Below are 225,045 nucleotides of genomic sequence, written 5' to 3' on the forward strand. Positions count from 1 at the left end.
AGGCGCGCTGTGCGTTCGGTGGAGGAGCAACAAGCCCGGGTGACGGCCGCCGCGGTGGCGCCGAGGCCGGTGCGGGTCGCGATCGCCGAGGCGCAAGGGCTGTTGTGTGCCGAAGAAGTCGTTACCGAACGCCCGCTGCCCGGCTTCGATCAGGCCGCCATCGACGGTTACGCGGTCCGCAGCGTCGACGTCCTTGCTGTACGGGAGGCCGACCCCGCGGACGAACAGCACGACGACGACGGCGAGGCGTCCGATTCGGGGTCGGACCGCGCCGGTGTCACCCTGCCGGTGATGGGCAGCGTGCAGGCCGGTGCCCGAACGCCCAGCAGACTCCAGCCAGGGCAGGCTGCGCGAGTGCAGACGGGTGCGCCGCTGCCGACACTCGCCGACGCGGTGTTGCCGTTGCGCTGGACCGATGGAGGCCAGTCGCGGGTGCGGGTGCTGCGCGGCGTGCGATCGGGTGCCTATGTGCGACGCACGGGTGACGACGTTCAGCCCGGGGACGTGGCCGTGCGGGCCGGGACGATCATCGGCGCCGCCCAGGTGGGACTGCTGGCGGCGGTGGGACGCGAACGGGTGCTGGTGCATCCGCGTCCGCGGGTGTCAGTGCTCGCGGTCGGCGGCGAGTTGGTCGACATCTCGCGCACGCCGGGCAACGGACAGGTCTACGACGTCAACTCCTACGCGCTGGCGGCCGCGGCCCGTGACGCCGGCGCTGAGGTCAACCGGGTCGGCATTGTCAGCAGCGATGCGCGAGAACTCGGGGAAGTCGTTGAGGGACAAGTGAATCGCGCGGAGATCGTGGTGATCGCCGGCGCGGTCGGCGGTGCGGCGGCCGAGGCGGTGCGTTCGGTGCTGTCAGGGCTCGGCGAGATGGAGGTCACCCGGGTCGCCATGCATCCCGGCTCCGTGCAGGGCTTCGGGCAGCTGGGCCGCGACGGGGTGCCGACGTTTCTGCTGCCCGCCAACCCGGTCAGCGCGCTGGTGGTGTTCGAGGTGATGGTCCGGCCGCTGATCCGGTTGTCGCTGGGCAAGCGGCAGCCGATGCGCCGGGTCGTGCAGGCGCGCACGCTTTCGCCGATCACTTCGGTGGCCGGGCGCAAAGGCTTTCTGCGCGGCCAGCTGATGCGCGATCAGGACACCGGCGAATACCTGGTGCAGGCGCTTGGCGGCGCGCCGGGCGCCTCGTCGCATCTGCTCGCGACGCTGGCCGAGGCAAACTGTCTGGTCGTGGTTCCCCGTGAAGCAGAGCAGATCCGCACCGGCGAGATCGTCGACGTCGCGTTTCTGGCTCAGCGTGGCTGAGCGACCCGGCTCGTGACCGTGTGGCGCTCCGCCTCCCAACACCCCGGCTGGCCCGCCGCGGTGGGACCGCTGCGGGTGTCCGCGGGTGTGATCCGGTTGCGCCCGGTGCGCCTGCGCGACGCCGCGCAATGGAGTCGGGCCAGACTGGCTGACCGCCCTCACCTGGAACCTTACGAGCCCAGCACTGAGGCGGATTGGATTGCGCGACACTCGATTTCAGCGTGGCCGACGATCTGCTCCAGCCTACGGGCGGAAGCCCGCAAAGGCCGGATGCTGCCCTATGTGATCGAGTTGAACGGCCAGTTCTGCGGGCAGTTGACCATTGGGAACGTCACGCACGGGGCCTTGCGGTCGGCCTGGATCGGCTACTGGGTGTCCAATGCGATGACGGGGCGCGGCGTGGCCACCGGAGCTCTGGCGCTGGGTCTCGATCATTGTTTCGGTCCGGTCCGACTGCATCGGGTGGAAGCCACCGTGCGGCCGGAGAACGCGGCGAGCCGGGCGGTACTGGCGAAGGTCGGGTTCCGCGAAGAGGGACTGCTGCGCCGCTACCTCCAGGTCGACGGCGGCTGGCGTGATCACTTGCTGGTGGGCCTGACCGTCGAGGAGGTCTACACCTCGGTGACGTCGGCGCTGGTACGCGACGGGCACGCCCGCTGGGCTTAGCTCGCTTATCCTGCCGAATACTCGCGGCGTGTCGTGTTACAAACGTGACTTTTGTGACTAATGATGCTCGTTATCGACGTCGTCAACGGGCCACGTCTGGCGGGGAAAGGAGCGGGTCGCCATGCCAAGCATCCCGCAATCGTTGCTTTGGATCTCACTCGTGGTGCTCTGGCTGTTCGTGCTCGTTCCCATGTTGGTGAGCAAGCGCGACGCGGTGCGACGCACCAGCGACGTTGCGCTCGCGACCCGCGTGCTGAACAACAGCACGGCCGCCCGACTGATCAAGCGAGGCAAGCCGGCGGCCGGGCACCGAAGCGACCCCGACTGGCAGCCCGACGAAGACTCTGACAGCTTTGACGCCGACATAGAAGACGAAGACGACAACGAAGACGAGGATGCCCCGCCGTCGCGCGTCATGGCCACCGTCGCCGCCCCGCTGTCTGCGGAGGAGACCGGGCCGGACTACCTCGACGTCGACGTGATCGACCCCGAGTCGGCCGCGCTGTCGGCCGGCCACGCGGACGTTGACGACGAGCCCGACACCGAGGTCAACCTCGCCGTCGAGTACGACGACGAGGGCGAGGCGTTCGACGACGCCGACGAGTACGAGTACATCGACGACACGTCGGGGATTCCGGTCGCTGAGGAGCAGCCGACAACCGCGTCGCCGGCGTTCGACCGGCGGCATCGCTACGACGCCGACAAGGCCGCCGCGGTGACCGCGCGCAAGTACGCCGCGCGCAGGCGGGTGCTGATGATCATGGCGCTGACGTTGGTCCTCGCGGCAACAACGGCGTTCCTGGTGACCTCGTCGGCGTGGTGGTTCTTCGGCATTGCCTCCGCAGTGACCGTGCTCTACCTTGGCTACCTGCGCACGCAGACCCGGATCGAGGAGCGCGTGCGGCGCCGCCGGAGTCAGCGGATGGCGCGCTCGCAGCTGGGCGTGGAGAACATCTACGACCGCGAGTACGACGTGGTCCCGTCCCGGTTGCGGCGGCCCGGCGCGGTGGTTCTGGAGATCGACGACGAGGACCCGGTCTTCGAGCACCTCGACTACGCGCCGTATGCGCGGGAGTACCAGTGGGACCTGCCGCGGGCGGTCGGCCAGTAGCCTTTCGGCGACACCGGCCGCGACTGGTAGCCTGATCTACCGGTCAGGGGCTATAGCGCAGTTGGTAGCGCGTCTCGTTCGCATCGAGAAGGTCAGGGGTTCGATTCCCCTTAGCTCCACAGAGATTCAGCAGGTCAGGGCTCTTCTAGCGGCCCCTCGTCGTTCATGCGTCGAATGCCGACGCGACAAAGCGGTTTAGCATCTGTCGTTCGACCCGACTGTTCCCTGCGGGCCAATAGGCCAATGACACCACCAGCCGCACAATCCATTGCGCCGCTTGCGGATCGGCGTCGGTGATACCGGTGAGCTCGGCGGCGAGATGCGCCAGCACGGGTGACGAGTGCAATTCGCCCAGTTCGGGCAAGCTACTCGCGTTGAGCATCAGCCGCCGATTGGGGACCGACCTGATCTGTTCCAGTGCCACGGTGATGGCGGTAATAACGCGCTCAGGCCCACTCAGTCCCTCGACTGCACGGCGAACGGTGTCGATGACGCTTGCAGAAAGGCGCAACAGCACTGCGTCGCGTATCTGGGCCTTGCCTCCGGCGTAGCGGTAGATGGTCGCCCTTGAGCAGTGGACCTGTGATGCCAGGGTGTCGATGTCGAAAGCGTCGAATCCCCGTCGGATGACGAGATCCGTTGCGGCAGCGTAAATACGATCTGCCGCTGCCATTCGACGATCTCCACCTACGACCCAGTCGTCTCGAACCATCGGGCGCTTCACCTCCGCGTGCCATCGGCAACATATCTTCTCAGATTTGAGACAAACTGCACCACGAGTCTCATTATCGGTGCAGGTGAACGCGCGCACCTGAGACAGCAGGGGTACCTGTTGCGAACGGTAGATCGCAACCTCGGGGACTTCATTTGACGCGGTCAGCCTGCGCCGCTCAGCCTGTACCCATGACCTCGGTGGATGGCGGACTCGGTCTAGCCCTGTTTGACGATCGGCACATCCAGAATCCATATCCGCTCTACGAGCAGATGCATCAAACGGGTCCCGTCCATCGGATCGCACAATCCAGCTTCTACGCCGTCAGCAGTTGGGATGCCGTCAACGAGGCCGTCGCGCGGTACGGCGACTTCTCGTCCAATTTGACCGCGACGATGATGTACCAACCCGGAGGCACCGTGGGCGCCTTCGAAATCGGCGCACTTGGGGGAGCCACCCAAGCCTTGGCCACCGCTGACGAGCCGGCGCACTCGCTACACCGAAAAGCGCTGTTGCCGCAACTTGCTGCCAAGCGCATCCGCGCCTTCGGGCCGTTCATCAGCGATACCGCTGCGCACCTGTGGACCGCCAACGCCCACGGCGACCACATCGAATGGATGAGTGCGATGGCCAACCGGCTGCCGATGATGATCGTCGGTCGCATCATCGGCGTCCCGGACGCCGACATCGACAAACTCACCCGATGGGGATATTCGGCGACCCAGTTGGTCGAAGGGCTGGTGACCCAGGATCACATCGAGGCTGCCGGCGTTTCGGTGACGGAGCTCAGTGAGTACATCTCCGAACAGTTCCGGAAGGCCGCGGCAAACCCACAAGACAATCTGCTGGGTGACCTGGCCACAGCATGCGCCACCGGCGTCCTGGACGACGTGGCCGCAAGGACCATGATGATCACCCTGTTCAGCGCGGGCGGCGAGTCCACAGCATCCCTGATCGGTACCGCTGCTTGGATTCTCGCGACCCAACCTGACGTACAGCAGCGGGTGCGTATCCAACCGGAACTGGTTGGCGCGTTTCTCGAAGAGGTGCTGCGCTACGAGCCACCTTTCCGTGGCCATTACCGCCATGTGCTCAACGACACCGAACTATGCGGCGTGCAACTGCCGGCCGGGTCGCGCCTGCTCCTGCTATGGGGTGCAGCCAACCGTGACCCGACGCACTTCGACCACCCGGATCAGTTCCGACTGGACCGCCCAACGGCCAAGAGCCACATCACTTTCGGCAAGGGTATCCACTTCTGCGTCGGAGCAGCCCTCGCCCGATTGGAAGCTAGCGTCGTGCTCAGTCGACTGCTGGAACACACCTCGAACTTCGGGGCCAGTGCGACCGGGCCATGGCTGCCGAGCCTTTTGGTGCGCCGCCTCGAATACCTGCACCTGGCACTGGCCTGAGCGAACCCGGTTGCGCATTTTCAGCGGTGGGTAGACGCGTCACTGCTCACTAGCAGCAGCCCAGGCTTGACGATGTCAGTCCTACGTTGGCGTCACACCGTGGGAACCAGGTTTGGCCGTGCTTCCAACCCGTTGTCTCCACCAGCCAGCGGTTCTCCGCGAGCGCAAGCACGCGACGGAAACCTCTCGGCGCTACTTGCGCGGGCTCGACTCCCCATCTCAGCGGGTAAACCGTTGTGATTAACGGCTTAACGTCCGGACTGCGGACCCATCATCTCCGGTCCCATCGCGCTTGGCTTCATCTCACCCGGCTTCATCTCACCAGGCTTCATGTCGCCGGGCTTCATGTCGGCACAGCAGTCCTTCTGTTCGTGGGCCATCGCCGCATGCCCCATCTGCATGTGCGCGTGCTCGCTGTAATTGAGAAAGAAGCCGGCCAGAAAGATCCCGGCGACGATGAACAGCCCGCCGGCGACGATGCCCACCCACGACAGTGCCTGGTTGAGACGGCTGGGGCTGGCCGTGGGTGCGGTGCCTGGATCGTCGGTTGACGGGGTAACGGTCGTTTCGGCCATCAGGTGAACCTCCTGTTTTCGCGTTGGTGGACACGACGTTACCCCACCCGGGGTGGGGTGGGGCGGGTAAGCTCGTCGAAGGTTCGCGGCGCCGCTGGAAGGAGACCGTCGATGTCAGAGGAGTTGACGGCGAAGAAGCGTTCTGCGCTCAACCGGCTCAAGACAGTGCGTGGCCACTTGGACGGCATTATTCGAATGCTGGAATCCGACGCCTACTGCGTCGACGTGATGAAGCAGATCTCCGCGGTGCAGTCGGCGCTCGAGCGAACGAACCGGGTGATGCTGCACAATCACCTCGAAACCTGCTTCTCCGAAGCTGTCGTGGCCGGCGAAGGAGAGACGGCGATCGCTGAACTGGTCGACGCACTCAAGTTCAGCCCCGCTTTGACCGGCCCCGACACCTGCTTGAACGGAACGACAGCCGACCAAGCCGTGAAGGCGCATACTCCCTAGGCCGCCGGCCAGTGGTCACCATGCGCCGGGTAGGCGTGGATCATCGCGGCCGCGAGCTTGGGCAGGGCGTGGGTCAGGTCATGCTCACTGTCATGTGCGATGCGGTGTGCGGCACCCAGACTCAGCGTCGGGTCGACGTCGAGCTCGGCATCTGCGTGGAGTCGGTGACCGATCCAGCGCAGCCGCACACTGCGCACCGACCGCACTCCTTCGCGGCTGGCCAACACAGCTTCCGCGGTATCGACCAACTCGGGATCGACACCGTCGATAAGGCGACGGAACACGTCGCGCACAGCGGTCCGCAGCACGGCGAGGATGGCCACGGTGATGATCAGCCCCACGATCGGGTCGGCAAGCGGAAAGCCCAATGCCACGCCACCGGCGCCGATCAGCACGGCCAGCGAGGTGAACCCATCGGTGCGGGCGTGTAGACCGTCGGCCACCAAAGCGGCTGAGCCGATGCGCCTTCCGACCCTGATGCGGTAAAGCGCCACCCACTCGTTGCCGACGAACCCGGCCAGACCGGCCAAGGCGACCCAGCCGAGATTGGTGATGGGCTGTGGGTGGACGAGTCGTTGGATGGCCTCGTAACCGGCCACCATCGCCGACAGCGTGATCATCGAGACCACGAACAGTCCGGCGAGGTCTTCGACCCGACCGAATCCGTAGGTGTAGCGCCGGGTGGCGGCTTTTGTGCTGAGCGCGAACGCAATCCAGAGCGGGACGGCGGTCAGGGCGTCGGAGAAATTGTGAATGGTGTCCGCGGCCAACGCAATCGATCCGGAGACGACGACGATAACAATCTGGGCGACTGCCGTCGCGCCCAGCACCACGAGGCTGATTTTGACGGCACGAATCCCCGCGGCGCTGGATTCCAACGCGCTGTCGACACTGTCTGCCGAGTCGTGCGAGTGCGGCGCGAAGATGTCCTTTATGGCGGCCCGCAACCCGCTTGGATGGTCGTGGTCGTGCTCGTGATCGTGATCGTGGGGGTGTAAATGGCTCTGAGCTTGCGTATGCGTCATCGTTGGGCTGCCTTGCGCTGGTTGCGGTCTCGGGAAATGCTGTGCACAGTGCCGTCGCCGCGGTGGTGCGCCGGAACCCCGGGTCCGGCATGTTCGGCGTTGAACACCGCGTCGGCGACGAGCTGGCTGACGTGTTCGTTTTCCAGGCTGTAGAAGATCGTGGTGCCCTCTCGGCGGGTGCGGACCAGGCGCGCCATCCGGAGCTTAGCCAGGTGCTGCGACACCGATGGCGCTGGTTTGTCCACCCGTTCGGCAAGTTCGGTCACGGACATCTCTCCGCCCGTCAGTGCCCACAACACCCTGATCCGGGTGGGGTCGGCCAACATTCGGAAGACTTCGACGATCAGGTTGACTTCGTCGTCCGGTATCGACGCAGAAATGGCATTACTTGCGTTCATACGCAGATAGTAGCGGATATGGCATCGCTACTGCGCGCTGGTGCCGCCGGTCGCCTCGAAAACCACCCGACGACCGATCTCGACGGCGTGGTCGGCGAAGCGTTCGTAGAATCGTCCGAGCAGGGTGATGTCTACGGCCGTCGCGACGCCGTGCCTCCATTCGGTGTCCATCAGGACGTTGAACAGTTGCTGGTGGAGCTGGTCCATCGCGTCGTCTTCGCGGCTGATGTCGGCGGCTTGCTGTGAATCGCGGGATATCACAACATCTTTGGCGCTGTTACCGAGCTCGACCGCGACGCGGCCCATTTCGGCGAAGTGTTCCCGCACTTCGTCTGGCAATACGTGGTTGGGGTGGCGGCGGCGCGCGATCTTCGCGACGTGAAGGGCCAACCCGCCCATCCGCTCCGCGTCGGCCACGTTCTGCAGCGAACCGACCACGAGTCGCAGGTCGCCGGCGACGGGCGACTGCAACGCGAGCAGGACGAAGGCCGTCTCCTCGGCCTTGGTTTGCAATTCGACGATGTGGTCATGATCGCCGATCACCTGCTCGGCGACGGGCAGATCCGCGTCCAACAACGCCCGCGTCGCGCGGTCCATCGCCAACCCGGCGAGACCGCACATGTTGCTGAGTGTGTCAGTGAGCGCGTCGAGTTGCTCCTGGAACGCCGTCCGCATCAGGCCAGCCTTAGCGGGACGCGACCAGGCGCGTCCACGTCGATGAACTCGTCATGAACCCTATCTTTACGGATAAGCACGGTCGTTGCCGTGGAAAGAACGAAGGGCCAGTGTTGAGCCTAGGACGTTGAACGTCAGGGGGTAGCGATGCCGCTGTCGAGATTGCTCGCGAGGATCGTCGCGTACCTTCGCGCCGGTTGGCCGGTCACCGACTCGCAGAGCTTTCTCGGGTCGTCTCCGGCGCGAACCGCGATGAGCGCGCCGAGCGTGACCAGGCTGCGGGAGCGCCGGTCCAACCCAGGCTGGCGAAGCCGTCGTGGCGCAGGCTTTCGATGCCGTCCGGAAGCAGTCCGGGCATCAAGTCGTGGAAACGGCCAGGCCATCGGTGCGGGCGTCGGTCCTGGATTGTCGCCTTTCGGTGCGGGGGTTCGCGGGAGAGCTGGTATTCCAGGTAGTTGTCCCAGTTGTCTACCCGGCGACGTAGATCGTCGGTGACCGACTCCACGCCGCCGCCATCGCTGCATCTCAAATGCGCGTCACAGGAAATCCAAAGTTTGGGTCGATCAACGACAAGCGTAAACACAGCCAGCCTGGATGAACCATAATCAGTTTCGTGGAGCGACGACGTAACGGGCAGGAACGCCTACCGCCAATGGCGACGCTCAAGCAGTTGCCCGCCTTGGTGGTGCTGGAGCGGATTCCGATTCCGGTGCTGGCCATCGCGAATGACGGCGCGCTGGTGTTCGCCAATTCCGCTTTCTCGGAAATGGTCGGCCGGGCACGCGATGACGTGGTTGCGATGACGTTCGACGAGATCTTCCACTTGCCGCTCACCACGGAATCAGCGGTGTCGGTCGTTCAATCTTTGGCCAACGAGGTTGTCGAATTAGCGCATCAGGACGGGTCGAGTGTTCGCGCGCTGATGAGTAAATCAGCGTTGATCCGTGCCGACGACGATATCGCGCTCGCAACATTTCATGATCTGACCGAGCAGCTGTGGCTTGACGAGCGCTAGCCGGTCTTAGTCCCCGGAAATGTCGGGAGGCGCTACGGCCTTGATTGCAAGAGCGGTTCGGCGCTTCAAGAATTGCCCGAAATAATTGATCTTGTCAGGATGCACGATTCCGCGGAGCACGGTCGACAACGCTTTCTCGTAGTCGCCGAGCAATACCACCGGATCGTCGAGGTGGCTGGCCTGACGCATCCCCATGTAAATCGACACCAGCAGGCGACCGATATCTTCGGGATCGCCACGGTCAATGACGTCGCCCTCGCGAATACCGCGGCCGGCGATTTCGCCGAGCAGTTGGATCCAGCCGCCCAGCAGCCGTTCCTGCAGCTTCTCCGTCCGACCGACGGACTCGAGGAGGTTGAACGCGGCGCGAGTGACATTTTCGGTGATGTCGGCCATCGCGATCAGATACGAGACGTCGATCAGCGTTTCCAGCCCGGACAGTTTCCGGGTCATCAATTCCTGAACCGCGGCACCGGATTTCGCGGTCTGTTCATCGACAATCGCGAGGGCGAGTGCGTGCTTTGAGCGGAAATGGAAATACATCGCGCCCTTGGTCAGCTGCGCTTCGGCCAGAATGTCGTCGAGGCCGACCGCGTAATAGGGGCGTCGGGCAAACTGGTGCGCCGCGGCTCGCAGAATCTGCTCGCGCGTTGTATCGGAACGCTTGTCGCCTACTTCAGTCATTGTTGTCAGATCGTATTCGATGTTAGTGCCTGGCTATCGGCCAGGAATGGCATTGGCATCCAACGTGATGAGAGTAGCGATTCCATGGCGTTTCCGGGGAGAGGACGCGATAAAAGATATCCCTGAGCGCGATGGCACCCGTGCCGCATCAGAGTCAGCGCGGCGGCCGGGGTCTCCACACCTTCGGCCACCAGCTGCAGGTCAAAGGCTTCGGCGAGGCCGATGATGGCCCGCACGATCGCCAGATCGCGGCTGCTGGTGCCCAGGTCGCGAACAAACGACGTGTCGATCTTGAGAATGTCGACTGGCAGCGATTTCAGGTGCGACAAGACCGCATAACCGGTGCCGAAGTCGTCGATGGCGATCTGAACCCCGACCTCCTTGAGCGCCTCGAGCGTCTTGCGGGTGGTGTCGATGTCGCGAACCACGGCTCGCTCGGTGATCTCCAGGCACACCGAGCCGCCATCGAGGCCGAACTCGTCGATGGTCTCGGCGACGTTGCTGACGAAACCTCGGTTGATCAGCTGGGCCGGCGACACGTTGAGGCGCAATGTGGTGTTCTGTCCGACGCCGCGGGACCGCCAGCGGCTGAACTCCGCGATTGCCGTCCGCATCACCCAACGGCCCAGGTCGTTGCCCAAGTTGGCGGATTCGGCCACGCCGATGAACGACTCCGGCAGCAGCAGACCCCAGGTCGGGTGTCGCCACCGGACCAGTGCCTCGACGGCGACGATCGCCCCGGTCCACAGGTCAACTTCGGGCAGGTAGTGCAGCAATAACGCTTCGTTGTCGATGTCGCCGCGCAGGCTCAGCTCGATGTCGTTGCGGAACAGGCGCTGCAGCGCCATGTCGTCGCTGGAGACCGCCACGCTGTTGCCGCCGGCCCGCTTGGCGCTCAGGACGGCCTCGTCCGCGCGGTGCAGCAGGTCGCTCGTGGTGTCGCGTCCCGGGGCGCCCACCGCGACGCCCACGCTGACGGTGCGGGTGATCACGTGGCCGCCGAGCGCCATGCGATCGCGCAGCGCAGCGCACAGTTCTTCGCCGGTCTTCTCCGCTGCCTCGATGGACATCGACTGATCCGGCACGACGACGAATTCATCGCCGCCCAAGCGGGCCGTCATGCTTTTGGCGCCGGCTCTCATCCGAAGTTGTTCGGCGAAAGTCCGGAGGTACCAGTCGCCGGCGGTATGACCGAGGTAGTCGTTGATCGACTTCAGCCGGTCGAGGTCGAGGTACAGCACCGGGACGGGGCCCGGCTTGCCCGCCGCGAGGCGCTCCGACAGATGAGCCATCAGTGCGCGACGGTTGTGCAGGCCGGTCAGATCGTCGTGCTCGGCCAGGTTGCGGAGCTTCGCTTCGGCGGTGATACGGGCCTGCAGCTGGGCTAGCAAGGACGCGACGGTCTGGATCGCGTTGAGTTCGTCGGTGCGCCACTTCTTTTTCTTGAACTTAACGCAGGTCAGCTGCCCGGTGGTGACTTCGCCGGAGATCAGCGGCGCCGCAACCACCGACGGGGACGTGAACTTGGCGGTGTCCAGACCCCAGCGTTCCTGTGCGGCGGCGTTCCAGCGCGCGACGATCGCATCGCTTGCTTCCGGCCGGATGATCGTCAGCTTTTTGCCGTGCTCGCACAACGCCAGAACCGGGTCGGCACTGCTGAAGTGAGCGACCGCAGTCGGATCCGGGGTCGATTTGTCGCAGCGGGGTGGCCAGATCGCGACCAACTTCGAGACCCGGACTTTGTGGTCGTTGTGCCGCAGCAAGGCGCAATCGATATCGAGGTGCTCGACCAGCTCGGCGAGAACTTGCTCGTTGACGTCGGCCACCGTCGACGCCGTCGTCTCCATCAATCGGGTGGCGACGCGGGTGACCAGATTGCGCGGCAACGTCTCCTCCGATGCTATGCGAGCTCGAAATGCCGCGTGGGGTATCCGCGATAAGTTATTGGGCGTCGGTGAAAAAGTCTCGAAGTCGGAGCGCAGCAGTTCGGGTAACTATATACGGCGAGGATCGCCATTGCCGAGGTAAGCGATTAGTCCAACTTTCTTAACTAAATAAACGCTTGATTTAACCCGCACGGCATCGGCCGAGCGCGGCCGCGCACGTCTTCAAATCGCACGCACTGCTCGCCGTTGGGGCGCAAGCGATTCCGCGTGCCGACGAAGGCTTCTACTCGATGGCCTGACCGGGCTTGCCGGCCGTGACGAATTGCATGTTGCGCTGGATCTGCTGCTTGATGTCGACCAGGCCGGACTCGGCGAACAGGTCGACGAACGCGTCGCGGTCGAACAGGCGTAGCCCGATCGCTTTCGCGCTCGCCTCGGCCGCATAGCGAATCGGCGCTATGCGACTCGCGTAGCTGGTCAGGATTGCCACCCGACCGCCGGGACGCAGCACCCGAACCATTTCGCGGGCGACTCGAAACGGTTCGGGCATCAGATAGAGCGCACCGAAACAGCAGACAGCGTCGAAGGTTTCGTCACCAAACGGCAGCGTTCCGGCGTCGCCGCGGACGTAGCAGTTACGGGCGCCGCTGTTGTCCTGGACGGCGCGGGTCAGCATCGGCACCGAAATGTCCAACCCAACCGCGAGTCCGCCCACCGGTAGCTGCTCCGCCAGCTTGCCGGTGAAATTTCCCGGCCCGCAAGCAATATCGAGTAGCCGGGATGCACCCGACAGGCCCAGGGCCTCCGCCGCGCGGCGCTGCTCGGCGCCGGTGGTGACGCCGCTGGCGACATAGAACGCCACTGGGCGCCACAGCCGTTCATACACCGTTGCGACCAGCGGGCTGTTCATCGCAATCTGCGCCAGCGTGGGGGTTTCGCTGGCCACCGACTCGCCGAGGACGTCGAGGAAACCGCGCCGCAGGCTCGCCTCGCGGTCGAGCAGGTCGCGGGTTGTCTGCAGCGGATCGTCGGTGCGGGTCACGTGAGTGAGTCTGCCGGGGCGCGCGTCCTTGCTGCAACATGCTCGCAGCCCATAGCCTTGGCACCATCTTCAACGGCGACAGGGGCGGCAGGTGACCGAACTGACCACACTGCGCGCCGATGAACTCGCCACGCTGGAGATCTTCAAGGGGCGACCCGCCGAGGACTTGATGCCCCTCGCGGCCAGCCTGCAACCACTGCACGCCGCGGCGGGTCGGGTCCTGATGCGCCAGGGCGAGCAGGCGGTGTCATTCCTGCTGATCGCGTCGGGAGCGGCGGAGATCACCCACGTCGGCGATGACGACGTGGTGACCGTCGAGCATGTCGCGGCCGGCACCATCGTCGGCGAGATCGCGCTGCTACGGCACATTCCACGGACCGCGACGGTGACCACCACCGGGCCGCTGACCGGGTGGGTCGGCGACAGCGACGCGTTCGCACGATTGGTGCACATTCCCGGGATCATGACCCATTTGGTCCGGGTGTCCCGCCAGCGGCTTGCGGCGTTTCTCACGCCGATCCCGGTGCGGACCCGCGACGCCACGGACCTGTTGCTGCGTCCGGTGCTGCCCGGCGACAGTGCTCGGACGCTGCAGGGGCACGTTCGATTCTCCGCGGAGACGCTGTATCGACGCTTCATGTCGGCGCGCGTGCCCAGTCCGGCGCTGATGGACTATCTGGCCGAGGTCGACTACGTCGACCACTTCGTCTGGGTGATGACCGACCGGGAGGGCAATCCGGTCGCCGATGCGCGCTTCGTGCGCGACGACCATGATCCAGACGTCGCCGAGATCGCGTTCACCGTCGCCGACGCCTACCAGCGCCGTGGAATTGGCTCGTTCTTGATTTCCGCCCTGGCCGTCGCCGCGCGGGTCGCCGGGGTGCAGAAATTCTCCGGCCGAATGCTCGCCGACAACGTGGCGATGCGCACGATCATGGACCACTACGGCGCGTTCTGGCAGCGCGACGACGTCGGCGTGGTCACCACAGTCATCGACGTACCCGATGACTCACATCTCTCGCTGAGTCGCGACATGATCGCCAAGATCAAACACACGGCGCGCCAAGTGATTCGGGCCGTCAGCTAGCATGCGCCGTTCGGCGGCCGCGGCAGCGCTCCTGCTGCTCGCGGGGTGTGCTCACCCGGGCGAATCCCCGCCGGCGCCGTCGGTCGGCGCGTCGGCACGCCACGTCGATCCCGACAACATCAGGCGGGTGCGGCGCGACCTGCCACCCGGCTACGAGGTAGCTCCGCTGGCGAATGTGACTGCGCCACCAGGTATTTGGGGACTCGGGGGAGCCGGCGTCGCAACCCCGCCGCACTGTGCGGCACTGGCCGACCCGGCCGGTGGTCATGGGCAACGGGCCCAAGGTATTTCGGGATCGGGGCCGGGCGGCGCGGTGTACGCGGTGGTCGTCGCGGCGCCGACCGGCGCGCTGGTGCTGGATCGCTCTCTGGTCGCACAGTGCCGGCAGTGGCGCATGACCGGCCGGCGGGCCAGCGCCCATATTCACCTGGTCGATGCGCCTCACATCGATGCCGCCGAAACATTGGGCATGACTGTGAGCATCGTGACGTCGGTCGAAGGTGGCACTGAAATCGATTCGCAGGCATGCACCTTCACCGCTTACCTGGGTGACTACTATGCGTTCACCACTGTGATCAGTGATCCCGGATCGCCGAATCCGGCGCTGACGCGGCAGTTCGCCGCCGACTTGCTGATGAAAACGGTATCAGCCGTACGCGGCTGACAGCGGTGCGTTAGATTGGCCCGAATGATGCGGGTGGGGGTTGCGATCGGGAGTGTCTGCCTCGTGGCGGCCTGCTCCCAGGGATCGCAGGAAGCGCCCCCGGCTGCGGATATCACCAAAATCAAGCAGGTGAAGTCCGACTTCGGGCCCGGCTACAAAGTCAAGGAAACGGCGAAAACCGGGATCGATCCCAAGATGTTGGCCACTCACAAGCTGCCGCCGGGGCTGACCTTCGACCCGCCGGACTGCGCGTCGTTGGTGGTCGGCGAGGACATGCCGTCGGGTCTGCAGGGAAACATGGCCGCGGTAGCCGCCGAGGGCGACGGCGGACGGTTCATCGCCATGGCCGTGCAGACGTCCGCTCCGGTGCCGTTCACCGAGCCCGGGCGGAACTGCAAGAAGGTCGCATTCCAGGGTGGCCGGCTGCGCGGCCTCATCGAAGTCGTCGACACGCCGCAGATCGAGGGCACCCAGACCCTCGGCGTGCACCGCGTACTGCAGACCGTCGTGCAGGGAAAACCGCGCAGCGGTGAGTTGTACAACTACACCGCGCACTTCGGTGAATACCAGGTGTTCGTCACCGCCAACCCGGTGCTGGTACAGGGGCAACCGACAAAGCCCGTCGACACCAAGCAGGCCCGCGATCTGCTGGTGAAATCGGTCGCCGCAATCAAGAACTGATCGCTAGCGGACGTCTCTCGGCCGGAACTGCATACTGACCCGCGGCCCGGTGCCAGCCGACGTCTTCGGTACCGAATGCTCCCAGGTTCGCTGGCACGAGCCGCCCATCACCAACAGATCGCCGTGGGCCTGTGGCAGCCGTAGCGATGAGCCGCCCCCGCGCGGGCGCATCGCAAAGGTGCGGGTGGCGCCGAGGCTCACAATGGCCACCATGGTGTCGTGAGTTCTACTGCGGCCGATGGTGTCGCCGTGCCACGCCACACTGTCGGAGCCGTCGCGATAGCAGCACATACCCATCGTGGTGAACGGCTCGCCGAGCTCGCCGGCGTAGATGTCGTTGAGCCGCCGCCGGATCCGGGCCAACTGTGGGTGCGGCGCCTCTTCGACCGTGAGGTCGTGGAAGCTCACCAGGCGTGGGACGTCCACCACGCGGTCATACATTTGGCGGCGTTCCGCCCGCCAGGGAATCGCCTCGAGCAGCTCGGCGAGCAACTCGTCGGCGCCGGTCAGCCATCCGGAGCGGATGTCGATCCAGGCTCCGTAGCCCAGTGTTCGGCGCTCGTTGCACTCGAACAACGACTGCTGTACCTCAATCGCCACGGCGCCAATTCTATCGCACAGTTGTTCGATTCTCACCGCATCATGGCGACTGCAGGAGGACGGGTCCCGGTCCTTCGGCGCCGAGTGCGTCGTCGGGATTGAACAGCGCACAGGCCCGCAGGCTCAGGCAGCCACAGCCGATGCAGTCGGCCAGATTGTCGCGCAGCCGCTGCAGATGCACGATCCGATCGTCGAGGTCCGAGCGCCATCCGGCAGACAACCTGGCCCAATCCCGGCTGGTGGGAACACGATCGGCGGGCAGCGTCGCCAGCGCGTCCCGAACTCGGGCCAGTGGAATCCCCAGCCGCTGCGACATTTTGATGAACGCCACCCGCCGTAGGGTGTCGCGGGTGTAGCGACGCTGGTTGCCCGATGTCCGGCCGCTGGTGATCAGGCCCTGACGTTCATAGAAGTGCAGCGCCGAGACTGCGACGCCGGCCCGCACCGCGAGTTCGCCGGGAAGCAGATCCTGGCTCTGCACGAACTCAAGAATACTTGAGGTTGCGGGATGCGTTGCGGGCCGATTGGCTAGGTCACCGACACGCCCGGGAAAGGACACCGAACGATCACGATCAGGCCACCGAGATGGCATTGTCGCGAGAAGCTGTCACTGTGGTGGTTGTGACTATTGATACCGACGACGACCTCGTCCTGTACACGGACAGCCGGCCTTACCGGTGTGCGCGGGGCCATTGGCTGCTGCCGGGACACATGATCGTCGCCAGCCGGCCGTGTTCGTGCGGTCGAGGACGGCACGTGACGTGGGAATGCGAATGCGGTGACGTCACGTACGCGCCGAAACTGCGCGACTCGTGCGCTTTGGCCTGACTTCTGGCGCGAAACAGAATCTAGGACAGTGGATTACGCCGCCTCACGACCCAGGCTTCTCTGTCCCGGCTTTGGCGTGTAGCCACGTCGAGCGAGGGCCCGTGTGACACGTTCGACGGTGATCGCCGTCGTACTCGACGGCGATCATTGGGATTTCCCAACCCATGTCGAGGTACGCGAGGCAATGGCCGTCGGTGACCCGAATCTGCGTGGTGGGGCGCGGCAGGCCGCCCTTAATCAGGACGATCCGCAGCCAGGATTCCCTTGGTGATTCCGCGCCGGCATCCATCACGTCGATCAGTAACCGTGCGCTTTTGTTTCCCCGCGATCCGGGATAGCGATCAACGAGACTCAACAAGTCCTGCTTCGTTATTCGTGTTGCCCGGGCAGTCTCGTCGACCCACTTCGCGCCGTGTAGTGCCGCGGCAGCCCGGCCGGTGATCGTCGCGGCCACCGCCGCACTGCCGACGATCGGGGTATCCATGCGCGCGATCATGCTGGGTCATCGCCGGCCGCGACGCCAACCAGAAGCCGGGGTTGTGGATAGCGAGATCTTGCAGACGTGGGTTCTGTTTCGCGGCGGACGGGTTAGCGCCAGCTGGGTAGCCAGATCTCCATATTCCAGGTGTTCTGCGAGATCGGCTGACCGGTGAGCACCGGGAACAGCCAGGCAAAGTTCGTCAATACCAGTGCGACATAACAGGACACCGCGATGAGCCCTAGGCTGCGACGCTCCGCGTTTCGTTGCCCGGCTCGGGAGTAGAGGATGTCGCCGAGGACCAGCGCGATCGCCATCGCGAGAAACGGGGCCATAGTCGCGGCGTAGAAGAAGTACATCTGGCGATCGATGTCGCCGAACCACGGCAGCCAACCGGCGCAGTAGCCAACCAGCACTACGGCGTATCGCCAGTCGCGTCGCACGAGTGTCCGCCAGCACGCATAGCCCAGCACGGGCACCGAGATCCACCACATCGCTGGTGTGCCAACCAACATCACCGCTTTGACGCACGACTGCGCGCCGCATCCCGGTACGTTCTGCTGGTCGATGGCATAGAGCACCGGGCGCAACGACATCGGCCAGGCCCACGGCTTGGATTCCCAGGGGTGGTAGTTGCCCGCAGCATTGGTCAGGCCGGCATGGAAGTGATAGGCATTGGCGGTGTAGTGCCACAGCGAGCGAATCGCATCGGGCAGTGGGAAATTCGACTGCGTCCCGATCGACTGGCCGACCTCGTGCCGGTCGATGCCCGTCTCGGAGGCGAACCACGGCGCGTAGCTGGCCAGGTAGACCCCGAACGGAATCAGCAACAGCGCGTAGCCCGTTGGGAACATATCGCGGCGCACAGTGCCCAGCCACGGTCGCAGCACCCCGTACTGTCTGCGGGCCGCCACGTCGAACGCCAACGACATCAACCCGAAGAACACCACGAAATACAGCCCGGACCACTTCGTCCCACAAGCCAATCCGAGTAGCACGCCGGCGCCGAACCGCCACCATCGCACCCCCAGCCGCGGTCCCCACACCGTCTCGGCGATGCGGCCTTCGGCGAACGCGACATGCAGGCGTTCCCGGACCTGATCGCGGTCGACGATCAGCGCGCCGAACGCGGCCAACACCAGGAATGCCAGGAATCCGTCGAGCAGCGCGGTGCGTGCCACCACGAAACTGACCCCGTCGGCGATGACCAGCAGCCCCGCGATCGCGCCGACGAGCGTCGAGCGGCTGATCCGCCGCACGATCCGCACCACCAACGCCACCATGATGGTTCCGAGCACCGCGCCGCTGAACCGCCAGCCCAGCCCGGTGTAGCCAAACAGCGCCTCGCCGATCGCGATCAGTTGCTTGCCCACCGGCGGATGCACGACGAGGCCGTAACCGGGGTTGTCCTCCACCCCGTGGTTGTGCAGCATCTGCCAGGCCTGTGGCGCGTAATGCTTCTCGTCGAAGATCGGGGTTCCGGCGTCGGTGGGCGAACCGAGGTTCACCGTCCGGGTCAACGCGGCCAAGGCGGTGACGACGCCGGTCACCACCCAGCCCTCCAGCCGGTCGACCGGCCCGAAATCGGGCGCCGGCGCCAACGGGCCCGGGCTGATCACCGGGACTGCGTCCTCTTCGACGAGGAGCTCGTCGTCGTCGGTGATCGTCATCGGGTCGATCGTAGGCTGTGGCCTATGACAACCGGCCGACTGCTGCTGGGCGCCACGCCGCTGGGCCAGCCGGCCGACGCGTCGGCGCGGCTGATCGCGGCGCTGAGGACGGCGGACATCGTTGCCGCAGAGGACACCCGACGGCTGCGCACCCTGACCAAGGCCCTGGACGTGGTAATCGGCGGAAAGGTCGTCAGCTTCTTCGACCACGTCGAGGCTGCCCGGGTGCCCGCGCTGGTCGAGCAGATCAGCGCCGGCGCCACCGTGCTGGTGGTCAGCGACGCCGGGATGCCGTTGATCAGCGACCCGGGCCATCGGCTGGTCGCGGCCTGCGTCGCGGCTGGCATTGCGGTGCAGTGCCTACCGGGCCCGTCCGCAGTGACGACCGCGCTGGCGGTGTCCGGGCTGCCGTCGGAGCGGTTCTGCTTTGAGGGCTTCGCGCCACGTAAGCAGGCCGCGCGACGGAGTTGGCTGGCGTCGCTGGCTGACGAGCAGCGCACGGCGGTGTTCTTCGAATCGCCGCGCCGGCTGGCTGCCTGCTTGGCTGACGCCGTCGACCAGCTCGGCGGCGATCGCCGGGCCGCGGTGTGCCGCGAGCTGACCAAGACCCACGAGGAAGTGGTGCGCGGATCGCTGGCCGAGCTGGCCGCGTGGGCGGGCGACGGCGTGCTCGGCGAGATCACCGTCGTGTTGGCCGGCGCGGTGCTGCGGGCCGATCTGCCCACGCTGGTGACTCAGGTGAGTGCGCTGGTCGACGAGGGGATGGGTGTCAAAGACGCCTGCGCGCAGGTGATTGCGGCTACGCCGGGAGCGGCGTCACGGCGTGAGCTCTACGACGCGGTGCTGCGATCGCGCGGCTGAGGCGGCACCCGCCCCGATGATCGGGGCGGCCTTGTGCAGGCACTCCTCCCACTCGGCATCGGGGTCGGAGTCGGCGGTGATCCCACCGCCGGAGCCCAGCACCGCGTTGCCCATCGCGTCGAACTCCACCGTTCGGATCGCGACGTTCAATTCGCACCCCGCGACCGGTGATGCCAAACCTACTGTGCCGCAATAGACTCCGCGCCTGGAGTGTTCCCACCGCAAAATCATTTCTCGTGCACGCAGTTTAGGTGTCCCGGTGATGGAGGCCGGCGGGAAGGTGGCGTCCAGCAGCGCCGAGGTCGGCAGCTCGAGGGGGACCTGCGCCGACACCGTCGACACCAGATGCCAGACACCGGGCGCGGGGCGCACCACCAGCAGCTCGGGCACTGTGACCGATCCGGTGACCGCGACCCGGCCCAGGTCATTGCGAACCAGGTCGACGATCATCACGTTCTCGGCGACGTCCTTGCTCGACGCACGCAGCGCCGACGGGGAATCGTAGAGCGGCAGCGTGCCTTTGATCGGGCTCGACGTCACCAGATCGCCACGGCGACACAAGAACAGCTCCGGTGACAGCGACGCGACCGCGCCCCAGGTTCCCGCGACATACGCCGCCCGGGCCGGTGCTGTGCGCGCGACGCCGTCGAGGAAGAAGTCCAATGGATCCCCGGCGATCGACCCAGTGAATTGGGTACACACGCACGCCTGATAGACCTCGCCGGCCCGGATGGCCTCCAGGCAGGCCAGCACCCCGGCGCGATGCGCCGCACGATCGGCTGCGTCCCAGTCGATTCGGTAAGCGCCCAGCGCGGTACCGGGCGCTAAAGGCTCCGTGAGCGCTTGAGCCAACCAGCCGGGCATCGGGGCGCCGGACAGGCTCTCGTACCACCACTGCCGGTCGCGGTCGCAGCGCAGCACGCAATCCGTCCAGCCACCGGCCGCTTCGGGTACCCGCGCGGGCTGCCCGCCGGAACCCGGATCGGGATAGGACAGATAGCCGATCCAGCCGCCGCCGACCGTCGTGCTGTGCGAGCCGGGTCGTACGTCGAACGCTTCGGCTGCGTCGACGGGCTGAACCGACAGGCTCGGCGCGATGACGGCCAGCGCGCCGAACCACTGGCCGGTCAGCGCGGCCGGCGGCGGCAGATCCAGCCGGTTCGTTGCGTCGCCGACGGCACGCAGCACCTGGTGGGGGCTGCCCAGATCGCCGAGCCGGTCGATGCGCACGCCCCTAGCTTGGCAGAAATCTCAGCCGCGGCTGATTTTGCGTGCGGTCGTGACGGTCGCCAGCTTGTCGGGATTGCGCATCGCGTAGAAGTTGCTGATCTTGCCGTCGATGATCTCGATGGTGAAAACGCCCTCCAAGTTTTCTCCCCTGTAGAGCAGCACTGCGGGTGCGGCGTTGCAGACCACCATCTCGGCGCGGACGTCGGGGATCTGCATGCCGCGGCTGATCAGACCGACGATCGCCCGGGCGACCTTGTCGGCGCCGAGCACCGGACGGCGTGCCGCGCTGGCCTTGCCGTCGCTGTCGGCGGTCCACACCACGTCTGGGGCCAGCATCGCCATCACCGCCTGGACGTCGCCGCCGGCCGCGGCCGCCATGAACTCGGTGGCGATCCGGGTGTTCTGCTCGGGATCGACCGGTGCGAAGCGCTTGCGTCTGGCCTGTACGTGTTCGCGGGACCGGTGCGCGATCTGCCGCACCGCTGGTACCGATTTGCCGACCGCGGAAGCGATTTCGTCATAGTCGAAGCCGAACACCTCGCGCAGCACGAACACCGCGCGCTCATCGGGGCCCAGGGTTTCCAGCAGTACCAGCATCGCCATCGAAACCGATTCGGCCAGAACGACATCGGCCGACGGATCCTGCTCGTCGAGCAGCAGCGGCTCGGGCAGCCACGGGCCGACGTAGTCCTCCCGGCGGCGGGCACCCGCCCGCAGGGCGTTGAGCGCCTGACGGGTGACCAACCGGGCCAGATAGGCCTTGGTGTCGTGCACGCCGCTGATGTCGACCTCCGCCCAGCGCAAATAGCTGTCCTGCAGAACGTCGTCGGATTCAGTTGTCGAGCCTAGGATTTCGTAGGCGATGGTGAACAGCAGCGGCCGCAGCAGCATGAACCGTTCGGCGTGATCGTCGGAGACGGTCACCGGACCGGAACCACGTCGGTCGCCAGTCGCTGTGCCCGCTTGCCGCCCTTGAGCCAGCGATACCAGCCGGGCTTGGCGGCTTCCTTGCGCAGGCCCCACACCGTGCCTTTGCAGATCGCTTCCTTGATCGACGCGGCCGTCCGGCCGCCGACGACCAGGTTCAGTGGAGTGTCGTCGGGACGGGCGAGCTGGATGGTGCCGTAGGACCGGCCGACGCTGATGCACTGGCCGGTGAACGCCTGGTTGATCGCGGCGGGCGGCGTGCCGGCGATGCGGCTGAGCACCGTGTTGGCGGCCTGGGCACCCAGCGGGATCGCCGCCTGACAGCTCATCCGCAGCGGCTGATCCGACGGCGCAGCGGCGTCACCGGCCGCCACGATGCGGGCATCGTCCACGCTGGTCAGTGTCTCATCGGTGAGTAGCCGGCCCAGCGTGTCGGTGTGCAGGCCGCTGCGGGCAGCCAGCTCCGGCACGCCGAAGCCTGCCGTCCAGACCGTCACCGCGCTGCGTAGCACGGCGCCGTCATCCAGCACCACCCCGTCGGGATGGACCGTGGCGACCCTCGCGGTCTCGAGCACGTTCACACCGAGGCGGTCCAGCCACTTGGCCACCGAACGGCGGCCTGGCCCGCTCAGTGACGGACCTAGTGTTCCGCCGCAGACCAGGGTCACCGACCGGCCCTGCTCGGCCAGTTCGGATGCGGTTTCGATGCCGGTCAACCCGGCGCCGACGACGATGACGGGTGCGGCGGGATGCAGCTCGTCCAGGGCACCTCGCAGTCGCTCGGCTTGCTCGAATTCGGCTATCGGGTAGGCGAATTCGGCCGCACCGGGCACCGCATTCGGGACCACGCCGGTGCTGCCGACGGCGTAGATCAGGTAGTCGTAGTCCAGCACCGCGCCGGACGTGAGTTCGACGGTGCCCGCTGCCGTGTCGATCCGTTCGGCGTTGTCGATCAGTAGTCGGATGCCGTCGCCGAGCAGGGTCCCGTAGTCGACGGCAGCGCTGCCACTGCCGGCGGCCAGCTGATGCAGGCGGATTCGCTCGACGAACACCGGCCGCGGATTGACCACGGTGATGTCGACATCGGCATTGAGCCGAAGGTGGTTGGCGGCCAGTGTGCCGGCGTATCCGCCGCCGATCACAACGATGTGAGTGCGCTGGACGGTCATGGTGTCTCCTGTTCGTGGGATGTGCTGCCCTCAAGACACCGCAGCGGCCGCCGATGTGACGAGCTGTGACCAGAGTCACGTCTTAGCGCACACCTCGTTGACCAGGATGTCGATCCGCGCGTCGCGAAATTCGGGACGTAGCCGGCCGCTGCGATCAAGGGTGATCAGTCCGTGCAGCGCTGCCCACACCACCTCGGCCAGGGTGTCGGGATCCCGGGCACCGGCGACCGTGTCGACCGCCGCGCGCAACTCGTCAAAGGCCGCGTTGAGCTCAGGCGGTGTGTCGTCAGCGGCGAAGGGAACGGTTGTCGCGCGGGTGAACATCGCATCGAACAGCGCCTGGTTGTCGCGGGCAAAACCGATGAACGCGTGGGCAACTCGGGCCAGAGCATCCCGGCCGTCGGCCGCGCCGCTGCGGGCCGCGGAAAGCGCGTCGCCCAATTCGGCGAAACCCTGGACGGCGACCGACGCAACGATGCCTTCCATGCCGGCGAAATGTTTGTAGAGCACGGGTTGGCTGTACTCGATCTCGGCGGACAACCGGCGGGTGGTGACGGCGTCCCAGCCTTCTTCTTCGGCCAGCTTGCGAGCCGTCGTGGTGATCAGCGTGCGACGAGCGGCCCGTTCGCGCATTCGGCGATCCTCGATTGCCATGCCGACGATGTTAGCGTTGATATAAATCCTAGCGACGCTATTGACGCGCACTGATTTAAGGGTTTAGCGTCGCTAACACCTAGCGGAGGAGTGCCTTATGGCCATCCAGGTGTTCGCATTGATCGCGGTGCTCGGCACCGCGGTCGTCTACGGCACTGACGTGTTCTGCGCGATGGTGCAACGGCCGGCGCTGGCCCGTGTTGACGACCGGGCACTGCTCGCGGTGATGGGCAACATCCACCGCTACGGGGATCGGCGGATGCCGGTGCCCGGGGTCCTCGGCCTGGTGGCCGCGGTGGCGAGTGCGGGATGTGCGGCAGTATCGGGTCGATGGGTGCAGGCTGGAGTGGCGGGCATCGCTGTTGTGCTGCTGGTCGTGTGGCTGGTGATCTATGTGCGGGTGAGCGCGCCGATCAACCGGCAACTCACCGCCGCGGCGGATGGCGTCGGCCCCCCGGTCGATGCCCGGGCGCTGCAACGGAATTGGGACGCGGTCATCACGGCCCGCGCGGCCCTACAAGGTTTGGCGGTCGCGGCACTCGGCGCGACGCTGATGATGTGAAAGGTCAACGGAAATGGTCAATTTCGCTCGGCTCCTGATGAGAGCCGCTCCGATTTTAAACGCGCCAGTCGAGGCTCTCGCGGCCTCACCGCGTTTCGGCACGCTACTGCGACGCAGCATCACCACGATCACTTACACCGGACGACGTTCGGGGAAGAGCTTCAGCATCCCGGTGGCGTACCGCCGTCGCGGTGACGAGATCGAGGTCGGCGCGAACCTGCCCGACGCCAAGACCTGGTGGCGCAACTTCCTCGGTGACGGCTGTCCGGTGACGCTAACCCTGGACGGCGCGGAGCGCGCCGGGCATGCTGTCGCGGAGCGGGATTCGGACGGGCGCGTCACTGTCCGAATTCGGCTGGCCTAGTCGACCTGGTAGCGCGGAAAGACGCCGGTGGGTGCCGGGAGTGCGGTTCCCGGCTGCAGCCGGGAACCGACGGCGGCAAAGCTACGCTGCTCCGGCGATTGACCGAGCAGGTCGAGTAGCTTGCCGGCCGACTCCGGCATTACCGGCGCAACCAGCAGCGCCGCGATTCGCACCGCCTCGCAGGTCGTGTAGAGCACGGTCGCGAAGCGTGTCTGGTCTGCCTCGGAGTCGCTCTTGCGCAATACCCACGGCTCCTGCGCCGAGAAGTACCGGTTGGCCGCGCCGAGCATGAGCCAGATCGCTTCCAATGCGAGATGCATTGCCTGGTTGTCGAATTCGGCGCGGACTCGATCGAGCAGACCGTCGGCGCAGGCGAGCAGTTCGCGGTCCTCGGCGCTGAATTCACCGGGAGTCGGTACGACGCCGCCGAGATTCTTGGCCACCATGGACAACGATCGCTGGGCCAGGTTGCCGAACTCGTTGGCCAGGTCGGCGTTGATCCGGGTGATGATCGCGTGTTCGCTGTAGCTGCCGTCTTGGCCGAACGGGACTTCGCGCAGCAGGAAATAGCGCACCTGGTCGGTGCCGAACGTGTCGATCAGGGTGTCGGGGTCGACGATGTTGCCCACCGACTTGCTCATCTTCTCGCCCTTGTTGAGCAGGAAGCCGTGTGCGAAAACCCTTCGCGGCAAGTCGATTTCGGCCGACATGAGAAAGGCCGGCCAGTAGACGGTGTGGAATCGGATGATGTCCTTTCCGATCATGTGCAAGTCGGCCGGCCAATAGCGTTGGAACAGTTCGGATTCGGTGTCTGGATAGCCGACACCGGTCAGATAGTTGGTGAGCGCGTCGACCCAGACGTACATCACGTGGTCGGGATGCTCGGGAACTTTCACGCCCCAGTCGAACGAGGTGCGCGAGATGGACAGGTCGCGCAGACCGCCCGAGACGAAGCTGACCACCTCGTTGCGCCGCACCTCGGGAGCGATGAAGTCGGGGTTGGCGTCGTAGTGAGCCAACAATTTCTCGGCATATGCGGACAGTCGGAAGAAGTAGGTCTGCTCCTCGGTCCAGGTCACCGGGGTGCCGGTCTCGACCGCGATCCGGTTGCCGTCGACGAGCGTCGTCTCCGATTCTACGAAGAACCGTTCGTCGCGCACCGAGTACCAGCCCGAATAGGTGTCGAGGTAAATATCGCCCGCGGCCTGCATCCCCCGCCAGATCTCCTTGGACGCCTCGTGGTGGTCGGCATCGGTGGTACGGATGAACCGGTCGAAGGAGATGTTCAGCTTCTTCTGCAGGCGCTGGAACACATCGGAGTTGCGCTGGGCCAGTTCGGCGGTCGGAATACCCTCGGCGGCGGCGGTCTCGACCATCTTGAGGCCGTGCTCGTCGGTGCCGGTCAGAAAGCGGACGTCGAAGCCGTCGAGCCGCTTGAACCGGGCGATCGCGTCGGTGGCGATGTACTCGTAGGCGTGCCCGACGTGCGGATCGCCGTTGGGGTATGTGATCGCGGTGGTGACGTAGTACGGGTTCATCGCCCCTCACCCTATTTGCCGCGCTCTATGGTGTGCGCGTGAGCTCCAAACGTCAGCCGCCACCGGCACCGCAACGGTTGAGCCCGCTGATCGATGCGCACACCCACCTCGACGCCTGCGGGGCGAAGGACGCGGACGACGTGCACGCGATCGTCGATCGTGCTGCGGCGGTCGGCGTGACGGCGGTGGTCACCATCGCCGACGACCTGGCATCGGCGCGCTGGGCGACGCAGGCCGCCGAGTGGGATCCACGTGTCTACGCCGCGGTGGCACTGCACCCCACCCGTGCCGACGCGCTGACCGAGGCCGCCCGGGCCGAGATCGAGCGGCTGGCGGACGCACCCGCGGGTGGTGGCGATCGGGGAGACCGGCATCGACCTGTACTGGCCGGGAAAGCTGGAGGGCTGCGCCGACCCGGCCGTGCAGCGGGAGGCCTTCGCGTGGCACATCGACCTGGCCAAGCGGACCGGCAAACCGCTGATGATCCACAACCGTGACGCCGACACCGACGTGCTCGACGTGCTGCGGACCGAGGGCGCGCCGGACACTGTGATCTTCCACTGCTTCTCGTCAGGGGAGGCGTTGGCGCGCGCCTGCGTCGACGCCGGGTGGCTGGTCAGCCTGTCTGGAACGGTCAGCTTCCGCAACGCCCGCGAGCTGCGCGACGCCGTCCCGCTGGTCCCGACGGCGCAACTGCTGGTGGAGACCGACGCGCCGTTCCTGACGCCGCACCCGTACCGGGGCGCGCCCAACGAGCCGTACTGCCTGCCCTACACCGTGCGGGCGCTGGCCGAGCTGCTCGACCAGCCGGCTGAGGAGTTGGCCGAGATCACCACCGGCAACGCGCGCAGGGCCTACCGGTTGGGGCAAGAGCGTCAAAGAACGGTTGATGTACCCAGGGCCGAGTTGCTCTAACCGTAGGACTTCGTTACCTTCTTGTTATCGAACGGTGGCGGCACTCGTGAGGCCCCATTACTTGTTACCCATGGTGTTGTTGAGGTCGGGATACACGCTGCGTTGAATGTGATTACGAAACTCCATCAGGCTCCCTCCCCGGCTTTGCGCTTCCTGGTTGCGGGCCTTCTGCTGGTCTTGGCCTTCGCCGGTGCCTTCGCGGTGGCCGACTACAAGACCGTGACGCTCAGCGTCGACGGCACCGCCATCAACGTAACGACGATGAAGTCGCGGGTGATTGACATCATCTCCGAAAACGGGTTCACCGTCAGCGACCGCGACGACCTGTACCCGACGGCCGGTGAGCGAGTGTCCAACGCTGCCAACATCGTGCTGAGGCGCAGCCGGCCGCTGCAGATTTCACTGGACGGCCAGAACACCAAGCAGGTCTGGACCACTGCCTCCACGGTCGACGAGGCCCTGGCCCAGCTGGCGATGACCGACACGGCACCGGCCGCGGCCTCGCGTGGCAGCCGTGTCCCGCTGGCCGGCATGGCCTTGCCCGTGGTCAGCGCCAAGAGCGTCGAGGTCGACGACGGCGGCGTGGTGCGCAATGTGCATCTGGCCGCGGCCCGGGTCGGCGATCTGCTGGGCGGCCTCGGCGTGCCGCTGGAACAGAGCGACCAGGTCACACCGGGCGCGGTCGCGCCGGTGATCGACGGCATGCACATCCAGGTCATCCGCAACCGGATCGAGAAGATCACCGAGCGGGTGCCGCTGGACCCGCCGCGGCACCGGATCGAAGACCCGCAGCTGAACAAGAGCAAAGAGATCGTCGAGGACAAGGGTGCCGCGGGCTCACAGGACATGACCTACGCGGTGTCCAAGGTCAACGGCATCGAGACGGGTCGCCTGCCGGTGGCCAGCCACGTCATCACGCCCGCCCGCGATGCGGTCGTGCGGGTCGGCACCAAGCCGGGCACCGACGTGCCCAACGTTGGCAACGGTGAGATCTGGGACGCGATTTCGCGCTGTGAAGCCGGTGGCAACTGGGCGATCAATTCCGGCAACGGTTACTACGGCGGGGTGCAGTTCGATCAGAGCACCTGGGAGCGCAACGGCGGTCTGCGGTTCGCGCCGCGCGCCGACATGGCCAGCCGGGAAGAGCAGATCGCCGTCGCCGAGGTCACCCGCGCCCGTCAGGGCTGGGGAGCGTGGCCGGTCTGCAGTGGACGAGCGGGTGCGCGCTGACCATCCAGTTACTTGGGCGGACCGAAATCCGACGGTTGGCTAAGGAACTCGAATTGCGGCCGCGTAAATCGTTGGGGCAGAACTTTGTTCACGACGCCAACACCGTGCGGCGGATCGTGACGGCCTCCGGGATCAACCGCAACGACCACGTCCTGGAAGTCGGCCCCGGCCTCGGCTCGCTCACCCTCGCACTGCTGGACCGCGGCTGTACGGTCAGCGCCGTCGAGATCGACCCGGTGCTGGCGGAGCGGTTACCGCAGACGGTGTCCGAGCATGCCAATAGCGAGCTCCAGCGACTCGACGTGATCAACCGCGACGTGCTGTCCATCGGTCCCGCCGACCTGGCCTCCGAACCCACCGCGGTGGTGGCCAATCTGCCGTACAACGTCGCGGTTCCGGCCATTTTGCATCTGCTCGGCGAATTCCCGTCGCTGCGAACGGTAATGGTGATGGTGCAGGCTGAGGTCGCTGAGCGACTCGCAGCCGAACCGGGCGGTAAGGAGTACGGCGTGCCCAGCGTCAAGGTCCGCTTCCACGGGCAGGTCCGCCGGCACGGCACGGTGTCACCGACGGTGTTCTGGCCTATCCCGCGGGTGTACTCCGGGCTGGTGCGCATCGACCGGCACGCCAACCCGTCGTGGCCGACCGACGCGAAGTTCCGCCAGAACGTGTTCAAGCTCATCGACATTGCATTTGCCCAGCGTCGCAAAACATCTCGCAATGCGTTCGTCGAGTGGGCGGGCTCCGGCAATGAATCTGCGAGTCGGCTGCTCGCGGCGAGTATCGACCCGGCGCGGCGCGGCGAGACACTGACCGTCGACGAATTCGTCCGGCTCTACCAACGGTCGGGCAAGGTCGGCGACGCCGGACCGCGGGGCGGCGGCACATCCGCACGGCACGCGAGCTGACCCACGGGCGATAGTCTCGTTCGGTGCCAACGGATCCGAGCATCGCTGCGCAGTGGGTGCCCACTGGGTCGGTGAGGGTCCGGACGCCCGGCAAGATCAATCTCTATCTGGCCGTCGGGGACCTGATGGACAGCGGATATCACGAGCTCACAACGCTGTTTCATGCCGTGTCCCTGGTGGACGAAGTCACGGTGCGCGACGCTGACGTGCTGTCGCTGAAGATCACCGGCGAGGGCGCCGGGCAGCTTCCCCTCGACGAGCGCAACCTGGCCTGGCAGGCGGCAGAACTGATGGCCGAGCACGTCGGTCGCGCACCGGATGTGTCGATCACGATCGACAAGAGCATTCCGGTGGCCGGCGGAATGGGCGGCGGTAGTGCCGATGCGGCGGCCGTTCTCGTCGCGCTCAACTCGCTGTGGGAACTCGGCGTCCCCCGCCGCGATCTGCACACGCTGGCCGCGAAGCTCGGCAGCGACGTTCCCTTCGCCTTGCACGGCGGCACCGCGTTGGGTACCGGCCGCGGCGAGGAGCTCGCCACGGTATTGGCCCGCAACACTTTTCATTGGGTCCTCGCATTCGCCGAAGGCGGCTTGTCCACGCGCACGGTGTTCCGCGAACTCGACCGGCTCAGAGAGGTCGGGGCACCGCCGCGGCTCGACGACCCCGAGCCGGTGGTGGCCGCCCTGGCCGCCGGTGACCCCGAGCGGCTCGCGCCGCTACTGGGTAATGAATTGCAGCCGGCCGCGCTCAGTATGAAGCCGGCGTTGCGCCGGGTCCTGCGGGCCGGCGTCGAGGCCGGCGCACTTGCGGGCATCGTGTCGGGCTCCGGGCCGACATGTGCCTTCCTGTGCCGGTCAGCGTCCTCGGCCGTCGACGTAGGCACCGAACTCACCGGAGCCGGTGTGTGTCGGACGGTCCGCGTTGCCAGCGGCCCGGTGCACGGCGCCCGGTTGGTGCCCGCGCCTGCCGATAGGGCATGACAGAGCATGACCACGCGAGCAGCGCCGATTCCGCCCCACAGTTTGGCACTTCTCTAAGAGGAGTTTAAGATATGGCGCGGTGATGATTTCCGGTCAAGCAACGAGGCTGATTCAGTCGCCCGCCTTTGACATCGGCGGGCGTGTCATCAGCGGCCGGCCGACGTTGCGCATGGAGATGGCGTCGCCACCGATTCGAGATGAAATCGCTGCCCAATTGTGGGCGCGCGGCTATCCCACTGTGTGCTTGAGCAGGAGCAACATTGAAAGCCGGGCGATGGCGCCGGCACCGAGGAGGCAATCGTGAGCAGGTTTACCGAGAACATGTTCCGCAATGCTCACCAGAGCACGCGGGGCATAGTCACCGGCGAGCCGCACGAGCCCGTCCGGCACACCTGGCTGGAAGTCCACGAGCGGGCCCGCCGCATCGCCGGTGGACTGGCCGCCGCGGGCGTCGGCCACGGTGACGCTGTCGGCGTGCTGGCCGGGTTCCCGGTGGAGATCGCTCCGATGGCCCAAGCGCTCTGGATGCGCGGCGCCAGCCTGACCATGCTGCACCAGCCCACCCCGCGCACCGACCTTGCGGTCTGGGCCGAGGACACCATGAATGTGATCGCGATGATCGAGGCGAACGCCGTCATCGTCTCCGAGCCGTTTCTCATCGCCATTCCGGTGCTCGAAGAAAAGGGCATCAAAGTACTGAAGATCAGCGACCTGCTCGAGGGCGAGCCGATCGACCCGCTCGAGACCGGCGAAGACGACCTGGCGCTGATGCAGTTGACGAGCGGATCGACCGGGTCTCCCAAAGCCGTCCAGATCACCCACCGCAACATCTACTCCAACGCCGAGGCCATGTTCATCGGCGCCGAGTACGACGTCGATAAGGACGTCATGGTCAGCTGGCTGCCCTGCTTCCACGACATGGGCATGGTCGGATTCCTGACCATCCCGATGTACTTCGGCGCCGAATTGGTCAAGGTCACGCCGATGGACTTCCTGCGCGACACCCTGCTGTGGGCCAAGCTCATCGACAAGTACCAGGGCACCATGACCGCGGCGCCCAACTTCGCCTACGCGCTGTTCGCCAAGCGGCTGCGCAAGCAAGCCGAACCCGGTCAGTACGACCTGTCGACGCTGCGGTTTGCGCTGTCCGGCGCCGAGCCGGTCGACCCCGCCGATGTCGAGGACCTGCTGGACGCGGGCAAGCCGTTCGGGCTTGAGCCGTCGGCCATCCTGCCCGCCTACGGCATGGCGGAGACCACGCTGGCAGTGTCGTTCTCGGAGTGCAACGCCGGGCTGGTCGTCGACGAGGTGGACGCCGACCTGCTGGCAGCGCTGCGCCGCGCGGTCCCCTCGACCAAGGGCAACACCCGGCGGCTGGCGTCGCTCGGTCCGCTACTCAAGGATCTCGAGGCCCGCGTCGTCGACGAGAACGGCGAGGTGATGCCTCCTCGCGGTGTCGGCGTCATCGAACTGCGCGGCGAATGCGTCACGCCCGGTTACCTCACCATGGGCGGATTCCTGCCCGCCCAGGACGAACACGGCTGGTACGACACCGGCGACTTGGGCTACCAGATGGAGAACGGTCACGTCGTGGTGTGTGGCCGCGTCAAGGACGTCATCATCATGGCCGGCCGCAACATCTACCCGACCGACATCGAGCGCGCCGCCGGGCGCGTCGAGGGTGTGCGCATCGGCTGCGCCGTCGCGGTCCGACTGGACGCCGGGCACTCCCGCGAAACCTTCGCGGTCGCGGTCGAGTCCAACGCTTACCAGGACCCCGCAGAGGTGCGCCGTATCGAGCACCAGGTTGCCCACGAGGTCGTCACCGAGGTCGACGTGCGGCCGCGCAACGTCGTGGTGCTCGGCCCGGGCACCATCCCGAAGACGTCGTCGGGCAAGCTGCGCCGGGCGAACTCGGTCACGCTGGTCACCTAATTTCGCCGAGCAGACGCAGAATCGCACGACTTCGGCGCCAGGCATGCGATTTTAGGTCTGCTCGCGGCCACGACCTACCAGGCGTGTACCCGGTTCTGGGCCGGCTCGAGGCCGAGCTCGATCAGTAGTTCGGTCGCGTCGGCCGCTTGCTCGCAGACCGTCGGCACCTCGGGCCGTTCGGCCGTGTTGAAATTCTCCAGCACGAACGCCGCCGGGTCCTTGCGTCCGGGTGGGCGCCCGATCCCGATTCGCACCCGCTGAAAGTCTTTGGTGCCGAGCGCATTTGCGACCGAGCGCAACCCGTTGTGGCCACCCTCGCCGCCACCGAGCTTCAGCCTGATCTGGCCGAAGTCGATGTCGAGCTCGTCGTGAATGATCACGACGTCAGCGGCCGGCACCGAGTAGAACTTGGCCAACGGACCCACCTGGCGGCCAGACTCGTTCATATAGCAGCGCGGCTTGGCCAGCACGACCGAACGTCCGCCGAGCCGTCCGGTGGCAATCTCTGCACCGGAACGCTTGTGCACCTTGAAGTTCGAGCCCAGCCGGGCGGCGAGCCGGTCGGCGACCATGAACCCCAGGTTGTGCCGCGTCTGCGCATAGTTCGGTCCGGGGTTGCCCAGACCCACCACCAATCGTGGGCCGGCCACGGCCTAGTCGGATTCGGACTCGGCTTCGGAACCCTCGCCGTCGCCGTCGCCTTCGGCGTCCTCGTCGGCGGGCTGCTCGCCCTCGACTGCCTCGCCGGCACCTTCGCTCTCGAGGTCCTCTTCAGTCGGTGCGACCACGACGTTGACGACCAGGCTGTCCGGGTCGGCGATCAGGTTGACGCCTGCCGGCAGCGTGATCTGGCCGGCGGTGAATTGGGTGCCCGCCTCAGCGCCCTCGACCGACACGGTCAACGACTGCGGGATCGACAACGCGTCGGCCTCGATCAAGATGGTGTTGGTCTCCTGGGTGACCAGGGTGCCGGGGACGGCGTCGCCTTCGATCTCGACGTTGACGTCGACGGTCACCTTCTCGCCGCGGCGGACGACCAGCAGGTCGGCGTGTGTGATGCTGCGCCGGATCGGGTGAATGTCGAGCGCCTTGGTCAGCGCGAGCTGCTCGGTCCCCTCGATATCCAGGGTGAGCACCGCGTTCGTGCCGGAGTGCCGCAGCACGGCGGCGAAGTCGCGTCCGGGCAGCTCCAGGTGCTGGGGCTCGGCGCCGTGGCCGTAGAGGACGGCGGGGATTCGGCCTTCGCGGCGCGCCCGTCGGGATGCGCCCTTGCCGGTCTCGGTCCGAACCGATACGGGAAGTTTGTTCGCGGCTCTAGCCATGATGTCGCTCCTGTGTGAGATTCCGGGGCACGGCCAGGATCGCGACTGTCAGTCGGTCCCCGTCGATAACGGTGGCTCGCACAAGCCACCCTCGCCGTGACGCCTGGTCAGGCTAGCGCATCAGCACCTCAGAGCGGAAATTTGGTGTCCGTCAGACGCTCGGAGAGCTCCCACAGCCGACCGGCGGTGCCGTCACGTTTGGCCAGCGGGCTGCGGCCGACCGGCTTGGTGCGGCCGAACATGCCGAATGCCGGTCCGATGAAGCTGTTACCTGCGACGTCCTGGGAGATCGCGTACAGCGTTTGCCGGGCGCCGAAGTCGGCGTCGCTGGCCAACCGGTTGCCCACCGACAACAGCACGTTGTCGACCTTGCGGCCGGAATGCCCCTGCAGGTTGGTGTGCGAGTAGCCGGGGTGGGCGGCCACCGCCCGCAGCTTTGAGCCGGCCGCCTGCAGCCGTCGTTGCAGCTCGCCGGTGAACAGCAGGTTGGCCATTTTGGACTGGCCGTAGGCCACCCAGGGCGAGTAGGGCCGCGACGTCCAGTTCAGGTCCCGCAGGCTGACGTAGCCCATGTAGTGCATCAACGACGACACCGTGACCACCCGGTCGGTGATTTTGGGCAGCAGCAGGTTGGTCAGGGCGAAGTGGCCGAGGTGGTTGGTGCCGATCTGGCTTTCGAACCCGTCCGAGGTGACGGCATGCGGTACCGCCATGATGCCGGCGTTGTTCACCAGAATGTCGACGGAGGAGACCCCGTCGGCGAACTGGCGCACCGAGGCCAAGTCCTGCAGGTCGAGCTGACGCACTTCGATGTCGCCGGTCATCTCCCGGGCGGCGGCTTCGCCCCGGCCGGCGTTACGGACGGCCAAGATCACGTTGGCGCCGACGCGGGCCAGTTCGCGGGCCGTCACCGCGCCCAGCCCGCTGTTGGCTCCGGTCACGATGACGGCACGTCCGGCGAATGAGGGCAGGTCTGCGGCGGTCCACGACGTCATGGCATCCACAGTAATCCGCTGACCGGGCTCGCAGCCGGGTCTACTTGGCGGCGACCGTGAAGCCGTGGATGATCGTCTCGATGTCGACCGCGTCGGCGACGGCCTTGTCGGCCAGGCTGGTGACCGCGAGCTGAATGAGATACCGGTCGGCGTCTTCGCCAGAACCGTGGGCGATCACGATCCGATTGATGGTGTGCAGCCGCTGGTCGCCGAGCTTGTAGCTGCCCTCGACCATGGACGACGGGAAGCCGTGGAAGTCGGCTTCGGACGACTCGAGCTGTTTGAAGTTATCCGCGAGCCGGGCGTCGTCATTGCCGTGCTTGACCAAGTCCGTGGCATTGAAATCGCCGCCCAGCCTGAACACGATCAGCATGGCGTTGGGAAAGGCGTCCGCGCGGGCGATCAGGTCCGTGGTGTTCGGGATGTTCGGCCGGTTGATCCGCTGCCAGCCTTTGGGCGTTGGAATCGACACCGTCAGGTCGGTCAACGAGCCCGGCTCGACCGGTGAACCGGATACCCCGTTGCTTTCCAGGTACTGCGAGAACGGGATCGGCCGCTCGGTCGGCGCCGCACTGGTGGTCGTCGGTGTGGTCGACCAAATCGACTGGTAGTCAGGGCTTTTCGACCCGCATCCGGCCGCCGCCACCGCACAGATCACCAGCGCGGCGGCGCATCGTGGCGCCTGCCTCACAAGACCTCGCGGACGGTGTCGACCGGACGGGCCAGCCGCTCGGCGCGCAACGGCGGTGTCTTGAGGTATTCCACCACTTCGGGGTCGATCCCGAAGGCGCGCAACAACTCCAGGGTTTTGCGTGACGTGCTGCACCGGGGGCTGTGGTATATGACGGTGCCAGGTGCCATCTAGGCGTCTCCGTCGAACAGCCCTGTGACGGAACCGTTTTCAAATACCGCGCGGATGGTGCTCGCCAGTAGCGGGGCGATGGACAGCACGGTGAGTTGCGGGAACCGCTTCTCCTCACCGATCGGCAGCGTGTTGGTGACGATGACTTCGCGGGCACCACAGGCCGCCAGGCGCTCCGCCGCCGGGTCGGACAGCACCCCGTGGGTGGCCGCGATGACCACGTCCTTGGCGCCGTCGTTGTGCAGCAGCTTCACCGCGCCGGCGATGGTGCCGCCGGTGTCGATCATGTCGTCGATCAGCACGCAGGTTTTCCCGGCGACCTCGCCCACCACGCGGTTGGACACCACTTGGTTGGGCACCCGCGGGTCGCGGGTCTTGTGAATGAAGGCCAGCGGTACGCCGCCCAGCGCGTCGGCCCATTTCTCGGCGATCCGCACCCGCCCGGAGTCGGGGGAGACCACCACCATGTTGCCGTCCGGGTAGTTGTCCCCGATGTAGCCGGTCAGCAGGTTCTGCCCGCGCATGTGGTCGACGGGCCCGTCGAAGAACCCCTGGATCTGATCGGTGTGCAGGTCCACGGTCACGATCCGGTCGGCGCCGGCGGTCTTGAGCAGATCGGCGACCAGCCGGGCCGAGATCGGTTCGCGGCCGCGGTGCTTCTTGTCCTGCCGCGCGTACGGGTAGAACGGCCAGACCGCGGTGATCCGCTTGGCGCTGCCCCGCTTGAGCGCGTCGATCATGATCAGCGATTCCATCAACCAGTCGTTGACCGGCGCCGGGGCCGACTGCAGCACGAAGGCGTCACAGCCGCGGACCGACTCGTTGAAGCGGACGAAGATCTCGCCGTTGGCGAATTCCCGCGCGGTCTGCGCGGTGACGTGGACGTCGAGCTCCTTGGCGACCTGTTCGGCCAGTTCCGGGTGTGCGCGACCCGAGAAGAGCATCAGATTCTTGCGGTTATCGGTCCAGTCGTAGCTCACGGGCTGCCCTCGCTGGTTCGGGTCGGATGGCTCGTTTAGAAATAGTAGGTAGCGAATCGCGGGTCCGCTGCGGCGTTGACATCATGCCTGCTCGTCATCCGCGGCGCGAGCCTGCTCGGCGGCCTGCGCGGCGGCGCTGCCGGGCCGTTTGCGCATCACCCAGCCCTCGATGTTGCGCTGCTGGCCGCCGGAGACTGCCAGCGCACCGGGCGGAACGTCCTCGCGGACCACCGTGCCGGCGCCGGTGTAGGCGCCGTCCCCGACGGTGACCGGTGCGACGAACATGGTGTCGGAGCCGGTGCGAACGTGCGAGCCGACCGTCGTGCGCTGCTTTGACGTGCCGTCGTAGTTGACGAAGACGCTGGAGGCGCCGATGTTGCTGTGTTCGCCGATGTCGGCGTCTCCGACGTAGGTGAGGTGCGGCACCTTGGTGCCGGCGCCGATCGTGGAGTTCTTGGTCTCGACGAACGCGCCCAGTTTGCCGTCGGCGCCTAGGACCGAGCCGGGCCGCAGATAGGTGAACGGGCCGACCGTTGCGCCGTCACCGATGGCGGCCTCGGAGCCGTGGGTGCGGACCACCGACGCGCCGTCGCCGACCGTGACGTCGGTCAGCGTGGTGTCCGGGCCGATGGTGCAGCGCCCGCCGATGCGGGTGCCGCCGAGCAACTGTGTCCCGGGCTGGATGACCGTGTCGCGGCCGATGCTCACGTCGACGTCAATCCAGGTGGTCGCAGGGTCGACGACGGTGACGCCGGCCAGTTGGTGGGCGGACACGATGCGGCGGTTGAGTTCGGCAGTCAGCTCGGCCAGCTGCACCCGGTTGTTGACGCCGGCCACCAGCGAACTGTCGTCAACGTGCCGGGCCTGCACCACCTGCCCGTCCTGTCGGACGATCGCGATGACATCGGTCAGGTATAGCTCCCGTTGCGCGTTGTCGGCCGACAGCCGGCTCAGCGCCGAGCGCAGCGCCGTGATGTCGAAGGCGTAGACACCGGCGTTGACCTCGCGGATCTTTCGCTGCGACGGCGTCGCGTCAGCCTGTTCGACGATCGCGATCACCTCGTGGTCCTGCGTACGCAGGATGCGGCCGTAGCCGGTTGGGTCGTCCTGTGTGGTGGTCAGCACGGTGACCGCGGCGCCCCGGGAGTTGTGCGCGGCGGCCAGGTCGGCCAGGGTGTCGGCATCGAGCAGCGGGACGTCGCCGGCGGTGACGACGACGACGCCGCGGAAGTCGTCGGGCAGTGCGGCCAGGCCGCACAACACCGCGTCCCCGGTGCCCAGCTGCCGGTCCTGGGTCGCCGTGTCGATCGGTCGGCCAAGGGTCTCGGCCAGTTCGTGGATGGACTGCTCGATGCGCTGGTGGTCGCGCCCCAGCACCACCACCAGGTGCTGTGGGGCCATCTTGGCGATCGCGTGCAGCGAGTGCGCCAGCATGCTGCGGCCGCCGAGGGTGTGCAGCACCTTCGGGATGTCGGACCGCATCCGGGTTCCGGCACCGGCTGCCAGGACGAGGACCGCTGATTCGCCGTTCGTCGTCATCGAACCTCCTCGACGCTGGTCGCCCGTCGCTGTGCCATCCGTTCAGCGTGTCATTATCCGCACGCCTCCGGCAAAACAGACCGTCCACGCCGGATTCGCCGATAAACACCGCGATGGACAATAATCAAGCGGTGGAACGTCGACGAAGTCCGCAGGCCAGCCCATCGCCGATCGAGGCGCTCAAGCAGCTGCCGGCGCTGGTGCTACTGGAGCGGATCCCGGTCCCCACTCTGGCCGTGCTGCAGGATGGCACCATCGTTTTCGCGAACACGGCGTTCGCCGACATTCTCGGCCGCGAGGCCGAAGAGGTTGTCGCGCTGAAGTTCTACGACATCTTTTATGGCGCGCTCGAAACGGAATGTGTGCTGTCGCTTGTCGACGGCCTGGCGAACATGGTCGTCGAACTCGCGCACAAGGACGGTTCGACCGTGCGGGCGCTGATGAGCAGGTCAGCGCTGCGGCGCGCCGACGACGAGATCGCTCTTGCCACCTTCCAGGACCTCACCGAAGAACTATGGGCCACCGGGCACTGAGCTAGGAGTCCTCGGGCTCGACGTGGCGCAAGGCCTCGCGCGCCAGAAACTCACGGTAGTAGCCCAGCGACGTCTCGGTGACGATCGCGGGAAACAGTAACTCCCACATCTGAGTCAGCCGGCGGACCAGGTCGTTGTCGTCGCCCGTTCGCTGGCCCATCATCCGGGCGCCGAACGTCGCGCCGATGATCGACTCGCTAACCGCCAGCGGATCGAGCTCCTCCCGGATGTCGCCTTCGGCGATCGCCCGCCGCGCCTCCACCGTCATCGCTTCGATCCAGGCGCCGTAGGCGGTGTAAGTGGTGGCTTTGTCGGCGGTGTCGTTGAACTTGCCGAACGCCAGGGTCAACTGCTCGGCGGTCCGCACGACTTTGTTGGTGGCGAACAGATCTGCGGTCACGAAGGTGCCGTGCAGGATGTTCTCCAGCGCCGGCGAAAACGAGTCCGACAACGCGCTCAACTCCGATACCACCAGGCTGGAGCCCTCTTCGATGATGGCCGACGCGAGCGACTCCATCGAGTCGAAGTGGTGGTAGAAGGCGCCCTTGGTCATCCCGGTGCGCTCGATGATGGCGCCGCGATCGGCAGCCGCAAACCCGACCTCGGTAAACACGTCGACAGCGGCGTCGAGGATCTTTCGACGAGTCGCTTCCGATCGAACCTGGCGGGCCATCGCCTAATACCTCCGGAGTTCCGGTCGCACATTCCGGACCATCAGCTGTGAACTGGCTGGACGCGAAATCCTAACAGGCCGGGGACGGCACCACTGATCAACCTGAACCTGCCAGCGCCGACATGCTTCCGATCGCGATCTTTGTGCGTCTCTCGATGAACTGGCGGAAGTAGTCGAGCCGCTCGGTACGCACGAACCCGGGCAGCATCAGCGCCCACATCTTCTCGAAGTCAGTGAGAAAACCTCGCGGTTCGTCGAGATCAGCGGTCTGACGCAGACCCATGTAGGACGACGCAACCAGGCGTCCCACATCGACTGCCTCGCAGTCCTCTACGACGTCGCCTTCACCGATACCGCGCTGGACGGCAACCGTGAGATTGTCGATCCAGTGCTGATGCAACTTCGTCTGCAGACCCTCGACTCGCCCGATCGACTCAACCAGATGAAGAGCCGCCCGCGAGATGTCCTCGCTGATGTCGCGTACCGCGAGTTGGTAGGAGAAGTCGATCAGCGTCTCCAGACCGGACAGCTTCCGCGCCAGCAGATCGGTGATCGCCGCATCAGAGCGGCTGATCTGATCTTCGATGATCGCCAGTGCCAGCGCGTGCTTCGAGCGGAAGTGGAAATACATTGCGCCCTTGGTCAATTCGGCTTCGGCGAGCACATCGTCCAGGCCGACCTGATGGTAGGGGAGCCGGGCGAATTGGCGTGCGGCGGCGCGAAGAATTTGCTGTCGCGTCGAATCAGCTCGAGTGTCGGTCGTTTCGGTCATGGTTGGGCCACCTAAAGAATGCTCCGCCGCGAAGCTTTTCCAAGAGACCCCAGTGGTTTCGAGGTGTCGTTGGTCGAGCTTAGTCCAATTGCAATGTGTCGTTGCGATCGACGCGACTCGAAAGCCGCCCCTGAGCCGATGCAGCCGAACGGACTGTAGCAAGACTTTCGGTTTGTTCCAAGCTGTACATGATTCCAGAAGTATGTAAACTGTCTGACATGCGGGCGGACGGTCTGAGGACGGTGGATGAGCGCGCGGTACGCGCGAGGTCCAACTCGGCAGACGTGGGCGTCCCGATCAGCACCGGCGAAGCCGTCGTCACGAGAAGCGGCGGATCGTAGATGTGCGGGTTTGAAGCATTTCCGCCGGAAATCAATTCCGGGCTGATGTACACCGGGCCAGGAGCAGGGCCGATGACGACCGCCTCCGCGGCCTGGGACTCTCTGGCAGACGACCTGTATCTGGCGGCGGCGGCCTACGGGTCTGCGATCGCGGATTTGACCTCGACGTGGCTTGGTCCGTCTTCGGTGTCGATGGCGGCTGCGGGGGCCACGTTCGTGTCGTGGATCAGTGCCACCGCCGTGCAGGCTCAAGACGTCGCCGCCCAGGCCAAGGCGGCCGTGGCCGCCTACGAGGCGGCATTCACGATGACCGTGCCACCGGCGGAGATCGCGGCGAACCGCGCCTTGCTGCTGGCGCTGGTCGCGACGAACTTCCTGGGCCAGAACACCCCGGCGATCATGGCCACCGAGGCGCTCTATGTCGAGATGTGGGCACAGGATGCCGTCGCGATGTACGGCTACTCTGGCGCGTCGTCGGCCGCTTCGGCGCTGGCGCCTTTCACGGCTCCACAGGAAACCACTACGTCGGGCACCGGCGCGCTGAGCACTACCGTCACCCAGGCCGCCGGTACGGCCGCCGGGACCGGCGCCCAGACCGTTTCGCAGGTGAGCACGGCGACGATGCCCAGCGCGCTGCAGACCTTGGCGTCAGCGACAACGTCGTCGTCGACGTCCACTGCGCCGCTGTCATCGATCACCACCTCGACGTCGTCGTCGAGCACAGCACTGGTATCTGCGCAGGGGCTGACCTCGGGCGCTACCTCGTCGGCGTCGATGCTGACGTCGGGTTTCACGATGCTGGGCTCGTCGGGATCGCTGATGAAGTCGCTCGGAACCGCGACCAGCACCTTCGGCGGCGGATTCCCGATGTTCACATCGTCGGGGACGATCGCCGCGAGCGGCCTGGGTTCACCGGGGGCCGCGGTGTCCGCCGCTACGGGCCGCGCGGCTTCACTCGGCGCCCTGTCGGTGCCCCAGGGCTGGACCTCGGCGGCCCCCGCATTCAGCCAGGTCGCCTCGGCACTGCCGGCCGGTGCCGGGATGCCGGCCACCCCGGCGCCGCTGTCGGGTAGCCCTACCGGTCCGGTCGGCGCCCCGATGGCGCAAACAGCTGAGCAGGGCGTCGCCCGCTCTCCACTGGCCGCCCGCTACAACTTCCGTCCCGCCATGGTCCAGCGCCCGGTATACGCCGGCTGACGCACCGCGATGTTGCGCTTTTTAACGCTCGTGTCATACCAAAGGTTGTTTAAAATGCTTAACTTCATTCCAAACGTATGTATACTCACTCAAACAGTGATGGCCGGTTTGAATGAGCTGGGCGCCGAATGGGTGTCCCCTGACGCAGGAGGCGTAGTGCGCGATCCCTCTACGGACTCTGCGCAGCTGGGTGGGGCCGCTGACGAGTTCCACCACAGGATGGACGACTCGGATCTACGCCGAGGCTTTCGCGGTGGAAAAGCCATGTCCGACTTCGGCTCCGGTTACTCGGTGAACTAGCGCAGTTCGAGATGGCAATGACGATGCGGCGCGAGATGGCGACCCATCCGGAAGGGAGAGTCCGAGTGAAGTACACCCCCACTGACATCGGCGGAGTGACGATTGTCGACATCGAACCGGACCGCGATGATCGCGGATTCTTCTCGCACCTGTTTTGCGCCAACGAATTCGCCGACTACGGGTTGCTCTCCAGCGTCGCACGGATGGACGTGGCCTATAACTACGCCAGAGGGACACTGCGCGGCATCCACCGTCAGGTTCCGCCGAACGTCGAGGCCAAGTTGGTCCGGTGCACGCGAGGCGCCATCGTCGCGGTCGCTGTCGACGTGCGCCCGGAGTCGAGCAACTACGGCGACAACGTGATGGTGCAGTTGAGTGCCGACAATCGCCGCGCCCTTTTCTTGCCGCCGTTCGTTGCGCACGGTTTTCAGACTCTGGCCGACAACACCGAGGTTCTCTATCAGGTCAGCGGTGTCTACGAGGTCGACGAGGAGCAGGGATTCCGCTGGGATGACCCGGAATTCGCGATCGAGTGGCCATTGGCGGTAAGCGTCATCTCCGAGAAAGACGCTAGCTGGCCGATGCTGGCATCGGTTGGGAGAGCGGCGTCATGAGGCCCGCAGCGGGAAACTTCCACGTCACCCACGAGCAAGGAGTCAGGCCGGTATGACGATCTCCATTGCCAGTAGCGTTCCCGCCCAACACGGCCGACCGCCCATCGTCGCGCGGCCGGCGCAGATTAAGGCTGCACCCGCCCGTCGCTGGCAGCATCAGTATTCACTTCGGCTGCGCATGACCGACGCCCTGATCGTGTGCGCCGCAGTGGCGCTCGCCCAGTTCATCCGATTCGGTGATTCGCCCCATGTTGCGGGTTATCCCGGCGTCACAATGACGTTATTCTCCATTCTGTTTGCCGCGCTATGGCTTTCGTCGATCGCGGCTTTTCGTTCCAGGTCGATACGTGTTATCGGCGCGGGAATCGAGGAATATCGGCGCATCGTCAGCGCATCTTTCTGGACGTTCGGAATCATCGCGATGGCGACCTTGCTGGCGAAGATATTTCTCGCCCGTGGGTACCTAGCGGTGGCGCTACCAATCGGCACCATCGGTTTGCTGGCGAGCCGGATGTTTTGGCGTTACTACATCGCCGGCAAGCGGGCCGACGGTGAGTGCCTGACAAGGGTGCTGGCGATCGGCGATCGCAAGGGGGTTTCTCAGCTGGTCGAGGAGCTAACCCGGCATCCGCGCGATGGCTATGTGGTGGTCGGGGCCGGTATTCCGGGCTATGGACCATCGCGCGGCAAATCCCTCGTCGTCAAGGGCCAGGAAATCCCGGTTCTCGGTGATGAGACGCACGCGCTGGCCGCGATCGCGCGCCACAATGCCGACACCGTCGCTTTAACGGGGACAGATCGCTTTGGCGCACAGGGAATTCGGCAGCTGATGTGGCAACTGGAGACCATGGATGTCGACCTGGTGGTGGCACCCGGGGTGATGGACGTCGCCGAAGGGCGGCTATCGCTGCGGCCCGTCGCCGGCTTCCCATTGCTTCATGTGGAAAAGCCGCAGTACCAAGGGGCCAAAAGCTTTCAGAAGCGCGCATTCGACTTTTGCTTCGCGCTCGCTGCGATCGTCGGAACATCGCCACTGCTCATTGCGGCGGCTATCGCTGTCAAGCTGACCAGTAAAGGTCCGGTTTTCTACCCGTCCGAACGGATTGGTTTGGATGGAAAGCCATTCACCATGCTCAAATTCCGGACCATGGTCGACGGCGCGGACCGGCAGGTTAAGCAGTTGCTGGCGCTCAACGAGAGCGACGGCGGAGTGTTGTTCAAAATTCGCGAAGATCCCCGTATCACGACGGTGGGAAGAATCCTCCGTCGGCTCAGCATCGACGAATTGCCGCAATTCATCAACGTGCTCAGGCAGGACATGAGCGTCGTCGGTCCGCGACCGCCGCTGCCGCGAGAGGTGCTGCAATACAACGGGGACGTCAAGCGTCGCCTACTCGTCAAGCCGGGTGTTACCGGCCTGTGGCAGGTCAACGGCCGTTCCGACCTGCCCTGGGACGAATCGGTGCGGCTCGATCTGTCCTATGTCGACAACTGGTCGATGGCAAGCGATTTCCTGCTCATTGCGAAGACCCTCAAAGCGGTGGTGTCCAGCGACGGGGCGTACTAAATGAGCTCGGGCAAGCGGGACGTCTTCTCCACAGTGGCCACCCTGATGACAGCCCCGCCCATCGGCCGGCAACGGCCTCGCCGCGTCGTAAGCAGCTGAGCGCGTGATTCACGAAATATTCTGGACCTCAACCAAACTCCCGGACCGCGGTGTGCCCCCGCCGCGGTCCGGGCCTCCAACCGACGGTGTGCCATGATTCGCGGCGCCGCAGATGCTGGTCCCACCGCGCTGGCCCAGTTGCACTGTCGGCTTTGCGATTCTGTCCGGATGCGCAGTGTTCTCGACCTGGGTGCCACTCCGCCGTGCGGCAGTCTTCTCACGCCGGGAGAACTCGACTTGGCTGAACCGACGTTCCCGCTGCACCTGCGGGCGTGCGAGAACTGCTTGCTGCTGCAGATATCCGCCTTCATCTGGTCGGGTGCCGGAGACGCCGAGCATCCCTATTTCTCTTCGTTTTCGGACTCCTGGGCAGAGCACGCGGAGGCGTTTGTCGGCGACACGGTCAAGCGGCTGCGCCTGTCCGACGAGCGGTTCGTGGTGGAGGTCGCCAGCAATGACGGATATCTGCTGCGCCACATTGCGGCCGCGCGGATACCGTGCCTGGGAATCGAGCCGTCGGTGAATGCCGGCCTCATCGCCAGGGATCGCGGCGTACCAACGATCACAGCCTTTTTGGATGAGTCGCTGGCACGCGAAATACGTGGCGAATACGGTCCGGCCGATCTCGTCGTGGCAAACAATGTCTACTCGCGTATTCCGGATCTTCGCGACTTCACCCGCTCCCTGCGTGCGCTGCTGGCCGATGACGGCTGGCTGAGCATCGAGGTACGTCATGCGCTGAAGCTGCTGCAAAACGCGCAGTTCGACACGATCGATCACGACCACGCGCAGTACTACACACTGCTCTCGGCGACACGTGCGCTGGCGACCGCCGGACTTGCCGTCGTCGACGCAGAGCTCTTGCCGACGCACGGTGGCTCGCTCCGCATCTGGGCCCGCCCGGCGCGAATCGCCGCTCCTCCCACCGATCGGGTCGTAGAAATCTTACGCATGGAGAAAGCCGCGGGATTGCAGCGAGTGGAAGGCTATTTGCAGTTGCGGCCACGCACTGAAGCGTTGCGCCAGAATCTATTACGGTTTCTGCTCCAATGCCGGGCCAACGGCGAGCGGGTGGTCGGCTACGGAGCCCTTGGTGCTGGAACCACCCTGCTCAATTACTGCGGGATTCGTGGCGACCTGCTGGAGTACATCGTGGACCGCGATCCATACCGACAGGGCTGCTTCACGCCGGGTACGCGAATCCCCATCTACGACCCGAAGCGGATCGGCATTGACCGGCCAGATGTGGTCTTGGCGCTGTCCGGGGATCTCGAATCCGAGTTAGCCGATCAACTCAGCTATATCGGTGAATGGGGCGCTCGTCTGGTGTCTCCCCGGACTCTGCCGCACTCGACCCTGCAGAGATGCAACGGCAACGAGGTGACATCGCCGTGATCACTCGTCGAACCCGGGAGGTGCCAACCAGTATCCCGCGCGACCGAGCACACTCCAATACAGTTCGGGCAGTGTGGCTTTCGCCGCTAATGCGTCCGCTGGCGCGCGTGCAGGCCGAGGCGCTCCGCGCGCGGGGCGTTGACGTGCTGTTGGTGACCACCGACCGACACCCAGAGTCGGACTCGGCGCGCGACTACGAGTTGGTGCTCGATCTGCAATTCCGGACGGTCGCGAGCTGGCTTGCGGCGCGGCGCCGCATCCGTCATTTCCGGCCTGACGTGGTGATCACCGAGCAGGTCCGTGACCCGCGGTGGACCGCGCTGGCCAGCGGGATCCCGCGGATTCAGTTGGTCCATGACGATCGGCGCGACGACGGCAGCGGGCGGCTCCGAACGCTCTCGCGCGCCTTATACGACCGCTGGGGATCCCGTTCGGCGGCCACTGTGACCTACAGCAACTACGCCGCCATCGCGGTCGCGGTCCGGCGGGACGTGGCCGGCACCCCCCTGACAGTGCTGCCGCTCTGCAGCGACCTGGATCCAGCGAAGCTTCCGGCATTTGTGGGCCCTGAAGAGCGGCGAGATTTCGTCGTGGCCGGGCAACTGGGGTCGCAGAAGAACATAGACGTCGTGCTCGATGCCTGGCAGCGTCACGTGGACGGAGGCAGCTGGCGCGGGGACGAATTGCTGCTGATCGGCAATGGGCCACTTGTCATTCGGACCCTTCCGGCTTACGTGCGTTGGCGCCCGGGCAATTACCGCTATGCGGACGTCGTCGAAACCATTGCCGCCGCGAAGGGTTCGGTTGCGCACTACCGCGGCGCTTCGCAAAGCGGCGTACAGATGCTGTCGATGCATCTGGGCGTGATGCCGATCGTGTCGACGGTCGGTGGTCTGCCCGAGTACCAACCGCCGGTCCTTCCCCCGGTTGGGGTCGACGACGTCGAAGGACTGACCGCCGCGTTCGACGAGCTGTCGGACCCGCTCACCGCAACATTGCAAGGTGCGGCGGCAGCACGGCACTACGCGGATTCGTTCGCCGTCGATCACGCCGCGGATGGGCTCTTCACGGTGCTCACCGATGTGGGGCATAGAACGGGGAGAGCAGCAGTATGAGCGCCGGACGGAATTATGGACGTGCAGCCGTAGATCTGACGCTTCTCCTTGGTGGGCGCTGGTCATGAAGAAAAGACTAAAGTTACAGCGTATCGGTTGAAATCCTTCGAATAGTATGTAAAATACGATTAATGCTTATTGTCGGTATCTGGAACTGGGAGCCTAGGCGCCGCCCATTCGGCTTAGCTTCCGCGAGGAGGAACACATGTCGTTTGTGACCACGCAGCCAGAGTCGCTGGGGGAGGCTGCCGGCAGCTTGCAGGGCATTGGTTCTTCCATGATGGCCGGCAATGCGTCCGCCGCGGCTCCAACCACCGGGGTTGTTCCCGCCGCAGCGGACGAGGTGTCGGCCCTGACTGCGGCGCAGTTTGCCGCACACGCCCAGCTTTACCAGGCGGTGAGCGCCCAGGCCGCGGCGATTCACGAAATGTTCGTGCACACGCTGAGTACCAGCGCGACGTCATATGCGGCTACCGAAGCCGCAAATGCGGCTGCGGCACTCTAGGTAAGCCGAAGGCTGAGCGATGGATTTTGGAGGCTTACCGCCAGAGGTCAACTCAGCGCGGATCTATGCCGGCCCGGGCTCGGAATCGATGCTGGCCGCGGCGTCGGCCTGGAACGGCTTGGCTGCCGAATTGCGTTCCACGGCGTCCTCGTACGGATCCGTGATTTCGGCGTTGACCGATGGCTCATGGGTGGGTCCGTCGTCCGCTGCTATGCAAGATTCGGCGGAACCCTACGTGGCATGGCTTAACGCCGCCGCCGCAGCTGCTGAGCAGACCGCTACTCAGGCGGGGGCGGCGGCGAGCGCTTACCAGGCAGCAGTCGCATCGGTGGTGCCGCTACCGGTGATCGCCGCCAACCGCACGCAGCTCGCCCAGCTGACCGCGACGAATGTCTATGGACAAAACACCCCCGCGATCGCCACTGTCGAGGCTCAGTACGGCGAAATGTGGGCCCAGGACGCCAGCGCGATGTACAGCTACGCTGGCAGTTCGGCGGCCGCTTCGAGATTGACGGCGTTCACGCCGCCGCCGTCGACCACCAACCCGGCCGGCACCGTCAATCAGGCCGCGGCGACCGCGCAGGCCGCTGGTGTGTCGACCGGATCGGGTGCCCAGTCGACGCTTTCGCAACTGATGTCGGCGATCCAATCGGCGCTACAGAACCTTGGGTCGCCCAGTTCTTCGGCGTCGTCCGGCTCGGGAATCTCTTCGATCCTGAGTGATCTTCTGGGGTCCTCGACTGCTACCGGAACAACGACCGTCTCCACCGGGTTAGGAAGCATTTTGTCCTCGTCCGGGTTCTCGGTCGGCGGCCTGGCGGAAAGCCTCATCGCCGAGTACGCCGATCTCGGAGGGTTTGTTGTCGTATTCGCCGGGCTCGATGCGGTAGTGCCTCTCCTGACCGCATACCAGGCCCCCCTGAACGCCGCAGCTATAGCAGCCTCCACGCCCGCTGCAGCGGCTGTTGCTGCGCCCGCCGCGGCTGCCGCCGGGGGAGCCGCGGCGGCGATGGGTGGTGCTGCGGTTGGCGGATTCGCCGGCGGCGCAGGTGGTTTGGCTGGGTTGGGTGCGGCGGCCTCGGTCGGCGCCCTGTCGGTGCCGCCGAGTTGGGGCGCGGCCGCGACACCAACATGGCTGGCCGGCATGCCGCTGGCGACACCGCTGCCGGGCGTCAGTCCGGCGGAAGGTGGCTTGCCGATGGGCATACCGTTCCTACCGAGCGGCGCAGGGCAGGCAGCAGGCATAGCCGCCGCCGCCGGCGTAGGCGGCGCAGTGGCTTCCAGGTACGGGCCACGTCTCAAGGTGTTGGCGCGTTCGCCAGAAGCCGGATACTCACAGGCCCCGATGGCGCCCGCCGGCGCATACCAAGCACCCGCGGGCCTCCCGCCCGCTCCCGGCTACACACCGCACATCGTCTATCTGCCGAACAACGGCAACGGACACAACGGTCATAACGGATACAACGGATATAACGGCCACAACGGAAACAACGGAAACAACGGAAACAACGGAAACCATTGATCTTTCGGTCACGGCGACCGATGTTTTGAACTGAGTACCAGCGAGGAGAGAGATATGCCCACACGATTCATGACTGATCCGCACGAGATGCGGTCGATGGCGGGCCGTTTCGACGTGCACGCCCAGACGGTGGAGGACGAGGCCCGCAAGATGTGGGCGTCTTCGCAGAACATCGCCGGAGCTGGCTGGAGCGGTACCGCTCAGATGACGTCGCACGACACCATGGGCCAGATGAACACCGCGTTCCGCAACATCGTCAACATGCTGCACAGCGTGCGTGATGGGCTGATCCGTGACGCCAACAACTACGAGGCCCAAGAGCAGGGCTCGCAGCAGATCCTGTCCAGCTAGCCGACCACCGAAACCCTGTAGGAGAACAGTCATGTCGATCAGTTACCAGTTCGGTGATGTCGATGCCCACGGCGCGATGATCCGTTCCCAGGCCGCCTCGTTGGAGGCCGAGCACCAGTCCATCGTTCGCGATGTGCTGGCTGCCGGTGACTTCTGGGGCGGCTCGGGTTCGGTGGCCTGCCAGGAGTTCATCACCCAGCTGGGTCGCAACTTCCAGACCATCTACGAGCAGGCCAACAGCCACGGCCAGAAGGTGCAGACCGCCGGCAACAACATGTCGAGCACCGACTCCGCCGTCGGCTCCAGCTGGGCCTGATTAGCAGCCGGCAATCGATCACGCCGTCCGACGGCGCCATAACGCATGAGTGAGGTCCGAAGCGGCGTGAGTCCATCAACCCGTCCATCCTCTGCTGCCCCCGCGAGGGGCGCCAGGTCGGTCGCGCTTTCGACCACGGTTGACCAAGTGCTGTCGAGCGCCAGCAACGCCTTGATGGCTTTTGTGTTGGCGCAGTTGTCGTCTGCAGAACAATTCGGGATAGTCGGACTGCTGATCGCAATCGTGTCTGGCTGCATCGGATTCAACAGGGGGGCGCTGGGAACGCCCTTGTTGCTGACCGGCAACCTGAAGGACGCGCAAGCAGCTGCCGAGCCGCGCTATGCCCTTGCGTGGGCGCTGTATAACGGTGGTCTCGGCGGAGTTCTCCTGCTTGCCATCGGCACCGCATTCCACCATCCATTGATTGGGCTCGCCTTCGCGATTGGTTTGCCGGCGGTTCTAGCGCAAGATGTATTGCGTCTGAATGCAATTGGCCGGGGTAGGCCAGATCTTGCCGTGGTTGCCGACGCGGTGTGGACCGCGGTAATGCTTGGCATGTTTGTTGCGAACCTGTGCCACGTTCGCGAATCGGCGCAATTCTCAATCTATCTGTGGGGGTTGAGCGCGTTCGCTTCTGCCGCCCTTCTGGCGCTTCGGTTGCGAGTGTCGCCGCGCCGCAGCGGGCTACTGGATTGGTGGCGGACTCAATGGGCGGCGAGGGTCCGCTACGGAAGCGTTTATTCCGTCGGTCAGATCGGCTACGTCTTCATCACGCTTGCCGCGGTGATAACTGCCGGAAACGCCGCTGCGGCCGGGATTCGAGGAGCGCTCACAGTATTCGGCCCCATCGCGACGTTGTTATCGGCGATGCCGATGGTCTTCATTCCACATGCGGCGCGCACCGGCAACTCGCTCAGCGAGCAGTGGCGTCTGCTCCGCAAAACATCGTCGGCTACTTCTGTGCTGACCTTGGTTGCGGCCGCCGGCCTGGTAGTTTTGCCGACGAGGGTGGGGGCGGCCATGCTCGGTGCCAGCTGGCAAGAGACGGTTTCGGTGCTTCCTTACATCGGCGCTACGTGGGCAGCCATGTGCTGGATGACGGGCGTCTTCACCTTTTTCCAATCTCAAGCTGCGAGCATGACGGTCTTCGAACTCACGGCGCTGCTGATCGGAGTTCAAGTGGCGACATCCTTCGTTGCCGGCCTGGTCTTTGGGAGCGCCGTCGCAATCACGTTCTGGCTGGCGTTGTGTACCTGCGTGATCGCGTCGGCCGGTGTGCTGTGGGTGCTTCGCTCCATTCAGGCTATGGCCGAGCCTGCTAGCTCATCGAAAAAGACCGTCTGATAGGAGTCGTCATGCTATTGATCCCCGAGGGTGTTCGGACCTTCCGCCGCGACGCCCGTACGTATGGCCTGAAGTGGTGGTCGAGTTGGGTTATTCGGCACCAAATCGGAGTGCCTCTCATGAAAACGTATTTACGCCCGAGCAAGCAGGCCAATCTTGTGCGGCTCGGCTCAGAGCTCGGCGGCTGGTGGCTGCCGAAGGCCGTCATTCGCCCGGGTGCACTCGCCTACTGCGTCGGTGCGGGGGAGGACATTTCGTTTGACCTTGCGCTACATGATCGAGGGATGCGCGTGGTGACTATTGATCCGACACCGCGCGCGGAAACCTACGTCAAGGCGTTGGCACCAGACAGTGACCGCTTTGCCTTCGTCCCAGTTGGGTTGTGGGACAAGGCTGAAGAACTACGCTTCTATTACCCGCGTGACCCCGCGTTGGCGGCCTGTTCGGTTCTCAACCTCCAGGGCTCGTCCGAGTACTTCGTGGCCAAGGTCGACACACTCCGAAAACTGATGGATGACTTCGGCGACAGCCACATCGACGTGTTGAAGATCGACATCGAGGGCGCTGAGCATCGAGTCATCGAATCCTTCGTCGCAGAAGGCATTCGACCTACAGTGCTATGCATCGAGTACGATCAGCCCGTCCCCTTTCGTGATGTGCTGCAGTCGGTTCGGCTACTCCAGCAGGCCGGATATCGCCTCGTCCATATCGAGGACTGGAACTACACGTTCGTATCAACCAACAGCCAGGTACCCATCGAGGACTAGGAGTCCTGTCCGCCGGCAGATCGATTGCGGCGCGCCGCTCGGCGGATTCTTATCGCTTGGACGAGCGCGATCACAACCGCCAGCACTGACAACAAGTCCGAGACCGTTATTCCGTGGGTGCTGGTGAGGGTGACCAGGAGGTTCCCTTCCAAAATGCCATTGACGAACGGCCAAATCACCGCAAACGTCAGGGTCGACAGAATCGACAACGTATTCGGTTTCGCGGCGCACCAAGCCATTGACGAGAAAAGCGCATTCATGGCCGCGATGCTGTAGAAGAGATGTTGGGCAAACACTGGCAGCCTCCTGTGCTTCGTCATCGCCGGACAGCGTCTGCAGCCCAGCTCGGGGATTAACAAGGGGCTGGGTAAAAACTAGCAGCTTGCTGTTCGCTCGCCTTGGCGCCGGAGGAGATGACCGGGCTTGCTTAATGATTCGTGAGCCAACGCTCGGGTTAGGTAGGCGAGTGGCGTGGCGCCACTCGCCTGTTCAGGCGTGATCGTCGTTCCTGCAAATAGAACTCACGGTAAGTCTGGCTCGAACTGGATGTTGCGATAACAAGCGGTTCGCCTGACGCCATAATGACTACCATTAGTATGTAAAAGTCGCTTTCGACCAACTTAAAGTATATAGTAGCTGCGGGCGAAGTGCCGCGGGCATGCAGCCGGACTCGGGCGTTCCGCTCTCGCCAAGGAGGGTCAAATGTTGTTCCGAGACCGAACAGCCGTGGGTGCAAAGCGCGCGGCTGCCGGCAGACATCGGATTGCGACGGCAGTGGATGACTATGGCCCCGATCAAGGCTATCGCCCTGCGCGAGTGCTCATTTGGCGCTACAAAGGTGCATAGGATGAATAACTGCGTTCCGTTTCACACGTCCATCCGCAAGCGCGTTCGCGACTGTTCGCGGCGACCGAGACACTATTGGAACGGATGACCATGCCGCCGATACGTCTGCTGCAAGTTGCCGGCACGTTGGACCCGGCCTACGGGGGTCCATGCGTTGTCGTGAATCAGTTGACCCGCAGTCTTAATGATCGGGGCCACTCAGTGGACGTGGTGACGTTGGACGCTCCGTCGGCCCCGTGGCTGTCTGCTCTAGCCGGCCCGCCCCGCGGCTTTGGCTCGGCACTCGGAAAGTACCGGTATGCAAGACATCTGAGACTCTGGCTGGAACGATTTGCTGCTGACTACGATGCTGTGGCCGTCCACGGAATCTGGCAATACCAGAGCCAGGCGGTTCGCGCGGCGTGCCGCAGGGCCGGAGTACCGTACTTCCTCTTTGTCCACGGTGCGCTGGATCCCTGGTTTGAGAAGCGCTATCCGGGCAAGCACGTGAAAAAGGTGCTCTATTGGCGGCTTTTCGAGCACCGCGCCCTTCGCGATGCGCAGGCCGTCATTTACACCTGCGAGGAAGAGCGAGATCTTGCCAGAACCTCGTTCAAGCCCTACCGCGCTACGGAGGCGATCGTCGGCTTGGGAATTGAAGAGCCGCAGGGTAATCCGGCGCTGCAGCGTGAAGAGTTTTTGACGGCGAACCCGCACCTACGAGATAAGCGCATCCTGCTGTTCCTCGGTAGGCTCCATCCCAAGAAGGGATGCGATCTGCTGATTGAGGCATTCTCACGCGTGTGCCATCGGGACGAAAGCCTGCATCTCGTGGTGGCCGGCCCGGATGAAGCAGCAACAGAGGCTGGGCTGAGGATGCTGGCCGATTCGCTTGGGGTGCAAGACCGTATCACCTGGGTCGGGATGCTGGACGAAGGCTCTAAGTGGGGTGCATACAGAGCCGCTGAAGCGTTCGCCTTGACGTCGCACTCCGAGAACTTCGGCATCGTCATCGCCGAGGCGCTCGCATGCGGGCTGCCAGTGCTGATCACCGACAAAGTGAATATATGGCGCGAGATCGAGCGCGGTGGCGCGGGTTTTGTTGAAACCGATACCCGCGCTGGCGCCACCTCGTTGCTGGACCGTTGGATGAATCTTTCGGATGGCGAACGCACGGAAATGCGCAACCTTGCCCACGCCTGCTTCCTTGAGAACTTCGAAGCAAAGGGAGCCGCAAAGGAGTTCGTTAAGTCGGTCGCCGGTGCGATCGGAAAGGTGAACCTGGTATGAAGCGCTCAGCGAAGCTGGTTGCCATCTTGCGGGTGGCGCCTTACCGAAATGCCCTGCTGAAGCACAGGGTTGCCGCGACCGTCGAGCACAAGCGGGCGCTGGGTGAGCTTGACCTGCGAACCGTTGTCGATGTGGGCGCCAATCGCGGGCAGTTCACACTCTTTGCACTGCATGCATTCCCGGCTGCAAGAATCGTCTCGCTGGAGCCGCTGGCGGCACCCGCCGCATGCTTTCGGCGCGTCTTCGCCAAGCAGAAGCGGGTGACTGTGCACCAGGCTGCCCTTGGGCCGGAGCCCGGACAGTCCACGATGCATGTGTCGCGTCATGACGATTCGTCGTCTCTCTTGCCGATCACTGCCACCCAACAACAGATCTTCCGCGGCACAGATGAAGTGCGCACCGAAACCGTCAGAACCGCTCCGCTTGCCGAGTTTCTTGAATGCGGCTCTATCCAGCAACCGGCCTTACTTAAGGTCGACGTGCAAGGTTACGAGCTAGAGGCTTTGCGCGCGTGCGGAGATCTGCTCGACAGGTTCGATTACATCTATGCGGAGGCATCCTTCGTCGAGTTATACGAAGGACAGGTGCTGGCTGACGATTTGGTGACATGGTTGCATGAGCGCGGCTACGAAATCGTCGGCAGCTATGGCTCGAGTAGTGACGCGCAGGGGCGAAGTATCCAGACTGACATGCTCTTCATCAGGAGCGACAAACGGCTGCGAGACGCCTCATAACGACTGACGGCGCATTCAAATGGCCCGCTGCCAGGTGTCTTTCATCATGCACCAGGCAACGTTGTCTAGTGCTTGAACTTGATGCACCAACCGTCATCTTTTGCCACGGTCACTACGCGCTTCGGCCGGCGAGAAAGCGTCTTCTCTGACTTTCTGATCGTAAGCCGCGAATTAAGACGGCCACTTTTCGCGTGTGATCCGTGCTCTTAGTCGAGTTCCTTCGACGGGGCCCAGGCCCGCTTGTGCACCGGCGGATCGTCGTTGGGCGCGGTTTGGCGAGACCACGCCGCTAATTGCCGCCGCCGAGCCCAATCAATGGATGCCGACCGATCGCCGGTATACGCAGGACGCATGTCGTTCAACACCACACCGACCAGTTCTGCATCGATATCGGCTAGCTGAGTAACCGATGTTGCGCAGTCCACTATTTTTGACCGTCCCCGCCTGGTGACCATGAGGACGCCGTCCGCCCAGCAAGCGGCCGCTTGCGCTGCAGGGCCTTCGAGAAGTGGCGGCGAGTCGACGATCACGTAGTCGAAAGACTCGGCGAGTTGCTTGAAAAAGTTTCCGCACGCGCTCGAGGCGAGCAAGCCGGCGGCGTCGCTGTCCTGCTTACGCCCGGCACTGATCACCTTTAGTCCGTCCATGGTTACTGCCGACAGCTGTAGCGGAGCGGTCTGGCTTTGAATGAAGTCAGCCAGCCCCGGCGCTTCGCCATTACCCATGCGTCTTGCGACTGCAGGGTTTCCCAAATCCGCATCGACAAGGACTACCCGACTACCGCATTCGGCGAACGCTGCCGCGAGATTCAGTGCGACAGTGGACTTTCCGTCGCCCTCACGTGGGCTGGTCACGAGGATGGTGGCGAGCGAACGCTTCGAATTGGCGACCGCCAACGCGGTGCGTAGGTGTCGGAACGCTCCAGCTGCCGCGGTCCCAGGGCCGTCGAAGTCGGTAGTGAGCGTAGCGCCGAGAGTTCCATCGTTTGGGATACACACAAGCGGCCGCATGCCCAGGACCCTTTCGATATCCCGATCGTCCCGGATCGTCTTGTTGAGCCGCTCACGCGTCAGAGCCGTGGCCACACCGGCCAACAAACCACCGAAGATGGCCAACGTGACGTTCATCAACGTAGTCGGCGACGCGGGCTCGGGGCTGAGGGTGGCCGGAGTCACCACGGTGAGCCTGGTGGTGGGCGGACCGCCACCATTGGGCACTTCCAGTGCGGCGACTGTACGAGTCATCGATTCAGCCACCGCGCTGGCCAGGCGCTGAGCCGTTTCGCGGTTCTGGCTTCTGGCGTTAATCGCCAACATTTCGCTCTCAGGTACCGGGTGAGAATTCACCGAGGCCCTGGCCTGATCCAGCGTCATGTTGACGTCCGGTGCCTTCACGGCGTGCGCGAGCACCTCATCGGAGTACACCAATTTGGCGTAGGACGTCACCCGGCCCACTGCGCCCATCACATCTTCGTAGGTGTTGGATGCACCACCACTCTTTGTCCCCGACGTGACGTAAAGCGTGACGGTCGCTTCGTATACCGGCTTCTGCAGCATGCAGAACGTCAGTGCGATCATGCCGAAGGCAAGCGCGCCGCCAACGATGATCTTCCAGCTCCGAACGACCACGGTAAGCATGTCTCGTGTGGCTGTGTTTCCGACGGTTGGCATCCTTTTGCCCCCTTATAAGCGGTGCCCTGTACGGCACATCGATTAGACGCGAAAAGTGAAATCTCGATGGTTATCAGCTGTATTGCGCGAACGGCGCCACGGCCGGCACATTTTCACGCGGGTGCCTGAATTGTGTCGATACGCCCTTTTCCTCTTACGAAGTATTCGCCGACCAGGTCCGACCTCACCAATGACGCTCGGCTTTGCACATATAAGCCCGGATCAGTGAGTCGGTCGCCGATGGTCGCTCCCATCCCCACGACAATCCTGTTCCCGACCACCGTTCCTGGCGCGACTTGGACATTGGATGAGATGAGGCAGTAATCACCTATTTCAATGGGCCTGAAAGTCTGGTTGCTGCTCTTCCAGGAGATTCCGTGGGTCAGGAATGAGGATCGTTGACCGGCAATTGTGGTGTGTGTCCCAACCCGCACGCCGCCGCTGCAGTCAATATAATGGCGAGAGGTTATCGCGGAGTGCGCCCCCAGATGCAGAGCGCACGGAGCACCCACTGCGCTCCACTGCCGGGTCGCAGTCACCCAGTTCCAATGACCGAACCCTGCGTGTTGCCCGACGGTGAGGGCCGAAAGATCCTTGAACACGTTGAATGGACCAATCCACGCTCCATCTCCGATGTCTACCCGCCAGAGATCACCCATCAAAACCAAACATGGCCCGATGTGCACCCCATCGCCGATGACCCACCCCAAGCGACGGAGCAGGAAGTTCTTCAGCGCACTCGCGGGAAGTGCCGCCACAACAACCACGAGCGCGCCACGTAAATCCATGTTCAGTCCTCCGTTTTCCTGAAGTGACAGAGCCGTTCAGACGGCTGTGCGCCGCTCAGCGACTGATAGCTGGTCGAAGATCCACCGATAGGTCCGTTCGAGGCCATCCGCCAGAGTGATCGAAGGCTCCCAACCGTAGATTTGATTGATCAGGGTGTTGTCGCTGTTGCGACCGCGCACGCCTTTAGGGGCGTCGAGGTTGTAGTTGCGCTTGACGGTGATCCCGGCGATCTCCTCGATGATGCTGACCATCTGATTAATGCTGACCAATTCGGAGCTGCCCACATTGACTGGCACCGCGCTGTCTCCGGCGGTCACCATCAGGGTTCCCGCCACACAGTCGTCGACGTACATGAAGCTGCGAGTCTGTTCTCCGTCACCCCAGATCTCGATCTCATGCCGTCCGGATAGCACGGCTTCGGCGATCTTGCGGGACAGGGCAGCAGGTGCCTTTTCACGTCCGCCTTCGTACGTGCCGTCGACGCCATAAACGTTGTGGTAGCGGGCAACTCGCGTCTCGAGGCCGAAGTCCTCGCGGAAATGCCGGCACATGCGCTCGCTGAACAGCTTCTCCCAGCCATAGCCGTCTTCGGGCATAGCGGGGTACGCATCGGCCTCCTGGAGCGCCGTTACGTCAGCGTCGACCTGCTTGTCGGCGGCGTAAACGCATGCTGAGCTGGAGAAGAAGAACCGACCGACCTCGGCATCTCGCGCCGCGATCAGCATGTGGGTGTTGATCAATACCGAAAGCATGCATTCGGCTTTGTGGGTCTCGATGAAGCCCATTCCACCCATGTCGGCCGCGAGGTTGTACACGACATCTACATCGCGAACGGCTTCGTGGCAGTCTCCGAGCGCCGATAGATCGAGCTGTTGCGCATCGACTCCGTCAGGGATCTGATACCACTGGTCGAAAGGTTTGATGTCCACGCTTCGGACCTGAATGCCCCGTTCGCAAAGAGTCCGGGCAAGATGCCCGCCGATGAAGCCGCCGCCTCCTGCGACCAGGGCCAGATTCTGCCCGCCGTCCGGGGCGCCCCCGGGCAGGTGTGCAACCTCCATGTCTTGATGTCCTTTCATTTCTGGGCGTTGTTGATGTCACAAAGCAAAGATTCGAAGCGCTCACCCACGCGCGTGACGTCGAAGGTGCGTTCGGCGAAGCGGCGAGCCGAGGTTCCCATCGCGGCTCGCGCGACAGGCGAAGCCAGCAAACTATTCAGTGCGACAGATGCCGCGTCGGCGTCGCCCGGGGCCACCACGATCCCCGCCTCTGCGGCTTCGACCATGTGGGCGACCGCGTTGTCCGCCGGTAACAGCGCCAGCACAGGACGGCCGGCGCACAAATAGTTGAGAACCTTCGACGGCACCGAGTACCGGCTGGCGTTGCTTTCCAGCACTACGAGCAGCACATCTGCGCTCGCGAGCATGTCCGGCAGCTGCTCGTATGGTTGGTAATCAAGCAGAATCAGCCCCGGTACATCGGAGGCTTCCGACTTCAGCCACTCACGGCCCTTGCCTTCCGACACCACGACGGTTTGGCAACCTGCAGGCGCGGCCTGAGCCAGGCTAGCTATCACGGACGGATCATGTTTGAGCCCAAGGGTTCCCGCGTACATCACGACGGGAGCGTCGACCAGGCCGTGCGTCTGTGCCCAGGCATTGTCTCGCGGTCGCGAAGGCATCTCGTCGATCGCGGCCCAGTTCGGCACCACGTGAATCCTGCTGCTCGGTACTCCCCAGGCGTCGAGTTGATCGATGAAGTTGTCGCTGATCGGCACGATCGCAGCGGCACCGCGTGCAATTCGACGTTCCACACGTCCCGCAATCCAGCCGATCAATCGACCCGGCTGCCCGAATCGACCGCGAGCAATAACCCTGATCGCCTCGCTGTAGATGTCTTGGTGCCAAAAGACATAAGGCACCCCGCGTAGCCGGAGCGAGAAAGTGAGCAGGAACAGCGACAGCAACGGGATATTGGACAGCACCGCGACATCCGGGCCAGCGGCCAGGATGGCACGGGCCGACATCCGGGCGTACTGCAATTCTTGGCGCAGTCGGGCGATCGGTGAGTAGCGGGCAAACTCGCTGCTCAGCTTGATAGCGCGCACCGCAAACAATTCGGGATCGTCATCCCGCCGATCAGTCGCACCCCGACCAGTGGTGTACGACGCGCAGTATTGGTGCTCGACGTGATGGCCTCGGCGGGCAAGCTCTCGACTGAGGTGGACCTGGCCGGGGTGGCCAGAGTAGTCGTGGACAACCAGCCTCAACAGCGTTGATGTGCCTGTTGAGCGGTGAGGCGGCGTCGGGTGGTAACCACTCAAGACGCGGAGTTGCGCCTCTCGTGGTTCACCGGCGATAACGGGTCTGCTCTGCACCTATTTTTCCGATTCAGTGAATGCTTCAACATCCATGAGATGCGCTCAGTTTGTCAAGCTAGGTCTAAGCTAGCATAGAGTATGTTTAACGCGGATGTAAGTGAACTTACGGTATATTAGGTCGCGTGGTTCACAGTCACCCGATCGCGGCTCCTGCCGGGGTTGCCCGTTTGCCAGGAGGAGTCAGATGTCTTTGGTTGGCATGCCGTCGGGGCTGACTAGCGGTCCCCGTCGATGGCGAGAACGTCGTTGTTCTGCGTCGGACGCGGCCCAGCGGCAGCGCGACGGGCAGCGTCACGCGCGCACAGCAGTCGCTGATGCCTGATCAAGATGAGGTAAAGCCAACCGCAGGTGATGATTTCGTCCGCCCGTGGCCGGCGCGCTCGCTTAAATCGGCGGTGCTCACGGTGTGCGTTGTGCTAGCGGTAAGTACGTCGTTAGGGGTCTACGGGAGCAATTCCATCAGCCGGGCAGAGGATCCCAGTGCCTGCCCGGCGGCGCCGGCAGTGACCGACAATTTCTCGGGTCCAGCCGGGGTTGCGCCCAACCCGCAGTTGTGGAATATCCACCTGGGGGGTGGCGGCTCAGACGGCCAGCTGGAGGCGTTCACCGACAGTCCGCGAAATGTGTCGTTGGACGGCAATGGCAATCTCGCGATCGTCGCCCGGACCGAGCCATTTACCTATCCCGGGTCCAACACGTTCAACTACACCAGTGCCAACCTCGACACCCATGGGCATCTCGACGCCTGCTATGGCACATTCGCGGCGCGCATCAAGCTACCCACCGGGAAAGGCCTCAGGCCCGCTTTTTGGCTCCTAGGTTCTGACTCTTCGACTGTCGGTTGGCCCGACTGCGGCGAAATCGACCTTTTGGATAGTGCGTTGCCGCTCACCGTGGGGTCGATTCACGGTCCCGGCGGATACGACATGTCAGTCCGCATCCCTACGGATGCGGGGACCGACTGGCATGAATACGTGCTGGATTGGCGGCGCGACAGGATTACTGCCAGTGTTGATGGACACGTTTTCGCTTCCTGGACGCCGGAATTGCTGCCTCCGGGCGCCCCGTGGGTGTTCAACGACCATCCAATGTATGTGGTTCTCGATATGGCAGTCGGCGCATTCTGGGGTGTGCCAGACGCCTCGACGCAATTTCCAGCCACAATGTTGGTCGACTGGGTGCGTTACGCCCCGGTGTCATAACGCGGGCGCCTGCCGCTCGGCCGACAGCTAATTGCCTATCGAGCTCGCCCGTTAGCCACGATAGCGGTTCCCGGCCGCGTCGTCCGAGCCAGAGGTTGACGCGGAAGTGTTTCTGTCCGGCAGGTGGCTGCAATGGCCGCCACAACACCTATCGTGTAGTACAGGTAACGGTCGGTTAGTTGATTTTCCAAAAGCCCGACGACCAGCCACACGGTCACCGACACCATCAGATGGGGCGCCAGCCTTGCACCGCTGCGTGCGCTGAGCCAGGACGAATGCAGCGCGCCGAACCAGTAGATGAGCATTCCCGCGAGCAGAATGCAGCCGCCAGCCGACATCATTTGCAGGTAAATATTGTGCGCCTCGTTGATGTGCTTTATGCCGATTCCGAAGATCGGGTGCGTTTTCAGATCGTCCAACGCTTGCGCATGAAGCATCGCGCGTTCTGCATTGCTATCCATGCTGGAGCCTTTTTCTCCACCGTCAAACCGAAACAGCTTGTCAAGAACGTTAGGCTTCGCCTCCGTCAGTGCGATCAATCCGCCGACAACCGCAACAGTGAGGGTGCCTGCCAGCCATCCCGTGACCTTTTTTTTGTGAGGCGAAATCAATGCGGATGCAAGTATCGCGGCCGGAAAGATTGCTTGAGCACCTCGTGATCCGGAAGCCACGATGCCACCGCAGAGCAGCACCAGCGCCGTACACGGCAGCCAGCGGTGTCGCGACGCGCTAATGAAGTACACGGCGAACGGAGCTGCGATTGCGCAGAAGACACCGACTGAATTGGGATGGTCGGATAGCCCCGTTTGCCGCTGCGCGTCGTACTGATATCCGAGGTAGCGCGAGATCTGAGTAAAACCTAGGAGGTCGGTCAACGCGACCAGGCTGCAAACCGCGACGCCAGCCAAATAACACGCCACGATCCACCTGGGCATCCTCGACTCTAATGCAGTACACGCGATAGCGGCGATCGGAACGGCGAGAAGGGCGATGATCCAGAAGGCCGACTTGACGCCGCTGTCCTCTCCGATGGCGGTCGAGTATTCAAATCTCAATGCGAACGTGGAATCTGGAATAGGGTGATATACCTGTGCGGCGACGCATGCAAATAGAACGACAGCGGGCGCCCAAAGCCAACGGGGAATAGCGAATCTTAAATTTCCCAAGATCACCATTGCCAGGACCATGCCGACGGTGAGAAAAAGAAAGATGTCCGCCGACTGAAGTTTGAACAGGTAAACTCCGCCCCACGTCGACGTGAAGGAAGCCGCCAGGAAGCAGGCAACAACCGCCTTGGGCAGCCAAGGCGGAAACGCAACGGCCCCCGCGACGTCTGCTGTCCTCGCCGTCGCCCCCACCGTCGCCGTCGCCCCCACCGTCGCCGTCGCCGTCATAGAGTGGTTCATCGGCTGAAAATCTCCCCGGCATCCGGGCACCTGAACATGGGCGTTCTTCCGGTGTGCTGCCGGATCACTCGAACCGTCGTCGGTCTGTTCACCATCGAGCCGCTCTCCACTCGGGATACCGTGAGTCTTGCTTTAGCTTACATACCATACAGAAAGTATGTACCATCATGTATAACTGAATCATCTGTATGTAGGTAGCTGAGGGTTGCCAGTGTGACCGGTCCTCGGCGACGACGTCTGAACGCCGATTGACGACGGGGGGAAGCGCATGGCGCGCAGCATGAAACTGCTGGAGCCGCTGCTAGTGGCTGGTAACGCGGTAACGGATAGCTCGGCGCCGGACGCTGTCGTCGTCAACGGGGGAGGGGTTGAACTTTGATGCGTTCGAAAAAAGCCCATGGATTGGATCAGATTCGATGACCCTGAAAGACGAGAGCCGCACAGCGGTGGCTACCGCGCAAGACACCGAATACGGCGACGACTACGACTACGCAAGTAGCCCTCACATTCGGCACGAGATCCTCCGGAAACGTCTAGAGGGCAAGATCACCGAAGCCGTCGGCGAAGTGCTTTCGCGACAGCAGTCGTGTGCCGTCCTGGAGGTAGGCGCCGGTCACGGGACGTTCACCGAAACTGTCCTCCACGCAGGGGGCACACCAACCGTGACCGAGATGTCGGGGGCGAGTTTCGACTTCCTCAACCGAAAGTTCGGTCAGGTTCCCGGGGTTCGAGTGATTTACGACAACGACGGAAGCACCGTGCTTGATGAGGAAAATAAATTCGACCTCATCCTGCTAATTTCCGTCATTCACCACATCCCAGACTATATCGGCGCGATATCGGCCCTGTGCGAGAAAGTGCTTCGACCGGGCGGGACGGTCCTGACCTTTCAGGACCCGTTGTGGTACCCACGACAGAGCAGGATTGCGCGAACCCTGACCTGGGGTTCCTACTTCACCTGGCGGTTGGGCCAAGGGGAACTGAGGCGCGGCCTTGGTACCCGTTGGCGCCGGTTGAGAGGCATTTACAACGAGGCTGAGCCGTCCGACATGGTCGAGTACCACGTCGTCCGTCAGGGTGTCGACGAGGCTGCGCTTCTCGACCTGTTCCGCGCGCGGTTCACCGATGTCGAGTTGGACACGTACTTCTCCACACCTGCCGCAACGCTTCAGGCATTCGGTGAAATGCATTTCCCGGACAATACATTTGGGGTTTTGGCCCGGGGTCTTTGCACGCGTTGATCGTCGCAAAATGGATTGACCGGCAAGGGGCTAGACGGGTTGCGTCGAGGCGTTCGTACTCTGTTGTAATTCGGTGGCGATGCTGTTCGCGAAGAGCCCGGATTGCTCTGCGACAAAACCGATCAGCGCCGGCCGGCAGAAAAAGCCGATGAATCGTAGGCCCTCAGCAGCCGCTACCGCGCCCGCGGCGCGGGGCACGCCGCATTCATCGAGCACGTCGAGGTGGCCGACGAGCGGCTCCAACCCGCGCCGGTAGCCCGTCGCCGAGATGACGACGTCAGGCTTGATCTCGGGCCCGCCGTGCAAGGACACACTGGCGCCGTCATGCTTGTCGATTCGGTGTACCTCGGTCGCCAGCTGCAGCTCGATCCCGTCCTCGTGGGCGTGCCGGTGCAGGTGCTCGACGACATCGACGCGGGATGGGTACGCCGGGGTGCCTTGTGGATACGGGCGGTCAGGCAAGTGCGAGTAATCCCTGCCGGTGTTCAATTTGAGCCGATCGTAGCGTCCGCGCCAAGACGCGCCGACCTCGCCAGCCCGATCAATTAGTACCGGACGTACGCCACGGTCACGCAAACTAACGGCAGCCGCGACACCCGAGGGACCCGCACCGACGATTACAACCTGATGCATCAGCACCTCTCGTCGTCAGTGGCATCTAGGCTGAATCGGGCAGTTTGACCTCGCTCGCAGTCGTTAGAATTTTTGTGCCGTAGAGCCGACTCACGGTCTATCTGCTGCGGGATGCGGACGGCAGGCCCGGGTGTTGCGAACTCCGTCGTTGTAGGTGAGGCCTCCGTGTCGGACGGACCACCCGGCGGGCGGAACGCCCGTCTGACCTCCGCCCGGGCCCTGTGCGCACGAACAAACTATGAGTTTCGTTTCAGTGCCACAAGCCGCGACATCGTATGTAATAGAGTTAAAATGTAATCGCTTAGTATGACGATCGTCAAACCCGCGAGAGGTCGTGGCTCCGGCCCGAACGCCGAGTCGCCCCCCTCATCAGGAAAGCAGATGTCCTTCGTGACCGCAGCGCCTGCCAAGCCAGCGGCCTTCGCCATGGATGGCGAATATCGGGCACGCGTCGGCGACTCCTCGTGTTCTGAGAACATGCTGCGGTCCGTGCGAAGCCACATCAAACGCTATCGGGGCTCCTCGCCACATCGATTTCGGACGGCAGCCGTATTGCGGTCTGTGAGCGCGCAGTGACTGAGATCCATTCGGTCGGCCGGCGTTCGCGGGCGGCGCCGCTGCCGCTGTCGGTTTCGCTGCGTCGGCTGTGGCACCTCTGCCAGCTTGCGCCGGACTCGCCTGCATGCAACGAACTGGTCACCATGCGCAAGTCCGGCCCGCTCGACGTAGAAGCGCTGCGCCGTGCGCTGAGCGATGTGGTGGCGAGGCATGAGATGTGGCGTACGACAATTGCGTCGGTCGACGGTGTGCCTCATCAAGTTGTCCGGGAGCCAGCGGAAGTTGAACTGCCCCTTGTCGATTTGACACACCTGAAGCTTGAGGACGCCGTTTGCCGGGCCGCCGAGATCGCCGCCGCCGATGCGCTGCGTCCCTACGATCTCGCCGAGGGGCCGTTGATTCGTCCGCGGCTGATCCGCATCACGGACGACGACCACCGGCTGCAATTGGGATTGCACCAACTGGTTTTCGACGGGACCACTCTGCGCCGTGTGATATTCCCAGAGCTGACGGCCCTCTACCGCAGTTACGAGACGGGCGTGCCGTTGTCGTTGCCCGAGCCGCCCGCGCAGTACGCCGATTACACGATGTGGGAGCTCGACAGGGTTCAAGGGCCTGAGGCGGCCGGCCGAATTACCAGATGGCGCAGCAAGCTTGCCGGCAGCACACCCAGCCAGCTGCCAGTCGATCACCCACCGCCGCCGGATCGCAGTTTCACCGGCGGGATCATCCCGATCACGATTGACCGCGGCACTGTTGAAGGATTGCGCCGCGCGGCTCGGGGCGCGGACGGCACCCTGAGTCACGTAATCGCGGCCGCACACGCGTGGTGGCTGCACTTGTATGCCGACTCGACCGACGTGATCTTCGGCACCGCGCATGACCTCCGCGACCGCGAAGACCTGCGGGCAGTGGTGGGCAACTGCGAGACCCCAATGGTCCTACGGTATCTCGTGAAGGGCGACGAGTCCTTCATCACCCTCGTGAGTCGAACCCGTCAGGCGGTGGCCGAGGCGATTGCGGACGTGTTGCCGTTCGACACGCTGGTGGCTGAGCTTGGCGTACCGCGAGATCCACTCAACGACAACCTATTCCAGACCATGCTGCACTTTCGTTCGCCGGTGACCTTCGCGACTGGTGAGTGGTCACTACGCATGGTGGACGCCGATGTGCGCGACGCCGTGGGATCGGCGACGTTCGACATCAGCATTGAGGTGGAAGAGCGGACCAACGGGCAGGTTGTCGGAGGGCTGATCTTCAGCACAGATTTGTTCGACCGTGAGACGGCACGCGAGATGGCGTCACTCTGGTGCCGTTTGCTCGGTGCGGTCGCGGCGGATCCTGAATTGCCAATGGCCGAGCACGATCTAGTTACCCCCGAAGAGCGTCAACGCCAGCTGAGCTGGAATCGGATCACCGCAGAAGGGAGTTCGCCGCAATGCGTGCATGAGGTCGTTGGCTTGCAGGTCGAACGTACGCCCGATGCGGTGGCGGTGCAGGTTGGCGACGTCACAATGACCTATCGGCAGCTGGACGACCGCGCAGCGGTCATCGCATCGCGGTTGGTGCAGGCGGGCGCGGGCCCCGGCACAGTGGTGGCATTGCTGTTGGACCGCACGCCCGATGTCGTGGCCGCAATTCTGGGGGTGCTCAAATCAGGCGCGGCTTTTCTGCCACTGGATCCACGCCAACCGGGCACCCGAAACGCTTTCTGCATCAATGACGTTGGTGCGAGTATCGTTTTGACCGATCGCGGTGCGCTAGTCGGCGGACATGCAACCACGGCCGCCGTCATTGACCTTGGCGACCTCGCGCAGGACGAACCCAACATGCGGGCCTCGTCCGGCACCGTATCGTGGGCCGATCTCGCCTACGTGATTTGCACCTCCGGCTCTACCGGCCAGCCCAAGCCGGTGCTCATCGAGCATCTCGGTGCCACCAACCTGATGCGAACCTTGAGTCGCGAGTTCGGCGTTGACGCCGGGGACACCGTGCTGTCGGTGGCGTCCATCAGTTTCGATATGGCTCTTTTCGATATCTTCTGCGCATTGGCGTGTGGGGCGCGTCTGGTGCTCGCCGCGGCCGCGGACGCAGTGAACCCGGCGTCGCTGAACGCATTGATCGCGAAGAGCGGTGCGACCTACATGATGGCGACACCAACAACCTGGAGAGCTCTCGTAGCCGCCGGCTGGCACGGTGACCATCGCCTCAGGGCGACCGCTGGCGGCGAAACGCTCACCGACGGCCTGGCGGAGGCGCTTCTGCAAAGGTGCGGCGCGGTCTGGAATGGCTACGGCCCCACTGAGACCACGGCCGGGACCAGTGTCGCGCGGCTGGCCGAAGGGGACGTCGTGACCGTGGGCAGGCCCTTGCCGAACGTGAGGGCGTACATCACCGATTCGCGCGGACGTTTGCAGCCGATCGGGGTTCCCGGCGAAATCGCCATTGGCGGCGTCGGGGTGGGGCGTGGCTACCTCAATCGCCCCGAGGAGCAGGCGCGTCGATTCGGCGACGATCCCTTCCACGTCGGAGGTCGGATCTACCGGACGGGCGACCGTGGCAGATTCTTGCCTGACGGACGGATACAACACCTGGGCCGCTATGACGACCAGCTCAAAATCCGGGGCTTTCGGATCGAGCCGGGTGAGATCGAGTCGATTCTGTGTGGGCATTCGGCCGTGGCAGCCTGCGCGGTAGTCGCTCGCGAGTTACCCAACAGCGAACAGCATTTGGTCGCCTACATCGTGGGTGAGCCCGGCCGCCTGACTGACACCGAGGCACGTAGTTGGCTTCGTCGACGCCTGCCCGAATATATGGTTCCCAGTGCATTCGTGCATCTCCGGGCGCTGCCGGTGACCGCGCACGGCAAGCTCGACAAAGCCGCGTTGCCCGCTCCGCCGCCGCTGGGCCCGGGCAGTGGTAGCGCCCAATCCCCGCGGACTGATACAGAAAAGCGCGTCGCCGCGCTGTGGGCTGACCTACTGGGCACGCCCGTTAACGACATCAGCTCCGACTTCTTTGACTTAGGGGGTCATTCGTTGTTGGCGGCCCGCCTGATCTCCGAAGCTGAGCTGACCTTTGGCGTCAAGCTGTCGCTGGCGTCGTTCATCGACGAAGGCCGAGTCGTTGCCAAGTTCGCCGAATTGCTCAGCGCCCAAAGCCCAGTCGGGACAGACGAAGTCAAATCGTACCCACCGCTGCACTTCATCTTCTCTGATGCTGGGTCGGCGATGAGCCTCAGACACTTTGTCGAGCAGTGGGGTGACCGTCAGCCGGTGCACGCGGTGATCCTCGAGCAGCCAGGCGGGCTTTTTGACCGCGCAGTGACCATCGAAGAGCATGCCAGACAAGCTCTTTCGACGATTCGCAAGCGACAGCCGGATGGTCCGCTTGTGCTGGTCGGCTACTCGATCGGGGGGCTGGTGGCCTACGAAGTGGCCCGTCAGGCTCTCGATGCCGGCCAGCACATCGACTGGCTGGGCATCGTAGACGCGGTGGCGCCGCCCTTGCATGAATGGAAACGTGCGGAGCTGACGCTGCGGTGGCGGCTGCGCGCTTTGCGCCGACGGTCGGCTCGTGAGCGGTGGGCCAAGTGCGCCGAAGTCATGCTCCGGATGCTCCAGCGTCCTTCGGCGTGGCGACAGCGTGAATTCGATAACCGTGGCGCCGCCGACATCGCGTGTCGCTATCAGCGGCCGGCACATCGGGCGCCGATGCACCTGTTCGTCAGCGAAGCCTCTGTCGCATCAGCGGGACAAGATTTATTGGGCTGGAGTGGATTTCACAAAGGACCCTTGCTCGGGCATCGCTTTGCCGGTGACCACTTCAGCCTGCTTCAGTTGCCCCAAGCGGAGCTGCTGGCGACGATCATGCTCGAGTCGCTCTTTAAATCCAGAGAATCGACCGGCGGGCAGCCGGCGACAACGCTTCAGCGAACGCACGCGAGCGCCAGATATCGCCCTTGGGGGGCTGACGCGGCGACGGTCGATTCAGCGAAATAAGGATGCGATTAATGACTTCGGTGACGCTCGCGCCGAGAGGACTGGAGTAGGTGGCCGCATGAATGAACAATGTCGGGGCGGCGTCGGCCTCCCAGTGGAGCTGACGTTCGCCGACCCTGCGCCTCCTCCGGGATCGGAGCGGGAGTTCGAGATGATGCAATGCTGGGCCGAGAAATGGCTTAGCAAGTCTCACCCGAATCTCGGGCGCGGGGGTGCCATCTGCCCGTTCATGGAAACCACCATCAAAAAAGATCTACTCCGAGCGGCTTTCTTACGCGGGGACCACTTCGACACCGACAGTTTGATCGGTCTACTCGTGAAGATCGCGGCGGCATTTCCGGGACTGTCTCCGGCAGACGGCCCGGATTCGAATTACAAAGCGGTCCTTATGGTCTTTCCCGAGTTGACGGACTTCGGACAGCTGGATGCCGTTCAGCGCCAGAGCAAGACTGCGTTCGTGCAGCGCGGGCTAATGATCGGACAGTTTTACCCTGGCCATCAGCAGGGCGGGCTGCACAACCCGAACTTCCAACCGTTGAACGCACCATTGCCGATGCTCGCCGTGCGCAACATGGTGGTCTCCGACTACCCGTTCCTCTGTGGAAACGAGCAGTGGATGGCTGCGTATCTCTCGCGGTTCGCGTCCGGCACCTTCGTCGCGAATTCGCTTGGCGGTCGTCAAAAAGTTTGCCGGCCGGAAGCAGTTTGACGCGGCTAGACCACGGCGCGCGTCAGGGCCTCGTTGTCAGTGAGAAACGGCATCGGCATCCGGCGTGCAGCCAGCAACGCCTCCAAGGCGTCGCCGGCAACCGGCCTCGAAAACAGGTAGCCCTGCGCCCGGTGGCAGCCGTGGTGCATCAATGCCTTTGCCGCGGCAGGGGTTTCGACACCTTCGGCGATAAGTTCGAGTTTGAACGCATCGGCGAGGCCGATGATCGCGCGCACGATCGCCAGATCGTTGACGTTGTGGCCCAGGTTGCGCACGAACCGCGGGTCGATCTTCAGCGCATCGACGGGCAGGGCCTTGAGATGCGACAGAACGGCGTAGCCGGTGCCGAAGTCGTCGATGGAAGACTGCACGCCGAGGTCTTTGAGCTCAGTCAGCGTGCGCGTCGTGCTTTCCATGTCGTTGACCACTGCGCGCTCGGTGATCTCCAGGCACAACGAACCGTCGTCCATGGCGAACTCCGTGATCGTTTCCGCGACCATCCCGACGAATCCCGGGCTGGTCAACTGCAGGGGGGAGACGTTGACTCGCAACGTGGTGCCCTGACCCACGCCGCGCGAGCGCCATCCGCTGAACTCCGCACACGCGGTTCGCAGCACCCACCGGTCCAGGTCGCCGACGAGGTTCATCGACTCGGCCACTCCGATGAACGAATCCGGCAGCAGCAGGCCGCGGGCCGGGTGCCGCCAACGCACCAGCGCCTCGGTGGCCACGATCGCACCGGTCCACAGGTCGACCTCGGGCAGGTAGTGCAGCAGCAGTGCGTCGCTGGCGGCGTCGCCCTGCAGATGTCCCCGGACGTCGTGACGAAACAGCCGCCTGAGCGAGTTGTCGCTGGCCACCGCGATCTGGTTGCGGCCGGCGCGTTTGGCTGCCAGGACGGCTTCGTCGGCGCGGCGCAGCAGGCCGGTGCCGCTGTCGCGGCCCGGCGTGCCGGCGGCCACGCCGATGCTCACGGTCCGGGCGACGGTCTGGTTTCCGATCGTCAGGCGGTCGTACAACGTCTTCCGAATCCGGTCGCCAAACAGCTCCGCGGCCTGGGCCGTCATCGGCTGGTCCGGAACGACGACGAACTCGTCGCCACCCAGCCGGGCAACCATGCCCCGGCGGCCGACGCAGGAGGTCAGGCGATCGGCGAAACCGCGGATGTACCAGTCGCCGGCGGCGTGCCCGAGCGCGTCGTTGATCGCCTTCAATCGGTCGAGATCGATGTAGAGCACCGCGACCGGGCCAGGCTGTTGCGGCGCGAGACGGTCCGCAAGATGGGCGAGGAGCGCTCGACGGTTGCGCAGCCCGGTCAGATCGTCATGGTCGGCGAGATGGCGAAGCAGTTCTTCGGCCGACACCCGCGCCTGGAATTGCGCGAACAAGGAGGCCACCGTTGTCAAGGTGTCCTTTGCCTCCGCCTTCCACCTCCGGCCGCGGCGCTTGACGAATCCGAGCGCTCCGGTGGTGAGGTTGCCCGCGACCAGCGGTGCGGCGCCCACCAGCGGTCCGCTCCGGCGGCCGCACGCGAACACGGGAAAAGATGACGCGCCGTCGAAGGTGTGGCGCACCGTCACGAGTTCCTTGCCGTTGGCGCACACGGCCAGCGCCGGGTGGTCGCTGGTAAAGGAGACGACGACGAACGGGTCGGGATCGGCGACATCGGATCGCGGTGGCCACTCGGCTGCCAGCACCGACGCGCGGAGGTTGTGGTCGCTGTACCGCAGGAAGGCGTACTGCAGGCCAAAATGTTCGACGAGCTGTGCCAGCACCTGTTCGCTGGCCTGGGTGGCAGTCGACGCGTTGGCTTCCAGCAGCTGATTGGCGATGGAAGTGATGAGGGCGAGATCGGCCGGCATGGTGTCCTCCGATCTGGGCACGGATGCCGTCGCCGTTCGCCGTACATTCGGAAACTGTTAGTCACTGCCGAATTGGCGCATCAGTATTGGGATTTAGTTCAGTTATTGAATAGTACATTTAACGAGCTGAAGCGGAAGACGCAGAAGCGACGGCTACATCACATCGCCAACTCTGCCCGCATTTGCTCCCCGACCTTCGAAGGAGACGATCATCGCAGCATTCACGGCATCTGTTCTCGACGCCGAGGACGCCGCCCACACCACGGAACTGAAAAGGCTGCGCTCCGATCCCGCCATCGACGTCATCGATCATCGCGAAGCGCAGCTGGCGGAGTTGCGCGGACTGCTGCCACCGCCCGACGCCGAGCTTCTGGACGAACATCCCCGGTGGGTGTACTACCCCTGGCGGAGGGCGGTGGTGGCGATCCTGGGTCCTCGGGGGTATCGGGCCGTGCGGCTGGATCGCAACCGAAACATGGTCACCGCGGACGAGCAGGCGCGACTTGGCGCGCTGCGGATCGGCGTCGTCGGGTTGAGCGCCGGCCATGTCATCGCGCACACGCTCGCGGCGCAGGGCTTGTGCGGTGAACTCCGGCTGGCCGATTTCGATCAACTCGAGCTGAGCAATCTCAATCGGGTCCCGGCGACAGTCTTCGACATCGGACTGAACAAGGCCGAGGTGGTCGCCCGAAGAATCGCCGAACTCGACCCATATCTGCTGGTGCGGATCTTCGATTCGGGTCTGACGCTGGACACCACCGACGAATTTCTCGATGGACTCGATGTCGTGGTCGACGAATGCGATTCGTTGGACATGAAGGCGATCGTGCGCGAGCAGGCCAGGGCGAGGGAAATCCCGGTGCTGATGGCGACAAGCGACCGCGGGCTCATCGACGTGGAGCGGTTTGACCTCGACCCGCAGCGGCCGATTCTGCACGGGCTGCTCGGCAATCTGGACCCCGCATCGCTGGCGCGTATGACCATCGGCGAGAAGGTCCCTTCCCTGCTGCGTTTCCTTGAGGCCCAACATTTGTCGGCGCGCGGCGCGGCGTCGTTGCTGGAGGTTGATCGCACCTTGTCGACGTGGCCGCAGGTCTCCGGCGACGTGGCCGCGGGAGCACCGGTGATTGCCGAGTCCGTGCGCCGGATCGGACTCGGCGAACACCTGCCGTCGGGGCGGATCCGACTCGACGTCAGCGGCGCGCTCGACCGGCTCGACGAGCCGGAGTTGCCGGAGGAACTTGACGCGGTGCTGCCCGAATACGCAGAGCCGGCGTGGCCGGGAGTCACGGGCGCCATTGCCGCCGCGGCGATTCGGGCGCCGTCGGCCTCCAACGCGCAGCCCTGGCACATCGAGGCCGGCCCGGACGTCATCACGATCCGGCTGATCCCCGAACACTCGTCGACGCTGGACGTCGGGTACCGGGCCAGCGCCGTAGCGCTCGGAGCGGCGGTCTTCAATGCCAAGGTCGCCGCTGCGGCGCATCAGGTGCTGGGCCCCACCACTTTCACCGAGGCTGACGACGTGCCGCTCTACGCGACGCTGCACCTCGGCGATGCCGGTGACCCCGACCTGGCCGCACTGTACGACGTGATGCTGCGCCGAGAAGCCAACCGCCGCTTGGGAACTGCGCGGCCAGTTGCCGAAGACACCATCCGGTTCCTGCACGCCGCGGCAGAACGCGAAGGCGCCCGGCTGCATGTGCTGACCGAATCCGAAGAGATCGCCAGGGCGGCGACCATCATCGCCGCGTCCGACCGCGCCCGCTATCTGACGCCGACACTGCACTCGGAGATGATCGCGGAACTGCGCTGGCCGGGCGATCCGCTGCCGGACACCGGCATCGACGTCCGGAGCCTGGAATTCGCGCCCGGCGAGCTCGCGGTGGTCGACATCTTGCGGCGCCCCGAGGTGATGGACCACCTGGCCCGGTGGAACGCCGGATCGGCGTTGGGCGAAGGCACTCGCCGACAAGTGGCGGCGAGCTCTGCGCTGGCCGTCATTTCGGTGCCGGGCGGATCGCTGATCGACTACGCGCGAGGTGGTTCAGCGGCCGAGGCCGTCTGGATCATCGCGCAGCAGGGCGGGCTCGCCGTCCAGCCGATGTCGCCGATATTTCTGTATGCGCGCTGCGTTGAGGATCTTGATCGCGTGTCGACGGCCTTTGGCGACGAGTTGGCTGCCCTGCAGGAGGAGTTCGGCGCACTTGTCGGGATCGGGGCCGGGGATGCTGTCGCCCTGGTGCTGCGATTCGCCGTCAGTGAACCCGCAACGGTGCGCAGCCTGCGAGATCTCGGGCGCGTTAATTTACGGTAGGCCAGACAAGGGGCTACCGTAATTACATGTCCGGCGGGCTAGAAGACCTGGTTACCGGGGCGGCTGCCGCCCTGATGGCTGCCACCGCAGCAAACCATGTCGCGATCAGTGAGCGGGTCCTGCACGAGCTGGCCGATCACTTCAGCGTCGACTTCGCCGCGCTGCGTCACACCGACCACAAGATCCGCGCCACCATCCTCATTTCTTCGTGGCCGCCACGCTGGGATGTCCCCGATCCCGATCCGCTCGGCGTGGTGTATTTCGCGGAGGCCGACTCGGTTTTCGCGCTGATCGAAAACTACACGGAGCCATACGTTCTCCGCCCCGAGCCGGAGAACTCCGACTACCAGCGCGGTATCGAGGCGGGAACCGGCATACCGCAAACCTCGCTTGCGGCCGTACCGTTGCTGTCCGGAGAACTCACCACCGGCACGCTTCTCTTCGTCAAGTTCGGCGACCGCGAGTGGCTGCCGAACGAGCTGAACGCCCTGCAGGCGATCGCCACGTTGTTTGCCCAACTGCAGGCCCGCCTCACCGCCGAAGAGCAGTTGCAGTACCTGGCCGACCACGATGACCTGACCGGCTTGCTGAATCGGCGCGCGCTTCTCGCACACCTCGATCAGCGGCTGGCCGACGGGCAGCCGGGCCCGGTCGCGGTGCTGCAGATCGACGTCGACCGCCTCAAGGTGATCAACGATCACCTCGGCCAAGATGCCGGTGATCGTTACATCAGGGCGTTTGCCGGGCTGCTGCGAGATTCCGCCGACATCCCTTCCGCCGTCGCCAGATTGGGCGGCGACGAGTTTGTGATCGTGCCAACGGTTCCGATCGACATCGACGATGCCGAACTCTTCGCGCAGCGTGTGCAATTCGGACTCGGTCAGCAGGTTGAGGTCGACCGTGAAAAGGTCAGCCGCACAGTCAGTGTCGGAGTTGCCATCGGTGAGCCCGGAGTCGACAGTACGTCGGTGTTGCTCCGTCGAGCGGACCAGGCGCTGCTGTCGGCGAAGGGTTCGGGCGGCCGCAGGGTTGCCCGATTCAGCCCGGAGTTGTCGGACAGGTACGCAATTCGCAACGACATCGAGCTGCAAATGGAAGGCACCATCGACAGCGGGAGCGGAGCCCTGGTGCTGCACTACCTTCCCGAGTTCGATATGCGGACCGGCGAGGTGCTCGGCGCCGAAGCCCTGGTCCGATGGCAGCATCCGACTCGGGGTCTGATGATGCCCGACTCATTCATCAGCGTGGTCGAGTCGATCAACCTTGCCGGTCGGCTCGGGCGCCTCGTGATGCGTTCGGCTTTCGAGCAATTCAGCATCTGGCGCTCGCACGGCGTGGGAGAGCACGCTGTGATCCGCGTGAACGTGTCCCCGGTGCAGCTGGTCGCCGAGGGAACGGTCGACCTGGTCGCCGCCACGCTCGAGGACTTTGGCCTGGCCGCGAACACCGTGTGCCTGGAGATCACCGAAGGCGTTGTCGTTCAAGATATCGACGCCACCCTCAAAACACTTGCCGGACTCAAAGACATCGGAGTGCAAATCGCCATTGACGATTTCGGAACCGGTTACAGTGCGCTGGCGTACCTGAAATCCTTGCCCGTCGACACGCTCAAGATCGATCGCGGCTTCGTTCGAGAGCTCGGCACCGACGAAGGCGATCAGGCGATTGTGCGCTCGATCATGTCCTTGGCTGACGCCTTCAACCTGGAAGTTGTTGCCGAAGGAGTCGAGACCGCTGCCGCGGCGCGCATGCTGCTCGACTTCGATTGTCATCGCGCGCAAGGCTTTCTGCTGTCTCGTCCGCTGGAGGCCGATGCGATGGAAGCGCTTTTGGCCCAGCGCTACGTGCCGTTCGACTTCGACCGAGACGAGCCGTGATCAGGTAGCTGTCGACGCTCGCACGCTGCCCCCGGATTGCGGGCAGAACCGCCGCGTCAATAACTGGGTTTCCATCAAGATCTTGGAAACCTGTTCTGGTTTAGCGTGATTGACGAAATCGTGACGATCCCACCACATCATCTTGGTCTGGTAACGCTCGCTCGGGTACGGCGTCGCGGGGATCGGTGACACCACTCCGCCTGACGAGCGCCAGCGGTTCAGCGCGTACGCCGCCGCGGTGGCCATGCAGAACTGATTTTCCAGCAGCGCCATCATGTGGAATGCACTACGGGCCATGGCCTCGGTGATGCGATGGCTGCGATCTGGATCGTCAGTTGCCCACGCCGATTTCATCTCGAGGACGCCGAACGGTACCCGGTCGCTGATCGTGTTGCGCACCATCTGCTGACTGGGCTGACCCGCCCATTCGACGAGCGCATGCGAATCCTCGGCCGACCGCAGTGGTCCGATCGCCCGCAAGCCTGCGACGGTCCGGCCGGCCTCGTCGACGACGGCGAAAAACATGGCCGTGTCAGACCCGCTGCGCAGCGCCTCCGTGTCCAGGGCGCACTCGACGCCGTGCTTGCGGTAGTTGCGAAGCGCGCCGGTTGCGTACTCCGACCACAACGTCCGATCAGCTGCGGGGGTGGAGACCACCAGGGTGCAGTCGATGTCAGGGTCGTACCACTCCAGACTTTCGCGGAGGGTGAACTCGTCGGCATGGTGGGCGTTGAACGGTAGAACCGACATCGGTGTCACCCCGCCCGGCTGCCGCGGCGGCATGCGCCCGCCACAAAATTCTGCGACAGCCCGCCGCCGATCCTTGGCCGGGCAATCGCCCGCGTGTAGTAGATGTGGCAGCCACCCCAGCTGAAGCTCTCAGGAGTGAACTTCGCAGCCGATGTGCGATCCAGCGAAACAGTGGTCATCTGCGACCCTTCCCTCGCGAGGGGCCAACTTCCAGTTTGTTTCGTGGCACTTTTAGTGCTTTTAGAATGAGTTGAGGCTTCTTTATGAACCGCGTACTCAACAAACTCGATGATGACAATATTCAATTATTGAACAGGCCAACTTGGCAAAACATCGGAATGCCGGCGTGAGGTCTAGCCGGTTGGACGATACTACATTTTTTACCCCTTGACCTGCAACGCCGTGTATCGGTTTGGTTGCGCGGCGGCCTGCGCGGCCACCCCAATGCGCTGTCCGAGGTCGATTCGAACAAATACTGTTGAGTAACTCAATTGACGCCGAAAACACGCCGAAGGCGATTCTTGAATTGCCGATAAAACGACGTGGAGTGCGCTCAATCGACAAACCTGAGCGGAAACTGGCCCAAATTCCGAAATTCACTCAGGAAGAGCCAAGAAACGTGTCGATTCGGTGTCGAGGGCGTGACCGCATGGCGCCGCCGCAGCATGTCCGGCTGTTGTGGGCGGTCGCGGGGGCGGAGCTCCGTCGCCAGGACTCGAACCTGAACTGTCTGAACCAAAATCAGAAGTGCTGCCGATTACACCACGACGGATCGCTTCGACCAGCGGGGAAGACCGCGTCCACTGTAGACGACCGTGCGGGCCGATCGCGGACTGCAGCCGGCACTTCGGGGGATAACCTGTTAGGCGTGGCCGCGCCGGATAAGGAAACCAAGGCGCCCCGCACCAGAATGACCGGGAGCGAGCGTCGCCATCAACTGATCGACATCGCGCGGTCGCTGTTCGCCGAACGGGGCTACGAAGGCACCTCTATCGAGGAGATCGCCCTCCGCGCCAACGTCTCCAAGCCCGTTGTTTACGAGCATTTCGGCGGCAAAGAAGGGCTCTACGCGGTCGTCGTGGACCGGGAGATGTCGTCGCTGCTGGACCGCATCACCTCGTCGCTGACCAACAACCGGTCCCGGGTGCGGGTGGAGACGGTCGCTCTCGCTCTGCTGACCTATGTCGAGGAACACACCGACGGATTCCGGATCATGATCCGCGACTCTCCGGCAGCGATCAGCTCAGGCACCTATTCCAGCTTGCTCAACGACGCCGTCAACCAGGTCAGCTCGATCCTGGCCGGCGACTTCGCCCGCCGGGGATTGGACTCCGAGCTCGCGCCGCTGTACGCGCAGGCGCTGGTCGGGTCGGTGTCGATGACCGCTCAGTGGTGGCTGGACACCCGGGAGCCCAAGAAGGAAGTGGTGGCCGCCCACTTGGTCAACCTGATGTGGAACGGCCTGACCCATCTGGAAGCCGACCCACACCTGCAGGGCGAATAGACACAACGTCTGCTGTTCTCCAAAAGCCATGCCGTTAGGGATCGTTGACGTGCTGGGTCAATATTGACGAGGTGGTAACCCATACAATGGCGGCATCATGACCGCACCGGGGCAGGACTCTGTGACCACCCCGATCTCGGGACTAGTGGAGTCGGCGCTACGCACGCCGACACTGCAACGGCTCATCGACCTGGCGGCCGATCGACCCGGGGAATTGGCACTGGTCGGACCGGCCAGCGCGCGCCTGTTCGTCGCCAGCGCGCTGGCTCGGCAGGGGCCGCTGCTAGTCGTCACCGCGACCGGTCGAGAAGCGGACGACCTGTCGACTGAATTGCGCGGCGTGCTGGGCGACGCGGTGGCGATGTTCCCGTCCTGGGAGACGCTCCCGCACGAGCGGCTCTCGCCCGGTGTAGACACCGTCGGCGCCCGGATGATGCTGCTGCGTCGGCTGTCGCATCCGCAAGACGCCCGGCTCGGCCCGCGGCTGCAGGTGGTGGTCACCGCGGTCCGCTCGCTGCTGCAGCCGATGGCCTCGCGACTGGGTCAGGCCGAACCCCTCACGCTGACCGTCGGCGATGAGCTGGCCTTCGAAGACGTCATCACCCGGCTGGTCGAGCTGGCCTACAGCCGGGTGGACATGGTCGGGCGGCGCGGCGAATTCGCGGTCCGCGGTGGCATTCTCGACGTTTTTGCGCCGACCGCCGAGCATCCGGTGCGTGTCGAGTTCTGGGGCGACGAGGTCGGCGAGATGCGGATGTTCTCGGTGGCCGATCAGCGGTCGATCACCGAGATCGGCGTTGACTCCGTTGTCGCGGTCGCATGCCGGGAGCTGTTGCTGACCGACGACGTGCGGACGCGGGCGGCCGAGCTGGCCGGTCATCAGCCGGTGCCCGAGCATGGCGTCACCGGCGGCGTCGGCGACATGCTGGCCAAGCTCGCCGAAGGCATCCCGGTCGACGGCATGGAGGCGTTGCTACCGGTGTTGCGGCCCGACGAACTGGCCCTGTTGACCGATCAACTCCCCGACGGCACGCCGGTGCTGGTCTGCGACCCGGAAAAGGTGCGAACCCGGGCGGGCGACCTGATCAAGACCGGCCGCGAATTCCTCGATGCGTCATGGTCGGTGGCCGCCGTGGGTGGTGATTCGCCGATCGACGTCGAGGACCTCGGCGGATCCGGCTTTCGCGAATTCGGAGAGGTGCGCGACGCCGCGCGCCAGTCCGGGCATCCGTGGTGGACGCTGTCCCAGCTGTCCGACGGGTCGGCAATCGAACTGGACATCCGGGCGGCTCCGTCGGTGCGCGACCGGCAGAGCGCCGTCGCCGGTGTCGAGGCACTCTTCGCGATGCTGCGCGCGCACGTGGCGACCGGCGGGTCAGCCGCCGTCGTCGCACCGGGCACCGGAACCGCGCATCGCGTCGTCGAGCAGCTCGCCGAATCCGACACGCCGGCAGCGATGTTGGAGCCGGGAGCCGAGCCCAAACCCGGCGTCGTCGGCGTGCTCAAAGGCCCGTTGCACGACGGCGTGGTCTTTCCCGGCGCAAACCTGGTGATCATCACCGAGACCGATCTGACCGGCAACCGGATGACCGCCACCGACGGCAAACGGCTGGCCGCCAAGCGCCGCAACACCGTCGACCCGCTGGCGCTGACCGCGGGCGACCTGGTGGTGCACGACCAGCACGGCATCGGCCGGTTCGTGGAGATGACCGAGCGCACCGTCGGCGGTGCGCGTCGCGAGTACCTGGTGCTGGAGTACGCCTCGAGCAAGCGGGGGCAGAACCAAACCGACAAACTCTACGTGCCGATGGATTCGCTGGATCAGCTCTCCCGCTATGTCGGCGGGCAGGCGGCGACGCTGAGCCGGCTCGGCGGCAGCGACTGGACCAACACCAAAACCAAAGCGCGCAAAGCGGTTCGGGAGATCGCCGGCGAGCTGGTGGCGCTGTACGCCAAGCGGCAGGCCAGCGCCGGCTACGCGTTCGGCCCGGACACCCCGTGGCAGGCCGAGATGGAGGACGCGTTCGGCTTCACCGAGACCGTCGACCAGCTCACCGCCATCACCGAGGTCAAGTCCGACATGGAAAAGCCGGTGCCGATGGACCGGGTGATCTGTGGTGACGTCGGCTACGGCAAGACCGAGATCGCGGTCCGCGCGGCGTTCAAAGCCGTCCAGGACGGCAAGCAGGTCGCCGTGCTGGTGCCCACCACGCTGCTGGCCGACCAGCACTTCCAGACGTTCACCGCCCGGATGGCCGGTTTCCCGGTCCGGATCAAGAGCCTGTCGCGATTCACCGAGGGCGCCGAATCACGGGCCGTGCTCGACGGGATGGCCGAAGGCAACGTCGACATCGTGATCGGCACGCACCGACTGCTGCAGACCGGGGTGCGGTGGAAGGACCTCGGCCTGGTGGTCGTCGACGAAGAGCAGCGCTTCGGCGTCGAGCACAAGGAGCACATCAAGTCGCTGCGCACCCATGTCGACGTCCTGACGATGAGCGCCACCCCGATCCCCCGCACCCTGGAGATGAGCCTGGCCGGCATCCGCGAGATGTCGACGATCCTGACGCCGCCCGAGGAGCGCTACCCGGTGCTGACCTACATCGGTGCGCAGGACGACAAGCAGATCGCCGCGGCGCTGCGACGGGAGCTGCTGCGCGACGGGCAGGCCTTCTACGTGCACAACCGGGTCAGCTCCATCGACGCGGCGGCGGCGCGGGTACGTGAGCTGGTGCCGGAAGCCAAAGTTGCGGTCGCGCACGGGCAGATGCCCGAGGAACAGCTGGAGACCACCGTCGAGGGATTCTGGAACGGCGAGTTCGACATCCTGGTCTGCACCACGATCGTCGAGACCGGGTTGGACATCTCCAACGCGAACACGCTGATCGTCGAGCGGGCCGACACCTTCGGGCTGTCCCAGCTGCACCAGCTGCGTGGCCGGGTCGGCCGCAGCCGGGAGCGTGGTTACGCCTACTTCTTGTATCCGCAGCACGCGCCGCTGACCGAAACCGCCTACGACCGGCTGGCGACCATTGCGCAGAACAACGACCTGGGCGCCGGCATGGCCGTGGCGATGAAGGACTTGGAGATCCGCGGCGCCGGCAACGTGTTGGGCGCCGAGCAGTCCGGTCACGTCGCCGGGGTGGGCTTCGACCTCTATGTCCGGCTGGTCGGCGAGGCGGTCGAGGCGTATCGCGCCGCGGCCGACGGCGAGACCGTGCTCAGCGCCGAGGAGCCCAAGGACGTCCGGATCGACCTGCCGGTGGATGCGCATCTGCCGCCGGACTACATCCCGAGCGACCGGTTGCGGCTCGAGGGATATCGGCGGCTGGCCGCAGCGAGCAGCGACGGTGATATCGATGCCGTCATCGAGGAGCTGATCGACCGCTACGGCGCGCTGCCCGAAACCGCCGAGCTGCTGGTGGCGGTGGCGCGACTTCGTCTGGTCTGCCGTGCCGCGGGCATCACCGAGGTGTCGGCGGCTTCTGCGGCGACGCTGCGGGTCTCGCCGCTGGATCTGCCCGATTCCGCGCAGGTGCGGCTGGCCCGCCGGTACCCGGGCGCGCGTTACCGCGCTACGGCCTCGGCGGTGCAGGTCCCGATTCCGCGGGCCGGCGGCGTCGGCGCACCGCGGATCCGCGACCTGGAACTGGTGCACATGGTCACCGAATTGGTGGCGGCGCTGGTCGGTAAACCAGGAGAATCGGCCGCGGGGACCGAGCGGCGCGCACAATGACGTTCGCCGGTAGTGAGGAGGGGTGCCTGTGACAGTCATCCTGGTTGACCCGCGTCGGCCCTCGCTGGTTCCGGTGGAAGCCATCGAGTTGCTCTCCGGAGAAGTGCAGTACACCGAAGAGATGCCCGTCGCCGTGCCGTGGTCGCTGCCGGCGGCGCGCCCGGCGCACACCGGCGGGGACGCCCCGGTGTTGTTGTCCTCGGACCCCGACCACCCGTCGGTAACGGCCCGGTTGTCCGCCGGCGAGCGGCTGATTGCCGCGCCCGGTCGACAGCCGGGGGAGCGGTTGGTGGACGCCGTCGCGATGATGGACAAGCTGCGGACCGCCGGGCCCTGGGAGAGCGAGCAGACCCACGACTCGCTGCGCCGTTTCCTCCTGGAGGAGACCTATGAGCTGTTCGACGCGGTCCGCAGTGGCGACGCCGATTCGCTGCGCGATGAGCTCGGCGATGTGTTGCTGCAGGTGCTGTTTCACGCGCGCATCGCCGAGGACGCACCGAGCCATCCCTTCGCCATCGACGATGTCGCCGAGGCGTTGCTCCGCAAACTCGGCAACCGGGCTCCGGGAGTCCTTGCCGGAGAATCTATTTCGCTGGACGAGCAGTTGGCTCAGTGGGAAGAGCGTAAGGCTGCGGAGAACCCGCGCAACTCGGTGGTGGACAACGTGCCGACCGGTCAGCCGGCTTTGGCTTTGGCGCACAAGGTCATTCAGCGGGTCACCCGTGCCGGCCTGCCGTCGGATCTGATTCCGGCGGCCGTCACGTCGATCACGGTAACAGCCGATACCGACGCCGAAGACTTCTTACGGACAGCGGTACTGGAATTCATGGACACGGTGCGCGGAGTCGAAAAGGCGGTCGCTGCCGAGCGCCGCTCGGCGGATGTTGCGGTGGAATTGGACGTCGCCCCGGTCGGTTCGATCACCGAAGACGAGTGGCGCGCGTGCTGGCCGGCGGACGGGCCGGAACCCGAACCCGACCCAGCGCGCGACGGTGCGGCGCCCGACGATCCAGGGCCTGACGAGGCCGATCCGCCGGCCGCCTAGGTGCGGCCGGTGCTGACTTCGCATTGACGCGGGCGACAACACGCGGTGACGCGGTGATATTCGACACGCCCACGGCAGCGAACGCGCCCGGTTACATGCAGCTCGGCGCAACGTCATCGTTGCTGCTCAGGCAGGTAGTGACGGTCCCAGGAGGCCCGCTTCGGGTGAGACAACGGAATCGCGTGGGACCATGGTGTCCGACGTCATGTTTAGGGGAGTTCTGTGTCGCGGGTCCGTTGGCTGCGCGCGTTGGCCGTCGTAGGCGCAACGTCGCTGCTGTTGGCATCAAGCTGTAGCTGGCAGCTTGGCCCCTACATTCCCAAGGGCGTTCCGCCACCGGCCGGTGCCATCGTGCCGCCGGTCGACACCTACGCCAACGGCCGGCCGGCCGGCCAGCTGCACACTTGGGCCGCCGCGCTCGCACCGGCACTGCACATTCCGGTGACCGCGCTGGAGGCCTACGGTTACGCCGCGCGGGTCGCTGAGGTGGAGAACCGGAACTGCCATATCGCCTGGACGACGCTGGCCGGCATCGGACAGGTGGAAAGCCATCACGGCACCTATCACCACGCGACGCTGTTCGGAAACGGTGACGTGCGCCCGCCGATCCGGGGTGTCGTGCTGGACGGAACCAACGGCACCATGCGCATCATCGACAGCGAAGCGGGCGGGATGGACGGCGAGCCGGACACCGTGCGGGCGATGGGGCCGATGCAGTTCATTCCCGAGACGTGGCGTGAGTACGGCGTCGACGCCAACAACGACGGCAGGATCGACGTCGACAACATCGACGATGCTGCGTTGTCCGCGGCGGGCTATTTGTGCTGGCGCGGCAAGGACCTCGCCACCGCGCGCGGCTGGATCACGGCGCTGTGGGCCTACAACGACTCCGACGTCTACGCCCGCGCCGTTCGGGACTGGGCTACCGCCTATGCCGCAGGGCACTCCCTCTGAGCAGGCTTTAGGCTACGGGGGCTGGTAGGAGATCCGGGAAAGAAATCCCGCACGTCTGTAACCCTCACGACGCAAAGGAGAAGCAGTGCCGATTATCGAGCAGGTCGGGGCCCGCGAAATCCTCGATTCCCGCGGCAACCCGACGGTCGAGGTCGAAGTGGCCCTGATCGACGGGACGTTCGCGCGGGCCGCGGTGCCCTCCGGCGCGTCGACCGGCGAGCACGAGGCCGTCGAGTTGCGCGATGGCGGCGACCGGTATGGCGGCAAGGGCGTCAAGAAGGCCGTCCAAGCTGTGCTCGACGAAATCGCTCCCGCGGTGATCGGTCTCAACGCTGACGACCAGCGGCTGGTCGACCAAGCCCTGCTGGACCTCGACGGCACCCCGGACAAGTCCCGGCTGGGCGCCAACGCCATCCTCGGCGTCTCCCTGGCGGTGGCCAAGGCCGCTGCCGACTCGGCCGAGCTGCCGCTGTTCCGTTACCTGGGCGGGCCCAATGCGCACATCCTGCCGGTGCCGATGATGAACATTCTCAACGGCGGCGCGCACGCCGACACCGCCGTCGACGTCCAGGAGTTCATGGTCGCCCCGATCGGCGCCCCGAGTTTTTACGAGGCTCTGCGCTGGGGCGCCGAGGTCTACCACGCGCTGAAGTCGGCGTTGAAGAAGCAGGGCCTGTCCACCGGACTCGGCGACGAGGGCGGCTTCGCGCCCGACATGGCGGGAACCAGGGCCGCGCTCGATGTGATCAGTCAGGCCATCGAGTCCACCGGATTCAAGCTCGGCGCGGACGTCGCGCTGGCGCTCGACGTCGCGGCGACCGAGTTCCACACCGACGGAACCGGATACCAGTTCGAGAAGAAGACCCGCACCGCCGACGAGATGACGCAGTTCTACGCCGAACTGCTCGACTCCTACCCGCTGGTGTCCATCGAAGACCCACTGTCGGAAGATGATTGGGACGGCTGGGTGTCGCTGACGACCGCCATCGGTGACCGGGTGCAGATCGTCGGCGACGACCTGTTCGTCACCAATCCCGAACGGCTGGAAGAGGGCATCGACAAGGGCGCGGCAAATGCGTTGCTGGTCAAGGTCAACCAGATCGGCACGCTCACCGAGACCCTCGACGCGGTCGCGCTAGCGCACCACAGCGGCTACCGGACGATGATGAGCCACCGCAGCGGCGAGACCGAAGACACCACGATCGCCGACCTGGCAGTGGCGGTGGGCAGCGGGCAGATCAAGACCGGCGCCCCGGCCCGCAGCGAGCGGGTGGCGAAGTACAACCAGCTGTTGCGCATTGAAGAAGCCCTCGGTGACGCCGCCCGCTACGCCGGGGACCTCGCGTTCCCCCGGTACACGCCGTAGGCGGAGAAAGGCACCGCTGATGCCCGAATCGAAACGGCCGGAACCGAAGCGGCGCTCACCGGCGCCGCGTCCGGGTCGGGCCGGCGATTCAGTAGCCGGCCGCCCGCGTAAGTCGACCGCAGCCAAGCGCGGGCCGACAGCGTCGACGCGGGCGATGCCCGAGGTCGTCGAACCGATCAAACAGGCGATCGCCGAGTCCGCTGAGCAGCGCTCCGATCAGCGGCTCGGCCTGACCGCCCGACGGGCCGCGATCCTGGCCTCGGTCATCTGCGTCCTGACGCTGACCATCGCAGGTCCGGTCCGCACCTATTTCGCCCAACGCACCGAGATGAAACAACTGGCTGCCTCCGAAGCCGCGCTGCGCCACCAGATCACCGATCTCGAGCAGCAGAAGGGCAAGCTCGGTGACCCCGCATTCATCGCCGCGCAGGCCCGCGAGCGTCTCGGGTTCGTCATGCCGGGTGAGATCCCGTATCAGGTCCAACTTCCGCCGGGGGCGGCGTTGCCCCCCGACCCGGATGCGCAGCCGAAGGCCGCGCCCAGCGGCGATCCCTGGTACACCTCGCTGTGGCATACCATCGCCGACAGCCCGCACGGCCCGGCGGCGCCGCCGCCACCCGCGTCGCCCAGCCCCCCGCCGCCCGGTCTTGGGCCGCCGAACCCGCTGTCGCCCGGTGGTTGATCTCGCCGACCTCGAGGCGGTGGCCCGCCAGCTCGGCCGCGAGCCGCGTGGAGTGCTCGACATCGCCTACCGGTGCCCGAACGGTGAGCCGGCCGTGGTGAAGACGTCGCCGAAACTGCCTGACGGAACGCCGTTTCCGACGTTGTACTACCTGACGCATCCGATCCTGACCGCCGCAGCGAGCCGGCTCGAGACGACCGGGATGATGCGAGAGATGACCGAGCGGCTGCAGTCCGATCCCGAGCTGGCCGCTGCCTACCGGCGGGCCCACGAGTCCTACCTGGCCGAGCGGGACGCCATCGAGCCGCTGGGCACGACCTTCTCCGGCGGCGGCATGCCGGGCCGGGTCAAGTGCCTGCACGTGGTGATCGCGCATTCGCTGGCCAAGGGCCGGGGCGTCAACCCGTTCGGCGACCACGCGCTGTGGGTCCTGGCCGCCGAGCCGTCGATGGCCGGGATCCTGACACCGGGAGACTGGATCTAATGGGCCGACTGGCCGCAATTGACTGCGGCACCAACTCGATTCGACTGCTGATCGCAGACGCGTCCGGCGGGCAACTGACCGACGTGCACCGCGAGATGCGCATCGTCCGGCTCGGTCAGGGGGTGGACGCCACTGGGCAATTCGCCCCGGAGGCGTTGCAGCGCACGCGTTCTGCGCTGGTCGACTACGCGAAACTGTGCAGCGCTCATGGTGTCCACCGGATCCGGATGGTCGCGACGTCGGCCACCCGAGACGCCGGCAATCGTGATGTCTTTTTCGCGATGACGGCCGAGGTGCTCGGCGACGTGGCGGACGGCGCCGTCGCCGAGGTGATCACCGGCGTCGAGGAGGCTGACCTGTCGTTTCGCGGCGCGGTCAACGAATTGGATCCCGCGGCAGGACCATTCGTCATCGTCGACTTGGGCGGCGGGTCGACCGAGGTGGTGCTCGGCACCGACACGGTGACGGCAAGTTTCTCGGCCGACATCGGCTGCGTGCGGTTGACCGAGCGGTGCCTGCACTCCGACCCGCCGACCGTCGCCGAAGTCGCCGCGGCACGCGAGGTCGTCCGGGAGCGGCTGGGCGAGGCGCTGCGCGTAGTGCCGGTCGAGCAGGCCCGCACCTGGGTCGGCGTGGCGGGCACCATGACGACGGTCGCCGCCCTTGCCCACGACATGCCGACGTACGACTCTGCGGCCATTCATCTTTCGCGAGTCGGAGTGGACCGGCTGCTCGCCGTCTGCGACGGGCTGATCGCCATGCCGCGGGCCCAGCGGGCCACCTTGGGGCCCATGCACGAGGGGCGGGTCGACGTGATCGGTGGCGGCGCGATCGTGATCGAGGAACTGGCGTACGCGCTTCGGGAGCGGGCCGGCATCCAGGAGTTGACGGTCAGCGAGCACGACATCCTGGACGGCATTGCGCTGTCCCTCGTCGACTGACCTACTGCCCGAACGAGATCTGCAGCAGCTGCTTCTTCTGCTCGGCGTATTCCTGCTCGCTCAGTCGTCCGTCGGCGCGCTGCTTGGCGATGTCGCGGATCGCGGCCGCAACGCCCGTCATCACGGTCCGCGGCGCGGGCGAGCCTTCGGTGTCGTCGTCAACCGGAGCCTCCGCGGCGCGCCCGGTCAGCCGCATCGGCCTGCTGTCCTCCGCGACCGCTCCTGTGGACGGCGAACCGGCCATGGCCTGCCCCGACATTCCGCCAATTCCCATCTGGTTGAACGTGTTTGCCACACCCGCTTCCCCAGCCGGTGCGGCCGCGGCGTTCGCGTCGGCAAGCGGCGTTGCGAAGGCGGTCGGGCGCACCTCGGGTGCGGTGACCGTCCAGCCCCGTGGCACCGACAGCGCCCCGATTGTGTTCGCCTCACCCACGCTCGCTGCCGTCGATGCTGCGCCGGAGCCGGTGAGGGTCGCCGGGAAGTCGTTGGAGGGGAAGCCGTTCGGCCTGAAGAAGGGGTCTTCGCCGTTCCAGCTGCTGACGATCCGGTCGGTGTGCTGACCTGTCTCCGAATCCACGACGGCGTAGGGAAGGTCTATCAAGGACCCCGCGATGCCCTGCGGCAGAACAGCTCCGAACAAGGCAAGATCGGAAGGGACGGAGATGAAAATCGTAACCAGGTTGCTCAACGTAGTCAACGGATCGGTGGCCGCCGATCCAGTCGCGGCCGAGTCCGAAGTCGCCATGCTCTGCAGCGCATTAGGCACCGCCGAAAAGGCCTGCTCTGCAGATGAAATTGCGCCTTGCGCGTTGCCGGCGGTGGTGTTGGCAGCCTGGCCGGCCGCGGCGGCCTGGCTCGCCGGCGATGCGGGATCGGTGTTCTGCTGCGGCTGCGTGAATGGCGACAGTGTGGTCGCTGACGCCGAGGCGGCCGCATAGCCGTACATCGCCACGGCGTCCTGGGCCCACATCTCGGCGTACTGGATTTCGGTGGCCGCGATCGCCGGCGTGTTCTGCCCGAAGAAGTTGGTCGCCACCAGCGCCGCCAGCAGACTACGGTTGGCGGCGATCACCGGCGGCGGCACCGTCATGGCGAATGCCGTCTCGTAAGCGGCGGCCGCGGCTTGCGCTTGGGTCGCGGATTGCTCAGCCTGTGCGGCGGTGGCGCTCAGCCATTCGACATACGATGCGGCCGCGGCGCTCATCGACGCTGACGACGGACCCGACCACGCCGGCGTCAGCTCCGACACCACCGACTGGTAGCCCGCCGCTGCGGTGTACAGCTCGTCGGCCAACGCTACCCAGGCCTGTGCAGCGGCCAGCATCGGCCCCGATCCTGGACCGGAATACATCCGGCCGGAGTTGATCTCCGGCGGATAGAAACCGAAATCCATTGCTGCGCATCCCTTTTCCGAATAACCGATGTATCCGCCAGGCGGCGGTGGGCGTTTCAGCGGCCAAGCAGACGGTTCTTCTGCTCGGTGTATTCCTGGTCGGTCAGAATTCCTTCGTCGCGAAGCTTGCTGAACTCACGCAGCTCGGCCGCCACACCGGTGACCACGGTCCGCGACTTGGACTTCTTGGCATCGTCGTCGCTGCCAGTTGTCTTGCGGTCCTTGGTGTTTGGCGTCGCGCTGCGGCGGCGCGCCGCGGCGCCGGCGGTCTTGCTGACGCCAGCGCCGACCGTCCCGGCCATCGCCCGGCCCGCCATCCCCGCCAGCGCCATTTCGCTCAACGCGCCGCCCGAGGCGCCCGACATCGATTCGCCGGTGACCGCGGCTGCCGGCAGCGCCGGCAATGTCACCGCGGTCGGGCGTACCGCGGGCGTGGCGACGGTCCAGGCCGGCGGTACCGACAACCCGCCGACGGAGTCCGCCTCCCCAAGACCAGCCGCCAACCTGGCCGATGGCACGGAGCCCGGCGGCAAGTTCAGTAGTGGCGCCGGGAATGGCTTGACAGGCGCGGGCCCTTCGCCCGGCCAGGTCTGCTCCCCGTTCCAGCCACTGACGATCTTGTCGGTGTGGGTACCGGTCAACGCGCCGACGACGTCGAAGGGAAGCGCCACGACCCCCAGGCTGCCGAGCGGAATGTCGGCGGCGAATGTCGCCAAACCCGCCGGCAGGTCGACGAAAACGGAGATCAGGTTGGCGAGCGTGCTCAGCGGGTCGGTGGCGGCGGGTGCCGCGGCGGCGGCCGACAGCGCGGCCGGGACTGCGGAGAAAGCCTGTTGGATGGTGCTCTGTGCGTTGCCGGCGGCGGAGCCGGCGGCCTGGCCGACCGCGGCAGCCTGATTGGCCGAACCGCTCGGGTTCGTGTTCTGCTGGGGCGGGCTGAACGGCGTCAGCTGCGTCGCGGCGGCCGACGAGGCCGCGTAGCCGTACATTGCGGCCGTGTCCTGAGCCCACATCTCGCCGTACTGCGCCTCGTTTGCCGCGATCGCCTGGGTGTTCCTACCGAACAGGTTGGTGGCGATCAGGGTCAACAGCAGGGCGCGGTTGGCGGCGACCATCGGCGGTGGGACCGTCGCCGTGAACGCGGCCTGGTAGGCGGCGGCCGCGGACTTGGCCTGCGCACCGGTTTGCTCGGCTTGCGCGGCGGTGGCCCGCAGCCACGCCGCGTACGACGCAGCCGCCGCACTCATCGACGCCGAGGCCGGACCCAGCCACGGGCCGGCCGTCAATCCCGAGACCACCGATTGAAATGAGCTCGCCACCGACTGCAGTTCGCCGGCGAGCGATTCCCAGGCTTCCGCGGCAACCACCAGGGGTGTCGCCCCGGGGCCGGCGTACATGCGGGCGGAGTTGATCTCCGGTGGGTAATTCCCGAAATCCATTGCTCGCCGACCCCTCTAATTCACCGCGGTCGAGCCGGCCCCGAACCCGGCCGTAGCCGAGCCGATGACCGTTGAATGAATGGTGGCACGGGCCGCGAATTTCGTCGGTCCTCCACCCGGCGCGTCGTCAGCCGGGGCGGAAATAGTCATGGAAGGCATCGGGCACTTGTCCGCGACCCGGACCGCCGATGAAGTCACCGGCTGGCCCGGTCGACATTCTGGCTCAGAGCTCCCCGAATGCATGGCGTCCCCTTTCCGACAATGGTCGAGCAGGCGGCCTGATCCGTGGTGTCTGCGTCTGCCATACGCGCCCCGCCGGCAGACTGTCGTTGCTGGCAGACATGTCATTATCGGTTTCCAGCTGGAGATATACAATTCGGCGCCGGTGCATTATGACTTTCCGCGGCGGCAGACACCGATATCTCTCAGGTTAATCCTTCATTTTTCTCAGGTTCACCCGTGCGTCGACGTCCGTTTTTGCTCCCCAGCGCCGACGCGGATGCCCGATTCTAAGGCTTGGCCTGTGCGGTATCCCGCCGGCAGAGCTCCTCTACAGCGAGTTGCCAGGTTTCCGTAAGGATGTTGTCAAAATTGCCTGAATGGCTCAGCCGGTCCGCGCTTGGCGGCTCACGCCGGCGTCGTCGGTCTGCTCGGACGGTTCCGCGGCATCGTCGGCAACGTTCTCCACGGTGACCACGTGCCGGGGCGGTAGCCCTTTGCGCAGGGTGGCCACCAGGTCCCGGTAAGGGCCGACGAGATAGACGGTGTCGCCGTCGCGAAGCTTGTGTTCGTGGCGCGGTTGTAAGTCGATGGGCGAGTCCTGCCGGCAAATCGCGATCACGCGTGTTCGGCTCGACAAGTGGCCCATCGGCAGGCCGTCGAGTTCGCTGCCCTCGGCCACCAGCATCGCGCCGACCATGAACGAGCTCTGGCCGATCGAGAAGGTGCCCAGCACCTCGACGCCCATCGCGGCGCCGATGAACCACGGCGCCGCCAGCGCGACCGAGGAGCGGACGTTCTCGAAGCCGAAACGCTGCGCGACCGCCAGACCCAGCGCCCGGTCGTAGACCCGCAGCACCACGGAGATATCGGCGCGCTTGCCGGCCTTGGGCATCACTTTCGGCCCCAGCATCTCGGCCAGCACGATCCCGGTTTCGATGTTGATCATGTCGTCGCGGGTCAACACCGCTACCGCGCGGGCCCGCTGGACGCGCGCCGCGTCCAGCGTCTGCTTCAGCGTGGCGTCACCGAAGATCACCGGCACGTCCAGCGCGCGCGCCGCCGACAGGAATCGGTTGTCCTCGTTGATCTCGACGACCGCGACGTCATACCCGGCCTCGACCAGGTCGGAGATCACCCGCATCCCGAGGGCGCTCAATCCGACGACGATGACGTGGTTGCGCAGGTGGCGCATCCGCGGTCGCGCGGAGGCGAACACGAAGCGCCGGGACAGCAACACGTCGGCGATGAACGCGACCAGCAGGGCGATGGTGGTCGCCCCGCCGAACATCAAGCCCGCGGCGAACATGCGCAGCCACGTCTCCTGGTGAGCGAAGCTGAAGTCGCCGTAGCCCGTCGTCGTGATCGTCTCGATGGTGAAGTACAACGCGTCGACCCAGGACATCCGCGGGTGCTGATAGTTGAAGCGCAACAGCAGCATTGAGATGACGATGAGGGTGAGGGCGGCCGCCAGGGCGGGATAGAACGCCGGGTTGAAGTCGTTGACGACGGTGCGGACCGCGTCGAACACCCGTCGCAGCCCGACTCGTCGGTACCGTGTTGCCGCCGGCCGTCGGACCTTGAGACCGCGTTCGGCGGACTCGTCGGCCGTGCCGATCATCACCGCCCGGTCGCCGGCGAGCACCCGTTGATTGCGGGTCGGGCAGACTTCGATTTCACCCGGGCTCGACGAATTCTCCCCGTGGATGATCGCCACCGGAGCCAGGTCGCCGTAGATTTCGCGCAGTGTCGCCGCCCGCGGCGCCTCGCTGCCGGAGACCAGGAACTGGGTCCCGGCCGCCTCGAAGGGGTGGGCCCGGCGCGCCAGGCACGCCTCGACGACGGATGGTGCGGTCAGTTCGGCGACGTCGAGGATCGCACCCGGTCCGTTGTCGGCGGCCACCGCCGCGCGCAGCACGTCATTCGCCAGCCTGGCGACCACGCGCACAGACGGGTTGGATCGTCGTGCCAGCAGAGCGATTTCGAGGTTGGCCGCGTCATCGTCACCGGCGCAGACGACTGCCAGGGCGTCGGCGACGTCGGCGCGCTCTAATTCGTCGCTGACACCGGTGAGGTTGCCGATGCCCAGCCTGACGACGTTGGCGCCGGCGCTTTCCAGCTCCTCGATGATGGTGGTGGCCAGCGCATCGTCACCGCTGACAATGATGTGATGCTGCATTTTTCTCGTCCGCCACTCCGCACGGGTGGGTATCGGCTTTGCTCGCGCTGCTACTGAAATAGGTTACACCACAGGTTTACCTGATCCGGCCGCAGCGCTTGATTTTGCTGGCATGGCCCGGGTCGCCAGTCGCAGACGCTAACCTGTTCCTGCGCAACAACTCTCATGCCTCGAAGCGATATCCCATGCCTGCCTCGGTCAGCAGATGAGACGGGTGCGACGGGTCGTCCTCGAGTTTGCGCCGCAATTGCGCGAGAAACACACGGAGATAATGGGTTTCCGTCGCGTATTTGGGTCCCCACACCTCGCGCAGCAACTCTTCGCGGCCGACCAGCTTGCCGCGATTGCGCACCAGCATTTCCAGCATGCCCCACTCGGTGGGGGTCAGGTGGACCTCGGTGCCGTTCTTGATCACCTTCTTCGCCGAGAGGTCGACGAGAAACGACCTGGTTTCCACCACCGGGTTGTCCGCGCCGCTGGCGACCGTCGCCCGTCGCACCGCGGCGCGCAACCGGGCCAGCAGCTCGTCCATGCCGAACGGCTTGGTCATGTAGTCGTCGGCGCCCGCGTCGAGTGCGCCGACCTTGTCGGACGAGTCGGTGCGCGCGGACAGCACGATCACCGGGGCCGTCAGCCAGCCGCGCAGACCGGCCAGCACCTCGATGCCCGAGATGTCCGGCATCCCCAAATCGAGGATCACCACCTGCGGAGGGTGTTCCGTGGCGGCCGTCAGTGCGCGCGACCCGGTCGATGCGGTGATCACCTCGTAGCCACGCACCGAGAGATTGATCCGCAGCGCGCGCAGGAGTTGGGGGTCGTCATCGACCACCAGCACCCTAGTCACCGGCTTCGCTCCTCGGCCGGTCCTGTAGTGGGCCGGCCATATCGATCAGGATGGTCAGCCCGCCGCCCGGGGTGTCGGTGGCGGTGATAGTCCCGTCCATCGCCTCGATGAAACCCTTGGCCACCGACAAGCCCAGGCCCAGACCGGTCGTGGTGTCGAAATCGCCGAGCCGCTGGAACGGCTGGAACATCTGCTCCGCGGCGCCTTTGGACACTCCGGGCCCTTCGTCGACGATGTTGATCAACACCCGCGGTCCGACCTGGCCCGCATTGACCCGCACGAAGCTGGCCGGCGCGTAGCGCAGCGCGTTGTCGATCACGTTGGACAGCACGCGTTCCAGCAGACCCGCGTCGCCCATCGCGACCGTACCGCCGACCTCCACCTTGACCCGGTCGATGCTCGCCCGCCCGTAGATCGTGGTGCGCCCGCCGATGCCGACGAGCGCGCGCTGGACGACCTCTTCGAGGTAGACCTCGGTCAGTTCGGGGCGAACCACACCGGCCGCCAGCCGGGACGAATCCAGCAGATTCGCCACCAACAGGGTCAGCTGATCGACCGACTCCTCCACGGTGGCAAGCAATTCGCTGGTGTCCTCGGGCGAGAACCAGACGTCCTCGGCGCGCAGGCTGGACACCGCCGCCTTGGCCGCGGTCAACGGAGTGCGCAGGTCGTGGCCGAGGGCGGACAGTAGCAGGCGGCGCAGCTCGTCGGCCTCGGCGAGCGATTTGACCTTGTCGGCCTCCTTCGGCGAGCTCACCCCGCTTGACCAGCCCTGCCGCCTGCGTCGCGACCACTGAGAGCACCCGGCGGTCGCGGCCGGTCAGGCCACGTCCGGTCATCAGCATCCAGAATTCTTCGTCAGCGACCTTGACCGCGGTGTCAGCGGAATCGACCGTCACGCAGGACTCAGTGCCCACGCCGGCGACCGGAATCAAGCGGCCGTCCACCTCACGGACCAGGCACACCGACCGCTGGGAGTAGGCCTCGCGCACCCGCTCGAGCAGCGAGTTGAGGTCGGCTCCGCGCAGCACCGACGCGGCGAACAGCGAGAGCAGCTCGGCCTCCTGGCTGGCCCGCCTGGCCTCCCGGGCGCGGCTTGCGGCGGCGTCCACCAGCACCGCGATCGCCATCGCGACCCCGAGCAGGATCACGATGGTCAGGGCATTGCTCAGGCTCTTGACGGCGAAGGAATACCGCGGCTCGGTATGGAAATAGACCAGTAGCGCCCCGGACAACAGTCCCGACAGCACCGCCGGCGCCACCCCGCCGAACAGAGCCACGCCCACCACCCCGGCGAAGAAGAGCGCCGATTTCCCGCCGACGTCCAGGGTCGGATCAAGCCGCATCGTGATGGCCAAGATCGCCAGCGGTAAGACGACGGCGGCCAGCCACGACACCACCTGGCGGGTGCGGGGTGGGATCGTCGAGAACGGCAAGCCACGGTTGGCCGCCTCATGGCTGACCATGTGGACGTCGATCTTGCCCGAGTTCTTGATGGTCGCCGCACCGATGCCCTCACTGAAGATGCTGGCCCATCGCGACCGCCGTGAGCTGCCGAGCACCAACTGGGTGGCGTTCGTCTCGCGGGCGAAGTCGAGCAGCGCGCACGACACCTCGTCGCCGACCACGGTGTGCACGGTGGCTCCGATGCTGCCGGCCAGCTCGCGCACCTTGCCCATCTCGCGCGGGAACTCCCCCGACAACCCGTCGCCGCGGACAACGTGCACCACCATCAGTTGCGCGCTGGACTTCGACGCGATGCGAGAAGCCCGGCGCACCAACGTCTCCGACTCGGGTCCGCCGGTGACCGCGACGACCACTCGCTCGCGGGCCTCCCAGGTGTCGGTGATCTTCTTGTCGGCGCGGTATTTCGCCAACGCGGAGTCGACCTGGTCGGCAAGCCACAGCAGCGCGATTTCCCGCAGCGCGGTCAAGTTGCCGGCGCGGAAGTAATTGGTCAGCGCCGCGTCGATCCGTTCCGAGGGGTACACGTTTCCGTGAGCAAGCCTGCGCCGCAACGCTTCCGGCGTGATGTCGACCAGTTCGATCTGAGCTGCCTTACGGACGATCTCGTCAGGCACCGTTTCGCGTTGTTCGACGCCGGTGATCTGGGCGACGACGTCGTTGAGGCTTTCCAGGTGCTGGACATTGAGCGTGGAAATCACCGTGATGCCCGCGTCGAGCAGCGCTTCGATGTCCTCCCAACGCTTTTCGTGAGTACTGCCCGGGATGTTGCTATGGGCGTATTCGTCGACGAGCGCCACTTCCGGCTTGCGGCTCAGCACCGCCTCGATGTCGAGCTCCGCGAACGTGCTTCCGCGGTAGGAGATGTAGTGCGGCGGAACCACTTCGATGCCCTGGATCAGCTCGCCGACCTTTTTGCGGCCGTGCGTCTCCACGACCGCCGCGACGACGTCGGTGCCGCGCTCCAGCCGGCGATGCGCTTCGCCGAGCATGGCGCAGGTCTTGCCGACACCCGGCGCGGCGCCGAGGTAGATGCGCAGCTCGCCACGTCGCTGCTTGTACACCCGGTGAGCCAGCGGATCGTCGTCGGTCGGCGGCTCGTTTGAGGAGGTCACCTCGCCATCATCCACCGGAAGGGTCAAGACTTCACCGGTGATACGCGATCCAGCTCGAGATTCACCGCCAACACGTTGACCACCGGCTCGCCCACGAAGCCGAGCAGGCGTCCGTGCTGGTTGTGGCGCACCGCGTCGCGCACCTGGCCGACACTGATGCCGCGGGCGCGCGCCACCCGGGGCACCTGCAGTTCGGCGTAGGCCGGCGAGATGTCGGGATCCAGGCCACTGGCGCTGGCCGTCACAGCATCAGTCGGCACCTCCGGCTGCTCGGGCGCCGAGCCGCGAACCGGAATGAGCTGACCGACCGAATAGTCGCGGCCGTACTGAGCGCACTGCACCACCACACCCAGGTAAAGCCGCTGGAACGCCGTGGAGGGCGGGCTCCCGGGCTTCGAGCAGGGCTCGTTGACGCTCACCACCGTGACCGGGTGGATGACATTGCCGGTCCGGTCGCGCGGACCGATCACCGACAGCACGGCGCCGACGCCGCCCCCGGTGCAGAACGGCCGTGAGCCGTCCACCTTTTCGAGCCGGCCGATCGCCAGGCTGCGCGAGCACACCTGGGTCAGCAGACTGGGTTTGAAGCCGGCGTCGGACGGATCAGTGCCCTGGGTCAGCTTGGCCGGATCGGCGGGCGTGTCGACGATGCTCTCCGGTCCCAGATTGCTGGCGCCCGACGCGGTGGGGTCGTAGCCGGCCCCGGCCGCCGAGGGCCGGCTTTGTAAGTACCGCGGCAGCGGGTTGCCGTTCTTGTCGGTGAACGACTGCCCAATCAGCCTGCTGCCCACCGGCCTTTCTGAACCATTGCGGCCCGACACGCTGAGGATCGAGCCGTTCGCCTTCACGTGCAGACCGGGAAGTTGAGCAATGCCCCACACGACCAGCGGATAGACGAAACCGGTGATGACCGTCAGCACCAGCAGCGCGCGCAGCGCCGCACAGTATTGACGAATCACGCGAGAAAAGTTCATGTCAGCCCATCCCGGGAATGAATTGCACGGCCAGGTCGATCAGCTTGATACCGATGAACGGAGCGACGACCCCGCCCAGGCCATAGATGTAGAGGTTGCGGCTCAACAACTTCGACGCGCTGCTCGGCGTGTACTGAACGCCGCGCAGCGCCAGCGGGATCAGCGCGACGATGATGATCGCGTTGAAGATCACCGCGGACAGGATCGCCGATTGCGGACTGTGTAGCCGCATGACGTTGATCGAGGCCAGTCCGGGGAACAACGCCACGAACAAGGCCGGGATGATCGCGAAGTACTTGGCGATGTCGTTGGCGATCGAGAACGTGCTCAGCGCGCCGCGGGTGATCAACAGCTGCTTGCCGATCTCGACGATCTCGATGAGCTTGGTGGGATCGGAGTCCAGATCGACCATGTTGCCGGCCTCTTTGGCCGCGCTGGTCCCGCTGTTCATCGCCACACCGACGTCGGCTTGCGCCAAGGCCGGCGCATCGTTGGTGCCGTCGCCGGTCATGGCGACCAGTCGGCCACCTTGCTGCTCGCGCTTGATCAGTGCCAGCTTGTCCTCGGGCGTGGCTTCGGCGAGGAAGTCGTCGACGCCGGCTTCGTCGGCGATTGCCTTGGCGGTCAACGGATTGTCGCCGGTGATCATCACCGTCCGGATGCCCATCTTGCGCATCTCGTCGAAGCGGACCCGCATGCCGTGCTTGACGATGTCCTTGAGGTGGATGACACCGAGCACCCCGGCGTTCGTGCCGTGGTCGCCGTTGCTGACCACGGCGACCACCAGCGGCGTCCCGCCGGCCGCCGAAATGCCGTCGACCACGTCGCCGAGAGCGGCCGGGATCGTGCCGCCCTGATCGCGAACCCAGTTGGCCACCGAGCTCGCCGCGCCTTTGCGCAGCTGCCGTCCGTCGATGTCGACACCGGACATCCGGGTCGTCGCGGTGAACTCGATCCACTGCGCGTTGTTCAGTTCGCCCGGCGGGCGCTCCCGCAGCCCGTAGGTCTGTTTGGCGTACACGACGATCGAGCGGCCCTCCGGGGTCTCGTCGGCCAGGCTGGACAGCTGAGCGGCATCCGCCAGGTCCTCAGGTGAGACCCCGTCGACCGGGATGAACTCCGCGGCCTCGCGGTTGCCCAGGGTGATCGTGCCGGTCTTGTCCAGCAGCAGCGTGTCGACGTCACCGGCCGCTTCGACGGCGCGGCCCGACATGGCCAGCACGTTGCGCTGGATCAGCCGGTCCATGCCGGCGATGCCGATCGCGGACAGCAGCGCGCCGATCGTGGTGGGAATCAAGCAAACCAGCAGCGCCACCAGGACGACGCCGTCTACCCCGTTCCCGGTCAACGCAGCGGTGTCGGCCACGCCCGGGTTGTTGAGCTTGGCGTAGATCGCCAGCGGCTGCAGGGTCACCACCGCGAACAGGAAGATGATGGTCAGTGCGGCCAACAGGATGTTCAGCGCGATCTCGTTCGGGGTCTTCTGCCGGTTGGCGCCCTCCACGAGCGCGATCATCCGGTCGATGAAGCTCTTGCCCGGCTCCTGGGTGATCTTGACGACGATGCGGTCGGAGAGCACTGTGGTGCCGCCGGTGACCGCGGAGCGATCGCCACCGGACTCGCGAATCACCGGGGCCGATTCGCCGGTGATCGCCGATTCGTTCACCGACGCAATGCCTTCGACGATTTCGCCGTCGCCCGGGATGGTTTCCCCGGTCTCGACGACGACAATGTCGCCCTTCTGCAGTTCCGGCGCGCGCACGTCCTCTTCGGTACCGGGCTTGCCGGGTGCCCAGCCCCGTAGCCGTCGGGCGATGGTGTCGGCCTTCGACTTGCGCAACGTGTCGGCCTGGGCTTTGCCCCGCCCCTCGGCGACGGCTTCGGCAAGGTTGCCGAAAAGCACTGTCAGCCATAGCCAGAACACGATCAGCCAGCCGAACCAGGACCCGTTGTGGATTGTCAGCACGCTCGACCAGAGCGCGCCGATCTCGACGATCAGCATCACCGGGTTGCGCCACAGCGTGCGCGGGTCGAACTTGCGCACCGCGTCGGGCAGTGCCTTTAACAGCAGCGCGGGATCGATGAGTCCGCCCTGTACTGGCTTGGGGACGGTGTGGTGGGGACGCGCCGACCGGGTGGAACGTGGCTTGGTAGCCGTTGAGCTTGTCATCTCAATGAATTCCTTCAGCGAGGGGGCCCAACGCCAAAGCCGGCAAGAAAGTCAGGGCGCACAGAACTACCGTCACTGCCGCGACTAGACCGACGAACTGCGGTCGATGGGTGGGGAGGGTGCCGGGCGACTCCGGCGTTCGGCCCTGGCGGGCCAGTGAACCGGCCAGCGCCAGCACGAGGATCATCGGCAGGAATCTGGCGAGTACCATCGCCAGACCGAGTGCGGTGTTGTACCAGGTGGTGTTCACCGAAAGCCCGGCGAAAGCGGAGCCGTTGTTGTTGGACGCGGAGGTGAACGCGTAGAGAATCTCCGAAAGTCCGTGCGGTCCAGTGTTGTTCATGCCGGCCCGCGGTCCCGGTAGCCCCATGGCGACGCCGGTCCCGACCAGCACCAGCAGTTCGGTGACCGGGAAATAACTTGCCGCCAGCTTCATTTCGCGCGGCCGGATCTTCTTGCCGAGGTACTCCGGGGTGCGGCCGACCATCAACCCGGCGACAAACACGGTGAGGATAGCCATGATCAGCATGCCGTACAGGCCCGAGCCGACCCCGCCGGGAGCGACCTCGCCGATCTGCATGTTGAACATCTGGACCATGCCACCGAGGCTGGTGTAGGAGTCATGGGCGGAATCGACGGCGCCCGTTGACGTCAGCGTGGTCGCGTCGGCGAACACCGCGGAATTCGCCACACCGAAACGCTGCTCCACGCCCTCCATCGCCGCACCCGCCGCAGTGGGCACGGTTCCGTGGTGGCTGAGCTGTAATACTTCGAGCATCACCAGGCTGACGGTCGCCAGCACTCCCATGACCGCGGCAATGGCGTAGCCCTGCTTGGTGCTGTCCACCATCCGGCCGAAAGTGCGCGGCAGCGAGAAGCTGATGGCCAGCAACAGGAATATCTCGACCCAGTTGGTCAACCTGTTCGGATTCTCGAAGGGATGCGCCGAGTTGGCGTTGTAGAACCCGCCGCCGTTGGTGCCGAGTTCCTTGATGGCTTCCTGGCTGGCGACCGGCCCGCCGGGAATGGTCTGCGGCGTGCCGCCCAGCGTGGTGACTACCTGGTCGTACAGGTGGAAGTTCTGAACCGCACCGCCGGCGATCAGCACGATCGCGCCGATGACCGAGAGCGGCAGCAGGATACGCACGGTTCCCCGGACCAGGTCGACCCAGAAGTTGCCGATTTCGTGTGTCCGGCTGCGGGCGAACCCACGAACCAGCGCGATCGCCACGGCGATTCCTGCTGCGGCGGAGACGAAGTTCTGCACGGCCAGCCCGGCCATCTGCACCAGGTGACCTTGGGTGGACTCCCCGGAGTAGGCCTGCCAGTTGGTGTTGGTGACGAAGCTGACCGCGGTGTTCCAGGCCAGCGAGGGCGTCATCGTGGTCGCCGGATCGTGCAGGTGTAGCGGCAGCTTGTCCTGCAGCAGCTGAAAGAAGAACAAGAACAGCACGCTGACCGCCGAGAACGCCAAAAGGCTTCTCGCGTAGGCATACCACGGCTGTTCGGCTTTGGGGTCGGCGCCGATGACGCGGTAGATCACCTTCTCGATTCGCCAGTCGCGCTCCGACGTGTAGACGCGGTACATGTAGTCGCCGAGCGGCACGTGCACAGCGATCAGTGCCAGCAACAGTAAGGCGATCCCCACGGTGGATGTGCTCACCTAGAACTTCTCCGGAAGGTACAGCGCCACGACCATATAGACGACGAGTACGGCCGCGAGCGCGAGGCCGACGATGTTGTCGAGGCTCATGTGCGCGCCCCCTGAGTATTGGCGCCGTCCATACGTGCCACCGCGTCGTACGCGCGGCTCACAGCTTCTCGACCAGCTTCTGCGCGTAGCCCAGGACGGCGAACACCGCCACCGTCAGCAGGACGTAGGCAACCACGGACATCGCTTCTCCGTTCGTGACAAGCCGGTCAGGCCGATCGGCGGTCGAGTATTAGTTCCGGCATGCAAATTTAGTCGTGACGATGAGGTCTGGAAAGAAGTTAAGCGCCGCAGATGTCAAAAAGCGCCGCCGCTAACGCTTTCTTTACAGTGTGTCGCACAATTCGTGTTTGCGAGATGTGATGGTCAACGCCTTCAAATGTGGCTTAAGCGGAAGAAGCGTTTGCTGAGCGTGATGTGATGCAGGCTACTTCGCCAGCGGCAGGCGCACCCGGAAAATGGTTCGGCCCCCTGCGGATTCGGCCGCGACCGATCCGTTGTGGGCCTTGACGATCGAGTCGACAATAGCCAGGCCGAGACCGTTTCCGCCACCTTCAGCGGGGGCGTCCTTGGCTCGCACGAAACGATCGAAGAGATGGGGAAGCAGTTCGGGACCGATGTCGGGCCCGTTGTTGGCCACCGTCAGCTCGGCATGGGGCTCGTCGGTTCTCGAGCGTTGGCACGTGATGGCCGTCTTCACGGTGACCCCGGCCGGGGTGTGGACCCAGCCGTTCGTCAGCAGATTGCTCACCAATTGGTGCAGGCGGTCCGAGTCGCCGCTCACCCAGACCGGATCGTCAGGCAGGTCCTTGACCCAGTTGTGGCTCGGCGCTGCCACGGCGGCGTCGTTGCATGCGTTGAGAACGATGTCGGCCAGGTCGACGTCCTCAGTGCGCAGGTCGTCGCCCTCGTCCAGGCGCGAAAGCAGGAGCAGTTCGTCGACCAAAGAGGTCATCCGGCGGGCCTCCGACTCGATCCGGGCCAACGCGTACTCGGTGGTGGGGGGTAGCGCGGCGCTGTCCTGGCGGGTGAGCTCGGAATAGCCCTGGAGCGCCGCCAACGGCGTCCGCAGTTCGTGGCTGGCGTCGGTGAGGAATTGGCGCATTCGCCGATCGGATTCGGTCCGGTGAGCCAGCGCGCTGTCGACGTTGTCCAGCAACCGGTTCAGGGTGTGCCCGACGATGCCCACCTCATTGTCGGGGTCGGTGTCGTCGGGCCGGACCCGGGTGGTGATGCGGTGCTCGTCACCGGTGAGCGGCGTACCGGCCACCTCGGCTGCGGTGACCGCGACCCGGCGTAGTGGCCGCAGCGCGTAGCCGACCACCAGAGCGGTCAGGCCCGCGGTCACCAGTAGCGCCGCGATGGAAAGCACTGTCGCGCTGACGATTCGGCGGTTGATGGTCTTATCGACCAGGTCAAGTGATACTCCGACCACCAGCAGATCGCCGGTGCCGGTGTGCTGGCTGCTCACCCGGTATGGACCGAGTCTGCCCAGTTTCGCGGTATGTATCTCGCCGTCGCGCCAGGGCCGCGCCTTGATGGCCGTGATGACGTCGGGTGAGGCGGGTTGCGGGTTGTCCTCGTAAAAGATCGCCGAACCAAGCACGTCGCCGCCGTGCACCACCGCGATGACATTTCCCGGGTTCTGCTCGGTGAATCTCATCATGGCGGCTTCGAGTTCACGATGCGGAACGATCTGACCGGCGAGGTATTTCGCGTACGAGTGGTCAAGTGCATCAAGCGATTCGGAGACTTCCGCATCGTTGATCGCGTTGACATAGGCCCGCAGGCTGACCACCGAGATGACGCCGACCACCAGCATGACGATCGTGACCACCGCCGAGACGCCCAGGACAAGTTGGTGACGCAGTGTGCGCGGCCGCCACCACGGAGTCGCTGGGGCCCCGGTCATTCCACTGCCACCTCGGTGTTAAGCCGGCGGGCGGAGCATGTACCCCACACCTCGCACGGTGTGGATCATCGGGTCTCTGCCGGCGTCGATCTTCTTCCGCAGATACGAAATGTACAAATCGACAATGCTGGTGCGCCCGGCGAAGTCGTAATTCCAGACCCGGTCCAGGATTTCAGTGCGGGTCAGCGCCCGGCGCGGGTTACGCATCAAGAACCGCAACAGCTCGAATTCGGTTGAGGACAGCGAAATCAACGATCCGGCGCGGTGAACCTCGTGACTCGCGCCGTCGAGCGTGAGGTCACCGATCGTGAGGCTCTCCTCCGCCGGTGGCGCGAGGTGGTTGGAACGGCGGAGCAGGCCTCGCAGCCGGGCGACCAGCTCCTCGAGGCTGAACGGCTTGGTCATGTAGTCATCGGCGCCCGCGGTCAAGCCGGTCACCCGGTCCATCACCGAGTCGCGCGCCGTCAGGAACAGCGTGGGGGTGTAGGGCCCTGATCGCCGGACTCGCTGCAGGATCTCCAAGCCGTCGATGTCGGGAAGCATGATGTCGAGGACCAACACGTCGGGTTCGACTTCGTCGTACTTGTTGACGGCTTCGCGGCCGTTGTGGGCGACCTCGACGGTCCAGCCTTCGTAGTGCAGGGCCATCTTGACGAGGTTGGTCAACGCCGGCTCATCGTCGACCAGCAGGACCCGGATCGGCGATCCGTCGTCCCGGCTGATCCGGGGGAGCTGGCCGAGGATGGCCTGACGCGGCCGCTGCTCGCGAGTGATTCCCGACATGCCCGCCATGCTTGTCGATTCTCCCCGCAGCACACACCATTGTCACGAAGCTCATACGGTTCTCAAATGTGCGGTGGTGCGGTGAATGTCCCCTTCACAGCGCGGATATCCGTCCGTCGATGCGCCCGATCCATGCACTCGGTACGGGGAAGCGTGAATAAGGATTCTCTGCAACGTATTTCATGACGGCTGGATTTGATGTGGCTGCCCGCTGCGCCAACGTGGCGGCCAGATTCCTTTACCGCCAAATGATATGGCTGATCCTCAGCGCGACCGTAGCGTCGCCATGCGCACGCTCGAAGCGGGATGCTACGAAATCAGTTGTGGCCCGCACACCTTGGTGTGCGGGCCACAAACGGTCGTGCGGGTGGTGTCAGGCCCAGCTCGAGCCGACGGCGGAGTCGGTGCTCGACATGTTGTTGCCGGCGGTCTGCACCTTCTGGCCGTGGCTGTTGGCCTGCTCGTAGATGGTCTGGAAGTTGCGACCCAGCTGGGTGATGAACTCCTGGCAAGCTACGGAACCCGAGCCGCCCCAGAAGTCACCGGCAGCCAGTACATCGCGAACGATGGACTGGTGCTCGGCCTCCAATGAAGCGGCCTGCGAACGGATCATCGCGCCGTGGGCATCGACATCACCGAACTGGTAACTGATCGACATGAGTGTTCTCCTTGTGAAGTGTCGGTGATGGACTAGCTGGACAGGATCTGCTGCGAGCCCTGCTCTTGGGCCTCGTAGTTGTTGGCGTCACGGATCAGCCCATCGCGCACGCTGTGCAGCATGTTGACGATGTTGCGGAACGCGGTGTTCATCTGGCCCATGGTGTCGTGCGACGTCATCTGAGCGGTACCGCTCCAGCCAGCTCCGGCGATGTTCTGCGCTCGACGCCCACATCTTGCGGGCCTCGTCCTCCACCGTCTGGGCGTGCACGTCGAAACGGCCGGCCATCGACCGCATCTCGTGCGGATCAGTCATAAAACGAGTAGGCATATCTCTCTCCTTGATCTGTGAATTTATGGTACTGATAGCAACGCCGTCTGCCGCGAGGTCGAGGCGGTGGCATTGAGATCAGCGGTCGTCTCAAGCGGGCGGCACCGTCCCCCTCCCCGTCATCAGACGAATACCTGCTTCGGGAAGACCTTCGGCTTGACGCCGTAGCGCGGTCCGCCGATACCCATGCCGGACTTCCCGCCGGCAGAAGCCATTCCCGGCATCACACCGTTCATGCCGGCGCCGCCCATGCCAGTGGCGGCCTCGTCGACGCTCGCGGTCCAGCCCGTCCCCGCCAACGTGGTTTCGGCCGCGGCGCCCGGAGCGCCAGCTGCCCAACCGGCCGGGACCGACATCCCGCCGACCTCAGCCGCCGTTCCCATACCGGCCAACGTGGCCCCGCCGGCACCGGATGTCGCGCCCGCCAGCGTCGTGCCGAAGCCCAGACCTGCGCCGAGCGGGGTGGCGTCACCCATGGTGAAGCCGAACGGAGCACCCGCCACGAAGTGCGTCAACAGCGGGATGGCCGACATACCGATGAACAGGAACCACGAGCCAGTGACGTTGATCGTGTTGATCGAGTTCGAGATAAAGGGAGCACCCATGAGGGCCTGGACCGAACCGTAAAGCGAGGTAAGGGGATCGGCTGCCGCCGCGGTGGCCGCCGGCACGGCAGCCGCACTTGATGCGCCCTGCAGGCTGCCGAGCAGACCGTTGAGCCCGGAGTTCGACGCGTTGCTGTTCACGGCGTTGCCCACCGCGGCAGCCTGTGCTCCCGTCCCGCCAGGGTTGGTGCTCTGGACCGGTTCGGTCAACGGCGTCACCTGCGCAGAGGCGGCTGCGTTGGCGGCGTAGGTGGTCAGCGCGGTGGCGTCCTGCGCCCAGAACTCGCCGTACATCGCCTCGTTCGCCGCGATCGCCGGGGTGTTCTGCCCCAAAATGTTGGTGGCGACGAGCGCCGCGAGCTGAGCCCGGTTGGCGTACACCACTGGTGGCGGGATCGTGGCGGAGAAGGCCGCCTCGTAGGCCGCTGCCGATGCGGTGGCCTTGGCGGCCGCTTCCTGCAACTGCACCGAGGTGGTGTTCAGCCAGTCGATGTTCTGCTGAGCCGCGGTGGCGGCCGCGGTGGCCGACGGACCGGTCCAGTCCGTACCGGTCAGCTGCGAGATGACCGATTCGTAGGCTGCTGCGTTGGTGCTCAGCTCCGAGCTCAGGGTGCCGAACGTCGAGGCGGCAGCCATCATTGGTCCTGCTCCGGCGCCGGAGTACATCATCGTCGAGTTGACTTCCGGGGGGCGGGCGGCGAAATCAAAAACCATGTCTCAATTCCTGTCTATTGGGAGTTGGATGTGCGCTGGTTTGGGTGGGCCAGGTCTGGCCGTCAAGCGATCAGGTGAGGGTCGGCTTCGGAATCGCCGGCATGACCTTTGGCTTGAGGCCGTAGCGCGGGGCCCCGAAGCTCGAGCCGCTGCCGCGACCGCCGTTGGCGACGGCAGGCATCCCGGCCATCGTGCCCGGAGTGCCGGTGGAGACCCCTCCTGCCGTGCCCATGGGCATGGTTTGCGACGCCAGCGTGACGGGCGTGCTTGCCCCCGGGATCCCGGCGGCGCCCCCGGCCCAGCTCGGCGGCACCGACATGCCGCCGATCGACGAGCCCGCGCCTGCCGAGGCCAGCACCGGCGCCGCGCCGATACCGCCGCCGGCGGCTCCGGCTGCGGGGCCGACGTCGGTGGCTAGAGCGGATCCCAGACCACCGATGTCGGCGCCGGCGGTTGCGGGACCGGACAGCGCCGTAAGCAGACCACCGCTGGTCACACCGATCATGTCCGAGGCGGCCGATGCGTAGTTACCGGTGTTGATATTGAGGAGGTTGCCGATATTACTGCTCAAGGGTGAGGCAGTGATGGTGGCGGCCAATCCACTGATCAGGCCGGCGAGAGTGCTGATCGGGTCGGTCGCGGCCTGCGAGGCGGCCCCAGAGGCGGAGCCCGCCCCGTTGGACAGCGCGTTCGCGGCGGCACCGGCTTGGTTGGCCGACTCGGTGTCCTGGTAGGAGCCGGAGCTCTGGTTCAGCAGTTGAACGAACTGCTGGTGGATGGCCTGAGCCTGAGCGCTGACCGACTGGTACAGCTGGCCGTACGTCGAAAAGACCCCGGCCTGCAGGATCGACACCTCGTCGGTGGCCGCGGGAAGGACGTCGGTGGTCGAGCTGGCGGCAGCCGAGCTTTCCGCGGCAAACGAGTTGCCGAGGCCCTCTAGCTGGGTCGCAGCCGCAGAGATTGCTGCGGGCTGGGTGTTGACGAACGACATATGTCTCTCCTGGGTGGCAAGAAGCCGACCCCGTCGAGGAGGTCGGCCACGTTGGTCACGATCAGTGGTTGCTGGTAACCGGCGGCGGTTCCATGGCTATACCTTGACGTAACCTGAGCGCCGTCGCCTACCTCGTTAATGGCTTCTTAACGTGGAGTCCTTATTTTTAACACCAGACTCTCAGCGACCAGCGGTTTAGCCTCCCTATCAGGCTCGGGAGTCGACGCGCTATGTTCGTCGGTGGCCCCCATAGCCCAATCGGCAGAGGCAACGGACTTAAAATCCGTCAAGTGTCGGTTCGAGTCCGACTGGGGGCACAGTCGCTGATTTGCCGGTCGTCTCAGGTTCGTATCAGCGCGCTCTCAGGATCTGTCGTGTGCGGTAGTGGACAACGCCGTCCACAACTTCCACTGTGACCAAACGGAACCGGGACGGCCAGCGTGTTGACGGATTCTTTACGCAATCCGCCCCACCAGAAATGCCGGACCAGCTGATCGGGCAGGTGGGCGATGGTGGTTGGGCGTCGTTCAGCAAACCGGGTTCGCCTGCATGCCGCCAGCGCTCCAGCCGACGGACCGCCCGTTCGAGGTCATATAGTTGCGCGGTGGTTGATCAGCCGAGTCCCGCTGCCGGGAGTACGCCAACCGTATTCATCGCCACACCGATGTACGGGGGAATGGCGACGGGGACATACACCTGGTCGCTGGCGCAAACGCCGGCCGTTTTTATGCAAAGTGGGGTTGGCCTGCTCTACCAGTACCGGATGAATGACGCGCTGGTGGCAAACGCCAGGAACATGTTGACTCATGAGTTCCTCACCACGTCCGCCACTCATTTGATGTGGATCGACGCGGATATCGGGTTCAACGCCGTCGACATCGTCAGCATGATGGTGGCTGATCGGGACGTCATTTGCGGGACTTATCCGTTGAAGGCAATCCACTGGGAGCGGGTCGCCCAAGCTGTCCGTGACGGCGTCCCGCCAGAAGAGCTGAAAAATCACGTGGGATTCTTTTATATGGACGAAGTCGACATCCCTGCTGGTGACGCTTCGGCCGACTCCGACGGACTAGTCGAAATCGGCGCTGGCGGAACCGGATTCATGCTGGTCAGGCGCGGGGTCTTCGAAGCTTTGGGCAACGAAGTGCCCAGCTACATTGTCGACGGAAAGTTGGTCAAGGAGTTTTACAGCACAGGCATCGACCGTGAGACGAGCCAGCTGGTGTCGGAGGACTACTACTTCTGCAGGCTCGCGCGCAGTCACGAGTTCAAGGTCTATGCGGCCCCGTGGGTACGTCTCACTCACACGGGCCCGTATGTGTTCGAAAGCCAGCTCGAACCGAAGTGGCTGGTCCGGCGTTAGCAGTCGGCACCGGCTAGTTCCCGTGCGGCGCCTGTGGCGACTCGGCGGAGGTGCTCCCGGCGCTGCGATTCCCGAATATGTAGGTCCCGGTGTGGTTCAGGCGCACCCAGGGGGCCGCGTAGATCTTGAAGCCGCGGTCGCGTGCCATTTTGCAGAAGTGGAAGTCCTCTGACAGCAGGCTGTTTCCCGAGTCGGGGTCGATGCTGACGGCGTAGAACGCTTTGAGCGGGATGCCCGGGGTCGAGCCGTCCACGTAGGACGGCGCGTCGTCGGCCAAGGCTTCGAATACACCGCGTTTGATCAACATAAATCCCGTACCGGCGTTGGCAATTTCGACCAGGCCGTCGGCGGTTACTCGATCGGGGGAATTGTCGATGAGGTTCAACACAAATGAGCGTTCGTATTCATGTAGGCGCTCGGGCGGCACGTCTTGTTTGGCTGCTCGCGCCACCTCGCGCCAGTGAATTTCCTTTTTGGGATAGATGCCGCAAACGATGTCTTTGTCGGCTTGGACCATGCGGACGATGGCGACGGGGTCGAACCCGATGTCGGCATCGATCCACATCAAATGGGTTGCCGGAGAGTTGAGGAACTGAGCGGTGAGGAAGTTCCTGGCGCGCGGTACGAGACTGTCGTTCATCGCGACGCTGTAGAACAGCCCAATTCCATTTCGGAAGAACGCGGCCGGTGTGTGCGCAAGCGACATGGTGTAGGTGCCGGCGGCCATACCCCCGTACATCGGCGTCGCTATGAACACCTTCGGGCCGTCGGCGACAGGCCCCATGTCGAGGTTCTGCTCCCCACCGCGGGAGGATGGTCCGTCATCAGTAGACGAATTGCCGTCAGCTGTAACGAGAGCCCTCCTGTTAGTCGGCGGTCAGTGCCATCGCCATGAAATCGATTCGCCACAGCGATCGAAACAGTGTGCGGCCGTACCTTTCCACGTCCTCCACGGTCAGTTGATCGTCCTGTTGTGCGACTATGCGGGCGATCTCTCGAATCGTACGACGGCCGTCGACATTTTGCACAAACGCCAATTGGGCCACGTTGAGCGGCAGGCGAATTCCACCTGCCCACACGGCTTCGGTGCCCGAGACGCTGCACCGCATGCGCAGCAGCGGAATGTAGTTCAGAGCTGCGTCGGTCGAAAAGTCAATCTGGTAATTGTCTTTCGGACGCTCGGGGCGACACGCCATGAAGAAGTGGCAAGCGTTACGCGTCTGGACGCGCTCCATCACCGACCACAGCCTCGGCTCCGGCAGCGCATCGGCGATAGTGATGAATTCGCTTGGCGCCACGAACATTTCGTGCGGGTAGTAGGGCGTCTTGTGAAACCAGTCCTGGAAGACGAGCCCGGCCGAGTCGACGAGCTCGATGCACTCGTCGACGGTGTAGTTGCGCGTGCGGCCGTGCAGAAAGGTGTCCACCAGCGCCGCGTCGTCCTGCAGATCGCGCGCCCGCTGGAGATAGCTTCGCACCGGATGGTCCTCCGGTAGCGCGTCGACGGTGTCTTTGACGATCTGGACCGACGCCTGGTCCTGCTGCAGATCCAAGTCCTGGAAGATGGATTCCAGTAGCTCGACTCCGATGCGGCCGTATTTCCCGTAAAGCATGAGGGCCGCAACGCCGTCTGGCCGCAGGCACTCAGCTAGTGCTTTCATGCCGACGAGGGGGTCGGCCATGTGGTGCAACACGCCGGTCGACACCACCAGGTCGAAATCGAGACCCAGCGTGGACAATTCTTCGATGGGAAGCCGACGCAGCTCCAGATTGCGCAGGTCGTGCTGGTCTTTCAGGTGCTGCTGGTGATCCAGCGACGGCTGGCTGACGTCGACCGCCACCACTTTTGCGGTGGGGTTGTTGAACGCAAAGACCGCGGCCTGGTTGGTGCCGCATCCGGCGATCAGGATGTCGAGGTCGGGCCGGTATTCCCGGTCGGGCCACAGGACTCGGTGGGCGTGGACCGGGTCGAACCATTCCCAGTTGGTGACCGTCCACGTCGTGAGGTCGCGGATGGGATGCGGGTACCGCCACCGCTCGTATTGGCGACTGACGATGTCGGCGCGCGCGTCGTCGTTCACGTCAGCAATGACTCCTTCGACAGGTCGGCAACCAGGACGAGTCTGTCACGGAGGTCATCCATCGACGGCTGACGCGGTGATGCACAGCACTTCGTCGAGGCTGGCCGTCTGCGGTCCGGCAACAGGTCCACTGGCGCGGTCGGCGTGATCCAGCCTTCCGGTATCAAACATCGCCGGACCGCCGGCCACCCTGTCCAGCAGGACATAGCGGCCGGTGTCGGGTGTTCTGAGAACAACATCTTCCGGCGCGATTTCACCGATCAGCGTGAGCGCGCCGGCCAAATTGATGGCCACCTGGAACACATTTGCCTCCGCGTCGAGTACCGCGGCCAGGCGGGTGATGAGTTGCTCGGGCGCGAAAAACCGCCAATTCTGATCCAGATGCAGCCAAAAACGCCCGTCAATGAGTTCGCGTACCTGCGCGAGTTGGATGCCTTCTGCGTCCGAGCCGAGATTCACGATTTCGACGAATTCGTAGAGCGCCTTGAGTATTTCCCGGTCGGCGGCTGATAGCCCGGCATCTATCAGAAGAAACCGTCCGACGCGTGATACGTCGTTACAGCAGTTCAGGAACGAGTTGAGCGCCTGCTGGGTGGAGACCAGGTCCGGTCCGGCGATCAGGCTGACGGTGACCTCTGCGTCGGAGTCGCCACGATGGTGCGCGCGAACACGGCCTTGCTCAGCGATGGAGTTGCGCACCAACGGGTCCGGATAACCAGACGCTGCCTCGATCATGGCCGGCACCGCTTCATCGCGGTTTGCCGCGATTCGTTGTCGTTCGCCGTCAGGGATATCGGGAAACGTCAGTAGTTGCCGCCACAGTGCGAAGGCTTTTATGTGCTCGCCGAGGCAGAACGCGGACTTCGCCTGCGCGTCGGCGGCACGCCAGGCGTAGATGTCGGGATACGGCAAGAGCATGTCGCCGTCGGGCCGCGGGATCTCGGCGGCGTGCTCGCTGAACAGGTAGGCGAGCCGGTAGTGCTGCTCGTTGAAGTGGTGTCGAGCGATGCAATACAGGGGTTCAGCGCGGGCCGGCCGGAATTCCCAGGCCAGCAGATAAGCGTCCTGAACCTGATGCCATGGTCTCCCCAGCTTTTCCATCGACTCGGCGATGCGAAACTTCGCCAGGAAGGTTTCCTCGTCGGAGCTGCCGCCGACTTCGAGCATTCGCTCGTACCACGTGCGGGCATTGGCGTGGTCGCCAGAATCGAAATAGACCTGACCTAACAGGGACAACGACTGGACGTCTTCAGGGTTGCGCTCCACCGCGGGCAACAGCTGATCGATGAAACGTTGAAACGGATCGACGTCGCGGGGCATGCTGGCGGTCCCCACAATGCCCTTGGCGGCCGCTTCCAGTTGGTCGTCTGTCACCACGAGGCCGAGTTCGTCGGCGAGGCGACGGATGACGGGGACGGGACTGGTGCGGAGTTCCTCGAAGTCGACGTGGACCTTCGGCCTGTTCGCCAGCGACAGGTCGCGCGCGGCGAGGAGATGTGTCGTTGACTCGACGCCGTCCTGTTCGTCCGGCCACCAATCGAGCCGCTTCAGAGTCGCCAATACCTTGGCAAGTGGCCGGTCCACCACCACCGGAACGATCGGACCCCAGGCATCATCGAGCAGATCGACCGCAGCGCACAGCAGGGGATGCTTGACGCCTGGGCGCCGGTCCAAGGCGTGGGCTGCGCGGCGATGACCATCAGCCCAAATTCTGAGCTTCTCCTGGAACAAATGAGGCTCCATCTGAAGCTGTCCGCTCTTCGCATTGACGGCCCTGCGGCACAACTGGCCGATCCCGGCATCCTCCCAATTTTGTTGCAATTCACGGTAACTCGCGCCGAACTCCGTGCCCATGAAGACGCCAAGGTGGTGCAGCACGCTCGCAACGGCCGACGTGCCACCGCCTATGGTCCCAAACACGACGATCAACGGCTCGTCGTGTGCCATGACGCCTCCCGTAGTTCCGACTGTCAAAAACCGTACCTTCGGGGCGTCTTATGCGCCGTCCCAATGGTGGGCGGCCGCGTCAGCGTTGAAACCTGCTGTCCGACAGAACATGCGGTTAGGCGGGTGACCGGCGGTTGATTGGAATTATCCGGTCACCCTCGGCGGCCGGGCAATCGAAGACCACCGGCGCGGCTTTTCGAATTCTTGTGATGTAGGACTCCTTTGCGTGAGTGGATAAGAAATCCTCATCTACGAATAACACTGGCCCGATTCACTTTCGGTTAGCGGAAACTATGAACTACCTGGTGCAACGGGTTGCCGTGTTTGCTCACCGAAATCGATTGCGGCGCTGGACGGATGTTGGATAAGGACGTCCTGAGTTACTCGAGTGACATGGGCGACAGTCGTTGAAAACGCGCCATTCTCTGAGTAATTTCAGGCATTAGACTCATGGGGAGTGGCGCTCGATGCCCGGGTGTTTGGGCTGGGCCACGTCGGCACCCGAGGAGCGGTTCGGGGAAGCATTGAACCGCGAGAAGCGTTGACCGCCTGGATGCCGAACGTCCGCCCACCACGGACCAATAAGGAAGCTGGTACCACTGTGAGCGATGTAATTTTTGACCTCAATGAAGCGGCGGGTTTCACGGCCGTCGGCACGATCGCTGCCGGGCGCGGCGCGGTCAGCGGCATTGCCGTGCGCTCTGACGGCGCAATGCTGACAGTCACCCACTATGGCGACGACAGTGTCTCGCTGATCGGCACCATGGGCGGCGCGGCCAGGCTGACGGTCACCGACGTCGTCGAACCTGCCGCCGTCGCGATGGCCGGCAACCGGGCCTACGTGAGCAGCGTGTCGACGTCGTTCGACGAGATCCTGGCTTTCGATACCGACTCCGAGCGCATCGTCGCGACCTACCCGGTCGAGTTCGGCATCACCGACCTGGTGGTCAGCCCGAACGGGCGGTACGTCTACACGAGCCGGACCGGCGCCGACGGTGCCGGCGTGGCAACCCTGGACACCTCGACCGGCAAGCAGACTTACGTTCGCATCGCTGCCACCACTGTTGGCTGCGTGCGGGTGAGCCCCGACGGCCGACGGCTGTACGCCGCAGCCAATGGTGCGACCACCGCGGAGCTGCTGATGATCCACACGCGGCGCAACCGGGTGGTCGGATGCGTCGAAATCGGTTCGCCCATCCGCGATATCGCGCTCAGCCCGGACGGCGCCACGGCCTACGTGGGCAGCTGCGGTCCCGACTTCGGCACCGTGCTGGACATCGTCGACGTCCGCAACTCGGCGATCAAAGCCACCTACAAGATCGGTGACGCTGCGGGGACACTTGCCCAGCTGACCGTAGGCCGGTCGGGAGACCGGGTCTACCTGGTCGGCGATCAGCACGTGACCGTGTGGTCGACCGCGACCCAGGACGTGCTCGGTACCATCACCGTCAGCGGCCAGCCGTCGTGCGCTGTGGAGAGTCCGGACGGCAAGCGGCTCTACATCGCCGACTACGCCGGATCAGTCACCGAGCTGGAGATCTCCGCAGCGGCCGCGCCGACCGATGCGTCGACGTCGGATGACGAGCTGACCGCCCCGCACGCGTGGGCGTTCTCCGACCTGCTGACGCTGCAGCCGACACCGGCCTAGGAACCGCATCGCCGCCTGGCCGTCGGCCGGGCGTGCAATGATCGCCACGAGGGCGGGCGCGTGGCGGGCCGGCCCGGGTAGCCAGGCGGAGTCAAAGGCGGTCCAGCGATGTACAGCACCATGCACAACTTCCCGCTGACCATCACCACCATCCTTCGGCACGCCAGCCACGTTCACGGCTCCCGAAAGGTCTACACCGCGACCGGCGACGGGTATCGCGAGTGCACGTACGCCGAACTCTGTCAGCGTGCGGCACAGTTGGCGAATGCGTTGCGGCGCATCGGTGTCACCGGCGACCAGCGGGTCGCCACCTTCATGTGGAACAACGCCGAACATTTGACGGCGTACACGGCGGTACCCGCGATGGGCGCGGTGTTGCACACCCTGAACATCCGGTTGTTTCCGGAGCAGATCGTCTACGTCGCCAACGAGGCCGAAGACCGGGTGGTGCTGGTCGACGTGTCGCTGGCCAAGCTGCTGGCGCCGATCCTCGGCGAACTCGACACCGTGCACACCGTGATCGCCGTCGGCGACGGCGATGTCTCCGCACTCGAGGAGTCGGGCAAGACCGTGTTGCGCTACTCCGACGTCGTCGACGCCGAACCGACCGAGTTCGGCTGGCCCGAGGTCGACGAAAACTCAGCTGCCGCAATGTGTTACACCAGCGGAACGACCGGCAACCCGAAAGGCGTCGTCTACAGCCACCGCTCGAGCTATCTGCACACGATGGCGATCTGTACCACCAACGGGATCGGGATCGGTTCCGGCGACTCGGTGTTGCCTATCGTGCCGATGTTCCACGCCAACGCGTGGGGCCTGCCGTACGGGGCGCTGATGGCCGGCGCGGATCTGGTGCTGCCCGACCGGCACCTGGACGCCAAGTCGCTGGTCGACATGATCGAGACGCTGCGGCCCACCATCGCCGGCGCCGTGCCGACGATCTGGAACGACGTCATGCACTATCTGGAGAAGAACCCGGGTCACGACGTGTCCTCGTTGCGCCTGGTGCCCTGCGGCGGCTCGGCGGTGCCGGTGTCGCTGATGCGCACCTTCGAGGAGCGGCACGGCGTTCAGATCCGGCAGCTGTGGGGGATGACCGAGACATCGCCGACGGCCACGATGGCCTGGCCGCCGCCGGGCACCCCGGACGACCAGCACTGGGCGTTCCGCGCGACCCAGGGTCAGCCGCTGTGCGGTGTGGAAGCCCGGATCGTCGACGACGACGGGCAGGTGCTGCCCAATGACAACGAGGCCGTCGGCGAGGTTGAGGTCCGCGGTCCGTGGATCACCAGTTCCTACTACCGGGGCCATGACGAGTCCAAGTTCGACAACGGGTGGCTGCGCACCGGTGATGTCGGCCGCCTCGACCAACACAGCTTCATCACGCTGACCGACCGCGCCAAAGACGTGATCAAGTCTGGCGGCGAATGGATTTCGTCGGTGGACCTGGAGAACGCCCTGGTCGCGCATCCGGATGTGGTCGAAGCCGCCGTCATCGCGGTTCCCGACGAGCGCTGGCAGGAACGGCCACTGGCCGTCATCGTGGCCCGGGAAGGCTCCGGCCTGAACGCCGAAGACCTGCGAAAGTTTCTGGCCGACAAGGTTGTTCGGTGGTGGCTGCCGGAACGCTGGACATTCATCGACGAGATTCCGCGTACCAGCGTGGGCAAGTACGACAAGAAGACCATTCGGTCGCGGTACGCCGAGGACGTCTACGAGGTCAGCGAAGCACGAGACTAAAAGGAGTGCGGTCATGAGCCTGCAGGTCGTGCAATGGGCAACGGGGTCGGTCGGTGTGGCCGCGATCAGGGGCATTCTCTCCCATCCCGAGCTGGAACTGGCCGGGTGCTGGGTGCACTCCGAAGGCAAGAGCGGCAAGGACGTTGGAGAGATCGTCGACTGGTCCCCGCTGGGCGTGACCGCGACCAACCGCATCGACGACATTCTCGCGCTGGACGCCGATGCGGTGATCTACGCGCCGCTGCTGCCCAACGTCGACGAAGTGGGTGAGGAAAACCTGGACCCGCCTTGGTCTTTCGGGCCAGACAGTGAGCGCTATGAAATCGAGGTCCGCGGTCATCCGGATACCTTCGTCACGGTGAAGGGATGGCAGCCGGAAAGCGTGGCGGCCGGTCTCAAGAGCAATCCCGGGGTGGTGGCGACAGCGGCCCACTGCGTCAACGCCGTTCCGGCGACCTGCGCGGCCGCACCCGGTGTGCAGAGCTTCTTCGACCTGCCGCTGATCACCGGTCGGGCCGCGCCCGGCCTGGCGCGGTAACCGCTGATGTGCCGACTCTTCGGGCTGCATGCCGGGACCAACGTTGTCACCGCGACGTTCTGGCTGCTCGACGCGCCGGACAATCTCGCGGAGCAGAGCAGGCGTAACCCGGACGGCAGTGGGCTCGGGGTTTTCGACGGCCAAGGGCAACCGCAGGTACACAAGCAGCCGATCGCTGCCTGGCAAGACGCCGAATTCGCCACCGAGGCACACGATCTGACGGGAACCACCTTCGTCGCACACGTCCGGTACGCAACCACCGGATCGCACGAGGTGGTCAACACCCACCCGTTCCTGCAGGACGGTCGTATCTTCGCGCACAACGGTGTGCTGGAAGGCCTCGATCTCCTGGACGCCAGGCTGCGCGAATTGGGCACTGAGGCACTGGTATTGGGGCAGACCGACTCCGAGCGGGTGTTCGCGTTGATCACCGCATCGATCCGGGCACACAGCGGCAACGTGACCGCCGGCCTGGTCGACGCGATGCGCTGGCTGGCCGACAACGTTCCGATCTACGCGGTCAACATTCTGCTGAGCACGGCCACCGATCTGTGGGCAATGCGCTACCCAGAGTCGCACGAGTTGTATGTGTCGGATCGCCGAGAGCTTCTTACGGAGCGTCGATTCCATCTGCGCACCAACCGGATTCGGGCGGACTCGCAGAATCTGCACGGGCAGCCCTCGGTCGTGTTCGCCACCGAGCCGATGGACGACGCCGCGCGTTGGCGTCTGCTCGAGCCGGGTGAGCTGGTCCACGTCGACTCCGGCCTGCGGATCAGTCGCGATCTGGTGTTGCCGGATCCACCGAGACACCTGCTGCGCGCCGAGGATCTGAGTCCGGCGGCTCAGGCCTCGCTGCACCCGACGGTTCGATGACCACACGAGCGCTGGTGCTCGGCGGTGGCGGCGTAGCCGGAATCGCCTGGGAGACCGGCATTCTGCTCGGTATCGCCGACGAGTCGCCCGCCGCCGCGCAGGCATTGCTGGAATCCGATCTGCTGCTCGGCACGTCGGCCGGCTCAACGGTGGTCGCCCAACTCGGCAGCGGCCTGGAGCTGACGGAGCTGTTCGCGCGGCAAGTCGACGATGTATTCGCCGAAATCGCCCCCGCCGTCCCGGTCGATGCGCTCATCGAACTCTTCGTCGCCGCGCTGTCGGACCCGGACGCAACCGTGACGCAGAAGCGCCAGCGGATCGGTCTGGTCGCGCTGGACACCGACACCGTGGCCGAGCCGGTCCGCCACGAGGTCATCGCGCACCGATTGCCCTCGCACGTCTGGCCTGAGCGCGCGCTGCGGCTCACCGCCGTCGATGTCATCACCGGCGAGCTGGTGGTGTTCGACGGCGGCTCCGGTGTCGACCTCGTCGACGCGGTCGCCGCCAGTTGCGCGGTTCCGGGAGCGTGGCCGCCGGTGACGATCGGGGACCGTCGCTACATGGACGGCGGCATCGGCAGCACCATCAACCTCCACCTCGCCGACGACTGCGCCGGGGCGGTCGTGCTGGTGCCTGCCGGGGAATCGGCGCCGTCGCCGTTCGGGGCCGGACCGGGTGTCGAGATCGACGATTTCCCCGGTGCGGCACTCGGGGTGTTCGCCGATGACGAGTCGCTGGCCGCCTTCGGGCCGAACGCGCTGGATCCGAAATGCCGTCCGGCGAGCGCGCGGGCCGGACGCGAGCAGGGCCGCCGCGTTGCAGCCGACGTGGCCGCCTTCCTGGGCGTCAGGTAACCCGCCGACTCACGTCGACGGAGTCCAGCGCCGTGGCCGCCAGCGCGCGGCCGACGTCGATCACCTCGGCGGCGCGGTGGAATTCCAGGCTGCGGCACGCCGAGCGAGGCACCTCGATCAGCAGGTCCGGGGGGTAGGCCGCCAGCGTGTGCCGGGCCAGCGCCGCCTGGGCGATGTCGATGGTCCGGTTCATTACTTCGAAACTACCCAGCTTCGGCACCTCGGGCTCGTCGGCGGAGTACTCCGGGGCCACCTCGTCGCCGTCGTCGCCGTCTTCCGGGCTCGACGCTCCGAACCGACTCAGCATCGAGCGCGCTGTGGGCGAGTCGAACAGGGCAGAGGTGCTGCTCAGCACCCGGTTGAGCCACTCGCCCGAGGACTTCGGCTCCGGTTCGGGTTCGTCGCCGGTCTCGCTGCCCGACAGGCTGACCGCGATGGTCAGATCGGCGTTGACGGCCGCGATCGGCGCCATCGGCAGCGGATCGAGGATCCCGCCGTCGGCCAGCAGTCGCCCGTCGACGACATACGGCGAGATGACTCCCGGAATCGCGATCGACGCCCGGATCGCCTCGTCCACCGGGCCGCGCTGCAGCCATACCGACTTGCCGGCCAGCAGATCAGTGGCCACCGCGGTGTACGGAATCGGTAGTTCCTCGATGGTCGACTCGCCGAGGATCTCGCGCACCGCGTCCAGGATCTTCTCGGCGCGCAGCACACCGGCGGCCGTGAGCGTCGGGTCCAGCAGCCGCAAGATCGCCCGCTGCGTCAATGACTTTGCCCAGTCGGCGAATTCGTCCAGCTTGTCCGCGGCCTGCAGCCCGCCGACAAGGGCGCCCATCGACGAACCGGCGATCCCGACGATCTGATAGCCGCGGTCGTGCAGTTCCTCGATCACCCCGATATGGGCGTACCCGCGGGCGCCGCCGCTGCCGAGGGCCAACGCGACCCGGGGCCGTGGCGCGTCGAGCAGGCCGGGTCCCGGCTCGGCGGTGATGTCTGGGTCGGTCATGCGCTACATCTTTGCCTGCGCGACGCCGGTTTAATCAATCGTGATCCGAATTGCGGCGACGGTCTAGGTCGGCCTCAGCCGCATTCGTTGTTGGCCGCCGCGTGCGCCGCGACGATCACCCCGGCCTGACGCGCCAGCGGCAGTGCGACCCAGGCGATATTCCAGGTGCCAGGACCGACGACGCCCGGCGCTTGCACGGCCGCTAGGTACCTCTCGATCAGGGTCAGTGGGTCGCCCGGATGGCCCTGCATCCACAGCGTCGCCGCATGACAGGCCTGGAAATACTCCTCTTCGGTCGAGTGCGCCGGCACGTCGATCTTGGTCGTGACGCCCGCGGGAGAAGTCGCGATCACGCCGGGCGTCGTGGTGGCCGCCGCCTTTGTCGTGCCCGACGCGGGCGGGGCCTTGGTCCCGTCCGCCGAGCACGCCGCCACCCCCGTCACGGCGGTCAGGACAGCCGCGATGCCCGCTACCGGGGGATGAGATCGGCGCCGCCGCACCCGGTCAATCTATGCAACACTGGCGGCCGTGATGCAGCGAACCGGGTTTTGGGAGAGTTGTCGGTTTTCCTGACCGCCACCCCTGCCACGCCCGTTCGCCCTGGAGATTCCCACATGGTTTCTGCTCACCTTGCTGCCGACTCTGTCCGAGTCGCCCGACCCGCCTCGCTGCCGCGAGCCGTTCCCGGCCCGACCAGGCTGCGGCTGGCTGATCTGCTGCACATCACCGACAGCACCGCTGACGACGTCCTCGGCGGCCGCTACGACCACGCCGTCCCGGCGGGCGGTGTGCCCACCGACGATCGCTGGTTCGTCCGGCTGCACGGCGACGACGAAGTCGACGTCTGGTTGATCAGCTGGGTGCCCGGCCACCGCACCGAGTTGCACGACCACGGCGGATCGCTCGGTGCGGCAACGTTGTTGAGTGGTTCGCTGGACGAATTTCGTTGGGACGGAGAGCGATTACGCTGCCGACGACTCGAAGCCGGCGATCAGGCCGGGTTTCCGCTGGGGTGGGTGCACGACGTGGTGTGGGCGCCCCCCGGTCCGCGGACCTCGGTGACGTCGCTGTCCGGGCCGCAGCAGCCGTCGCTGAGTGTGCACGCCTACTCGCCGCCGTTGACCGTGATGTCTTACTACGAGGTGACCGACGAACACCGACTGCGGCGCAAGCGAACTGAACTGACCGACCAACCGGAGAAATAATGAGCCGTATCGACCAGGCCCTGGAGTCGGCTCGGACACGCCTGCGCCGACTGGCCGCCGGCGACGTGCCCGCCGCACTGCGCCGTGGCGCCTTGCTGGTCGACATCCGGCCGCAGGCCCAGCGCACGCGTGAAGGCGAGGTGCCCGAGAGTCTGAAGCCGCTCGTGATCGAGCGAAACGTGTTGGAGTGGCGCTGCGATCCGACCAGCGACGCCCGCCTGCCCGAAGCCGTCAGCGATGACGTGGAGTGGGTGGTGCTGTGCTCCGAGGGATACACCTCGAGCCTCGCTGCGGTGGCGTTGCAGGACCTCGGCCTGCACCGCGCGACCGACGTGGTCGGCGGCTACCACGCGCTGGCCGCCGCCGGCCTACTCAGTTCGGCTTAGCCGCCGCCCCCGCCGCCGCCTCCGCCGTCGGCGCCCAAGTTGTACGAGTTGTACCAGTCGTTGTAGTCGTTGGGGTTGTAGTACTCCCCGTGCGACCCCGGTTGAGCGGGCGGCGCCGGTGGCGCGGGTGGCGGATCTGCCGGCCGCGGAGCCGGCAGTACGATCGGCGCGCTGCCGGAACTGGCTACCGCACAAGCAGGAATGGCGACCGCGGCGATCGGCATCGCGGTCAGCACCCCCGCCGCCGCAATCTTGGCAATTGTCCAGGTCATTGACCTCTCCCTCCACGGGAAATCCGAATACCGTAAATCCTGCCACTTGATTGTTCGACCGACTAGCTAATAACCCGAAACCCTTGGCACACTCACAGCGTCCGTTTACCTGGTGTTAGCCGGCGCTGGCGCGTAACAACGGGCGCAGCTTCGCGGTTTTCACCGGGGTCCACCCCGGCGGCTGTAGCACCGTCGCCCAGCCGTCGGCGACATCGGCGACGTAAACATGACCGTGGCCCTGCGGCACATCGACGGCAACCGCCATGTCGGCCGACACCTGGAGGAACGTCACCACCGGAATCCACGCGGTCTCGGGAAGCACGTCGTAGCCACGCTTTTCGCGTAGCCAGTCCGGCTGGCGGAACAGTAGATCGGGATCCCACCAGGCGATGGGATCGGAGGCGTGCTGCAGATACACCACGCGCGGCGTATTCCATTGCGATTCAGGGCGTTTGAGGTCTTCAGGACGTGCCACGAAGCGGACGTAGTGGCCGTGGTCGTAGAGCGGCAGCCACTCCGGCGACCCGCGGTCACGGGTCGCGGTCAGATCGGTCCAGATGGTGTTCTTGAATGTCGGCCCGGAAAACAACGCGCCGTCGGTGCGGGCCAACACGTTGTTGAGACTCATGAACGGCGCCTCGCCGCCGAAGGAACCCAGGCTTTCGCCGAACACAACGAGCTTGGGGCGCTCCGCTTCCGGCAGTCGGCGCACCAGCCGATCAACGGCTTCGAACAGCGCCTGGCCGGCATGGCGCGCGTTCTCCTTGTCCACCAGGAAGGACAGCCAGCTGGGCAGGAACGAGTACTGCATGCTCACCACTGCGGTGTTGCCGTTGTACATGTACTCCAGCGCGTCGGCCTCGGCCTGGTTGATCCAGCCGGTGCCGGTGGTGGTTCCGACCGCGACGACAGCGCGGCGTAATCCGCCTTCGCGCTCCAATTCTCGCGCGGCCAACTCCGCGGCCGCGGTGATGCCGTCGGCGGAGTCGAGTCCGGCGTAGGCCCGGATCGGTTCGGTCGCCGGCGCGCCGTTGAACGCGGTGAGCTGGTCGACGGTGGGCCCGCCCTTGATGAATATCCGGCCCTGGTGTCCCAGCGATTCCCAGGTCACCAGCGACCGCGGCCCGCCGGACCGCAGCGGTGTCCGCAGCGCGGCCGTATCGGGATCCATCTCGTCGTTGACCGTGGCGAAAGTATTGTTCATCGTTCGCATCGCGAATTTCACCACGACGCCGTTGAGCAACGCGATCGTCAGAGCGACCAGCAGCATAACCACGATCACGGCCGAAACACGCGGCGGCGCAATCCGATCCAATCGCAGATCGAGAAAATGGACCAGTCGGCGGATCAGCTGGCCGGTTTCTACGACGCCAAACAGCACGACCAACGACAGTGCGGTGGTCAGCGGGTAGTCAAGCCAAACCAGGTGCTTGACCCCCATCAGATCGCGCACCCGATCCTGCCAGACATGGAACCAGATCACCATCGCGACCATGCCGATCGCGCCGACGACGATCAGCGCCAGCCACGCCCGCCGTCGTGCCGGTGGGCTGGAGTTCCGGGAGAGCATAAAGCGCACCAGCCATACCGCGAAAACGCCGATGGCGTAACCGATTGCGCCGGCCATGCCGCTGACCAAACCCTGAAACAACGGACCGCGCGGCAACAGCGACGGCGTCATCGAAAACCAGATGAACACCAGCCCGACCGCGGTGCCGGTGAAGGTGTAGTGCCGGACCCACCATGCTTCCCGGCGCTGCGTCTCGACAGCCGGCGCGGGTTCGGCAGTGGCAGTTTCGGTCACCACAACTCCTCAGCGGTGGGTGAAGTTCGGTGTTCGCTTTTCGATGAACGCCGCCATACCCTCGGACTGGTCGTCGGTCGCGAAAGCGGAATGGAACAGCCGGCGTTCGTAAAGCAATCCTTCGGTGAGCGTGGACTCGAAGGCGCGGTTGACCGCCTCTTTGGCCATCCGCGACGCTGAGCGTGACATCTGCGAGATTGTGGTGGCGACGGCCTTGGCCTCGGTGAGCAGATCGGCAGCGGGCACCACCCGCGATACCAGGCCGCTGCGCTCGGCTTCGTCGGCGTTCATGTTGCGCCCGGTCAGGATCAGGTCCATCGCCTTCGCCTTGCCGACGGCCCGGGTCAGCCGCTGCGAACCGCCCATACCGGGCAGCACGCCCAGCTTGATCTCCGGCTGACCGAACTTCGCGGTGTCGGCGGCGATCAGCACGTCGCACATCATCGCGAGTTCGCAGCCGCCGCCGAGCGCGTATCCGGCCACCGCGGCGATCGTCGGGGTGCGCACCGCGGCGAGCTTGGCCCAGGGGGCGAAGAAGTCGGCGTCGAACACCTCGGAGAACGACAGGCTGGACATCTCTTTGATGTCGGCGCCCGCGGCGAAGGCTTTCTCCGAGCCGGTGATGATGATCGCTCCAATACCTGGGTCGTGGTCGAATTCGGCTGCCGCAGCGGTGACTTCGTCCATCACCTGGCTGGTGAGTGCGTTCAGCGCCTTCGGCCGGTTGAGCGTGATGATGCCGACTCGCTCGGCGCGCTCGACCAGGATCGTCTCGTAGGTGTTGGTCATCGCTACCTTTCTAGAACTTCAGTTCGTCGTCGACGGGTGCGAAATAGGCCTCGACATCGGCGGCCGTCACCTGCTCCAGCGTCGGCGACCATTGCGGGTTGCGGTCCTTGTCGACCAGCTGGGCGCGGATGCCCTCGACCAGATCGTGCGAGCGCAACGACGCCGATGACACCCGGTAGTCCTGGGCCAGAACGTCTTCCAGCGTGTCAAGCTCGGCGGCGCGGCGCACGGCCTCCAACGTCACCGACAGCGCGATGGGGGAACGGGTGGCGATCAGATCCGCGGCGTCGTGGGCCGGACCGGCGTCATGGTGCCGTAGAGCGGCGATTATGTCGGAGATGGAGTCGCCGGCGTAACACTCGTCGATCCAGTCACGTTGCGCGGCAAGGTCACTGGGTGGCGGCTCGACGGCGTGGGTGGCGGTCGCCTGCTCGACGCCGACTTCGGCGATCGCGTCGCGCAGCGCGTCGAGCTTGTCGTGCGGCACGAAGTGGTCGGCGAAGCCCAAAGCGATCGCATCGGCCCCGGAGAACGGCGCGCCGGTCAGCGCGGCGTGCAGACCCAGCGATCCGGGTGCGCGCGAAAGCAGGTAGGCACCACCGACATCGGGGATGAAGCCGATGCCGACCTCGGGCATCGCCACCTTCGACGTCTCGGTCACCACCCGGGTGTTGGCGTGCGCGCCAGCCCCGACGCCGCCGCCCATCACGATCCCGTCCATCAACGAGACGTAGGGCTTCGGGAAGCGGCCGATCTGACCGTTCATCAGGTACTCGTCGTACCAGAACCGCCGTGCCTCAGCGCCGTCAGTGCGGGCGCTGTGATAGATCGCCACGACGTCGCCGCCGGCGCACAGGCCGCGCTCGCCGGCTCCGGAGAGCACCACGGCGCTGATCGCGGAATCCTGCTCCCAATCCGTCAGCATTGCGCGCAAGCAAGAGACCATGCTCTGGTTGAGCGAGTTGATCGCCTTGGGGCGGTTGAGCGTCAGATAACCGACGCCGTTGTCGATGCGGCTGAGAATGTCGTCGGATTCGTCCGTCACGCCCGCGGTCTCCCTCGGTGAATGGTCAATGAATACCTGGTCGAATGCTGGTCGGGGCCTGACAGGCAATCTAGATCGTTACCCCGGTCGGGATGCCCGCGGGTAAGGTTTATCTGGAGTAGGTACAGCCGCACTCTGATGTCGTCGCACATTGATCTACGTACATTGAATTAAAGGCCTCATCGGGAACCCGGCTGGACTACCGTTCGTTGATCAGTTGTTCGCACAGCTTTGAACCCACAGCTCACGAGAGGAACCGACGGTGCGGGAGACCAGTAACCCGGTATTTCGCTCGCTGCCCAAGCAGCGTGGCGGTTACGCGCAGTTCGGTAGCGGTGCCGCGAGCGCCGCGACCCAGATAGGGCAGCAGGCGGACCCCTATGCCCCGTACGTCGACCAGCGGGCAGGCGTTTCGCGCCCGCTGACGATCGACGACGTCGTCACCAAGACCGGGATCACCCTGGCGGTGCTGTCTGCCGTGGCGGTCGTCTCCTACTTCATGGTGCAGGCCAATCAGGCGCTGGCCACCCCGTTCACGTTCGTCGGCGCGTTTGGCGGCCTGGCGATGGTGATGATCGCGACGTTCGCCCGCAAGCAGGACAACCCGGCGATCGTGCTGACCTACGCGGCGCTCGAGGGCTTGTTCCTCGGCGCGATCTCGTTCCTGCTCGCCAACTTCTCGGTGTCGAGCACCAGCGCGGGCGCCATGATCGGGCAGGCCATCATGGGCACGCTCGGCGTGTTCGTCGGGATGCTCGTGGTCTACAAGACGGGTGCCATCCGGGTCACGCCCAAGTTCACCCGGATGCTGGTCGCGGGCATGTTCGGCGTGCTGGCCCTGATGCTGGGCAACCTGGTGCTGGGCATGTTCGGCGTCGGCGATGGTGAGGGCCTCGGCCTGCGCAGCGGCGGCCCGCTGGCGATCATCTTCTCGCTGGTCTGCATCGGTCTGGCAGCGTTCAGCTTCCTGATCGACTTCGACGCGGCCGACCAGATGATCCGCGCCGGTGCGCCGGAGAAAGCTGCGTGGGGTATCGCGCTGGGCCTGACCGTCACGCTGGTCTGGCTTTACATCGAGATCCTGCGCCTGCTGAGTTATCTGCAGAACGATTAGCTGTTGACATCAAAAAACCCGGCACGTGCAGCGTGCCGGGTTTTTTGATGTCAACAGCGCGTCAGCTCAGCCCGTTCTTGATGGCCGTGTCCTGCTTCTGGCCAAGTTCGGTGACGAAATCGGGTGGCGGCAGCATGTCGGGCGGGCCGACAAAGTTCAACGTGGTCAGCGCCCGGCCTTCGGTGAAGAGCAACATCATCACACCCTTGGCGCCGTCGGGCGAGTTGCCCGAGACCGTGCTACCAGCACTTCCCACGACGGCAGGTGCGGGTGTTCCGCGGACCGAATCACCCAGCTTTGCTTTCGCGGCCTCCAGTGCACTGGCCGCCGCAGCAGGATCGCCGAACACGAGGATGGTGTCGTGGATCTGGCGGGTCTTGTCATCGTTGCTGAACGTTGTCTGCACCCCGGCTTGGCCATTCGGGTTCGGTGTCACCGGATCTGCGGTGAAGGCCATGGGCGTGTCGATGTCTGTGGCCTTGATCAAGAGCCGGCTGTAGTCGGTGGACTGGGGTTTCGCCGAACTCGCCGGCGAGCTGCCGCCTGTCGTTGCCGCGGCTGAATTCGACGAATCCGCGGCCGACGTCGGCTTGCTGTGGCAACCGGAGGCCGAGACTGACGTGACTGCCACCGCGGCCGTCACCAGTGCAATTGTTCTCAGCGAAACGCTCATCGCGCCGCTCCATTCCTGGATGTGTAGGCCACCGAGTGTCGTCACGCACTCGGATGTAGGCCACCGGGCAGCTGGCAAACCGTAACCCAGCCCGGGCACTCGCACGCCCGAACTGCGTAGTTACGTGGGAAGCGTTGACTCTGCGCTGACGGCGTTCGCCACTCGCGCTTCTCCGCCACAGCCGCAGAGTCAACGCCGGTGTCGGAGCACACTGCCACCATGCTCGGATGATTCGCGATCGGCCGTTCATTGGCAGCGAGGCGCTTGCCGCCGGACGGCTCAGTCGGTATGGGCTGCGAACCTCGTACCGCGCCATCATGCCCAACGTCTATCTCGACAAGCGCGTACAGCCATCGCTGCGCCAGCGAACTGTGGGTGCCTGGCTCTGGTCTGATCGGGAGGCTGTGATCGCCGGCGCGGCAGCGTCTGCGATGCACGGAAGCAGATGGGTCGACGACGATGTGCCGATCGATTTGATCTGGCGCAACGCGCGACCACCTCGAGGCGTCGTCACACGTGACGACACGCTGTTGAGCGGCGAATTCGATCGTCGCGACGGTCTTTTTGTGACCACACCGGAACGCACTGCTTTCGATATCGGCAGGCGCGGAGCCGTGGGCCGTGCCATCGCGGGACTCGACGCCTTGGCTGCGGCCACCGATTTCAAAGTGCGCGACGTTCAGGAGTTGGCCGGCGAACACCGTCATACGCGTGGCCTGCGCCAATTGGAACGCGCGCTGGATCTGGTCGACGCCGGAGCTCAATCGCCCAAGGAAACCTGGCTGCGGCTCCAATTGATAAATGCTGGCTTCCCCAGGCCACGCACTCAAATCGCGGTAACGGGTGACGACGGCTTTCCCCGCTACTTCCTCGACATGGGTTGGGAGGACATCATGTTGGCGATCGAGTACGACGGTGGGCAGCACTGGACCGATCCGTGGCAGTACGCAAACGACGTGACGCGGCAGGAGTATTTGGCCCGCGTCGGCTGGACCGTCATCCGAGTCGTTTCACGACACTGCGCCCACGACGTCATCAGCCGCGTACGGGACATCTGGGATGCGTTGACTCTGCGCTGACGTCGCAACTGACTCGCACTTTTGCGCCATAGCCGCAGAGTCAACGCCGCAAACTCAGCTCAGCCGCTCGATGATCAGCGCCATACCCTGGCCGCCGCCGACGCACATGGTTTCCAGGCCGTACGTCTTGTCGTAGGTCTGCAGGTTGTTCAACAGCGTGGTGGTGATGCGGGCGCCGGTCATGCCGAACGGGTGACCCAACGCGATCGCGCCGCCGGACACGTTCAGCTTGTCCTCGTCGATGCCCAGCTCGCGGGCCGAGCCGACCACCTGCACGGCGAAGGCCTCGTTGATCTCGAACAGGTCGATGTCCTTGACCGACAGGCCGGCCCGCTGCAGCGCCTGCTTGCTCGCCTCGATCGGACCCAGGCCCATGATCTCCGGGGACAAGCCGCTGACCCCGGTGGCCACGATGCGGGCCAGCGGCGTGAGGCCGAGTTCTTTGGCCTTGGTGTCGCTGGTGATCACCACCGCGGCGGCGCCGTCGTTCAGTGGGCAGGCGTTACCTGCGGTCACCGTGCCGCCTGCCCGGAAGACCGGCTTGAGCTGGCTGATCTTCTCGTAGGTGGTGCCGGCGCGCGGGCCGTCGTCGGTGCTGACCGTGCTGCCGTCGGGCAGCGTAACCGGGACGATCTCACGCTCGAAGAACCCGCTCTTGATGGCTTCCTCGGCGCGGTTCTGGCTGCGGACACCCCAATGGTCCTGGTCTTCGCGGCTGACGCCGGTCAGCAGCGCGACGTTCTCCGCCGTCTGCCCCATCGCGATGTAGACGTCCGGAATGTTCCCGTCGCTGCGGGGATCGTGCCACTCGTCGGCACCGGCGGACGCGGCGACGGATCGCTCCTGTGCCGCGTCGAACACCGGGTTCTTGGTGTCCGGCCACGAGTCAGAGCTGCCTTTGCCAAACCGCGAGACGGTCTCCACACCCGCCGAGATGAACGCGTCTCCCTCGCCCGCCTTGATCGCGTGGAACGCCATCCGGGTGGTCTGCAGCGACGACGAACAGTAACGGTTGACGGTGGTGCCGGGCAGAAAGTCGTAGCCGAGCTCGACGGCAACCGCGCGGGCCAAGTTGAACCCAGCCTCGCCGGCCGGCTGGCCGCAACCCAAGATCAGGTCGTCGATCTGATGGGGGTTCAGCCCCGGCACCTTGTCCAGCGCGGCGCGCACCATCTGCGCCGCCAGGTCGTCGGGCCGCATGTCGACCAGCGACCCCTTCATTGCGCGCCCGATCGGCGAGCGGGCAGTTGAAACAATGACGGCTTCCGGCATCTCGGCTCCATCCGTGGGGGTGTGGTCTGGACCCGAATTTAGCCCGGCGACGATGCGGGCCGTTCAACGGCCTGCTGAGGAGCGGGGCAATCGGGTCCAGCCGGCGACGATGCGGGCCGTTCAACGGCCTGCTGAGGAGCTAGTCCGACGTGGTTGCGACGATCGGCGCGGGCACCCCGGTAGTGGGTCGACGCAACAGGCGCGACAGCAGTCGCAGCGTCGAATACCCCGGCCCCCCTTCGGTGTCCGTCGACGACGGGAGTGCGGGCACCGGCTGCCCGGCAACATCGCTGAGCGCCTGACACAGGGCGGGCAGGAGCTGGCTGGCGGCCAGCGCGTATCCGGCGGCCGACGGGTGGAACTGGTCATCGGACAGCATCAGATGGGGCGAATGCCGGAACTCGTCGTTGACCAGTGAGGCCAGCGGGACCGGAATGCCGCCGGCGCCCCGGACGGCGCCGGACTGCGCGCGGGCCAGCCGCAGGCCCAGGGTCCGAACGGTCCAGCGCAGCGGCTGCGGGATCGCCGTGACCACCCCGAAATCGGGACAGGTGGCGACAACGACCTCGGCGCCGCTGGCTTTCAGTCGCCGCACGGCCGCGCCTAGCCGTCGCGAAGAAGCGCCGATGCCGTTCAGCTTGGTGACGTCATTGGCGCCGATCAGGATGACGGCCGCATCCGGCGGCGGCCCGGCCACAAACATCGCGTCGACCTGCCCGGACAATCCTTTGGATGTGGCGCCGACGATCGCTTTGGTGCTCAGCCGGACGCGTTTGCCGCTCTGCTCGGCCAGCCCGCGGGCGATCAGCACCCCGGGGACCTCGTCGGCGCTACGGCAGCCGTAGCCGGTTGCCGTCGAATCGCCGAAGACCATCAGGTGCAGGTCGAAGGACATCCCGCGCTGCCAGCGCTCGACGGCTCCGCCGCCGGGGACATAGACACCGTCGGCCCGCGGCGGCACATCCCACGACTTCGGGATGACGCTGCGCGCCTTCTCGGCCTGGCTGATCAGCAGGTTTCGTGCCCCCACGTAGGCGGTGCCGGTCGATGCCAGCGCGCCTGCCGCGGCCAGCGCAGCCATCGAACCCCGCGGTGCGCGTCGTACCACGCGAACAGTTTATGTCGGCGATCGGCGGGCCTCCGGGACCCTGCCCTCGCGTGATCACGGGTCGGAGCAATGTTGGTATCGAATCAGACTCTTTGATTGTTGAAGTTCTTTAAAGTGTCAAGCTAAGTTCTCGAGGTTGGCTGAGCACCCCGCTGCCTCGTCGACAACGACTACAACGGCGTAGGAGTGTTGAGCATGACCGCACCGAGCAAAGTTTCGGGCTCGCCCCGGACCGCAGTTCGTGCCCGGGACGTGTTGCGGGCCCGCAGGTTTCCCGTCAACGACGGTGTGCCCGTCGAGGTCGTCGAGAGCGGTCCCAGCCTCCCCGGGATGATGGCCGCCTTGGCTTGCCGCCTCACAATCCGCCCGGCTCTCGGCGTGGTCAGCTACATCCCGCACGTCCCGTTCCCGTTCGGTATCCTCGACTTCGCCTGCCGGGCGTTGTTGCCCGGGCCCGGCACCGTCCGCAAGACCGTCGAGTTGCCGCACTGCGACGCTCAGTTGGTGCGCGCCCCCGGCGTGCTGCCGGCCGACGGCACCCGAAGGGTGGTGTTATACCTGCACGGCGGCGCCTTCTTGACCTGCGGGGTCAACTCGCACGGCCGCATCGTCAACGCGCTGTCCAAGTTCGCCGACGCTCCGGTGTTGGTGGTCAACTACCGGCTCATCCCGAAGCACTCGGTCGGCCAGGCGCTCGACGACTGTCACGACGCCTACTGCTGGCTGCGTCTGCGCGGGTATCAGCCGGATCAGATCGTGGTGGCCGGCGACTCGGCGGGAGGATACCTGGCTCTTGCTCTGGCGCAACGGCTTCAACAGGCGCACGAGGAGCCGGCGGCCCTGGTCGCGATCTCCCCGCTGCTGCAGCTGGCCAAGGAACCCAAGCAAACGCACCCGAACATCAAGACCGATGCGATGTTCCCCGCCAAGGCTTTTGACGCGTTGTTCACCTTGGTCGCCAAGTCTGCCCGCAAACATGTCGTCGACGGTGAGCCCGAACGGCTTTACGAGCCGCTGGATCACATCGAGCCGGGGTTGCCCCGCACCCTGATCCACGTGTCGGGATCGGAGGTCTTGCTGAACGACGCCAGGCTGGCCGCTCGCGCGCTGGCTGCGGCGGGCGTACCGACCGAGGTGCGGGTCTGGCCCGGCCAGATTCACGACTTCCAGCTGGCCGCGCCGATCGTGCCCGAGGCGGTCCGGTCGTTGCGGCAGATCGGCGAATACATTCGCGAGGCCACCGGCTAAGGCTGGAACCGGCGCGCAGAGGCAGCGTCGTACCTGAGACCATCTAGCCATGCGTATCGCGCAACACATCAGTGAGATCATCGGAAACACTCCACTGGTTCAGCTGAACTCGGTTGTGCCACCGGGCTCCGGACGGGTCGTCGCCAAGGTCGAATACCTCAACCCCGGACTGAGCAGCAAGGACCGGATCGCGGTCAAGATGATCGACGCCGCCGAGGCCGGCGGAGAGCTCAAGCCGGGCGGCACCATCGTCGAGCCGACGTCGGGTAACACCGGTGTCGGCCTCGCTCTGGTCGCTCAGCGCCGGGGCTACCGATGTGTGTTCGTCTGCCCGGACAAGGTCAGCGAGGACAAGCAGAACGTGCTGCGCGCCTACGGCGCTGAGGTGGTGGTGTGCCCGACAGCGGTGCCGCCCGACCATCCCGGCAGCTACTACAGCGTCTCCGACCGATTGGTCAGTGAGATCGACGGCGCGTGGAAGCCGGACCAGTACTCCAACCCGCAGGGCCCGGCCAGCCACTACGAGACCACCGGCCCGGAGATATGGGCCGACACCGATGGACAGGTCACCCACTTCGTCGCCGGCATCGGCACCGGGGGAACGATCACCGGCGCAGGCCGCTACCTCAAGGATGCGTCCGAGGGGCGGGTGAAGGTGGTCGGCGCCGACCCGGAGGGATCGGTGTATTCCGGTGGCACCGGGCGCCCCTATCTGGTGGAAGGCGTGGGCGAGGATTTCTGGCCGTCGGCCTACGACCCCGCGGTGCCCGACCGGATCATCGCAGTCACCGACTCCGACTCGTTCAACATGACCAGGCGGCTGGCCCGCGAAGAGGCCATGCTGGTCGGCGGCTCGTGCGGAATGGCTGTGGTGGCGGCGCTGCAAGTAGCCGAAGAAGCCGGGCCCGACGCGCTGGTCGTCGTGCTGCTGCCGGACGGCGGCCGCGGCTACCTGTCGAAGATCTTCAACGACGCCTGGATGTCGTCCTACGGCTTCCTGCGGACCAGACTGGACGGCTCGATCGAGCAACCCAGGGTCGGCGACGTGCTGCGCGGCAAGTCCGGGCACCTCCCCGATCTGGTGCACACCCACCCGTCGGAAACCGTGCGTGACGCGATCAGCATCCTGCGCGAATACGGGGTGTCGCAGATGCCCGTGGTGGGTGCCGAGCCGCCGGTGATGGCCGGCGAGGTCGCGGGCAGTGTCTCTGAGCGCGAACTACTTTCGGCCGTCTTCGAGGGCCGCGCCAACCTGGCCGACGCCGTCGGTCTGCACATGAGCCCGCCATTGCCGATCATCGGGGCCGGCGAACAGGTCAGCTCGCTGGCCAAGACCCTGCGGGACCTGGACGCCGTGATGGTCGTCGAGGAAGGCAAGCCGGTCGGGGTGATCACCCGGTATGACTTGCTGGGCTTCCTGTCCGACGGCGCATTACGTAAGTAGCCGGACCACTCGAACCTCACCGCGCAGAGAGAAAGCCGCTGATGACCGAACAAACCCCGTCGTCGTTCCCGCCGCCGCTGCCGGGCGCCGGAAACTATCCGCCGCCACCCCCGCCGTCGGGCGGATACGTGCCGCCGCCTCCTGGGCCGGTGCTGCGCGGGCTGACTCGGGACGAGTTCACCCCGTGGCTCAGCCGCGTGCTGGCCTACCTCATCGACCACGTGCCGCTGGTGCTGATCACGGGTGTCGGCTGGCTGGTGCTGGGCAACAGCACCACGTCGGCATGCGACGTCACCCCGAGCTCCGGCGAGCAGATCTGTTTCATCGGTCCTTCGACGGTTGGACTCACCGTGATGTGGATTGCGGTGCTGGTCGCGCTCGGCTACTTCGTCTGGAACCTCGGCTACCGTCAAGGCACCACCGGATCCAGCATCGGCAAGTCGGTGTTGGGGTTTCGGGTTGTCAGCGAAAACACCGGCAAGCCGGTCGGGTTCGGCCTGTCGCTGCTGCGCGAGCTCGCCCACGCGGTCGACGCGGCCATCTTCTACGTCGGCTACCTGTTTCCGCTTTGGGATGCCAAGCGCCAGACGCTGGCCGACAAGATGCTGGCCACGGTGTGCCTGCCGCTGAACCCGAAAGCCGACGGGTAAACCGGTTTACGGCCAGGTCTGGATGCGGCAGTTCGTAAACGTCCCGGGGTCGCAGATGAGCCCCGTTATCGGTGGGGGCGGAGGTGGCGGCGCATCGCCCTCCCAGATGGTCCGGGCGACGTTGCCCCCGCCTCCGACGTACCAATAGGTGTGACACACGTTCGCATCCCAGCGAACCGGATCCACCCGCAGGTTGCCGGTCTGCACCGGTGGATCGCCGGGGCACCAGCGACACGGGCCTTCTGGGTGATCCGGAGGACAACCAGGCCAGGACCGCGGGGCGGGGCCGGGACGGGCTTGGGCGGCACCCACACCGCCCATCCCGCCGACACCGCCCCACAGCAACGCGGTGGTCGCCAGGACCACACATAATCGCCTCATGTGCGTCATTCTGCTGGCCTACAGGCTCCGTGCGCGTGGGGTAACTGCCCTATTTTTGCGCTGAGATCACGGACACCACGGCAGAAAATAGAGCCCCAGCGCCGACGCGGGTGGCGGCGGTGGCGGCGCGTCGCCCTCGTGTGTGACGAACCAGTAGGTGTGGCACACCCTCGCATCCCAGCGGAGCCCGGACCGTCGGGGTGGTCCCTGAGATTCTGTGCCGCGACAAGGCCGATACGCCTCCGGCAAATGCCCTATTTACCGCCTCCGCCGCACCCGGCCGATCCTGCCGCGATGACTAGGCTGGTCGGCGATGAGCGACCAAGAACATTTCGCAAAAGCCGGACTGGCCACCAAAGCCATTCACGCCGGCTACCGGCCCGACTTGGCGACCGGTGCGGTGAACACGCCGATCTACGCCAGCAGCACCTTCGCCCAGGACGGTGTCGGCGGTCTGCGCGGCGGATTCGAGTACGCCCGCACCGGCAACCCGACCCGGGCCGCGCTGGAAGCGTCGCTGGCCGCCGTCGAGGACGGCCGCTTCGGCCGGGCCTTCAGCTCCGGCATGGCAGCCGGCGACTGTGTGCTGCGCGCGCTGCTGCGCCCCGGTGATCACGTGGTGATCCCCGACGACGCCTACGGCGGCACGTTCCGGCTCATCGACAAGGTGTTCAGCCAATGGGGTGTGCAGCACACCCCGGTTGCGCTGTCCGACCTCGATGCAGTGAACGCGGCGGTGACGCCGCAGACCCGGCTGATCTGGGTGGAGACGCCCACCAACCCGCTGCTGTCGATCGCCGACATCGTCGGGATCGCCAGAATCGGTAGCGATCACGGCGCAAAGGTGTTGGTGGACAATACTTTTGCCTCACCGGCGCTACAGCAGCCGCTGACGCTGGGTGCCGACATCGTGCTGCACTCGACGACGAAGTACATCGGCGGGCATTCCGACGTGGTGGGTGGGGCGCTGGTGACCAACGACGAGGAGTTGGACGCGGCGTTCGGGTTCCTGCAGAACGGCGCCGGCGGGGTGCCGGGGCCGTTCGACGCCTACCTGACCATGCGCGGCTTGAAGACGCTGGTGCTGAGGATGCAGCGGCATAGCGAAAACGCCGCTGCGGTAGCGCAATTCCTCGCCGGACACCCCTCGGTGGACACCGTGCTGTATCCGGGCCTGCCGACTCACCCCGGTCACCAGGTCGCCGCGCGGCAGATGCACGGGTTTGGCGGCATGGTGTCGGTGCGGATGAAGGGTGGACGCGCCGCGGCGCAGGCGTTGTGCGCCGACACCAAAGTGTTCATCCTCGCGGAGTCGCTCGGCGGGGTGGAGTCATTGATCGAGCACCCGGGCGCGATGACGCATGCGTCGACGGCCGGTTCCCAATTAGAGGTTCCCGACGACCTGGTGCGGCTGTCGGTCGGCATCGAGGACGTTGCTGACCTGATCGCCGATCTCGAGCAGGCGCTGGACTGAGCGTCGGCTCCGACTGTGCCTTCTTCGCGCCGATGGTGAATCCTGCGACGCGACACGCCGCTAGGGTGTCGAAGAATTCACGCTCGGCGCTGGCAATCAGGAGTGGTACGGCTCGGCGCTGACCAGCGTGACCTTGACGGTGTTGCCGTTGGGCACGGTGTAGCTGCGGGTCTCGCCCTCTTTGGCGTCGATCAGGGCGCCGCCCAGCGGTGAGGCGGGCGAGTACACCTCGAGCTTGCCGTCGTGGACGGCCTGCTCGCGGGTCCCGATCAGAAACGTCTCTGTGTCGGACTTGTCGCCGTCGTAGTAGACCTTGACCACCGAACCGGGCAGTGCGACGCCGGACTGCTTGGGCGCCTCGCCGACCTTCGCGTTGTTCAGCAGGTCTTGCAGCTGACGAATGCGGGCTTCCTGCTGGCCCTGCTCTTCGCGGGCCGCGTGGTAGCCGCCGTTTTCGCGCAGGTCGCCTTCTTCGCGCCGGTCGTTGATTTCGGCGGCGATGACCGGACGATTCGCGATCAGCTGATCGAGCTCGGCCTTGAGTCGATCGTGTGACTCCTGGGTCAACCAGGTCACCTGGGTGTCCGTCATCGTGTCGTGCTCCTCGTAGTGTCGGTTGGGCGGTATGCCGCCGCGGCAGGCTGTCGGTCGTGCTGCGGGCGGTCCCACCACGAGTACTGCCGACCTCAGTAGTCGGGTAGGCCCACTAGGCGGCCCATAGGGCCGTTAATGCAGCAATACACGGTTCCAGCCGGAACCGTGCATCGAACCAGCTTAGCATCGCCGCGACGGTGGTTGAGGGCATTTTCGCAGTTCGGCGTTTGCCGCCGGAGTTTGCCGGACCGGGAATTGTCAGGGGGCGCGCAGGTAGCCGGGCACATCGGTGCCGCAGCCGTAAATGTCGCCCATCACGGCCGGCTCGCTGGATTTAAGCACCGTCGTCACCTGCACGGTCGCCTGCGTTGACGGGGCAACCAGTACCTCGCGCCGGCCGGTTTCGCTGCCGTCTTTGGCGCGCACCCGCACAATGCAATCGACCGGGCGGGACGGGTCTTTTCGCGTCACGCTGATCGTTACTGACACCGTCCGGCTGTCGATCAGCTGGTAGCCGGCCAGCGTCCCCTCGACGTCGCTGCGGCCCATCCGCTGATAGGCGTTGGCGGCAAGGACGACACCGGCGACGGCGACTACGGCGGCGAGGATGGCGGCGCGGCGCCGCGACGGGCGCAGCGAGCGGCGGCGCCCGTAACGGGTCTGCGGTGGCGGAGGAGGAGCTTCGGTCATGATGTGTGGCGCTGGTGCCGGGTAATCGGGCGGCGTACAGGATGGAACTATAGGCCTAGAGATAGCAGCACACAGTCAGGGAGCACGTGAGCGAACTGCGGTTGATGGCGGTGCACGCCCACCCGGACGACGAGTCCAGTAAGGGCGCTGCCACCGTGGCTCGCTACGCCGACGAGGGGCACCGCGTTCTGGTGGTCACCCTGACCGGGGGTGAACGCGGCGACATCCTCAACCCGGCGATGGACTTGCCGGAAGTGCACGGCCGGATCGCCGACGTCCGCCGCGACGAGATGGCCAAGGCGGCCGAGATCCTCGGCGTCGAACACACCTGGTTGGGCTTCTATGATTCCGGCCTGCCGCAGGGCGACCCGCCCCCGCCCCTGCCGGAGGACTGCTTCGCGCTGGCGCCGCTGGAGATCTCCACCGAGGCGCTGGTCCGGGTGGTACGCGAATTTCGGCCGCACGTGATGACCACGTACGACGAGAACGGCGGCTACCCGCACCCGGATCACATTCGCTGCCACCAGGTTTCGCTGGCCGCCTACGAGGCCGCCGGCGATTATCGGCGGTTCGGTGACGCGGGCCCGGTATGGACGGTGTCCAAGCTGTACTACAACCACGGGTTTCTGCGGCAGCGGATGCAGAAGCTGCAGGACGAGTTCGCCAAGCGTGGGCAGACCGGGCCGTTCGAGAAATGGCTCAAACACTGGGATCCCGCGCATGATGTGCACGCCGACCGGGTGACGACGCGCATCGAGTGCTCGGCGTACTTCGGTCAGCGCGACGACGCGCTGCGTGCGCACGCCACCCAGATCGATCCGAAGGGCGACTTCTTCGCCGCGCCGATCTCGTGGCAGCAGGAGCTGTGGCCGACCGAAGAATTCGAGCTGGCCCGCTCGCGTGTTCCGGTGCGACTGCCCGAGACCGACCTGTTCGCCGGAATCGAGGACGTGTCGTGATGCATCTTCAACTGGCCGCGTTGGCGTTGCTGGCCGGGGAGGGGCCGCACAACAGCGGGCCGGACTTCGGCAAGGCCAGCCCGTTCGGCTTGGTCCTGGTGGTCCTGCTGCTGATCAGTGTGGTGTTTCTGGTGCGCTCGATGAACCGGCACCTCACGAAGCTGCCGGAGTCCTTCGACCCGCAGCACCCCGAGCCGGATCAGGCCGTCGACGACGGCACGATCGATCAGCCACATGAGCCCGAGGGCTAACCAGCTGGCCGGGGCCGCCAGCCCCTACCTTCGCCAGCACGCCGACAACCCGGTGCACTGGCAGCAATGGTCGCCCGCCGCGCTGGCCGAGGCCGCGCGACGCGATGCGCCGATCCTGCTCTCGATCGGCTACGCCGCCTGCCACTGGTGCCACGTGATGGCACACGAATCGTTCGCCGACGACGAGGTGGCCGCCGCGATGAATGACGGCTTCGTCTGCATCAAAGTGGACCGCGAGGAGCGGCCCGACATCGACGCCGTCTACATGAACGCCACCGTCGCGCTGACCGGGCAGGGCGGCTGGCCCATGACATGCTTCCTGACACCCGACGGGCGGCCGTTCTTCTGCGGCACCTACTATCCCAAAGCGGCATTCCTGCAACTTCTTTCGGCGGTATCCGAAACCTGGCGAGACCGTCGCGGCGACGTCGAAGAGTCGTCTGACCAGATCGCCGGCGAACTGCGGGCGATAGCGTCCGCGCTGCCCGGCCAGGGTCCGCAGGTCGCCCCGGCGCTTTGCGACCATGCCGTCACCGCGGTCCTGCAGGACGAGGACACCGCCCGCGGTGGGTTCGGCGGCGCACCGAAATTCCCGCCGTCGGCGTTACTCGAGGCGCTGCTGCGGCATGGGGAGCGCACCGATTCCCCGCAGGCGTCGGGCACGGTCCAACGCACCGCGATCGCGATGGCCCGCGGCGGGATATACGACCAACTGGCCGGCGGATTTGCCCGCTACAGCGTCGACAATGCCTGGGTGGTGCCGCATTTCGAGAAGATGCTTTACGACAACGCGCTATTGTTGCGTGCCTACGCGCACTGGGGTCGGCGGACCGGTGACGCGCTGGCGCTCCGCGTCACCGCCGAGACCGCGCGGTTCCTGCTCGACGAACTGCGCGACGGCGCCATGTTCACCTCGTCGCTGGACGCCGACGCCGACGGCCGCGAGGGCTCGACCTACGTGTGGACGCCTGACCAGCTCATCGAAGTGCTCGGTGACAACGACGGACGCTGGGCCGCTTCGGCTTTCGGCGTGACAGCTGGCGGCACCGTCGAAGACGGCGCATCGGTGCTGCAGCGGCCTGCAGACCCCGCTGACCCAGAGCGCTTCGAGCGTGTCCGCGCCGCGCTGCTGGCCGCCCGGCTGACCCGGCCCCAGCCGGGCCGCGACGACAAGGTCGTCACCGCCTGGAACGGGCTGGCGATCACCGCGCTGGCCGAGGCCAGTGTGGCGCTGGCCGCGCCCGAATTGGCCGCCGCCGCAGCAGATTGCGCGACGGCGCTGACCGCCCTGCATCTGGTGGACGGCCGGCTGCGGCGAGCCAGCCTGGGCGGCCGGGTCGGCGACAGCGCCGCGATCCTGGAGGACTACGCGATGCTGGCCACCGGCCTGCTCGCGCTGTATCAGCTCAGCGGTGCGGCCGGCTGGCTGGCCACCGCCACCGATCTACTCGACATTGCGTTGGCGCACTTCGCCGATCGCGACAACCCCGGCCGCTGGTTCGACAGCGCCGACGATGGCGAGCAGCTGTTGCTGCGGCCCGCGGACCCGTACGACGGCGCCACGCCGTCGGGCGCATCCGCGATCACCGAGGCGCTGCTGACCGCCGCGCACATCACCGGCGACGAGCGTCACCGGCAGGCGGCGGCCGATGCGCTGCAAGCACATTCGCCGCTGCTGGCCCGCGCGCCGCGGTCGGCCGGCCATTGGCTGGCCGTCGCCGAAGCCGCCGTTCGCGGACCGTTGCAGATCGCGGTGGCCTGCTCTGGCCCGTCCTCGCCGTTACTGGCCGACGCCCGCCGGCTGGCGCCCGGCGGTGCGATCGTCGTCGGTGGCGCGGTGGGCTCTTCGCCGCTGCTGGTCGACCGCGACCGGGTCGACGGCGCTGACGCCGCCTACGTGTGCCGTGGTCAGGTCTGCGATCTGCCGGTCACCAGCGCCGCGGAGCTGGCAGCTGCGCTCGCCGCCCGGTGACGATGGGGGCCGTGAAGCGGCCCGAGGAGGAGCCGGGCAATCCGCCTCGGTAGCCTCCCACCCATGTCGAGTGCCGAACAGATCGCCGAGACCGTCAATCGCTACATCAGCCTGGTCAACAACGGCACCGCAGACGATCTCGTCGAGTTGTACGCCGAGGACGCCACCGTCGAGGACCCGGTCGGCGGCGAGGTGCACATCGGTCGGCAGGCGATCCGCGGCTTCTACTCCGGGATGGAAGCCGTGCAGCGCCAGTGCGAACTGGTGACGCTGCGGGTGGCCGGTCATGAGGCGGCATTCCACTTCAAGCTGACCGTCACCGCGGGCGACAGCCGGATGCTGATCGAGCCGATCGACGTGATGGTGTTCGGGGGCGACGGCAAGATCACCGCGATGAAGGCCTACTGGTCGCCCGACAGCGTCACGCAGTTATAGCGCGCTCAGAAGACAGCGAACCAGATCGCGATGTAATGGCAGATCGCGGCCACCGCGGTGCAGGCATGGAAGAACTCGTGGTAGCCGAACGTGCTCGGCCACGGGTCCGGCCAGCGCAGGGCGTACAGGACGCCGCCGACGCTGTAGAGAACGCCACCCACGGCCAGCAGCACCATCGCGGCCACCCCCGCGTTGTGCAGGATGATCGCCATGTAAAACGCCGACACCCAGCCCAGGACCAGGTATAGCGGAACCCCCACCCAGCGCGGCGCGGTCGGCCAGCACATCTTCAGCAGCACTCCGGCCAGTGCGCCGCCCCAGACGATGTAGAGCACCACCGTCCCTTGCTGCGGCGGCATCGCCAGCAGCGCGAACGGTGTGTAGGTGCCGGCGATCAGCACGAAGATCATCGAGTGGTCGAGCCGCTTCATCCAGGTGCGGGCATTCACCGATGTCCAGGTGACCCGGTGATAGACCGCGCTGGTGGTGAACATCCCCACCACCGAGCCGGTGTAGATGAACGTCGCCAAGCCCGCTTTGAGGCCTTCCAAGGGCCACGACACCGCGATCAACGAGGCACCAGCGACGACCGCGACGACAGCCGACACCAGATGTATCCACCCGCGCGCCCGCGGCTTGACCAGCGCTTGGGCCGTGTCCTTGACACCCTCGACGAAGTGCTCGGCGACGTCGCCGTGTTGTGTGTCCGTCTCGTCAGCCTTAGTGGCCACGTCGGTCTCGCGGGTCAACAGGCCTCCATCAGTTGCGGCAGGATCGCCGTCGAGCTGTCGCGCCCACAGTAATCTTGATCCCTGTGGAGATCATCCCGCCGCGCTTAAAAGAACCCCTGTATCGGATCTATGAGTTGCGGTTGCGGCAAGGCCTGGCCGCATCGAAATCCGCGCTGCCGCGTCATATCGCCGTGCTGTGTGACGGCAACCGGCGCTGGGCGCGTGACGCCGGCTACGACGACGTCAGCTACGGCTACCGGATGGGCGCGGCCAAGATCGCCGAAATGCTGCGCTGGTGCCAGGAAGCCGGCATCGAAATGGCTACGGTCTACTTACTTTCCACCGAAAACCTGCGCCGGGATCCGGCCGAGCTGGCGGCGCTGATCGAGATCATCACCGACGTCGTCGAGGAGATCTGCGCACCCGCCAACGGCTGGAGCGTGCGCACAGTCGGAGATCTGGAGCTCATCGGCGATGAGCCCGCGCAACGGGTACGGGGCGCCGTTGAACGTACAGCAGGTACCGCCACCGTGGGCTTTCACGTCAACGTGGCGGTCGGGTACGGCGGCCGCCAGGAGATCGCCGACGCGGTGCGCGGGCTGCTCGGCAAGCAACTTGCCAACGGAGCCAGCGGCGAAGAACTCATCGAAGCAGTCACGGTCGACGCGATCTCGGAGAACCTCTACACCTCGGGGCAGCCCGATCCCGATCTGGTGATCCGGACCTCCGGGGAGCAGCGACTGTCCGGTTTCCTGCTCTGGCAGAGCGCCTATTCGGAGATGTGGTTCACCGAAGCGCACTGGCCGGCGTTCCGCCGGGTCGACTTCCTGCGCGCCCTGCGTGATTACAGCTCGCGGCACCGCCGATACGGGGCTTGAAGCCGATGCGCTTCATGCCACACTGAGATATGGCTGCGCTCTCGGCGTTGGTGTTCTCGCTGAGTTGGTGGCTGGGGCTGTATCTGTTGTCCCGCAATCCACGTAAGCCGGTGCTGGCATTCTCCGCGCTGGGACTGTGCAGTTTCGCGATCGCGGTCGCCCTGGACGCAGTTCGGCTGGTGACGCACTCCGCGGTGCTCGGTCACGTCGAGATCTATTTGGTTGCCGTGCCCGGGGTGGCCTGGTTCGCGGTGTTGCTCGAGATCGCGAGGGCCGACGCTGAGCGATCACGTGTCGGCGAGGCGCTGTTGGTCGGCGGTGCCGGCGTGCTCACGTTGGCCGGCGCGGCGATGGCCGGCAGCGTCGTGGGACCGTTGCGACTCGGCCATGTGGTGATGTGCGTGGTGATCTCGGCGTCCACACTGGGCGCGATGATCGCGGCCCTGCGCCGCCGCGCGCAGAAGATCCCGGTAGTCGGGCTGATCGTCACCGCGACGATGTTCTTCGCGTTGGCCAACGCCATTTTGATCATCCCGCTGGGTGTGGTGCCCAGCTGGCTGGCGCTGGCGTCAACGAGTTGTGACGTCCTCAGTCTCGGTGTGGCCGTGGCGCTCTGGGACGCGTTCGACGAAGGCCAGGCGCTGCGGGCCGACATGCTGCGCTCGTTCACCGGCACCGGAACGGTGGTGGCGCTGCTCGGCGGCCAGATGCTGATCGGCATCGCGCTGACCCGTGACCAGCCCACCGCGCAAACCGCGCTGACCGTCCTGCTGTTCACCAGCTTGGCCATCGCAGCCTCGGTGCAGGTGTTGGCCGATCCACTGGCCGGCCTGCTCGACCGGCTGGTCTTCTCGCGGGCACCGTTGCTGCGCGCCGATCGAGAAACGTTGCGGCGCACCCAGTCCGCGCTGCCGCTACGGCTGGCCGATCCGCTGGACGGCTTCGACGACGACACGTTCGCCCGGCTGACCCGCCGCGCGCTGGGCCACTACGGCGACCTGTCCAAGCTGGTCGCCAACCCACTGACGGCGCTGCCCTGCATCGACGAGCGGCTGGCCGCCCGCGGCGCCCCGGATCAGCCGCTGGAGCGGGCCATCGAACTCAAGGCGCTGCTGGCCGATCGGATCGCGGCGCTCAAACCCCGCGACGGCGGCGACTTCGGCACCAGTGAGCAATGGCGGCACTACAACTCGCTGTACTTTCCGTACGTCGTCGGGGTGCGCGCGTACGCCCAGAACGCCACTGCCGCGGGCTTGGACCCGACCGCCCGGCAGGCGTGGCAATGGTTCGTCACCGACGTGCCGCAACGCTCGCTGCACAACTGGCAGAACGCCGCCGCGAAGCTGATCGCCGCCGATCTGCGCGGCCGGGTGTCCGTCTCGGCGGCGCCGACTGTGTAGCTTTTGACGATTTCGAGGCGCATCGGCGCAACGAACCTGCACAGTCGACGCGTCAATCGGCGGCGCGATGTGGGCCAGGACGGTCAGGCGTCTGAGCCCTCCGCGTGACTTCCTCCATGAGCTGGACGCGGGGGTTTGCTCCACTTAGGAGTTGGGCCTTCATGGCAGAAAAACATGCGTGCGGGGCTCGATGCGCCTCGCGCGCGGTGATGACGCCTGTCCGTAGTGGTATCGGGCTTTCAGGATCTTGAGTTCGTCGTCGTCTGCTCGGTACACGAGCCGGTGTTCGTCGTCGATCCGCCGGGACCAGTAACCAGACAGTTCCCCCTTGAGGGGTTCTGGCTTTCCAATCCCGGTAAACGGTTCGCGCTGGATCTCTCCGATGAGTCTGGTGATCCGTCGCGCCATCTTGCGGTCGGAGGACAACCGGAACAGAAAGTCCTCCCAGGCATCGGGATCGAAGTTGATGCGTCTCACTCTTCGCCGGCCATCTCCTGAAGATCGCCGATCGACTTTGTATAACGGGCCGGTGCGGGCTGGCCGGCCCTGTCTCGAGCAACGGCCTCCATGAGTCGACGCGCATTCTCGGGCGAACGCAGCAGATAGACCGTTTCTTGCCAGGAGTCGTAGTCGTCGGCCGACATAAGAACCGCATCTCCGGCTTTGGATGTGATGCGCACGGGTTCGTGGTCGGTGTTGACTTGTTCGAGGAGGGGGAAGAGTTTTTGTCGGGCCTCACTTGCACTGATGGCCATAACCGGACCTCTTATCTAGTACCGAGAACTCGTACCACCACTGTACGGCATTCCTGCACGAGGTGGTTGTTGTCCCAGAATCGAAGCGTTGTCGATTTCCAAGCCAGTTTCCCTAGTCCGGGCGACAGCACTCAACGAGGATGCTGGCCAGCCGTTCCGGTTCGCTGAGCATCACCGCGTAACCGTTCTCCGTCTCCAACCGGCCGCGCGAACCTGCAAAGCCCGGCTAGGCAAGGAATACGTGGCCTAGATCACTTGGTTGACCTGCGCGTGGCAGTGCCTGGCAGTGCCACGCGTCGATCTGGCAGTTCCTGATCGGCAGGCTCAGAGGTGTTCGACCCGATATCCCAAGGAGTTCGGAACATGACCGCTGTTACTCCACTGTCCACCCGGCCCTTCGACGACTCGACCGACTCCCTGTTGCGGTTCGCCATGCGACTCGACGCAACGCTGGGCGGCGCGATCGGCCTCTTCATCGCTTTGATGGCGGATACGCTCTCATCGCTGACCGGCCTGAGTTCGGTCGCGGAATTCATCGGAGGCGCTGTTCTGGTTCTCGGCGGCCTGGCCGTCTACGCGCTGGCCGCTGCGTCCGATCTACGCCGCGTCGGAGTCGGCCTCATCGGCGCCAACATCGTCCTGACGGTCGCGGCGCTGGTCGTGGTTGCCGTCGGAGTGTTGCCGCTGACCGGTACCGGTGTCGCCGCGACGCTGGCTACTGGCGGCTACTTCGCGCTGATGGGCTACCTGCAATACCTCGGAGTGCGCCGCCTGCCGGCGTGACTCCCGTCCCGCCGGTGCGGGGCGCCGCCGTCAGAGGTTGCGGTGTGCGTCCCCGCATCGGCCTGTCTCGAGAGAACTTATCCCGCAGCGAGTTTCACTCGCTTCTGCGGCCAGGGTGGGTGCGTTCTGCTGAGATCGTCCTGCCAGCGGCTCGCCTATTCGAGACTGTCTCGACCGCTGGACACCCGCTCAACTGCATCAAGCGTCGCCGCGACATACGCCTCCGGGTCGTCGAGGAAGACGTCGTGGTCGTCGTTGATCTCAATCACTTCAGCGTGTAGACGGGTCGCCGTGTCGCGCTGGTCCTTCGGCGGCACTGCACGATCGCGAGTGGTGACGACGACGGCGATGGGAATCTCGGCGACCGCCGCTACATGGGGGCGGAAGTCGAACGCGTACTCGGCCAGGATCGCATCGATGATCACTCGTGGGTCGCACTGAACCAGCTCGTTTCGAAGCCACGGCCAAAGCGCCGCGGTTTGTGGGCTGCGGGCGCGTGTGGCGTTGAAGTAGCGCAGGGGTGCGGTGCGGCCGACACCAAAAACAGCCAGGGGCCGTATCGCCCGAAAGAGGGGATGCAGCAGTTGGTCTGTCGGGCTGTCGAAACGCAGCGCGGTCGCCTGTAGTACGAGGCCCCCAACACGGTCGGGATGGCGTCGTGCGAACTCCAGCCCGATCGGACCTCCCAGCGAGTAGCCGCAGACGATCACCTTGTCGATCCCGAGCACATCGAGCAGAGCCGCCACATCCTCAGCGCAGTCTTGGATGCTAAATCGCTGAAGTTGTCTTGCCGGCGCCGGAGCTAGCGGAAGTCCACGGCCGTGTCCGCGGTAGTCCATCGCGACGATGCCGTGCCGTACGGCCAGCGGCTTCATCAGATGGCAGAAGTTGACGTCTGCGGTGATCGCCCAGCCATGCAGAAGCAGGACAGGAGTGTCACCCTCGGCGATCCGGATGGTCGCAGATCCGCGCCGCGGCATGGTGACAGTCAGCGATGCGGGCAGGCCGGGAGGTGCCGCAGCGAATCGTCGTCCAACCGGCCGCAGCACGTGCAGCACCCGTCGTATGTCCGCCCGCAGGTTCTCCGATGACTTCGCCTGTTGCACCTGAGTAGACATTCCATTCACACCCTCAGGATCGGCAAGACTGCCCACACCCTCGAAGGCTACCGCTGCTAGTTCGTCGATCGCCGACGTCGTCCACGCGTGAAGGCGCACTGCTCAACACCGACGCGCACGTACGCAGATGCCGCGGTTGTCATTCAGGAAGTTCCCTTGCCGTCCTCATTGGACCGTGGGGCATTCTCGCCCCGCCTCACCGCCAGGTTCCGGGAGATTCGGTCGGCGTGCTGTGATCATGTTCCGCGGCGGCTGAATGGGTCAGGCTGACGACTGCATTCCATCGAGTGTTCCCCGGTTTGCGGGGATCGGGTTGGGGCAGGCGTGCGAGGAAGCGGAACCCAAGGGGCAACCGGTGGAATCGGTCGGCGGCGTTGAGGAGCGATTTCACGTCGACGGTTGTCCAGCCGAGATTCTCGAAATGGGCCACGCCATTGCGGGGCGCGAAGGTGAACGGCGCATTCTGCATCATGGCTTTGGTCTTTTTGTCCATCCACTTCCTCAGCCCCGCACCCCACAGATCGAAGACCCACCAGCCGATCTCGGGGCGGGTGAACGCCGCCGACAGAGCGCTGACGTTACGTTCAGGGAGGTACATCAGCAGGCCCTCGGTCAGCACCAGCGCCTTCTTCGCGCCGGCCAGGGCGGCAATCAGGAATGCCTCGCGATCGGCGGTATCGGCGAGGTCGACAGCTTGCCTGCTCAATCGGCAGCGCGGCGTCTGCCCGGCGAGCAACCGCTCCTTTTCGGTGAGCAGCGCCGGCAGATCCGCCTCGATCCAGGTCAAATCCGGTGGCAAGTCCAGGCGGTAGGGGCGGGTGTCCAGACCGGCGGCCAGGTTCAGCACCCGATCACAGCCGTCGCTGATCGCCGCCATAATAAGGTCGTCGATGACCTTGGTGCGGGCCACCAGCGCCCAGCTGATCGGGGGGGCCGCGGCAGCGATGGCGTGGCCGCGTTCACCGGCGAGCCGGTCGGCGAGCTGATCGTGAAACAGGGCGTCGGGGCGGGCGGATTCGATAGCCCGGTACGCCGCGATCCAGCGTGCGGTGTCGGACACGGTCGAGACCAGCGCGGCTTTGTCGGGAGCCCCGCTGGACTGTGCTGTCAAGAATCCTCTTCTTTGAAGCGCCGGATTCGCGGTTTGCATTGGGTGTTTCATGTCGCTTTCCTTCACTGGTTCGTCGGCGGGTGCATCGCGCTGGCGCTGGGTGGTGCGAGCTGGTTGTCGAGTTCGTCGAGCAGCCCGGCCATGTCGCGGGCCAGGGCGTCGAGTCGCTGGGTTTTGGCGCCGGCCCGGCGCGAGGCGTCGCCGCCGGTGACGACGTTGAACATCGATGGCCCGTCGCCGAGTTCGACGGCGTAGACATCAGCGGGGGCCGCACCGATGAGGTGGGTGACGGTGCGCTGTGTGGCTGGCGGTGTCACAGGCTGTTCGTCGAGAACCGTGGATGCTCGGCGGGGGTCGACGGGTGTGACAGCAGATGTGCTGCGTCGTGCCAGGATTCGGGGAGCTGGTTGCCGGTCAGCTGGAGTTGTCGGGTCTGCAGTGGGCCGAGGCGGCCGTGGAAGTGTCTCATGAGCTCGCCGTGTGGGCCGGTGGTGAGGAAGCGGACGAGCGCGGCGGGGTCGTCGAAGGCGCTGTAGGTCCAGAAGTCGAGTCGCCATGTGCGGGTGCGGATTCCGTAGGCGCTCATTGCGTCGGTGCTGTTGATTTGGGTCAGGACGGGTCGGATGGCAAGGAAGAATCCTGCTGCGCGCCAGGCTTTTCGGATGCGGAGATGGGTGATCGACACGGTGTAGACGTGGCCGGGGTCGATCGCCTGGTTGTTGTGCAGAAATTCGGTCATGATCGGTGGGGGTGCTGGCTGAGGCTGCGGCGGTCGTGCTCCAACCGGTCGAGGAGCAGCTGCTGGCGGTGCGGGTCGCGGGCGTGGTCGGGCAGCGCTTTGGGGGTCAGCTTGCTGGTGAAGTAGGTGTGGCCGGCATCGCCGGGTTTGTCGTCGGCGGCGCGAAGGATGCTGGCGGCGGCCTTATCGGCTGAGGAGAAGAACGGTCGCCAGGGCCGCAAATAGATCGGTAGACCTGAGCTGGCGGTCATGGTGCTGCGGGTGGGTCCGGGGTCGATGCTACGTAGCGTGATCCCGGCTGCGGCGTAGTCGGCGGCCAGCGCGGCGGTCGTCATCGAGGTGGCGAGTTTGGAGTGGGCGTAGATGCCGAACAGTTTGCGGACCGACCCGGTGGGCCGGATCAGGGTGTCGAGGTCGAGTGGCCCGGCGCGGAACAGCGCGAACGACGAGACGGTGATCACGGTGCTGCCGGCGGTGAGCCGGTCCTTGAGCCCGGTGGTGAGCAGGTAGGGGGCCAGCGTGTTGACGGTGTAGTGGTGTTCGAATCCTGTTGCGGTGTAGTGGTGTTCGGGTAGCAGGACGCCGGCGTTGTTGATCAACAGATCGATGAAGCGGTCAGTCTCGCGAACCCCCGCGACCGCCTCATGGGTGCTGGCGGGGTCGGCCAGGTCTGCGGTAATCCGTTGGACGCCATCACGGTGCGGGGCGGCGCTGCGGTTGATCGTGATCAGCTGCCAGCCCGCGTCGAGTAGCCGGTGTTCGAGGGCGGCGCCGATGCCGTGGGTGGTGCCGGTGACGACGGCGATCCGCTGGGTGGGGGTGGAGTTCATGGTGTGCCTTTCAAGGTGTGCTTGGGTGTGCGGGCAGGGCGACGGCGACCACGGCGGCGCCCAGGACACAGATGATCGCCGCAGTCAGACAGCCGGCATGCAATCCGGACAAAAACTTCCGAATCGATGGTGCCGACATGCCGTCCCTCAGGTTTCGTAGTTAGCGGTGTAAACTTCTACACTGGCAGCAATAGTTAGCGGTGTCAACATCAGGAGGTCAATGTGGTGGCGCGACGCTCCGCGGCCGACCGGACCTACCACCGCGGCGATCTGCGCGAGACGCTGCTGGCCATGGGCATCGAGCTGGCCCGGGCCGGCGGTCCCGAGGCGGTATCGCTGCGCGACGTGCAGCGCAGAGCAGGCGTCAGCAACTCCGCGGCCTACCGTCACTACGCCGACCGAGACGCGCTCCTGGTCGCGATCAGTGAGCACGCTGCTGCCCAGATGGCCCGCACCATGGAGGACGCAATGCAGCAGGCGACGGCCGCGGCGCCATGCGCCGATCCCGGGGGGGCCGCCCGGTCCCGATTCAGAGCCACCGGCGCGGCCTACTTGGACTTCGCGCTAACCGAACCGGGCCTGTTCGCGACCGTATTCCTTCCCGACACCCCAAGGGACAACCGCGTCAGCGCACCACATGAGAACCACGATGGCGACCAACGACCTGGGCCGTATCAGCTGCTGATCCAAACCCTCGACGACATGGTTGCCACCGGCGCCCTCGACCCCGCTAAGCGCGCCTTCAGCGACGTCGCGGCCCTGGCCGCCGTCCACGGCCTCGCGGTCCTGCTGCTCCACGGACCGTTCCGAGGCCTCGACGAGCACGACCGACACTGCGCGATCGACCGGCTCCTTGACGTCGTCGAAGCAGGAACTCGCTAGGAGCCTGGGTTCTTGACACGCGAAAACTCCACGCCTACATCGGCATGGCCGGACTCGCCGGGCTGGCAATCAGCTGACCAGTTTAGGCCTCCACGGGTGCTCACTCGCCCGACTGTGCATCCAGAACGTCGAGTCTGCGTCCAAGGCGGCGACACGCCGATGGCCGTCGCCCTGACCGCAGAATCAACACCGGCCACGCTCGGCAGAGCAGGTGGGCCCGCCGACGCGGGAGCAGCTTAAACCGACGCGTTAAGAATCTCAGCGCCCCCGCATCGATGGCTGGCGCCAGGGACGGCGTCCAACCCCGCGGGACGCCCTCGCCTCTCTGCGGTGATTGTCGCGCCGGACTTGGACGCAGCGCCCCCGGCGATCGGCCGGTGTGCCGCCTCGCAAGGCGGTGCAGCGTCGCCGGATCGGCGAATCCGACAGCGGCGGCGACTTCCTCGAGAGGCATGCGGGTGGTGGCGGCAATCATCCCGATCGTCGCCGCGCGGGCGAGCCGGTAGCCCAGTCGATTGCGCGGGGCGGTTTCAACACCGACTGGTCAACGCGACATGTTATTGCTGCGCCAGGTGCTGGGAGCGACACCGACTTCGCGGCGGAATGTCGAGGTGAAGTGGGCATGGCTGCTGAAGCCGCACGCCAACGCCACCTCAACGATGTCCATCTTCGTTGTGCGCAACAACCCTTGCGCCCGTGCGAGGCGGCGAAGCAGCACGAATCGGTGCGGAGCCACGCCGCTGGCCGCCTTGAACGCACGACAGAAGTGCCACGGGCTGAGTCCGGCGGTGTCGGCGAGGTCGATCTGGCGGATGTTGGCTCCCAACTCGTCCTCAATTCGGCTTATCACCTGAGCCAGGCGTATGCCGGGCAGCGGCGCAGCGTGCCCGCTCATCGCCGTGCTTTCGTTGCTGGCTCTCAACACGAGCCTGGCCAGCCGGCCCGCTAGAGCGACGGCGATGTCGTCGGCCAGCAGCGTGCCCATCGGGTTGTCGCCCTCCGATTCGGACCAGAGGCGGCGCATGAGGCACTCGATTTGATTGTCGCGCTGCAGGGCAGCATGCAACGGGCCGTGGTCAGGTAGCCTTTCCTTTCCGGCGTCATCCAGCGGGCCCTGTGCGATGGCGTGTGGCAACGTGAGGATCAGGAATTCGTGGGGGCTGTCGATGTCGTAGCTACAGGGCACTCCGGCGGGTGTCAACGCGAAATCACCACGCCTACCATGGCAATTGAAGCGGCCTGCGCCAAAGTCCGCGCGGGCACCCGCGAAATCGCGAAGCAACAAATTGATCGTCAAATCGGTCGTCGCCGGACCGAGGAACTGACCGGCGGGTTGGCGCATCCGCATCAGCTGCAGCTCGCCCCCGGGAGACAAGCGGGCCTCGGCGATCGCGTTCGAATACGTGCGCCGATACCAGCTAGCGCGAGTCCCTAGGCCCGAACCCGTGTCCGTCATCGGCCGTCGCGGGTTGAAGGGCCCGGCCCGGTGTTCAGCGTCGGCAGCGCAACGTTGACCACCGTGGTCTCTACGTTGGTCGCCAACGCCGCCAGCAGCACCTGCACCAGAACAGGTCGCGCACCTCGACGGTGTCCGCGCTCAGAGAAGCCCGACCCTTGTTCGACGGGGCGCAGCGTGTCTAGACCCGAATCTATGGGTGCCGACATGCCGTCCTCCGCTTTCTTAGTTAGCGGTGTAAACATCTACGTTTATATTCATAAGTTACCGGTGTCAACATAAGGAGGTCAAGGGATTGCGCAACTATCCGCAGTCGACCAGACCTACCACCACGGCGACCTGCGCACGACGCTGCTGGCCGAGGGCATCGAGCTGGCCTGGGCCCGGCGGGCCCGAGGCGGTGTAACTGCGTGACGTGCAGCGCAGAGCAGGCGGCAACAATGCCGCGGCCTATCGGCATCACGCCGACCGGGACGCTTTACTAGTCACGATCAGCGGCCATGCCACCGATCTAACGGCGCAGGCTATGGCCTCTCACCCGCACGCCGATGCGAGAGCGCCTTCCCGCCCCACCGGTGCGGCCTACCTACAGTTCGCGCTCACCGAGCCTGGTCTGTTCGCCACGGTATTCATGGTCGACACGTCATCCGTCGACCCGGTGAGCGCATCACAGCAGAACCACCATGGCGACCAAAGACCGCACGATTTTGAAAGCGCTCGCGGCACTGAGTTCGTTAGCCTGTCACGCAGCGCTGGCTCGGATCCCGGGTCGGATTCCTCACATCGGCGTGGGCGTGGGACAAAGTGCAGGACCGCGCTCATCAGGCCGGACCGGAGTTCTGGCCCGGGCAGCGTGTGTCGGAAAGGGAGCTAAAACTGGCCATCACGAATCCTGTTTTCTTCCTCCGCGGGCCGGTCGCCATGACCACCGTATCGCCGACGGATCGTCGGGCGGTCTAGGCGCGCGTGAAACGATTTTCGCTTACTGGCCTGCTCAGGCGCGGATGGATACTGCTGGTCGCCGTGGTGGTGGTGGCGGTCGCAGGGTTCGGCGTTTATCGCCTGCACGGAATCTTCGGCTCGCACCCAATTACGTCGGCTGGCGGCGGGAGCTCCAATGACATCGTCCCGTTCAACCCAAAACGAGTGACCTACCAGGTTTTCGGCCAACCGGGCGCGGTGGCCACGATCAATTATGTGGATGTGCATGCGGCGCCGCAGCAAGTCCTTGGTGCCGCCTTGCCGTGGTCGTTGACGATGACGACAACTGACCCGGCGGTGTTCGCCAACGTGGTGGCACAGGGCGACGCCAACCGCATCGGCTGCCGCATCATCGTCGACGACATCGTCAAGGACGAAAAGACCGTCGACAAACCAGATGCTTACACCTGGTGTCTGGACAAGTCGTCATGACCAGTCGTCACCAGGGCAGGCCCCTCATTGCGCACACCATCCGGCGGCTTTCGGTGCCGATCATCGTGTTCTGGCTCGGCGCCGCCGCGATCACGAATCTCGCCGTTCCGAAACTGGAGGTGGTCGGCAAAGAACACAACGTGGCGCTCATCCCTCCGGCGGCGCCGTCGCTGCAGGCCACCAAGCGCACGGGCCAGCTATTTGGTGAATACGATTCGGACAGCACGGCTTTCCTGGTTCTCGAAGGCGATACCCCACTGGGCGCCGACGCTCATCGGTTTTACGACACCCTCACTGACAAGCTGCAACGCGACACCAGGCACGTGCAGCATGTGCTGAACTTCTGGGCAGATTCGCTGACGGCGGCGGCCTCGCAGAGCACCGACGGCAAGGCCGCTTACGTTCAACTTTTTCTCGCCGGGGATCAAGGCGGGGCGTTGGCCAACCAATCCGTTGATGCGGTCCGCAGCATCGTTAGCCACACGCCAGCACCGGTGGGCATCAAGGCCTATGTCACCGGACCGGCGCCACTCATCGCCGATCAATTCGAAGCCGGTGACAACGGCACCGGCAAGATCACCGCGATCACGGTTGCGGTGATCGCGGTGATGTTGCTGTTCGTCTACCGTTCACTGGTCACCACGATGCTGTTGCTGTCCACGATCCTGATCGAATTGGCCGCGGCGCGTGGGACCGTCGCCGTTCTGGCGAACTTCGGCTTCATTGGCCTGTCCACGTATTCGACTAACCTGCTTACCTTGCTGGTGATCGCCCTCGGCACCGATTATGCGATCTTTGTGCTGGGCCGTTATCACGAGGCCCGCCGGGCCGGCGAGGATCAAGAAGCCGCCTTCTACAACATGTTTGGCGGCACCGCCCACGTCATCTTGGGCTCGGGGTTGACCGTGGCCAGCGCGGTGTTGTGCCTGACATTTACCCGGCTGCCGTATTTCCAAAGCCTGGGCGTGCCCGCCGCCATCGGTATTCTGATCGCGCTGGTGGCCGCGTTGACCCTGGCACTGGCCGTGTTGACGGTGGGCACTCATTTCGGTCTTTTCGAACCTAAGCGCGCCCTGCGGACCCGCGGATGGCGGCGCATCGGCACGGCCATCGTCCGCTGGCCCGCACCCATCCTTGCCGTCAGCGTCGCCATAGCCCTGATCGGTCTGCTCGCCCTGCCCGGATACACCACCAGCTATGACTTCCGCCCCTACATACCCGCCAGCACCCCGGCCAACCTCGGCTACACCGCCGCCGAGCGGCATTTTCCACGCGCCCGGCTCAACCCGGATGTGCTGACCATCGAGGCCGATCACGACATGCGACACCCGGCCGACATGCTCATTATCGAACGCGTCGCCAAAGCAGTGTTCCACGTCCCCGGCATCGCACGAGTGCAAGCCATCACCAGGCCGTTGGGAACCCCGATCGACCACAGCTCGATACCATTCCAGATCAGTGCCCAGGGCATCAACCAGCTGGAAAACCTGCACTACCAGAAAGACCGGGCGCGCGACGTGCTCAGGCAGGCCGACGAGCTGACCAAAGCGATCAACATTTTGCAGCAGCAGTACACCCTGCAGCAGCAGGCGGCCGCCGCCACGCATGACCAAGCCGTCAGCTTCCACGACACGGTGGCAACGATCAAAGACGTCCGCGACAAAATCGCGGACTTCGACGACTTCTTCCGGCCGATGCGCAGCTACTTTTACTTCGAAAAGCATTGCTACGACATTCCGGCCTGCTTTGCGTTCAGATCCATCTTCGACGCACTGGACGGTGTCGACCAGCTCAGCGACAGATTCGAAGCACTCGCTGCGTCGATAGATAAATTGGACGCGCTGCAACCTCAACTGGTGGGCCTGATCCCGTCCCAGATTGCTATCCAGCAGACCAACCAGGACCTAACGCTCTCCAATTATTCGACCGCCTCGGGCATCGTCGACCAAACCGCAGCGTTGATCGACAACGTCAGTGCACTAGGACAAGCCTTCGACGCCGCGAAAAACGACGACTCGTTCTATCTTCCGCCCGAGGCGTTCAACAACGCCGATTTCCGGCGCGGCCTCAAGCTGTTTTTATCGCCCAACGGCACAGCGACCCGGATGATCATCACCCACGAAGGTGAAGCCTCAACCCCGGCGGGCATCTCCCATATCGACCCGATCAAAAACGCGGTCCACGAGGCCCTCAAAGGAACCCCGCTGGCCGAGGCCAACGTCTACCTCGGCGGCACCGCCTCGACCGCAAAAGACGTCCAAGACATGACCAAATACGATCTGATGATCGCCGGAATCGCCGCGCTGAGCCTGACTTTGCTCATCATGCTGATCATCACCCGCAGCCTGGGCGCCGCACTGGTCATCGTCGGCACCGTGGCGCTGTCGTTGGGCGCTTCGTTCGGGCTCTCCGTACTGGTATGGCAATACCTCTTTGGTATCAAACTGTTCTTCGTCGTGCTCGCCTTGTCCGTCATCCTGCTTTTGGCGGTGGGATCCGACTACAACCTGCTGCTGATCTCCCGATTCAAAGAAGAAATCGGCGCCGGACTCAAAACCGGCATCATCCGCGCCATGGCCGGCTCCGGCTCGGTCGTGACCGCAGCCGGCCTGGTGTTCGCGATCACCATGGCCGCCTTCATTTTCAGCGACTTGCGGACCCTGGGTCAGATCGGCACCACCATCAGCCTCGGGCTGCTCTTCGACACCCTGATCGTCCGCTCATTTATGACACCCTCGGTCGCCGCACTGCTCGGCCGCTGGTTCTGGTGGCCGCAAAATGTGCGGCCCCGCCCGGCCAGCCCGGCGCTTCGCCCCGACCAAGCCCGCCCCGCGGTTCGTCAGCTACGGCCGCATGGCAACTAAAAGAAACATGGGAGCCGGCACTCATCCATTGCCCGCGTAGCTTCCGAACCCCGGGCGGCTGGCCTGGACGATGGAGGTGGTCTGGCTGCACCCGAACTAAACCGCTGCGGACCGAGATACACCTTCTTTACACATCAGGTGTATGATACGTGTATGGCGAAGGTACGCACGAATATCGAAATCGAAAACGTTTACGTTGAGGCGATCAAGGACCGCTACGGAGTTCACACGAAGACCGAGGCCGTTGAGCTTGCGCTGCGGCATCTCGCGGGCCAACCGATGACGCGCGAGCAGGCGCTGGCGATGCGGGGTGCGCGCGCGATGGGTGAGGTTCCGGCCGACGCCGGTCCCCGTGGCGCCGCGTGATCCTGGCCGATACCTCTGCGTGGGTCGAGTACGACCGGGCCACGGGCAGCGCAGCGGACCAGCGCGTTGCCGAGTTGATCACCACCGATGGACCGCTGATGTTCACCGAGCCAGTTCTGATGGAGGTGCTGGCCGGTGCACGAAGTGATGCGCGTGAGGAGGACCTGCGGGGCATGCTGCTGCGGTTCGGTTTAGCGCACTTCGATGCGGTCACCGATTTCGATGCCGCGGCGAGAATTTATCGTCGGTGTCGGCAAGCGGGCGTCACCCCCCGCGGAATGGTCGACTGCATGATCGCAGCGGTCGCGTACCGTCGCGCCCTCGCGCTGCTCGCCTGGGACGCTGACATGTTCCGCGTCGCCCAGGTAATAGGAATCGAACTGGATGAGGCATCGCTTCGCGCTTGACCCTGCGGCGCTGCTTAATCCCGACGGAGACATGACCCGCAGCCGGGACCGGGCGACGCGGTCGTGGAAGTCCTTGCCGCTCCTGTGCTTTCCTACGCCGGCGAGGTGTTTTCCGGGCAGCGTGAATATCCGCTCCTGACCCCGCTGGTACCTGGTTGCGGCGCGATCGTACGGGTCGCGCGACTGGGCGCAGACAGCACCACCTTGTGCTCGCGGGGATTTGGTGTTTTGCGATCCCGCTCTTCGCCCTCGAGACGGCGAAGAGCCGCGAAATCCTGGTTTTGCAAGGCTGGTTCGCGTCGGGTGAACGCGCCCAGAAGTTGCAGTCCTACTACCACAACGGGGTCTTCGCCCAGCAGATGCTTATCCCGTTGGAGAACGCGGTGCCGATCAGCAGCGAAGCAGACCCAGCGACGCTGTGTTGGATGAACACGCTGCTGGTGCCGTTCGGTGGGTTCCGCGCGGCGGAGCTGCGCGCCGGCGAGACGACCGTAATCAACGGAGCGACCGGCCACTTCGGCTGTGCCGCCGTCTCTGCCCTACTCGTTTCTCATGCAAAACAGCGTTCGGATCTTCGGTCAATACATGTACGACCGGGACGCGCCAGCGGCGCTGGCGGCGCTCATCGGTACCGGACAGCTGCCCTTGACCGCCTTTAAGGTCGAAACCTTCTCTCTTGACGACGTTTCGACTGCCGTCGATCACGCGGCCCGCCACAGCGGCGCCTTCCGCTTGACGGTGCTACTACCCAACAGCTGAGCGCAGAGCCCGAACCCGTGTCAGTCATCGGCCGGTGTCCTCCACCGCCCTTCGTTCGTGAGCGCCATTATTGAGGGGGCGCTCAAACGACGAGACCGCACGATTGTGAAAGCGCTCGCGACACTTACTCGCTAACCTCGCACGCAGCGCAGGCTAGGGCTCCGGTGTCGGAATACGCGAAACGGCACCGCGGACGTGAAGGGCAGCACCGGCACGCGTCTCAGCCAAACCTGTGCGGCAACATAGTGCGACGGCGCAGATGGGGGACTACGTGGCTCGGCGATACTCTCTGTGCCAGAACCGATCTCGGGCCCAAGGACCTGTGTCAGGGGCTAGGACGTGACTATTGACGAATGGTGTTGCCGATGGATCGTCAGGGGGCTCACCGTTGATCGCCGTCCCGCTCGAGCACGCACATGCGGTGGTGAACGGTGTTCGCCTGCAATACGTCACCGCCGGATCGGCGAAGCGGGGGACGGTGGTTCTCCTGCATGGCTTTCCGAGTTTCTGGTTCTGCTGGCGTCGGGTCATCCCGCAACTGGTGGCTGAGGGTTTCAGTGTCGTGGCCCCGGATATTCGGGGCTTCGGAAATTCAGACCGACCGCTGTCGGGCTACGACAAACGCACGCTCGCGACCGACGTGCTGGAGTTGTTGAACGCGCTTGATGTGAGCGTGGTGCATGTTGTCGGTCACGACTTCGGTGGCCAGATCGGGGTGCGGCTGGCCTACTTGGCTCCCGAACGGGTGAGATCGCTGTCGGTGATCGAGTCGTTGATGCCGGGGCTGGGCCATGAGGCGGCGCTCGACATGCGGCAATCGCTGCGCTTTTGGTTCTACGCCTTGCACATGGCCCCCGGCGACATCGCCGATACCCTGCTCAGCGGCCACGAACGAACCTATATTCGGGAACTCATCTACTCCTTCGTCGTCGATCGCGCCGCGTTCGGCGACGCCGACGTCGAGGAATACGCTCAAAGCTTCGAGCGTCCAGGCGCCATGCGCGCCGGTTCGGAGCTGTACCGCACGATGCCCGCCGATATCGAGGACTTCGCGCCGCTGCTGAAGACACCGCTCCCGATTCCGGTCCTGGCGTTGGGCGGGGAGAACAGCATGGGCAGCCTCGTCGGTGAACTCAATCGCCCGCTCTCACTCGACATCCGCAGCGGAGTCATCGCACAGGCGGGCCACTTTCTGCCCGAAGAGAAGCCTGACGAGGTCGCCACACACCTGCTCGAGCTCTTCACTCACGCCGAAACCCGCAGCGGCAGAAGCACTCCCCGCACCAACTAGATTTTTGAAGGAGAAGCCCCGATGGGTGATGACGACACGCTCAAGCTCGAAAAGGCCGATGGTGTCGCGATACTGACCCTGCTCCGCCCGCATTGCCTGAACATCGCCGGCAAGCAGATCATCGCCGAGACACTGGAATCACTGATCGACGATCAGCAACTCCGGGCTCTGATCGTCGCTGCCAATAATCCCGCCGCCTTCCTCGTCGACGTCGCCGAGTTGGCTGACATGTCGCAGGGGGAGGCGCTGGCCTTCAGCCAATCCGGGCACCGGGTTGCCGACGCGCTAGCCGCCCTGCCGTTTCCGGTCATCGCCGCGGTGTCTGGCCAAGCATTAGGCGGCGGTTGCGAATTCGTGATGAGTTGCGATCTCGCGTACGCGGCGGAGGGCGCGCAGCTCGGTCAGATCGAGGCGCTGGGCGGAGTGATCCCGGGTTTTGGCGGTACCTGGCGCCTCGCCGAACACGTTGGCGCGCAACGCTCCCGCGAGATGATCTTCACCGGCGCGGTGCTCGACGCGGCGTCGGCCAAGGCGGCCGGTCTGGTCCTCGAGGTCGTTCCCGACGCCGAGCTCGTGGCGCATTGCCGCAATGTCGCCGACCGGATTGCCGCGACCAGTCGCGGGTCGGTAGCGGCAGCCAAGCAGGTCTTCGTAGCGAGTGCCGGCTTGACGCCAGCGCAGGCCAGTGCGCTTGAGCAGTCAGCGTTCGTCTCACTATTCGAAAGCGCAGACCAGCGCAGCCGGATGCACGCCGTCGTCGAGCACACCCGCGCCTCGGCAACGTCGTGAGAAAGGCACCTAGCCTCGCGTTCATGGTGCAACCGGACACCGGCCCGACCTGATATGACACCTCACATGCGCGCCGCCTATTACGAACGGAAAGGTAACCCCGGCGACATTCTCTGCGTAGGGAAGGTGCCCACGCCGGAGCCCGACCCGGGCGATGTCCGTGTCCGCGTACGGGTGTCGGCGATTAATCCCTCCGACACCAAGTCCCGCCAGGGCTGGGGTGGTGACACGGCGATGCGGTTTCCGCGCATCGTGCCGCACAACGACGGTGCCGGGGTGATCGATGAGGTCGGTCCGGGCGTATCGGCAGCACGGATCGGCGAGCGGGTGTGGCTGTTCGAGGCGCAGCGCGATGGACGCGCGTTCGGCACGGCCGCCGAATTCGTCGTCGTACCCGCGGGCAATGCAATTGCGTTGCCCAACAACGCGTCGTTCGACGACGGGGCCAGCCTCGGCGTGCCCGGAATGACGGCCCACCATCTGCTTTTCAGCGATGGTGCGATCCATGGGCAGACGATCCTCATTCAAGGCGGGGCCGGTTCGGTCGGCCATCTCGCGACGCAACTGGCGCGCTGGGCCGGTGCGCGGGTGATCGCCACCGTCGGCTCCGATGAACAGGCAGCGGTCGCGCGCGACTGCGGCGCGCACCACGTCATCAACTACAAGACGCAAGACGTCGTGGCGGAAGTCCGCCGCTTTGGCAGGGCGGAGAACGCGTCGACCGTGTCGTCGAGGTGGCTTTCGTGAAGAACCTTGACATCGACGCGGCCGTCCTCACGCCGTCGGGCGTGATCTCGACGTTCATGGTCGATGACGACCCGAGCCACCCGCCCGCAGTCAACCTGCAGCGACTGCTGGAGAAGGACGCGACCGTTCACTTCGCCCTGGTGTATGCAATGGAGCGCGTGCAGCATGATCGGGCGATCGCCGATCTCACCAACGCGCTCGCACTGGGGGCGCTCCGCCCGCGGATCGCTCGGCGGTTTCCGCTTGAGCGGATCGCCGAGGCCCACGAGCTGCTCGGGACGGCCGGCGCGGGCGGCAAAGTCGTGTTGGACGTCGTGTGATGGCCACGCGCATGAGCGCTGTGCTCGCTCATGCGGTTGAGGATAGTGGGGTGAGTTGATGGCCGAGGTTCGGTTTTACAACGTGTGGAATGCCGAGACGAGGCAGAGGCAGAACGAACTGGTCGACGTGATGCGCTCGGAGACAGCGATTTTCGTTGACAAGCCGGGCTTTGTATCGCTGACGGCGTGGACGAGCGAAACCGACAATCGGATAATCGTCGAAGCGACCTGGGCCACCCGCGCCGACTTCGAGGCCGCGGTGCTCGACAACCCAGCCGCCGATGCAGGCCGCGAACGAATGGGGAAGCTGGCATCGGAGTCGCCCGCGGTGTTCACGCCGGTCTTCACGCACCTCCCGCATGAGGGTAAGGGCAACGGCCACGCAGAGCGACCCTCGGCGACATCATTGCCCGGGTTCGAATCGCAGTTCATCGACGGCGACGGGCTGCGCCTGCATGCTGTCGTGGGCGGGGCCGGCCCGGCAGTGTTGTTGGTGCACGGGTGGCCCTCGACGTGGTGGGCGTGGCGCAAGGTCATGCCGCAGCTCGCCCGCGGACGCACCGTAGTCGCGGTCGATCTGCGCGGCTTCGGTGACAGCACTCGCCCCGACACCGGGTACGACAAACAGACGCTGGCCGACGACCTGCACCGGCTGGTGGCCAGCTTAGGGCTCGGCTCGGTCGCGCTGGTATCCCACGACATGGGCGGCACAACCGCCTACTCCTATGCGGTCACCCATCCCGAGGAGGTGCGCTCCTTCGCGTTCCTGGAAAGCGGGTTGCCCGGCTTTGGGCTGGAAGCCGCAATGGACGTCGCCCACGGCGGCGGTTGGCATTTCGCCTTCAACATGGCCCCGGAGTTGCCCGAGTTGCTCACGGCAGGTCGTGAACGCCCGTTCCTGGAGCACTTCTATCGCCGGGGAACGGTCCACGACGACGCGATCGGACCGGCCGACGTCGACGAGTTCGTCCGAGGCTACGCCGCGCCGGGCGGCATGCACGCCGCGTTCGAGATCTACCGCACCCTGCTCGACGACGGCAAAGTAAACGCCGCGCGGCCAGACCCGATGCTGCAGATGCCCGTGCTGGCCATCGACGGTATGCACGGCCTCAACGGGATGTCGGCGGCCACGATGCGACAAGTCGCCGCAAACCCTCAAGTGGCGGTGATCGAGGACGCCGGGCACTTCCTCATGGAAGACAACCCCGCGGGCGTGCTGGCAGTACTCGAGCCGTTTCTGGCCACCACCGATAAGACTTCTCAACAGCGGTAACAACTCGACCGGATAGAGACCGAACACAATGTGAAAGGACGGCACGGTGTCCGAAACGACGGCGATCCGGTTGCACGACACGGGCGGCCCCGAGGTGTTGACCTATGAGCAAATCCCGATGCCCGAGCCGGGACCCGGGGAAATCCGGCTCACAGTAGAAGCCATCGGCGTCGGCTACGGCGAATGCCTGTACCGGATGGGCCGCTACGTCCAAGAAACGCGGCTGCCGTCATCGCTGGGCAACAATGCCGTCGGAACGGTCGACGCTATCGGCCCCGGCGTAGATGAGCCGACGGTCGGCGAGCGCATCTCCTTGATCCCGTCGTTTCAGATGAACCGCTACGGCGTGTACGCACAGCATGCGATCGTGCCCGCCACGGCGTGGGCACCCTACTTTCCGGCGCTGTCACTCGAGGACAACGCATCCATCTGGATGCAGGTCACCACCGCCTACGGGGCGCTCGTCCACCACGGCCAGGTAGCAGCAGGCGACTTCGTGTTGATCACCCCCGCCTCCGGTGGAGTCGGGATGGCCGCCATCCAGACCGCCAAGCAGGCCGGTGCGACCACGATCGGCACGACCCGCCGCCGGGCCAAGGCCGAGGCCCTGGTGGCAGCCGGCGCCGATCATGTCATCGTCACCGACGACGAATCGCTGACCGAACGCGTCAACGAGATCACCAACGGCAGGGGTGTTCGACTGGTATTCAATGCGCTTACCGGCGACATCATCAATGATCTGGCGCGGGCCGTGAGCCCCGGCGGCACGATCTTCATGTACGGCGCCATCGGCGGACAACCAACAGAGCTGCCGCTGGCCCTGATCAACAAAGGCGTCCGCGTACAGGGCTACACCCTCTACGAACTGACCTACCACGAGCAGAACCTCCCCGGTATCCGCCGCTATGTCGCCGACGGGGTCCGTGGCGGGTATTACACACCGAACGTGGGAAAGGTTTTTCACTTCGGCGACATGGCGGACGCGCACCGCTACCTCGAAGCGGGCAACATGACGGGAAGCGTCGTGGTCCTCGTTAAGCCGGAACGGCAAGCGTGACGTCAACGAGATCGCTTCGACTTCGAAACCTGAACAGCAGCAACGGCTTTACTGTTGTTGTTCTCACGTCTTGCTGTGCCATGACTGACTGAAGGCTTGTCACACTTTGTCTGCGTCGGCCGCGGATCGACTTTGCCGAACGCCCGTCGACTTGTGAACACGCGTCGGTGTCAATCTGGTGGTGACGCGCACCAGGGCGCTCGAGTGACACGATGTCTTCCAGTGTTTGGCGCAACATCGCCACACGACCCTCCCCTAGGAGGCCGCCCCAGCTGTCTTCGATGTCTTTGAAGATGCGCGTGGCCGCAGCCTTGGTCCCGATGCCACGTTGGGTGAGGCCAAGGATTTTTAATCGCCCAATTATTAATTAAGTACCGGCGGAAGATGACATATCTCGGAAGATGCTGCCTCATAACGTGATTGCATCCAGCGCCACTCGACAGAACCGTCCCCGTGATGTATTGACTTTATGCAGGCGGGTTGGTCGTGGGAAAAGATGCCCATGCCGCCACGGCGTGGTGGTGGTGGTGGTGGTGGGCAGCCCGCTACCAAGCATCAGAGTTGGACAATGAGAAGTTGACCACAACGTGGATTATCGTCAAAAAGGTTGTGCGCGGACAGTATTCGGTCAAAAACAGCTAAGGTTTCGCAGATCTCACGCGCCTGTCGGTTTGCAAGGTATCGACAACTTTTCCAGGCAACCCACGGCCAGGGTCAGTTGCGGCCTTCCGAAAGATGCGTAGCGTCAGCCACTATGACCCTGCAACAGCAACTCGCGCAGCCCTTGCTAGTGGCGCTGTCGAGCCTTGAAACATCTTGCGATGAAGGCGAAATCGCTCGGTCGGCGGCCGTCTGGCGAGGGCCCAGGCGATGTCAATTATCCGTTGACTTTAACCTGAGGCACTTCAAGTGACGCGACCTGCGGGCCCTACTTCATGTGGCTGGTGGTTGGAGTTTGTCAGTTGATTTGGGGCAACTGCCCTTAATGGGTCACCGCTTCGGCGAACTGGTCCCTGTGCTCGTGCAGGAACTGGCTAAGGGATTGCGGTGGATGCCCGATGAGCTCTTCGATGCTGTCTCTGCCTACAAATCCCTCCATTGACTCCGAGGGTTGGCACTTGGTGCGCAGGAAGCGCCACAGATTGCTGAGGTGTTCGACCGCGATCGCGTTGACGCCGGCCGCGGTGGCGGCGTCGGCCCACTGCTGGTCGGTGAGCTCGACATAGGAGACGGGGCGCCCGAGCAGTTGGCTGAACGCTTCGACGATCTCGGTGATGGTGACCGGGCCGGCGCAAAGCCGTAGTACGGTACCCGGGGGGCGGAGCGGGCCGGTCAGCACCGCGGCGGCCACCCGGGCGACGTCTTCGGCGCCGATGAACGGGATCGCAGTGTTGGGCGGGCCCCAGGGCACGGCGATCACTCCGGCGCTATCCAGGCTGCGCGCCGCCATCGCGCGCAGGTTGTCGTAGAAGACAGCGGCGTCGAGGTGCACCACCCCGACCTGAGCCCAGTCGAATATGTGCTCCACCAGCCAGTGCCGTGTTTGGTGGGGGGTGGGATGCTCCCACCGGCCGGGCTGCAGCCACTGCGACAGATTGACCACTTGCTCGACACCGACCGATCGGGCCGCGGCAGCGAAGGCGGTGGCGGCTTGCAGCAGCCCGTCGGTCACCGGGTAGGTGAAGTAGGCCCGCCGAACCCCGGCCATCGCGTCGCGGACCTGGCCCGGTTCGGTCAAGTCACCGGCGATGACCTCCGCACCCAGATCGGTCAGCCGTTGCGAGCGCTCGTCGAGGCGGTGCACGAATGCCCGCACCGGTTGGTCGTGCTGACGCAGCAGCCGGGTGAGGTAAAAACCGGTCGAGCCCTGCTCCCCGCCGGCGGCGCCGGCGACCAGAATAGGCCTGGCGTTGGCGTGAGCCGTGCTGTCTGTCGTTGTCATCGCGTTCTCTTTTGAGTCGATTGGTCCGAAAGCTGTGGTGGTGTGCCGTGATCCGCGGGACCGTCGCTCATGCCTTGCATGTCTGGCATCTTTACGCTCGACCTCTGAACGCCATCGCTAGTACCGTTACCAGACCCACAGTGGCACGTTATGTTATCGATGTCAACATGGTGGTGGATGCTCTGCGCCTTTGCCACGTGACGCCCCGCGCGGAATGTGAGTATCGTCAACATCGGCACGGCGCGCCCGCTATTCCGTTGGGAGGACGCACACGACGGCAAGCAGTGACACCTACCACCACGGCAATCTTCGGCAGACGTTGCTCGATCATGCGGTCGAGTTGACCCGGGCCGGCGGCCCGCAGGCGTTGGTGCTGCGCGATGTTCAGCGCAAAGCAGGGGTGAGCAACTCGGCCGCCTACCGCCACTACGCCGATCGCGATGCCCTCCTGGCCGCGGTTGCCGACTACGCCCTGCAGCGCCTGGCCGAGCGAATGATCGTGGCGATGAACGCCGTTCCCACGGCGGGTTCGCATCGGCGCCGCGCGTTGGCGCGATTACGCGCAACCGGACAGGCCTACATTGACTTCGCCCAGGCCGAACCCGGTTTGTTTCGTACCGCGTTCGCCGCCGACTCAGAGCTGCACGACCACGCATTTAGCACGCACCCCTACCACATTTTGACCGGTTGCATCGACGACCTGGTTGCCACCGGCGTCGTCGCGCCTGCCCGGCGGGCCGGGCTCGACGCGGCGGCGTGGGCAGCCGTGCACGGATTGGCCGTGTTGTTGATCGACGGCTTGCTGGCTTCGCTGGACTCCGCCGACAAGCAGCAGGTCACCGATCGGCTCCTCGACACTTTCCATGACGGCTTGCGCTAAGCCCTCCTAAGCGCCGAGCGCGGATCCGCCCAAGATGTTGACAGCCATATCATTGGTTGCAAGGCTTGGATGTTATCGATGAAAACATTTGGGTTCGGGTAGTGAGTGACCACTCACAGTTGCAACGTCACCGGCGTGGTGTCAGCGGTGGCTGCTGGCCGCCCAATCGTCCTCGTCGACCAGCAACGACAAGCGTGACGTCGATGGGATCGATTCGACCTCGAAACCCTCACAGCAGCAACGGCTTTGCGGCTACTGTTATCACGCCCTGCGTTGCCATTACCGAAAGATCGCGCGGCCGTCGGAATGAAAACCGCTGTCTGCGAACTGATTCACACGCCACCCTTGAAGAGACCAATGCCTGACCTGTCTGACCAAAGCGCTCTCGTCATTGGTGGGTCGAGCGGTATGGGGCGCGGCGCGGCACGCGCGTTCGCCGCACGCGGCGGCGACGTCGTCGTCACCTCACGCTCTGCGGACAGACTCGACGACGCGGTCAGGGCCGTCGCGCACGACCTGGAACCCACCGACGGGGTCCAGCGCGTCGGAGCCATCAGCGCTGTGGTCTGCGATCTCAACGATGTCGTGTCAGTGACGAAGGCGGTCGAGAACCTCGATGCGCTGGACCATCTCATCGTGACAGCGGCTCCGGGTCGCGGCGTCACCGATCGTGAGTTCTTCGACGGGAAGTTCTGGGGAACCCACGCCGCAGCAGTAGCGGCGGGTCAGCGCCTGCCTCCCGGTGGCAGCATGCTGTTCACCAGTGGCGGCCTCGCCGTACGACCGACGCCAGGCGAGTGGTCGGTCACTTGCGCGTTCGCCGCCGTGGAAGCCCTCGCCCGCGCTTTTGCCATCGAATACGCGCCGCGCCGGGTCAACTGCATCCGTCCTGGCCTGTTCGACACTGCGAGCTGGGCGAATCTCAAAGACGCTGAGCGCCAACGCTTCCTCGCCGAGCAATCGGCGGGGCTGCCCGCAGGCCGGCCTGCTACTGGGGATGACTTTGGGGAGGCCGCCATCGGCATCCTCGGCACGAAGTACCTGACCGGTCAAGTCGTCGTGGTAGACGGCGGTGCTGCCTTGATCGCACCTGGCTGATCCCTCTGCCGTCGGTTCCCCGCGGCTATAGACAGACAGTCCACTGCGGGCACCCGCGAAATCGCGAAGTAGCAAATACAAGAAACCGCACGATCGTGAAAGCGCTAGCGGCACTGAGTCCGCTAGCCTCGCACGCAGCGCAGGGCCAGATTCCAATTTCGGATTATCTGAAACTGCTGAGCGGCCGTGGAGGCCAACACAAATGGCCGGGCAGCAATTTCAATCGGGACTGCAACGTGTGTGCCGCCGCCGCCCGGAAGCGTCGTCGTCCTCGTTGAGACGGAACGGTAAGCGTGACGTCGACGAGATCGACTTGACTTCGAAACCTGAACAGCGGCAAAGGCTTTGCGGCCTGTGCTGCGACGTCGGGCCGCAGCTGCCAAGGCCGGCGCTGAGAAGAACAAATTCGCATACTGTGTAACCGTAGCCAAGTCCAGGCGTGAATCAGGCTAGACGCGGCTGGCAACGGACCAACACAGTCGCACCAGCACGTAGCGAAGGAGCAACTGATGAGAATCGGAATCACCGGAAGTGGAAATTTCGGGGGATCGCTAGGACGGCTGTGGAGCGCGAGTGGACGGCGGCTTCGTCGGACCCGTCAATCAACGCGTCTAAACCTGGGCGGTTGATGACCCCGGGCCACGGGCACGCCAGCGCGTTCCCGCCGATCGCGGATTACGCGTTCTTGTCGGACTGCGAGAACACCTGCCTGATCTCCTCAGCTGGATCGGTGGAATGGCTGTGCGTCCCCCGTCCCGACTCGCCGAGCGTGTTCGGCGCCATCCTGGACCGCAGCGCCGGACACTTTAAACTCGGCCCCTACGGGGTTTCGGTACCGGCCGCGCGCCGTTACCTGCCGGGCAGCCTCATTCTGGAGACCACCTGGCAGACCCCTACGGGCTGGCTGATCGTTCGCGATGCTCTGGTGATGGGGCCGTGGCACGACGTCGATTCCCGCTCGCGTACGCATCGCCGCACCCCGATGGACTGGGAGGCCGAGCACGTTCTGCTGCGCACTGTGCGCTGCGTCAGCGGCACCGTCGAGCTGGTGATGAGCTGCGAGCCGTCATTCGACTACCGCCGGGTCGGCGCCGGCTGGGACTACTCGGCGGCAGCGTACGGCGAGGCGGTCGCGAGGGCCAGCCAAAACCCCGACTCGCACCCGGCGTTGCGGCTGACGACGAATCTGCGCATCGGCCTGGAAGGGCACGAAGCGCGGGGACGCACCCGACTCACCGAGGGCGACAACGTATTCGTCGCGCTGAGCTGGCAGGGGCAGATGGCACCGCAGACCTACGACGAGGCCGCCGACAAGATGTGGCAGACCAGCGAATACTGGCGACGATGGATCGCTATCGGCGACTTCCCGGACCATCCGTGGCGGTCGTATCTGCAGCGCAGCGCGTTAACGCTCAAAGGTCTGACATGTGCCCCGACTGGGGCGCTGCTGGCGGCCGCCACCACCTCGCTGCCGGAAACCCCTCAGGGCGAACGGAATTGGGATTACCGTTACGCGTGGGTGCGCGACTCAACGTTTGCGCTGTGGAGCCTGTATACGCTGGGCCTGGACCGCGAGGCCGACGACTTCTTCGCTTTCATCGCCGAGGTGTCCGGTGCCATCGACGGCGAACACCATCCGCTGCAGGTGATGTACGGCGTCGGCGGGGAACGCAAGCTCGTCGAAGAAGAGCTCCCGCACTTGTCCGGATACGACGACGCCCGCCCCGTGCGGATCGGCAACGGCGCCTATAACCAAGATCAGCACGACATTTGGGGCACCATGCTCGATTCGGTGTACCTGCACGCTAAGTCGCGCGAGAAGATCTCCGACACGTGATGGCCGGTGCTGAAGAATCAGGTCGAGCAGGCCATCAAGCACTGGCGCGAACCAGACCGCGGCATCTGGGAGGTACGCGGCGAGCCGCAGCACTTCACGTCGAGCAAGGTGATGTGCTGGGTTGCGCTGGACCGCGGCGCGAAATTGGCTGCCCTGCAAGGCGAGACCACCTATGCTGCGCAGTGGCGGGCGACCGCCGAGGAGATCAAAGCCGACATCCTCGCCCATGGCGTCGACTCGCGCGGGGTGCTGACGCAGCGCTACGGCAACGACGCGCTGGACGCCTCGCTGCTGTTGGTGGTGCTGCTGCGGTTCCTGCCCGCCGACGACCCGCGCGTGCGCGCCACCGTATTGGCCATCGCCGACGAGCTCACCGTGGACGGGCTGGTTCTGCGATACCGGGTCACCGAGACCGATGACGGTCTGTCGGGCGAAGAGGGCACCTTCACGATCTGCTCGTTCTGGCTGGTGTCGGCATTAGTGGAGATCGGTGAGGTGGCGCGCGCCAGGCGGCTGTGCGAGAGGCTGCTGAGCTTCGCCAGCCCGCTGCAGCTCTACGCCGAGGAGATCGAGCCGCGCACCGGACGGCACCTGGGCAACTTCCCGCAGGCGTTCACTCACCTGGCGTTGATCAACGCCGTGATGCACATCATCCGGGCCGAGCAGGAACCCGGGTCCGCGAGCTTTATTCGCGCGAACGCGGGCCTTTGATGTGTCGCCCGGACCTAACAAGCGCTAGCGGGGAGATGTCATGACCTCACCGCTACCAAGCAATTCGGCGGACCAAATACGAGACAGCACGATTGTGAAAGCGCTCGCGGCACTTAGTTCGCTAGCCTCGCACCAACGCTACGCAGGCGCGAATGGCCGCGACGACTGGTCGGGAAGCACTGGCAGCAAGCGTCTCACCGACCGGACTCCAACTGCGTGTATTTGCCGCAGGCATGTAACTTGTTGTGCGACAACGCTCGTCAGGTCGGACCGGAGCTCTGGCCCCCGAGCACCTTTGCCGGGAAGGGGCTCGGAGTGGCCAGGTCACATCCACCGTCGCCGCCGGCAGCCCGGAACGACCGTACAGCCGCCGGCACAAACAGGAGGACGAACCGTGAATCGCTTCATGCTTGCTTTTACGTGGCAGCAGCCACCCGACCCAGCTCTCGCCGGTTCCGAGCATGATCGCGTCGTCGAGCTCATCGACGGCGGTCAGATGGAGCAGGTGTTTCTGGCGAGCGACCGGTCCCGCGGCTGGCTGGTCATGCTCGCCGAGAGCGAAGACGCCGCGCTGGAGTCGGCCAGCACCCTGCCGTTCTACCCCGCGATGCACATCGTCGCCACGGCGCTGCTGGACCGCTTTCCGTAACGACGTTCTGCACGCTCGCGACTCACAATTGACCTCTTGACCTTCGAACCGAGAACGACATGACGACATCACCCGACATGGAGCAAGCGTGACGGCAAGTCCGACCAATTCGAACGAATCACTCGCGGGCCGCGGCCTGGACGGCAAGTCGGTGCTCATCGTTGGCGGGACGAGCGGGATCGGTCGGGCCACGGCGATCACCCTCGTTGCGGCTGGAGCACGGGTGATGGTCGGCGGCCGTCGGCGATCAGAGGGTGAAGAGACCGTCGCCCTGGCCAAGCAGGCCGGCGGCGAAGCTCGCTTCATGGCCATGGACACAGCGAAAGCCGCTGACCACACCGAGACGGTTGCGGCGACCGTCGCAGCGTGGGGTCGGCTGGACGGCGCCTTCAATAACGCCGGGACCGAAGGCACGATGGCCCCCTTGCACGAGCAGACGGACGAAGACTTCGACCGCGTCGTCGCGATCAATCAGAAAGGCGTCTTCTTCGGGATGCGCGAACAAATCCGCCAGATGCTGACTCAAGGCGGCGGAGCAATCGTCAACACGTCGTCGATCGGCGGTGTCGTCGGCTTCGCCAATACGAGCCTCTACTGCGGCACCAAGCACGCTGTGATCGGCATGACCCGCTCAGCGGCTCTCGAAGTCGGCGGATCCAACATCCGGGTGAACGCGATTGCACCGGGCGCTACCCGCACTCGCGTCCTGTCGAACATGTCCGGGGGAGAGGCGGAAGCCGAGGCGAACGCGAACGCAATTCCGTTGGGCCGCATCGCAACTCCAGCGGAGGTTGCCGACGCGGTTGCGTGGCTCCTGTCAGACCACGCTTCCTACGTCACCGGACACACCCTGCTCGCGGACGGAGGATTCACTGCCCAGTAGCGGCCAGGCCGCTCAGAAATCCTCTCGAAGAACCCCGCCGATCAGCCTGACGCGGGAGAAGGAGTTGTCGATGAAGATCGGGATCATCGGAAGTGGAAACATCGGGGGAGCATTGGGACGGCTGTGGTGCGCTGCCGGACATGTCGTCATGTTCTCGTCGCGTAACATGGAGCGTCTCGCCCCTCTGGTTGCCGCGGCCGGTCCGAACGCATCGGTGGGAAGTGTCGACGACGCAATAGCTTTCGGCGACGCGATCCTGGAAGCGGTACCGTTCGCGGCGACGCTGCAGCTTCCGCCGGCACCGCTGGCGGGAAAGGTGCTCATCAGCGCGTCGAACTATTACCCCGAGCGAGACGGAGACATCGACTTAGCTGGCAGATCGCAAACTGAGCTCGTCGCTGAACGTTTGCCGCAGACCTTGGTAGTGAAGGCATTCAATGCCATGTACGCCACCGAAATGGCCTCGCGCGCCGACGGTGTCGTTGACGCCGAGCTGGCGATCTTCTTCGCGGGCGACGACGACGGCTCGCGCACGCTAACCAGGCAGCTAATTGAGGACTCGAATTTCGCGCCGGCCGATGCGGGAGTATTGGCCAACGGCAAGGTGTTTGAGAGCGGCGGACCTCTCTACGGGCAGCGGTTGGATGGAGCAACCGCCACCCGCCGGCTCGCCGAGCACCGAGACACCTAGCCCTGAGAGCCTTCACCCAAGTCCCGCGCGCTAACCGCCGCCCTCTTCTGAATCTCCACGATCTGCACTGGAATAGGAGCCGAGTATGGTCGCCAAACTGTTCGCCTATCTGAGTTATCTCGACGCCCCTCGGGCACTGAAGTGGCTCGCAGCGATCGGATTCGTCGTCGTCCGTGAGCAGACCGGCGACGACGGCACCATAGTGCACAGCGAGGTCCGCAACGGTGACACCGTCCTCATGGTCGCCAGCAACGACCAGCCCTACCAACATGCGCCACTGTTGGGCCAGTCCACCGGTGCGGGGTTGTATCTGCTAGTCGAGGATGTCGAGGCGATCTACCGCCAAGCCGTAACAGCCGGAGCAACACCAGTGATCGAACCTGAACGCACCGACTGGGGCAGCAGCCGGGCTCGTGTGCTCGACATCGAGGGCTACGAGTGGAGCTTCGGCACCTACGAGCCGGGCGAGCAATGGTGAGGCACTGTGGAATCAGAACCGAACGAGAGGGTCTTCATCAATGGACGCGATCACCGACATACCGCTTGACCTCCCGGTGCACGATGAGGCGCCGTTGCGGTTAGTTCCATCGCGCGTCGTCACCGAGTGGCCGGTGGGCACCTTCGTCGAGAACCTAGCCCCGCTCGACGACGGCTCATTCGCTATCTCGGTGCTCAGCGAGGCCCGACTCGATCGTGTGTGGCCCGACGGACGACACGAAACCATGCTTCAGCTGGCCGCACCGCCGACCGGTCTGGTACGGGTTCGCGACAACCTCTACATCTGTGTTGGTGTGCCCGACCAAACGCCTTCAACACTATGGCGATTGGACCTGTCAACGGGTGATGCCGGTCCGCTGTTCGTTGCCGAGGGCGCGATATTCATGAACGGGATGGCGGCGCTGTCGGACACGGTGCTATTGGCTGCGGAGGCCGCGCAGGGACGGGTTCTGCGACTCGACCTGGAGACCGAGTCGACCTCGACCTGGATCCAGGATGAGCGTCTCACCCGCTGGCCGGGCGCGTCGTTCTTGCCGGGCACCAACGGCATCAAGAGCTTCGGCGGCTACGTGTACGTGACGTCGAACGCGCGTGCGTTGTTGTGCCGCATGGAGATTCGTTCCGATGGGTCATCGGGACCGCTGGAACTGTGCGCCGAACGCATGCGTGGTGACGACCTAGCGTTCGACGTCGACGGCAACCTCTATGTGGCCACTCACATGGGTCATACGCTGGATCGGATCGCCCCCGGCGGGGAGCGAGTGACCCTCGCCGGACCTGACCAGGGTCTGGCCGGGTCGACGGCCTGCGCATTTGGCATCGCCGGGCCGGACTGTGACGCCCTCTACGTCACCACTACCGGTGGAATCATCGGTCCGAAGGATGGAGCGGTGCAGCCCGCTCGCCTGGTGCGACTAGAGATCGGCGCGACTGGGGCACCGCTGGTCCCGACGTCTGGTGCGCAATGAGTGCCCTGCTGATCGTGGTAACCAACGCGGGGTTGGTTGATGGCACACCGACGACCGGCCTGTGGTTCAGTGAATTCTCCGAACCCTACGAGGTGCTCGTCGCGGCCGGTATCGACCTGAAGGTGGCCAGCCCCCGGGGCGGACCGACGCCCATCGACCCGCGCGGCTATCCCCGAGCCGACGAAATCGCCCATGTGCGCGACGCGTTGGAGGTGCTCAACGCCACCGCGCCGCTGAGTGGCATTACCCACGACACGTTCGACGGGATCTTCATGCCGGGGGGCCATGGACCGATGTTCGACCTGGCGATACACCCGGGACTTAAAGCATTGATTGCCGAATTCTGGACCGCCGGCAAGGCCGTCGCCTCGGTCTGCCACGGCCCCGCCTCGCTGCTGGATGTGGTCCTGCCCGGGGGAACTACCCTACTTCGGGGGCGCCGCGTCACTGGCTTCAGCCACGCCGAAGACCAGCAGGACGCGCTGTTCTCCCATATGCCGTTTTCCCTACAGGATCGGATGACTTTGGAAGGCGCCAACTTTCAGGAAGGGCCCGCCCATCAGCCGCATGTCGAGGTCGACGGACGACTGGTTACCGGGCAAAACCCACAATCAGGTCGCGCGACAGCCGAGGCGCTCATTACGGTTCTGAAGAAGGAAAGAAGGTCGTCATGAGCCTCATCCTGACCTGCGAAATCAACGCCGATGCCCTGCCGCATTTGACCTCGCTCCGCGCTCAACACCTCGAATACATTCAGGCGCACCGCTCCGAGATCCTCTTCGGCGGCCCCGCGCGCGACGAAAACGGCATCCCGCAAACCATGATCATCGTGCTGGCGACCGACGACACGACCGCGGCACGCGAATTCGTCGCGTCCGAGCCCTATACGGCCAGCGGGAAGGTTTTCGCCTCGGTCAGCATCCGACCCTGGTCGCAGGTCATACCCGAGCCCACACCCGGCGCGCTCGACGCGGCGATCGCCGACGAACGCGCCAAGGCCTCGTCGTGACCGCGGGCATCGCGGCGGAGCACCCGCAGCGTGGGCGCACCTGATGGCTGTCCCTGTTCCGCGCGGTGATGCCGTACTACTGACGCCGCCCGATCGGGATGAGGCGGCATTTCTGCTGCGCGGATTCGTATCGGCCGCGACCGGTGCAGGTGGGCTGACCGAGATCCAACGGCTTTTGTTCGAGGCGGTGTCCCGCGCGATGACGGGTCACCGCGTCAACCCGGCAGCCGCCGAACCTATCGATGCCGAATCATTCGCGCGGGGCCTCGCCCGTCGCAATTTGGCGTTTCGTTCGCGGATCGTGCAGATCATGGTGCTGGGTGAGTTGGTGCTCTCGCCGATCCCAACGGAGGTCAGCGTCCGGGTGGCCGAATTCGCCGATCAGCTTGGCGTTTCCGAGGATCTCATCAACGTCGGACGGTCGTTTGCCGAGGGCAGCCTGGGCATGGCCGCCATCGACTTCGAGCGCAACGGGTACCTCGACGGCGCCGCGATGGGGAGGTCGACGCACACCAGCGTCGCGCTCACCCACGCGTGGGAAGCAGTGCCCGACGACCGTGCGCTGGCTGCCCGCTGGGCATCGCTGGCCGACCTCGACCCCGGCACGATCGGGCGCGGCGTGCACGACTTCTATCGTTCCCGCGGGTTCGTGTTCCCGGGGCTGCCCGGGTCGGCACCACCGCTGCTTGCCCAGCACGACTGGGTGCACGTGCTGGCCGATTACGGCAGCACCGTGGAGAGTGAGATCGAGGTATTCGGGTTCATCGCCCGCGCCAACGACGACCCCCGCGCATTCAGCCTGTTGGCTATGGTGGTCAGCCTCTTCGAGACCGGCTACCTCGCTACCGGAGCGGGATTGTTCGAGGCCGACCGTGGCCATCTGTCGCGCTCGGGGATGACGACCCGGCTCGCCGACGCGATGCGCCGCGGCGCTCTGTGCGCCGGGAGCACCGACTTCCTCGCGATGGACTGGTTCGCGCTCGCGGACCGCCCGGTCGAGGTGCTGCGCGCGGAGCTGGTCCTGCCTGCGAAAGCAGGGGCGGCGGTCAGGGCCGGCAGTGTCGGTCCCTGGCAGCCGGGCGGAATGAGCCCGTTCCAGCGTGCTGCCGGGCAACGTCTCGCCGAGCAGCAGAGCGCGCCAACGTACCTGTCGGCACCCGACCAACGAACCCCAACATCGGAGTGAGTCCATGAAGATTGGCATCATCGGCGCGGGCAATGTCGGCGTCGGAATCGGCAAGCGCCTCGCCGCCCACGGACATGACGTGGTGCTCAGCTTCGCGCGCACCTCGGAGAAAGTGCAGGCCGCTGCCGAGGCCATCGGCTGCGGCGCCCGCGCGGGATCACCCGAACAGGCTGCCTCCCACGGCGAGGTGGTCATCATCGCCACCCCGTGGGCAGCGACGCTGGACGTGGTGCACCGGCTGGCCGATGCCTTAACCGGAAAGGTGTTGTGGGACACCACTAATCCGTTCAAGGCGGACATGAGCGGGCTGGAACTGGGAACGTCCACCTCAGCGGGCGAGGAAATCGCCGCGGCAGCCCCAGGCGCGACGGTCGTCAAGGCTGTGCCACCCTTCGCTGAGGTACTGCAGTCGACGTCAACGCTGATCGATGGACGCACACCGGGGGTATTTGTCTGCAGCGACGACGCGCAGGCCCGCACCACGGTGTTGGCGCTCATTGCTGACATCGACGCTGACGGGATCGACGCAGGGCCTCTGTCCTACGCGCGATACACCGAACCCTTGGGCATGCTCCAAGTTCAATTGGCCTACGTCCAGGGGATGGGTGCGCGCATCGGGACGGTGCTCATCCGGGAGACGTGACGGGCGTGTCTGAACGACCGAGCCGCTACACCGTCCCTTGACCCAGGTGCTCGGCGAGTTCGGCCCAGAAGGTCGCCGCGAGCCGTTCGAACTTCAAGCCGAACTCCAGCGTTGCGCGTTGGGGTGAGTTGGCGGGTAGTACCCCGCGCTGGACCAGTGACTCGTAGTCGGCCAGGCGCATGCGGTGTGCGTTTTCCTGCTCGACGGCAAGCCTTCGCACGTCCTCCGCGGTGGTGTTGTCGCGGGTGAAGAACAGTCGAATGAGGCCTTCGTCGCGGATTTCGGTGGGCTGGTCGGTAGACACCGCCAGCCAGCGATTCAGTTCGTCGCGTCCCTGATCGGTCAGCGATAAAGTCCGGCGGCGCCGGCCGGCATCTTCGCGGTGCTCACCGATCAGGCCGTGGCGGGCCAGGCGGGTGGCCTCGGCGTAGAGCTGAGATCGGGGGAATCCCCAGAAGTATCCGATGCTGGCGCTGATGATTCGTTCCAGCTGATAGGGCGTGGTCGGACCGTGCCGGTCGAGCAACCCTAGGACGACGTAAGAGCTGGCCGACATGCTCGGCGGCTTGACCATCTTAACCACTCCTCCTGATTCAGACGGTCTCAATCTCGACATGGCGCCCCGGTCTCCAGCAATGCGAAACTTCTATCGTCCAGCTTAGACAGTCCTATTTATACCGTAGGAGTTGACGATGGAAATCGTCACGATCCGCCTCCCCGCCTCGAATGTGCATCTGATCCACGGCCGCGCCGGCAACATCCTGGTGGATTCCGGCACCGAGGCCGCCGTCCCACGGCTTCGCCGGGCGCTCGACAAACTGGGCGTCGATCCACACCGGTTGCGCGCAGTGGTGCTCACCCACGGCCACGCCGACCACGCCGGCGGTGCGCGCCGATTGGTCGGCGCCGAGGTGCCGGTGCTGATCGGCGCCCCCGACGCGCCGATCGTGCGGTCCGGCCGCAACCCCGACTTGGTCTGCACCAACCTCACCGCCCGCGTCATCCGACCCTTCGTCGACCGGCCTTTCACCGGCTACGAACCCGATGTCCTCATCGACGACGTCACCGACCTGCAGCCCTACGGGATCCCCGCCTATGCGGTGCCCGCGCCGTCCCACACCCCCGGCTCCCTTGCCATCTTCGGGACACGGCCGGGCATGCCAGCACTGGTCGGTGATCTGATCCGCGGCGGATATCTCGGCGGGGCCTTGGCGCCGGGTCGCCCGGCACGGCACTACTACTCCCACGACACCGGTCGCGATCTGCGCGTGCTCGACGCCCTGATCGGCCAGCATCGACCCGTTCGGCTCTTCCTCGGCCACGGTGGACCCGTCGATACCGACACCGTCACAAATCTGGTCCGCGGCCGCCACGGCACTTCTACCGCAGCGCGCGGGATCGCGTCATAGCCGGGCTCATCACTCGTGTTGTTCTACAAAAAGAGATCGCGGGTCTACCAACGAGAGATGGCTGGATGATCTGGACTCGCCGATCCCGTTACATGTAACGTCGGGTGCATGGCCAGCATACGAGAGCGGGTACGTGGACATCGCGAGCGGTTACGCGCGCAGGGGCTTCGGCCTATCCAGATTTGGGTGCCTGACGTACGGGCACCAGAATTCGTCGCTGAAGCGCACCGCCAGTCTGCTGCCATCGCCGCCAGCGAGAACGAGGTCGACGACCAAGCATTCATCGATGCGATTTCCGTCGACCAGGCCACTGCTGAGGGGGAGTCCGCCGAGTGAGGCGCGGCGATATTCACATCGCTGCGGCACGAGGTACCTATTCCGATAAGCCGAGACCCGTCGTCATTATTCAGGACGATCGGTTCGACGCGACCGCCTCGGTAACTGTCTGTCCGCTGACAACAAAACCAGTCGAGGCGCCGCTGACGCGAATCGTCGTAGAGCCAACGCCGACAACCGGAATCGAGCAGCCAAGCCAAATCGTGGTCGACAAGATCACCACGGTGCCGCGGGCCAACGTACGCGATCATCTCGGTCGTCTGGCCGATGCCGATCTCATCCGGCTTGATCGCGCACTTCTGGTGTTCCTCGGACTCGCGGGATGACCGGAATTCCCGTGGCGCGTCCACCAGGCCTTCAAGCAGTCGATATTTAAATAGGGGAGAAGGCCATCACCGGGATGCGACGTCCACCCGTTGTCTGCTCGTAGTCGGCGTAGCCAATCGTGAGCTGTTTCGCGAGGCTCCAAAGCCGGTCGCGCTCGACTCCGGTCACCTCCTCCCCTCGGAAACGGCCCTCCCGGCCGCCGGCATAAAGCGTCACTTCCGGATGGGCTTTGACATTGTGGTACCAAGCCGGGTGGTGGGTTCCGCCGAAGTTGGAGGCCATCAGGATGACTCGTTCGTTATCGGTGAAGTACAACAGCGGCGTCGTTCGCGGCGCGCCCGACTTCGCTCCAGTATGCGTGAGCAGGACAGCAGGAGTGAAGACGAGCGTCGACAGACGCCCCCGAGTGAGTTTGACGAGGATCGGATCAATACGCGTCGAGACGTTCCGGATCGTCCACTTGCCAGCTTTCGACCTCCCCAGCGGCGTCATGATCCGCTTGGCGAAGGTCGGTTTCGCAGTCGGATCGACGGGTGGAAGCGCCACGCGGCGATCATATCCACCCACAAATTTCTGTGTACCCAATTGCTGCCGCCAGGTGCGTGTTCAATACTGCGAACTCGTCCGTCTCTGCCCAATCAAATGAATTTGGACAGTCGAAGCCGGGATACGCTGACCGATTACATTGGCATGGGACGAATTCTGGCCGTGACCGTCGCGTTGCGCCGAATGACTTGCACTGAACGGAAATTCGATCCGAGCTGTCCCTCCCGATCTGCGGCATCGTTTGACATGCTGCTGCTGGGCGCGTTGGCTGAAGGTGCTGAGTATGCAGCCGGCCTGGGGTCGGTGTCGCTGTCCGATCGGGGCCGCGGCACAGGGTTGTACCAAACACCGCCCAGATCTTGACCTGGTTCGTGTGACCCGGAAGTTGCTGTGCTGTTTACCTTCTCCTTCTGATTCTTCCCGTATTGATTCGGCGGATCGCGTGACGGGCATCTCGTGAATGTTGACGCTGATCATCTGGCCCTGATCGCCCGAGCGGCGCGCCGGACGCATCCCTCCCACACCACAACCGAAGCAGGAGCCAAGACCGATGACCATTCACCCCGCCACCGATCTGACTGACGAGCTGATGGCGCTATTGCGCGCCCCGAGTACCTGTTACCTCGCGACTCTAATGCCGGACGGGTCCCCTCAGCTGACCCAGATCTGGGTCGACACCGACGGCGATCACATCGTGATCAACACGGTGGCCGGATTCCAGAAGCTGCGCAATATGGAACGTGACCCGCGCGTGGCCGTCGCCGTGTCCGACCCGGCTAACCCCATTCGCTTCATCACCGTCAGAGGGCGCGTCATCGGTACCACGACTTCGGGGGGAGCGGAGCACATCGAATCACTCGCACAGAAATACCTCCGCGGCCCGTACCCCTGGTATGGCGGTAGAGACCAAACCCGGGCCATCGTCACCATCAGCATCGACAAGGTCCACGGACAGGGAAATTAATGGCACCGTCACAGGTGGTGATTGAGCGACACGACATCGCAGTCGCCGATGATGAACTCGATCGACTCACCCGCCGGTTAGCAGATACTCGCTGGCCGGATCCAGAAACCAGCACCGAGCAGGGACCCCGGTTAACGCCAAGCCCCGTCGTGTTAGGCGAAACGCGGAAACAATCGGTGCGCATTGCCCGAAATTATGAGCGCTTTCTCGTTGTCATCGAATCCGGAGTACAACTCGAACGTTTTCTTCGCCGGCTCGATCGTCTGTGGCGGCATCAGCGGATAGTCGAAACCCATCAACAGCTGAGTTGGTGGTACCAGTGCGTGCAGACCGTCGAGGGCTGCCGGTGCGGTGGCTGCTGTGAGATCGAAGTAGAACGATGCCAGACCTGTCAAAATGTCAGCAGCGTCGAGCTTCGGGCCGCCCCGGTATCCCCACGGCATTGAACCCGCCAGTGAAATGCGCGTGGCGAGGTAAGGAATGGTGCCGCCACCGTGGGTGGCGATGATGTTGACCCGGGCGAAACGCCGTTTGGCGCCGGACAGAACCATAGTCGCCACCATGCGGGTGGTTTCGAACATGAACTCCACCACCGAGACGTTCATCTTGCTGGTCTCAACGGAAAACCCCGGCGGCGCATCGGGATGGACGAACAAAGTTGCACCGCGGCGATTGAGTTCCTCGAACCACGGATCGTAATAGTCGTCGCCGAGATAGGTGCCTGCGAATTGCGGGCCAACACACACACCGTCGAGGTTGAGATCGTCGAGAGCGTAGGCCGTTTCGATCAGTGCCGCGTCTATGTCGTGCATCGGCACGACGGCGAAAGCGCCGAGCCGATCAGGGTGCTGAGAAACCACCGCGGCCAATTCTTCGTTCAGCCCGCGGGCGTTGGCTGAGGCATCCTTGCCGACCAAGACGTTCGTCATGCCCGGAAGCGACAGGATGCCGGCACCGATCCCGTGCTCGTCCATGTTTTCCAGGTGCAGAACCAGGTTCCACGGGGGGAGTGCCACCCCCTCGGCTGCGATTGCGTCGGCATCGCCGGTCAGGATCCGCTTGTACTCCGCGAGCAAAGGATGCGTGTGCACGTCGGTGATGAGTTCAGTCATGAGGCTCAATCTATTCAAGACGCTGGCACGGGACAGGATCGCACGGCAGTCGCGGCAGCAAGACGTCAGAGCTTGCGCAACCGCAGCCGGTTGATGGAGTGGTCGGCGTCCTTGCGCAGCACCAGGGTGGCGCGCGGCCGGGTGGGCAGGATGTTCTCGATCAGGTTGGGCCGGTTGATCGAGCGCCAGATGTCGCGGGCGGCGATGTCGGCCTGCTGGTCGGTCAGCCCTGCGTAGTGGTGGAAGTGCGACGCGGGGTTGGCGAACGCCGTCGAACGCATCGCCAGGAACCGCGAGATGTACCACTGCTCGATGTCCTCGATCCGTCCGTCCACGTACAGCGAGAAGTCGAACAGGTCCGACACCATCAGCGTCGGCCCGGTCTGCAGGACGTTGAGACCTTCGAGGATCAGGATGTCGGGGTGGCGGACCACCTGCTTGGCGTCCGGCACCCGGTCGTAGTGCAGGTGTGAGTACACCGGCGCGCACACGTAGTCCGATCCCGACTTCACCGACGTGACAAACCGCATCAGCGCCCGTCGGTCGTAGCTCTCCGGAAAGCCTTTGCGGTGCATCAGGTTTCGCCGGCTCAGCTCGGCGTTGGGGTAGAGGAACCCGTCGGTGGTCACCAGATCGACGCGCGGGTGGTGGTCCCAACGGGCCAGCAGCGCCTGCAGCACACGAGCGGTTGTCGACTTTCCGACCGCGACGCTGCCGGCCACGCCGATGATGAACGGCACCGGCCGGTCGGGAGCCTGCTGTGGCTCACCGAGGAACTCGGCGGTGGCGGAGAACAGCCCCTGGCGGGCTGCGACCTGCAGGTGCAGGAGCCGTGCCAGCGGCAGGTAGACCTCTTCGACCTCGCGCAGGTTGACCTGCTCGCCGATGCCGCGCAGGCCGACGACTTCCTCTTCGGTCAGCGGCTGTGGCGTCGACATCCGGAGCGCGCGCCACTGTCGTCGATCGAACTCCACGTAGGGGCTCGGCTCGCTGGGCCGCGGCATGAGAGTCAGTCTTGCAGCCTTGGCCGTGTCATGGTCAGGTGGGGCGACCGGAGAGCCGGGTAAATAGACTTCCCAAGTGTGGACCCTGACGCGCTGATCCGTGAGTACCTGCTACTCGGTTTGCGTTTCGACCGGATCGAGTCCGGCTACGTCGACGCCTTCACCGGCGACCCGGCGTTGCGCCAGAGCGTGGCGGCCGAGCCCGCCCCCGATCCGGCCGACCTGGTTCGGCAAGCCGGCCGGCTGGTCGCCGCATTGCCGGATGTGCCGCACCGCAACGGATTCGACCAGCAGCGGGCCGACTACGTAGGCGCTCACCTGCGTGCGCTGGAGTGCGCGGCCCGCAAGTTCGCCGGGGAAGACATCGGGTTTGTCGACGAGGTGCACGCCTATTTCGATGTGCGCATCAGCAAGGGCGACACGGACACCTATCGGCAGGCACACGTCCGGCTCGACGAGGCGCTGGCCGGCCCCGGCTCGCTGGCCGACCGGATGGAAGCGCACCGCGTCGGCGAGGAAATCCCGCCCGAAGCGGTTGGCGGCCACCATCGACGCCTTCTCCAGCGCGCTGCGCGACCGGGTCCGCGCCGAATATCCGCTGCCCGACACCGAGACCGTCGACTACCAGGTGGTGACCGACAAGCCGTGGTCGGGTTTCAACTACTACCTGGGCGGCTACCGCTCGACGGTGGCCGTCAACGCCGACCTCAAGCAGCTGATGTCCAACCTGCCCCGGCTGGTGGCGCATGAGTCCTACCCCGGACACCACACGGAGCACTGCCGCAAAGAGGCCGGCTTGGTCAACCGCAGGGGACAGACCGAGCAGACCATCTTTTTGGTCAACACCCCCCAATGTCTGATGGCCGAGGGCCTGGCCGACCTGGCGCTGTATGCGGCGATCGGCTCGGGCTGGGGGAGTTGGGCCGGCGAGATCTATGCCGATCTCGGTCTGCGTTTCGACGGCGAGCGCGCCGAAGCGGTGTCCGAGGCCGCGGCGGCGCTGGCCGGCGTGCGTCAGGACGCGGCGTTGATGTTGCACGACGAGCACCGCGACGCCGACGAGGTCGCGGAGTTCCTGCGACGCTGGCTGCTGGTCAACGACACCCGGGCCCGGCAGATGCTGCGGTTTCTGTCCTCGCCGCTGTGGCGCGCCTACACCAGCACTTACGTCGAGGGATACCGGTTGTTGCGCGGGTGGCTGGACGCGCGGCCGGATGGGACGAGCGTGGTCGAGCGGTTCGGCCGGTTGCTCGACGAGCCGTTCGTCCCGTCTGGGCTGCCCGTTTAGACTGGGCCCCGTGACTGCCGCACCCGACGCCCGCATTAATACCTCCGTCCTGTCCGCGCCGCTGGCCGATGTCGATCCCGAGATCGCCGAGCTGCTCGGCAAAGAGCTTGGCCGCCAGCGCGACACGCTGGAGATGATCGCCTCGGAGAACTTCGTTCCGCGCGCGGTGCTGCAAGCTCAGGGCAGCGTGCTGACCAACAAGTACGCCGAGGGTCTGCCCGGCCGCCGCTACTACGGCGGCTGCGAGTACGTCGACGAGGTGGAGAACATCGCCCGCGACCGGGCCAAGGCGTTGTTCGGCGCCGACTTCGCCAATGTGCAACCGCATTCGGGTGCACAGGCCAACGCCGCGGTGCTACATGCACTGATGAAGCCAGGGGAGCGGCTGCTGGGCTTGGACCTGGCCAACGGCGGTCACCTGACCCACGGCATGAAGCTGAACTTTTCCGGCAAGCTCTACGAGAACGCCTTCTACGGCGTGGACGACACCACTCACATCATCGACATGGACAAGCTGCGAGCCCAGGCGCTGGAGTTCCGGCCGAAGGTGATCGTCGCCGGCTGGTCGGCGTACCCGCGCGTCCTGGACTTTGCCGCGTTCAAATCTATTGCCGACGAGGTCGACGCCAAGTTGTGGGTGGACATGGCGCATTTCGCCGGCCTGGTCGCCGCCGGACTGCACCCGTCGCCGGTGCCCGACTCCGACATCGTCTCCAACACCGTGCACAAGACGCTGGGCGGCCCCAGGTCCGGAATGATCATGGGCAAGAAGGAGTACGCCAAGTCGATCAACTCCGCGGTGTTCCCCGGCCAGCAAGGCGGACCGCTGATGCACGTCATCGCCGCCAAGGCCGTCGCGTTGAAGATCGCCGGCACCCCGGAATTCGTCGAGCGTCAGCAGCGCACGCTGACCGGCGCCCGCATCCTGGCCGATCGACTGTTGGCCGCCGACGTCGCTGAGGCCGGCGTCTCGGTGGTCAGCGGTGGCACCGACGTCCACCTGGTGCTCGTCGACCTGCGTGACTCACCGCTGGACGGCCAAGCTGCCGAGGACCTGCTGCACGAGGCCGGCATCACCGTCAACCGCAACGCGGTGCCCAACGACCCGCGGCCGCCGATGACGACCTCCGGCCTCCGGATCGGTACGCCGGCGTTGGCCACTCGGGGCTTCGGCGACGCCGAGTTCACCGAGGTCGCCGACATCATTGCCACCGCTCTGGCGGCGGGAACCGCGGCGGACGTCGCGGCCCTGCGTGCGCGTGTCACGCGTTTGGCCAGGGAGTTTCCGCTGTACGAGGGCCTGGAGGACTGGTCGCTGGTCTAACACCGGCCGCTCGGGAAAACGCCGGCACAGGGATTTTACGAAACCTGTGTCCACAAGTTACAGTTACTTTTATGGCCGTTAGACCCGTCCCTGACGCACTGATGCTCGAACTCGATCCAGTCGTCGGCGCGAATCTCGATCGTCATATCGGTACCGAGCAGATCTGGTTCGCGCACGACTTCGTGCCGTTCGAGCAGGGGGAGAACTTCGCCTTCCTGGGCGGCCGGGACTGGGACGCGTCACAGGTGACATTGCCGAAAGCCATCACCGACGCGTGCGAGATCCTACTGGTCACCAAGGACAACCTGGCCGGCTACCACCGCGAACTCGTCGAGCACTTCATCCTCGAACTCAACTGGCATCAGTGGATCGGTCGCTGGACCGCCGAGGAGCACCTGCACGCGATCGCGCTGCGCGAGTACTTCGTGGTGACCCGCGAGATCGATCCGACCGCCAACGAAGACGTCCGCTTCGAGCACGTGTCGTCGAAGGGGTATCGCGCCAGCCAGTACTCGAAGATCGAGACGTTGGTGTTCATGGCTCTCTTCGAGGGCTCCAGCGCGGTCTTCTGCAACAACCTGGCGGCTCAGATCGAGGAGCCGGTGCTGGCCGGCCTGATCGCCCACATCGCCCGCGACGAAGTGCGGCACGAGGAGTTCTTCGCCAACCTGGTCGCGCACCTGGCGACGTACAGACGCGACGAAACGATCGCCGCCATCGCCGCGCGCGCGGCCGAGATCGACGTCATCGGTGCCGACATCGACGCGTACGCCGACAAGGTGCGAGTCGTCGCCGACGCAGGCATTTTCGGACCCGACCAACTGCGTCAGCTCATCTCCGACCGGATCACCGACTGGGGCGTGGCCGACGAGCCCGCTCTGCAGCAGTTCGTCAGCAGCTAGCTGACGCTCTGCATCGTCGTCGGCGCGGTTTAGTGGCGCCGCTCCTCCTCATTCCAGACCCCACTGCTCCGTCTAGCGTCGTCGGCGCGCCTGCCCGGCGGACATGAGCCGACGAGAGTAGCGTCGCTGGCGATGGCTAGCGACACGCTCTGCTATCCGGGCGGCGCCTCTCGACTCAACCTCGAAAGGACCGCCGGCCCCGGTCCTTACGCCGCGGCCCCCGCCGACGAATCGTCCGTGCGGGCCGCACGGGCATCCAGCCCGGTGAGAACGCTTCGTGCGCATGGGTGGCGGTGGGGACACCACCCGCATGCGGCAGCGATCCGGGCGATGAGCTCGAGGAGCGCTCGTGACTGATACTGCAGCGGTTTCCCAGGACTCCATCAGGACCTACGTGCTCGACACGTCGGTGCTGCTGTCCGATCCGTGGGCCTGCTCCCGCTTCGCCGAACATGAAGTGGTTGTTCCGCTGGTGGTGATCAGTGAGCTGGAGGCCAAGCGCCACCATCACGAGCTGGGCTGGTTCGCCCGCCAGGCGCTGCGCCTGTTCGACGATCTCCGCATCGAGCACGGACGCCTCGATCAACCCATTCCGGTTGGGACACAAGGCGGTACGCTGCACGTCGAGCTCAACCACAGTGACCCGTCCGTGCTACCTGCCGGCTTCCGCACCGACACCAACGACTCCCGCATCCTGTGCTGCGCCGCCAATCTCGCGGCCGAGGGCAAGCGCGTCACGCTGGTCAGCAAGGACATTCCGCTGCGGGTGAAAGCGGGTGCGGTGGGCCTGCCCGCCGACGAGTACCACGCGCAGGACGTCGTGGTCTCCGGCTGGACCGGGATGACGGAGCTGGAAACCAGCGCCGACCACATCGACACGTTGTTCGCCGACGGCGAGGTGGACCTGGAGGGTGCGCGAGACCTGCCGTGCCACACCGGGATTCGGCTGCTGGCCGGTAGCTCGCATGCGCTCGGCCGGGTGAACGCACACAAGAAGGTGCAACTGGTCCGCGGCGACCGCGAAAGTTTCGGGCTGCGCGGCCGCTCCGCCGAACAGCGGGTCGCCCTGGATCTGCTGCTCGACGAGTCGGTGGGCATCGTGTCGCTGGGCGGCAAGGCCGGTACCGGCAAGTCGGCGCTGGCGCTGTGCGCCGGCCTGGAGGCCGTGCTGGAACGGCGCACCCAGCGCAAGGTGGTGGTCTTCCGGCCGCTGTACGCGGTCGGCGGCCAGGAACTTGGCTACCTGCCCGGTAGCGAGAGCGACAAAATGGGTCCCTGGGCCCAGGCTGTCTTCGACACCCTCGAAGGACTGGCCAGCCCCGCGGTGCTCGAGGAAGTGCTCTCCCGCGGCATGCTCGAGGTGCTGCCGCTGACCCACATCCGCGGTCGCTCGCTGCACGACTCCTTCGTGATCGTCGACGAGGCGCAGTCGCTGGAACGCAACGTGCTGCTGACCGTGCTGTCACGGCTGGGTACGGGATCGCGGGTGGTGCTGACCCACGACGTCGCCCAGCGGGACAACCTGCGGGTCGGCCGCCACGACGGCGTCGCGGCCGTGGTCGAGAAGCTCAAAGGGCACCCGCTGTTCGCGCACATCACGCTGCTGCGCAGCGAGCGGTCGCCGATCGCGGCGCTGGTGACCGAGATGCTCGAGGAAATCAGCGGCGCCCCGCTGTAAGCCAGGCCGTAGTTGGTCGCCGGTAGGCTTCGGCGGTGGCGAAACGACCCGACAACCAGAAGTGGCGGTACCTGCGTACCGTCGCCGGTGTCGCGTCAGCCGCGGTCATAGTGGCGGTCGGCGCGTTCACCGGGCACGTCCGGTTTCGCCCAGGCCAACGACGCCGTCGACTGCGCTCAGGTCAAGTGCGTGGCGCTCACCTTCGACGACGGCCCCACGCCGTACACCGACCGGCTGCTGGGCATCCTGAAAGCCAACAACGCCAAGGCGACGTTCTTCGAGATCGGCAACAAGGTCGCGGCCAACCCGGCCGGCGCCAAACGGGTGGTCGAAGCCGGCATGGAACTGGGCAGCCACACCTGGGAGCACCCCAACATGACGACGCTGCCACCCGCCGACGTGCCCAGCCAGTTCTCCCGGGCCACCGACGCGATCGTCGCCGCCACCGGTGTGACGCCGAAGTTGTGGCGCCCGCCGGGCGGACTGACCGATCCGGCGGTCAACGGGCCGGCCGCCAAAGCCGGCCAGGCCGGAATCCTTTGGGACGTCATCCCTTTCGACTGGATCAACGACTCGAACACCGCGGCCAGCAGATTCCTGTTGATGACCCAGATCAAACCCGGGTCGGTGGTCCTGATGCACGACACCTACTCCAGCACCGTCGATCTCGTCGAGCAGTTCATTCCGGTGCTCAAAGCCAACGACTACCACCTGGTCACGGTCAGCCAGTTACTCGGGCCGCGGGCGCCGGGCAGCGTGTACGGCTCGCGGGAGAACGGGCCCCCGGTCAATGCCCTGCACGACATCCCGGCCTCGGAGATTCCGTCGCTGCCCAATACGCCGTCGCCACCGCCGATGCCGAACTTCCCGATTACCGATGTGGCAGGCCAGAACTCGGGCGGACCGAACAACGGCAGCTAATCCTCGCGCGCGGCGAACCAGGATTCGGCCGCCGTCAGAGCCTCCGGCGTGCCGATATGCAGCCAGTCGCCGTCATGGACGAGGCCGAACAGTCGCCTGGTCGCCTGTGCACGGTAATAGAGTAGGTTCAGCGAGAACCCTCCATCCGGGGCATCGGCGAATAGCCGAGGATGCAGGATCTGCACGCCGGTGAAAACGAATGGCGCAGTGGACGCGTCGCCACGCCACTGCAAACGTCCGTCATCGGCGTGGAAGAAGTCTCCCGCCCCGTCATAGCCGAAGGCCCGGCCGACCGGTGTCAGCAGCAGGAGCGCATCCATCCGCGCCGCGTCCCAGGCTTCGGCCAGGCGGTTCAGCGCCGGCCGCTCTCCGTCCAGCCAGATGATGTCGGCGTTACAGACGAAGAAGGGCTGCAGGCCTAGCAGGGGAAGTGCCTGGGCGACGCCACCGCCGGTGTCGAGCGGCACGCCCTCGTGCGACAGGATCACGCCGGAATGGCCGGCCAGATGCCGGGCGATCTGGTCCGCCAGCCAATGCGTATTGACCACGCGGTGAGGCACGCCCGCTTCGTCGAGCCGGTCGAAAACGCGGTCCAGCATCGACCTGCCCGCCACCGGGATCAGCGGCTTGGGCGTGCGCTCGGTCAGGGGGCGCATGCGTAGCCCGAGGCCTGCCGCCAGCACCATGGCATGGCCCGGCATGGTCGCAGAGCCGCTCACGGGTCCGGCACCACGCGGTGCGCAGCGGGCACTTCGCGTTCCAGCCAGTGCGACAGCTCATCCAATGCGGGATGCGTCAGCGCCTGGTCTAGCAGGCGCCAGAGCCGCGGGATGTGCTGCAGGTAGCCAGGTTTGCCGTCGCGCGTGGCTAGGCGCACGAACAGGCCCAGGCATTTCACATGGCGATGCGCGGCCATCACCGCCCACGAGGCATCGAAATCCACGCCGGACAGCTCCGGGAATGCTGCGCGATAGCGCGCGCGCATGGAATCGATCAGGGCCGCGGGCAGGTCGCGGCGCGCGTCCTCCAGCAGCGAGGCAAGGTCATAGGTGATCGGCCCCACCACTGCATCTTGAAAGTCCAGCAGCCCCAACGCTTTCAGACCCGGTCGCGGCAGCAGAAACAGATTCTCGACGAAGAAATCGCGATGGACGAGTGTGTCGGGCACCGCGCGCGCTGTGGGCAACAGCGCGCGCCAGATCGCCTCGAAATGCTGCCGCGCGTCCTCGTCGACAGGCGTTCCGCGCGCGGCAGGTATGTAGCACAACATGAACCGCTCCACCTCTTCCAGCATGCGCGCATCGTCATACCCGGGAAGGCCGGCCGGAATTGCCGCCGCGCCGCGCCGGTGCCAATCGATCAACCAGTCAATCGCCAAGCCGAAGATCCGGTCCGGGTCGTCGCCGGCCTCGAGCCGTTGCGCCAGCGTCGCGTCGCCCAGATCCTCCAAGAGCACCAACCCCGGCGCCGGATCGGCGGCGAGAATCTCAGGGGCGGAGGAATTCAGCCCGCGCAGATGAGAATCGATCTCCAGGAACGGGCGGATGTCGAGCTTGTCGGGCGGCGCGTCCATCAACACCGCGCGCCGCGAGCCGTCGGTCAGGCGCCAGTAGCGGCGAAAGGATGCATCTCCCGCCATGGCCGTGCGTGCGGCGCTGCCCCAGCCGGCCGTCGTCAGGAATTCCGAGATCGTCGCGTCGCGCTCCGCGGGCCTGTCCATGTCGCGCTGCGCCAGCGCTACTGCCCCGGAAGATCGCCGGAAGCGGCCAAGGCCAGCAGTTCTCCGCGGCCGATCTGTGTGACCAGGCTGGCACTGTCGAAATAGATGCGCTCATTGGTGATTCGTTCGCCATCGAAGAAGAACACCGCAATGATCGGCACCCGGAATGCTTTGCCGGTGGGCGGCATGCCGTAGAACTCACCGAGATTGGTTCCGAGCAAGTCGAATTCGGTGATCACCGTGTCTTCGGTGACGTGGAACCGGACATTGTCGTGCCGCTGATCGGGAAAAGCGGTACGGGTGGTAAGGTAGTAGTTCATGACCTCGTCGTCGCCGACGAAAACCTGCCCGGTGGCCATGATTTCGTAGCGGGGGTGCCCGTTGAAGGTGGCCAGAGTGCGATCGAACTCTTTGGTCACCTCGGTGTTCATGTGCTCTTCGACGAGCGCCAGTCGCCGTTGGCGGAGTCCGTCGTCGAACATGGCTACGCCTCGGTGACCTTGGCCATCGCGAGCACGTCGAGACGACGGTCGAGTTCCTCTTCGGACAGCTTGTCGCCGATCAGCCCGCGGTCGATCACGGCCTGCCGAATCGTCGTGTGTTCCTTGACTGCTTGCTTGGCCACCGCGGCGGCCTCTTCGTAGCCGATCGCCGAGTTCAGCGGCGTGACGATCGACGGCGATGACTCGGCGAGTTCGCGGAGGTGCTCGACGTTGGCGTGCAGCCCGACGATGCACCGTTCGGCGAACAGCGTCGAGACGTTGGTCAGCAGCTTGAACGATTCGAGAATGTTGCGGGCCATCATCGGGATGTAGACGTTGAGCTCGAACGCACCCGAGAGCCCGCCGACTGCGACCGCGGCATCGTTGCCGATCACCTGGGCTGCGACCTGGGTAACCGCCTCGGGCAGAACGGGATTGACTTTGCCCGGCATGATCGAGCTGCCCGGCTGCAGGTCCGGCAACTGGATCTCGGCCAGGCCGGTCAGCGGGCCGGAGCCCATCCAACGCACGTCGTTGGCGATCTTGGTCAGCGACACCGCGATGGTGCGCAGCGCGCCGGACACCTCGACCAGCCCGTCGCGCGCGGCCTGGGCCTCGAAAGAGTTTACCGCGGTGCGAAGTTCGTCCAATCCGGTCTCGGTGACCAGGACGTGGACCACCTTGGCGCCGAAGCCTTCGGGGGCGTTGAGGCCGGTGCCGACCGCGGTGCCGCCGATCGCCAGTTCACCCAGCCGGGGCAGCGTCGCCGTCACCCGTTCGATGCCCGCCTCGACCTGGCGGGCGTACCCGGAGAATTCTTGGCCCAACGTCACCGGGACGGCGTCCATCAGGTGGGTGCGGCCCGACTTGACCACGGTGTGCCATTCTCGCGCCTTGTCGGCCAGCGCGCCGTGCAGCACCTGCAGCGCCGGAATCAGATGGCGCACAGCGGCTTCGGTGGCCGCGATGTGGGTGGCCGTCGGGAAGGTGTCGTTGGACGACTGCGACATGTTGACGTCATCGTTGGGGTGTACGCTCACGCCGTTGGCGCCGGCGATGCTGGCGATCACCTCGTTGGTGTTCATGTTGGAGCTGGTGCCCGAACCGGTCTGGAACACATCGATCGGGAACTGGTCGTCGTGCTTGCCGTCGGCGATCTCGGCGGCAGCGGCAATGATCGCGTCGGCCTTATCCGCTGCCAGCAGTTCGAGGTCCTTGTTGACCTGGGCGCAGGCGCCCTTGAGCAGGCCCAGGGCCCGAATCTGGGTGCGCTCCAGGCCCCGACCCGAGATCGGGAAGTTTTCCACGGCGCGCTGAGTCTGGGCTCGCCACAACGCCTTTGCGGGAACCCGGACCTCGCCCATGGTGTCGTGTTCGATGCGGTATTCGGTGTCGTCTGCCACGGGCACCTTCTTTCTCAGTAGATGTGGCCTCGTTGATAGTGGTGTCACGGCAGGGGGTATGCGGCGCTGCTGTCGCCGGTGAAGTCGATAGCGGAGTATTCGTTGAGCTTGGCCAGCCGGTGGAAACCCTCGACCATCCGCAGCGTGCCGGACTTGGACCGCATCACGATCGACTGCGTCGTGCAGCCGCCCGGCTCGTAGCGCACACCCTTGAGCAGGTCGCCGTCGGTGACGCCGGTGGCGCAGAAGAAGACGTTCTCGCCGGACACCAGATCTCCCGTGGTCAGTACCTGGTCGAGGTCGTAGCCGGCGTCAAGTGCCTTGTGTCGTTCCTGGTCGTCCTTGGGGGCCAGCTGCGCCTGGATCTCGCCGCCCATGCAGCGGATCGCCGCGGCGGTGATGATGCCCTCCGGCGTGCCGCCGATGCCGGCCAGCAGGTCGGTGCCGGACCCGGGTCGGCACGCCGAGATCGCGCCCGCGACGTCGCCGTCGGTGATCAGCCGGATGCGCGCTCCGGTGGCCCGCACGTCCTCGATCAGTTGGGCGTGTCGCGGGCGGTCCAGGATGCAGACCGTCATGTCCGGCACGGACAGTCCCTTGACCTTGGCGACCGCGCGGATGTTGTCGGCGATCGGCGCGGTGATGTCCAGAACATGGGCGGCGTCCGGGCCCACCGCGATCTTGTTCATGTAAAACACCGCAGACGGGTCGAACATCGCGCCGCGGTCGGCCACCGCGAGCACCGAGATCGCGTTGGGCATGCCCTTGCTCATCAGCGTGGTGCCGTCGACCGGATCGACGGCGAAGTCGCATTCCGGGCCGTCGCCGTTGCCGACGTGCTCGCCGTTGTACAGCATCGGCGCGTGGTCTTTCTCGCCTTCGCCGATCACCACGACGCCACGCATCGACACGGAGTTCACCAGCTGGCGGATGGCATCGACGGCCGCGCCGTCGCCGCCCTCCTTGTCGCCGCGGCCCACCCAGCGGCCGGCGGCCATGGCGCCTGCCTCGGTGACCCGGACAAGCTCGAGGGCGAGGTTGCGGTCCGGTGCTTCACGACGAGAACCTGCGGTCATGGTTGCCGATTGTCCCAGAGACGGGTTACTCCTCGGGAGCTGGGATACTCGTGATGTGACCTCAGAGCCCGAGCCCTCGGCCAAACCGGCCAAGCCGCGGCTGCTGCAGGACGGCCGCGACATGTTCTGGTCGATCGCTCCGCTGGTGGTGGCCTGCATCGTGTTGGCCGGCGTGGTCGGGATGTGCTCGTTTTCCCCGAGTGGAATCCACCGCGGACCGGTGCCGGCCTACGACGCCGCCGGCGCGTTGAAGGCCGACGCGCAGACCCTGGGGTTCCCGGTCCGGCTGCCACGCCTGCCCGAGGGCTGGCAGGCCAATTCCGGTGGTCGTGGTGAGATCGCCGATGGCCGGACCGACCCCTCGACGGGAAAACGTCTGCGTGCGGTCACCTCGATCGTCGGCTACATCAGCCCGGGTGGCGAGTATCTGAGCCTGACCCAGAGCAACGCCAACGAGGACAAGCTGGTCAGTGCGATTCATCCGTCGATGTTTCCGACCGGCACTGTCGACGTGAACGGCACCCGCTGGATCACCTATCGAGGCGACGGCGTCGAGCCGGTGTGGACGACCCGGCTGAACAGCCCGGCCGGTCCGGCTCAAGTCGGCATCACCGGTGCCGGCAACACCGACGAGTTTCGTACCTTGGCGGCGGCCACCCAAGCGCAACCGCCACTACCCTCCCAACGACCTAGATGGCCAAAGAAAGGAAACTGAGCGATGAGCGCACCGGTAGCCGATCTCACCGGATGGTCCGTGGAACCGTTCACCGGCGGGGGGTACACCCACGATGTCTACCGCCGCGGCGAGGGGCCCGGCGTGGTGTTGATCCCGGAGATCCCGGGCATCTACCCGGGCGTGCTAGGACTAGGGAACCACCTGGTGGACAACGGTTTCACGGTGGCGATCCCGTCGCTGTTCGGCGAGCCCGGTCGCGGCAAAGACCCCGGATACGTCGTATCGACCATCGCTCGGGCCTGTGTGGCGAGGGAATTCGCCGGGTTGGCGACCAACAAGCAGCGGCCGGTGTCGGTCTTTTTGCGGGCGTTGGCCCGCGACCTCAACAAGGCGACGCCGGGCAAGGGCGTCGGGGTGATCGGCCAGTGCTTCACCGGCGGCTTCGCGCTGGCCGCCGCGGTCGACGACAGCGTGCTCGCGCCCGTGCTCAGCCAACCGTCGGTGCCCTTCCCGTTCACGCCGAAGCAGCGACGCGACCCCGGGGTCAGCGATCTGGAGTTGAACGCTTTCAGGGACCGCGCCGCCAATGAGGGGCTGTGTGCGATCGGCTTGCGATTCAGCGAGGACAAGATGGCGCCGCGCGAACGGTTCACGACACTCAAAGAACGTCTAGGGGACGCGTTCGAGGTGATCGAGATCGATTCGAAGCCGGGCAACGAGCACGGCTTTTCGCGGATGGCGCACTCGGTGCTGACCGACGAGGTGCGCGAGGTCGACGGCCACCCGGCCTACGAGGCGCGCAAGCGGGTCGTCGCGTTCCTCAACGAGCGGCTGCGTTAGCGGACTGCCGCTTGCGCTGACCGGAGATGAACCGAATCGACATGCGCTGCAACAGAGTCGGCGCCAGCCGGGCAAATACCCAGGACGCGTAGGCCTGTCGCGGCTTGACCAGCAGGGCCTTGTTGCGGCTGATGGCTTTCAACGTGTCACTGGCCAGCCGGTCGGCGCTGTAGGCGTTCTTCACACCTGAGCCGTCCACAAAGTAGTCACGACCGACGAAGCCACCGATGCCGCCCTTGTCCAGGATCGGCGTCTCGACAGCGCCCGGGCACACCGCCAGCACGCCCACACCACGCGAAACGGCCTCGGAGCGCAGCGCCAGCGACAACCCGACGATCGCATGCTTGGTCATCACGTAACTGGTGATCTGGCCGGCCGCGGTCAGCCCGGCCAGTGATGCGGTGTTGATGATGTGCCCGTGGCCTTGGCGCAGCATCACCGGGTAGGCGCCGGTCACGCCGTGCACGACGCCGCGGATGTTGACGTCGATGATGGCGTTCCATTGGTCCAGCGTCAGAAGTTCGGTGTCTCCGCCCCACACGATTCCGGCGTTGTTGAACATCAGGTCGAGTTGTCCCACGCGCGCCACGACGGCGTCGACGGCGGACTTGACGGCGGCCGGATCAGTGACGTCGAGGATCGCCGACGTCGCCGTACCGGGACCGTGCAGGCTCGCAGCGGTGCGGGCCGCGGCGGCGCCGTCGACATCGGTGCAGACGACGTCGGCGCCCGCGGCGACCAGCGCCCGGCACAGGGCCGCGCCGATACCCGATCCCGCGCCAGTGACGATCGCGTGTTTACCGGTGAAATTCCCCGAGCCCCCGGAACTCATTGCGCCGCAAGCTTCATGACGTGGCTCAACAGGTCCGGGTATCGCTTCATGTGGGCACCGCCGTTGAGGTCGAGCACCTCGCCGGTCAGCCACGGGGCCTTGCACAGGAACAGCACGGCTTCGGCGATGTCCTCGGGCGTGCCGGCCCGGCCCAGCGGGGTGTTCTCGACGTACTCGTCGACGACGCCGGGGATGTGGGTGGCCGGCTCGGTCAGTGGGGTGTGCACGAACCCGGGCGCGACGGCGTTGACCCGAATGCCAAGAGGTGCAAGCTCGAGCGCGGCAACCTGGGTCAGCATCGACAGCCCGGCCTTGGCGGCACAGTAGGCGCTCATCGCCGCGGCGGGCTGGCGTCCGTTCAGCGAGCTGATCGACACCAGCGCCCCGCCGTCGTGTAGGTGCGGCGCCGCGTGCTTGATCACCAGGAAGCTGCCGGTGAGGCAGACGTCGACGACAGCACGGAAATCCTCGACGGGTAGCTCGGTGATCAGCCCGAGCGAGCTGAAGCCGGCGGTGTTGACCACGATGTCGAGCGCGCCGGCGTCGTCGAACAATGCTCGCACGGAGTCTTCATCGGTGACGTCGACCGTCGCGGAACTGTGCGGGTCGCCGAGTTCGGTTGCCACCGAACGTGCTCCGTCGCCGTTGCGGTCGGCGACGATCATCCGGCAGCCGTCGGCCGCCAACCCGTGCGCGACCGCCTTGCCGATACCCGAGGCGCCGCCGACGACGACGGCGTTGCGGTCGGTCACCGGTGACGCTCCCACTTTGCATCGATGACCGCCCACGGGTCGGCGTAGCGGCCCGGGCGGCGGTAATAGGGCGAGCGGCGCCGGAGCAGGATATTGGTCAGCGGCGCGATGACCCGCGCCGGGTGTCGCCGCCAGCCCATCCGTGCGGCGGTTTCGGCGAGCAACTGCGGCCACGAAATCCGCTGATAGTCCAGAGCTTTCGCCGACTGCGTGGTGTCCATCCAGTCGGTGCTGAACCACTCGGCGTCGTTGTGCGGGTTGCCTTTTCGCCCGGTGGGTATGCCGCCGACCAGACCCATCGCGGCCGCCATCGACGGGCCGATGTCGCCCTGGACCAGCCGGTGCGAGTCGTCGCCGCCGATCAGCAGTGTCTCGCCGACGACCGGTGCGGTGGTCGCCGCGATGAAGGCGCGGGCGACGTCGCGCACGTCGACGGTCTGGATTCGGCCGTCGATGGGCAGTGACGCTTCGAAGTAGATGGTGTCCAAATCAAGGTCTAGTCGCGGCTCGGCGGTCAGCACGCCGCCTAGTCGCAGCACCACCCACTCCAGCGTGGACGCGCGCACCAACTTCTCCGCCTCCACCTTGTGCGCGCCGTAGATGTCCGTTGGCCGCAGGGGGGTGTCGGCGGTGAGCAGGTCGCTGACGCGATGCGGGTTACGGGCACCGTAGGCGGCGACGCTGGATGCCTGGACGAACCGCGGCGGATTCGGCAGCGCGGCGGCGGCGTCGACCAGCAGCTTCGTCGCGTCGACATTGACCCGCCGGGCCAGGTCCGGTCGGGTGTAGCAGACCGGTGGGATGATCGCGGCGAGGTGGATGATCGCCGTCGGCGAAACAGCGTGCAGCAGTCCGGAAACCGCGTCTGGGTCGGTGAGGTCCGCCCAGTGCACCTCGGTCGACGGCGTCGATTCGGCCGCTTTGCGGTTGGCCGGCACGTCGAGGTCGGTGGCGACCACACGGGACCCCTCGACCATCAGCTGTCGTACGATTTCCGAACCCACGAGTCCGAACGCCCCGGTGACCAACACTGTCTCGGCGGTCATTGGCCTCCTATGGGCCCCGAAAGTGACCCCAGCGACAGGTTTACTTGAGAAACGCGTCGACAGTTGCACTTTCGCGGGAAACAGGGAGGGAACTGCCAGCCGCGGCGACTTTCATCTGTTCGAACAACTCGGTGTAGTACGGCAGGCACTCGACCATCGCCTGCTCAGTCGTGAACAGCGGTCGATAGCCGAGGTCACGGGTCGCCTTGGCTACCGAGAAGTAGTTGTCGAGATACAGCCGCTCGACGGCCAGCGGCTCCAGCAGGGGCTGGGGGATCCCGAACCTGAAGTGCAGCCGCTGCCAACCCAGCATCGCGGCGCGCACCGCGGCGCCGGAGATCCGCAGCCGCGGCAGACGCTCGCCGCATGCGGTGATCACCGGGCGGGTGAACTCGAACATGTTCACCGGCTCGGCGTCGTTGATGAAGTACGCCTGCCCCGGCGCGGTCCCGCCCGGAACCAGGTGTTGGGCGGCGAGGATGAATCCGTGAGTCAGGTTGTGCACGTAGGAGTTGTCCAGCCGGGCGGCCCTGCGGCCGACCAGCACCTTGACGTGCCCGGCGAGCACGCTTTCGAACACCTTGCGGAACATCGTCTGGTCGCCGCGGCCCCAGATTCCGCTTGGCCGGATCGCGCAGGTCAAGAGGCCGTCGATACCGTTCTGGGAGAGCACGAATCGTTCAGCGACGACTTTGGTCTCGGTGTAGAGGTCGTTGAACCGGGTGGTGTACGGCAAGGTCTCGTCGCCGCCCGAAATGCGCTTTCCGCTCATCACCACGCTGTTGGACGACGTATAGACGAACCGCCTGACGCCGGCGGCCTGGGCGGCGTGCACCAGGTTCTTGGTTCCCTCGACGTTGACGGCGAAGCTGCGCTGCCGGTATTCGTCGGTGACCGATGCGCCGCCCATCAGCTCGATGAGCGCGGCGGTGTGGAAGACGGTGTCGATCCCGTCGACCGCGCCGGCGACGAAGTCGCGATCGCAGATGTCGCCCTGGAGCACCTCCAGGCCGGGCTGGGCGGGCAGCGGTGACGGTGCCCGGTCGAAGGAGCGCACCGAATAGCCGCGGTCGAGCAGGGTCGTCACCAGGTTGGCGCCGACGAATCCCGAGCCGCCGGTGACCAGCACTCGGCCCAGCGGGTTGGTCGGCGATTGTGCAGTGTTCTCAACCATGCGGAAGAGAATAACTGAAACGTGTTCCAGTTTCGAACAAATGTCAGGGAAATACTTGCGGTGTCAAGAATCCTGCGCGTCGCCGGCAGCCAGCGCATCCGCCACCCGCTCGCGCGCGCCAGCTAAGTGTTCCTCGCAGCGTTTTACCAGCTGTTCGCCTCTTTCCCAGAGTTTCAGCGACGCATCGAGATCCAGCCCACCCTGCTCCAGCAGCCGCACCACCTCGATCAACTCGTCGCGGCAGGTTTCATACCCGAGCTGACTAATAGGCGTCACTTCGTTATTCGCCATCGGCTGATCCTTCACTCGTCGCCGCGATCGCGCCATCGCCGACGCGTACCCGCAACCTGCTCCCCGCCGGGGCGTCAGCGACGGATTGCAGTACCAATGCCGAACCGTCGGCACCGACCGTCTGCACCACGGCGTAACCCCGCGCCAGGGTGGCCGCCGGACCTAGTGTCGCCAGCCGGGCCGACAAGTGCCCGACGCGCTCGCTCTGCGCGTCGATCAGTCGGGTGATGTCGCGGCGAACTGCGGAGCGGGCCCGGTGGATCTCGTCGGCGCGCACCGCGAGCGCGCCCAGGGGCTCGGCCAGCACCGGTCGGCTACGCAGTTGCGCGAGCATGCGTTGTTCGCGGCCCACCCAGTTGCGGAGCGCTTGGGCACTGCGCCGGCGCAGGTCGTTGAGCAGGTGCTGCTCGGCCGCGGTATCGGGAACGATCTTCTTGGCGGCGTCGGTGGGGGTGGCCGCGCGCAGGTCGGCGACCAGATCGCACAGTGGGTTGTCGGGCTCGTGGCCGACCGCGCTGACGACCGGTGTGCGGCATGCCACGATCGCACGGCACAGCGTCTCGTCGGAGAACGGCAGCAGGTCCTCGACGCTGCCACCGCCGCGGGCCAGCACGATGACATCGATGGAGGCGTCAGAGTCCAACTCCCGCAACGCCTTGACGATCTGGGCCACCGCGGTCGGTCCTTGCACCGCGGTGTTGCGGACAGCGAACTGCACCGCGGGCCAGCGGGCGGCGGCCACGGTCGTCACGTCGCGTTCGGCCGCACTGGCGCGGCCGGTGATCAGACCAATCATGCTGGGCAGGAACGGAATTGGCCGCTTGAGCCGCGCATCGAAGAGACCTTCGGCGGCCAGCAGCTGGCGTAACCGCTCGATGCGGGCCAGCAATTCGCCGACGCCGACCGCGCGTATTTCGCTGAGCCGCAAGGTAAGCGTGCCGCGGCCGGTGAAGAAGTTGGGCTTGCCGCAGACCACCACCTGCACGCCCTCGACCAGCTTGACCGGGGCATTGTCGACCAGAGTGCGCGGAGCGGTCACGCTCAGCGACATGTCGGCAGCCGGATCGCGCAGCACCATGAAGACGGTCCGGGCGCCCGGCCGGATGTTGATCTGGGTCAGCTGACCTTCGACCCAGACCGTGCCCAGTTTGTCGATCCAGGCCGCGATCCGCGTCGCCACCGCGCGAACCGGGAACGGGTTGTCGGCCGAATTGGCCGATCGGGGAGCCCCAGCCTCCGCGCTGTTCGCGGTCACTTCGCCGTCGCGCGCGTGATCCTGTTGGCAAGCAGCGTCTGAAACGGGGCGCGCCCCTTGGTGGCCTCTTCGTAGGCCAACAGGGCTTCGAGTTCGTCGACGTCGAGGGTTTGCAGCCGGGCCCGCAGCTGAGCGAGGGTGAGCTGCTCGTAGTCCAGTTCCTCCACCACCGCCGGCGCCGACTCCGACGTCTTGGTCGATGTGGCGGCCACCCGCGCCCAATCGTCGCCCGCACCCGCATCGGGGGAGGAGTACAGCGCAAACCGCCCCTCGGCGCGAGACTCGACGCCGGACGGCTGACCGTCGTCATCGGCGTCGTCCGGCAGATCCTCGTCGAAGGTCGCCCACTCCGGCTGCTCGTCCTTGGGCGGAAAGATGTGCTCCAGGGTGGAGTCGCCCTTGATCACCAGCTCGGCCACGTTCTGCTGAAACCGCATCACCACGTGCGCAGCGGTGCTGGCCAGCGTCATCGGGTACATCAGGATCGTTTTCGGCAGCCTGAGGGTCTCCTCGACGGCCATTGTCGCCGCGCCTACCAGCAGCCGGACCCCATATGGTGCAGTAGCCATGAGGTCAAGACTGCCTTAACCGGCGGACAACGCCAAGCTGAGCGCGCGAGTTGGCGGGCCGACGTCGGCAGAAAGTACCCTGGTGGACATGCCGCCGACCGTGAACATGGGCCCACACATAGGAATGAGGGCGGGTGCGACCGCTGCGGTAGCCGAGCCGGTGACCGGCAAGCGCGTGCTGCTGGCCGAGCCGCGCGGATACTGCGCCGGCGTCGACCGGGCCGTCGAAACCGTCGAACGTGCGCTGGAAAAGCACGGCGCGCCGGTCTACGTCCGACACGAGATCGTGCACAACCGCCACGTGGTGGAAACCCTGGCCAAAGCCGGGGCGGTGTTCGTCGAGGACAACGACGAGGTTCCCGAGGGCGCCATCGTGGTGTTCTCCGCGCACGGCGTCGCGCCGACCGTGCACACCACGGCCGCCGAGCGCGGGCTGAAGGTCATCGACGCCACCTGCCCGCTGGTCACCAAAGTGCACAACGAGGCCAAGCGCTTCGCCCGCGACGATTACGACATCCTGCTGATCGGCCACGAGGGCCACGAGGAGGTCGTCGGCACCGCCGGTGAGGCACCTGACCACGTGCAGCTGGTCGACGGTCCGAGCGCCGTCGACGATGTGACGATTCGCGACGAGAACAAGGTGATCTGGCTGTCGCAGACCACGCTGTCAGTCGACGAGACGATGGAGACCGTGCAGCGCCTGCGGGAGCGCTTCCCGAAGCTGCAGGACCCGCCCAGCGACGACATCTGCTATGCCACGCAGAACCGTCAGGTCGCGGTCAAGGCGATGGCGCCCGAATGCGAGCTGGTGATCGTCGTGGGCTCGCGCAACTCGTCCAACTCGGTGCGGCTGGTCGAGGTCGCGCTGGGTGCCGGGTCGTCCGCCTCATATCTGGTCGACTACGCCGACGACATCGATCCGGCCTGGCTGGAGGGTGTCACCACGGTCGGCGTGACGTCCGGAGCGTCGGTGCCCGAGGTGCTGGTTCGGGGCGTCCTGGAGCGGCTGGCCGAGCACGGATACGACGTCGTGCAGCCGGTGACCACGGCCAACGAGACGCTGGTGTTCGCGTTGCCCCGGGAGATCCGGGCGGCCCGCAAGTCCTAAACGGCCTGGGTGCTAGACGTCGTAACTTTAGACGTCGTAGTCCCAGGACTCGGCCGACGGCTTGCGCGGTTGGCGCTGGCGTCCCTCGAGCGGCTCCTCGCCGCCGGCAGTTTTGCGATACCTGACCTGTGAGATCGGGTGATGCGTCGCGGTGGCGCCGTTGGGCGCCGGCCGGCGCCGCGGCGGGGGAGCCGGGGTGTCGAACGGCTCGACCGGTTCGTACGGGTCGAAGCGACCGGTGCGGCTGGTGGGGCGGCCGCGACGGGCGTGTGGATCGCGGCGGATTTCCCGCGGCGGGCGGCCGCGCAGGTCCGGATCGCGGGGCTGCCGGCTGCTGCTGCGCCGCGGCGGCTCTGAGTCGTCGAATTCGCGCGGCGGGCGGCGTCGCTGCGTCCGCTCGCGCGTCGGCTCGGCGGCGTCGTCGATCGGGGGCCGCGGTCGGCGAGTGCGCGACGAGGCGGTGCGCGACGACGTGGTGCTCGACGACGCGGTGCCGCCGGAAGCTGTTGGACGCCGCCCGGTCCTGCGCTCGGCGCCGGTCGATCGGGCGGACCGCTCGACGGCGTGCTCCCGGCGGCGTGCCCGCGCTCGGGCGGCCCTGTCAGTTGTCTCGTCGTCGGCAGAGTCGCGGGTGAACAAGGCGGTCAGTTTCGCGACCAACCCGAGCCGCCCACCCTCGGCAGCCTCAGCGTCGGCGACCTCTGTGCTTTCTGCCTCACCCGAGTGGAACTTGCCCAGGTACCACCGGACCAGGCCCACCAGGAGCACGCCGGCCGAGGTGAACAGCATCAGCGGGAAACGCTCGATCAGCGGGTAGCCGCAATTGATCACCAGGTCTTTGACGCCGGTGAATTTGGCGCCGTGGAACAGGAAGTAGGCACCGGGCACCGCGCAGAACAGGATCAGCGGCGGCTGGATGACCGCGGTGAAGATCCCGGCCTGCCGGACGGCCAGCACCGCTGCGACGCAGCCCGCCACGTACAGGGCGGTGAACACGATGGTCAGGTCTTTGCCGGAGCCGGCTTCGAACGCAAAACCGACGGCGCAGCCGGTCACCGCGACCACCACCGCTGCCCACCACGGGATTCCAGGAATCCCGGGGATTATCGAGCGGTGATCTGCGGCCACCACCGACCGGGACGGCTCTTCTGACACATGTCGACCGTACCGGCTGGACGCCTAAAGACGCGTAACGACCTCGTTAGCAATGTGCGGGCGTGCCTACCCAGCGCAGCAGCGCGGCGATTAGTCCGGCGTTGCACGCTTTACACTTGAGTCCCTGTGAGCCTCAGCCTTGGGATCGTGGGTCTGCCGAATGTCGGCAAATCGACCCTGTTTAACGCGCTGACCAGAAACAACGTGGTCGCCGCCAACTACCCTTTTGCGACCATCGAGCCCAATGAGGGCGTGGTGCCGCTGCCCGATCCGCGGTTGTCCAAGCTTGCCGAATTGTTCGCTTCGGAGAAAATCGTGCCTGCGCCGGTGACGTTCGTCGATATCGCCGGAATCGTGAAGGGCGCCTCCGAGGGCGCCGGTCTGGGCAACAAGTTCCTGGCCAACATCCGCGAGTGCGACGCCATTTGTCAGGTGGTCCGGGTGTTCGCCGACGACGACGTCGTACACGTCGACGGCAAAGTCGATCCGGCCTCGGATATCGAGGTGATCGAGACCGAGATGATTCTCGCCGACATGCAGACGCTGGAAAAGGCCGTCCCGAGGCTGGAGAAGGAAGCGCGCAACAACAAGGAGCGCAAGCCGCTGCTCGAGGCGGCGGTTGCCGCCGAGGCGGTGCTGAATTCGGGCAAGACCCTGTTCGCGGCCGGCGTCGATGCCTCAATTCTGCGTGAGCTGAACTTGATGACCACCAAGCCGTTCCTCTATGTGTTCAACGCCGACGAGGCGGTGCTGACCGACGAGGCCCGCAAGACTGAGCTACGTGCGATGGTCGCGCCTGCCGACGCGGTGTTCTTGGACGCCAAGATCGAATCCGAGCTCATCGAGCTCGACGAGGAGTCGGCCGTCGAGCTGCTCAAGTCGATCGGTCAGACCGAACGTGGCCTAGATGCATTGGCGCGGGCCGGTTTTCACACCTTGAAGTTACAGACCTACCTGACGGCTGGGCCCAAGGAGTCGCGGGCGTGGACCATCCATCAAGGCGACACCGCGCCCAAGGCGGCCGGCGTGATCCACACCGACTTCGAAAAGGGCTTCATCAAAGCCGAAATCGTGTCGTACGACCATCTCGTCGCCGCCGGATCGATGGCCTCGGCAAAGTCCGCCGGCAAAGTGCGCATGGAGGGCAAGGACTACGTGATGGCCGACGGCGACGTCGTCGAATTCCGGTTCAACGTCTAGGTAAACAATGAGTGAGCGATCTCTTTTCGGCGGCACATCAACCGAGTGGGGCGTAGCGTCGAAGCCCAGGTGAAGGGAGTGATCAATGACTTGCACAACGACTTCGACCATCAGGACGCTTGCCGCGGTGGGGGTGCTGATCGCTGTATCCACTCTCGCAGTGAGCGTTCCGGCTGATGCGGCGACCGGTTTCGGCGGCACCGCGAATGCGCAGGTTGCCCTCTTGGCGCCGCCACCAGCCGACCCACCTCAGCCGCCACCGCCTCCAATACCGACTGTCCAACCGTCGAATGGCGAGTACTACAACCCCAACGACCCAAACGACTGGTGGCCGTACGCCGGCACCGGCAGTTTCTAAGTGGTCGAAGAGGTATCCGCTGAGAAGACGTCGATCGGCCGCACGGGCGCCAACATCACCAGCGGGATCTGGCGCGTGGTCGACTGCTGATAGGTGAGGTACGGCGGATACAGGTGAGCCATGAAGGCCCAGACCTGGTGGCGTTCCGCGCCTTCGGGTTCCCGCCACGTGGCCTCGAACGCTTGAGTAGCGATCTGCACGCCAATCGTGTTGCTCTCCAAGACATTCAAGTACCACCCCGGATGCGTGTCGGCGCCGCCTTTTGATGCGACGACGACGATCTCGCCACCGACATTGCCGTAAATCAACGGCCTGACATAGACCTTCGCCGACTTGTGCCCCGCGCACCTGACCAAGCAGTGTGTGGTCATTGCACGGCCGCCGACCTCGCTCAGGTCCAAGATGTGGCCCCGCGCGCCGCCGGAGGACAGGTAGGTCTCGAGATGCTCGCTGACCCAACCACCTCGCTCCGCTCGGATCGCTGCGGCGTCGGCGTCGCCCATGAATTACTCCTGAACGCAGATGGGATGAAGGTGATTGTGCTGTGCGCAACGATAGTCACTGCCGGCACCCCATGAGACGAGTGACAGCCCCGATGACGTTGGCCGGCAACGTCGTCGAATTCCGCTTCGACGTCTGAGGATTCACCCGATCGGTAGGCTTTCAAACCATGAGCTGGACATCTGAGCAGCTCGCTCATGTCGACGCTGCCCGCGAACTCGACATTGCCGTGCGCCGGGTGGATGGAACACTACGACCGTGGACGCCGATCTGGGTGGTGCGGGTCGGCGGCGATGTGTACGTCCGTACCTGGCACCGTCGAGACACCGGGTGGTTCGGCCTTGCCGTGAAAACCGCACGCGCACGGGTGCGCTTGCCCGGCATAGAGGCCGACGTGCTCGTCCAGGACATCGGAGTAGGGCCGCCGGGACTCCGGTCGGACGTTGACGCTGCCTACCGTGACAAATACGGCGGCGGCGGTTCGACCGAAAACATGGTCGGAGACGAAGCGGCCGCGACGACACTTCGGCTGCTCAGCGATTGATCCAGCGCTGGGCTGAAGCCGCTGCGGTCGAATACGGGCCGTTTAATGAAGGTGTGGTTCGCGACAACCCCCCATCGCGCCGGACCCGTCTGACGAGCGTGATAGCTCACTCGCGCGACGTGAGAGCGAACTCGACAGGCGCGAGCGGACCGCCGCCAACGAGACCAAGTCGCCGACGAGCGGGACCGGAGTGCCAGGCAGGCAAGCGCGACAACGGGATTGGTCGCCGCCTGACCGCTGATGTCGGTGACTGTCGTTATCATCTCTTCCGACATGAAGATCGCTTACCTGTTTCTGCCGGTCTACTTCGGGCTTTTCGCCGGCTTCGTCGGTCACAGCGTCCGGGTGGGTCTGGCCGGCGCGGCCGTGGGTCTGTTTCTGGCGGCGTGGCTAGCGCGTGAACGGCGCGTGGGCACCGGTATGGCGGCGATCGACGCGATGACCGGGACGGAGTTCGAGGACTACGTCGCCGCGCGGATGCAACGGGCCGGCTGGCAGATCACGTTCACCCCGACCAGTGGCGACTACGGCGTCGACCTGATCGCCCGGCGGGACGACAAGTCCGTGGCGGTCCAGTGCAAGCGTCTCGGCAAGCCGGTCGGCATCGGTGCTGTGCAGGAGGTGGTCTCCGGCGCGCGGCATTACGACTGCGCCAAAAGCATCGTCGTCAGCAACCAGGAATTCACCGATGCCGCCACGCGGCTGGCCTTCACCCATCACTGTCAGCTGATCGGCCGTCGAGCTTTGGAGGCGTGGGTGCCACCACCGGCCCGGCGCGCGGTTTAGGGCCTGACCCCGGTCTGATCTCGCAAATGTGTCGGAGGCGCTGCCTAGCATCGCCAGCATGAAATTTGTTTCGATTCGAATCATCACCGCCGATGTTGCACGGCTGGTCGCGTTCTACGAGGAGGTGACCGATACAGTCGCGGTATGGGGTAATGAGCTGTTCGCCGAAATTCCCACGCCGATAGGCACTTTGGCTATCGGCAGCGAGAAGACCGTGCCGCTGTTCGGAGCGGGATCCGCCGAGCCGGGGGCAAACCGCAGCGCGATCATCGAGTTCCTGGTCGACGACGTGGACGCCGAGTACGAGCGCCTGCGCTCGCACGTTGGGCAGATCGTGACGGCGCCGACGACGATGCCGTGGGGCAACCGGGCGCTGCTGTTCCGGGATCCGGACGGCAATCTCGTCAACCTGTTCACCCCGGTCACGGACGAGGCCCGTGCCAAGTTCGGGGTGTGAGCACGGTCGATCAGTCCAGAACGACGGCGATCTCGTTGCCGAGCCGGTAGGGCGCGATCAGCGGTAGATCATCACCACTCCAAAAGCGGCCAGGGTCAAACCAATTCGTCCGCTTCTCGGTTTCGATCAACCCCATTTCCTCGTAGGTGACGGCGACCGTCTCTGCACAATAGGCGGATTCGAAGCCGCCCTTGCGCTGCTCGGCTCGGCGGCGCCGGGTGGATTCGCGAACCTTGACGTCGATCCACGGGATTCCGCGCACCCAGTCGTATCTGGTCGGAAGCTGACCGCGCAGCCAGCGCAGCGTGAGCCGGGTCGTCGACGGAAACGGCGTGCCATCCATCCGGGCGATCACCTTCAGCAGCCGGTTCTCCTGGGCATGGTCGACGTCCGGCGTCATCTGCCGGAACCAGCATCGCTGGCCATAGTGGTTCAGCCACCGCTCGACGGATTCCCGGGCTTCGTTGAGTTGCACGCCCCGGTGGTTGGTGGCGGTCCAGACGTCGGTCAGCTTGTCGCCGAGCTCGGCGTGCCACATCAGCGGCGGCAGGTCCTCGATCGCGACCGTCATGCCGACGTGGTTGACCGGGCTGTTCGACATCGTCTGGATCGCGCGGTCCGGTCCGGAATGCCCGCGGAAAAGCCAGACGTCACCGGTCCTGGTCTGGTCCAGGGCCTGGCTCAAGGTCACTGTGTGCGTGTCCACCAACGCACCATATGCAATACCGTCCCCGTCGGGATGCACTCGCGAATAACCTGAACCGATGCGCACCGTCTGGAAGTTGCTGGGATTAGCCGGGGTCGTCGGCGTGGCAGCCGGTGGCGTGCTGGTCGTCCGCGACCAACGACGCCGTCGGGCCTACACGCCCAACGAGATCCGTGATCGGCTGCAGCAGCGCCTCGCCGAGGCCGGCGAAGACTAGCCGCTCACGCAGCGGCGACGGCGTACAGCCGGTGGGTGCCGGCGAAGCCTTTCAACTCCGCCTCACGACCACCGTCGAACTCGAGGTCGTCGCAGTCGCTGAGCGCTTCGCGCACGGTGTCGCTCACCAAAACTTCACCACCACAGGCCTCTGCAGCGACCCGCGCCGCCATCGCGACGTTGCGGCCGAACAGGTCGTCACCGCGGCGCACCGACCGGCCGACGTGGACTCCGATTCGCACTCGAATTCCGTTGCGCCGCTTACGCTCTGCGTCCCTGTGCAGCGCGTCCTGCATGTCGATGCCACAGCGAACCGCCTCCTCGGCACGGGCGAACGCGATCATGAACCCGTCGCCCTGACTTTTCACCACATGCCCGGAGCGCTCCTTGACCAGCTTGCGAACCTGCTTGTCGTGTTCGCTGATCAGCCTGACCCAGGCCCGGTCGCCGACTCGCTCGTTGAGCGCGGTGGACTCCTCGATGTCGGAGAACAGGATGGCGACCTTGCCGTCCTGCGTCACCCGGGCCAGGTCCGGGCGCTCCACCTCGGCCCAGTCGGCAAGGTCTTCGATCGAACTGCGCACCGCGGCGCCGAATCCCTGCTTGCGGACCAGATTCGCGGTCTGCCAAACCGTCTTGACGGCCTTCGACCCGAAGCTCAGCAGGTCCGGTTGCCGCTGCAATTCCTCGACCAGCGCTCGGCTGCGGGACCACAGCCACCACATCACGCCGATGGCCACCGCCTCGATGACGGCCAACGCGGCCAGTGCGTAGACCGCGAGGTGTAGCAGATCGCCCACGATGCACCATTCAACACGTCAGCTGTTTTACCTAGCTACCGTTCAGCTCGTAAGCTCCGGTTTCGAAACTCGTGATCCCGACTACGAACAGCTGGTACGGAAGGGTTTCGCTCGGCAAGGGCTGTCGGCGACGTTCGCCGCTGCCCTGGACACCATCGAGCCGGAGGATGCCTAGCAGGTTGCAGATTCGCGAAAGAGCAACTGCGAGTAAACATTTCGATAATCTTTGCCCATTCCAGGTTTGCCTGCCCGGATGAGTGGCTATCCGGCTCACGTCTTTCGGTTGTCGCGTGCATCCGCAGTGTCTAGGGTTGAAGCTGGCCGCGGCGGATCGAGCTAGGCAGGTTTGGGGCCCGCGTTACTCGTCGATTTCTCGTGGAGGTCCCGATTGGCCGAACCCGGCACTAACGTCTCGGACCTGCTGGTGATTTTCGGAATCACCGGCGATCTGGCCCGCAAAATGACGTTCCAGGCCCTTTACCGGCTGGAGCACCGCGGATTGCTGCAATGCCCGATCCTCGGCGTCGCCAGCGACGACATCAGCGTCGACGAGTTGGTCAAGCGGGCCCGCAAGGCAGTCGAAGGCACCGGCGACAAGATCGACAGCGCGGTGTTCGACCGGTTCGCGAAACGACTGTCCTACCTGCACGGCGACGTCACCGCTTCGGTGCTCTACGACGCGCTGGCCAAGGAGATCGGCTCCAATCGGCGCTGCCTGTTCTATTTGGAGATGCCGCCGTCGCTGTTCGCGCCGATCGTGGAGAACCTGGCCAAGGCCAAGTTGCTGGAGGGATCCCGCGTCGCGGTGGAAAAACCGTTCGGCCACGACCTGAAGTCGGCCGGTGAACTGAACGCGCGACTGCGGGCGGTGCTGGACGAAGACCAGATCTTCCGGGTGGACCACTTCCTCGGCAAGGAACCTGTCGTCGAACTCGAATACCTGCGGTTCGGCAACCTGACCCTGGCCGAGATGTGGAACCGCAGCACCATCTCCGAAATCCAGATCACCATGGGCGAGAACTTCGGCGTTGAAGACCGGGGTAGCTTCTACGACGGGGTGGGTGCGCTGCGCGACGTCGTGCAAAACCATCTGCTGCAGGTGCTTGCGGGAGTGGCGATGGAACCACCCGTCGGGCCCAGCGCGGACGACCTCAACGACAAGAAAGCCGACGTGCTGCGGGCGATGCCGGCGGTCGACCCGGATCGCAGCGTGCGCGGGCAATACCGGGGATACACCGACATCAAAGGGGTGGCCAAGGATTCGGACACCGAGACCTTCGTCGCGCTCAAGGTGGAGATCGACAACTGGCGATGGGCCGGTGTGCCGATCTTCCTGCGGGCGGGCAAGGCACTGACCGAGCGGGTCACCGAGGTGCGGCTGTTCACCCACCGCGTCCCGTCGCTGGCCTTTCTGCCGGATCGCGCCCGATCCCAACCCAACCAGATCGTGCTGCGCATCGATCCCGATCCCGGGCTGCGACTGCAACTGACCGCGCTCGACGGTGACCGCTGGCGCGACCTGCACCTCGACTCGTCGTTCATGGCTGACCTCGGCGAGCCGCTGCTGCCGTACGAGCGGTTGCTGCATGGGGCGTTGACGGGCGATCACCAGCTGTTCGCTCGCGAGGACGGCATCGAGGAGACCTGGCGGATCGTGCAGCCGCTGCTGGACCATCCCGGTGAGATCCACTCCTACGAACCTGGCTCGTGGGGGCCGGACGCCGCACGGGATCTGCTACGAGGACATCGCGGCTGGCAGCAGCCGTGGCTAGCTAACAACCATCACTAAGGAGAACCAGACAACATGCAACTGGGGATGATCGGCCTGGGCCGAATGGGTGGCAACATCATCCGCCGAGTGGTGGACGCCGGACACGAGGGCGTGGTCTACGACCACGACTCAACCGTGGTGAAGGCGTTCGACGACGTCGAGAACATCACCGGCGTGTCGTCGTTGAAGGAGCTGGCCGAAAAGCTCACTGCACCAAGGGTTGTGTGGGTGATGGTGCCCGCCGGCACGATCACCAGCGGGGTGATCGACGATCTCGCGAACACCCTGGAGAAGGGCGACATCGTCATCGACGGCGGCAACTCGTATTATCGCGACGACCTGACGCACGCAAAGAAGCTGTCCGAGAAGGGGATTCACCTCATCGACTGCGGCACCAGCGGCGGCGTGTGGGGTCGCGATCGCGGCTACTGTCTGATGATCGGCGGCGACGACTACGCATTCGAGCATGCCGAGCCGCTGTTCTCGGTGATCGCGCCGGGAGTTGACTCGGCGCCGCGCACCCCGGGCCGTGAGGGCGAGGTCGCGCAACCCGAGAAGGGGTATCTGCACTGCGGCCCGACCGGCGCCGGGCACTTCGTCAAGATGGTGCACAACGGTATCGAGTACGGCATGATGGCTTCGCTCGCCGAGGGCCTGAACATCCTGCGCAATGCCGACATCGGCAAGCGCATCATCGAAGCGGGCGACGCTGAAACCGCGCCGCTGTCGAATCCCGAGTGCTACCAGTACAACTTCGACATCGCCGACGTCGCCGAGGTGTGGCGCCGCGGCAGCGTCGTCGGGTCGTGGCTGCTGGATCTGACCGCGATCGCGCTCGAAGAGTCACCGGATCTCAAGGAGTTCTCCGGCCGAGTCTCCGACTCCGGCGAGGGCCGCTGGACCGCGATCGCCGCGATCGACGAGGGCGTCCCCGCGCCGGTGCTCACGACCGCCTTGCAGTCCCGCTTCGCCTCGCGCAGCCTCGACGACTTCGCCAACAAGGCGCTCTCGGCGATGCGCAAGCAGTTCGGCGGTCACGCCGAGAAACCTGGCGTAGGCGGCTAGCGCGTTAAGGTCTAGCGCGTCGCGAACGTCACCACGACGTCGCTGAATGCGTCGTTGTCGTCGCCGGCCGCGGTGTGTCCGGCGTCGGCCAGTTCGACGAACTCGGCGTTGGGCACGGTCTCCAGGAAATGTTTGACGCCCTCGGGGCTGACCACGTCGGAGAGCTTGCCGCGGATCAGCAGGACCGGGATGGTCAGGTCGGCGGCAGCGCGCTCGAAGTTCTCGGTACGCAACTCCGGGTCGTCGCCCGGCTTGGTCATGAAGGCCGGATCCCAGTGCCAATGCCAGCGACCGTCGCGCAGCCGCAGGTTCTTCTTCAGGCCCTCCGGGCTGCGTGGCCTGGTCCGGTGCGGCAGGTAGGCGGCGACGGCCTCCGCGGCCTCGTCGAGAGTGGCGAACCCGTGCAGCCCGCTGAACATGAAGTCGCGGATGCGGGCGCTGCCGTTTTTCTCGAACCGCGGCACCACGTCGACCAGCACCAGTCGGGTGACCCGCTCCGGTCCGGCCCGGTCGGCGACCAGGATGCCGGTCAGCCCACCCATGCTGGCCCCGATCAGGATGACCGGCCGGCCGATGGCGTCAAGCACCTGCATGACATCGGCGGTCAGCGTGTCGATGTCGTAGTCGGCGTTCGGCGACCGATCGCTGTCGCCGTGGCCGCGGCTGTCCAGCGCGACGACGTGGAAGCCGTGGTCAGCCAGGACCTGGCCGGTGTTCTTCCAGGAGTGCCGGTTCTGACCGCCGCCGTGCAACATGAGGATGCTGGGGCGATCGGCGGCCACATCCGCTTTACCCCGGGCCGACTGACCGAGCCACTCGTCTGCGACCAGGGTGAGTCCCTGAATCCCGGAGAACTCGGCAGTCTTGGGAGTGTTGCGCACGGTAGTCACAGGCGGTCCTCTCGGTCGATCGCACTTTGACGTTACTCAGATGAGTTTTCGCGTTCGCCGGGGTCTACCTCTTCAGACACCTGTGAACCGCACCCAGGAGACGGCATGCCCTCGATTACGCCCACGCTGTGGTTCGACCACAACCTCGAAGAGGCGGCGACGTTCTACGCCTCGATTTTTCCCAACTCACGCATCGAGGCGCTGAATCGGATCACCGACGCCACACCCGGGGAACCCGGGTCGGTCGTGTCCGGGACCTTCGTTCTCGACGGCAACCGGTTCATCGGGATCAACGGTGGGCCGCATTTCTCGTTCACCGAGGCGGTGTCGTTCACGATCAACTGCCAGGACCAGGACGAGGTCGACTACTACTGGAATCGGCTGACCGATGGCGGCGAGGAGTCGCAGTGCGGTTGGTGCAAGGACCGCTTCGGTCTGAGCTGGCAGGTGGTTCCCCAGCGGCTGTACGACCTGGTCCACCACCCCGATCCTGAGCGCGCTACCGCCGCCACCAAGGCGATGTACGGCATGCGCAAGATCATCGTCGCCGAGCTCGAGAATGCGGCGGCGTCGGTCTAGGTCCCTGGACGAGGCGGCCTTGCACGACCACGTACGTTGGGAAATATGCCCGACGATGTGCCAGTCGACGTCGTGTACCTGCGGCGGACAGAAAATGCTGCCCACGTAAATCGGATGGCACTGATCGGTGGGTTGATCGCCGCGGTGGTGGTGGCGGGACTGGTCGGCTGGCTCGGGTTCCGCGCCTACGAGGCTAGGGATCGGGAAGCCCAACGCAGTCTCTTCGTGCAGGCCGCGCAGGACGTCGCGCTGGATCTCAGCACGGTCGACCCCCAACACGCCGACGCTGACGCGCAGCGAATCCAAGACTCTGCGATGGGCACGTTCGCCGACAGCTTCGCGCACCACAAACAGGCCTATATAGATGTGGCCAAGCGGTCGCGGTCCAAGTCGCTGGGCACCGTCACCGACGTCGGCCTCGAATCGCAGAACGGTGAACAGGGCCGGGTGATGATTGCGGTGACGGTGAAGGCCCTGGATCCCGGGCCGGCCGATCAGCAGACGCAGTTCTTCCGGATGCGGATCACCGTGCACAAGGTTGGCGACGGCGCCAAGATCTCCGACGTGGCGTTCGTGTCATGACGCGGCGAGTCAACTGGTCACGGGTGCTGGTCTACGGGTTGGTGCCGGCATTCGTGTTGTTGCTGGCGATCGCCGCGGGTCTGCTGAAGTGGCACGACGCCTCGATCAGGCACGTCGAGCGAGCCCGCGCCGAATCAGTGGCGGCCGCAAAGGATTCCACCGATGCGATCCTGACGTTCCGCTACGACACGATCGACCACGATGTAGCGGTCACCCGGGAACGGTTGACCGGCGGCTTCCTCGACACGTACACGACGCGGACGCGGCAGGAACTCATTCCGCACGCCAAACAAGAGCGCATCGTGGCGAGCGCCATGGTGCCGGATGCGGCGCCGGAGATCACGACCCCGAATCATGCTGTGGTCCTGGTGTTCATTTCGCAGAACGTCACGATCGGTGATGGTCCGCCGACGGAAACCGGGTCCACCGCCCGGGTGACGCTCGACAAAATCGGCGAGCGCTGGCTGATCTCCGATTTCGACCACTACTGAATCGACTACGTAACCGCCCCAGCGAAGGAATGAGGTAATGGCCAAACACCGTTGGATCGATGTCCAAGCTCCCAACGTTGAGTTAAAGGCCCTGACGTGGGGACCCGACGATGGTCCAATTGCGTTGTGTCTGCACGGTTTTCCTGACACCGCGTACGGCTGGCGCAACGTTGCGCCCCAGCTGGCCGAGTCCGGCTGGCGTGTGGTGGCACCGTTCATGCGGGGCTACGCGCCATCGTCCATTCCATCCGACGGCAGCTATCACATCGGTGCGCTGATGGACGATGCGCTTCGGGTGCGCGAAGCCGTCGGGGGAAGCGACCGCGACGTAGTGATCGGCCACGACTGGGGCGCGATGACCGCCAATGGGTTGGCGGCGATGCCGGACAGCCCTTTCGATAAGGCGGTGATCATGTCGGTGCCGCCGGCGGCGGCCTTTCGGGGCCGGGTGTCCGACGCCGGCCGCTTGCTGGCGCAGATCCCACCGCAGCTGCTGCGCAGCTGGTACGTCATGTACTTCCAATTACCCTGGCTACCAGAGCGTTCCGCGTCGTGGGTGTTGCCGCGACTGTGGAAGAGGTGGTCGCCGGGCTACGACGCGAAAGCCGACCTGCGCCACGTCGATGCGGCCATCGGCACACCGGAGAGCTGGCGCGCCGCGCTCGGCCCCTACCGGGCGGCGGTCCGCAACACCCGCCCGCCGGCTCAGTATCGCGACCTGCACCGGCACTGGATGTCGAAGCCGAAGCTGCCGAGCCTTTACCTGCACGGACGCGACGACGGTTGCATGACATCGGCTTTCACGCGTTGGGTCCCCGACGCGCTACCCGACGACAGCGACATGACCGTCGTCGAGAGCGCCGGACATTTCCTGCAACTCGATGAGCCGGACAAGGTTGCCGAGCTGGTGCTGAGTTTCATCGGGTCGGCCCCGTAGGGATTCCCGGACTCGCATTGCGTAGTGATCGGTGGCACGCTTAGCCATGGTCGTCAAACCGTTCGTCAGCCTCGCCGCCGCCACAGCTGTACTGCTGACGGGAGCTGTTGCCCACGCTGATCCGCAGGATGACCAGTTCCTGGGGTCGTTGGCGAACGACGGACTGAACATCGGCCCGCCGGATCGGTTGCTCGCCCTCGCGCATGAACGTTGCGACGACGAGGGTCTCTCGCGGGGGGATTCGTACGCCATTCAGTTCGGCGGGCACGCAAGCCCATGGCGCGTCGCCATGTCGAAGATCGGTAACGAGCTGGAAGCTCTGGGCTTCACGAACCAACAGGTTCGGCCTTTCATGCAAGACGCGATCAACGTGTACTGCCCAGGCGCGACCAACTTCGGCTGAATCCCTAGGGCGCGTCGTCGTCGTCCTGTAGGAGTTTCTCGGGGTGGTGGTAGGTGTTGACCCGCGGTTGTCCTCGGTCGAGGTGTGGTGGGGGGATCCATTCGGTGTCGCCGCGGCTGTTTTTGCGGGTGGTCCAGCCTTGTTCGGTGAGGTCGTGGTTGGGGTGGCAGGTGAGGGTGAGTTGGTTGATGTCGGTGACCGGGTTGGTCCGGTAGGGGTCGCAGTGGTGGACCTCGCACAGGTAGGCCGGGATGGTGCAGCCGGGGAAGGTGCAGCCGCGATCTTTGGCGTAGAGGACTATTCGCTGGGCTGGTGAGGCCAGGCGTTTGGTGTGATACAGCGCCAGGGCTTTGCCGTGGTCGAAGATCGCCAGATAGTGATGGGCGTGCGAGCCGAGCCGGATCACATCGGACATCGGCAGCAGCGTGCCGCCGCCGGTCAGCCCACGCCCGGCGCCGGCCTCCAACTCCTGCAGGGTGGTGGTGACGATGAGGGAGGCGGGTAGCCCATTGTGTTGGCCGAGCCCACCGGAGGCCAGCAGCGCCCGGGCGGCGGCCAGCAGCGCGTCGTGGTTGCGCTGACTCGCGGTGCGGGTGTCGCCCTGGATGGCGGCCTGTGACGGTGTCCCGCTGATGCAGGGTTCGTCATCGTCGGGGTTGCACATGCCGGGGGCGGCGAGTTTGGCGAAGACGGCGTCGAGGGTGGCGCGGGCTTGGGGGTTGAGCCATCCGCTGATCGGGGACATGCCGTCGATGTCTTGGGTGCCGATGGTCAGGCCGCGGCGTTTGGCGCGGTCCACATCGGTGAAGTCACCGTCGGGGTTGAGGCAATCGGTGAGCTTGTCGGCCAGTTTGGTCAATTCGTCGGGGCGATGCTCCAAACTTAGCCGCGCCAACTGCGCCTCAGCCGTGGCGCGGGTCTCGAGGTCGACGAAATCGGGCAGGCGATGCCAGAAGCTGCGGATCACCGCGACATGACCGGCACCGAGCTCGCCGTTGCGTTGCGCGGCGGCAGTGGCCTCCAACACCGGCGGCAGGGGTTCACCATTCAACGCCCGCCGCTCACCGAGATCAGCGGCTTCATGGACGCGGCGGGAGGCTTCGGCGCGGCTGATCCGCAACCGGTTCGCCAACGCCGGCGCGAGCTTGCCACCCAACTCGGTCGGGTCGGCCTGCCCGGCGAGCTGGTTGATCAGCGCGTGTTCGATGGCCGGCTGCCCGCGCCGCATCTGCTCAAGGCTTTCCAGCACACCGAGCCGCTCGGGCGTCGTCAACACGTCAAACGTCAAATCCAGGGCGCACTTGTGAGCAGCCGAAAGCGCGTCGAGAACCTCGACGATCTCCTCACGACTACTAGCGCGCATGTTCGAATAATAACGACGATCACCGACACCGCGGTAGCCGCGAAGTGCCAGCTGTGGATAAAGGACCAACTGTGGATCCATAGGATGCTGACATGCCGAACCGGATGACTGCGATCGACGCGCAGTTCTACTGGATGTCGGCCAAAATCCCCAGCGATGAGTTCTTGCTCTATGCATTCGACGGTCTGCCAACGGATTTCGGACACGCCATCAACGAGGTGTGCACTCGCGCGAATGCCAGCCGCGCCTTGACGGTCCGGGTCGAAGACGGATCGCCTTTGACCTACCCGCGCTGGGTACCGACCACTGTCGAGGCCGACCGGATCGTGCGCCACGACCTCGACGACAACAGCTGGCAAGGCTGCCTGGACGCGGTCGGCCGGCTCTTCGATGACCAACTCGACATCCGCCGTGCGCCATGGCGCATGCATCTGTTCGGCCGGTGCACGGTGTTGCGGGCAGCGCCGGACCGGCCACCGTCGCGGTCATGCAGTTCGCGCACGCGCTGCACGGTGTTCGGACGGCCACCGTCGGGCATGCAGTTGGCGGATGGCATGGCCGCGTGGCTGTTCGGCCGCGAGACGCCGGTGCCCAAGCTGGTACCTGAGTCCCGAGGGTTCCTGCCCTGGCTTGCATTCGACGCGGCGCGCGCGCAGCGCAAGCTGGTCAGCGATACCCGTGCGGGGCTGCTGCCGCCTGCGATCGGACCGCAGCCCGCGCTGTGCACCAATACTCACCCGACGGGCGCACGCCCCATGCGCACGCTGGTGCGGCATCGCTCGCAGCTGCGCGGACAAACGGCCACCGTCGCGGTGCTGGCCGCGGCGTCCGGGGCGCTCTCCGGGCAGTTTGGCGACGTGGTCTCGTCACTGGCGGCCGAGGTGACGATGGCCAAACCCGGTGTGCCTCATGCCCATAACCACTTCGCCAATGCCACGATCGGGCTGTATCCGAACCTGGATCGGCAGGCCCGCATCGCGAAAATCGCCACTGACCTGACCAATGCCCGCCTTCGTTCCGAGCATCCCGCATTTCGGGCCGCGGACCGGGCTTTCGCCGCGACGCCCGCTCCGCTGTTGCGCTGGGGTGCCAGCTTGTTCGATCCCGAAGTCCAGCCGGCGCGGGTTGCCGGAAACACCGTCGTGTCAAGCATTTATCGCGTGCCCGTCGACTTGACGTTCGGCGCCGTGCCCGTCCTGCTGACCGCAGTTTTTCCGGGGCTCTCGTCGGTGATCGGCCTCACCCACGGTGTCTGGGGCATGGGGGACACCGTGACGGTCAGCGTGCACGCAGCCGAGTCGGCAGTCGGCGATATCGATGACTATATGGCCCGGCTGGACGCGGAACTGTAGACGAAAGCGGTTACGCGTCTTCGGCTTCGCGGGTCAGGCCGGCGGCCAGGATCAGCTCTTCATGCAGTTCGAACCACACGGTGTGATAGGAGTCCATCAGCGGGCGAGACAGCCACATCGTTTCCCCGGCGCGCACCCGGTCCAGCGCTGTCTGTAACTTCGCGGCGTAGCGGCTCAGTCGCGGGAGTTCAGCAGCCACGGCGTTCACAACGAGCATCGCCGTGTGGTGGACTTCGTCGAGGCGGGTCAGCACGGCGGCGTCGTAGTCGGCGTCATCATGGTTGTTGGGCTGGCTGTCCCTGAGCTGCCAGTCGGTGACCAGCGCCTTGAATTCAGCATTCACGGAACGGAATTCGTCGTACGCGGCCAGGACTGCGTCCGCGTCGACGTGCTGGCGCTCGGATGTCAGCAGTTCCTCCAGACGCACGCGACCCTCGGGGCTGATGCGCAGTGTCGGTCCGTCGGCCAGCAGACCAGCTTCGACCAACCCGTCCACGGTCGGGCCAACTTCTTCGCGCAACGTCGCAGTCAGATCGTCGCGGCCAACCCGCCCCTTTAGCCGGACCGCCTGCAGCACAGCAAGTTCGGTCAAGACGAGACCCGGATCGCGGCCAGCATCGCCAGCAGCGGGCTGGCGGACACCACGTCGCTGTGCCCGCTGGCCAGTGCGGTGCGCACCGCGGCCTCGGAGTGGAGGTCCAGTCGGGGGTAGTCGCCGTCGGAATGCGCCCGCAGCGGGCTGATCCGCCTTGCGACGTCGGCCAATTCGAGCAGTTCGGGAGTGTTGGCTTCGGACCAGGCGGACAGCGGCAGGCTCCCGGATCGGACTTCGCCCGCGTTGCCGTCGACGGTGACTAGCTTGCCGGCCAGTGACTCGGCGACCCCACTGCCACAGCCGACCACGGCCACCCGGCCCAGCTCACGGCTGACCACCGCCGCGTGGCTGGTGGCGCCCCCGGTTTCGGTGACGATTCCGCGCGCTACCAGCATGCCGTGAATGTCGTCCGGGCTGGTGTGGTTGCGAACCAGGATGACATCTTCGCCGTGGTCGGCGGCGTCGATGGCCGCGTCCACATCGGTATAAGCCCGACCCGAGGCGACGCCCGGTCCGGCTGGTTGCCCGGTGGCTAAAAGCTGTGCAGTCAAACGGTTTTCCGGTTGCAGAGAAGGCTGCAGCAAGGCCTCCACATGTGCAGGCGTCACCCGTCGCAGCGTCTCGGCTTCGTCGATCAGCCCGTCGCTCAGTAGCTGCAGGGCCAGCCGCACAGCGGCTTGCGCTGAGCGCTTCGCGGCCCGGGTCTGGAGCAGCCAAAGCGTGCCGTCTTGAATGGTGAATTCGACCTCCTGCACATCCGTCGTCAATCGCTCCAATGACCGTGCAGCGTTGACCAATACGTCGTAGGCGGCAGGCAGCCGGTCACGCAGTGCGGCGATCGGCTCGACGTCGACCGTGCCCGACACCACGTCGTCACCCTGACCGCCGGGCAGCCATTCGCCGAACTCGGCGTCGGCCCCGGTCATCGGGTTGCGCGAAAACATCACCCCTGCTCCGGAATTGGAGTTCAGGTTGCCGAAGGCCATCGCCTGCACAATCACGGCGGTGCCGGCGCGATCGTCGAGGCCGTGATGGGAGCGGTAGGCGACGGCGCGTGGCGAGTCCCACGAGGCGAACACCGCCTCGATCGCGGCCCGCAACTGCTGGTACGGGTCGTCGGGCGCCGGACCGGTCACGATCCGCGAGTACGACTCGGTGAAGCGCCGCCGCGAGTCGCGGGCGAATTCCACCGAACCTTCGGCAGCCAAAGCGTTTTCGACGGCATCGCTGAATCCGAGATCGAGCAGGGTGTCCATCATCCCAGGCATCGAGACCGCGGCGCCGGAGCGCACGCTGACCAGCAGCGGCCGTGGCCCGTCGCCGAACGTGCGCGACGTCGCGGCTTCCAGGGTGCGCATTCGATCACGCACGTCATCCCAGATCGCGTCGAGGGTTGCGGCGGGCTCAGCGCGGTAACGCGCACCCACCTCGGCGGTGATGCAGAACGCCGGCGGCACCGGCAAGCCGTTGCGGCGCATCATGTCGATGCCGTGCGCCTTATGGCCCAGAACTTCCGGCGGCGCCGAGGCGGCACCGTCCAGCAGTATCACCGGCCTTGTGGACATCCGAATATTCAGGATCGACCGCGCAGCAGGCCGAACCCGAAGTTGGTACCGAGACCGCGCTGCAGGGCCAGGTGGATCCAGAGCAGCGCGTAGGGCTCCAGCAGCCGGGCCAGGGTCAGATCGCCCGCGTTGATGATCACCTGGCCGAAAGTGACGTCGTGGCCGCCGGTGCGCCACGCCGTACCGAGCGTGCGGCCGACGTTGCCCGCTCCGATGATCGCAATCTTGATGGGTCGCTCCTTCTACGTCGGGGTGCGGCTGGCAGGATACCTCTGCCTATCCCGTGCCTACCCGATGATCTAGGTTGGCGTCTATGAATGATGCCTCTGACGTCGGGTTGCTGATTCTGCGGCTGGTGCTGGGCTTGACCCTGGCGGCTCACGGTTACAACAAATTCTTCGGTGGCGGACGGATACCCGGAACCGCGGGCTGGTTTGAGAGCATCGGGATGAAATACGGCAAGTTTCAGGCCGTCGTCGCCGCGACCACCGAGATCAGCGCCGGGCTGGGCCTGGCCGCCGGCCTGCTCACGCCGATTCCCGCCGCGGGTTTCGTGGCGTTGATGCTGGTAGCGGCGTGGACCGTGCATCGCCACAACGGATTCTTCATCGTCAAGGAGGGCTGGGAGTACAACCTGATCCTGGCCGTCACGGCGGTAACCATCGCCACGACGGGCCCCGGCAGACTCAGCCTGGACTACCAGATCTTCGGGCCCCAACTGTTCCACCCCGGCTGGCACGGACTGTTCGGTTCGCTGCTGCTGGGCATCGGCGGGGCGTTCGGTCAGCTGGCGCTGTTCTACCGGCCGCCGGTCGCTGAGGCTAAATAGCTGGGAGCTGACCAGTCCTGAGTCATCCTGTCCGGGCGCACCGCAGCGCCGACGCCTTTCCGGTCACCGAGCACCTGGCCTACAAGATCGCGCAGGTCGCAGTCGACCCGGTAGCGGTCCCGTCGGAGACGGAAGCGATGGTGATCAACCGGATCATCGATAACGCGGCAGTCAGCGCCGCGGCCGTGCTCAGACGACCGGTCACCGTTGCCCGTCACCAGGCGCTCGCGCATCCCGCTCGCCCGGGCGCTGGGGTCTTCGGCGTCGACGGCAGCTATTCCGCCGAGTGGGCCGCTTGGGCCAACGGCGTTGCTGTTCGCGAACTCGACTACCACGACACCTTTCTGGCCGCCGACTACTCCCATCCGGGCGACAACATTCCGCCGCTGGTCGCGGTCGCCCAGCAACTCGGCGTGCCGGGCAGCGACCTAATCCGGGGTCTGGCCACGGCGTATGAGGTGCAGATCGGCTTGGTCAAAGGAATCTGCCTGCACGAGCACAAGATTGACCATGTCGCCCACCTCGGCCCGTCGGTGGCCGCCGGTCTGGGCACCATGCTGCGGCTCGACGTCGACACCATCTACCAAGCGATCGGGCAGGCGCTGCACCTGACCACGTGCACGCGCCAGTCCCGCAAAGGAGCAATCTCCAGCTGGAAGGCATTCGCGCCCGCTCACGCCGCCAAGGTGGCCATCGAGGCCGTCGACCGGGCGATGCGCGGCGAGGGCGCACCCGCGCCGATCTGGGAGGGGGAGGACGGTGTGATCTCCTGGCTGCTGTCGGGTCCCGAGCACACCTACCAGGTGCCGCTGCCCGCGCCAGGTGAACCCAAGCGCGCGATCCTGGACAGCTACACGAAAGAGCATTCCGCCGAATACCAGAGTCAGGCGCCGATCGATCTAGCCCGCCGGCTGCGGGAGCGCATCGGCGACCTCGACCAGATCGCGACGATCGTGCTGCACACCAGCCACCACACACACTATGTGATCGGCACCGGCTCCGCTGACCCGCAGAAGTTCGACCCTGACGCATCCAGAGAGACGCTCGATCACTCGCTGCCGTATATCTTCGCCGTCGCGCTGCAGGACGGCAGCTGGGATCACGAACTGTCCTACGCGCCAGAACGAGCGCACCGGCCGGACACAATTGCACTGTGGCGCAAGATCTCCACCGTCGAAGACCCGGAGTGGACCCGTCGCTATCACTCGGACGATTCGCGGGAGAAGGCGTTCGGCGCCCGAGCGGAAGTGACGCTGACAAGCGGCGAGGTGATCAGCGATGAGCTGGCAGTGGCCGACGCTCATCCGCTGGGGGCGAGACCCTTCGAGCGGGAGGATTACATCGGCAAGTTCACCAGGCTGGTCGATGGAGTGGTGGATCCCGTTGAACAGCAACGATTTCTGAGTGCAGCGCAGCGAATCGACGACGTGAACGAGCTCAACCTGCGGGTCCACAACTTGGACCGCGAGCCGGCCATCCCGCCGGGCATCTTTGGCTGAGCCATCGTTGACAGTGACTGCCAACCGGTCATACTGTGCCAGGCATGACCAATCCGCCGAAGCTGCGCGTCATCCAGTGGGCCACCGGGGGGGTCGGTAAGGCCGCCATCGAATGCGTGCTGAACCACCCACAACTCGAGCTTGCCGGGTGCTGGGTGCACAGCGCGGACAAGAACGGGCGCGACGTCGGTGAGATCCTCGGCATCGAAACGCTCGGCGTCACCGCGACATCGAGCAAGGACGAGGCGCTGACCATCGACGCCGATTGTGTGATGTACAGCCCGCTGATTCCCAACGACGACGAGGTCGTGGCGATTCTGCGGTCCGGCAAGAACATCGTGACCCCGGTCGGATGGGTATACCCCGATCCGGGAAATGCCCGGCACCAAGCGGTCGCCGACGCCGCGGTCGAAGCCGGCGTGACCCTACACGGTTCCGGTATTCATCCCGGCGGTATCACCGAACGGTTCCCGCTGATGATCTCGTCGCTGGTGTCGGCGGTCACCCACGTGCGTGCCGAAGAGTTCTCCGACATCCGTACCTACAACGCACCGGACGTGGTGCGCCACATCATGGGCTTCGGTGGCACACCCGAAGAAGCGATGGAAGGCCCGATGGCCGGCCTGCTGGAAGCCGGCTTCAAGCAGTCAGTGCGAATGATCGCCGACCACATGGGTTTTCGTATCGACGCCAACATCAGGACGATCCAGGACGTCGCGGTGGCCACCGCCGACATCGACTACGCGCCGTTTCCGATCACCACCGGCAGCGTGGCCGCGCGCCGGTTCCGCTGGCAGGCGCTGGTCGACGGCGAACCGGTGGTCACGGCCGCGGTCAACTGGCTGATGGGCGAGGAAAACCTGGAGCCCGCTTGGGATTTCGGCGGCATCGGGGAACGCTTCGAGGTCGAGATCACCGGCGACCCCACCGTGAACCTCACCTTTAAGGGTCTGCAGCCGGAGACGATCGCCGAAGGGCTGGTGAAGAATCCGGGCGTCGTGGTCACCGCCAACCATTGCGTGAACGCCATCCCCGACGTCTGTGCCGCCGAACCCGGCATCAAGACCTATCTGGACCTTCCGCTGTTCGCTGGGCGACCGGCGGCGCGGCTCGCGTCGGTGACTTGAGCTACGCCCACCCCGACTCGATGTGCGGGCACGTCGCGATCATCACCGGCGGAGCCCAGGGCGTCGGAAAGGGCGTCGCCACTGCACTTCTCGAGCGGGGAGCGTCGGTGCTGCTGGTCGACATCAACGGCGAGAAGCTGGCCGCCACCACCGACGAACTCAGGGCAGCCGGGCGCGTCGAGCAACTGGTCGCCGACTTGCGTGATCCGGACAGCGCCCAGTGGATCGTCGCCGCGGCCGTCGATGCTTTCGGCACGGTGCACGGACTGGTCAACAACGCGATCGCCACCAACGAGCCCAAGGCATTCGTCGACATCACGATCGAGGACATCGCGCTGGGTCACGAGGTCGGGCCGCGGGCCAGTTTCCTGCTGATGCAGGCCGTGCATCCGCTGATGGTCGCAGCCGGTGGCGGGTCGATCGTCAACCTCGGCTCGGGCACCGGCACCGGCGGCGAACCCAAGTGGGGCGGCTACGCTGCCGCCAAAGAAGCCATCCGTGGTCTGTCGAAAGTCGCGGCGCTGGAATGGGGTCGGGACAACATCCGGGTCAACGTGGTCTGCCCCTTCGTCGAGTCCGACGGCATCAAATATTGGAAATCGTTTGCTCCCAAGGAGTACGACAAGGCCGTCAAACGGGTTCCGATGAAGCGCATCGGCGACGTGCGCGACGACGCGGGCGCACTGGTCGCATTCCTGCTCAGCAGCGACTCGACCTTCATCACCGGGCAGACCATCCACGTCGACGGCGGGATCGGTTGCTTCCGATGACCGAGTCGCTGCGCGACCGGCAGCGCGCGCAGATTCGGGCCGACATCCGTCGGGCCGCGTTCCGGCTGTTCATCGAGCGCGGGTACGACGCCGTGACGACCGAGGAAATCGCTTCGGCCGCGGGGATTTCGGTGCGCACCTTCTTTCGGTACGTGCCGACGAAGGAGGAGTTGCTGCTGGCTCCCGTCCGGCACGGGGGCACCGCGATCGTCGGCCTCCTCGAGGCGCGACCGGCTGCCGAGCAGCCCGACGTCGCGTTGATCAACGCGATCGTCACCCGGACGCGGTCGTTCGGCGTGGCCGACACCGAGGAGTGGCGGGAGGCGTTGCTGGTCGCACCTGACCTGCTCGGCAAGCTGACCGTGCACCTTCCAGCGGATAAGGATCGAGTGACCAAGCTGGTGGCCGCACGGATGGGCAGCAACTCCGGTGCCGACATCCGGCCCGCTCTATTAGTCCAACTCGCCTTTGCTGCAGCCGATTTCGGGTTTCAGCAATGGGTTCGCCAGTCGACCAAAAAGCCGCGGGCACTCGATCGTTATGTCACCGAAGCACTCGAAGCGGTCAAGAGCCCCTTTTGGGAGAGGAAACGCACGTGACGACGAGAAGCAAGACGCAGTCGCTGGCACTCGTCGCAGTGGCGTATGTCGTAGCCATCGCCGTCGGTGCCGGATGGTTGGCCTGGGGTGTGCACACCGGCCGACTGTTGTTGGACACGCTGATCGCGGACCTGCTGGCCACGCTAGTGGTCTTCGCGTTCAGCCGGGCGTACGGCAACTCGAGTTTCTACGACGCCTACTGGAGCGTGATTCCGCCTGTGCTGCTGTTCTACTGGTGGAGTCAGTCCGGCGTGCAGCAGGTGCGGTGCTGGCTGATCGCGGCGGTGGTGCTGCTGTGGGCGATTCGCCTGACCGCGAACTGGCTGTACTCGTTTCCCGGCCTGCACCACGAGGATTGGCGTTACCCGATGTTCCGCGAGCGCGCCGGGCGGTGGGAATTCGTGGTCGACCTGGTGACGATCCATCTCATCCCGACACTGCTGGTGTTCGCCGGCATGCTGCCGGTGTACGCCGCGGTGACCTGGCCCGGCGCCGACATCGCCTGGCTGACCTACCTGGCTACGGCGGTGGGACTTGCTGCCGTCGGTCTCGAGTTGGCCGCCGATACGCAGATGCACCGATTTGTTCGCGACAAGGCCGCTGGGGAGGCGATGGACCGCGGGCTGTGGTCGTGGTCGCGGCATCCGAACTACTTCGGGGAGTTCAGCTTCTGGGTTTCGCTGGCACTGTTCGGTGTTGCCGTCTCGCCGTCAGATGCATGGTGGTTGTGCCTCGGTGCGCTGGGGATGCTGGGCATGTTCCTCGGCGGCAGCATCCCGATGATGGAGACGCGCAGCCTGGAGCGGCGGCCCAGCTACCAAGAGGTGATCGACCGGGTTCCCCGATTCGTGCCGCGCCCGCCGCGTAAGACTTAGCCGCCGGCCAGCCCTAGCAGGCGGCCGGATGTGTCTCGCAGTACGGCGTGGTCCCCGGGAACTTGTACCGGTGTCCGGCGACCCATTGATAGACGGCTTCTTCGATAGACCGGATCCCGGGAATTCGGTAGACCACCAACGGGATGCGCGTGCCGAGCGCTGTCGACACCGCCGCATTGGCGGCCTCGGCGCCGGAGTAGACCGCGCCCGAAGAGTCCAGCCAGCGGACCGAATCCAGCAGGCTGGCCGGCGCGACGCCAAGCCGTTCAGCTGCTCCGGGGCTCTGGAGTGGCTCGGTCGCTATGTTGCCGGTGCGGTCGAATCTGAGCAGTAAATCCATGGAGCGGGTGCACATTCCGCACGCACCGTCGAAGAACAGAGTGCCTGCTGTAAAGGTCATCGGTGCACCACCTTGCCGTCGCTTATTCGCGACTCTGCCAGTCTACCGGTGATCGCGAAGAGGATGCCGATGCCGATCGCGGCTTCCAGCGCCCGGCGGCCGGTGAGCGCCATCAGGATCGCCACCAACCAACGGCGAAAAGTATTGCCGCCCAACGCAGAGCACACTCGGCGGATCTGGGTGGCGCTGAAAGCCGACGTGTCATCGCGGATCACCACTACTACGCATCGTAGTAATCAAGAGTTCTGCCGACAGGATTTACCGGACGCGGTTTCCCACGAACGGGAACCATCGGCCTAGAACACGTTCTAGTCTTGCCGCCATGGGATTCCTCAAACAGGACACTCCGCAGGTCAATTTCGAAGAGTGGAGCAAAGGCACTCGCGCCGAGAAGATCATCCCGATGGCCCGGCACTGGGCAGAGGTTGGCTTCGGCACCCCGGTGCTGCTGCACTTGTTCTACGTCGTCAAGATCGTGCTTTACATCCTGGCGGCCTGGCTGGTGGCGCTGACCACCACCGGAATCACCGGCTTCACCAGCGTCGCGCACTGGTACGCCGAGCCGATCGTGTTCGAGAAGGTCGTGCTCTACACGATGCTGTTCGAAGTCGTCGGCCTCGGTTGCGGCTTTGGCCCGTTGAACAACCGCTTCTTCCCACCGATGGGATCGATCCTCTACTGGCTGCGGCCCGGCACGATTCGTCTGCCACCGTGGCCCGGCCGGATCCCGTTGACGAAGGGGGATAGCCGCAGTCCCTTCGACGCACTGCTCTATGCGGCGTTGCTGGTGCTGCTCACCATCGCGATCTTCTCCGACGGCGCCGGGCCGGTGCCTGCCCTCGGCACGACGGTCGGCGTGCTGCCGGCGTGGCAGATCTGGGCGGTGTTAGGCGTGCTGGCGGTGCTGGGATTGCGCGACAAGGTGATCTTCCTGGCGGCCCGTGGTGAGGTGTACGCCTCGTTCACGGTGGCGTTCCTGTTCGCCGGCTATGGCGTGGACATGATCCTCGGCGCCAAGCTCGTATGTCTGGTGATCTGGCTCGGCGCGGCGACATCGAAACTGAACAAGCACTTTCCCTTCGTGATCTCGACGATGATGAGCAACAACCCGGTGTTTCGGCCGCGGTTCATCAAACGTGGTTTCTTCGAACACTTTCCGGACGACCTGCGCCCGGGCCGGCGATCCCGTTGGCTCGCGCATTTCAGCACCGCGATCGAGGGATTGGTGCCGCTGGTGTTGTTCTTCAGCCACGGCGGCTGGGCAGGCGCGATCGCCGCATTCGTCATGCTGTGCTTCCACTTCGGCATCTTGTCGTCGATCCCGATGGGGGTGCCGCTGGAGTGGAACGTCTTCATGATGTTCAGCGTGCTGGCGCTGTTCGTAGGGCACCCATCGGTCGGGCTCGCGGACCTGACCAGCCCACTGCCGATCCTGTTGTTCGCGGTGGTGGCCGGCACCGTCGTGGCCGGAAACTTGTTCCCGCGCAAAGTCTCTTTTCTGCCCGGCATGCGATATTACGCCGGCAACTGGGACACCACGCTGTGGTGCATCAAGGCGTCGGCGGAGGCGAAGATCGCCGAGCACGTCGTCGCGATCTCGAGCATGCCCGCCGCGCAACTGGAGAAGTTCTACGGCAGCAAGGAAGCCGCGCAGATTCCGATGTACATGGGATATGCGTTCCGCGCGTTCAACACTCACGGCCGGGCGCTGTTCACGCTGGCGCACCGCGTAATGGCCGGTCATAACGAGGACGACTTCGTGTTGACCGACGGAGAACGAGTCACCAGCACGGCGATCGGGTGGAATTTCGGTGACGGCCACTTCAGCAACGAGCAGTTGGTCGCCGCGTTGCAGAAGCGCTGCCACTTCGAGCCGGCTGAGGTCCGCGTCGTGATGCTCGACGCGCAGCCCATTCACCGGCAG

The 225,045-nt window shown here is 65.3% G+C and carries 223 protein-coding genes, 3 tRNA genes and 8 pseudogenes (1 of these 234 cut by a window edge); 127 read left to right on the forward strand and 107 right to left on the reverse strand.

From position 1 onward, the window contains the following. Positions 1–9 precede the first annotated feature (9 nt). The 4 genes from glp (at position 10) to ACQY5A_RS13385 (ending at position 3,201) form a co-directional block, all read left to right on the forward strand. Positions 10–1,305 carry a molybdotransferase-like divisome protein Glp gene (glp, locus tag ACQY5A_RS13370; protein ID WP_428340831.1) on the forward strand — a complete coding sequence of 432 codons (1,296 nt, stop codon included), beginning with the start codon at positions 10–12 and terminating at the stop codon, positions 1,303–1,305. A gap of 12 nt (positions 1,306–1,317) precedes the next feature. Further along, positions 1,318–1,971 (forward strand): GNAT family N-acetyltransferase, encoded by a 654-nt coding sequence (locus ACQY5A_RS13375; protein ID WP_428340832.1) that lies wholly within the window; start codon positions 1,318–1,320, stop codon positions 1,969–1,971. Positions 1,972–2,092: 121 nt separating this feature from the next. Continuing rightward, positions 2,093–3,082, forward strand: a complete 990-nt coding sequence (gene sepX, locus ACQY5A_RS13380) for a divisome protein SepX/GlpR (RefSeq protein ID WP_428340833.1) — start codon at positions 2,093–2,095, stop codon at positions 3,080–3,082. A gap of 46 nt (positions 3,083–3,128) precedes the next feature. Further along, positions 3,129–3,201: transfer RNA gene (locus ACQY5A_RS13385), tRNA-Ala, on the forward strand. A 44-nt stretch (positions 3,202–3,245) separates the two neighbouring features. Here ACQY5A_RS13385 and ACQY5A_RS13390 read toward each other — a convergent pair. Then, a complete protein-coding gene (locus ACQY5A_RS13390; RefSeq protein WP_428341504.1) occupies positions 3,246–3,794 on the reverse strand; it encodes a TetR/AcrR family transcriptional regulator in 549 nt (182 codons plus the stop codon). Positions 3,795–3,985: 191 nt separating this feature from the next. On the opposite strand from ACQY5A_RS13390, the gene ACQY5A_RS13395 reads away from it, so the two are divergent. Then, entirely contained in the window at positions 3,986–5,206 is a 1,221-nt protein-coding gene (locus ACQY5A_RS13395) for a cytochrome P450 (protein ID WP_428340834.1), read from the forward strand. A gap of 248 nt (positions 5,207–5,454) precedes the next feature. Here the strand turns inward: ACQY5A_RS13395 and ACQY5A_RS13400 are convergent, their stop codons facing one another. After that, the gene (locus tag ACQY5A_RS13400; protein ID WP_428340835.1) at positions 5,455–5,781 is read right to left on the reverse strand and encodes a hypothetical protein; all 327 of its coding nucleotides are present in this window, start codon (positions 5,779–5,781) and stop codon (positions 5,455–5,457) included. 111 nt (positions 5,782–5,892) lie between these two features. Between ACQY5A_RS13400 and ACQY5A_RS13405 the strand changes: the two genes are divergently transcribed. Further along, on the forward strand, positions 5,893–6,234 hold the full coding sequence (locus ACQY5A_RS13405) for a metal-sensitive transcriptional regulator (protein ID WP_428340836.1): 342 nt from the start codon (positions 5,893–5,895) through the stop codon (positions 6,232–6,234). Here ACQY5A_RS13405 and ACQY5A_RS13410 read toward each other — a convergent pair. The 4 genes from ACQY5A_RS13410 to ACQY5A_RS13425 form a co-directional block, all read right to left on the reverse strand. Then, positions 6,231–7,259: a cation diffusion facilitator family transporter gene (locus tag ACQY5A_RS13410; protein ID WP_428340837.1), complete on the reverse strand. Its 1,029-nt coding sequence runs from the start codon at positions 7,257–7,259 to the stop codon at positions 6,231–6,233. The two genes, ACQY5A_RS13405 and ACQY5A_RS13410, sit on opposite strands and share 4 nt — an antisense overlap. Then, complete coding sequence (locus tag ACQY5A_RS13415; RefSeq protein ID WP_428340838.1) at positions 7,256–7,657, reverse strand: ArsR/SmtB family transcription factor; 402 nt, start codon at positions 7,655–7,657, stop codon at positions 7,256–7,258. Before ACQY5A_RS13415 ends, ACQY5A_RS13410 begins: the two co-directional genes overlap by 4 nt. A gap of 27 nt (positions 7,658–7,684) precedes the next feature. After that, positions 7,685–8,332 carry a phosphate signaling complex protein PhoU gene (gene phoU, locus ACQY5A_RS13420; protein WP_428340839.1) on the reverse strand — a complete coding sequence of 216 codons (648 nt, stop codon included), beginning with the start codon at positions 8,330–8,332 and terminating at the stop codon, positions 7,685–7,687. Between the two features lie 205 nt (positions 8,333–8,537). Next, positions 8,538–8,837: a hypothetical protein gene (locus ACQY5A_RS13425; protein WP_428340840.1), complete on the reverse strand. Its 300-nt coding sequence runs from the start codon at positions 8,835–8,837 to the stop codon at positions 8,538–8,540. Positions 8,838–8,984: 147 nt separating this feature from the next. Here ACQY5A_RS13425 and ACQY5A_RS13430 point away from each other — a divergent pair, with 147 nt between their 5' ends. Then, positions 8,985–9,347, forward strand: a complete 363-nt coding sequence (locus ACQY5A_RS13430) for a PAS domain-containing protein (RefSeq protein ID WP_428341505.1) — start codon at positions 8,985–8,987, stop codon at positions 9,345–9,347. A 6-nt stretch (positions 9,348–9,353) separates the two neighbouring features. Here the strand turns inward: ACQY5A_RS13430 and ACQY5A_RS13435 are convergent, their stop codons facing one another. The 3 genes from ACQY5A_RS13435 to ACQY5A_RS13445 all read right to left on the reverse strand — a co-directional run bounded on the left by ACQY5A_RS13435 (position 9,354) and on the right by ACQY5A_RS13445 (position 12,959). After that, the gene (locus ACQY5A_RS13435) at positions 9,354–10,031 is read right to left on the reverse strand and encodes a TetR family transcriptional regulator (protein WP_428340841.1); all 678 of its coding nucleotides are present in this window, start codon (positions 10,029–10,031) and stop codon (positions 9,354–9,356) included. Positions 10,032–10,036: 5 nt separating this feature from the next. Continuing rightward, complete coding sequence (locus ACQY5A_RS13440; RefSeq protein ID WP_428340842.1) at positions 10,037–11,917, reverse strand: putative bifunctional diguanylate cyclase/phosphodiesterase; 1,881 nt, start codon at positions 11,915–11,917, stop codon at positions 10,037–10,039. 283 nt (positions 11,918–12,200) lie between these two features. After that, a complete protein-coding gene (locus ACQY5A_RS13445) occupies positions 12,201–12,959 on the reverse strand; it encodes a methyltransferase domain-containing protein (RefSeq protein WP_428340843.1) in 759 nt (252 codons plus the stop codon). 91 nt (positions 12,960–13,050) lie between these two features. On the opposite strand from ACQY5A_RS13445, the gene ACQY5A_RS13450 reads away from it, so the two are divergent. Genes ACQY5A_RS13450 through ACQY5A_RS13460 form a run of 3 tightly spaced genes read left to right on the forward strand, consistent with a single transcriptional unit; the run spans position 13,051 to position 15,391 of the window. Further along, positions 13,051–14,046: a GNAT family N-acetyltransferase gene (locus ACQY5A_RS13450; RefSeq protein ID WP_428340844.1), complete on the forward strand. Its 996-nt coding sequence runs from the start codon at positions 13,051–13,053 to the stop codon at positions 14,044–14,046. Position 14,047: 1 nt separating this feature from the next. Further along, entirely contained in the window at positions 14,048–14,710 is a 663-nt protein-coding gene (locus ACQY5A_RS13455) for a DUF5642 family protein (protein ID WP_428340845.1), read from the forward strand. Between the two features lie 24 nt (positions 14,711–14,734). Next, entirely contained in the window at positions 14,735–15,391 is a 657-nt protein-coding gene (locus tag ACQY5A_RS13460; RefSeq protein ID WP_428340846.1) for a DUF5642 family protein, read from the forward strand. A 3-nt stretch (positions 15,392–15,394) separates the two neighbouring features. On the opposite strand, the gene ACQY5A_RS13465 is transcribed toward ACQY5A_RS13460, so the two are convergent. From ACQY5A_RS13465 to ACQY5A_RS13480, 4 genes are all read right to left on the reverse strand, one after another. Beyond that, a complete protein-coding gene (locus ACQY5A_RS13465; protein ID WP_428340847.1) occupies positions 15,395–15,991 on the reverse strand; it encodes an alpha-ketoglutarate-dependent dioxygenase AlkB in 597 nt (198 codons plus the stop codon). Between the two features lie 40 nt (positions 15,992–16,031). Further along, the gene (gene soxR / locus ACQY5A_RS13470) at positions 16,032–16,472 is read right to left on the reverse strand and encodes a redox-sensitive transcriptional activator SoxR (RefSeq protein ID WP_428340848.1); all 441 of its coding nucleotides are present in this window, start codon (positions 16,470–16,472) and stop codon (positions 16,032–16,034) included. Positions 16,473–16,862: 390 nt separating this feature from the next. Then, positions 16,863–17,303, reverse strand: coding sequence for a hypothetical protein (locus tag ACQY5A_RS13475; protein WP_428340849.1), 441 nt, complete (start codon positions 17,301–17,303; stop codon positions 16,863–16,865). Between the two features lie 104 nt (positions 17,304–17,407). Then, the gene (locus ACQY5A_RS13480) at positions 17,408–18,967 is read right to left on the reverse strand and encodes a dolichyl-phosphate-mannose--protein mannosyltransferase (RefSeq protein ID WP_428340850.1); all 1,560 of its coding nucleotides are present in this window, start codon (positions 18,965–18,967) and stop codon (positions 17,408–17,410) included. A 24-nt stretch (positions 18,968–18,991) separates the two neighbouring features. On the opposite strand from ACQY5A_RS13480, the gene rsmI reads away from it, so the two are divergent. After that, complete coding sequence (gene rsmI / locus ACQY5A_RS13485; RefSeq protein WP_428340851.1) at positions 18,992–19,828, forward strand: 16S rRNA (cytidine(1402)-2'-O)-methyltransferase; 837 nt, start codon at positions 18,992–18,994, stop codon at positions 19,826–19,828. On the opposite strand, the gene ACQY5A_RS13490 is transcribed toward rsmI, so the two are convergent. The 4 genes from ACQY5A_RS13490 to ACQY5A_RS13505 form a co-directional block, all read right to left on the reverse strand. Further along, the gene (locus ACQY5A_RS13490; RefSeq protein WP_428340852.1) at positions 19,784–21,058 is read right to left on the reverse strand and encodes an aminodeoxychorismate synthase component I; all 1,275 of its coding nucleotides are present in this window, start codon (positions 21,056–21,058) and stop codon (positions 19,784–19,786) included. The genes rsmI and ACQY5A_RS13490 overlap by 45 nt on opposite strands. A gap of 21 nt (positions 21,059–21,079) precedes the next feature. After that, positions 21,080–21,982 (reverse strand): RNA polymerase sigma-70 factor, encoded by a 903-nt coding sequence (locus ACQY5A_RS13495; protein WP_428340853.1) that lies wholly within the window; start codon positions 21,980–21,982, stop codon positions 21,080–21,082. After that, on the reverse strand, positions 21,979–23,154 hold the full coding sequence (locus tag ACQY5A_RS13500; RefSeq protein WP_428340854.1) for an NAD(P)/FAD-dependent oxidoreductase: 1,176 nt from the start codon (positions 23,152–23,154) through the stop codon (positions 21,979–21,981). Before ACQY5A_RS13500 ends, ACQY5A_RS13495 begins: the two co-directional genes overlap by 4 nt. Before the next feature lie 75 nt (positions 23,155–23,229). Then, entirely contained in the window at positions 23,230–23,808 is a 579-nt protein-coding gene (locus tag ACQY5A_RS13505; RefSeq protein ID WP_428340855.1) for a TetR/AcrR family transcriptional regulator, read from the reverse strand. A gap of 97 nt (positions 23,809–23,905) precedes the next feature. Here ACQY5A_RS13505 and ACQY5A_RS13510 point away from each other — a divergent pair, with 97 nt between their 5' ends. Together ACQY5A_RS13510 and ACQY5A_RS13515 are read left to right on the forward strand one after the other, a co-directional pair. Further along, positions 23,906–24,370, forward strand: a complete 465-nt coding sequence (locus tag ACQY5A_RS13510) for a DUF1772 domain-containing protein (protein ID WP_428340856.1) — start codon at positions 23,906–23,908, stop codon at positions 24,368–24,370. 13 nt (positions 24,371–24,383) lie between these two features. Beyond that, entirely contained in the window at positions 24,384–24,734 is a 351-nt protein-coding gene (locus tag ACQY5A_RS13515) for a hypothetical protein (protein WP_428340857.1), read from the forward strand. On the opposite strand, the gene metG is transcribed toward ACQY5A_RS13515, so the two are convergent. Further along, the gene (metG, locus tag ACQY5A_RS13520) at positions 24,731–26,272 is read right to left on the reverse strand and encodes a methionine--tRNA ligase (RefSeq protein WP_428340858.1); all 1,542 of its coding nucleotides are present in this window, start codon (positions 26,270–26,272) and stop codon (positions 24,731–24,733) included. The two genes, ACQY5A_RS13515 and metG, sit on opposite strands and share 4 nt — an antisense overlap. Positions 26,273–26,304: 32 nt before the next feature. On the opposite strand from metG, the pseudogene ACQY5A_RS13525 reads away from it, so the two are divergent. From ACQY5A_RS13525 to ACQY5A_RS13545, 5 genes and pseudogenes are all read left to right on the forward strand, one after another. Further along, positions 26,305–27,187 (forward strand): annotated as a pseudogene (locus ACQY5A_RS13525) (TatD family hydrolase). Positions 27,188–27,289: 102 nt separating this feature from the next. Continuing rightward, positions 27,290–28,417, forward strand: coding sequence for a transglycosylase family protein (locus ACQY5A_RS13530; protein WP_428340859.1), 1,128 nt, complete (start codon positions 27,290–27,292; stop codon positions 28,415–28,417). Further along, positions 28,381–29,325, forward strand: a complete 945-nt coding sequence (gene rsmA / locus ACQY5A_RS13535; RefSeq protein ID WP_428340860.1) for a 16S rRNA (adenine(1518)-N(6)/adenine(1519)-N(6))-dimethyltransferase RsmA — start codon at positions 28,381–28,383, stop codon at positions 29,323–29,325. The genes ACQY5A_RS13530 and rsmA overlap by 37 nt, the downstream gene beginning before the upstream one ends. Positions 29,326–29,348: 23 nt before the next feature. Beyond that, positions 29,349–30,305 (forward strand): 4-(cytidine 5'-diphospho)-2-C-methyl-D-erythritol kinase, encoded by a 957-nt coding sequence (locus ACQY5A_RS13540; protein ID WP_428340861.1) that lies wholly within the window; start codon positions 29,349–29,351, stop codon positions 30,303–30,305. 300 nt (positions 30,306–30,605) lie between these two features. Then, positions 30,606–32,240, forward strand: a complete 1,635-nt coding sequence (locus tag ACQY5A_RS13545) for a fatty acyl-AMP ligase (protein WP_428340862.1) — start codon at positions 30,606–30,608, stop codon at positions 32,238–32,240. A 74-nt stretch (positions 32,241–32,314) separates the two neighbouring features. Here the strand turns inward: ACQY5A_RS13545 and pth are convergent, their stop codons facing one another. From pth to glmU, 7 genes and pseudogenes are all read right to left on the reverse strand, one after another. After that, a complete protein-coding gene (gene pth, locus ACQY5A_RS13550) occupies positions 32,315–32,890 on the reverse strand; it encodes an aminoacyl-tRNA hydrolase (RefSeq protein ID WP_428340863.1) in 576 nt (191 codons plus the stop codon). Positions 32,891–32,893: 3 nt separating this feature from the next. Then, a complete protein-coding gene (locus tag ACQY5A_RS13555) occupies positions 32,894–33,562 on the reverse strand; it encodes a 50S ribosomal protein L25/general stress protein Ctc (RefSeq protein WP_428340864.1) in 669 nt (222 codons plus the stop codon). A 128-nt stretch (positions 33,563–33,690) separates the two neighbouring features. Then, entirely contained in the window at positions 33,691–34,557 is an 867-nt protein-coding gene (locus tag ACQY5A_RS13560; protein WP_428340865.1) for an oxidoreductase, read from the reverse strand. Positions 34,558–34,597: 40 nt separating this feature from the next. Beyond that, positions 34,598–35,248, reverse strand: coding sequence for an LpqN/LpqT family lipoprotein (locus tag ACQY5A_RS13565; RefSeq protein ID WP_428340866.1), 651 nt, complete (start codon positions 35,246–35,248; stop codon positions 34,598–34,600). A 38-nt stretch (positions 35,249–35,286) separates the two neighbouring features. After that, a pseudogene (locus tag ACQY5A_RS13570) lies at positions 35,287–35,418 on the reverse strand (glutaredoxin domain-containing protein); the annotation flags it as partial. Beyond that, the gene (locus ACQY5A_RS13575; RefSeq protein ID WP_428340867.1) at positions 35,419–36,399 is read right to left on the reverse strand and encodes a ribose-phosphate diphosphokinase; all 981 of its coding nucleotides are present in this window, start codon (positions 36,397–36,399) and stop codon (positions 35,419–35,421) included. 81 nt (positions 36,400–36,480) lie between these two features. Continuing rightward, a complete protein-coding gene (gene glmU, locus ACQY5A_RS13580) occupies positions 36,481–37,938 on the reverse strand; it encodes a bifunctional UDP-N-acetylglucosamine diphosphorylase/glucosamine-1-phosphate N-acetyltransferase GlmU (protein ID WP_428340868.1) in 1,458 nt (485 codons plus the stop codon). Positions 37,939–38,108: 170 nt separating this feature from the next. Here glmU and ACQY5A_RS13585 point away from each other — a divergent pair, with 170 nt between their 5' ends. After that, positions 38,109–38,471 carry a PAS domain-containing protein gene (locus tag ACQY5A_RS13585; protein ID WP_428341506.1) on the forward strand — a complete coding sequence of 121 codons (363 nt, stop codon included), beginning with the start codon at positions 38,109–38,111 and terminating at the stop codon, positions 38,469–38,471. A 1-nt stretch (position 38,472) separates the two neighbouring features. On the opposite strand, the gene ACQY5A_RS13590 is transcribed toward ACQY5A_RS13585, so the two are convergent. Both ACQY5A_RS13590 and ACQY5A_RS13595 read right to left on the reverse strand, forming a co-directional pair. Continuing rightward, positions 38,473–39,144: a TetR family transcriptional regulator gene (locus ACQY5A_RS13590; RefSeq protein WP_428340869.1), complete on the reverse strand. Its 672-nt coding sequence runs from the start codon at positions 39,142–39,144 to the stop codon at positions 38,473–38,475. A gap of 97 nt (positions 39,145–39,241) precedes the next feature. Then, positions 39,242–39,916, reverse strand: coding sequence for a TetR family transcriptional regulator (locus ACQY5A_RS13595; RefSeq protein WP_428340870.1), 675 nt, complete (start codon positions 39,914–39,916; stop codon positions 39,242–39,244). Positions 39,917–40,257: 341 nt separating this feature from the next. Between ACQY5A_RS13595 and ACQY5A_RS13600 the strand changes: the two genes are divergently transcribed. From ACQY5A_RS13600 to ACQY5A_RS13655, 12 genes are all read left to right on the forward strand, one after another. Further along, positions 40,258–41,454 (forward strand): PPE family protein, encoded by a 1,197-nt coding sequence (locus ACQY5A_RS13600; RefSeq protein ID WP_428340871.1) that lies wholly within the window; start codon positions 40,258–40,260, stop codon positions 41,452–41,454. Positions 41,455–41,553: 99 nt separating this feature from the next. Continuing rightward, positions 41,554–41,754: a hypothetical protein gene (locus tag ACQY5A_RS13605; RefSeq protein ID WP_428340872.1), complete on the forward strand. Its 201-nt coding sequence runs from the start codon at positions 41,554–41,556 to the stop codon at positions 41,752–41,754. Between the two features lie 65 nt (positions 41,755–41,819). Then, positions 41,820–42,368: a dTDP-4-dehydrorhamnose 3,5-epimerase family protein gene (locus ACQY5A_RS13610; RefSeq protein WP_428340873.1), complete on the forward strand. Its 549-nt coding sequence runs from the start codon at positions 41,820–41,822 to the stop codon at positions 42,366–42,368. A gap of 52 nt (positions 42,369–42,420) precedes the next feature. Continuing rightward, positions 42,421–43,935, forward strand: coding sequence for a sugar transferase (locus ACQY5A_RS13615; RefSeq protein WP_428340874.1), 1,515 nt, complete (start codon positions 42,421–42,423; stop codon positions 43,933–43,935). Positions 43,936–44,172: 237 nt separating this feature from the next. Next, complete coding sequence (locus tag ACQY5A_RS13620) at positions 44,173–45,429, forward strand: class I SAM-dependent methyltransferase (protein WP_428341507.1); 1,257 nt, start codon at positions 44,173–44,175, stop codon at positions 45,427–45,429. Positions 45,430–45,518: 89 nt separating this feature from the next. Then, positions 45,519–46,544 (forward strand): glycosyltransferase, encoded by a 1,026-nt coding sequence (locus ACQY5A_RS13625; protein ID WP_428341508.1) that lies wholly within the window; start codon positions 45,519–45,521, stop codon positions 46,542–46,544. A gap of 205 nt (positions 46,545–46,749) precedes the next feature. Further along, positions 46,750–47,049: a PE family protein gene (locus ACQY5A_RS13630; RefSeq protein WP_428340875.1), complete on the forward strand. Its 300-nt coding sequence runs from the start codon at positions 46,750–46,752 to the stop codon at positions 47,047–47,049. A gap of 19 nt (positions 47,050–47,068) precedes the next feature. Then, a complete protein-coding gene (locus ACQY5A_RS13635) occupies positions 47,069–48,571 on the forward strand; it encodes a PPE family protein (protein ID WP_428340876.1) in 1,503 nt (500 codons plus the stop codon). A gap of 54 nt (positions 48,572–48,625) precedes the next feature. Beyond that, positions 48,626–48,922 (forward strand): WXG100 family type VII secretion target, encoded by a 297-nt coding sequence (locus tag ACQY5A_RS13640; protein WP_428340877.1) that lies wholly within the window; start codon positions 48,626–48,628, stop codon positions 48,920–48,922. Positions 48,923–48,953: 31 nt separating this feature from the next. Beyond that, a complete protein-coding gene (locus tag ACQY5A_RS13645) occupies positions 48,954–49,238 on the forward strand; it encodes a WXG100 family type VII secretion target (protein WP_428338374.1) in 285 nt (94 codons plus the stop codon). Between the two features lie 147 nt (positions 49,239–49,385). Then, positions 49,386–50,582 carry a hypothetical protein gene (locus ACQY5A_RS13650; RefSeq protein ID WP_428340878.1) on the forward strand — a complete coding sequence of 399 codons (1,197 nt, stop codon included), beginning with the start codon at positions 49,386–49,388 and terminating at the stop codon, positions 50,580–50,582. A 17-nt stretch (positions 50,583–50,599) separates the two neighbouring features. After that, positions 50,600–51,349, forward strand: a complete 750-nt coding sequence (locus ACQY5A_RS13655) for an FkbM family methyltransferase (protein WP_428340879.1) — start codon at positions 50,600–50,602, stop codon at positions 51,347–51,349. Here ACQY5A_RS13655 and ACQY5A_RS13660 read toward each other — a convergent pair. Continuing rightward, positions 51,346–51,645 (reverse strand): hypothetical protein, encoded by a 300-nt coding sequence (locus ACQY5A_RS13660; RefSeq protein ID WP_428340880.1) that lies wholly within the window; start codon positions 51,643–51,645, stop codon positions 51,346–51,348. The two genes, ACQY5A_RS13655 and ACQY5A_RS13660, sit on opposite strands and share 4 nt — an antisense overlap. A 634-nt stretch (positions 51,646–52,279) precedes the next feature. Between ACQY5A_RS13660 and ACQY5A_RS13665 the strand changes: the two genes are divergently transcribed. Then, positions 52,280–53,464 (forward strand): glycosyltransferase, encoded by a 1,185-nt coding sequence (locus ACQY5A_RS13665; protein ID WP_428340881.1) that lies wholly within the window; start codon positions 52,280–52,282, stop codon positions 53,462–53,464. Then, positions 53,461–54,198 carry an FkbM family methyltransferase gene (locus tag ACQY5A_RS13670; protein WP_428340882.1) on the forward strand — a complete coding sequence of 246 codons (738 nt, stop codon included), beginning with the start codon at positions 53,461–53,463 and terminating at the stop codon, positions 54,196–54,198. The genes ACQY5A_RS13665 and ACQY5A_RS13670 overlap by 4 nt, the downstream gene beginning before the upstream one ends. A 206-nt stretch (positions 54,199–54,404) precedes the next feature. On the opposite strand, the gene ACQY5A_RS13675 is transcribed toward ACQY5A_RS13670, so the two are convergent. After that, positions 54,405–55,835, reverse strand: coding sequence for a P-loop NTPase (locus tag ACQY5A_RS13675; RefSeq protein WP_428340883.1), 1,431 nt, complete (start codon positions 55,833–55,835; stop codon positions 54,405–54,407). A gap of 146 nt (positions 55,836–55,981) precedes the next feature. After that, positions 55,982–56,527, reverse strand: a complete 546-nt coding sequence (locus ACQY5A_RS13680; protein ID WP_428341509.1) for an acyltransferase — start codon at positions 56,525–56,527, stop codon at positions 55,982–55,984. Here ACQY5A_RS13680 and ACQY5A_RS13685 point away from each other — a divergent pair. Next, positions 56,417–56,650, forward strand: coding sequence for a hypothetical protein (locus tag ACQY5A_RS13685; protein ID WP_428341552.1), 234 nt, complete (start codon positions 56,417–56,419; stop codon positions 56,648–56,650). The two genes, ACQY5A_RS13680 and ACQY5A_RS13685, sit on opposite strands and share 111 nt — an antisense overlap. Before the next feature lie 42 nt (positions 56,651–56,692). Here ACQY5A_RS13685 and ACQY5A_RS13690 read toward each other — a convergent pair whose 3' ends face one another. Both ACQY5A_RS13690 and ACQY5A_RS13695 read right to left on the reverse strand, forming a co-directional pair. Then, positions 56,693–57,718 (reverse strand): NAD-dependent epimerase/dehydratase family protein, encoded by a 1,026-nt coding sequence (locus ACQY5A_RS13690; RefSeq protein ID WP_428340884.1) that lies wholly within the window; start codon positions 57,716–57,718, stop codon positions 56,693–56,695. A 14-nt stretch (positions 57,719–57,732) separates the two neighbouring features. After that, on the reverse strand, positions 57,733–58,926 hold the full coding sequence (locus ACQY5A_RS13695) for a glycosyltransferase family 4 protein (protein WP_428340885.1): 1,194 nt from the start codon (positions 58,924–58,926) through the stop codon (positions 57,733–57,735). Positions 58,927–59,540: 614 nt separating this feature from the next. On the opposite strand from ACQY5A_RS13695, the gene ACQY5A_RS13700 reads away from it, so the two are divergent. Continuing rightward, on the forward strand, positions 59,541–60,239 hold the full coding sequence (locus tag ACQY5A_RS13700; RefSeq protein ID WP_428340886.1) for a glycoside hydrolase family 16 protein: 699 nt from the start codon (positions 59,541–59,543) through the stop codon (positions 60,237–60,239). Positions 60,240–60,274: 35 nt separating this feature from the next. Here ACQY5A_RS13700 and ACQY5A_RS13705 read toward each other — a convergent pair whose 3' ends face one another. After that, on the reverse strand, positions 60,275–61,633 hold the full coding sequence (locus ACQY5A_RS13705) for an O-antigen ligase family protein (protein WP_428340887.1): 1,359 nt from the start codon (positions 61,631–61,633) through the stop codon (positions 60,275–60,277). A 428-nt stretch (positions 61,634–62,061) separates the two neighbouring features. Between ACQY5A_RS13705 and ACQY5A_RS13710 the strand changes: the two genes are divergently transcribed. Then, a complete protein-coding gene (locus tag ACQY5A_RS13710) occupies positions 62,062–62,886 on the forward strand; it encodes a class I SAM-dependent methyltransferase (RefSeq protein WP_428340888.1) in 825 nt (274 codons plus the stop codon). A gap of 30 nt (positions 62,887–62,916) precedes the next feature. Here ACQY5A_RS13710 and ACQY5A_RS13715 read toward each other — a convergent pair whose 3' ends face one another. After that, on the reverse strand, positions 62,917–63,519 hold the full coding sequence (locus tag ACQY5A_RS13715; protein WP_428340889.1) for an NAD(P)-binding domain-containing protein: 603 nt from the start codon (positions 63,517–63,519) through the stop codon (positions 62,917–62,919). A 572-nt stretch (positions 63,520–64,091) separates the two neighbouring features. Here ACQY5A_RS13715 and ACQY5A_RS13720 point away from each other — a divergent pair. Beyond that, entirely contained in the window at positions 64,092–68,078 is a 3,987-nt protein-coding gene (locus ACQY5A_RS13720) for a non-ribosomal peptide synthetase (RefSeq protein ID WP_428340890.1), read from the forward strand. A gap of 58 nt (positions 68,079–68,136) precedes the next feature. Then, the gene (locus ACQY5A_RS13725) at positions 68,137–68,787 is read left to right on the forward strand and encodes a DUF6875 domain-containing protein (RefSeq protein ID WP_428340891.1); all 651 of its coding nucleotides are present in this window, start codon (positions 68,137–68,139) and stop codon (positions 68,785–68,787) included. Positions 68,788–68,792: 5 nt separating this feature from the next. Here the strand turns inward: ACQY5A_RS13725 and ACQY5A_RS13730 are convergent, their stop codons facing one another. Beyond that, positions 68,793–70,649, reverse strand: coding sequence for a putative bifunctional diguanylate cyclase/phosphodiesterase (locus ACQY5A_RS13730; protein ID WP_428340892.1), 1,857 nt, complete (start codon positions 70,647–70,649; stop codon positions 68,793–68,795). A 172-nt stretch (positions 70,650–70,821) separates the two neighbouring features. Between ACQY5A_RS13730 and ACQY5A_RS13735 the strand changes: the two genes are divergently transcribed. After that, on the forward strand, positions 70,822–72,966 hold the full coding sequence (locus ACQY5A_RS13735) for an Rv1355c family protein (protein WP_428341510.1): 2,145 nt from the start codon (positions 70,822–70,824) through the stop codon (positions 72,964–72,966). A gap of 26 nt (positions 72,967–72,992) precedes the next feature. Then, a complete protein-coding gene (locus tag ACQY5A_RS13740) occupies positions 72,993–74,843 on the forward strand; it encodes a putative bifunctional diguanylate cyclase/phosphodiesterase (protein WP_428340893.1) in 1,851 nt (616 codons plus the stop codon). On the opposite strand, the gene ACQY5A_RS13745 is transcribed toward ACQY5A_RS13740, so the two are convergent. The 3 genes from ACQY5A_RS13745 to ACQY5A_RS13755 form a co-directional block, all read right to left on the reverse strand. After that, positions 74,844–75,593 (reverse strand): hypothetical protein, encoded by a 750-nt coding sequence (locus ACQY5A_RS13745; protein WP_428340894.1) that lies wholly within the window; start codon positions 75,591–75,593, stop codon positions 74,844–74,846. It lies immediately after the preceding gene. A gap of 5 nt (positions 75,594–75,598) precedes the next feature. Beyond that, a complete protein-coding gene (locus ACQY5A_RS13750) occupies positions 75,599–75,772 on the reverse strand; it encodes a hypothetical protein (protein ID WP_428340895.1) in 174 nt (57 codons plus the stop codon). A 521-nt stretch (positions 75,773–76,293) separates the two neighbouring features. Beyond that, positions 76,294–76,365 (reverse strand) — tRNA-Gln (locus ACQY5A_RS13755). Between the two features lie 138 nt (positions 76,366–76,503). Here ACQY5A_RS13755 and ACQY5A_RS13760 point away from each other — a divergent pair. The 8 genes from ACQY5A_RS13760 to ACQY5A_RS13795 all read left to right on the forward strand — a co-directional run bounded on the left by ACQY5A_RS13760 (position 76,504) and on the right by ACQY5A_RS13795 (position 86,305). Beyond that, positions 76,504–77,097, forward strand: coding sequence for a TetR/AcrR family transcriptional regulator (locus ACQY5A_RS13760; RefSeq protein WP_428341511.1), 594 nt, complete (start codon positions 76,504–76,506; stop codon positions 77,095–77,097). A gap of 97 nt (positions 77,098–77,194) precedes the next feature. Then, positions 77,195–80,833, forward strand: coding sequence for a transcription-repair coupling factor (gene mfd, locus ACQY5A_RS13765; protein ID WP_428340896.1), 3,639 nt, complete (start codon positions 77,195–77,197; stop codon positions 80,831–80,833). Between the two features lie 28 nt (positions 80,834–80,861). Next, positions 80,862–81,878 (forward strand): nucleoside triphosphate pyrophosphohydrolase, encoded by a 1,017-nt coding sequence (locus ACQY5A_RS13770; protein ID WP_428340897.1) that lies wholly within the window; start codon positions 80,862–80,864, stop codon positions 81,876–81,878. 222 nt (positions 81,879–82,100) lie between these two features. Beyond that, positions 82,101–82,832 (forward strand): lytic transglycosylase domain-containing protein, encoded by a 732-nt coding sequence (locus ACQY5A_RS13775; protein ID WP_428340898.1) that lies wholly within the window; start codon positions 82,101–82,103, stop codon positions 82,830–82,832. Positions 82,833–82,917: 85 nt separating this feature from the next. Continuing rightward, positions 82,918–84,198, forward strand: coding sequence for a phosphopyruvate hydratase (gene eno, locus ACQY5A_RS13780; RefSeq protein WP_428340899.1), 1,281 nt, complete (start codon positions 82,918–82,920; stop codon positions 84,196–84,198). Positions 84,199–84,217: 19 nt separating this feature from the next. Continuing rightward, complete coding sequence (locus tag ACQY5A_RS13785; RefSeq protein ID WP_428340900.1) at positions 84,218–84,880, forward strand: FtsB family cell division protein; 663 nt, start codon at positions 84,218–84,220, stop codon at positions 84,878–84,880. Then, a complete protein-coding gene (locus tag ACQY5A_RS13790) occupies positions 84,873–85,364 on the forward strand; it encodes a DUF501 domain-containing protein (RefSeq protein WP_428340901.1) in 492 nt (163 codons plus the stop codon). Before ACQY5A_RS13785 ends, ACQY5A_RS13790 begins: the two co-directional genes overlap by 8 nt. Then, positions 85,364–86,305: an exopolyphosphatase gene (locus ACQY5A_RS13795; RefSeq protein WP_428340902.1), complete on the forward strand. Its 942-nt coding sequence runs from the start codon at positions 85,364–85,366 to the stop codon at positions 86,303–86,305. The genes ACQY5A_RS13790 and ACQY5A_RS13795 overlap by 1 nt, the downstream gene beginning before the upstream one ends. Position 86,306: 1 nt before the next feature. On the opposite strand, the gene ACQY5A_RS13800 is transcribed toward ACQY5A_RS13795, so the two are convergent. From ACQY5A_RS13800 to ACQY5A_RS13870, 15 genes and pseudogenes are all read right to left on the reverse strand, one after another. Next, entirely contained in the window at positions 86,307–87,698 is a 1,392-nt protein-coding gene (locus ACQY5A_RS13800) for a PPE family protein, SVP subgroup (RefSeq protein WP_428340903.1), read from the reverse strand. Positions 87,699–87,754: 56 nt separating this feature from the next. Then, entirely contained in the window at positions 87,755–89,137 is a 1,383-nt protein-coding gene (locus tag ACQY5A_RS13805) for a PPE family protein, SVP subgroup (RefSeq protein ID WP_428340904.1), read from the reverse strand. Positions 89,138–89,741: 604 nt separating this feature from the next. Continuing rightward, positions 89,742–91,535: an NAD-binding protein gene (locus tag ACQY5A_RS13810; RefSeq protein ID WP_428340905.1), complete on the reverse strand. Its 1,794-nt coding sequence runs from the start codon at positions 91,533–91,535 to the stop codon at positions 89,742–89,744. Between the two features lie 163 nt (positions 91,536–91,698). Then, a complete protein-coding gene (locus ACQY5A_RS13815; protein ID WP_428340906.1) occupies positions 91,699–92,379 on the reverse strand; it encodes a response regulator in 681 nt (226 codons plus the stop codon). Further along, positions 92,372–94,919, reverse strand: a pseudogene (locus ACQY5A_RS13820) (DUF4118 domain-containing protein). Before ACQY5A_RS13820 ends, ACQY5A_RS13815 begins: the two are co-directional and overlap by 8 nt. 62 nt (positions 94,920–94,981) lie before the next feature. After that, positions 94,982–95,932, reverse strand: coding sequence for a potassium-transporting ATPase subunit C (locus tag ACQY5A_RS13825; protein WP_428340907.1), 951 nt, complete (start codon positions 95,930–95,932; stop codon positions 94,982–94,984). Position 95,933: 1 nt separating this feature from the next. Next, a complete protein-coding gene (gene kdpB / locus ACQY5A_RS13830; protein ID WP_428340908.1) occupies positions 95,934–98,102 on the reverse strand; it encodes a potassium-transporting ATPase subunit KdpB in 2,169 nt (722 codons plus the stop codon). A 1-nt stretch (position 98,103) separates the two neighbouring features. Beyond that, on the reverse strand, positions 98,104–99,765 hold the full coding sequence (gene kdpA, locus ACQY5A_RS13835; RefSeq protein WP_428340909.1) for a potassium-transporting ATPase subunit KdpA: 1,662 nt from the start codon (positions 99,763–99,765) through the stop codon (positions 98,104–98,106). Beyond that, positions 99,766–99,855, reverse strand: a complete 90-nt coding sequence (locus ACQY5A_RS13840) for a potassium-transporting ATPase subunit F (RefSeq protein ID WP_428340910.1) — start codon at positions 99,853–99,855, stop codon at positions 99,766–99,768. It lies immediately after the preceding gene. A 385-nt stretch (positions 99,856–100,240) separates the two neighbouring features. After that, positions 100,241–101,725: a sensor histidine kinase gene (locus ACQY5A_RS13845; protein ID WP_428340911.1), complete on the reverse strand. Its 1,485-nt coding sequence runs from the start codon at positions 101,723–101,725 to the stop codon at positions 100,241–100,243. A gap of 18 nt (positions 101,726–101,743) precedes the next feature. Next, the gene (locus tag ACQY5A_RS13850) at positions 101,744–102,517 is read right to left on the reverse strand and encodes a response regulator transcription factor (protein ID WP_428340912.1); all 774 of its coding nucleotides are present in this window, start codon (positions 102,515–102,517) and stop codon (positions 101,744–101,746) included. 364 nt (positions 102,518–102,881) lie between these two features. Continuing rightward, complete coding sequence (locus ACQY5A_RS13855) at positions 102,882–103,166, reverse strand: WXG100 family type VII secretion target (RefSeq protein ID WP_428338374.1); 285 nt, start codon at positions 103,164–103,166, stop codon at positions 102,882–102,884. A gap of 32 nt (positions 103,167–103,198) precedes the next feature. Continuing rightward, positions 103,199–103,496, reverse strand: a pseudogene (locus tag ACQY5A_RS13860) (WXG100 family type VII secretion target). A 122-nt stretch (positions 103,497–103,618) separates the two neighbouring features. Further along, on the reverse strand, positions 103,619–104,815 hold the full coding sequence (locus ACQY5A_RS13865) for a PPE family protein (RefSeq protein WP_428340913.1): 1,197 nt from the start codon (positions 104,813–104,815) through the stop codon (positions 103,619–103,621). 70 nt (positions 104,816–104,885) lie between these two features. After that, complete coding sequence (locus tag ACQY5A_RS13870) at positions 104,886–105,806, reverse strand: PPE family protein, SVP subgroup (RefSeq protein WP_428340914.1); 921 nt, start codon at positions 105,804–105,806, stop codon at positions 104,886–104,888. 243 nt (positions 105,807–106,049) lie between these two features. On the opposite strand from ACQY5A_RS13870, the gene ACQY5A_RS13875 reads away from it, so the two are divergent. Together ACQY5A_RS13875 and ACQY5A_RS13880 are read left to right on the forward strand one after the other, a co-directional pair. Further along, positions 106,050–106,123: transfer RNA gene (locus ACQY5A_RS13875), tRNA-Leu, on the forward strand. Positions 106,124–106,410: 287 nt separating this feature from the next. Next, positions 106,411–107,169, forward strand: coding sequence for a hypothetical protein (locus ACQY5A_RS13880; protein ID WP_428340915.1), 759 nt, complete (start codon positions 106,411–106,413; stop codon positions 107,167–107,169). 13 nt (positions 107,170–107,182) lie between these two features. Here ACQY5A_RS13880 and ACQY5A_RS13885 read toward each other — a convergent pair whose 3' ends face one another. The 3 genes from ACQY5A_RS13885 to ACQY5A_RS13895 form a co-directional block, all read right to left on the reverse strand. Continuing rightward, entirely contained in the window at positions 107,183–107,953 is a 771-nt protein-coding gene (locus ACQY5A_RS13885) for a hypothetical protein (protein ID WP_428340916.1), read from the reverse strand. 82 nt (positions 107,954–108,035) lie between these two features. Then, a complete protein-coding gene (locus tag ACQY5A_RS13890; RefSeq protein ID WP_428340917.1) occupies positions 108,036–109,250 on the reverse strand; it encodes a class I SAM-dependent methyltransferase in 1,215 nt (404 codons plus the stop codon). 54 nt (positions 109,251–109,304) lie between these two features. Continuing rightward, positions 109,305–111,197: a tetratricopeptide repeat protein gene (locus ACQY5A_RS13895; protein ID WP_428340918.1), complete on the reverse strand. Its 1,893-nt coding sequence runs from the start codon at positions 111,195–111,197 to the stop codon at positions 109,305–109,307. Positions 111,198–111,798: 601 nt separating this feature from the next. Here ACQY5A_RS13895 and ACQY5A_RS13900 point away from each other — a divergent pair. From ACQY5A_RS13900 to ACQY5A_RS13920, 5 genes are all read left to right on the forward strand, one after another. Then, positions 111,799–112,845 carry a WD40 repeat domain-containing protein gene (locus ACQY5A_RS13900; RefSeq protein ID WP_428340919.1) on the forward strand — a complete coding sequence of 349 codons (1,047 nt, stop codon included), beginning with the start codon at positions 111,799–111,801 and terminating at the stop codon, positions 112,843–112,845. A 108-nt stretch (positions 112,846–112,953) separates the two neighbouring features. After that, complete coding sequence (locus ACQY5A_RS13905; protein WP_428340920.1) at positions 112,954–114,585, forward strand: long-chain fatty acid--CoA ligase; 1,632 nt, start codon at positions 112,954–112,956, stop codon at positions 114,583–114,585. Positions 114,586–114,598: 13 nt separating this feature from the next. Then, complete coding sequence (locus ACQY5A_RS13910) at positions 114,599–115,123, forward strand: hypothetical protein (protein ID WP_428340921.1); 525 nt, start codon at positions 114,599–114,601, stop codon at positions 115,121–115,123. 6 nt (positions 115,124–115,129) lie between these two features. Continuing rightward, on the forward strand, positions 115,130–115,999 hold the full coding sequence (locus ACQY5A_RS13915) for a class II glutamine amidotransferase (RefSeq protein ID WP_428340922.1): 870 nt from the start codon (positions 115,130–115,132) through the stop codon (positions 115,997–115,999). Beyond that, a complete protein-coding gene (locus ACQY5A_RS13920; protein WP_428340923.1) occupies positions 115,996–116,853 on the forward strand; it encodes a patatin-like phospholipase family protein in 858 nt (285 codons plus the stop codon). Before ACQY5A_RS13915 ends, ACQY5A_RS13920 begins: the two co-directional genes overlap by 4 nt. Here the strand turns inward: ACQY5A_RS13920 and ACQY5A_RS13925 are convergent. Further along, positions 116,846–117,862, reverse strand: a complete 1,017-nt coding sequence (locus tag ACQY5A_RS13925; RefSeq protein ID WP_428340924.1) for a patatin-like phospholipase family protein — start codon at positions 117,860–117,862, stop codon at positions 116,846–116,848. The two genes, ACQY5A_RS13920 and ACQY5A_RS13925, sit on opposite strands and share 8 nt — an antisense overlap. 74 nt (positions 117,863–117,936) lie before the next feature. Further along, positions 117,937–118,362, reverse strand: coding sequence for a lipoprotein LpqV (locus tag ACQY5A_RS13930; RefSeq protein ID WP_428340925.1), 426 nt, complete (start codon positions 118,360–118,362; stop codon positions 117,937–117,939). A gap of 114 nt (positions 118,363–118,476) precedes the next feature. On the opposite strand from ACQY5A_RS13930, the gene ACQY5A_RS13935 reads away from it, so the two are divergent. Further along, entirely contained in the window at positions 118,477–119,067 is a 591-nt protein-coding gene (locus ACQY5A_RS13935) for a cysteine dioxygenase (RefSeq protein ID WP_428340926.1), read from the forward strand. After that, the gene (locus tag ACQY5A_RS13940) at positions 119,067–119,453 is read left to right on the forward strand and encodes a rhodanese-like domain-containing protein (RefSeq protein ID WP_428340927.1); all 387 of its coding nucleotides are present in this window, start codon (positions 119,067–119,069) and stop codon (positions 119,451–119,453) included. The genes ACQY5A_RS13935 and ACQY5A_RS13940 overlap by 1 nt, the downstream gene beginning before the upstream one ends. Here ACQY5A_RS13940 and ACQY5A_RS13945 read toward each other — a convergent pair. The 4 genes from ACQY5A_RS13945 to ACQY5A_RS13960 all read right to left on the reverse strand — a co-directional run bounded on the left by ACQY5A_RS13945 (position 119,450) and on the right by ACQY5A_RS13960 (position 123,363). Further along, positions 119,450–119,725: a hypothetical protein gene (locus ACQY5A_RS13945; protein WP_428340928.1), complete on the reverse strand. Its 276-nt coding sequence runs from the start codon at positions 119,723–119,725 to the stop codon at positions 119,450–119,452. The two genes, ACQY5A_RS13940 and ACQY5A_RS13945, sit on opposite strands and share 4 nt — an antisense overlap. A 115-nt stretch (positions 119,726–119,840) precedes the next feature. Next, positions 119,841–121,529, reverse strand: coding sequence for an alpha/beta hydrolase (locus ACQY5A_RS13950; protein ID WP_428340929.1), 1,689 nt, complete (start codon positions 121,527–121,529; stop codon positions 119,841–119,843). Positions 121,530–121,538: 9 nt separating this feature from the next. After that, positions 121,539–122,318: an enoyl-CoA hydratase gene (locus ACQY5A_RS13955; RefSeq protein ID WP_428340930.1), complete on the reverse strand. Its 780-nt coding sequence runs from the start codon at positions 122,316–122,318 to the stop codon at positions 121,539–121,541. Positions 122,319–122,328: 10 nt separating this feature from the next. Next, a complete protein-coding gene (locus ACQY5A_RS13960) occupies positions 122,329–123,363 on the reverse strand; it encodes an enoyl-CoA hydratase/isomerase family protein (protein ID WP_428340931.1) in 1,035 nt (344 codons plus the stop codon). Positions 123,364–123,625: 262 nt separating this feature from the next. On the opposite strand from ACQY5A_RS13960, the gene ACQY5A_RS13965 reads away from it, so the two are divergent. Further along, a complete protein-coding gene (locus tag ACQY5A_RS13965; protein WP_428340932.1) occupies positions 123,626–124,477 on the forward strand; it encodes a Bax inhibitor-1/YccA family protein in 852 nt (283 codons plus the stop codon). Positions 124,478–124,538: 61 nt separating this feature from the next. On the opposite strand, the gene ACQY5A_RS13970 is transcribed toward ACQY5A_RS13965, so the two are convergent. Next, entirely contained in the window at positions 124,539–125,150 is a 612-nt protein-coding gene (locus tag ACQY5A_RS13970) for a hypothetical protein (RefSeq protein WP_428340933.1), read from the reverse strand. Positions 125,151–125,377: 227 nt separating this feature from the next. Here ACQY5A_RS13970 and ACQY5A_RS13975 point away from each other — a divergent pair, with 227 nt between their 5' ends. After that, positions 125,378–126,229, forward strand: a complete 852-nt coding sequence (locus ACQY5A_RS13975) for a DUF559 domain-containing protein (protein ID WP_428340934.1) — start codon at positions 125,378–125,380, stop codon at positions 126,227–126,229. Positions 126,230–126,283: 54 nt separating this feature from the next. On the opposite strand, the gene ACQY5A_RS13980 is transcribed toward ACQY5A_RS13975, so the two are convergent. After that, a complete protein-coding gene (locus tag ACQY5A_RS13980) occupies positions 126,284–127,501 on the reverse strand; it encodes an acetyl-CoA C-acetyltransferase (RefSeq protein WP_428340935.1) in 1,218 nt (405 codons plus the stop codon). 139 nt (positions 127,502–127,640) lie between these two features. Continuing rightward, positions 127,641–128,582, reverse strand: coding sequence for an SGNH/GDSL hydrolase family protein (locus ACQY5A_RS13985; protein ID WP_428341512.1), 942 nt, complete (start codon positions 128,580–128,582; stop codon positions 127,641–127,643). A gap of 222 nt (positions 128,583–128,804) precedes the next feature. On the opposite strand from ACQY5A_RS13985, the gene ACQY5A_RS13990 reads away from it, so the two are divergent. From ACQY5A_RS13990 to ACQY5A_RS14000, 3 genes are read left to right on the forward strand one after another with little or no spacing between them, the layout of a single operon-like run. After that, the gene (locus tag ACQY5A_RS13990; RefSeq protein WP_428340936.1) at positions 128,805–129,857 is read left to right on the forward strand and encodes an alpha/beta hydrolase fold domain-containing protein; all 1,053 of its coding nucleotides are present in this window, start codon (positions 128,805–128,807) and stop codon (positions 129,855–129,857) included. A 49-nt stretch (positions 129,858–129,906) separates the two neighbouring features. Then, complete coding sequence (locus ACQY5A_RS13995; RefSeq protein ID WP_428340937.1) at positions 129,907–131,301, forward strand: cystathionine beta-synthase; 1,395 nt, start codon at positions 129,907–129,909, stop codon at positions 131,299–131,301. Positions 131,302–131,342: 41 nt separating this feature from the next. After that, on the forward strand, positions 131,343–131,951 hold the full coding sequence (locus ACQY5A_RS14000) for an RDD family protein (protein WP_428340938.1): 609 nt from the start codon (positions 131,343–131,345) through the stop codon (positions 131,949–131,951). 6 nt (positions 131,952–131,957) lie between these two features. Here ACQY5A_RS14000 and ACQY5A_RS14005 read toward each other — a convergent pair whose 3' ends face one another. Continuing rightward, complete coding sequence (locus ACQY5A_RS14005; protein WP_428340939.1) at positions 131,958–132,332, reverse strand: hypothetical protein; 375 nt, start codon at positions 132,330–132,332, stop codon at positions 131,958–131,960. Between the two features lie 313 nt (positions 132,333–132,645). On the opposite strand from ACQY5A_RS14005, the gene ACQY5A_RS14010 reads away from it, so the two are divergent. Next, positions 132,646–133,806, forward strand: coding sequence for a cystathionine gamma-synthase (locus ACQY5A_RS14010; protein WP_428340940.1), 1,161 nt, complete (start codon positions 132,646–132,648; stop codon positions 133,804–133,806). A gap of 96 nt (positions 133,807–133,902) precedes the next feature. Here the strand turns inward: ACQY5A_RS14010 and greA are convergent, their stop codons facing one another. Together greA and ACQY5A_RS14020 are read right to left on the reverse strand one after the other, a co-directional pair. Beyond that, positions 133,903–134,397 (reverse strand): transcription elongation factor GreA, encoded by a 495-nt coding sequence (gene greA, locus ACQY5A_RS14015; protein WP_285190814.1) that lies wholly within the window; start codon positions 134,395–134,397, stop codon positions 133,903–133,905. Between the two features lie 261 nt (positions 134,398–134,658). Further along, entirely contained in the window at positions 134,659–135,090 is a 432-nt protein-coding gene (locus ACQY5A_RS14020; RefSeq protein ID WP_428340941.1) for a DUF4307 domain-containing protein, read from the reverse strand. A gap of 86 nt (positions 135,091–135,176) precedes the next feature. Between ACQY5A_RS14020 and mca the strand changes: the two genes are divergently transcribed. The 4 genes from mca (at position 135,177) to ACQY5A_RS14040 (ending at position 138,707) form a co-directional block, all read left to right on the forward strand. Beyond that, entirely contained in the window at positions 135,177–136,049 is an 873-nt protein-coding gene (gene mca / locus ACQY5A_RS14025; RefSeq protein WP_428340942.1) for a mycothiol conjugate amidase Mca, read from the forward strand. Continuing rightward, on the forward strand, positions 136,049–136,300 hold the full coding sequence (locus tag ACQY5A_RS14030; RefSeq protein WP_428340943.1) for a hypothetical protein: 252 nt from the start codon (positions 136,049–136,051) through the stop codon (positions 136,298–136,300). Before mca ends, ACQY5A_RS14030 begins: the two co-directional genes overlap by 1 nt. Then, positions 136,284–138,272 carry a thioredoxin domain-containing protein gene (locus ACQY5A_RS14035; protein WP_428340944.1) on the forward strand — a complete coding sequence of 663 codons (1,989 nt, stop codon included), beginning with the start codon at positions 136,284–136,286 and terminating at the stop codon, positions 138,270–138,272. Before ACQY5A_RS14030 ends, ACQY5A_RS14035 begins: the two co-directional genes overlap by 17 nt. A gap of 63 nt (positions 138,273–138,335) precedes the next feature. Next, positions 138,336–138,707, forward strand: a complete 372-nt coding sequence (locus ACQY5A_RS14040; protein ID WP_428340945.1) for a nuclear transport factor 2 family protein — start codon at positions 138,336–138,338, stop codon at positions 138,705–138,707. 5 nt (positions 138,708–138,712) lie between these two features. Here the strand turns inward: ACQY5A_RS14040 and trhA are convergent, their stop codons facing one another. Beyond that, positions 138,713–139,456, reverse strand: a complete 744-nt coding sequence (trhA, locus tag ACQY5A_RS14045) for a PAQR family membrane homeostasis protein TrhA (protein WP_428340946.1) — start codon at positions 139,454–139,456, stop codon at positions 138,713–138,715. A gap of 65 nt (positions 139,457–139,521) precedes the next feature. On the opposite strand from trhA, the gene ACQY5A_RS14050 reads away from it, so the two are divergent. Both ACQY5A_RS14050 and ACQY5A_RS14055 read left to right on the forward strand, forming a co-directional pair. Then, positions 139,522–140,316, forward strand: a complete 795-nt coding sequence (locus tag ACQY5A_RS14050; RefSeq protein WP_428340947.1) for a (2Z,6E)-farnesyl diphosphate synthase — start codon at positions 139,522–139,524, stop codon at positions 140,314–140,316. A gap of 29 nt (positions 140,317–140,345) precedes the next feature. Beyond that, complete coding sequence (locus tag ACQY5A_RS14055) at positions 140,346–141,716, forward strand: hypothetical protein (protein WP_428340948.1); 1,371 nt, start codon at positions 140,346–140,348, stop codon at positions 141,714–141,716. A 159-nt stretch (positions 141,717–141,875) separates the two neighbouring features. Here the strand turns inward: ACQY5A_RS14055 and ACQY5A_RS14060 are convergent, their stop codons facing one another. Continuing rightward, positions 141,876–142,193 carry a Txe/YoeB family addiction module toxin gene (locus ACQY5A_RS14060; protein ID WP_428340949.1) on the reverse strand — a complete coding sequence of 106 codons (318 nt, stop codon included), beginning with the start codon at positions 142,191–142,193 and terminating at the stop codon, positions 141,876–141,878. Beyond that, entirely contained in the window at positions 142,190–142,471 is a 282-nt protein-coding gene (locus ACQY5A_RS14065) for a type II toxin-antitoxin system Phd/YefM family antitoxin (RefSeq protein WP_428340950.1), read from the reverse strand. The genes ACQY5A_RS14060 and ACQY5A_RS14065 overlap by 4 nt, the downstream gene beginning before the upstream one ends. Before the next feature lie 363 nt (positions 142,472–142,834). Between ACQY5A_RS14065 and ACQY5A_RS14070 the strand changes: the two genes are divergently transcribed. Then, entirely contained in the window at positions 142,835–143,254 is a 420-nt protein-coding gene (locus ACQY5A_RS14070; protein ID WP_428340951.1) for a hypothetical protein, read from the forward strand. A gap of 155 nt (positions 143,255–143,409) precedes the next feature. On the opposite strand, the gene ACQY5A_RS14075 is transcribed toward ACQY5A_RS14070, so the two are convergent. The 5 genes from ACQY5A_RS14075 to ACQY5A_RS14095 all read right to left on the reverse strand — a co-directional run bounded on the left by ACQY5A_RS14075 (position 143,410) and on the right by ACQY5A_RS14095 (position 147,052). Next, positions 143,410–144,372 carry an alpha/beta fold hydrolase gene (locus tag ACQY5A_RS14075; RefSeq protein ID WP_428340952.1) on the reverse strand — a complete coding sequence of 321 codons (963 nt, stop codon included), beginning with the start codon at positions 144,370–144,372 and terminating at the stop codon, positions 143,410–143,412. Between the two features lie 196 nt (positions 144,373–144,568). Next, on the reverse strand, positions 144,569–145,444 hold the full coding sequence (locus ACQY5A_RS14080) for a class I SAM-dependent methyltransferase (protein ID WP_428341513.1): 876 nt from the start codon (positions 145,442–145,444) through the stop codon (positions 144,569–144,571). Positions 145,445–145,545: 101 nt separating this feature from the next. Then, positions 145,546–145,800 carry a hypothetical protein gene (locus tag ACQY5A_RS14085; RefSeq protein ID WP_428340953.1) on the reverse strand — a complete coding sequence of 85 codons (255 nt, stop codon included), beginning with the start codon at positions 145,798–145,800 and terminating at the stop codon, positions 145,546–145,548. Further along, complete coding sequence (locus tag ACQY5A_RS14090; RefSeq protein ID WP_428340954.1) at positions 145,797–146,222, reverse strand: hypothetical protein; 426 nt, start codon at positions 146,220–146,222, stop codon at positions 145,797–145,799. The genes ACQY5A_RS14085 and ACQY5A_RS14090 overlap by 4 nt, the downstream gene beginning before the upstream one ends. Beyond that, positions 146,219–147,052: an SDR family NAD(P)-dependent oxidoreductase gene (locus ACQY5A_RS14095; protein ID WP_428340955.1), complete on the reverse strand. Its 834-nt coding sequence runs from the start codon at positions 147,050–147,052 to the stop codon at positions 146,219–146,221. Before ACQY5A_RS14095 ends, ACQY5A_RS14090 begins: the two co-directional genes overlap by 4 nt. A 225-nt stretch (positions 147,053–147,277) precedes the next feature. On the opposite strand from ACQY5A_RS14095, the gene ACQY5A_RS14100 reads away from it, so the two are divergent. Then, positions 147,278–147,934 (forward strand): TetR/AcrR family transcriptional regulator, encoded by a 657-nt coding sequence (locus ACQY5A_RS14100; RefSeq protein WP_428340956.1) that lies wholly within the window; start codon positions 147,278–147,280, stop codon positions 147,932–147,934. A 100-nt stretch (positions 147,935–148,034) separates the two neighbouring features. Here ACQY5A_RS14100 and ACQY5A_RS14105 read toward each other — a convergent pair whose 3' ends face one another. From ACQY5A_RS14105 to ACQY5A_RS14115, 3 genes are read right to left on the reverse strand one after another with little or no spacing between them, the layout of a single operon-like run. After that, on the reverse strand, positions 148,035–148,445 hold the full coding sequence (locus ACQY5A_RS14105) for a helix-turn-helix domain-containing protein (protein ID WP_428341514.1): 411 nt from the start codon (positions 148,443–148,445) through the stop codon (positions 148,035–148,037). Positions 148,446–148,478: 33 nt separating this feature from the next. Beyond that, positions 148,479–149,390, reverse strand: coding sequence for a helix-turn-helix transcriptional regulator (locus tag ACQY5A_RS14110; protein ID WP_428340957.1), 912 nt, complete (start codon positions 149,388–149,390; stop codon positions 148,479–148,481). Continuing rightward, complete coding sequence (locus ACQY5A_RS14115; protein WP_428340958.1) at positions 149,387–149,599, reverse strand: hypothetical protein; 213 nt, start codon at positions 149,597–149,599, stop codon at positions 149,387–149,389. Before ACQY5A_RS14115 ends, ACQY5A_RS14110 begins: the two co-directional genes overlap by 4 nt. A gap of 757 nt (positions 149,600–150,356) precedes the next feature. On the opposite strand from ACQY5A_RS14115, the gene ACQY5A_RS14120 reads away from it, so the two are divergent. The 11 genes from ACQY5A_RS14120 (at position 150,357) to ACQY5A_RS14170 (ending at position 160,676) form a co-directional block, all read left to right on the forward strand. Then, complete coding sequence (locus ACQY5A_RS14120) at positions 150,357–150,803, forward strand: MmpS family transport accessory protein (RefSeq protein ID WP_428340959.1); 447 nt, start codon at positions 150,357–150,359, stop codon at positions 150,801–150,803. Then, positions 150,800–153,667 carry an RND family transporter gene (locus ACQY5A_RS14125; RefSeq protein ID WP_428340960.1) on the forward strand — a complete coding sequence of 956 codons (2,868 nt, stop codon included), beginning with the start codon at positions 150,800–150,802 and terminating at the stop codon, positions 153,665–153,667. Before ACQY5A_RS14120 ends, ACQY5A_RS14125 begins: the two co-directional genes overlap by 4 nt. A gap of 153 nt (positions 153,668–153,820) precedes the next feature. After that, positions 153,821–154,033, forward strand: a complete 213-nt coding sequence (locus ACQY5A_RS14130; RefSeq protein ID WP_428340961.1) for a type II toxin-antitoxin system VapB family antitoxin — start codon at positions 153,821–153,823, stop codon at positions 154,031–154,033. Continuing rightward, a complete protein-coding gene (gene vapC, locus ACQY5A_RS14135) occupies positions 154,030–154,440 on the forward strand; it encodes a type II toxin-antitoxin system VapC family toxin (RefSeq protein ID WP_428340962.1) in 411 nt (136 codons plus the stop codon). The genes ACQY5A_RS14130 and vapC overlap by 4 nt, the downstream gene beginning before the upstream one ends. 585 nt (positions 154,441–155,025) lie before the next feature. Continuing rightward, a complete protein-coding gene (locus ACQY5A_RS14140) occupies positions 155,026–155,199 on the forward strand; it encodes a hypothetical protein (RefSeq protein WP_428340963.1) in 174 nt (57 codons plus the stop codon). A 346-nt stretch (positions 155,200–155,545) separates the two neighbouring features. Then, positions 155,546–156,490: an alpha/beta fold hydrolase gene (locus ACQY5A_RS14145; RefSeq protein WP_428340964.1), complete on the forward strand. Its 945-nt coding sequence runs from the start codon at positions 155,546–155,548 to the stop codon at positions 156,488–156,490. 21 nt (positions 156,491–156,511) lie between these two features. After that, positions 156,512–157,279, forward strand: a complete 768-nt coding sequence (locus ACQY5A_RS14150) for an enoyl-CoA hydratase/isomerase family protein (RefSeq protein WP_428340965.1) — start codon at positions 156,512–156,514, stop codon at positions 157,277–157,279. 66 nt (positions 157,280–157,345) lie between these two features. Continuing rightward, the gene (locus ACQY5A_RS14155) at positions 157,346–158,026 is read left to right on the forward strand and encodes an NADPH:quinone reductase (RefSeq protein ID WP_428340966.1); all 681 of its coding nucleotides are present in this window, start codon (positions 157,346–157,348) and stop codon (positions 158,024–158,026) included. Continuing rightward, positions 158,023–158,346 carry a zinc-binding dehydrogenase gene (locus tag ACQY5A_RS14160; protein ID WP_428340967.1) on the forward strand — a complete coding sequence of 108 codons (324 nt, stop codon included), beginning with the start codon at positions 158,023–158,025 and terminating at the stop codon, positions 158,344–158,346. Before ACQY5A_RS14155 ends, ACQY5A_RS14160 begins: the two co-directional genes overlap by 4 nt. Positions 158,347–158,404: 58 nt before the next feature. Next, entirely contained in the window at positions 158,405–159,619 is a 1,215-nt protein-coding gene (locus ACQY5A_RS14165) for an alpha/beta fold hydrolase (protein ID WP_428340968.1), read from the forward strand. A 46-nt stretch (positions 159,620–159,665) separates the two neighbouring features. Further along, complete coding sequence (locus ACQY5A_RS14170; RefSeq protein WP_428340969.1) at positions 159,666–160,676, forward strand: zinc-dependent alcohol dehydrogenase family protein; 1,011 nt, start codon at positions 159,666–159,668, stop codon at positions 160,674–160,676. Between the two features lie 982 nt (positions 160,677–161,658). On the opposite strand, the gene ACQY5A_RS14175 is transcribed toward ACQY5A_RS14170, so the two are convergent. Further along, positions 161,659–162,618, reverse strand: coding sequence for an NmrA family NAD(P)-binding protein (locus ACQY5A_RS14175; RefSeq protein WP_428340970.1), 960 nt, complete (start codon positions 162,616–162,618; stop codon positions 161,659–161,661). Between the two features lie 319 nt (positions 162,619–162,937). On the opposite strand from ACQY5A_RS14175, the gene ACQY5A_RS14180 reads away from it, so the two are divergent. From ACQY5A_RS14180 to ACQY5A_RS14235, 12 genes and pseudogenes are all read left to right on the forward strand, one after another. After that, a complete protein-coding gene (locus tag ACQY5A_RS14180) occupies positions 162,938–163,498 on the forward strand; it encodes a TetR/AcrR family transcriptional regulator (protein ID WP_428340971.1) in 561 nt (186 codons plus the stop codon). 357 nt (positions 163,499–163,855) lie between these two features. Beyond that, complete coding sequence (locus tag ACQY5A_RS14185) at positions 163,856–164,596, forward strand: SDR family oxidoreductase (protein WP_428340972.1); 741 nt, start codon at positions 163,856–163,858, stop codon at positions 164,594–164,596. Positions 164,597–165,224: 628 nt separating this feature from the next. Further along, a pseudogene (locus tag ACQY5A_RS14190) lies at positions 165,225–167,144 on the forward strand (glycoside hydrolase family 15 protein). Between the two features lie 394 nt (positions 167,145–167,538). Further along, positions 167,539–167,793, forward strand: coding sequence for a hypothetical protein (locus ACQY5A_RS14195; RefSeq protein ID WP_428340973.1), 255 nt, complete (start codon positions 167,539–167,541; stop codon positions 167,791–167,793). A gap of 88 nt (positions 167,794–167,881) precedes the next feature. Next, positions 167,882–168,676: a glucose 1-dehydrogenase gene (locus tag ACQY5A_RS14200; RefSeq protein WP_428340974.1), complete on the forward strand. Its 795-nt coding sequence runs from the start codon at positions 167,882–167,884 to the stop codon at positions 168,674–168,676. 70 nt (positions 168,677–168,746) lie between these two features. Beyond that, a complete protein-coding gene (locus tag ACQY5A_RS14205) occupies positions 168,747–169,367 on the forward strand; it encodes an NADPH-dependent F420 reductase (RefSeq protein WP_428340975.1) in 621 nt (206 codons plus the stop codon). An 85-nt stretch (positions 169,368–169,452) separates the two neighbouring features. Then, entirely contained in the window at positions 169,453–169,845 is a 393-nt protein-coding gene (locus tag ACQY5A_RS14210; RefSeq protein ID WP_428340976.1) for a VOC family protein, read from the forward strand. Between the two features lie 40 nt (positions 169,846–169,885). After that, positions 169,886–170,833 (forward strand): SMP-30/gluconolactonase/LRE family protein, encoded by a 948-nt coding sequence (locus ACQY5A_RS14215; protein WP_428340977.1) that lies wholly within the window; start codon positions 169,886–169,888, stop codon positions 170,831–170,833. Further along, entirely contained in the window at positions 170,830–171,507 is a 678-nt protein-coding gene (locus ACQY5A_RS14220) for a type 1 glutamine amidotransferase domain-containing protein (RefSeq protein ID WP_428340978.1), read from the forward strand. The genes ACQY5A_RS14215 and ACQY5A_RS14220 overlap by 4 nt, the downstream gene beginning before the upstream one ends. After that, complete coding sequence (locus tag ACQY5A_RS14225) at positions 171,504–171,842, forward strand: YciI family protein (RefSeq protein ID WP_428340979.1); 339 nt, start codon at positions 171,504–171,506, stop codon at positions 171,840–171,842. Before ACQY5A_RS14220 ends, ACQY5A_RS14225 begins: the two co-directional genes overlap by 4 nt. Positions 171,843–171,885: 43 nt before the next feature. Further along, on the forward strand, positions 171,886–173,028 hold the full coding sequence (locus tag ACQY5A_RS14230; RefSeq protein ID WP_428340980.1) for a hypothetical protein: 1,143 nt from the start codon (positions 171,886–171,888) through the stop codon (positions 173,026–173,028). Positions 173,029–173,032: 4 nt separating this feature from the next. Beyond that, entirely contained in the window at positions 173,033–173,671 is a 639-nt protein-coding gene (locus tag ACQY5A_RS14235) for an NADPH-dependent F420 reductase (RefSeq protein WP_428340981.1), read from the forward strand. Between the two features lie 25 nt (positions 173,672–173,696). Here the strand turns inward: ACQY5A_RS14235 and ACQY5A_RS14240 are convergent, their stop codons facing one another. Beyond that, entirely contained in the window at positions 173,697–174,245 is a 549-nt protein-coding gene (locus ACQY5A_RS14240; RefSeq protein ID WP_428340982.1) for a PadR family transcriptional regulator, read from the reverse strand. A gap of 118 nt (positions 174,246–174,363) precedes the next feature. Here ACQY5A_RS14240 and ACQY5A_RS14245 point away from each other — a divergent pair, with 118 nt between their 5' ends. The 3 genes from ACQY5A_RS14245 to ACQY5A_RS14255 all read left to right on the forward strand — a co-directional run bounded on the left by ACQY5A_RS14245 (position 174,364) and on the right by ACQY5A_RS14255 (position 175,742). Then, positions 174,364–175,080 (forward strand): MBL fold metallo-hydrolase, encoded by a 717-nt coding sequence (locus ACQY5A_RS14245; protein WP_428340983.1) that lies wholly within the window; start codon positions 174,364–174,366, stop codon positions 175,078–175,080. 108 nt (positions 175,081–175,188) lie between these two features. Then, a complete protein-coding gene (locus tag ACQY5A_RS14250; RefSeq protein WP_428340984.1) occupies positions 175,189–175,416 on the forward strand; it encodes an antitoxin MazE family protein in 228 nt (75 codons plus the stop codon). Beyond that, entirely contained in the window at positions 175,413–175,742 is a 330-nt protein-coding gene (locus ACQY5A_RS14255; RefSeq protein ID WP_428340985.1) for a type II toxin-antitoxin system PemK/MazF family toxin, read from the forward strand. Before ACQY5A_RS14250 ends, ACQY5A_RS14255 begins: the two co-directional genes overlap by 4 nt. A 46-nt stretch (positions 175,743–175,788) precedes the next feature. Here the strand turns inward: ACQY5A_RS14255 and ACQY5A_RS14260 are convergent, their stop codons facing one another. Then, positions 175,789–176,289: a nitroreductase family deazaflavin-dependent oxidoreductase gene (locus ACQY5A_RS14260; protein WP_428340986.1), complete on the reverse strand. Its 501-nt coding sequence runs from the start codon at positions 176,287–176,289 to the stop codon at positions 175,789–175,791. 550 nt (positions 176,290–176,839) lie between these two features. Between ACQY5A_RS14260 and ACQY5A_RS14265 the strand changes: the two genes are divergently transcribed. After that, a complete protein-coding gene (locus ACQY5A_RS14265; RefSeq protein WP_428340987.1) occupies positions 176,840–177,253 on the forward strand; it encodes a PPOX class F420-dependent oxidoreductase in 414 nt (137 codons plus the stop codon). 152 nt (positions 177,254–177,405) lie between these two features. Here ACQY5A_RS14265 and ACQY5A_RS14270 read toward each other — a convergent pair whose 3' ends face one another. Together ACQY5A_RS14270 and coaA are read right to left on the reverse strand one after the other, a co-directional pair. Then, a complete protein-coding gene (locus tag ACQY5A_RS14270) occupies positions 177,406–178,365 on the reverse strand; it encodes an amidohydrolase family protein (RefSeq protein ID WP_428340988.1) in 960 nt (319 codons plus the stop codon). 65 nt (positions 178,366–178,430) lie between these two features. Beyond that, on the reverse strand, positions 178,431–179,369 hold the full coding sequence (coaA, locus tag ACQY5A_RS14275; protein ID WP_428340989.1) for a type I pantothenate kinase: 939 nt from the start codon (positions 179,367–179,369) through the stop codon (positions 178,431–178,433). A gap of 78 nt (positions 179,370–179,447) precedes the next feature. Between coaA and ACQY5A_RS14280 the strand changes: the two are divergent. From ACQY5A_RS14280 to ACQY5A_RS14300, 5 genes and pseudogenes are all read left to right on the forward strand, one after another. Continuing rightward, a pseudogene (locus tag ACQY5A_RS14280) lies at positions 179,448–180,657 on the forward strand (DUF885 domain-containing protein). Between the two features lie 49 nt (positions 180,658–180,706). Continuing rightward, positions 180,707–181,981 (forward strand): serine hydroxymethyltransferase, encoded by a 1,275-nt coding sequence (gene glyA / locus ACQY5A_RS14285; protein ID WP_428341515.1) that lies wholly within the window; start codon positions 180,707–180,709, stop codon positions 181,979–181,981. Positions 181,982–182,052: 71 nt separating this feature from the next. Further along, entirely contained in the window at positions 182,053–182,883 is an 831-nt protein-coding gene (locus tag ACQY5A_RS14290) for an acyl-ACP desaturase (protein ID WP_428340990.1), read from the forward strand. 382 nt (positions 182,884–183,265) lie between these two features. Then, positions 183,266–184,561, forward strand: coding sequence for a PhoH family protein (locus ACQY5A_RS14295; protein ID WP_428341516.1), 1,296 nt, complete (start codon positions 183,266–183,268; stop codon positions 184,559–184,561). A gap of 35 nt (positions 184,562–184,596) precedes the next feature. Further along, positions 184,597–185,482 (forward strand): annotated as a pseudogene (locus ACQY5A_RS14300) (polysaccharide deacetylase family protein). On the opposite strand, the gene ACQY5A_RS14305 reads toward ACQY5A_RS14300, so the two are convergent. Genes ACQY5A_RS14305 through glpX form a run of 5 tightly spaced genes read right to left on the reverse strand, consistent with a single transcriptional unit; the run spans position 185,479 to position 190,163 of the window. Continuing rightward, positions 185,479–186,201, reverse strand: a complete 723-nt coding sequence (locus tag ACQY5A_RS14305; RefSeq protein WP_428340991.1) for a nucleotidyltransferase family protein — start codon at positions 186,199–186,201, stop codon at positions 185,479–185,481. The pseudogene ACQY5A_RS14300 and the gene ACQY5A_RS14305 overlap by 4 nt on opposite strands. Continuing rightward, positions 186,198–187,202, reverse strand: coding sequence for an aminoglycoside phosphotransferase family protein (locus ACQY5A_RS14310; RefSeq protein ID WP_428340992.1), 1,005 nt, complete (start codon positions 187,200–187,202; stop codon positions 186,198–186,200). The genes ACQY5A_RS14305 and ACQY5A_RS14310 overlap by 4 nt, the downstream gene beginning before the upstream one ends. A gap of 17 nt (positions 187,203–187,219) precedes the next feature. Beyond that, positions 187,220–187,684 carry an ester cyclase gene (locus tag ACQY5A_RS14315; RefSeq protein ID WP_428340993.1) on the reverse strand — a complete coding sequence of 155 codons (465 nt, stop codon included), beginning with the start codon at positions 187,682–187,684 and terminating at the stop codon, positions 187,220–187,222. A gap of 2 nt (positions 187,685–187,686) precedes the next feature. Then, the gene (locus tag ACQY5A_RS14320; protein ID WP_428340994.1) at positions 187,687–189,087 is read right to left on the reverse strand and encodes a class II fumarate hydratase; all 1,401 of its coding nucleotides are present in this window, start codon (positions 189,085–189,087) and stop codon (positions 187,687–187,689) included. A gap of 44 nt (positions 189,088–189,131) precedes the next feature. Then, a complete protein-coding gene (gene glpX / locus ACQY5A_RS14325; protein WP_428340995.1) occupies positions 189,132–190,163 on the reverse strand; it encodes a class II fructose-bisphosphatase in 1,032 nt (343 codons plus the stop codon). A gap of 55 nt (positions 190,164–190,218) precedes the next feature. Here glpX and ACQY5A_RS14330 point away from each other — a divergent pair, with 55 nt between their 5' ends. Together ACQY5A_RS14330 and ACQY5A_RS14335 are read left to right on the forward strand one after the other, a co-directional pair. After that, positions 190,219–190,878 (forward strand): DUF4245 domain-containing protein, encoded by a 660-nt coding sequence (locus tag ACQY5A_RS14330; protein WP_428340996.1) that lies wholly within the window; start codon positions 190,219–190,221, stop codon positions 190,876–190,878. 3 nt (positions 190,879–190,881) lie between these two features. Then, positions 190,882–191,679: a dienelactone hydrolase family protein gene (locus ACQY5A_RS14335; protein WP_428340997.1), complete on the forward strand. Its 798-nt coding sequence runs from the start codon at positions 190,882–190,884 to the stop codon at positions 191,677–191,679. Here ACQY5A_RS14335 and ACQY5A_RS14340 read toward each other — a convergent pair. The 7 genes from ACQY5A_RS14340 to ACQY5A_RS14370 form a co-directional block, all read right to left on the reverse strand. Then, the gene (locus ACQY5A_RS14340; RefSeq protein WP_428340998.1) at positions 191,660–192,511 is read right to left on the reverse strand and encodes an SDR family NAD(P)-dependent oxidoreductase; all 852 of its coding nucleotides are present in this window, start codon (positions 192,509–192,511) and stop codon (positions 191,660–191,662) included. The two genes, ACQY5A_RS14335 and ACQY5A_RS14340, sit on opposite strands and share 20 nt — an antisense overlap. Continuing rightward, entirely contained in the window at positions 192,508–193,263 is a 756-nt protein-coding gene (locus tag ACQY5A_RS14345; protein WP_428340999.1) for an SDR family NAD(P)-dependent oxidoreductase, read from the reverse strand. Before ACQY5A_RS14345 ends, ACQY5A_RS14340 begins: the two co-directional genes overlap by 4 nt. Continuing rightward, entirely contained in the window at positions 193,260–194,309 is a 1,050-nt protein-coding gene (locus ACQY5A_RS14350) for an NAD-dependent epimerase/dehydratase family protein (RefSeq protein ID WP_428341000.1), read from the reverse strand. The genes ACQY5A_RS14345 and ACQY5A_RS14350 overlap by 4 nt, the downstream gene beginning before the upstream one ends. Positions 194,310–194,349: 40 nt before the next feature. Beyond that, a complete protein-coding gene (locus tag ACQY5A_RS14355; RefSeq protein ID WP_428341001.1) occupies positions 194,350–195,483 on the reverse strand; it encodes a 3-beta-hydroxysteroid dehydrogenase in 1,134 nt (377 codons plus the stop codon). Positions 195,484–195,546: 63 nt separating this feature from the next. Further along, a complete protein-coding gene (locus ACQY5A_RS14360) occupies positions 195,547–195,774 on the reverse strand; it encodes an exodeoxyribonuclease VII small subunit (protein WP_428341002.1) in 228 nt (75 codons plus the stop codon). Continuing rightward, a complete protein-coding gene (gene xseA / locus ACQY5A_RS14365) occupies positions 195,764–197,029 on the reverse strand; it encodes an exodeoxyribonuclease VII large subunit (protein ID WP_428341003.1) in 1,266 nt (421 codons plus the stop codon). The genes ACQY5A_RS14360 and xseA overlap by 11 nt, the downstream gene beginning before the upstream one ends. Then, a complete protein-coding gene (locus ACQY5A_RS14370; protein ID WP_428341004.1) occupies positions 197,026–197,598 on the reverse strand; it encodes a lipid droplet-associated protein in 573 nt (190 codons plus the stop codon). Before ACQY5A_RS14370 ends, xseA begins: the two co-directional genes overlap by 4 nt. Positions 197,599–197,686: 88 nt before the next feature. Here ACQY5A_RS14370 and ACQY5A_RS14375 point away from each other — a divergent pair, with 88 nt between their 5' ends. Then, positions 197,687–198,706: a 4-hydroxy-3-methylbut-2-enyl diphosphate reductase gene (locus tag ACQY5A_RS14375; protein ID WP_428341005.1), complete on the forward strand. Its 1,020-nt coding sequence runs from the start codon at positions 197,687–197,689 to the stop codon at positions 198,704–198,706. A 27-nt stretch (positions 198,707–198,733) separates the two neighbouring features. On the opposite strand, the gene ACQY5A_RS14380 is transcribed toward ACQY5A_RS14375, so the two are convergent. Further along, positions 198,734–199,861: a DUF6542 domain-containing protein gene (locus ACQY5A_RS14380; RefSeq protein WP_428341006.1), complete on the reverse strand. Its 1,128-nt coding sequence runs from the start codon at positions 199,859–199,861 to the stop codon at positions 198,734–198,736. 126 nt (positions 199,862–199,987) lie between these two features. Between ACQY5A_RS14380 and ychF the strand changes: the two genes are divergently transcribed. Then, on the forward strand, positions 199,988–201,061 hold the full coding sequence (gene ychF, locus ACQY5A_RS14385; protein ID WP_428341007.1) for a redox-regulated ATPase YchF: 1,074 nt from the start codon (positions 199,988–199,990) through the stop codon (positions 201,059–201,061). A 160-nt stretch (positions 201,062–201,221) separates the two neighbouring features. Next, positions 201,222–201,419 (forward strand): hypothetical protein, encoded by a 198-nt coding sequence (locus ACQY5A_RS14390; protein WP_428341008.1) that lies wholly within the window; start codon positions 201,222–201,224, stop codon positions 201,417–201,419. On the opposite strand, the gene ACQY5A_RS14395 is transcribed toward ACQY5A_RS14390, so the two are convergent. Beyond that, complete coding sequence (locus ACQY5A_RS14395) at positions 201,416–201,922, reverse strand: nitroreductase/quinone reductase family protein (RefSeq protein ID WP_428341009.1); 507 nt, start codon at positions 201,920–201,922, stop codon at positions 201,416–201,418. The two genes, ACQY5A_RS14390 and ACQY5A_RS14395, sit on opposite strands and share 4 nt — an antisense overlap. A 167-nt stretch (positions 201,923–202,089) precedes the next feature. Between ACQY5A_RS14395 and ACQY5A_RS14400 the strand changes: the two genes are divergently transcribed. From ACQY5A_RS14400 to ACQY5A_RS14410, 3 genes are all read left to right on the forward strand, one after another. Then, on the forward strand, positions 202,090–202,464 hold the full coding sequence (locus ACQY5A_RS14400) for a DUF2255 family protein (RefSeq protein WP_428341010.1): 375 nt from the start codon (positions 202,090–202,092) through the stop codon (positions 202,462–202,464). Between the two features lie 273 nt (positions 202,465–202,737). Continuing rightward, positions 202,738–203,250 carry a restriction endonuclease gene (locus ACQY5A_RS14405; protein WP_428341011.1) on the forward strand — a complete coding sequence of 171 codons (513 nt, stop codon included), beginning with the start codon at positions 202,738–202,740 and terminating at the stop codon, positions 203,248–203,250. Between the two features lie 58 nt (positions 203,251–203,308). Continuing rightward, entirely contained in the window at positions 203,309–203,707 is a 399-nt protein-coding gene (locus tag ACQY5A_RS14410) for a VOC family protein (protein ID WP_428341517.1), read from the forward strand. A gap of 10 nt (positions 203,708–203,717) precedes the next feature. Here ACQY5A_RS14410 and ACQY5A_RS14415 read toward each other — a convergent pair whose 3' ends face one another. Beyond that, positions 203,718–204,398 carry a guanylate cyclase gene (locus ACQY5A_RS14415; protein WP_428341518.1) on the reverse strand — a complete coding sequence of 227 codons (681 nt, stop codon included), beginning with the start codon at positions 204,396–204,398 and terminating at the stop codon, positions 203,718–203,720. A 73-nt stretch (positions 204,399–204,471) separates the two neighbouring features. Between ACQY5A_RS14415 and ACQY5A_RS14420 the strand changes: the two genes are divergently transcribed. Further along, positions 204,472–204,630, forward strand: a complete 159-nt coding sequence (locus ACQY5A_RS14420; RefSeq protein WP_428341012.1) for a hypothetical protein — start codon at positions 204,472–204,474, stop codon at positions 204,628–204,630. A gap of 4 nt (positions 204,631–204,634) precedes the next feature. Here the strand turns inward: ACQY5A_RS14420 and ACQY5A_RS14425 are convergent, their stop codons facing one another. Beyond that, positions 204,635–205,429: an adenylate/guanylate cyclase domain-containing protein gene (locus tag ACQY5A_RS14425; RefSeq protein WP_428341013.1), complete on the reverse strand. Its 795-nt coding sequence runs from the start codon at positions 205,427–205,429 to the stop codon at positions 204,635–204,637. A gap of 388 nt (positions 205,430–205,817) precedes the next feature. On the opposite strand from ACQY5A_RS14425, the gene ACQY5A_RS14430 reads away from it, so the two are divergent. Beyond that, entirely contained in the window at positions 205,818–207,218 is a 1,401-nt protein-coding gene (locus tag ACQY5A_RS14430) for a glucose-6-phosphate dehydrogenase (protein ID WP_428341014.1), read from the forward strand. Between the two features lie 15 nt (positions 207,219–207,233). Next, positions 207,234–208,265 carry a phosphogluconate dehydrogenase (NAD(+)-dependent, decarboxylating) gene (gene gnd, locus ACQY5A_RS14435; RefSeq protein WP_428341015.1) on the forward strand — a complete coding sequence of 344 codons (1,032 nt, stop codon included), beginning with the start codon at positions 207,234–207,236 and terminating at the stop codon, positions 208,263–208,265. A gap of 11 nt (positions 208,266–208,276) precedes the next feature. On the opposite strand, the gene ACQY5A_RS14440 is transcribed toward gnd, so the two are convergent. Beyond that, positions 208,277–209,155: an alpha/beta fold hydrolase gene (locus tag ACQY5A_RS14440; RefSeq protein ID WP_428341016.1), complete on the reverse strand. Its 879-nt coding sequence runs from the start codon at positions 209,153–209,155 to the stop codon at positions 208,277–208,279. 105 nt (positions 209,156–209,260) lie between these two features. Between ACQY5A_RS14440 and ACQY5A_RS14445 the strand changes: the two genes are divergently transcribed. The 5 genes from ACQY5A_RS14445 to ACQY5A_RS14465 are packed head-to-tail and all read left to right on the forward strand — an operon-like array spanning position 209,261 to position 212,147. Next, positions 209,261–209,734, forward strand: a complete 474-nt coding sequence (locus tag ACQY5A_RS14445; RefSeq protein WP_428341017.1) for a VOC family protein — start codon at positions 209,261–209,263, stop codon at positions 209,732–209,734. Positions 209,735–209,779: 45 nt separating this feature from the next. Then, a complete protein-coding gene (locus ACQY5A_RS14450) occupies positions 209,780–210,316 on the forward strand; it encodes a mammalian cell entry protein (protein ID WP_428341018.1) in 537 nt (178 codons plus the stop codon). Further along, the gene (locus ACQY5A_RS14455; RefSeq protein ID WP_428341019.1) at positions 210,313–210,807 is read left to right on the forward strand and encodes a hypothetical protein; all 495 of its coding nucleotides are present in this window, start codon (positions 210,313–210,315) and stop codon (positions 210,805–210,807) included. Before ACQY5A_RS14450 ends, ACQY5A_RS14455 begins: the two co-directional genes overlap by 4 nt. A 37-nt stretch (positions 210,808–210,844) precedes the next feature. Continuing rightward, on the forward strand, positions 210,845–211,744 hold the full coding sequence (locus ACQY5A_RS14460) for an alpha/beta fold hydrolase (protein ID WP_428341020.1): 900 nt from the start codon (positions 210,845–210,847) through the stop codon (positions 211,742–211,744). A 31-nt stretch (positions 211,745–211,775) separates the two neighbouring features. After that, positions 211,776–212,147, forward strand: a complete 372-nt coding sequence (locus tag ACQY5A_RS14465; protein ID WP_428341021.1) for a DUF732 domain-containing protein — start codon at positions 211,776–211,778, stop codon at positions 212,145–212,147. 4 nt (positions 212,148–212,151) lie between these two features. On the opposite strand, the gene ACQY5A_RS14470 is transcribed toward ACQY5A_RS14465, so the two are convergent. Further along, entirely contained in the window at positions 212,152–213,510 is a 1,359-nt protein-coding gene (locus ACQY5A_RS14470) for an HNH endonuclease signature motif containing protein (RefSeq protein ID WP_428341022.1), read from the reverse strand. Positions 213,511–213,602: 92 nt separating this feature from the next. Here ACQY5A_RS14470 and ACQY5A_RS14475 point away from each other — a divergent pair. Next, positions 213,603–214,862 (forward strand): annotated as a pseudogene (locus ACQY5A_RS14475) (DUF1298 domain-containing protein). A 10-nt stretch (positions 214,863–214,872) separates the two neighbouring features. Here ACQY5A_RS14475 and ACQY5A_RS14480 read toward each other — a convergent pair. From ACQY5A_RS14480 to ACQY5A_RS14490, 3 genes are read right to left on the reverse strand one after another with little or no spacing between them, the layout of a single operon-like run. Continuing rightward, positions 214,873–215,454: a MarR family transcriptional regulator gene (locus ACQY5A_RS14480; RefSeq protein ID WP_428341023.1), complete on the reverse strand. Its 582-nt coding sequence runs from the start codon at positions 215,452–215,454 to the stop codon at positions 214,873–214,875. Then, positions 215,451–217,007: a pyruvate, phosphate dikinase gene (locus ACQY5A_RS14485; RefSeq protein ID WP_428341519.1), complete on the reverse strand. Its 1,557-nt coding sequence runs from the start codon at positions 217,005–217,007 to the stop codon at positions 215,451–215,453. The genes ACQY5A_RS14480 and ACQY5A_RS14485 overlap by 4 nt, the downstream gene beginning before the upstream one ends. 23 nt (positions 217,008–217,030) lie before the next feature. Further along, entirely contained in the window at positions 217,031–217,162 is a 132-nt protein-coding gene (locus tag ACQY5A_RS14490) for a hypothetical protein (RefSeq protein WP_428341024.1), read from the reverse strand. Positions 217,163–217,335: 173 nt separating this feature from the next. Between ACQY5A_RS14490 and ACQY5A_RS14495 the strand changes: the two genes are divergently transcribed. From ACQY5A_RS14495 to ACQY5A_RS14520, 6 genes are read left to right on the forward strand one after another with little or no spacing between them, the layout of a single operon-like run. Then, complete coding sequence (locus tag ACQY5A_RS14495) at positions 217,336–217,851, forward strand: DoxX family protein (RefSeq protein WP_428341025.1); 516 nt, start codon at positions 217,336–217,338, stop codon at positions 217,849–217,851. 17 nt (positions 217,852–217,868) lie between these two features. Beyond that, complete coding sequence (gene prpD / locus ACQY5A_RS14500) at positions 217,869–219,350, forward strand: 2-methylcitrate dehydratase PrpD (RefSeq protein ID WP_428341520.1); 1,482 nt, start codon at positions 217,869–217,871, stop codon at positions 219,348–219,350. Positions 219,351–219,394: 44 nt separating this feature from the next. Then, entirely contained in the window at positions 219,395–220,477 is a 1,083-nt protein-coding gene (locus ACQY5A_RS14505) for an NAD(P)H-dependent amine dehydrogenase family protein (RefSeq protein WP_428341026.1), read from the forward strand. After that, positions 220,474–221,247, forward strand: coding sequence for an SDR family NAD(P)-dependent oxidoreductase (locus ACQY5A_RS14510; protein ID WP_428341027.1), 774 nt, complete (start codon positions 220,474–220,476; stop codon positions 221,245–221,247). Before ACQY5A_RS14505 ends, ACQY5A_RS14510 begins: the two co-directional genes overlap by 4 nt. After that, positions 221,244–221,846 carry a TetR family transcriptional regulator gene (locus ACQY5A_RS14515; protein WP_428341028.1) on the forward strand — a complete coding sequence of 201 codons (603 nt, stop codon included), beginning with the start codon at positions 221,244–221,246 and terminating at the stop codon, positions 221,844–221,846. The genes ACQY5A_RS14510 and ACQY5A_RS14515 overlap by 4 nt, the downstream gene beginning before the upstream one ends. Continuing rightward, a complete protein-coding gene (locus tag ACQY5A_RS14520) occupies positions 221,843–222,721 on the forward strand; it encodes a DUF1295 domain-containing protein (RefSeq protein ID WP_428341029.1) in 879 nt (292 codons plus the stop codon). The genes ACQY5A_RS14515 and ACQY5A_RS14520 overlap by 4 nt, the downstream gene beginning before the upstream one ends. Before the next feature lie 13 nt (positions 222,722–222,734). On the opposite strand, the gene ACQY5A_RS14525 is transcribed toward ACQY5A_RS14520, so the two are convergent. Together ACQY5A_RS14525 and ACQY5A_RS14530 are read right to left on the reverse strand one after the other, a co-directional pair. Beyond that, entirely contained in the window at positions 222,735–223,121 is a 387-nt protein-coding gene (locus ACQY5A_RS14525; RefSeq protein WP_428341030.1) for a thiol-disulfide oxidoreductase DCC family protein, read from the reverse strand. After that, positions 223,118–223,339 carry a hypothetical protein gene (locus ACQY5A_RS14530; protein ID WP_428341031.1) on the reverse strand — a complete coding sequence of 74 codons (222 nt, stop codon included), beginning with the start codon at positions 223,337–223,339 and terminating at the stop codon, positions 223,118–223,120. Before ACQY5A_RS14530 ends, ACQY5A_RS14525 begins: the two co-directional genes overlap by 4 nt. A gap of 104 nt (positions 223,340–223,443) precedes the next feature. Here ACQY5A_RS14530 and ACQY5A_RS14535 point away from each other — a divergent pair, with 104 nt between their 5' ends. Continuing rightward, positions 223,444–225,045, forward strand: the 5' portion of a protein-coding gene (locus ACQY5A_RS14535) for a DUF3556 domain-containing protein (RefSeq protein WP_428341032.1). The gene runs 138 nt beyond the window's last position; only the first 1,602 of its 1,740 coding nucleotides appear in the window; the start codon lies at positions 223,444–223,446; the stop codon falls past the right edge of the window.

The sequence above is a fragment of the Mycobacterium sp. genome (assembly GCF_965277065.1).
Lineage (GTDB): Bacteria > Actinomycetota > Actinomycetes > Mycobacteriales > Mycobacteriaceae > Mycobacterium.

Excerpts from the sequence above, each read along its gene's own strand:
- ACQY5A_RS13690 (WP_428340884.1), bottom strand. The coding sequence starts at position 57,718 with ATGGAGGTTGCACACCTGCCCGGGGGCGCCCCGGACGGCGGGCAGAAT.
- ACQY5A_RS14310 (WP_428340992.1), bottom strand. The coding sequence starts at position 187,202 with ATGGACAGGCCCGCGGAGCGCGACGCGACGATCTCGGAATTCCTGACG.
- ACQY5A_RS14235 (WP_428340981.1), top strand. The coding sequence starts at position 173,033 with ATGAAGATTGGCATCATCGGCGCGGGCAATGTCGGCGTCGGAATCGGC.
- ACQY5A_RS13990 (WP_428340936.1), top strand. The coding sequence starts at position 128,805 with ATGACCGCACCGAGCAAAGTTTCGGGCTCGCCCCGGACCGCAGTTCGT.
- ACQY5A_RS14525 (WP_428341030.1), bottom strand. The coding sequence starts at position 223,121 with ATGACCTTTACAGCAGGCACTCTGTTCTTCGACGGTGCGTGCGGAATG.
- ACQY5A_RS14230 (WP_428340980.1), top strand. The coding sequence starts at position 171,886 with ATGGCTGTCCCTGTTCCGCGCGGTGATGCCGTACTACTGACGCCGCCC.
- ACQY5A_RS13640 (WP_428340877.1), top strand. The coding sequence starts at position 48,626 with ATGCCCACACGATTCATGACTGATCCGCACGAGATGCGGTCGATGGCG.
- ACQY5A_RS14090 (WP_428340954.1), bottom strand. The coding sequence starts at position 146,222 with ATGACCGAATTTCTGCACAACAACCAGGCGATCGACCCCGGCCACGTC.
- ACQY5A_RS14055 (WP_428340948.1), top strand. The coding sequence starts at position 140,346 with ATGGCTGCGCTCTCGGCGTTGGTGTTCTCGCTGAGTTGGTGGCTGGGG.
- phoU (WP_428340839.1), bottom strand. The coding sequence starts at position 8,332 with ATGCGGACGGCGTTCCAGGAGCAACTCGACGCGCTCACTGACACACTC.
- ACQY5A_RS14155 (WP_428340966.1), top strand. The coding sequence starts at position 157,346 with ATGCGCGCCGCCTATTACGAACGGAAAGGTAACCCCGGCGACATTCTC.
- ACQY5A_RS13680 (WP_428341509.1), bottom strand. The coding sequence starts at position 56,527 with ATGGGTGATCTCTGGCGGGTAGACATCGGAGATGGAGCGTGGATTGGT.
- ACQY5A_RS13600 (WP_428340871.1), top strand. The coding sequence starts at position 40,258 with ATGTGCGGGTTTGAAGCATTTCCGCCGGAAATCAATTCCGGGCTGATG.
- ACQY5A_RS14065 (WP_428340950.1), bottom strand. The coding sequence starts at position 142,471 with ATGGCCATCAGTGCAAGTGAGGCCCGACAAAAACTCTTCCCCCTCCTC.
- ACQY5A_RS13850 (WP_428340912.1), bottom strand. The coding sequence starts at position 102,517 with ATGGCGGGCATGTCGGGAATCACTCGCGAGCAGCGGCCGCGTCAGGCC.
- ACQY5A_RS14405 (WP_428341011.1), top strand. The coding sequence starts at position 202,738 with ATGAAGATCGCTTACCTGTTTCTGCCGGTCTACTTCGGGCTTTTCGCC.
- ACQY5A_RS13725 (WP_428340891.1), top strand. The coding sequence starts at position 68,137 with ATGAATGAACAATGTCGGGGCGGCGTCGGCCTCCCAGTGGAGCTGACG.
- ACQY5A_RS14340 (WP_428340998.1), bottom strand. The coding sequence starts at position 192,511 with ATGAGTTCCGGGGGCTCGGGGAATTTCACCGGTAAACACGCGATCGTC.
- ACQY5A_RS13745 (WP_428340894.1), bottom strand. The coding sequence starts at position 75,593 with ATGTCGGTTCTACCGTTCAACGCCCACCATGCCGACGAGTTCACCCTC.
- ACQY5A_RS14030 (WP_428340943.1), top strand. The coding sequence starts at position 136,049 with ATGCATCTTCAACTGGCCGCGTTGGCGTTGCTGGCCGGGGAGGGGCCG.
- ACQY5A_RS14400 (WP_428341010.1), top strand. The coding sequence starts at position 202,090 with ATGAGCTGGACATCTGAGCAGCTCGCTCATGTCGACGCTGCCCGCGAA.
- ACQY5A_RS14450 (WP_428341018.1), top strand. The coding sequence starts at position 209,780 with ATGCCCGACGATGTGCCAGTCGACGTCGTGTACCTGCGGCGGACAGAA.
- ACQY5A_RS13685 (WP_428341552.1), top strand. The coding sequence starts at position 56,417 with ATGACCGAACCCTGCGTGTTGCCCGACGGTGAGGGCCGAAAGATCCTT.
- ACQY5A_RS13995 (WP_428340937.1), top strand. The coding sequence starts at position 129,907 with ATGCGTATCGCGCAACACATCAGTGAGATCATCGGAAACACTCCACTG.
- ACQY5A_RS13670 (WP_428340882.1), top strand. The coding sequence starts at position 53,461 with ATGAAGCGCTCAGCGAAGCTGGTTGCCATCTTGCGGGTGGCGCCTTAC.
- ACQY5A_RS13455 (WP_428340845.1), top strand. The coding sequence starts at position 14,048 with ATGCGCCGTTCGGCGGCCGCGGCAGCGCTCCTGCTGCTCGCGGGGTGT.
- ACQY5A_RS14455 (WP_428341019.1), top strand. The coding sequence starts at position 210,313 with ATGACGCGGCGAGTCAACTGGTCACGGGTGCTGGTCTACGGGTTGGTG.
- ACQY5A_RS13405 (WP_428340836.1), top strand. The coding sequence starts at position 5,893 with ATGTCAGAGGAGTTGACGGCGAAGAAGCGTTCTGCGCTCAACCGGCTC.
- ACQY5A_RS13710 (WP_428340888.1), top strand. The coding sequence starts at position 62,062 with ATGACCCTGAAAGACGAGAGCCGCACAGCGGTGGCTACCGCGCAAGAC.
- ACQY5A_RS13805 (WP_428340904.1), bottom strand. The coding sequence starts at position 89,137 with ATGGATTTCGGGAATTACCCACCGGAGATCAACTCCGCCCGCATGTAC.
- ACQY5A_RS13955 (WP_428340930.1), bottom strand. The coding sequence starts at position 122,318 with ATGACCAACACCTACGAGACGATCCTGGTCGAGCGCGCCGAGCGAGTC.
- ACQY5A_RS13400 (WP_428340835.1), bottom strand. The coding sequence starts at position 5,781 with ATGGCCGAAACGACCGTTACCCCGTCAACCGACGATCCAGGCACCGCA.
- ACQY5A_RS13865 (WP_428340913.1), bottom strand. The coding sequence starts at position 104,815 with ATGGTTTTTGATTTCGCCGCCCGCCCCCCGGAAGTCAACTCGACGATG.
- ACQY5A_RS14460 (WP_428341020.1), top strand. The coding sequence starts at position 210,845 with ATGGCCAAACACCGTTGGATCGATGTCCAAGCTCCCAACGTTGAGTTA.
- sepX (WP_428340833.1), top strand. The coding sequence starts at position 2,093 with ATGCCAAGCATCCCGCAATCGTTGCTTTGGATCTCACTCGTGGTGCTC.
- ACQY5A_RS13395 (WP_428340834.1), top strand. The coding sequence starts at position 3,986 with ATGACCTCGGTGGATGGCGGACTCGGTCTAGCCCTGTTTGACGATCGG.
- mfd (WP_428340896.1), top strand. The coding sequence starts at position 77,195 with ATGACCGCACCGGGGCAGGACTCTGTGACCACCCCGATCTCGGGACTA.
- ACQY5A_RS13895 (WP_428340918.1), bottom strand. The coding sequence starts at position 111,197 with ATGGCACACGACGAGCCGTTGATCGTCGTGTTTGGGACCATAGGCGGT.
- metG (WP_428340858.1), bottom strand. The coding sequence starts at position 26,272 with ATGAACCCGTACTACGTCACCACCGCGATCACATACCCCAACGGCGAT.
- ACQY5A_RS13925 (WP_428340924.1), bottom strand. The coding sequence starts at position 117,862 with ATGACCGACCCAGACATCACCGCCGAGCCGGGACCCGGCCTGCTCGAC.
- ACQY5A_RS14125 (WP_428340960.1), top strand. The coding sequence starts at position 150,800 with ATGACCAGTCGTCACCAGGGCAGGCCCCTCATTGCGCACACCATCCGG.
- gnd (WP_428341015.1), top strand. The coding sequence starts at position 207,234 with ATGCAACTGGGGATGATCGGCCTGGGCCGAATGGGTGGCAACATCATC.
- ACQY5A_RS14420 (WP_428341012.1), top strand. The coding sequence starts at position 204,472 with ATGCGCACCGTCTGGAAGTTGCTGGGATTAGCCGGGGTCGTCGGCGTG.
- ACQY5A_RS14360 (WP_428341002.1), bottom strand. The coding sequence starts at position 195,774 with ATGGCGAATAACGAAGTGACGCCTATTAGTCAGCTCGGGTATGAAACC.
- ACQY5A_RS13910 (WP_428340921.1), top strand. The coding sequence starts at position 114,599 with ATGAGCCTGCAGGTCGTGCAATGGGCAACGGGGTCGGTCGGTGTGGCC.
- ACQY5A_RS14470 (WP_428341022.1), bottom strand. The coding sequence starts at position 213,510 with ATGCGCGCTAGTAGTCGTGAGGAGATCGTCGAGGTTCTCGACGCGCTT.
- ACQY5A_RS13595 (WP_428340870.1), bottom strand. The coding sequence starts at position 39,916 with ATGACCGAAACGACCGACACTCGAGCTGATTCGACGCGACAGCAAATT.
- ACQY5A_RS14515 (WP_428341028.1), top strand. The coding sequence starts at position 221,244 with ATGACCGAGTCGCTGCGCGACCGGCAGCGCGCGCAGATTCGGGCCGAC.
- ACQY5A_RS14185 (WP_428340972.1), top strand. The coding sequence starts at position 163,856 with ATGCCTGACCTGTCTGACCAAAGCGCTCTCGTCATTGGTGGGTCGAGC.
- ACQY5A_RS13940 (WP_428340927.1), top strand. The coding sequence starts at position 119,067 with ATGAGCCGTATCGACCAGGCCCTGGAGTCGGCTCGGACACGCCTGCGC.
- ACQY5A_RS13945 (WP_428340928.1), bottom strand. The coding sequence starts at position 119,725 with ATGACCTGGACAATTGCCAAGATTGCGGCGGCGGGGGTGCTGACCGCG.
- ACQY5A_RS13630 (WP_428340875.1), top strand. The coding sequence starts at position 46,750 with ATGTCGTTTGTGACCACGCAGCCAGAGTCGCTGGGGGAGGCTGCCGGC.
- kdpB (WP_428340908.1), bottom strand. The coding sequence starts at position 98,102 with ATGACAAGCTCAACGGCTACCAAGCCACGTTCCACCCGGTCGGCGCGT.
- glpX (WP_428340995.1), bottom strand. The coding sequence starts at position 190,163 with ATGACCGCAGGTTCTCGTCGTGAAGCACCGGACCGCAACCTCGCCCTC.
- rsmI (WP_428340851.1), top strand. The coding sequence starts at position 18,992 with ATGACAACCGGCCGACTGCTGCTGGGCGCCACGCCGCTGGGCCAGCCG.
- ACQY5A_RS14035 (WP_428340944.1), top strand. The coding sequence starts at position 136,284 with ATGAGCCCGAGGGCTAACCAGCTGGCCGGGGCCGCCAGCCCCTACCTT.
- ACQY5A_RS13795 (WP_428340902.1), top strand. The coding sequence starts at position 85,364 with ATGGGCCGACTGGCCGCAATTGACTGCGGCACCAACTCGATTCGACTG.
- ACQY5A_RS14005 (WP_428340939.1), bottom strand. The coding sequence starts at position 132,332 with ATGAGGCGATTATGTGTGGTCCTGGCGACCACCGCGTTGCTGTGGGGC.
- ACQY5A_RS13390 (WP_428341504.1), bottom strand. The coding sequence starts at position 3,794 with ATGGTTCGAGACGACTGGGTCGTAGGTGGAGATCGTCGAATGGCAGCG.
- ACQY5A_RS14375 (WP_428341005.1), top strand. The coding sequence starts at position 197,687 with ATGCCGCCGACCGTGAACATGGGCCCACACATAGGAATGAGGGCGGGT.
- ACQY5A_RS14115 (WP_428340958.1), bottom strand. The coding sequence starts at position 149,599 with ATGTCGGCACCCATAGATTCGGGTCTAGACACGCTGCGCCCCGTCGAA.
- ACQY5A_RS13510 (WP_428340856.1), top strand. The coding sequence starts at position 23,906 with ATGGCCATCCAGGTGTTCGCATTGATCGCGGTGCTCGGCACCGCGGTC.
- ACQY5A_RS13980 (WP_428340935.1), bottom strand. The coding sequence starts at position 127,501 with ATGCCGGAAGCCGTCATTGTTTCAACTGCCCGCTCGCCGATCGGGCGC.
- ACQY5A_RS13975 (WP_428340934.1), top strand. The coding sequence starts at position 125,378 with ATGATTCGCGATCGGCCGTTCATTGGCAGCGAGGCGCTTGCCGCCGGA.
- ACQY5A_RS13515 (WP_428340857.1), top strand. The coding sequence starts at position 24,384 with ATGGTCAATTTCGCTCGGCTCCTGATGAGAGCCGCTCCGATTTTAAAC.
- glmU (WP_428340868.1), bottom strand. The coding sequence starts at position 37,938 with ATGACGACGAACGGCGAATCAGCGGTCCTCGTCCTGGCAGCCGGTGCC.
- ACQY5A_RS13915 (WP_428340922.1), top strand. The coding sequence starts at position 115,130 with ATGTGCCGACTCTTCGGGCTGCATGCCGGGACCAACGTTGTCACCGCG.
- ACQY5A_RS13555 (WP_428340864.1), bottom strand. The coding sequence starts at position 33,562 with ATGGCTAGAGCCGCGAACAAACTTCCCGTATCGGTTCGGACCGAGACC.
- ACQY5A_RS14350 (WP_428341000.1), bottom strand. The coding sequence starts at position 194,309 with ATGACCGCCGAGACAGTGTTGGTCACCGGGGCGTTCGGACTCGTGGGT.
- ACQY5A_RS14270 (WP_428340988.1), bottom strand. The coding sequence starts at position 178,365 with ATGACTGAACTCATCACCGACGTGCACACGCATCCTTTGCTCGCGGAG.
- ACQY5A_RS14315 (WP_428340993.1), bottom strand. The coding sequence starts at position 187,684 with ATGTTCGACGACGGACTCCGCCAACGGCGACTGGCGCTCGTCGAAGAG.
- ACQY5A_RS14505 (WP_428341026.1), top strand. The coding sequence starts at position 219,395 with ATGACCAATCCGCCGAAGCTGCGCGTCATCCAGTGGGCCACCGGGGGG.
- ACQY5A_RS14110 (WP_428340957.1), bottom strand. The coding sequence starts at position 149,390 with ATGACGGACACGGGTTCGGGCCTAGGGACTCGCGCTAGCTGGTATCGG.
- ACQY5A_RS13705 (WP_428340887.1), bottom strand. The coding sequence starts at position 61,633 with ATGACGGCGACGGCGACGGTGGGGGCGACGGCGACGGTGGGGGCGACG.
- ACQY5A_RS14150 (WP_428340965.1), top strand. The coding sequence starts at position 156,512 with ATGGGTGATGACGACACGCTCAAGCTCGAAAAGGCCGATGGTGTCGCG.
- ACQY5A_RS13740 (WP_428340893.1), top strand. The coding sequence starts at position 72,993 with ATGTCCGGCGGGCTAGAAGACCTGGTTACCGGGGCGGCTGCCGCCCTG.
- ACQY5A_RS14165 (WP_428340968.1), top strand. The coding sequence starts at position 158,405 with ATGGCCGAGGTTCGGTTTTACAACGTGTGGAATGCCGAGACGAGGCAG.
- ACQY5A_RS13605 (WP_428340872.1), top strand. The coding sequence starts at position 41,554 with ATGGCCGGTTTGAATGAGCTGGGCGCCGAATGGGTGTCCCCTGACGCA.
- ACQY5A_RS13625 (WP_428341508.1), top strand. The coding sequence starts at position 45,519 with ATGCGTCCGCTGGCGCGCGTGCAGGCCGAGGCGCTCCGCGCGCGGGGC.
- ACQY5A_RS14070 (WP_428340951.1), top strand. The coding sequence starts at position 142,835 with ATGACCGCTGTTACTCCACTGTCCACCCGGCCCTTCGACGACTCGACC.
- ACQY5A_RS14225 (WP_428340979.1), top strand. The coding sequence starts at position 171,504 with ATGAGCCTCATCCTGACCTGCGAAATCAACGCCGATGCCCTGCCGCAT.
- ACQY5A_RS13785 (WP_428340900.1), top strand. The coding sequence starts at position 84,218 with ATGCCCGAATCGAAACGGCCGGAACCGAAGCGGCGCTCACCGGCGCCG.
- ACQY5A_RS14245 (WP_428340983.1), top strand. The coding sequence starts at position 174,364 with ATGGAAATCGTCACGATCCGCCTCCCCGCCTCGAATGTGCATCTGATC.
- ACQY5A_RS13410 (WP_428340837.1), bottom strand. The coding sequence starts at position 7,259 with ATGACGCATACGCAAGCTCAGAGCCATTTACACCCCCACGATCACGAT.
- ACQY5A_RS13460 (WP_428340846.1), top strand. The coding sequence starts at position 14,735 with ATGATGCGGGTGGGGGTTGCGATCGGGAGTGTCTGCCTCGTGGCGGCC.
- ACQY5A_RS13560 (WP_428340865.1), bottom strand. The coding sequence starts at position 34,557 with ATGACGTCGTGGACCGCCGCAGACCTGCCCTCATTCGCCGGACGTGCC.
- ACQY5A_RS14020 (WP_428340941.1), bottom strand. The coding sequence starts at position 135,090 with ATGACCGAAGCTCCTCCTCCGCCACCGCAGACCCGTTACGGGCGCCGC.
- ACQY5A_RS13760 (WP_428341511.1), top strand. The coding sequence starts at position 76,504 with ATGACCGGGAGCGAGCGTCGCCATCAACTGATCGACATCGCGCGGTCG.
- ACQY5A_RS13870 (WP_428340914.1), bottom strand. The coding sequence starts at position 105,806 with ATGTCGTTCGTCAACACCCAGCCCGCAGCAATCTCTGCGGCTGCGACC.
- ACQY5A_RS14250 (WP_428340984.1), top strand. The coding sequence starts at position 175,189 with ATGGCCAGCATACGAGAGCGGGTACGTGGACATCGCGAGCGGTTACGC.
- ACQY5A_RS13675 (WP_428340883.1), bottom strand. The coding sequence starts at position 55,835 with ATGCTTACCGTGGTCGTTCGGAGCTGGAAGATCATCGTTGGCGGCGCG.
- ACQY5A_RS13855 (WP_428338374.1), bottom strand. The coding sequence starts at position 103,166 with ATGTCGATCAGTTACCAGTTCGGTGATGTCGATGCCCACGGCGCGATG.
- ACQY5A_RS13635 (WP_428340876.1), top strand. The coding sequence starts at position 47,069 with ATGGATTTTGGAGGCTTACCGCCAGAGGTCAACTCAGCGCGGATCTAT.
- ACQY5A_RS13810 (WP_428340905.1), bottom strand. The coding sequence starts at position 91,535 with ATGCAGCATCACATCATTGTCAGCGGTGACGATGCGCTGGCCACCACC.
- ACQY5A_RS14395 (WP_428341009.1), bottom strand. The coding sequence starts at position 201,922 with ATGGGCGACGCCGACGCCGCAGCGATCCGAGCGGAGCGAGGTGGTTGG.
- ACQY5A_RS13905 (WP_428340920.1), top strand. The coding sequence starts at position 112,954 with ATGTACAGCACCATGCACAACTTCCCGCTGACCATCACCACCATCCTT.
- ACQY5A_RS14495 (WP_428341025.1), top strand. The coding sequence starts at position 217,336 with ATGAATGATGCCTCTGACGTCGGGTTGCTGATTCTGCGGCTGGTGCTG.
- ACQY5A_RS13475 (WP_428340849.1), bottom strand. The coding sequence starts at position 17,303 with ATGGATACCCCGATCGTCGGCAGTGCGGCGGTGGCCGCGACGATCACC.
- ACQY5A_RS13885 (WP_428340916.1), bottom strand. The coding sequence starts at position 107,953 with ATGGGGCCTGTCGCCGACGGCCCGAAGGTGTTCATAGCGACGCCGATG.
- coaA (WP_428340989.1), bottom strand. The coding sequence starts at position 179,369 with ATGCCGCGGCCCAGCGAGCCGAGCCCCTACGTGGAGTTCGATCGACGA.
- ACQY5A_RS13500 (WP_428340854.1), bottom strand. The coding sequence starts at position 23,154 with ATGACCGTCCAGCGCACTCACATCGTTGTGATCGGCGGCGGATACGCC.
- ACQY5A_RS14370 (WP_428341004.1), bottom strand. The coding sequence starts at position 197,598 with ATGGCTACTGCACCATATGGGGTCCGGCTGCTGGTAGGCGCGGCGACA.
- greA (WP_285190814.1), bottom strand. The coding sequence starts at position 134,397 with ATGACGGACACCCAGGTGACCTGGTTGACCCAGGAGTCACACGATCGA.
- ACQY5A_RS13590 (WP_428340869.1), bottom strand. The coding sequence starts at position 39,144 with ATGGCCCGCCAGGTTCGATCGGAAGCGACTCGTCGAAAGATCCTCGAC.
- ACQY5A_RS14240 (WP_428340982.1), bottom strand. The coding sequence starts at position 174,245 with ATGGTCAAGCCGCCGAGCATGTCGGCCAGCTCTTACGTCGTCCTAGGG.
- ACQY5A_RS13985 (WP_428341512.1), bottom strand. The coding sequence starts at position 128,582 with ATGGCTGCGCTGGCCGCGGCAGGCGCGCTGGCATCGACCGGCACCGCC.
- ACQY5A_RS13825 (WP_428340907.1), bottom strand. The coding sequence starts at position 95,932 with ATGAACTTTTCTCGCGTGATTCGTCAATACTGTGCGGCGCTGCGCGCG.
- ACQY5A_RS14010 (WP_428340940.1), top strand. The coding sequence starts at position 132,646 with ATGAGCGACCAAGAACATTTCGCAAAAGCCGGACTGGCCACCAAAGCC.
- ACQY5A_RS13505 (WP_428340855.1), bottom strand. The coding sequence starts at position 23,808 with ATGGCAATCGAGGATCGCCGAATGCGCGAACGGGCCGCTCGTCGCACG.
- ACQY5A_RS14210 (WP_428340976.1), top strand. The coding sequence starts at position 169,453 with ATGGTCGCCAAACTGTTCGCCTATCTGAGTTATCTCGACGCCCCTCGG.
- ACQY5A_RS14140 (WP_428340963.1), top strand. The coding sequence starts at position 155,026 with ATGTACGACCGGGACGCGCCAGCGGCGCTGGCGGCGCTCATCGGTACC.
- ACQY5A_RS14290 (WP_428340990.1), top strand. The coding sequence starts at position 182,053 with ATGGCCGTTAGACCCGTCCCTGACGCACTGATGCTCGAACTCGATCCA.
- ACQY5A_RS13645 (WP_428338374.1), top strand. The coding sequence starts at position 48,954 with ATGTCGATCAGTTACCAGTTCGGTGATGTCGATGCCCACGGCGCGATG.
- ACQY5A_RS13715 (WP_428340889.1), bottom strand. The coding sequence starts at position 63,519 with ATGCATCAGGTTGTAATCGTCGGTGCGGGTCCCTCGGGTGTCGCGGCT.
- ACQY5A_RS14075 (WP_428340952.1), bottom strand. The coding sequence starts at position 144,372 with ATGTCTACTCAGGTGCAACAGGCGAAGTCATCGGAGAACCTGCGGGCG.
- ACQY5A_RS13430 (WP_428341505.1), top strand. The coding sequence starts at position 8,985 with ATGGCGACGCTCAAGCAGTTGCCCGCCTTGGTGGTGCTGGAGCGGATT.
- ACQY5A_RS13665 (WP_428340881.1), top strand. The coding sequence starts at position 52,280 with ATGACCATGCCGCCGATACGTCTGCTGCAAGTTGCCGGCACGTTGGAC.
- ACQY5A_RS13480 (WP_428340850.1), bottom strand. The coding sequence starts at position 18,967 with ATGACGATCACCGACGACGACGAGCTCCTCGTCGAAGAGGACGCAGTC.
- ACQY5A_RS14000 (WP_428340938.1), top strand. The coding sequence starts at position 131,343 with ATGACCGAACAAACCCCGTCGTCGTTCCCGCCGCCGCTGCCGGGCGCC.
- ACQY5A_RS14040 (WP_428340945.1), top strand. The coding sequence starts at position 138,336 with ATGTCGAGTGCCGAACAGATCGCCGAGACCGTCAATCGCTACATCAGC.
- ACQY5A_RS13615 (WP_428340874.1), top strand. The coding sequence starts at position 42,421 with ATGACGATCTCCATTGCCAGTAGCGTTCCCGCCCAACACGGCCGACCG.
- ACQY5A_RS13845 (WP_428340911.1), bottom strand. The coding sequence starts at position 101,725 with ATGACCGGGGCCCCAGCGACTCCGTGGTGGCGGCCGCGCACACTGCGT.
- ACQY5A_RS14335 (WP_428340997.1), top strand. The coding sequence starts at position 190,882 with ATGAGCGCACCGGTAGCCGATCTCACCGGATGGTCCGTGGAACCGTTC.
- ACQY5A_RS13750 (WP_428340895.1), bottom strand. The coding sequence starts at position 75,772 with ATGACCACTGTTTCGCTGGATCGCACATCGGCTGCGAAGTTCACTCCT.
- ACQY5A_RS14355 (WP_428341001.1), bottom strand. The coding sequence starts at position 195,483 with ATGGTTGAGAACACTGCACAATCGCCGACCAACCCGCTGGGCCGAGTG.
- ACQY5A_RS14445 (WP_428341017.1), top strand. The coding sequence starts at position 209,261 with ATGCCCTCGATTACGCCCACGCTGTGGTTCGACCACAACCTCGAAGAG.
- ACQY5A_RS13840 (WP_428340910.1), bottom strand. The coding sequence starts at position 99,855 with ATGAGCCTCGACAACATCGTCGGCCTCGCGCTCGCGGCCGTACTCGTC.
- ACQY5A_RS14220 (WP_428340978.1), top strand. The coding sequence starts at position 170,830 with ATGAGTGCCCTGCTGATCGTGGTAACCAACGCGGGGTTGGTTGATGGC.
- ACQY5A_RS14410 (WP_428341517.1), top strand. The coding sequence starts at position 203,309 with ATGAAATTTGTTTCGATTCGAATCATCACCGCCGATGTTGCACGGCTG.
- ACQY5A_RS14205 (WP_428340975.1), top strand. The coding sequence starts at position 168,747 with ATGAAGATCGGGATCATCGGAAGTGGAAACATCGGGGGAGCATTGGGA.
- ACQY5A_RS13435 (WP_428340841.1), bottom strand. The coding sequence starts at position 10,031 with ATGACTGAAGTAGGCGACAAGCGTTCCGATACAACGCGCGAGCAGATT.
- ACQY5A_RS13935 (WP_428340926.1), top strand. The coding sequence starts at position 118,477 with ATGGTTTCTGCTCACCTTGCTGCCGACTCTGTCCGAGTCGCCCGACCC.
- ACQY5A_RS13415 (WP_428340838.1), bottom strand. The coding sequence starts at position 7,657 with ATGAACGCAAGTAATGCCATTTCTGCGTCGATACCGGACGACGAAGTC.
- ACQY5A_RS13800 (WP_428340903.1), bottom strand. The coding sequence starts at position 87,698 with ATGGATTTCGGTTTCTATCCGCCGGAGATCAACTCCGGCCGGATGTAT.
- ACQY5A_RS14130 (WP_428340961.1), top strand. The coding sequence starts at position 153,821 with ATGGCGAAGGTACGCACGAATATCGAAATCGAAAACGTTTACGTTGAG.
- ACQY5A_RS13970 (WP_428340933.1), bottom strand. The coding sequence starts at position 125,150 with ATGAGCGTTTCGCTGAGAACAATTGCACTGGTGACGGCCGCGGTGGCA.
- ACQY5A_RS13920 (WP_428340923.1), top strand. The coding sequence starts at position 115,996 with ATGACCACACGAGCGCTGGTGCTCGGCGGTGGCGGCGTAGCCGGAATC.
- ACQY5A_RS14215 (WP_428340977.1), top strand. The coding sequence starts at position 169,886 with ATGGACGCGATCACCGACATACCGCTTGACCTCCCGGTGCACGATGAG.
- ACQY5A_RS14175 (WP_428340970.1), bottom strand. The coding sequence starts at position 162,618 with ATGACAACGACAGACAGCACGGCTCACGCCAACGCCAGGCCTATTCTG.
- ACQY5A_RS13730 (WP_428340892.1), bottom strand. The coding sequence starts at position 70,649 with ATGCCGGCCGATCTCGCCCTCATCACTTCCATCGCCAATCAGCTGCTG.
- ACQY5A_RS14095 (WP_428340955.1), bottom strand. The coding sequence starts at position 147,052 with ATGAACTCCACCCCCACCCAGCGGATCGCCGTCGTCACCGGCACCACC.
- ACQY5A_RS14265 (WP_428340987.1), top strand. The coding sequence starts at position 176,840 with ATGACCATTCACCCCGCCACCGATCTGACTGACGAGCTGATGGCGCTA.